The organism is Pseudomonas fluorescens (genome assembly GCF_000730425.1).
GTDB lineage: Bacteria > Pseudomonadota > Gammaproteobacteria > Pseudomonadales > Pseudomonadaceae > Aquipseudomonas > Aquipseudomonas fluorescens_X.
Genome location: NZ_CP008896.1, coordinates 1715346 through 1946031 on the forward strand (window position 1 = coordinate 1715346; position 230686 = coordinate 1946031).

Below are 230686 nucleotides of genomic sequence, written 5' to 3' on the forward strand. Positions count from 1 at the left end.
GAAGAAGGCCAGTTGTACCTTGCTGAAATCGAACTCATCGACTTCCCGTACCCGCACATTCTTGCCGCGAAACGGCACCGACGCGCCGGCCGACTCGCTGCTGGCCAGCAGGTGCAAGGCGCCCACCGGGAAGTCCAGTTCTTCGAGGATCTGCACCAGGGTTTCGCCAACCGTACCGGTGGCGCCGATTACGGCGATATCAAAGGTCTGGGTCATGGAGGCTGCCTCGGGCATTGCGGGGGGAGCGGCACTTTACCGGGTGGTGGGGGGTGAGGCAATTGGCCTGGGCTTTGTGGTGTGCCCGCGATGACGGCCCCAGGCACAACAAAAAACCCGCGCCTGTCACCAGGGCGCGGGTTCCTTTAACACCATGAAGCGATCAACGCTCCAGCAGGATCCGCAACATCCGGCGCAACGGCTCGGCCGCGCCCCACAGCAGTTGGTCACCCACGGTGAAGGCGCCCAGGTACTGGGTGCCCATGTTCAGCTTGCGCAGACGCCCCACTGGCACATTCAGGGTACCGGTAACCTTGGTCGGGCTCAGCTCCTGCATGCTGATCTCACGGCTGTTGGGCACCAGCTTGACCCATGGGTTGTGCTGGCTGATCAGCCCTTCGATATCGGCAATCGGCACATCTTTGTTGAGCTTGATGGTCAGCGCCTGGCTGTGGCAGCGCATGGCGCCGATGCGCACGCAGATACCGTCCACCGGGATCGGGTTCTTGAAGCGCCCGAGGATCTTGTTGGTCTCGGCCTGGGCCTTCCACTCTTCACGGCTCTGGCCGTTCGGCAGTTCCTTGTCGATCCATGGGATCAGGCTGCCGGCCAATGGCACACCGAAGTTCTCGGTCGGGTAGGCTTCGCTGCGCATGGCCTCGGCCACACGACGGTCGATGTCGAGGATCGCGCTGGCCGGGTCGGCCAGTTGATCGGCAACGGCAGCGTGGGTCGCCCCCATCTGCTTGATCAGCTCACGCATGTTCTGCGCACCGGCACCGGAGGCCGCCTGGTAGGTCATGGCGCTCATCCACTCCACCAGCCCGGCTTCGAACAGGCCGCCCAGGCCCATCAACATCAGGCTGACGGTGCAGTTGCCGCCGACATAGTTCTTGGTGCCGGCGTCGAGCTGCTGGTCGATGACCTTGCGGTTGACCGGGTCGAGGATGATCACCGCGTCATCCTGCATGCGCAGGCTGGACGCCGCGTCGATCCAATAGCCCTGCCAGCCGGCTTCGCGCAGTTTGGGGAAGACTTCGCTGGTGTAGTCGCCGCCCTGGCAGGTCAGAATGACGTCGAGGGTCTTGAGCTCTTCAATGTTGTAGGCGTCCTTGAGCGGGGCGATATCCTTGCCCACGGACGGCCCTTGGCCACCGACATTCGAAGTGGTGAAAAACACCGGCTCAATAAGATCGAAATCCTGCTCTTCCAGCATCCGCTGCATGAGCACGGAACCGACCATACCGCGCCAACCGATCAGACCTACACGTTTCATCGCAACTACACCTTGTTAAAAAGTGGGCCGCCTTGCAGCAACAACTGCAAGCGGGCCCGAGAGATTACAGATTCCGCAGCGCGGCGACTACTGCGTCGCCCATTTCCTGCGTCCCGACCTTGGTGCACCCCTGGGACCAGATGTCGCCGGTGCGCAGGCCCTGGTCCAGCACCAGGCTCACCGCCTGCTCGATGGCATCCGCCGCATCCGCCAGGTTGAAGCTGTAACGCAGCATCATCGATACCGACAAAATGGTCGCCAGCGGGTTGGCAATGCCCTGGCCCGCGATATCCGGCGCCGAACCGTGGCACGGCTCGTACATGCCCTTGTTGTTGGTGTCCAGGGACGCCGACGGCAGCATGCCGATGGAACCGGTAAGCATCGAGGCCTGGTCGGACAGGATATCGCCGAACAGATTGTCGGTGACGATCACGTCGAACTGCTTCGGTGCGCGCACCAGTTGCATGGCGGCGTTGTCGACGTACATGTGGCTCAGCTCGACGTCCGGGTAGTCCCTGGCCACTTCTTCGACGATTTCGCGCCACAACTGGCTGGAGGCCAGGACGTTGGCCTTGTCTACCGAGCAGACCTTCTTGCCGCGCACACGGGCCATGTCGAAACCGACGCGGGCGATACGGCGGATTTCGCTCTCGCTGTACGGCAGGGTGTCGTAGGCCTGGCGCTCGCCATTTTCCAACTCACGCACGCCCCGTGGCGAGCCGAAGTAGATACCGCCGGTCAGCTCGCGCACGATCAGGATATCCAGGCCCGCGACCACTTGCGGCTTGAGGCTCGACGCGTCGGCCAGTTGCGGGTAGAGGATCGCCGGGCGCAGGTTGCCGAACAGGCCCAGTTGCGCACGAATTTTCAGCAGACCGCGCTCCGGGCGGATGTCACGCTCGATCTTGTCCCATTTCGGCCCGCCCACGGCGCCGAGCAGCACTGCATCGGCCGCGCGGGCACGGTCCAGGGTTTCGTCAGCCAGGGGCACGCCATGCTTGTCGATGGCCGCGCCGCCGATCACGTCGTGGCTCAATTCAAAGCCCAGGCCGTACTTGCTGTTGGCCAATTCCAGGACCTTGACCGCTTCGGCCATGATTTCCGGACCGATACCGTCGCCAGGGAGAATCAGAATCTGCTTGCTCATGCTTTCCTCATTTCATCGGGCGACCTGCCCATGGGCAGGTCGGGAAAATTATTTGCGTTCGGCCCAGACCACCAGCACGTCGGTGCTGAAGGTGCCGTCGGCTTGAATCTCGAAATAGTCGCGGACTTCCTGGCCCATCGCCTTTTGCAACGCCAGGATCGCGGCGCGCAATACCTCTGGCGTGCGCATGCGCTCGACCCACGAGGTGTATTCCAGGCGCAGGCGCTGGCGGCTGCTGTTGCGCACATGCAGGCCGGCTTCGCTGAGCAGGCGCATCCACTCGCCGGCCGAATAATCGCGCACGTGGCTGGTGTCACGCAGCACTTCGACGGTTTGCAGATAAGTGTCCAACAGCGGACTGCCCGGTGACAAGACATCGACAAAGGCTGCCACGCCGCCCGGCTTGAGCACCCGGCGCACTTCGCGCAGGGCCAGGCCCAGGTCACTCCAGTGATGGGCCGAGTAGCGGCTGAACACGAAGTCGAACTCGCCATCGGCGAACGGCAAGCGCTCCGCGGCGCCGTGCAGGGTGCGAATATTGTCCAGGCCCCGGTCCGCCGCGGCGGCGGCAACCACGTCGAGCATCGGCTGCGACAGGTCGTAGGCCACCACTTCTTTGACCAGCGGTGCTACGTGGAAACTCACGTGACCGGCGCCACAGCCCAGGTCCAGCAAGCGTGCAGCGCCCTGCCCGGCCAGTTCGGCCTGCAGCAGTGCAAATTCGCTGCCCTGGGCGTGCACGGCACTGCTCAGGTAGGCCGAGGCCTGTTCGCCGAATTGTTTTTGCACGACTTGGGTGTGGGCGGTGGTGGTCATGGTGATGCTCCTGGCTTTTGTGTTGCTCATACAGGCCCTTTCGCGAGCAAGCCCGCTCCCACATTCGACCGAGTTCCTTCAGTTGAAATGCGGTCGAATGTGGGAGCGGGCTTGCTCGCGAAGGGGCCAGTCCAGCCTACATAGAATTACGCATCACGAAACAACCAAGGCTGGCTGGCCCGGTGCTTGGCTTCAAACGCTGCAATGGCATCGCCGTCCTGCAAAGTCAGGCCAATGTCGTCCAGGCCGTTGATCAGGCAGTGTTTACGGAACGCATCCACTTCAAAGTGGTACACCTTGCCGTCCGGGCGGGTCACGGTTTGCGCGGCCAGGTCGACGGTCAGCTGATAGCCCTCTTCGGCCTCCACCTGTTTGAACAGCTCGTCGACTTCTGCGTCGGTCAAGATGATCGGCAACAAACCGTTCTTGAAGCTGTTGTTGAAGAAAATGTCGGCATAGCTCGGCGCGATGATGCTGCGAAAACCGTATTCTTCCAGGGCCCACGGCGCGTGCTCACGGCTGGAGCCGCAGCCGAAGTTTTCCCGCGCCAGCAAGACACTGGCGCCCTGATAGCGCTCGGCGTTGAGCACGAAGTCCTTGTTCAACGGGCGCTTGGAGTTGTCCTGGTAGGCGTAGCCCACGTCCAGGTAGCGCCACTCATCGAACAGGTTGGGACCAAAACCGGTGCGTTTGATCGACTTCAGGAACTGCTTGGGGATGATCTGGTCGGTGTCCACGTTGGCACGATCCAACGGCGCGACAAGACCTGTGTGTTGGGTAAAAGCTCTCATCGGGTATTCCTCAGATCAATTCGCGGACGTCGATGAAACGACCGTTGACAGCCGCCGCGGCGGCCATGGCCGGGCTGACCAGATGGGTACGGCCGCCAGCGCCCTGGCGCCCTTCGAAGTTACGGTTGGAGGTGGACGCACAATGTTCGCCGGACTCCAAACGGTCCGGGTTCATCGCCAGGCACATCGAGCAACCCGGTTCGCGCCATTCAAAACCGGCTTCGAGGAAGATTTTGTCCAGGCCTTCGGCTTCAGCCTGGGCCTTCACCAGGCCCGAACCTGGCACCACAATGGCCTGCTTGATGGTCGAAGCCACCTTGCGGCCCTTGGCGATCACCGCCGCAGCCCGCAGATCTTCGATCCGCGAGTTGGTGCAAGAACCGATAAACACACGGTCCAACTGGATGTCGGTGATTGCCTGGTTGGCTTTCAAGCCCATGTACTTCAAGGCCCGCTCGATGGAGCCGCGCTTGACCAGGTCGGTTTCCCTGGCCGGGTCTGGGACGTTTTGATCAACGGCCAGGACCATTTCCGGCGAGGTGCCCCAGCTGACTTGCGGCTTGATCTGGGCCGCGTCGAGTTCGACCACGGTGTCGAACACCGCATCGGCGTCGGAAACCAGGTCTTTCCACGCCTCTACGGCGGCACTCCAATCGGCGCCTTGCGGAGCGAATGGACGGCCCTTGACGTACTCGACGGTTTTTTCATCCGCCGCCACCATGCCCACGCGGGCACCGGCTTCGATGGACATATTGCAAATGGTCATGCGGCCTTCGATGGACAGGTCGCGAATAGCGCTGCCGGCAAATTCGATGGCATGACCGTTGCCGCCGGCGGTACCGATCTTGCCGATCACTGCCAGCACGATGTCCTTGGCCGTCACGCCGAAGGGCAAGGTGCCTTCGACCCGCACCAGCATGTTCTTCATTTTCTTGGCGACCAGGCACTGGGTGGCGAACACATGCTCCACCTCGGAAGTACCAATACCGTGGGCCAGGGCGCCGAACGCACCATGGGTCGAGGTATGGGAGTCACCGCAGACCACGGTCATGCCCGGCAAGGTCGCCCCCTGCTCCGGGCCGATGACGTGGACGATGCCCTGGCGCACGTCATTCATCTTGAACTCGGTGATGCCGTACTCGTCGCAATAGTCGTCGAGGGTCTGGACCTGCAAACGCGAGACCTGGTCGGCAATGGCTTCGATACCGCCCTTGCGTTCCGGGGTGGTCGGCACGTTGTGGTCCGGGGTGGCGATGATCGAGTCGACGCGCCAAGGCTTGCGCCCGGCCAGTCGCAGGCCTTCGAACGCTTGGGGCGAGGTCACTTCATGGATGATGTGACGGTCGATGTAGATCAGCGATGACCCATCATCGCGCCGTTTCACTTCATGGGAATCCCAGAGTTTGTCGTAAAGCGTTTTGCCGGCCATCAGTCGGTCCTCATCAGCGTCTTTCTATGCCCTGGGCGTTGAACGATTCAATAACCCTTTGGCTTGTGAGGCTGATGCTATGGCGTTACATTAAATAACTCAAATTCATATTTTTCATGCTTTGGATAACCCACTGGAATACCACCATGGACCTGGCCAACCTCAATGCATTTATCGCCATCGCCGAAACCGGCAGCTTCTCCGGGGCCGGGGAACGCCTGCACCTGACACAACCGGCAATCAGCAAGCGCATCGCCGGCCTGGAGCAGCAACTGAAGGTGCGTCTGTTTGATCGACTGGGTCGTGAAGTGGGCCTGACAGAGGCCGGACGCGCCCTGCTACCGCGGGCCTATCAGATCCTCAATGTGCTGGACGACACCCGGCGCGCCCTGACCAACCTGACCGGCGAAGTCAGCGGGCGCCTGACTCTGGCCACCAGCCATCACATCGGCCTGCACCGCCTGCCCCCGGTTTTGCGTACGTTCACCCGAAAATACCCGAACGTAGCGCTGGATATTCAATTCCTCGATTCGGAAGTCGCCTACGAGGAAATTCTCCATGGCCGGGCCGAGGTGGCCGTCATCACCCTGGCGCCGGAGCCCCACAGCCTCGTGCAGGCCACGCCGGTGTGGGATGACCCCCTGGATTTCGTGGTAGCGCCCGAACATAACCTGGCCAGTAACGGCACCATCAGCCTGGCCGACATTGCCCGACACCCGGCGGTATTCCCCGGCGGCAATACCTTTACCCACCATATCGTGCACCGGCTGTTCGAGACCCAGGGCCTGACGCCGAACATCGCCATGAGTACCAACTACCTGGAAACCATCAAGATGATGGTCTCCATCGGCCTGGCCTGGAGCGTTCTGCCGCGCACCATGCTCGATGATCAGGTGGCCAGCATCGCTTTACCGGGCATACAGCTCAGTCGCCAGCTAGGCTATATCGTGCACACCGAAAGGACGCTGTCGAACGCTGCGCGGGCCTTCATGAGCCTATTGGATGCACAGGTCGATCCGGCTGGGATGCCGGCATGAGGCCGTGCGGCCTGTAGACCCTGTTCCCGCGCCGAATGACCATCGAGCCAAGGCCCCTTGATAATGCCCAACCCTGTCGATCCCGTGCCGCCGCTGCCGCGCATTCACGCCCTGGACCCCCAGCAGGCCGAACAAAGCTGGGACAACGCCCCACAGTTGCTGGCCGCGCTCAATGCCGCACGGCTCGGTGCCTGGAGCTGGGATATCGACAGCGGGCGGATCAGTTGGTCGCGAGGTACCCAGGCGCTGTTTGGCTTCGATCCCCGGCAGCCGCTGCCCAAGGACCTGGACTACCTCGACCTGCTCGCCGCCGAGGACCGCGGCCGCGTGATCCGGGCCTTTCACGCCGTCCTCGCGGGCGCCCCCTTCGAGCACGCCATGCACCACCGTATCCAGTGGCCGGATGGCAGCCTGCACTGGCTGGAAATCAGCGGCAGCCTGCTGCCGGACGCGTCCGGGCGCCGACGCATGATCGGAGTGATTCGCGAAACCACCCAGCAGCGCGAACGCGAACATGCCCTGGGTCATTCGGAAAAACGCTTCGCTACCCTGTTTCATCTGTGCCCCAACATGGTCCTGCTGACTCGCCAGGAAGACGGTCTGATCAGCGAGGCCAACCAGTATTTTGAAAGCCTGTTCGGCTGGCCGGTAGCCGATGCCATTGGCCGCACCACCCTCGACCTGGGGCTATGGGTACACCCGGAGCAACGGGACTTGCTGGTCAGGGCGACCCAGCGCAAGGGCGAACCCATCACCATGGAAGTGCAATTTCGTGCCAGCAATGGACAGATCCATGACGGTACCCTCAGTGCGCAAAAGGTCGAGCTCGACGGCCAGGCCTACCTGATCAGCACCTTCCTCGACACCACCGAACGCAAAAACGCCGAACAGGCTCTCAAGGACAGCCAGGAACGCCTGGACCTGGCCCTGGACTCGGCCCAGTTGGGCACCTGGGACTGGCATATCCCCAGCGGCATGCTCTATGGCTCGGCGCGAGCCGCCCAGTTGCATGGCCTGGATCCGCACCCGTTCCATGAGTCTTTCGAGGCGTTTTTTGAAGGCATGCCCGATGAAGAGCGGGCCAGCATGCGTGACGCCTATCGCACCCTGCGCGAAGGGCCGGCGGGTAATTACCAATTGACCTACCGCGTGCAACTGGAAGACGGCAGCTCGCGCTACCTGGAAAGCCGTGCCCGGCTCTACCGTGATGCACAGGGTACGCCAGTGCGCATGGCGGGCACGCTGCTGGACATCACCGACCAGGTGGAACGCGAACAACGCCTGAGCGCCTCGGAAGAGAAGTTCGCCAGCCTGTTTCTGGCCAGCCCCGACCCGATCTGCGTCACGAGCCTTGCCAGCGGCGAATTCGTCGAAATCAACCCCAGCTTCACTCAGACCTTTGGCTGGAGCGCCGCCGAAGTCATCAACCATACCGCCGAGCAGATCGGCCTGTGGGATGAGCCCACCCAACGCTTACAGCGTATCGAACAGGTGATCCGCGAACAGGCGCTTAACAATGTGGCAATCATCGTCCATCACAAAACTGGCCAGCGCCTGACCTGTATGATTTCCAGCCGGCTGATCAAGGTCGGCCACCAGCGCTGCGTGGTGACCACCCTGCGCGATATCACCCAGCAACAGCGTTCCGAGGCGGCACTCAAGGCCAGCGAGGAAAAATTCGCCAAGGCCTTCCACTCAAGCCCCGACGCGGTGTCTATTACCGAACGCGACACCGGGCGCTATGTGGAGGTCAATGACGGTTTCTGTCGCCTGACTGGCTACCGTGCCGAAGAGGCCATTGGCCTGACGCTGTACCAGATCGGTATCTGGGCCGATGAAAACCAGCGCGCCGCGCTGCTGGCCGAATTGCAGATCAAGGGCCGTATCCATCATCTGGATATGCTCTGGCACAACAAGCGCGGCGAGTTGCTGGCCGTGGAAGTATCGGTCGAGCCCATTACCCTCAATGAAACGCCGTGCCTGCTGCTGACCGCACGTGATGTCAGCCTGCTGAAAAGCGCGCAGGCGCAGATCCGGCACCTGGCCTATCACGACCCATTGACCAACCTGCCCAATCGCGCCTTGTTGATGGACCGCCTGAGCCAGCAGATTGCCTTGCTCAAACGCCACAACCTGCGGGGCGCGCTGCTGTTTCTGGACCTGGATCACTTCAAACACATCAACGACTCCCTGGGGCACCCGGTGGGCGACACCGTGCTGAAAATCGTCACTGCGCGCCTGGAAGCCAGCGTGCGCATGGAGGACACCGTAGCGCGCCTGGGGGGCGATGAATTCGTCGTGCTGCTCAGCGGCCTGGAAGGTTCGCGGATGGAGGTCAGCAACCAGGTGCAATCGCTGTCCGACACCCTGCGCGAGCTGCTGTCGGAGCCGATGTTCCTCGACGGCCACCGCTTGCAGGTCACCCCCAGCATCGGCGTGGCGCTGATTCCCGACCACGGCTCGACCCCGGCGGACTTGCTCAAGCGCGCCGATATTGCCCTGTATCGGGCCAAGGATTCGGGGCGCAACGCCACACAGATGTTCCATAACAGCATGCAACGCACCGCCAGCGAGCGCCTGCGCATGGAGACAGACCTGCGCCTGGCGCTGTCCCGGGGCGAGTTCAGTGTGCATTACCAACCCCAGGTCGATGCCCGGGGCAATCGCATTGTCGGCGCCGAAGCACTCGTGCGCTGGCAGCATCCACAACTGGGCGCGCAATCGCCCACAGAGTTCATCAAGGTCCTGGAAGACAGCGGGCTAATCCTCGAAGTCGGCACCTGGATCCTCGACGAAGCGTGTGGTGCCTTTGCCCGCCTGATCGCCGACGGCCTGGTGCAACCGCAGGGCTTCAGCCTATGCGTGAACATCAGCCCTCGGCAGTTTCGCCAGAACGATTTTGTCGAGCGGGTGGAGCGCAGCCTCAAACAGCACCAACTGCCCTTTACCCTGCTGAAACTGGAAATCACCGAAGGCATCGTGATCCAGAACCTGGACGACACCATTGCCAAGATGCGTCGCCTGAAAAAACTCGGGGTCAGCTTTGCCATGGACGACTTCGGCACTGGCTATTCGTCGTTGACCTACCTCAAGCGCCTGCCGGTCGATGCCTTGAAGATCGATCAATCGTTTGTGAGGGACGCCACCCACGACCCGAATGATGCAGAGATCATCCGCGCGATCGTGGCCATGGCGCGCAGCCTGAACCTGGAAGTGATTGCCGAGGGCGTGGAAACTCCCGAGCAATTGGCGTTCCTGCAAGGGCTGGGTTGCCATTTGTATCAAGGCTACTTGCACAGCCGGCCATTGCCCCTGGACGCACTCACGCAGTTATTGAGTCAGGGCGTGGGGACCTGAAGAGCACTCGCAGTCCCGGCGCCGAGCATCAGACCAACTTCAACGCCCAATGAAAGCTACCCTTCCAGTCCGAGAGCGCCAGGCTGAGCTTTTGCCCATACAGGTCCAGCATCCCGTCAATTACCGCCATGGAGTGACTGGAGTTGGCCAGGGTGCCAATCGCCCCTCCGGCCAGCTCTTGGAGCGTGCTTTCACGGATATAGGCAAATAATCCCAACCGACGCATGGCCTCGCCGGGGTGCTCGCCATCGTTCAGGGTTTCCATGGCCACTTCGTAACTCTGGTTGCCACGGTTATCGTTGTTCTCCATCTGCGCGCGCTTGGCACTCACGGCATACAGGAAATTGGCATCGGCCAGCAGTGCCGGATCGCTGCCGATCAAGTTGGAGGCAGCCTGGGCCTCTTTCAGTTCTTCGTGGGTCAGGCGCAACTTGAAAGAATCTCTCATGGTGACTTCATAACCCTCGGCGGTGGCCGCAACGTTTTTAAAGATACCTTGCGGGTTTTGCCCAAACCTCATCATCGCCGCCTTGATCGCGGAGACCGTGACGCAGTTGCCTTCTACCCCCTGATAAAAGCCACTCCAGATATTTGCGGGCTGGACACCCAAGGGAGCCCTGGATAAATGCCGGGCACTTGGATCAATCGTTACGGGAGATTCATCAGGTTTTTTTTGATCATTGAACAACATATAGCCGTAGCTTTTATCAACCCTGTGCTTTTCCCCATAACTGTGCTGGATATTATCCATAACAAGTGCCGCACCAAAATTGTGGGTTTCCACGATACCCAGCGCGCCGCTGGCGGCCATATACGTGGAAGGCAAATACTGGGCAAAAGCAATCATCCCCATGCCACGCAGGCAGTTTTGCGTTGTTTCACCTTCAAGACTCTTCAATAAAGCCGTTTCGAAACTGCCATGGCCGCCTGTCTGCTGCTTACGCTTGGCAAACGCGGCGAGCACAAAGTTGGCATCCGTGATAGCGGCTCGGTCATTGCCGGCAAATCGAGAAGCTTGCGCAGTGCGCTTTAATTCCTCATGGGACACATGCACCTTGAACTCATCCTTCATCGTAATATCATAACCGTCACCCGAAGCTTTCACGTCTTCAAACATATCGTGTGGGCTCTGTCCAAAGGTCATCATCATTATTTTTATGACCGCTGCATGAGTACTGCTGTCAAAAACCTCACCAAAATTGCGCGGAGTTGCTGTAAAGGCATTTACAATATCCGCGGGCTTTTCGCCACGTCTTGTCGAAATGGCATCGACGGAAGAATTATTGACGGGCTCATGACGCAGTGTATGACCCTGATTAAATACCCGATTAAACATACTTACACTCATAGCAACCCCTTCCATAGAACATTATTAAAAACACGGTAAAAAAATACATATATAAAAAACAAACACAGCAAACCAAAAAACCTGCGCAGGATATTTACTAGCACTCTTATATTTAACTATAAAACCCACCAAACTACGTCAATCAACCAATCAGTGCCACAGCATCTCCATGAGTTGGAGTTCTTCCTTTTCGGCCCCACAACTCCTCTTTCCCATCAACTACTGCAACCGAGTGACCAGCCCGATTAACCATGCCTACTTGCCCACGGGCCAAGGTACTTACAGGGACTTTTTTTGTATGTTTTTTTAACCCCAACCGTTGAAATCCTTCTCCCGCCCCTCTCTCATCTTCGCCGTCATTGAGACTGCGTATTGCCCTGGTGAAACTTCTGCGTGCCTGGCCATCATTGTTTTCCATCTGTGCCCGCTTGGCACTGGCAGCAAACAAAAACTGAGCGTCCTTGAGCATGCCTCTATCTTTGCCAAAAAAACGTGCCCCGATCGACGCCTGCTTCAACTCTTGATGCGTCAATGACAAGCGAAAACCATCGCGCATCGTGACCTCATAGCCTTGCTCCGTCTTATTGACACTTTTATAAATATCAGTAGGGCTTTGCCCAAACTTATGCATGGCCGCCTTGATTGCTGAAACCGTCACGCAATTACCATCCGGCCCCTGCCGGAAACCGCTCCAGATATCGTCACACTTGGCACCGTTGCGCTTGCTCGATAGATCAGGAAGAGATGCCTGGGGATTGGGTACTACAGGTGCTGGCTTGACCTTGCCCGCTTCGTCCCGGCCTGAGAGCAACGCTGAAATCTGGCTCAAGAAAGCGCTGAACATCGAAATAACGGCCTGCAAGTCCAGCGCCGGTTTCGTCATATCACCATTGGTCTGGGCAACTTCATTATTAGGCGAATAATCACGGGAAAGCCTGTTAATACCTGAGCGACGTGTAGCCGGACTTTCATCTTTAACATCAACAACATCATCCTGGCGCCCTGAGCAATCACACATGATTTTTGAAGTACTGTGAACACTTAAAAAAGACATGATTTTCTCTCGTAAAAAGTGCCTTTCCGGCCGGTCACCGACCGGAAAAGCAACTGATTGAATTTAAGGATCTATAGGTTCAACAGCCGTATTAGCGTCGACGATAGGCATCCGCTGCCCCATCTATTTCATCAGGACCACAATCCGGGCCCGCAGAGGTCAAGTCAGTGTCTGGCAGTGGCTTGTCTGGTTGTACTTCAGGGGCCGGCTGGGGAGAGACGCCGGGCTTCACCCGGGTGTTCGCATCTGGCACTACCGGCTCAGACCTCACGCCACGATTAATCACGGGGGTTGTCGAATGGGGCACCACGCCTGGGTTCACGCGGTGGTTGGTCACCAAGCTGGGCGGTTGGGGCTCCAACCCGGGGTACAAATGTGTACTGACCATGGGTATCGAACCCGGCTCAAAGCGAGGGTCAATCCCCGGAAACACAGGGGGAGTATCCCCCGGGCAGTGGCAATTGTTGACATTGACATTCACCCGCACCATGTTGTCAGCCGATACGTTGGATTGCTTGTCCGTGGCCGTAGGTTTTACGCCTGCATCCGGCTTCTTCTCTGTCTGTTTGTCCGTGTCGATCAGCACTTTGGCGTCCTTGCCTGGAACCGCCGGCTTGTTCTCGGCATCCGGCTTCTTCTCTGTCTGTTTGTCCGTGTCGACCAGCACTTTGGCGTCCTTGCCTGGAGCCGCCGGTTTGTTCTCGGCATCCGGCTTCTTCTCTGTTTGTTTGTCCGTGTCGACCAAGGCTTTTAAATCCTTGCCTGAAAGCACGGTTTTTCCATCGATATCTGCTTTCTTCTCAGGCTGCTTGCCCTCATCGACCCGAGTCTTCACTTCCTGACCTGAAATGGCAGGCTTATCCCCAGGCAGAGGTTTCGTTTCCGTCGGCTTATCCTGCGTAGCCAAGGTATCGGGAGGATTCTTTTTGCCCGACAAAACATCTCGCATTGCCTTAAAGAGCAGTTCAAACATATCCAGCAACTTTGAAAGAGCATCCGTACTGACGGTTGTACTTCCCCGCCCAAGTTCAGCATTTCGAGTATGGTCTGGCAAAACACTCGACTTGTTACCCAGCAGTTTACTCGCCTCAGTATTTCCAGCGGGAACAGATAACGGCACGCCCAGATCAAGTTTATGATTACCGACATTAACGCTCGGGGGATTATTAACAGATAGATACGACATTAGTCATTCCTCTTCTCAAAAAAGCACCAGGGCATTCAACACCCACAACAAACACCATTTACTTGTGACTTGAAGCAGCAGTAACCGAATCGAAGTCACTGGTTTCGTGGAAGAAAAAGAGTTCGGGTTCCAGAAATCGCGGAAAACATAAGGAAACCAATAGAAAATTTCGGACTTTTACCCATGGACCCCAGCAGAAAATCGCTTTCCACAGGCCTTTTTCTGAAAAAATAACGTCATACCCGCTAATAAACTGCCAAGACGAAAAAAGGCGTCATGATTACTTATTTTCTAAGTACACCCCCCGTGGTATTATCTGCGCGAACTATACTGCTGTAACGCTCTGCAAAATTAAAAAGCCCTCGCACCTTAAAAACAAAAACAAGTTACACACACCCATTAGTACAAAAAAAACAGCACTATCCTTAAACTAAAAACAACATCCCCGCCTATCACCAGTCAAGCCGACTATCCCCCTCAGCGCCTTAAACAAAAAAGGGCGCCAGAGGCGCCCTTTTTCGAGGTGATGTAAAACCTAGAAATATGCAATCAATGTTGCAGAGCCGACTTCTGCACCCCATTGATCGGGATACGTTTGGCCTTTGCCTCTTCTGGCACGACCCGCAACAGATCGATACTCAGCAGCCCATTACTCAAGTCTGCGGCCTTGATCTCGATATGGTCGGCCAGGCGGAACGACAATTTAAAAGCCCGCTGAGCAATACCCTGATGCAGATAAGTGACGCTTTCGGCCTTGGTGTCGCGCTTGCCACCACTGACGGTCAGTACGCCTTTCTCTACCTGCAGATCCAGATCGTCTTCCTGGAAACCGGCGGCCGCGATCACGATGCGGTATTGGTCTTCGCCATGCTTCTCGACGTTATAGGGTGGGTAGCTACTACCCGGCTCGTTACGCAGTGCGGCCTCGAACAGATCATTGAAACGGTCAAAGCCCACGGAAGAGCGGAACAGTGGCGCCAGGGAAAATGCGGTACTCATGGTTAAATCTCCTGAAATATCAGCAAGGTTTTTTATCTCCACGACCCGAATTCGGCATCGTGTAATCCCTAGATAAGGACCGCTAATTGCATTTCAAGAGAGGTTGTAGGAAAAATCTCAGGCCGCTTGCGGGTGGGGCATCCCCAGTAAACGACTGACCTGCTGAAGGTCAGTTTCCCGACGCAAAGCGGTAAACAACTCTACGGCTTGCGGGTAATTGCGCGTCAGCATGGCCAGCCACTGCTTCAGGCGGCCCGGCGCCTGGCGCTCAGTCAATTGCGCCACGGACTGCGTCCAGAACTCCTGGAGCATGGGCTGCATAGCCTCCCAGGTCATCTGCACCACGTCCTGGCCTGCACGCGCGGCGGCGATTTGCCGGGCCAGGTCTGGCCGCGCCACCAGGCCGCGACCGAGCATGATGTCTTCGACCCCGCTGATCTCGCGGCAGCGCCGCCAGTCCTCGACGCTCCAGATATCGCCATTGGCAAATACCGGCACCTTGACCACGTCCTGCACCCGCGGGATCCACTCCCAATGGGCGGGTGGCTTGTAGCCGTCGACCTTGGTCCGCGCATGCACCACGATATGCGCTGCGCCGCCTTCAGCCAGGGCCGTGGCGCACACCAGTGCACCATCCGGGCTGTCAAAACCCAGGCGCATCTTGGCAGTTACCGGGATATGCGCCGGCACTGCGCGACGCACGTGCTCGACGATCTGGTTGAGCAGTTCCGGTTCCTTGAGCAGCACCGCGCCGCCACGGGATTTGTTGACCGTCTTGGCCGGGCAGCCGAAGTTCAGGTCGATCACTTCAGAACCCAGTTCACAGGCCAGCGCGGCGTTTTCTGCCAGGCATACCGGATCGGAACCGAGCAGTTGCACGCGCAACGGCACGCCTGCAGCGGTCTTGGCGCCGTGCAGCAGTTCAGGAGCAAGCTTGTGGAAATAGGCAGGCGTCAGCAGGCGGTCGTTGACCCGGATAAATTCGGTCACGCACCAATCGATACCGCCGACCTGAGTCAGCACGTCCCGCAGGATGTTGTCGACCAACCCCTCCATGGGCGCCAAAGCAATTTGCATGGAAAACACTCAACAAAAAACGTGGCGCAGTTTACTGGGTTTCCCACAGTAACCGTTAACCCCCTTGTCAGATGTGCAGCGCCACGCCATACCCCTCGATAAACTCCGCCGGCATACGCTTGGGCTTGCCGCTGGAGAGCTCGATACAGACAAAGGTGGTTTGCGCGCGCAACAGGGTGGCGCCATCGCTGGGGCGCATCAGTTGGAAACGCCGGGTCATTTTCAGGCGCTGATCCCAATCGACGATCCAGGTCGCCAATTGCAGCTCGTCACCTTCATAGCCGGCCGCCAGGTAATCGATTTCGTGGCGTACTACTGCCATGGCCCGATCCAGGCGCCGGTACTCGGCGAGGTCCAGGCCCAGGCGCTGTGAGTGGCGCCAGGCGCAACGTTCCAGCCAGGCAACGTAAACGGCATTGTTGGCATGCCCCAGGCCGTCGATGTCCTCAGGGGCCACCTGCAGATCGATGATAAACGGCTTCGCCAAGTCCCAGCCCATGCCCTGCTCCCGGTCGATTGATGTCAGCGGGAGCAGTGTAACCCATCGCTGGGCTCAAGCGGTTTGCCGCGCCGGTTCCCGGCAGCCGGCCAGCAGCGCGAGCACGCCCTCGACCACTCGCGGATCGGCCAGGACTTTCTGGTGCCCGCCCTGTTCCAGGCGCAACAGGCGGCTGTCGAACCAGGCTTCGTGGATCATCTGCGAGGCTTTGACCGGGACGAAAGTGTCATCTTCGGCATGCACGACCAGCCCTGGGATATTCATCTGATAGTGAGCCACATCCAGGTGTTTGAGCGGAATGCCCAAGGAGTATTCGACCTCCTGGATAAACGCCGCCCGCGCTCGCTCCGGCATGCCGACCACCCCGGCAAAGCCACGCAAGACATCGAGCAAGCGTGAAGGGGCAGCAATGCTCACCAGCGCATTCGTGCGCAGGCCCAACTGGATGGCCAGCATCGCGCTGGCGCCTCCCATGGAGTGGCCGACCACCGCGTGCAGCGGTGGCAACTCGGCAGCCGCTTCGAGCATTGCCCGGGCAAACAGCACCACGTGGGCTTCACGACCCGGCGAACGACCATGGGCCGGACCGTCGAGGGCAATCACCGAGTAGCCAGCACCCACCAAGGCGTCGATCAGGCTGGCAAACTGGGTTGGGCGTCCTTCCCAGCCGTGCATCATCAGGACCGCCGGGCCCTGGCCCCAGCGCAGGGCCGACAGACCGAAGCGCAGAGTGATGCGTTCGGCCTGTGCCAACAGCGGCAGCTCCCAATCACGCGGCGGCAAGTCCCGCGGCGTCATGAAGGCGCGACGCATCTGGTTGGCGATGGTCTGTGGCGCCAGCCTGCCCAAGGTGCCGTTGACGCGACGAATCCAGCTCAAGGTGCTCATCCATTCACTCCCCAGGCTCACAAGCCTTGTTCAGCGCACTGCCGACTTGGAGGCGCGCAATACACGATCCGATAATTCACCGGGCCCTAGAGCCCGGGCCAATGCCAGACCACCAACCATCAAGGCCATGTCAGCCAGGGCCTTGTCGGTGTCTTCCGGGCTGGTGGCCAGTTGTGCGGCCATCAATTCGACGTGCTGGTTCAATACATCGCGGAATTCATCCGGCAGACGGCTCATTTCGCCAACCGTGGCCGGGATCGGACAGGCCTGGGCGGTAGAGTCGCGGTGCTTGCGCGACAGGTAGAACGCCGCCACCAGGGCCCGGCGCTCTTCGCCTGTCAGGCTGGGATCCATATCGTCGATAGATGTGCGTCGCCGCGCCAATAGTTGTTCGAACGCCTCCAGCATCAAGGCGTCCTTGCTTTCAAAGTGGGCGTAGAAGCCACCAACGGTCAGCCCCGCCGCGCCCATGACTTCACCCACACTCGGTTCGGCCGGGCCACGCTGGATCAGCGCGGAGCTGGCGGCCTGCAGAATACGTTCACGGGTTTGCGCTTTTTTATCGCTCATGATGGCCTCCGAATATTACGCTTAAAATATTATCTTCATAATACTTTTTGGCAAGCGGTGAATTCGACCGTTGGTCAGAAGAAGTATGTTGAAGAGGACGGGAGAAAACCCAAACGCCAGACAAACAAAAGGGCCATTCAATAATTGAATGACCCTTAAAAATCCCGCAAAGCGGGTAATCGTGGCGTCCCCTAGGGGACTCGAACCCCTGTTACCGCCGTGAAAGGGCGGTGTCCTAGGCCACTAGACGAAGGGGACACAAACCTTCTATACACATGATCAGGCTGAGACTGATCGATCCAAGGACGGTGTGGCCGGAACCTTGAACCTGTAAATTGGTGGAGCTAAACGGGATCGAACCGTTGACCTCTTGCATGCCATGCAAGCGCTCTCCCAGCTGAGCTATAGCCCCGGATTTTTCGCCTCGCGGCGCAGCAGACCTTGCGAGCTGCTTGTTGAAACTGGCGTCCCCTAGGGGACTCGAACCCCTGTTACCGCCGTGAAAGGGCGGTGTCCTAGGCCACTAGACGAAGGGGACAAAACCTTCTGTACAACATGATCAGGCTGAGACTGATCGATTCAAGGACGGTGTGGCCAGACCTTGAACCTGTAAATTGGTGGAGCTAAACGGGATCGAACCGTTGACCTCTTGCATGCCATGCAAGCGCTCTCCCAGCTGAGCTATAGCCCCTCATCGGTGAGGACGGGGCGAATCTTAATGGCGGTTTGGAAACGTGTCAAATTTATTTTCAACAATTTCCAAAGTTTTTTGCCGGGATAACAATCACTTACCGACGAAACCCCGGAAAACCGGGGTTTCTCCGTTACAACGGCCTGCTTAAGCGATCGCGCCCAGCAGCTTTTCCCATTCCTTGTTTTCTTTCTTCGACACACCACCAAGCAAATCAAGAGCTTGGCGCAGACGGAAACGGGTCAGATCCGGGCCGAGAATTTCCATCGCATCGAGTACCGACACCGAACTGGCTTGCCCGGTAATCGCAGCAAACATCAACGGCATGGCGTCGCGCAGTTTCAATTCCAGGGATTCGACCACGGCCTGGATGGTCGCGGTGATCGCATCCTTCTCCCACTGGCGCAGGCTTTCCAGCTTCCACAGGATCAACTGCATCAACTGGCGGACCTGGTCAGCGGAGAGTTTCTTGGACTCGAACAGCTTGGTATCCGGGCTCACACCACCGGCAAAGAAGAAGCTGGCCAACGGTGCGACCTGGCTGAAGGTCTCCACCCTGCCCTGCACCAGCGGCGCGATCTTCATCATGTACTCGGGGTTCAACGCCCACTGCTGCACACGGCTGGCGAACTCTTCCACCGCCAGGTCGCGCAGCCATTGGCCGTTGAGCCACGACAGCTTCTCGATATCGAAGATCGGCCCGCCCAGGGAGACGCGGGACAGGTCGAAGTGATCGACCATTTCCTGCAGCGAGAACTTCTCGCGCTCGTCCGGCATCGACCAGCCCATACGGCCCAGGTAGTTGAGCATCGCTTCTGGCATAAAGCCCATGCGCTCGTAGAACGTTACCGAGGTCGGGTTCTTGCGCTTGGACAGCTTGCTCTTGTCCGGGTTGCGCAGCAGCGGCATGTAGCACAGCTGCGGTTGTTCCCAGCCAAAGTACTCGTAGAGCAGGATCAGCTTGGGTGCCGATGGCAGCCACTCTTCACCGCGCAACACGTGGGTGATGCCCATCAGGTGATCGTCGACCACGTTGGCCAGGAAGTACGTCGGCAGGCCGTCGGTCTTCATCAGCACTTGCATGTCCATGCGGTCCCATGGGATCTCGACATCACCGCGCAGCATGTCCGGCACCACGCACACGCCTTCGCTCGGCACTTTCATACGGATGACATGGGGCTCACCGGCGGCCAGGCGCGCAGCTACTTCTTCCTTGGACAGCAGCAGCGCACGGCCGTCATAGCGCGGGGTCTCGCCACGGGCCTGTTGCTCGGCGCGCATCTGGTCCAGTTCTTCGGCCGTGCAGAAACACGGAAAAGCGTGGCCCATATCGACCAGTTGCTGGGTGTACTGCTTGTAGATGTCGCTGCGCTCACTCTGGCGATACGGGCCATGTGGGCCGCCGACATCCGGGCCTTCAGCCCAGGTAATGCCCAACCAGCGCAGGGCATCGAAAATCTGCTGTTCCGACTCGCGGGTCGAACGCACTTGGTCTGTGTCTTCGATCCGCAGGATGAACTCACCGCCGTGCTGCTTGGCAAAGCAGTAGTTGAACAAGGCGATGTAAGCAGTACCGACGTGGGGATCCCCAGTAGGCGATGGCGCGATGCGCGTGCGGACGGTGGTCATGGCGGGTCTCGAATGGGCAATAAAGCTGAAAATAAAACAAGGGGCGAATGGTAACAGCCCCAAGCCCCCCGGCTCCAGCGTGGGCCGATCAACAAAGGGCATATAAGCCAAGGTTGGGGCTGCAACCGCGACATAGCTATTTGCCAGATCGTTAGCTGGCTATATTCCATTACCTTTTGTAACTGACCCTGCGCCGCCATGCCTGCCCAACTCAAACGCCGCCTGTTTATTTTCCTGTTGATCGTCGCCCTGATCGCCGCGGGCTTCTTTGCCCATTGGTTCTTCAAGGGGCGCTTTTATGAAAGCACCGACAACGCCTACGTGCAGGGCGAGATCACCCGGGTCTCCAGCCAGCTCGGCGCGCGCATCGCCGAGGTCAAGGTCGGTGATAACGAGCATGTGGAAAAAGGCCAACTGCTGGTCATCCTGGAACAGGACGACTTCCTGCTGGCCATCGACCGCGCCAATGCCGCCCTCGCCACCCGCGAAGCCGAACGCTTGCAGGCCATGAGCAAGCTGACCCAACAAGCCAGCCTGATCGCCGCCGCCGATGCCCAGGTGTCATCCAGCCAGGCGACCCTCGGCCGCACGCAGATCGACTTGTCCCGAGCGCAAACCCTGAGCAAGCCGGGTTATGTCTCGCAAGAACGCGTCACCACCCTGTCTGCCGACAACCACATCGCCCGGTCCCAGGTCGCCAAGGCCCAGGCCGACCTGCAGGGCCAACGCCAGCAAGTCAGCGCCCTGAACGCCGAGATCAAGCGCCTCGACGCGCAGATCGCCAATGCCCGCGCCGACCTGGCCCAGGCCCAACTGAACCTGACCCGCAGCGAAATCCACGCCCCCATCAGTGGCCTCGTCGGCCAGCGCGCCGCGCGTAACGGCCAATTTGTGCAAGCCGGCGCCTACCTGCTGTCTATCGTTCCCGACCAGGACATCTGGATCCAGGCCAACTTCAAGGAAACCCAGATCGGCCATATGGCACCCGGGCAGCCGGCCGAGCTGACCTTTGATGCCTATGGCGACACGCCCATCGAGGCTCGGGTCGACAGCCTGTTCGCCGCCTCCGGCGCGCAGTTCAGCCTGTTGCCGCCAGACAATGCCACCGGCAACTTCACCAAAGTCGTACAGCGTATTCCGGTAAAACTCACCTTTGCCGCCGACAACCCACTGCGCGGCAAGATCCGCCCCGGTATGTCCGTGACCGTCAAAGTAAAGATCCAAGACCCTGACCATGGCCGGTGATCAACTGCTGCGCCCGGTCGGCGAACCGACTCGGCGCGACTGGATTGCAGTGATGAGTGTAATGCTCGGCGCCTTTATGGCGGTGCTCGATATCCAGATCACCAACTCTTCGCTCAAGGATATCCAGGGTGCGCTGTCGGCCACTCTGGAAGAAGGCTCATGGATTTCCACCTCCTACCTTGTAGCCGAAATCATCATGATCCCCCTCACCGCCTGGCTGGTACAGTTGCTGTCGGCGCGGCGCCTGGCCGTGTGGGTCTCGGTGGGTTTCCTGATCGCCTCGCTGATGTGTTCCATGGCCTGGAGCCTGGAAAGCATGATCGTATTCCGTGCCCTGCAAGGTTTTACCGGCGGCGCGCTGATCCCGCTGGCCTTCACCCTGACCCTGATCAAACTGCCCGAGCACCACCGTGCCAAGGGCATGGCGATGTTCGCCATGACCGCCACCTTCGCCCCCTCCATTGGCCCGACCATCGGCGGCTGGCTCACGGAAAACTGGGGCTGGGAATACATCTTCTATATCAACGTACCGCCAGGGCTGTTGATGATCGCCGGCCTGCTCTATGGCCTGGAAAAAAAGGCCGCGCATTGGGAACTGCTCAAAAGCACCGACTACATGGGCATCCTGACCCTGGCCGTGGGCCTGGGTTGTCTGCAGGTATTTCTTGAAGAAGGGCATCGCAAGGACTGGCTGGAGTCGAGCCTGATCGTCAGCCTGGGCACCATTGCCCTGTTGAGCCTGATTACCTTTGTCATCGTGCAGCTGTCCAAGCCCAACCCGCTGATCAACCTGGGCATCCTGGCCAACCGCAACTTTGGACTTTCAAGCATCTCCAGCCTGGGCATGGGCGTGGGCCTGTACGGCTCGATCTACCTGCTGCCGCTGTACCTGGCGCAGATTCAGAACTACAACGCCCTGCAAATCGGCGAAGTGATCATGTGGATGGGCGTACCACAGCTGTTCCTGATTCCACTGGTGCCGAAACTGATGAAATACGTGTCACCAAAGTGGCTTTGCACCGTGGGGTTTGGCCTATTTGGCCTGGCGAGTTTTTCCTCAGGGGTGCTTAACCCGGACTTTGCCGGCAGCCAGTTCAACCAGATCCAGATCATCCGCGCCCTTGGCCAGCCACTGATCATGGTCACCATTTCGCTGATCGCCACGGCGTACATCCTGCCCCAGGACGCGGGCTCGGCGTCGAGCCTGTTCAATATCCTGCGCAACCTGGGGGGTGCCATCGGTATTGCACTGCTGGCGACGCTATTGGATGCACGGACCAAGACCTACTTTGACTACCTGCGCGAGGCCATTGTGCCAACCAACCCCCAGGTGGCCGAGCGCATGGCCATGCTGACAGAGAAGTTGGGCAGTGAGACGGCGGCACTGGGCAAGCTCAGTGAGATTGCGCATCAGCAGGCGCAGATCATGGCCTACAACGATGCATTTCACTTTGTGGGGTTGGCGCTGGCGGTGAGCATGCTGGCGATCTTTTTGACCAAGGCGTTGCCGGTGGGGCTCAAGGCAGGGGAAGCCCATTAGACCGAGGCGCCGCCATCGCAGGCAAGCCAGCGCCCACATTTGAATGTATTCACAAATCCGAATGTGTACGGGCTTGCCTGCGACGAGGCCCCAACCGTCAGCACAAATCAGACCGCCAGCAACCGCTCACGCAACTTGCCAATCTCATCACGCATCTGCGCTGCCGCTTCAAACTCCAGGTCCCGCGCCAATTGGTACATTTTCTCTTCCAGCTGGCGGATACGCTTGGTGATTTCACTCGGCGAGCGCAGTTCGTTTTCGTACCTGGCGCTTTCCTCGGCGGCCTTGGCCATGCCTTTGCGCTTCTTGCTGCGCGACCCCGGCACGGTGGCGCCTTCCATAATGTCGGCGACGTCCTTGAACACACCCTTAGGGGTGATGCCATTGGCCAGGTTGAACGCAATCTGCTTGTCGCGGCGGCGCTCGGTCTCGCCGATGGCGCGCTCCATGGAGCCGGTGATGCGGTCGGCATACAGGATCGCGCGGCCATTGAGGTTACGCGCCGCACGGCCGATGGTCTGGATCAGCGAGCGCTCGGAACGCAGGAAACCTTCCTTGTCTGCATCCAGAATCGCTACCAGCGACACCTCGGGCATATCCAGGCCTTCACGCAGCAGGTTGATCCCCACCAGCACATCAAAGGTGCCCAGGCGCAGGTCGCGGATGATTTCCACGCGTTCCACCGTGTCGATGTCCGAGTGCAGGTAACGCACGCGCACGCCATGGTCGGCCAGGTAATCGGTAAGGTCTTCGGACATGCGTTTGGTCAGCGTGGTGACCAGCACCCGCTCTTCCAGGGCCACCCGCTTGGTGATCTCCGACAGCAGGTCATCGACCTGGGTCAGAGCCGGGCGGATCTCGATTTGCGGGTCGACCAGGCCGGTGGGGCGTACCAGTTGCTCGATCACCCGGCCCGCATGCTCGGCCTCGTAGTTACCCGGCGTGGCGGACACAAAGATGGTCTGCGGGCTGATGCTTTCCCATTCGTCAAAACGCATCGGCCGGTTATCCAGCGCCGAAGGCAGGCGGAAGCCGTACTCCACCAGGGTTTCCTTGCGCGAGCGGTCGCCTTTATACATGGCGCCGACCTGCGGCACGCTGACGTGGGATTCGTCGATCACCAGCAAGGCATCTGCCGGCAGGTAATCGTAGAGAGTCGGTGGCGGCGCACCGGATTCGCGACCCGACAGGTAGCGCGAGTAGTTTTCGATGCCATTGCAGTAGCCCAGCTCCAGGATCATCTCCAGGTCAAAACGCGTGCGCTGCTCCAGACGCTGGGCTTCCACCAGTTTGTTGTTGGCACGCAGGTATTCGAGGCGCTCGGCCAACTCGGCCTTGATCCCTTCCATGGCATCCAAAAGGGTTTCACGCGGCGTCACATAGTGGCTTTTTGGATAGAAGGTAAAGCGCGGCAGCTTGCGGATCACCTCGCCGGTCAATGGGTCGAAGGCCGACAAGCTCTCGACCTCATCATCGAACAGCTCGATGCGAATCGCTTCCAGGTCCGACTCTGCCGGGTAAATATCGATCACATCGCCACGCACCCGGAAGGTCGCGCGGGCGAAATCCATGTCATTGCGGGTGTACTGCAAATCTGCCAGGCGGCGCAACAAGGCACGCTGGTCGAGTTTGTCGCCGCGGTCGACGTGCAGCACCATCTTCAAATAGGTTTCCGGGCTGCCCAGGCCATAGATGCACGACACTGTGGTGACGATGATCGCATCCTTGCGCTCCAGCAGCGCCTTGGTCGCCGACAGCCGCATCTGCTCGATATGGTCGTTGACCGACGCATCCTTCTCGATAAAGGTATCGGAGGACGGCACATATGCTTCCGGCTGGTAGTAGTCGTAGTAGGAAACGAAATACTCCACCGCATTGTTCGGGAAGAACGCCTTGAACTCGCCGTACAACTGCGCAGCCAGGGTTTTGTTTGGCGCCAGCACCAGGGTGGGGCGGTTCACCTGGGCGATGACGTTGGCAATGCTGAAGGTCTTGCCGGAGCCAGTCACCCCGAGCAGCGTCTGGTGGGCCAGGCCGGCCTCGATGCCTTCGACCATTTGGCGAATGGCCTCGGGCTGGTCGCCAGCAGGTTCAAAGCGGGTGACTAGTTGGAAATCCGACATAACGTACCTCTTGAAGTCACCCCAGACTGCAAACCCGTCAGGGACGAAAAAGACCACAGCCCGCCAAGTTTCAGAGCGAGCCGTAGGAAAAAACCATGATAGCCGTAGAAGTGGAGGCGAATGTGATGGGTTTCAAGGCAATCGCCCTACATGCCCGCTGCCATCCATGTTGCAATAAGACTAACGGTCAATAAATAAACCGAAAAACTTGACCGAAAAACCGTTTCGGCTGTCGCCGCGAGCGGTGTTGGCCTCTATACTAGCTCCCCGTTTGTGCACCGCTCTAGTGCATTCGGCTGGAGCGCGACACGTCCCTCCATTCCCCCATAGAGCTGCCGCAAAAATGAGCCTGTTCTCCGCTGTCGAAATGGCACCACGCGATCCTATCCTGGGCCTCAACGAAGCATTCAACGCCGATACCCGTACGACCAAGGTCAACCTTGGCGTAGGCGTTTACTGCAACGAGGAGGGGAAGATTCCACTCCTGCGTGCCGTTGCCGAAGCGGAAGCCATTCGCGTGGCGCAACATGCCGCCCGTGGTTACTTGCCGATCGATGGCATCGCCGCCTATGACCTGGCCGTGCAAAAGCTGCTGTTTGGCACTGACTCACCGCTGTTGAGCGCTGGCCGTGTGATCACGGCCCAAGCCGTTGGCGGTACCGGTGCGCTGAAAATCGGTGCCGACTTCCTCAAACAACTGCTGCCCAACGCCGTTGTCGCCATCAGCGACCCAAGCTGGGAAAACCATCAGGCACTGTTCGAAAAAGCCGGTTTCCCGGTGCAGACCTATCGTTACTACGATGCCGCCACCCACGACGTGAACCGTGCCGGCCTGCTGGAAGACCTCAACGCCCTGCCTGCCCAGTCCATCGTCGTGCTGCATGCCTGCTGCCACAACCCGACCGGTGTCGACCTAAGCCCGGCCGACTGGAGCGACGTGCTGGAAGTGATCAAGGCCAAGAACCTGGTACCGTTCCTCGACATGGCCTACCAGGGCTTTGGCGACGGTATCGACGAAGATGCGGCAGCAGTACGCCTGTTCGCCGAGTCCGGCCTGACCTTCTTTGTGTCCAGTTCGTTCTCCAAATCGTTCTCGCTGTACGGCGAGCGCGTGGGCGCACTGTCCATCGTCAGCGAATCGAAAGAAGAAAGCGCGCGTATCCTGTCCCAGGTCAAGCGCGTGATCCGCACCAACTACTCCAACCCGCCAACCCACGGTGCGGCAATTGTGGCGGCGGTGCTCAACAGCCCGCAACTGCGTGCCCAGTGGGAAGCGGAACTGGCCGAGATGCGCCTGCGTATCCGTGGCATGCGCGAGCAGATGGTCAGCGAGCTGGCCAAGGCTGCTCCAGGCCACGACTTCAGCTTCGTCGGTCGCCAGCGCGGGATGTTCTCCTATTCCGGCCTGACCGTAGAGCAAGTTACCCGCCTGCGCAGCGAGTTCGGCATCTATGCCCTGGACACCGGTCGCATCTGTGTGGCGGCGCTGAACCAGGCAAACATCGGTGCCGTGACCAAGGCGATCGTGCAGGTGCTGTAAGCCTGGTCGCGTAGCACGGAGGGGGAAGCCAGTGGCTTCCCCTTTTTTGTGCGAGACTCTTGTAGCAGCCGGCTTGCCGGCGATGGCAGCCTGCAGCCTTGCACTGACCCTACGGACCTCATCGCCGGCAAGCCGGCTCCTACAGGGACCGTGGTCCTTCACCCTTGATATGAGCCACCTATGAGAAACGACGACCTGGACCTGCGTGCCGACCGCGACGAACTGGACCACTTCACCCCCCGCGCGCCCCAAGCCAAGCGGCAAAAAAGCCTGGTGCTGCAAGTGGCCCTGGGCGTCTTCCTCGGCGGCCTGGCCTTGTGGCTGGTGCAACTGGGCGCCACGGCGCTGATGGCCAAATTGGCGATGGGCACCCTGCAATTTGGAGGCTAACCCTCTGTAGGAGCCGGCTTGCCGGCGCCTACAAGGGAATGCGTTCCTCCAGCAGTTGCACGAAGCTGTCCAGACTCTGTGACACCGTGCCCCGGCGCCAGATCAGCCAGGTGTTCAACAGGCGGAACTCGTCTGCCAACGGCCACACACTCACCGTGGTAAACCCCGGCATGCTCTCCAGCATGCTGCGTGGCATCAGGGCCAAACCAGCGCCGGCGCTGACGCAGGCGAGCATGCCGTGGTACGACTCCATCTCGAAAATTTTCCCCGGCACCGCGCCGTCCTGGGAAAACCAGCGCTCAAAGTGATGGCGGTAGGAACAGTTGGAGCGAAAGGTATAGATGCTCTCTGCGTTCACATCCTGCCCGCGGGTGATAGGAGCATGCTGCAACGGCGCAATCAGCACCATTTCCTCTTCAAACACCGCTACGCCTTCCAGCGTCGGGTGCAACACCGGGCCATCGACAAACGCCGCCGCCAGCCGGCCCGACAACACACCTTCAATCATTGTCCCCGAGGGGCCGGTGGTCAGGTCCAGTTCAACCTTGGCGTGCCTCTGGTTATAGGCCGCGAGTAACGCCGGGATACGTACGGCGGCGGTGCTCTCCAGCGAACCCAGGGCAAATGGCCCCTGGGGCTCCTCCCCCGCCACGGTGGCGCGGGCCTCTTGCACCAGATCGAGAATGCGCCGCGTATAGCCAAGGAAATTCCAGCCGGCAGGCGACAGGCGCAGGCGACTTTTCTCACGGATAAACAACTCCACACCCAGGTCCTGCTCCAATTGCTTGATGCGCGTGGTCAGGTTCGACGGCACCCGATGAATCAATTGTGCGGCCGCACTGATGCTGCCTTGCTCGGCCACCGCCTTGAAAATCTCCAGTTGCACCAGATCCAAGTCATTCTCCAATCATGAACGTATTGCTTAATATTATTCAGTTCCCGTAAAAGATACAGCCCCGTACGCTGGGCACCTTCCCCAACACTGCGCAGGACGGTGCCCATGAACGCTCTTTCTCACCAGACCCATGCCTTGTCGATCAACCCCACCAATGGCGAAACCGTCGGCAGCTATCCGTACGAATCTGCCGCGCAACTGGACGCCGCCCTCACCCGCGCCAGCACCGCCTTTCGCCACGGTCGCGACACGCCCGTGGCGCAGCGTGCCGAATTGCTCCTGGCCCTGGCCTGCGCCCTGCGTGAGCAAGCCGAAGAGATGGCGCAAATGATCACCCTGGAGATGGGCAAACCCATCGCCCAGGCCCGTGGCGAAATCGAGAAATGCGCCTTGCTGGCCGAGTGGTACGCCGCCCACGGTCCGGCCATGCTCGCCCCGGAGCCGACCCAGGTAGACAACGGCAGCGCCCAGATCGAATACCGCCCGCTGGGCCCGATCCTCGCCGTGATGCCGTGGAACTTCCCGGTCTGGCAAGTGCTGCGCGGCGCCGTGCCGACCATGCTCAGTGGCAATACCTACGTGCTCAAACATGCACCCAACGTGATGGGCAGCGCCTACCTGATGAAACAGGCGTTCCATAAAGCCGGGTTCGCCGATGGCCTGTTCGAAGTGGTCAACATCACCCCGGAGGGGGTGTCCAAGGCCATCGCCGATCCACGCATCGCCGCCGTGACCCTGACCGGCAGCGTGCGCGCGGGTGTCGCCATCGGCTCCCAGGCCGGCGCGGCCTTGAAAAAGTGCGTGCTGGAACTGGGCGGCTCCGACCCCTTCATCGTGCTCAACGACGCCGACCTCGACGCTGCGGTGCAAGCCGCCGTGATCGGCCGTTTCCAGAACTGCGGCCAGGTCTGTGCCGCCGCCAAGCGCCTGATCATCGAGCAAGGCGTGGTCGAAGCCTTCACCGCCAAGTTCCTCGAGGCCAGCCGGCAACTGGTGATGGGCGATCCGACAGCGAACGACACCTACATCGGCCCCATGGCCCGCTTCGACCTGCGTGACGAGTTGCACGGCCAGGTCCAGGCCACCCTGGAAGAAGGCGCCACCCTGCTACTCGGCGGCCACCCCATCGAAGGACCGGGCAACTACTATGCGCCGACCGTCCTGGCCAATGTCACCGACCAGATGACCGCGTTCAAACAGGAACTGTTCGGCCCCGTCGCCTCGATCATCACCGCCCGCGACGCCGAACACGCGCTAGCCCTGGCCAACGACAGCGAGTTCGGCCTGACCGCGAGCCTCTTCACCCGCGATCCGGCAAAGGCGCGGCAGATTGCCAACCAGTTGGAAACCGGCGGGATCTTTATCAACGCCTACAGCGTATCCGATCCTCGGGTCGCATTTGGCGGGGTGAAAAAAAGTGGGTTTGGTCGTGAGTTGTCGCACTTCGGCGTGCGGGAGTTCTGCAACGCACAAACGGTCTGGATAGATCGCACGTAATCCGACGAGAGGTGAGCAAGATTCCTCGCCGTCCTCCGGCGGGATCGGGATATGATCAGGGCGTTTTTGAACCGGACCGCCCTGACCTATGCCCGTTGACCTACAAGCGCTCTACCCCAAACTGATCCACCTGATGCTGGACACGGTTTTCGTGGTCGACCGGGACAACCAGATTGCATTTGTCAGTGACGCCTGCGAGACGCTGCTCGGGTATCGGCCCGACGAGCTGACCGGGACCGTGATTACCGACTATATGCACCCTGAAGACCTGGCGGCCACCCGAGCTTCCATTATCCGGGTCATGAACGGCCAGCCCCACGTCGATTTCCGCAACCGCTATATCCGCAAGGATGGAGCGGTGGTGCATATCCTGTGGGCGGCATTCTGGTCCGAGGACGTCGGCGCGCGGATCGGCGTGGCGCGGGACATCACGGCCCTCACCCAGGCGGAGCAGGAACTGCGCTTTCTCGCCCACCATGACCCGCTGACCGCCCTGACCAACCGCTCGCTGTTCAACGACCGCCTGGACTCGGCCTTGCGCAACGCACGCCGGCAAAACAGCACCCTGGCCTTGCTGTTCCTGGATATCAATGATTTCAAGGGCATCAACGATGTGCATGGGCATGCCGCAGGCGACCGCGTGTTGTGCACCATTGCCAGACGTCTGGAACGTTGCGTGCGCGAGACAGACACTATTGCACGCATGGGCGGCGATGAATTCACCGTGCTGTTGACGGATCTTCATTCAGAAGACGCGGTGGCCGAGAAGGTGCAGCAGATCCTTGCGGTCATGGCCGAGCCGCTTGGCCACGAGTTGGGCACGGTGAAAATGCCGTCGTGCAGCATCGGCGTGGCGCTTTACCCCGCCGATGGCGAAGATGCCGATACGCTGCTCAGTCATGCCGATGGCGACATGTACCGGGTAAAAAAACTCCACCGCGCGGTGGGTCAATAGTGACATTTGCGACTGATGGCTATGCCGTACTGCATCGGCTAGTTCTTCAACTCACCCGCCCGATGACTCGCCGCGTCGTCATACGCCACATACAACGACTCGGCAACCTGGCTCTTGATGGCTTTGGTGGACTCCAACCCCAACACAAAACCTTCGGCTTTACCGCCAGCGCGGTTCAACGCCTCAAGGCTGCTGGCGCCGGTGATTGCGTCCAGCAGCTTGGCAGCATGCGGGCCAACCCCCTTGGGCAGGCTGATCTGGTCAATGCTCATTGCGACACCTCGACTGAAGGTATGAATGGCGTGTTGCAGGTTGGCGAGGTCATATGCGATACCTTGATGGCTTGGGGCCGATAGCGCATGGAACCACTGTCGGGCAGGCATGGTAGACCGGGACGGGTTAAAAGGGTTGATTTAGCCCAATAAACGATCAGGCTCCCCTGCCATAAAATTATTCATCGTTCGTAGCAGCGGCAGGTCAATGGAGCGAAGGTTGGTATGGAACACCCACGAGACAAGCGAATCGTAGTCATTGGTGGCGGCATCGTCGGCGCGTCCTTGGCCTATTACCTGGCGGATAGAGGTGCAAAGGTCAGCCTGGTGGAGGCGCAAGAGATAGCGGGCGCAGTGACGGCAACGTCATTCGCATGGCTCAACACCAGCCACCCGGGCCCCGACCCCATTGCACCGTTACGCAGTGCGGCGATAAAGGAATACCACCAGCTCGAAGCACAACTGCCTGGGCTGCAGATCCAATGGACGGGTGCCTTGTCTTACAGCGGATCGCTACCGCCCTCGACAAACCGGGTACCGCGTTCGCGCATCCTGGAGCTTGAGCCTAACCTCAAGCATCCCCCTCACTACGCGACCTACGTCGCCGAAGAGGGCGCGCTGGATGCAGTAGCCGCCACCCATGCGCTGGTCGCAGGTGCCCAGGCGAACGGCGCGCAGGTCCACACTCAAACGCGGGTACTGGGCTTTACAAGGGAGGGTGAACAGGTAACGGGTGTCGAAACCTCAAGGGGCATCATCCAGGCTGATATCGTCGTACTGGCCGCCGGGACAGGCATCGCCAGCCTGGCGGATATGCTGCAGGTTCACCTTCCCATAACCGCCTCCCCGGCGATCTTCATCCGCTACAAACCGCTACCCAACTGTGTATGTACCCTCATCTCCAGCCCGGAAATGGAAGTGCGGCAAAACGCAGATGGCACGCTGCTGGCGGCAGAGGATTACCTGGACGATGCCTTGGAAAACCAGCCGGAGGCGATAGCACGGCGAACAGCCAAGGCCATCCAGGACGAACTCCACGGAGTGGCTTCCCTTGAACCGCAATTGGCCCGTGTCGGGCTCAGGCCAATACCTGCCGATGGCATCCCGATCATCGGGTATTTGCCCAAGGTGGGGGGCGTCTATGTGTGTGTCATGCACCCTGGCGTCACGCTGGCAGCGATAGTCGGCCGGCTTGCCAGCGAGGAGTTGATTGACGGCACGCCACCCGAGGCATTTGGGGCATGCCGTCCTGATCGATTTTTCCGTGGATAGGCCACGGCCTAGGGCAAGGGTATGCTCTTGAAAATCGGCTCACTGTGCAGCACTCGAACACCCTCCGGGCCGCTTTCAAGCAGCCGGCGCTCGCTATCGGCGACCAACAGTTCAAGGTCGTAATCAACACCCGCCAGGCAACGCGCGATCTCCTGCGCAGCATCGTGCGCCCACGGGGTGGCGGATTCAAAATGGCCTAATAGCCTGCCGTCACGGCTAATCATCAGTCGATATCTATTCATTCTGCTCTCTCAATTGCGCAGTAAGCACCCGCCAGCTCGATACGGCCAAAACGGGCACTGACGTCGAGCGGGGAAATGGCCAGTAGTTGGTCGAGGCGCACCTCGAACTGACCATTATCGCCGTGCAGCAGCAAAAATTCTTCCTTACTTGCCGCAGTCCGCGTAGTCAGCGCCCTGGCTGCGAAGGTGCGCCCATCGATGGTTTCGACCTGCAGGCGGTAGTGGTGCATGCAGGCGATCTCCAGGTAGTCGTGCAAATCGCAGTTCAGGGGCTGATACGCGGTCATGGCGTTTCTCCTAGCAACCTTCCAGGGCAATGATGTAGTAGCCCTTCCCGACGACCGCCGCAGCGATTTCGGGGTGGGCCGGTTCGCTGTGGCAGAACTGGCAGCGGCTCTGTTCGATATCGCCATCCTGTACGCCGCGCTCGGCCATCCAGTCGCGGGCGTACTGGGTGGCGCGGGCCTGGTCGTTGCCCTCGATCAACACATCGAAATGCAGATAACGTCCATCACGGGTACGCACATGGGTGTCGAATACATTTACTTTCATCACTGTTCCCCTATCAGGTTGCGGGCGGAGCCTTACTTCAGGTCATCGATGGAGGCACCGAAATTCAGATGCAGCACCTGGCCGTCGTGAACAAACGCGGGGACCGACTTGACCCCGGCCTGTTCGGCTTCGGCGATGCGTTGTGGCTGGTCCCCAAGGTGAACAACCTCGACCTTGAGTGCAGGGTCCAGCAGGTTGAGCAGGGTCTGCTCGGCAGAAACACAGACGGAGCAGCCAGCATGGTAGAAGCGTGCGTTGGACATTTTGAGTCTCCTTCGTTTAATTAGTATCGATTCGATACAGAAACAAGGATCGCTCCAGCACAGAGATTTGTCAACATAGTATTTAATCGATACTATCTGTCGACAGGAGAGACTTATGTCCGACACAACCCTTTTCGATCTGCTTGAAAGGCTCGCCAGCCTCAGCCGCATCTGGTTCCGCCAGCACCCGCTGCTGGCCGAGTTGCAACCCATCCAGTTGAGCGCGCTGATGTATCTGGCGCGCTGCAACCGCTACTCCAATACGCCGTTGGGCGTGACTGACTACCTGGGCCTGACCAAAGGCACGGTGTCGCAGTCACTCAAGGCGCTGGAGGCCAAGGGGCTGATCGTCAAGACCCAGGATGCGCGCGACAAGCGCAGCGTGCATCTGCAGTTGACGGACACGGCACGTGGCCTGCTGGACGCTTTGTTGCCGCCAGACTTCCTCGCCACGGGTGAGGCGCGCATGGGCCCCCGTGGCCTGCAACTTGAGGCGCTGCTGGGCGAGTTGCTGCGCGAAGTGCAGCGCGGCGCGGATGTACCCAGTTTTGGTCTGTGCAGCACCTGCCGCTTCCATCAGCAGGTCGCGGGCCAGCCCTTTTGCGGCTTGACCCTGGAACCCCTGGCGCCAAGCGAAGCCGCGTTGATCTGCCGTGAACATCAAACACCGGAGGTACCTGCATGAGCCTGCCCACTATCCGCCTCGACACCCTGCTCACCGGCCGCGCGCAGCCTTTCACACGCCCGGGTTCACAAAGTGCCATCGACAAACAGCCGCGACACGGTCAACTGGAAGTCGCCACCCTGGGCCTTCTCGGCGACGAACAGGGCGACCTGCGCGTCCATGGCGGAGTAGAAAAAGCCATCCACCACTACCCCTTCGAGCACTACGCCCTTTGGGCCCACGAGTTGGGAGCCCACCCATTGCTCGCTCAGCCCGGGGCCTTTGGCGAGAACTTCAGCACCACGGGCTGGAGCGAGCATGACGTCTGCCTGGGCGATCGCATCCAGGCCGGGACCGCCTTGCTTGAGGTGTCCCAGGGGCGCATGCCGTGCTGGAAGCTCAGCGACCGCTTCGCCGTCGCCCAACTGGCGTTGCGCGTGCAGCAGTCGGGCCGCACTGGCTGGTACTACCGGGTGCTGGAAGAAGGTGTGGTGAGTGCGGGCGACAGCCTGCAACTGGTCGAGCGGCCATTTGCCGACTGGCCGCTGGCACGCTTGTCAGCAGTGCTGTTCGACAAGCGAGTGGAGAGCGAACTGTTGCGCGAATGTCTGGCTCTACCGTTGGTACCGTCATGGCGGCGTACGCTGGAACGGCGCCTGGAAAAAGGCATAACCGAGGACTGGGCCCCCCGCCTGCAGGGCTGATGCGCGGCTGATTCTTCGCCATTAAGCGGGAGTCAACGCCAGACAACGTTAACCAACAACACCTGTAGGAGCTGGCTGCCTGCGAAAATCTTCAACGATAACCCGCAGCCCCCTGCCACCCCGCGCCACGCCCCGGTCCTTCGCCGGCAAGCCGGCTCCTACAGAAGCATTCGGCCAAGTGTTTGAACTGATATCATCCAAGCATCAACGCGCTGAGTAGAAAGCATGAACCGTCGCAAGAAAATCAATCAGATATTGAAAGCCAACGCCAAAAAGGCCAATGCCAAACTGGCCCCCAAAAGCAAGGACAAGTACATCAGCAAGGCCGACCGTTTGAAACTGGAAGCGCAGACCGCTCAGGACACGACGACCGCCCCCGATACGCCCAATTGACTCAAGACTACCCCCTCGACAACTCTCACCCCCCGCACACGCTCTGGCAGTCCGACCAGCCGCCGGGCGTTTGACTCCCCCGTCAAAGCCCGCATAGCAGGTGGCAGGCTTTCTGGGCGGGTTGTCCGGCCCCGCCATCGGCCTGTGATAACGTGCCCCCAGGCTTACTGTGCAGGCACCCACCCCATGTCCATCACCGACAATCTGCTCGCCTTTACCCTGGCAGCAACGCTATTGACCCTCACCCCCGGGCTCGACACCGCGCTGGTGTTGCGCACCGCTACGGTAGAGGGCAAGCAGCAGGCGTTGCGCGCGGCGCTTGGAATCAATGCGGGCTGTTTTTTATGGGGTGCTGCGGTGGCCTTTGGCTTGGGTGCGTTGATTGCAGTATCAGAGATGGCGTTCAACCTCCTGAAGTACTGCGGCGCCGCTTACCTGGCGTGGCTGGGACTGAACATGCTGTTGCGCCCACGCCGTTCACTGGCAGCTGGCGAGCCCCCTAACCACCCCGGTACTCGCTGGTTCTTGAAAGGCATGCTCGGCAATGTGCTCAATCCCAAGATCGGGATTTTCTACGTGTCGTTCCTGCCGCAGTTCATTCCCCAGGGGCATTCGTTGGTCGCCTGGACATTTGGCCTGGTGAGCATCCATGTGGTACTCGGCCTGGCGTGGTCCCTGATCCTGATCGGCGCCACCCAGCCGCTGGCCGACGTGCTGCGCCGGGGCAAGGTGATCACGTGGATGGACCGCAGCACCGGCCTGCTCTTTGTGTTGTTCGCTGCACGGCTGGCCTTCAGCAAACGCCAGCCCCTGTAGGAGCCGGCAAGCCGGCTCCTACCGCTAAATGGCGATCTACATCAGTAACTGCGTAATCCAGAGTACCTCCTGCACCAGCTCCTGCACTTTGTGCTCGGGCAACGCCTGTCGCGCCTCGGCCAACTGGCTCAGGGTGCGTTGCTTGTAGCGCAGCAGACGCTGCCACTTGGCCAGGAAGGCTGGGCTGCGGGCCTGCATCTGCAACGGGCCGAAGTACAGTTGTTCAGCGCTGTAGCTCACCGGCCCACTGCGCTCGGCGACGATGATTTCGTAATCGAAGCGGTTTTCCCGCAGCAGTTCCTCGCAGAGGATGCGGTAGCCGTTGTCCATCAGCCACAGGCGCAGGGGTTGTTCGCCGCCGTTGGGTTGCAGGATCAGGCGTTCCTGGCCGCTGAGGAACGCCTTGCCGCTGTCGAGAATATCGCGGATGGTCTCGCCGCCCATGCCGCAGATACTGACTGCATTGATCCGGTCCGCCGGCTCGATTGCCGCCAGGCCATCGGCCAGACGCACTTGGATATGCTGCTCCTGGCCGTTGTCGCACACGGTACGCTGGGCCGCGCGCAACGGCGTCACCGCCACCTCGCCGGCGACCGCTGCGACAATCGCGCCACGGTTCATCAACGCCACCGGCAAGTAGCCGTGATCCGAACCGATATCGGCCAGCCGCGCTCCGGCCGGCACCTGCGCCGCCACGCGCTCAAGGCGCATGGACAATGTGTTTTGGTTCAACTGCTGTTCCTTTTCAAGGTGCCACATGCCTCACTGAGGGCCGCAGGGTAAAGCCTGGACACGCGCCAGGCCAGCGCCAGCACACCCTCGCCCATCCCAGGCCCTGCTCCGCGCCCCCACAGGCCATGCAAAGCGGTTGCAGCAAAGATCGGGCAGGACTATAAAACCTCGACTTAACCTGAGGGCAACATCCATGGCAGCAGAAAAAACCCCGGACGGTGTGCGCTCCCTCACCATCGGCGAGGTGGCCAGGCGCAGCGGCGTACCGATCTCCACCTTGCACTTCTATGAGTCCAAGGGTTTGATCGTCAGCACGCGCAGCGCTGGCAACCAACGGCGCTTCCCGTCGCTGGTGCTGCGCACTATTGCGATTATCAAGGTGGCGCAACGCACCGGGATCCCCCTGGAAGAGATCAAGCGCGCCATGAGCCGTTACCCGCCCAACAGCAAACTGACGGCCGCGCAATGGAGGGAAATGTCCTCGGCCTGGCGCGACAACCTCAACGAACGCATCCGAACCCTGGAAGCCTTGCGCGACAGCCTGGACAACTGCATTGGCTGCGGCTGCCTGTCATTGAACGACTGCCCCTTGCGCAACCCAGGCGACAGCCTGGGCCAGGAAGGACCGGGGCCGAGGATCCTGGAGCGCACCAGCCGGGCCGAACCCGCCCTGTAGGAGCCGGCTTGCCGGCGAAAAACCTGAGAGCGGCATCGGGCGCCAGGCTCCCCGCGTTATCGTTGACGATTTTCGCCGGCAAGCCGGCTCCTACAGGTCAATCCATGGGCAGCAGGTCGGTGTTGACTATGCCGAGGACACTTTTGAAGTAAGCCACCCCGGGCGCTTTCCTGATAATCGAGGGCTTACTGACGAAATGCCGAGGCCCCGCCATGACGCATGCATCCACCGAACAGGTCCCGCCGCAAACCCTGAGAAAAGTCATCGTCGCCGCCGGTATCGGCAATTTTGTCGAGTGGTTCGACTTCGCCGTGTATGGTTTTCTCGCCACCACCATCGCCCAGCAGTTTTTCCCCAGTGGCGATGCCAGCGCAGCGTTGCTCAAGACGTTCGCGGTGTTTGCCGTGGCCTTTGCCTTTCGGCCACTGGGCGGGATTTTTTTCGGCATGCTGGGCGATCGCATCGGCCGCAAACGCACCCTGGCGATGACCATTTTGCTGATGGCCGGGGCGACGACCTTGATCGGCCTGCTGCCCACGTATGCCGCAATAGGTGTTACGGCGCCGATTCTGTTGTCGCTGATCCGTTGTGCCCAGGGCTTTTCCGCCGGCGGTGAATACGCCGGGGCCTGCGCCTACCTGATGGAGCACGCACCCAGCGATAAACGGGCGTGGTACGGCAGTTTCATCCCGGTGTCGACCTTTGCCGCCTTCGCCTCGGCGGCGGTGGTGGCCTATGCGCTGGAAGCCTCGCTGTCGGCCGAAGCCATGGGCAGTTGGGGCTGGCGCCTGCCGTTTCTGATCGCCGCGCCGCTGGGCCTGGTGGGCCTGTACCTGCGCTGGCGACTGGATGAAACGCCGGCATTCCAGGCGGTCAAACAAGAGCACGCCGTGGCCCACTCGCCGCTCAAGGAAACCCTGCGCAACCATGGCGCGGCCATCTGCTGCCTGGGCGCCTTTGTGTCATTGACGGCACTGTCGTTCTATATGTTCACCACCTACTTTGCCACGTACCTGCAAGTGGCCGGTGGGCTGAGCCGGGCCACGGCGTTGCTGGTGTCGCTGATTGCGCTGATCTTCGCCGCCGTGATGTGCCCGGCGGCCGGCTGGTATTCCGACCGCGTCGGGCGGCGCGTCACGGTGATGACCGCCTGTGGCCTGTTGATGGTGGTGGTGTATCCATCGTTCCTGATGGCCAGTTCCGGCTCGTTCACCGCGTCCATCGTCGGCGTGATGCTGCTGGCGGTGGGGGCGGTGTTATGCGGCGTGGTCACCGCGGCCCTGCTCTCGGAAACCTTCCCGACCCGCACGCGCTACACCGCCTCGGCGATCACCTACAACATGGCCTATACGATCTTCGGCGGTACTGCGCCATTGGTGGCGACATGGCTGATCAGCACCACCGGCAGCAACCTGTCACCGGCGTTTTACCTGATTGCCGTGGCCTTGCTCGCACTAGCCGGTGGCCTGGCCTTGCCGGAGACCTCGCGCATTTCCCTGCACGACGCCTGACGCCAGGCGAACCTTTCTTGCACAAACACCGTCCGAGCTAGGGCACTGATGCTTTTCGCCCGCTCGGAGGTTTGTATTTGAAAGCTGCCATCGTCAAAAAGTACCGCCTGATCATCAAGACCATGGGTTATGTAGGCTGGTCACTGTTCTGGCTGCTGCTCTGGGATATTGCGGTCACCGTGGACTTCATGCTGTTCCTCAATGCCAAGATCAATTTGCCGCTGATGCCCCTGACGTTGCTCGGTTCGGCGCTGGTGGTGCTGATCAGCTTTCGCAACACCAGCGCCTATAACCGCTGGTGGGAAGCGCGCACGCTGTGGGGCGCGATGGTCAACAACTCGCGCAGTTTTGCGCGGCAGGTGCTGACGTTACTGGATGACCCCGAGTGCGAGGTCAACCCGATCAAGTCGACCCTGCTGCGCCGCCACGTGGCCTATGTAAATTGCCTGGCAGCGCACTTGCGCGGTGAGCCATGCCCGGAGGAAGTGCGGGCATTTATCCCCACGGATGAGTTCGCACGCAACGGTGCCACCAACAACTTTGCCAACGACATTCTTACCGGCTCCGCCGCCTTGCTGGCCCGGGAGTACAAGGCCGGGCGCCTGGACAGCATTCGCCTGGCGCGGCTCGAATCGACCATGGTCGACCTGTCCAACAGCCAGGGCGGTATGGAACGCATTGCCAATACGCCGCTGCCCTACCCCTACGTGTATTTTCCGCGGCTGTTCATTTCGCTGTTCTGCCTGATTGTGCCGGTGGGGCTGGTGGAGTCCCTCGGCTGGTTCACCCCGCTGGCCTCGACGGTGGTGGGGTTTATGCTGCTGGCCATCGAGCGCATCGGCACCGACCTGCAAAGCCCGTTTCGCGCAAGCGAACACCAGATCCAGACCGAAGCCATCTGCGAAACCATCGAGAAAAACCTGCAGTCGATGCAACGTGATTCGCTGGGAGATTCACACAGGGACTGCCATTAAAAAGCCTTCATCCTGCGACCCCTTAATACTGATGCGTCGCGCCAAACATTTTGTTTATCGCAATGCGCTCGCCCAGGCCGCCAGGCACAGCCCACCGCAAAAACCCCATGGGTCACCGTGCTGCGCAACCGCGCAGCCTTGGGCCTGCTGATGCGGGTCATGAGCCTGGGGTTGCTGTCGCGCCTGGAGCGCCTTGCCAGAGCAACGCGCTAAACCCATGGCTGGTGGCTGGTCACACAGTGAATGCCACCACCACCGGCGGCGATCGCATCGATGTCCAGCTGCACCACCTTGCGCCCCGGATAAAGCCGGGATAGCAGGTCGAACGCCTTGCGGTCGGCAGTCTTGTCGCCAAATTGCGGTGCGATCACAGCGCCATTGATCACGAAGTAGTTGATGTAGCCGGCGGCATAGTCCGGGTTGTCACGGCTGAAGCGGTTGCGGCGTGGGTTCAGCGGCGGCGATACGGTATGCACTTGCAATGGCCGGCCATCGGCATCGGTGGCCTGCTTGAGAATGTCCAGGTGGGCCAAGGTCACCTTGTGGTCGTAGGACTCGGGATCGGTGTCCAGGTTGGCGATGACCACGCCCGGCGAGACAAAGCGTGCGTAGAAGTCGACATGGGCGTCGGTAATATCCTTGCCCTTGATGCCCGGCAACCAGATGATCTTGCGCAAGCCCAGCCGGCTCTTGAGTTCGGCTTCGATGTCGGCCTTGCTCCAACCGGGGTTGCGGTTGGCATTGACCCAGCTGCTTTCGGTCATGATCCCGGTACCGTGGCCATCCACTTCGATGGCACCGCCCTCTCCCACCCGTTCGCTGCGGATATAGGTTGCGCCTGCCAGTTCGGCAACGTGAGCCGCCAGCTCGGCATCGTCGGCGTGCTGCTGCTTGTTGCCCCAGCCGTTGAAGTTGAAGTCCACCGCACCCAGTTGACCCTTGTCATCCACGACAAAGTTGGCACTGGTGTCACGCATCCAGATGTCATCCAGTTCCGTGTGGACAAAGGTGATATTGCGGGTGCCACATTTCTCTTCGGCCAGCTCGCGCTCATCTTCGCGACAGAACACCGTGACCGGCTCGTACTCGGCAATCGCCCGGGCAATGCGGCCCAGGGCGTCCTGCACGGCGGGGGTGAAATCTTCGTGAATCGCCTCCTGGGCGCCAAAGGCGATAAAGGCGCGCTGGTGCTTCTCACCCTCGTCGGGCATGAACCAACGGCCCAGAACCGCTGCCTGCACGGGCAGCCCCATGGACGCGGCAGCGCCCAGGCTGGCCACCACCGCGGCCTGTTTGATGAATTGGCGTCGTGTGCTCATAGGTACCTCTGTGTGGGCCATCATTGACCGATGGCCGTCTTGAATTTAGTCCAAACCCGCATGCGTGCACGCATATCGGCCTGGGGAATGTCCTGCCCGGCCACCAATCGCCCGAAGGTGGTGGCGTCCGGGTAAATCTGCGGATTGTTGGCCATGGCAGGCTCAACGCTCATGCGGGCCTTGGCATTGGCCGTGGGGTAGCCGGTGGCGTTACTGATCGCCGCCATGTTCTCAGGGCGCATGACAAAGTTGATGAACGCGTAGGCGTATTCCGGGTGCCGCGCATCCACAGGAATGGCCATGGTGTCCATCCACACCGTCGTGCCCTCACGGGGGATGTGGTACTGGAACCGTGCCTTTTTACCCGCCGCATCGGCGGCCCGCTGGGCCTGGGTCATGTCGCCGCTGTAGCCCAGGGACAGGCACAGGTTGCCATTGACCAGGTCAGTCACCGGCTGCGACTGGAACTTGCGGATGTACGGTCGCAGCTTGAGCAACAGGGCACTGGCCGCAGCCAGGTCTTCGGGCCTGGCACTGCGCGGCTCGCGCCCCAGGTAGATCAGCGCGACGGCCAGCACCTCATCCGGCGAGTCGATCAGCGAGATACCGCAATCGGCAAATTGGCTGGCCAGCTCCGGCTTGAACAACAGGTCCAGGCTATTGACCGGTGCATTCGGCATGCGCTGCAGGATCTGCTCGGTGTTATAGGTCAGGCCGATGGTGCCCCAGGTGTAGGGCACCGTGGCCTGACTGGAGGCTCGGTAATGGCTGCGCAGCTGTTGCAGGCCCGGCTCGATATCGGCCAGCGCCACCAGCTTCGCCGGATCCAGCGCCTGCAGGCTGCCGGCGCGCATCAAGCGCTCGCCTACCGTATCGCCGGGGAAGATCAGGTCATAGCCACTGCCACCGGCCATCAGCTTGGCCTCCAGGGTCTCGCTGCCCTCCATCACATCGTAGATCACCTGGATCCCGGTTTCGGCGGTGAAGCGCGCCAGGGTGTCCTCGGCAAAATAGTCGGCCCAGTTGTACAGGCGCAGGATCTTTTCATCCGCCTGTACCGTCGGGATGACGATGCTCAGGGCCAGGGTGCAGTGGATCAGCTTCATGTCATACCCCTTGGGTCTGCCAGCGTGGGTGCAGGTGGCGACCGTCCTGAGTCAGCAAGCCGCCATACATTTCCGGGCGGCGGTCGCGGTAGATGCCCCAGGTCAGGCGCTCTTCAGCCATGGCCGTCAGGTCCAGGCGCTGGAGCAACACACCGGCGCTGGCGCGGTCGGCCTCGGCCAGCAGTGCACCTTTGTGGTTGCAGATAAACGACGAACCGTAGAAGTCCATCTGCAAGGCCGGGTCGCAGGTCGCCACTTCCCGGCCGACACGATTGGCCGCCACCACCGGCAGCAGATTGGCGGCAGCGTGCCCGCGCATGGTCATCTGCCAGTGGTCACGGGAATCCAGGCTGGCACAGCCGGGCTCGGAGCCGATGGCGGTGGGAAACAGCAACACCTCAGCGCCAAGCAACGCCAGGCAGCGGGCGGTCTCGGGGAACCACTGGTCCCAGCAAATGCCCACGCCGAGGCGGCCGAATGCGGTGTCCCAGACTTTGAAGCCGGTATCGCCGGGGCTGAAATATTCCTTCTCCTGGTAGCCGATGGCATTGGGGATATGGGTCTTGCGATACACCCCCAGCAACTGCCCGTCGGCATCGGCCACGCTCAATGAATTGAAATAGGCATTGCCGGCCTTTTCGAACCAGCTCAACGGCAGCACCACGCCCAGTTCCCTGGCCAGCGCGGCGAAATGCTTGAGCAGCGCGCTGTGGCGGTACTCCTCAGCCAGGGCCAGGTGTTTGTGGTGCTGTTCGATGCAGAAATACGGCGTGGCAAACAGCTCTTGCAGCAGGATGACTTCGGCGCCCTGACTGGCCGCTTCACGCACCAGCCGTTCGGCGTGTTCAAGGTTGCGCTGCAGGTCCCAGCTGCAGGGCATCTGGGTGGTGGCGATGGTCAGCGAGCGCATGGCGTCACTCCTTTACCGGCCAGGCAGGCTGCTGCTGGGTGATGCAATGCACGCCCCCGCCGCCATGGGCCAAGTGATTGATACGCACCGGTACCACCTCACGACCTGGAAATGCCTGGGCCAACACCTGCGCAGCCACTTGATCCGCCGCGATGCCATAGGCCGGCATGATGATCGCGCCGTTGGCGATGTAGAAGTTGGTGTAGGACGCGCAAAACACCTGCGCGTCGGCATCCACCGCCTCGCTGGCCTCAACGAGTTCGATCAACTCAAACCGGCGGCCCTGGGCATCGGTGGCCAACTCCAGGGCACGGCGGTTTTCCCTGACCACCTCGGCATACACCGACCCCTGATCGTGGGTGGCGTCTACCAGCAACACCCCAGGGCGGGCAAAGGCGCAGATGCCATCAACATGGCCATCGGTCATATCCCCGGTGACATGCTGCGGGTCGCCCGGCAGCCAGATGGTTTTTGTCACCCCCAACCAGCGCGCAAAAAACGCCTCCATCTCGGCCTTGCTCATGCCCGGGTTGCGATTGGGGTTGAGCAATACCGACTCGGTGGTGATCAACGTACCCTCACCATCCACATGAATCGCCCCGCCTTCATTGCTCAACGGCGTGCCGAAACACGGCAGGCCCAGGTGGTTGAGGGTGCGCCGGGCGAGGCTTTCATCCAGGTCGTGGGCCGACTTGCCGCCCCACGCGTTAAAACGCCAGCTGACACCGGCCAGGCCCCATTGCGGGTGGCCAATAAAGCTGGGGCCGGAGTCGCGGCACCAACTGTCGTTGACCGCCAGCGCGATCAGCTCAATGTTGGGCCCGCACAGGGCTTTGGCGCTGTCGAGTGCAGAGGGGTCAACCACCAACTTCACCGGCTCGAAGCGCGCAATGGCATTGGCGACCCGGGCAAAATCCGCCTGCACCTGGGCCAGGGTCACGCGCCATCCCGACTCCCAGAGTGCCTGGTTATGGGGCCAGACCATCCAGGTCGCAGCATGCCTGGCCCATTCCGCCGGCATCCACCAGCCGCTGTGTGGCATTTCGTTGTGCAGCATGACAACCCCCTTGAGTTAAGCCTTTGTGTTCACCGAAAACGACGTACACGGTATGGGGATGCATGCTACGGTTGGCCTGACCGTCAAACAAACGATGGATTTTGCAGATAAATGATTAGAGAAACTTATCAGCATGCTTAAACACTGGCCGCCCCTGGGGGCACTGCGCGGCTTTGAAGCGGCAGCGCGACTGGGCAGTTTTCACAAGGCTGCCAATGAACTGCACCTGACCCAGTCAGCCATCAGCCAGCAGATCCGCAGCCTGGAAGCGTACCTGGAACAGCCATTGTTCTTTCGCAATGGGCGCGCCGTCGCCCTGACCGATGCCGGCCATGACTTCCTCAGCACAACCCAGGCGCTGTTGCAGCAACTGTCGGTGGGTGTGCGGCGGCTGGGGCAGTACCGCAAGGCCAATCAACTGGTGCTCAACACCACGCCCGCCTTCGCCCGCCACTGGCTGCTGCCGCGCCTGGCCGACTTCCGCCAGCACCATCCGGACGTGGACTTGTGGCTGTTCAGCACCGACGAAGTACCGGACATGGCCACCCAGACCATCGACCTCGCCGTGCGCGACGACATCAGCGCCCAGGCCGAATGCAGCTTCAAAGTACTGCACGCCGACCGCCTGTACCCCGCCGGCCACCCCAGCGTACTGGCGCTGCCCCGCGAGCAACGCACGACCCTGCATGGCGAGCGGGAAATGGACTGGAGCCATTGGGCAGTGGAAGCCGGGATCGATGTGGGCCAGCAGGATCACGGGCTGAATTTCTCCGACCCCGGCCTGCTGCTGGACGCGGCCTGCGGCGGCCTGGGCATCGCCCTGGTCAGCCAGTTGCTGAGCCAGCAGGCGCGGGACAACGGCCTGCTGCAACCTTTGGTCGACGCGACCATCCGCGGCCCCAACTGGGCCCTGCTGACCCACCGCGACAGCGAAAACGACCCGTTGGCGCGCAGCTTCAGCCAGTGGTTGCTGGACAATCTGGCATTGGGAGGCCCCCATGAGTGAAGGACTGGACGATATTCTGGCCGATCAGTTGGCGGTGATTTTCTGCGGGATCAATCCGGGCCTGCTGGCCGCCGCCCAGGGCCATCACTTTGCCGGGCGCGGCAACCGCTTCTGGCGCACCTTGCACCTGGCCGGGTTTACCCCCCATCAAGTGCCGCCCGAGGATGACCGGACTCTGCTGCAGTACCACTGCGGACTGACAACCGTCGTGGAACGGCCGACCGCGCGGGCGGATCAGTTGTCACAGGACGAGTTCAAGGCTGCGGCAGAGGGTTTTGAACAGAAAATCCGCCGTTATGCGCCGCGCTATGTGGCATTTCTGGGTAAGGCCGGTTACTGCGCGCTGTCGGGTCAACGGGAGGTGGCGTGGGGGCTGCAACCGCGAACGCTGGGGGAGGCTGCGGTGTGGGTGCTGCCCAATCCCAGTGGGCGAAATCTGGCGTTTACACAGGAGCAGTTGGTGCAGGCCTATGCTCGGCTTTATTGCGCGTTATAGCGCAGCAGGCATACGCACCGCCTGCGCCCGCTCGGAAAGCGCTATGCCAGGAGGCAGCAACGACAGCACATAGGCCATCCGCGATGCACTGCCCAGGTTCACGATAAAGGTGAACGGCGAATCGGCGAATTCAAAAATCAGGTTGAAGGTGCCATACGCAGTACGCATATCCACCCGTGATACATCGCGTAACAGCCGTTGTTTTTGACGTAAAACCCGGTAAATCATCTGCTGACCATCAAGACGAAACACCGGGTTGAGGCTATTGGTGGCCAAGGCCACCCACGGCACCCTGCGCAACCCGATGAACGTGGCCAAGACTGGAATCGCCTTGCCATCAAGGCCTGTGCCGGGGGCATAGGCCGCAGCGGCTGGCTTGGGTTTACGCAGCTTCTTGAACAGCCAGTATATGAACCAAAACGACAAGCCCTGGGCAATGATCACCATTGCACCGAAGGCTAACTCCACCCAACTGATATTCATGGTTTTTCCTTAAACGCCCAATATCTGTGGCATTGCGCCGAGGGGTAAACGGCTCCACACCATGTCACACGCCGCTTGAAAAACACACAAAACGATTGACTTATCCTTTTCAATCAGTAAGATACGCCGCATTCCGCGATAGCTCAGTTGGTAGAGCAAATGACTGTTAATCATTGGGTCCCTGGTTCGAGTCCAGGTCGTGGAGCCAGACAAGGTTCCAGAGAAGGCTTTCAAAATCTCTGAAACCCCCGAAAACCCGCCTTCTGGCGGGTTTTTTCGTTTTGGCGTTCTGTCGGATTCCGGTGGATACCAGCCATTTTAAGGGTAGAGTTTGGGATAAAGGTCAGTTCGATAAAAGGGAGTACCCTTATGTCGCGCACTACTGCTCCACTCTCCGACGCCGCTTGCCGTTCGGCCAAGCCCACAGACCGCGCCTACAAGCTTTTCGACGGCGACGGCCTTTACCTTCTAGTCCAACCCAATGGCCGCAAAGGCTGGCGTCTCAGATACGTCAAACCTGATGGCCGGGAAGGACTGACCTCATTCGGCAACTACCCCATCGTTGGCCTCTCGGATGCGCGCCGCAAGCGCTTGGAGGTCAAGCGAATGCTGGCGGATGGCATTGACCCTATAGGAGCCAAGCACCAAGCCAAGACGCAAGCCCTAATCAAAGGCCGCACCTTTGAAAGCGTTGCCCTCGGCTGGCACACGGAAATGTCAGCCAAGTGGGCACCGGACTATTCCAAGACAGTGATGAGTCGCCTCAAAACTCATCTCTTCCCGCTGATCGGCGCCCGCGCCATTGTCGACCTTGATACCCACGACCTTATGCGGCCCCTGGACGCGATTAAGAAGCGCGGAACGATAGATATTGCTTTAAGGGTACAAAACTACCTGCAGAGCATCATGCGCGAGGCAAAGCGCCTCCGGCTTATCACCGTAAACCCTGCTTACGACCTCGTAGGCTCGATCAAAGCCTCGCGGGTCGTCCACCGCCCCGCCTTATCCTTATCGCGCTTGCCTGAATTGCAGGAACGGATCGACACCTATAAAGGCCGCGCACTTACCCGGCTGACGGTCTTGCTGTCGCTGCACGTGTTTGTACGCTCCAGCGAGCTGCGCTTCGCCCGCTGGAGCGAGTTCGACCTCAAACGTGGCGTCTGGGAAATACCCGACACGCGACCAGCGTTGGAAGGCGTACCCTTTTCCACAAGGGGTACGAAGATGGCAGGCGATATCCATCTTGTACCCTTATCGCCGCAAGCGATCGCCCTGCTCGAGCAGATCCACGCAATCACAGGCAAATTTGACTTGGTGTTCGCAGGCGATACCAAGTCTTGGAAACCAATGTCCGAAAACACGGTGAACAGCGCGCTTCGGAAGATGGGGTACGACACCAAATCCGAGATCTGTGGGCATGGGTTTCGTTCGATGGCCTGCAGCGCACTGATCGAGTCAGGCTTGTGGACGGACACAGCCATCGAGCGGCAGATGAGCCACAAGGAACGCAACAACGTCCGCGCCGCTTACATCCACAAGGCCGAGTTCATCGAGGAGCGCAGGCTGATCATGAACTGGTGGAGTCGCTACCTTGAGGCTAATCAGCAGAAGCATGTCAGCCCACGCGAATTCGCCAATCAGACGGGTGCCAATGTCACTCGCCTAAAAGCAAAACGTGGCGCAACTGAGTAAGCGCTCGGTCCTCATATCTCAGTGATCCGTTTGTCCACGCGGGTCCATCCAAACAGGGCTGCAAAGCCGCCCTGTTTGGATGGACCTCACTTAAAAAATCTAAAGCCCACGCAATTGTCTGTGGAAAACCACTGATTTCCATTAGTGGATAATTTCATCCACAGCCGCAGAACTCCCGAAAATTCGAGCCTTGACCCTAATTCTCCACAGGCGTAGAAAAGGTCGGGCAAAGCGCTGTCGCTGACAGCAACCCAGGTAGCCAGAACCTTTAAGGCTACGCCACACCGTGGTGGTTCTCCCAAAGTGCGATTAGCGTCCGGCGGCTCGCACGGTCACTCACCGAGTGATGGATGCCTACTTTTACCAGTGTGCCCACTGCGGCAACTCATACCCTTTTATAGCTGCCCTGCAGCAACCTATTCGCTTGGCCATTTCATTGCGCCAACCTGCGCCCGTCTCTTTCTCCCGGAAAGAGACGGGCGCTCCTACCGCTGCTGCAGCCCAACTCGTACAAGGCTTTGCGGCATTCCCCCTCGTGACAATCGGCGTGACAAACACCGAAGTCACCAGCAACAGCGATGCAGATGATGGTGCCGCAGCCCAAGGAATGGGTTGCACCTGACTGACAGTCAGGCATGCCCCGGTCATCTCATCACTGCCTTCACCCGACTCAGGATCTCGCGGCGCTGGTCTCGTCAGCCAGTGCAGCCTCCACCCGCCCACTTCCTCGGAAGTGCTCAGGAGGTCAGATCATGAGATGCCCAAGCTCCCGGTCGTAAGGAGCCGCCAGTCCCGCGTGAGTGGACAACCCTCACAGGCCGCAGGGGCCTTGATCCCTGATAACACTCAACATTCTTGGCGGGATGACGTGGGGAAGGTTTTAAAAGTATTGGCTTCGAGAGGCGTTCGATCATGGCACTGGTGGGCAGGCGAGATGGACGCAATTTTGGCTATGGCCGGCAACTGAGTTATGCCGGGCCGCAGGCATTGCGCGATCTATTTGGCGGCGGGCATTACGGGACCGTCAAGGCGCACAGTGATCGCTGGCAGGCGTTTGTACGCTGGTGTCGCTCGGAGGATGGGCCAGGGTTTAACGATGCGCGGCAGATTGATCGGCAGACCTTGCTGGACTACGCCGGACATCTGCGCCAGCACGTTGAACAAGGCGCTATCGGCATCGCCACCGCGCAAAACCGGTTGTCCAGCGTGAACCGAACGATGGCTGCGCTGCGCGGTGATCAGTATGTGAAGGTGGCGAGTCCGAGCAAGGCGTTGGGAATGCGGCGCACCAGTGTTCGTCGCTCGGTGCCGCAAGGCCAAGACCGCGAACACGTGAAGCGGGTCGTAGACGGGCTCTGCGGACATCAGCAGTCGCGCGCCGCCTCCATCGCGCAGTTGGCGCGAGCAACCGGTATGCGCTTACGCGAGGCGATTTTGGCCGACCTTCCCCGACTACAACGGGAAGCCGAGCAACTCGGGAGGATCAACATCCAAGACGGCACCAAAGGTGGCCGATCCGGCGCCTCGGCCCCTCGGTGGATGAGCACATCCTCGACGCACTGGCATTCGCCCTTCAAGTCTCGCCTGACGGTAGCCGCAACCTGCTTGCAGCGAATGAACGCTACCTCGATTTCCAACAGGTAATCGTTCGCCCCGCACGGGAGATTCTCCATGCGCACAACCTCAAGGGTTTCCACGAATTGCGGGCGACCTATGCGTGCAAACGCTATGAGCAAATCACCCAGCATCCTGCACCCATCAACGGTGGCAGCTGCTACCAGCCCGACCGACACCTCGATCAGGAGGCCCGAGCACAAATCAGCTATGAGCTGGGGCACGGTCGTATCGACGTAGTTTCGGCTTACATAGGGGGCCGAGCATGAGTAAGGCATTCGATATGGAGTTGTTCCTGGCGGGCGGGTCTCATACCACACGCCAACGCCACCTGCGTCAGCGAAGGCTATCCAAACAGCAATAGCTGATCGCTGGCGACGCGACAATCCATGGACTTGGCAGCAAAAGCATCTCGCATGGTTCCTATATCACCATATGAACCAGCACGCTGAATCGACGCGCTATTACTATCTGCTGACCGTGCACTTGCTTGCTCATCGTCTAGGAAAGTCCTGGCAGTTCAACCGCCAAACAAGGGCCAACAACCGGCCAAAAACGAACCTTTGAGCAGGGTATCAAGATGTCAGCGAAGTACCGTCAGATAGACACCACAGGCTAGTGCCACCAGCCCAGCCGGGATGGCCAACAAGGAGATCTGGTCGATCATCTTTGACTGATAAATGACATCGGCGAGGTCGTCTGTCTCTGCGGATGCACGTCGCTTCAGTACGGGCACAAGGCACAGTGCATTGCCGAGAACAGCGATGCCTCCTGCCACAACTTTTAGGGCATAAATTCCGTCGAAGCGCGCAGGCTCGATGAGCAGCAATCCGGTCACCAGCACCACGCTGAAGGCGGGCATCTCGAAGAACAGATCGATCTGGCTGTGCAGCCTGGCGACTGTGAAGCCCTGACTCCGACTCTGTGCTCGGGTGCGTTCAAGCAGGTACTCGACCGCTACGACGCCCAGCCAGAAGGCCACGGCGAAAAGATGTAGTTGAAGCAAAAGGTTAAATCGCATGGTGTTCTCCTCAGTCCCTGATCAAACCTGGCGTCTTAGTTGGTGCATCGGAGCGTCTGTCGGGATGATCGCGCTCAAGAAAGCGACGCAGCCCCTCGCGGGTCTCGGGTTGATGGATGGAACGGTTGAAGCACTCCGCCTCGATGCGCAAGCCCTCAGCCAGGGGTTGACCATAGCCGCGGATCGCGGCCTCCTTGTCCGCGCACATGGCGGGTTGAGGGAGGGCACAGAGGAATTTGGCCAGCTCCATCGCACGCTCCAGTGAGCGCCCTTTGGGGACCACTTCATTGGCCAAGCCAATGGAGAGGGCTTCAGAGGCCGAGATGACCTTGCCTGTCAGGATCAGCTCCATTGCCCTGCCCAACCCCACGATGCGCGGCAGGCGTTGGCTGCCGCCATCGGCCAGGCCAATGTTCCAGCGGCGACAGGTCACACCGAAGGAGGCGTGCTCCTCGGCGATGCGCATGTCTGCGAAGCAGGCCCATTCCAGGCCGCCGGCGTAGGCAGCGCCATTCACAGCAGCGATCACGGGCTTGTAGATGTCCGTCCAACGGCTGGGTCCGAGAATACCCGGGCGCTCGCCGCGGTCGTGCGCAGCAATCTCGTCCGCGGTGGAAGGCACCAGGTCAAATCCTGCCTCAAGGTCTCCACCGGTACAGAAAGCTTTGTCGCCGGCACCAGTGATGATCGCAACCAGAGCACTCTGGTCATCCCGGAAACGTGTCCAGGCCTCCACCAGCTCCAAGTGGGTGGTTGGCCCAATGCAGTTGCGCTTGTCTGGGCGATTGAAACGGATGACCCTGATAGGGCCGTGTGTCTCGTAGTCGATTTGGGTAAAAGCCATAGCAGCTAGCCCTCTTGTTATTGTTCTGTGCGGATGATCAATGCCACGCCACGCGCTGATTGAGCGGGAAGCGCAACCGTGGGTTGTAGACCGCGCGTTCTCCCGGCATCCCGACCGCCAGCAGCATGACTGGGATTGCGCCTTTCGGAACGGGCAGCACCTGCTTCAGACGCTTCTCATCGAAGCCCTCCATGGGGCAGGTGCTGTAGCCGTGGCTCTGGAACGCCAGCATCAGGTTCTGCGCCGCCAGCGCTGTCGACTTCACGGCCCAGAGTCGCATCTGTTCCAGGCTATTGGGCGTGCGCATGACGGGGCGCCTGAAGCCCATCAGCCTGACCATCTGTCGTTTGAGCAAACCGCGCCAACCCAACCAGCCCTGGTTGTACTGGAATGGGGCGCTGTTCTTGTAGAAATGCTCAATCGCCTTGGGCACAGCGGGTTCTGGCCAAAGCCTGAGTACATCGGCACATGCCTGTTCCCAGGTGTTCGAATGTGCGAACACGGCAATGATCAGCGGTGCTTTCGCAGCGCTCTGGCCCAAACACACAGGCTGCAGTTGTTGCAGGAGATCGGGATTGCGTACGACATGAAAAGACCAAGGCTGCAGATTGCATGAGCTAGGTGCCAGCATTGCCAGCTCCAGGCACTCCTGGATAACCGCCTTGGGCACCGCTTCGGCCGTGAAACGTCGCACTGCGCGCCGACTTTCGACCAGTGAGCGGAATACCTTGGCGGATGCAGAAAACTCTGTGCGTGGCGCGGTGGTGCTCATCAGCGGCATCCCGTGCCAGCGCGACTTTGCGTCGTTGTACTGTTGCTCTGCGCCGCAAACCAGTTGAGCACCTCGTCCCAGGCATCCGTAGCTGAAGCCCGGAAATACCCCATGTGACCGATGGGGTGCTTTTTCGTCTCGGGATGGAGATCACGCGTCAGCAACGGAGCATTGCGATAACCCTTGAGGAAGGCGTCTCGCGAGGCAGGAGGCGCCCATGGGTCATCCACCGCATTGGCGAAGACGCAGGGCATGCGGACTTCTGCATAAAGGCTGGCGACCGGAGCCATTGAGGGATCGTCGAAGAAGTAATGGGGGTGGGCACACCAGCGCCGCCAGTCTTTGTAGACACCCAGCGGCAGGTCATCGCCCATCCCCAGCATGCTCCAGGCCATGTAGCCCTTGTACGCGACGATCAGCGGCAGAACACAAGACCACAGCAGGCGAACCTTGAAGGCTTCAAGCCTGGGCATCCACCCGGCCCATCCGGCGCCAGTACCGAAGCAATAGGCAGAAGTGATCTTGTGATGATTGGGCAGCAAGCCCAGAGCATGCCCACCAAAGGAGTGGCCGACCCAGAACAGCGGAGTCCTGCCATCGTCCATGTGCTCAACGGCTGCTGCCAGATCGCGAAAGCCCCAGTCCAGGTAGGACATCTCGAAACCTTTCAGGGATGTGGGCCTGGACTCTCCGATACCTCGGTAATCGACAGTCAGGACGTTGAAGCCTTGTTTACTGGCATGCTCGGCGAAGCGGCGGTAGAAACGCTGTTGCACACCGGTCGCACCGGCCATGATCAGGTTGCCCTTCAGATTGCCCTGTGCTGAATAGCGGGTGGCGGCGAGGCGGTAGCCGTCGTCGGCCACTAGCGTCAGTTGATCAATCACCGAGAAGGTGGCGGCTGAATTAGGCAGAGTCATTCAGAGCACTCCTGCTGTTCTGCGCCAACCAGTTCTTTTCGGAGAATCTTGCCCACATTGCTCTTGGGCAAGTCGTCTCGGAAGATGATGCGGCGGGGACGCTTGTAGCTGACTAGATACTTTTCGCAGTGTGCGATCACGTGGACCTCATCCAGATAGGGTTGGCGACGAACGACGTAGGCGATGGGTATTTCTCCGGCCTTCTCGTCAGGAGCCGGCACGACCGCCGACTCCATCACCCCGGGGTGAGCATTCAGAACTCGCTCGATCTCCGAAGGGAAGACTTTGAATCCCGAGGAAATGATCATTTCCTTTTTGCGGTCGACCAGGCGCAGATAGCCGTCCGGGTCGAAGAGACCGATGTCCCCCGTGCGGAAGAAGCCATCGCTGGTGAATGCAGACGCGTTTTCTTCGGGCCGTCGCCAGTAACCGGCCATGATGGCGGGGCTGCGCACACATATCTCGCCGGCACCGACGGTGACCTCGTCGTCATTCTCGCTTCGTAGGGAAATTTCAATTCCCGCTACTGGCAAACCTACCGAGCCGGGGCGGGAGCGTCCGGCCGGGTTGCAGGAAATCAGTCCGGTTTCAGTCATACCGTAGGCTTCGGTGATATGGCAGCCAGTGATCCGGTGCCAGAACTTGGCCGTGGACTCGCTGACCGGCATGCCCGCACCGAGGCAGAGAGCGAGGTCCGTGAAGTCCTGCGAGTGAAATTCTTCGTTCTCCAGGAGCGAGTTGTAGAGGGTGTTGACGCCGGGGAAACTGCTTATGCGGTGCCGGGACCACTCTTTGACAAACGCCGTGGTATCGCGTGGATTCATCACCAATACCGCTTTACCGCCTTTGGCCAGGGTGAAGAGCAGATTGCCCAGGCCGAGAATGTGGTAGAGCGGCACCGCGAGCAGCAACACGTAATCCGGCTCGGCCCTGCCTAAAAGATGCGGACGCAGAGCCGAATGCTGTTGGCCAACGTTGAACAGCAAAGCCCGATGACTGATGGGCACTCCTTTGGGCTGCCCTGTAGTGCCACCGCTATAGATTATGAAGGCCGTCTGCTCGGCTGTAATGGGCGCGCGTTGACTTAGTTTGGTCGCACGAGTCGCTACGACCTTGCGCCAGTCGACGGCTCCTTCTATGCGGGTGAACTTACTACCCAAGCGTCGATGAGCTACCCAATTAACCAATGACCGTCGCCAGCCTAGTTGATCACCTGGGGCGACTTGCACAGCAATACTTACACCGGCCTTGAGCATGGCCTGCTGGACACCCTGGCCCATGGGTTCGAAGAGAAATACGGCTTTGACTTCACTGTCCTTGAAAACCTGCGCCAGCTCCTGCGGCGTATACAAAGGGTTCACACAGACGGCGATCAAACCCGCCCGGATTATTCCCAGGCACGCCACCGGATGGGCGAGCATGTTCGGCAAAGCGACTGCAACCCGAGCTCCCGGTTGCAGCCCCTGGTTGATCAACCAGGTCGCTACCGCAGCACTCAGATTCTGTAATCGCTCGTAGCTTATGTTGGCACCCATTGCCGACAGGGCCGGGGCTTTAGGCGTTTTCATAGCGCTACGCTGCAGCAGCTCTTCTATGGTGCAAACCCCAAGGTCAGCAAGCTCGCTGCCACTCTGCGGGGTACTGACTAACTTCAGTTTCTCATTATCTTTTTTATTTGAACGATTCATCTGTGGTCCGCCCTAGCAGAGTTGGATCTGTTCGAGCAGCCCAAGACGCGATGCATTGCGCTTCAGCTTTTCGATAAGTGAAGGAACACGTACTTCGGCTTCGGAAAAATACAGACGGGCCAGAGCAGGTTTGCTTCTGAGGAATTCTTCATCAGACGTTGACGGCGCGACGGCATCCGCGATCCATGCCCACAAATAGCCAAAAACAACGGTACCCAGCAGTTCAAGGAAGTCCGGCGCAACCAAACCCACAACGTCCCGGTTGAAAACCGTATCGACCGATAGTTGCTGAACCAATGGTTCGAACTCGGTCCCCCATGACGCCAAGGTCGTGGCGACCCCTTCCAGTCCTGGACGCTGGCGCAGACGCTCGGCTAGCGCGGGGATGTGGCTGAGGAAGATCCCCAAGCGCTGTCCCTGATCGCTCAGAGTCTTGCGCCCTAGCAAGTCCAGAGACTGGATGTAGTTCGTGCCTTCATAGATCGGACAGATGGCCGCATCGCGCAGCAGCTGCTCCATGCCGGTTTCGACGATGTAACCGTGCCCACCGAACAGCTGGAGAGCGGACGAGATATGTGTACCCGCGTGCTGAGACAGGTAGCCCTTGACGATGGGGGTCAACAACTCTGCCAGCTGTGAGGCCTCCTTGCGTCGCGCGTCATCCGGGTGGCAACGCGCTTCATCAAGCAGGGTGCCGACCCAGGCGCAGAGCAAGCGTGCTGGCTCAATAAACAGCCGCTGCTGAACAAGGCTCGACTTGATGCCAATATGACTTAACAGAGGGTCAGCGGGTTGATCGGGGTGCGTGGCACCATTCAGCGCGCGGCCTTGCAAGCGCTCCTGGGTATAGCGCAGCGCGTTTTGGTAAGCGACCTCGGCCAGACCTACGGTTTGGACACCGACGGCGAGCCGTGCGCTGTTCATCAGCAGGAACATGCAGGCAAGGCCACGGTTCAATTCGCCGACGCGGTAGCCCCTGGCATTCTCGAATGCCAGGGCGCATGTGGCGTTGGCACGAATGCCATGCTTGTGCTCAAGCGCGATGACCGACACCCCGTTGGCTGAGGCAGGAACCTCCAATTGGTATTTCGGCACGACGAATAGGCTGAGGCCGCCAGTACCTGCCGGGGCCCCTTCCGTTCTGGCGAGCACCAGGTGAACGATGTTCTCGGTCAGGTCGTGATCGCCGTTCGAGATGAATATCTTGGTTCCACTCAGGAGGTAGGAGCCATCCGACTGCGTGACTGCAGTCGTGCGAATCAGACCAAGATCGCTGCCAGCCTGAGGCTCGGTAAGGCACATGGTGCCAAGCCATTCGCCACTGGCAAGCTTGTCGGAAAACAGGGATCGAACCCGCTCATCGCCGAATCGGTCGACACAACGGAGAACACCTTCGCGCACGTTGGCGAAAATGCTGAAAGACAGGTTGGTGGAGGCGAGCATCTCGTCAAAGAAGACACCTGCCGTTCCTGGGAAACCTTGCCCCCCAATGGACAGTGGGACCGTCAGGGCGGGCCAGCCGTTCTCCTGAAACAGGCGGTAAGCTGACTTGAAGCCCTGTGGGGTTTTGACCCCACCCTGTTCAAGCCTGCAACCCTCGGCATCGCCGCTGCCGTTCAAGGGCAGCAGTTGCTCTTGGGTGAGCTCGGCACCGACCTCCAGAGTGGCCTTGAACAGGTCGACGTCGATATGGTGGTGCTGTGGCAGCAGAGGCAACAGCTCTGAAAGTCGAAGAACCTTGTGAGCGAGGAAGTTGAACTCCTCCAGTGGTGCTTGGTACTGCAGCATCTCTTGCCCCTGCCTTATTGGTTAACGACCTTTGAACACCGGTTCGCGCTTCTGCATCATCGCCATGACGCCTTCACGCACGTCTTCGCTCTTGATCAGCGTGAACAGCAGTTCGTTGAGCTTGGAGAGCGCGGCATCGTCACCCTCGTCGCGCGCCTGGAAGGCAGACTGCAGGGTGGCCTTGATGGCCAGCGGTGCGGCTTTGGCGATGCGCTCGGCGTACTCGATGGCGCGCGCCAGTTCCTGGCCTGGCTCAACGACCTCGGTCAACAAACGCATAGCCAGCGCCTCGTCAGCCCCAAACTCTTCGCCGGTCAGCATGTAGCGCATGGCGTTAGTCCAACCTGCGGCCTGAGTAAAGCGCACGGTGGAGCCGCCAGACGGCGGAATGCCGCGCAGCACCTCCAGGTGGGCGAAGCGGGTGTTGCTGGCGGCAATCGCGATGTCGGCGTTGAGCACCAGCTCGATGCCCGCAGTCCAGCAGGTGCCTTGCACGGCGAGGACCACTGGTTTGGTGCGGCGCGGCTTCGAGACGCCCCACGGGTCGATACCCTCGTCCGGGTACTTGAAGCCGCCCGAAGCCAGCTTCGGCGTCAGCTCCATCAGATCGAGGCCTGCCGTGAAATGGTCGCCGTGGGCGAACACGACGGCGCAGCGCATTTCATCGTTGCGCTCGAATTCCCCCATGGCCAGGGCCAAGTCATTGAGCATGGCGCTGTCGAAAGCGTTGCGTTTGCCGGCCCGTTCAAGACCGATAAGGAACAGATGACCACGCTGCTCTCGGGTAACGCGACCCGGACCGCTGTTTGCTTCGCTCATGGGAGACTTCTCCTGGCTTAATGAGGGGGCTGCCTGGCAATTCCAGGCGGGCTCTAATTACTTACCGAATGTTCGGTTTGATAAAACTAAACAAACATTCGGTAACCGTCAAATTGAGACGCCAAGGCTTATGACGTAGAATCAATCTGCATGATTTAGAGCAGGAGTAACCCGTGCGCCCACTGAAAATCCCACGCGATGAGCTTCTGCAGCGCTGCGCCAATACCTTCAAGCGCCTCGGCTACCACGGCACCACCATGGATGCGTTGTCGTCCGCCTGCGGGTTGACCAAGGCGTCCTTCTACCATCACTACCCCAACAAGGAATCGCTACTGCGGGACGTGCTGGGCTGGACGCATGAGCGGTTGAAACAGTCGCTGTTCTCCATCGCCTTCGATGAAAACCTGGCTCCGCAAGAGCGACTCACAAGCATGGGGCGCAAAGCCAAGAAGCTCTTCCAGGACGACTCGATCGGTTGTCTGATGGGCGTCGTCGCGGTCGATGCCACCTATGGCAAGGTGGAGCTGATGGAGCCGATCCGGCTCTTCCTGGATGACTGGACTGCCGCGTTCGCCAAGCTCTATAGCGCCGGGTACAGCCAGGAGGAGGCGCAACGGCTGGCGAGGCAGTTGGTGGCCGACTTCGAGGGGGCCATCTTGCTGGCTCGTATCTATGGCGATCCGAGCTACATAGATGCTGTGACCGAGCGAGGCCTGCATCAGCTGGAATCAGCGGGCGTAGGCGTCTAGGCCAGTTCCCGCTCAAAACTCCGTTGCAATTCCTGCCAGATCAGGTCGAGCGGCTCCACACTGCGAGCGGCTCTGCACAGCGCGACAGAACCCTCGATGGAAGCAATCGCGAACAGTGCCAAGCTGCGAGAGCGGATTTCCGCTACGCCCGCTTCCTGTAGCGAATGACTGATGATTTCCTGCCATCGCACAAAGATGCCGTTGGCCTGATCCAGCAGCTGCAACTGGATCTGCGCTTCCAGTTCGGTTTCCGACTCGCCGCGCTGGTCGGACGTGTACTGCTCGACCGCCACGGCCAACACCGCACAGCCGGCCTGGAAGGCCGTCTCTTCAAGGGTGCTGCGCCACAGGGCGACGAACAGCTCCAAACCTTTCAAAGGACCATGCTTGCCCAGCAGCTGCACCAGCGGCTCGCTAACCTCTCGACCCGCGTGGTCGACGGCGGCCTCAAGCAGCTGACGCTTGCCGCCGGGAAAGTGGTGCGCAATGGAGCCGCGCGGCGTGTTCGAGTAACGAACGACCTCGCGCATGCTGGTCGCGGTCATGCCCTTGCGGCGCAGAAGATCCGCGGCGCCGACGATCATTCGGTCACGAGTGGAAGCGCTCATCGTAAAAATTATGCCACCTGTCATATTTTGATGTAGTCTCGACCTCGACTATGCCACTTGTCATAGTCGTTCATCCACCTCTTCCAATACGAGGCACCGAAAAGATGACCGTTCGCCCCACACTTCCCAATCCAATCGATTCCGTAGCCCTGGCATCGCTGAACACTCCCGATGGCTGGCTTGCCTACCCACTGGGCGATGATGTGATCGAAGGCAATCCCGACACCCGGATGAAGCTTCTGCGTACGGTCGGCGTGAAAACCCCGTACAAAGCCGTGGCGTTCTTCACTTCACAACCGTCGAAGTTTGACTGGCGCTTCGATAATGATGAAGCCTTCGTGCTGATCGAAGGTCGCATCGCCATCACCATGGACACCGGCGAGCGATTCGAGATGAGCGCGGGCGATGCCGTCTCGATTCCGGCTGGGCACACGGGGGTCTGCGAGGTCTTTGAGTTCAGCCGGAAATTCACCGTGGTAACCAGCGGATCCGTTGATTGACCTCACATGGATCTTCGCATCGTGTTCAGGCCACCTGCAGTCATGCTCCAGTTTTATGACCTGAACAGTTGCTCGCCCCGCTCACAGGTGAACGCACCCAACTTGAATTGAAATTGATTGGCTGCTTTGGGTTGCTTTCGGCCATTTATGACAAGCAGTCACAACCAAAAGGAGTCATTCGGATGTACTTTCCTGATCCAGCACAGAATGGCCTGGGTACGCCACCTTCGGCAGCTTGCTGCTGCCGTGCTCATGGGGAATCGAAAGAACTCCAATAAAATACGGGCTTGATTAGGATAATCGTAGGGATATGAATACTAAAAATCAGCATAATTTCATTGTAAAACAAATGGTTATTTTTCTGTTCGAGTCCAGGTCGTGAGCCAGACGTTAAAAGAAGCCTGCAGAAATGCAGGCTTTTTTTTGCCCGAATTTTCCCGCGCCACCCTATCGACAGGGAGTCGACCCGTGAAAAAACTGCATGACCATCCCTTTTTCAAACCGCGTCGCCCCATCGCAGCGCTGACACCGCAAACGCCCAAGCGCGCCTCTGGCACGCTCCTCTCACTGGCCGCCGTGGTGATCTCCATTGCGGCCGCGTCGATTTCCTTCTGGCAGTTGGACCTGATGCGCGAGCACAACCGGCTGTCCGTCAGGCCGTACCTGATGATCACGCCTTATTTGGCGGCCGAAAAAAGCGGTTTGTACCTTTCCAATGAGGGGATTGGGCCTGGCATCATCACCTCGTTCAGCATTCGCGTCGGTGATGAACAGTTCGATGGGCTGGGGGACAGTCGCTGGCCCGCTGTGCTGGAGAAGGCGCGCCTGAATCCCGAATGCTTTGCCAAAGGCTGGCCCACCCAAGGCGCAGCCGTCAGGCCGGGGAATGACATCGCGATTCTGGAGCCGACTAAAAGCACGCAGTTCGGCCCCTTGTGCCTGCTGCAAATGAGCCTGTTCCTGCAAAGGAATGACATCTTCGTACAGATGCACTATGAGTCGCTCTACAAGGAGCCCTTCACCTTTTCTGCGCCCTTGAGAATGAATGAAGCGATGGATATGGGCGCGTTGGGCAAAATACTGCAACGTTGACCCAACACGCGCCCATTACGGCAATTGCTCAATCACCCCGCTCCCCTTCAGTTGCCCCAATTGCTCAGTGGACAAGCCCAGGCGCCCAGCCAATACCTCATCCGTATGCTGCCCCAACATCGGCGCCGGCCGCACGTACTCCACCGGGGTGCCAGACATCTTGATCGGGCTGCCAACCATGGCGAAGTCGGGGTTTTGCGGGTGGGGAATCTTGACCATCAGCCCGCGGGCAACCACCTGAGGCTCTTGCAGGGACTGCGCGATGTTGTTGATCGCGCCCACCGGCACTTTCGCGGCATGGATGCAACTGACCCACTCATCAGCCGTGCGGTGGAGGAAGTGTGCCGACAGCCGCTCGACGATTTCGCCCCGATGGGCAACACGATCGGCATTGCGTCGAAAGCGTGGGTCGTCCGGCAGATGCGGCAGGCCGATGCTCTGGCACAAAGCGATGAACTGGCTGTCGTTGCCACAGGCGATGATGAAATCGCGGTCTGCCGCACGGAACACCTGGTACGGCACGATATTGGCGTGAGCATTGCCAAAGCGTTGGGGCACCTTGCCAGAGGCCAGGTAGTTCATGCTTTGGTTGGCCAGTGTCGCGACCTGCACGTCCAGCAGGGCCATATCGATATGCTGGCCGACACCGGTGCGCTCGCGACTGAGCAACGCGGCCTGGATCGCCACCGTGGAATACAGCCCCGTCATCAGGTCTGAAAACGCCACGCCGACTTTTTGCGGGCCGCCGCCCGGTAAGTCATCGCGCTCGCCGGTGATGCTCATCAGGCCGCCAATGCCCTGGATGATGAAGTCGTAGCCGGGCTCTTCGGCGCGCGGGCCGGTCTGGCCAAAGCCGGTAATGGAGCAATACACCAGGCGCGGATTGATCTCGGCCAGGGCCTCGTAGTCCAGGCCATAGCGCGCCAGGGAGCCAGCCTTGTAGTTCTCGATCAGTACATCGGAACTGGCCGCCAGCGCCTGCACCAATGCCTGGCCTTCAGCGCTGGCCAGGTCGATGGCAACCGATAGCTTGCCGCGGTTGGTGGACTGGTAGTACGAAGCCTGGCCGGAGGATTCGCCGGTGTCGGTCTTCATCCACGGCGGCCCCCAGCCGCGTGTGTCATCGCCGCTGTGCGGGCGCTCGATCTTGACCACCTCCGCGCCCAGGTCCGCCAACACCTGACCACACCATGGCCCAGCCAATACCCGGCTCAAATCCAGTACGCGCAAACCTGTTAATGCACCCATTGTTGTTATTCCTGAAGGTCTGTAGCACCGACTGTCGGTTCTGGATGACATTGCCACCCACTGTTTTGCTATGCGAAATAATATTTCGTATTTTATCGAAATCATAAGTATCGTCATGAAAGATGTAAACGAACCCCCCCCTAAACCCAAAAGAAAAAATCATAACTATTTGATTAAAAAGAACTAATCAAAAATTTCTGAAAAATCACTATCACTCGCTATATTTCGCATAGCGGAATATAGTTTTGTTTTATTGATTTTACGAAAGAAGGAGGCCTACCATGCGCCGCACACCAGAGACGCCAACAGGCAGCAACGCTCTCGAACACCTGCTGGTGGATCCGATGAGCACCGAGGAGGAGGAAGACAAAGACCGCCAGTTCGTCACTGCGCTGGCCCGAGGCCTGGAACTGTTGCGCTGCTTTACCCCCAGCGAAAGCGTGTTGGGCAATCAGGAGCTGGCGCGCAAGACCGGCTTGCCGAAACCGACGGTGACCCGCATGACCCACACCCTGACCCGCCTGGGCTACCTCAAGCACCTGCCGCAGTCGGGCCGGTACCAGCTGGAGGTGGGGGTGATGGCGTTTGGTTACGCGATGCTTTCCAACCTGTCGGTGCGGGCCGTGGCCCACCCGCTGATGGAGATCATGGCCAGGTACGCCCAGGCCGCCGTCGCGATGGCCAGCCGGGATCGCCTGGACATGGTGTACCTGGACGTGATCCAGGGCGAAGCGAACATGACCATGCGTCGCCAGGTCGGTACGCGCCTGCCACTGCACTTGAGTTCGGCGGGCCGCGCGTGCCTGGCGGCGATGCCGGAGAACGAGCGTGAGTTCATGCTCGAGCATGTCCGCCAGCGCCATCTGGACGATTGGCCGAACATTCGCAAAGGGCTGGAGCGCGCGTTCAGGGATTACACCGACTTCGGCTATTGCATGTCGATCGGTGAGTGGCACCGCGATGTCAATGCCATCGCCGTGCCCATGCTGCACACACGACATGGGCTGTTGACGTTCAACTGTGGCGGGCCGAGTTTTCACCTTTCCCGGGGAAAACTCGAAGACGACATCGGGCCGCGTCTCAAGCACATGGTCAACAACATCGAGGCCGCCGCCCGCTAGACCGACCAGTGCGCGGCCTCGGCAGATCCAATACAACAGGCCCGCCGAACGGGCCGCCGAGGAATGCACATGATCCGCGACCCGCAAACGCTCCATATCCTGCTGGACTCCATTCGCCAGTTCGTCAATCAAGCGCTGATCCCACGGGAAAACGAAGTCGCCCAGTGCGATGACATACCGGCAGATATCGTCCAGCAATTCCAGGACATGGGCCTGTTCGGCCTGACCCTGCCCGAAGCCTATGGCGGCCTGGGCGTGACCATGGAGGAAGAAGTCAGCATTGCCTTCGAGCTGGGGCGCACTTCGCCGGCATTTCGCTCCTACATCGGGACCAACAATGGCATCGGCTCCATCGGTATTCTGCTGGACGGTACTCAAGCGCAGAAACAGCACTACTTGCCCAAGCTTGCCAGCGGCCAGTTGCTCAGCGCGTTCTGCCTGACCGAACCGGATTGCGGCTCCGACGCCGCCTCGCTGAAAACCACTGCGGTGCGCGACGGTGAGCATTATGTAATCAACGGCACCAAGCGCTTTATCACCAACGCCCCCCATGCCGGGATTTTCACGGTGATGGCCCGCACCAACCCGGATATCAAGGGCTCGGGCGGCATCAGCGCGTTTATCGTCGAGCGCACGACCCCGGGCGTGTCCCTGGGCAAACGCGACCACAAAATGGGCCAGCAAGGCGCCCACACCAGCGATGTGATTTTCGACAATGTGCGCGTGCCCGCCGAGCAACTGATCGGCGGCGTCGAAGGCGTGGGTTTCAAGACCGCGATGAAGGTGCTCGACAAGGGTCGCCTGCACATCGCCGCGATCAGCGTCGGCGCAGCCGAGCGCATGCTTGACGATGCCCTGCACTACGCCATCGACCGCAAGCAGTTCGGCCAGCCGATTGCCGAGTTCCAGCTGATCCAGGCCATGCTCGCCGACAGCAAGGCCGAAATCTACGCGGCCCGCTGCATGGTGCTGGACGCCGCGCGCAAGCGTGACGACGGCCTGAATATTGGCACCGAAGCCTCCTGCGCGAAGATGTTTGCCACGGAAACGTGCGGCCGGGTAGCGGACCGCTGCGTGCAGATCCATGGCGGTGCGGGGTATGTGAGCGAGTACGCGATCGAACGGTTTTACCGCGATGTACGGCTGTTCCGATTGTATGAAGGCACCACGCAGATCCAGCAGTTGGTAATTGCCCGCAACATGATTCGCGAGGCCCAGCGCTAAACCCCACACACAACCCTAGGGGGGGGGAACCGGGCTTGTGTGTGGGCTTGCTCGCGAAAGCGGTGGGTCAGTTAATAAATAGTTGACTGACACTGCGCTTTCGCGAGCAAGCCCGCTCCCACAGTAGGTCTTCTTTGTTCAGGCAATAGCGCTTCAATCTGCAACACCCATAACCCGTGCCCTACAACTACAACAAGGTATCGCTATGGAAGTTGCCGCATCAGCGGGTGCGTTGTCGCCCGTAAAAAACAACCTGTGGATCATTGTCTTTATTTTCTGCTTCCTGGGTCTTTTGATCGACGGCGCAGACTTGATGCTGCTGTCCTACAGCCTCGGCAGCCTGAAAGCCGAGTTCGGCCTGACCAGTGCCGAGGCCGGTAGCCTGGGCAGCTTCACCCTGGCCGGGATGGCGGTCGGCGGGATTTGCGGCGGCTGGGCCTGTGACCGCTTTGGCCGGGTCAAGACCGTGGTGTGGAGCATCGTGCTGTTCTCGGTGGGCACCGCGATCCTCGGCCTGACCCACAGTTACTGGCAGTTCGCGGCCACCCGTTTCTTCGCCTCCCTCGGGCTGGGCGCACTGTATGTCGCGTGCAACACCCTGATGGCCGGCAACCTACATGACCGAGAGCTTCGAGGCGAAATTGCGCGGCTCGGCCGTGGGCGGCGCCTACAACATTGGCCGGATTGGCGCGGCGCTCGCACCGGCGGCCATTGGCTTCCTCGCGTCCCATGGTTCGATTGGCGTGGGCTTTTTGGTGATGGGCGCGGCGTACTTTGTCTGCGGGGTGATCCCGGCGCTGTTTATCCGTGACAAGCAGTTTGACCCCCAAAAACAATAACCCCTGTAGGAGCCGGCTTGCCGGCTCCTACAAAGGGCGATAGCGCAGATCCCGCAGGAAAACCTAGCCGTTTTGCCAGTTACTTAAACGTTCCGTTCAAATTATCGTGTACCCGACCAACTTTGATGGCAGGGCCGGAAATGGAATTCATCGAACAACGCCAGGGCTACGCCGCCTTTCGCGACTACCAGACCTGGTATCGCGTGACCGGCAACCTCGACAGCGGCAAGACCCCATTGGTCATCCTCCATGGCGGCCCCGGCGGCACCCATGACTATCTGGATGCCTTCAAGGATGTCGCGACCAGTGGGCACGCAGTGATTCACTACGATCAACTCGGCAATGGGCGCTCCACCCACCTGCCCCATCAGCCCGCCGATTTCTGGACAATTGACCTGTTCCTCGAAGAGCTCGACAACCTGCTCGGCCATCTGCAAATCAGCGACCAGTACGCGATCCTCGGCCATGCGTGGGGCGGCAGGCTCGGCAGTGAGCACGCGATTCGCCAACCCAAAGGCTTGCGCGCCTTGATCGCCGCCAACCTGGCTGCCGGCTTCGATGACCAACCCCTGTGCCGGATCAACCCGTGGCCCAAAGAAGTGGCACGCACCTTCGTCCAGATGGCAGCCGATCCTACCGTGTACAACGCTCTGCACGGCCCGATCAGCCTTGGCCAGCTGTCGCGGATCAACGTGCCGACCCTGGTGATTGGCGGGCGGCATGACCAGGCTACGCCGCTGGAATTCAAGATGTTCCTCGGCCAGATCGCCACTGCGCGCGCGGCGTTGTTCGAGGACTCCAGCCATATGCCCCATGTGGAGGAACGCCAGCCATGCATGGGCACGGTGGTGACGTTTTTGGATGAGGTGTGCTCGCCCCACTGTTGAAACCCCACCCATCAACTGTGGGAGCGGGCAAGCCCACTCCCACAGTTTGGGTGTGGTGCTCTGGCTACACCTCGCTGGTTTCAGCCCTGCCCGGTACCGCCACTTTCTGCTGCGCGTCCTCCACCATGGGAATTTCCTTGCCCTCGGCATCAAACAATTTGCCCTTGCTGAAGTAGTCCCCGTCCCGCAGTGCCGCCACATCCTGGAAGCACAGGCTGCGCTCGGTACCGGCGACGAACACCGACTGCTGGTCCGAGTTGCCGGCGGTGAAATGGTTGAACGCCAGGTTCAGCAGGATCGCCATGATCGCCGAGGAACTGATGCCCGAGTGGAAAATGGTCGCGAACCAGCTGGGGAACTGATCGTAGAAACTCGGCGCGGCGATGGGGATCATGCCAAAGCCGATAGAGGTGGCGACGATGATCAGGTTCATGTTGTTGCGGTAATCGACCTTGGACAGCGTGCGGATCCCGCTGGCCGCCACAGTGCCGAACAACACGATTCCGGCACCGCCCAGCACCGAGGTCGGTACGGCGGCAATCACCCGGCCCATAAAGGGCAACAGGCCAAGGATCACCAGGAACAGGCCGCCCGTGGCCACGACATAACGACTCTTGACCCCGGTCACCGCCACCAGGCCGACGTTCTGGGCGAAGGCGCTTTGGGTGAACGAACCGAAGATCGGCGCAAACATGCTCGACAGCATATCGGCACGCAGGCCATTGCCCAGGCGCTTGGAGTCAACCTTGGTGTCGATGATCTCGCCTACCGCGAGGATATCCGCCGAGGTCTCCACCAGGGTGACCATGACCACGATGCACATGGACAGGATCGCGGCCACGTGGAAGGTCGGCATGCCGAAGTGGAACGGCGCGGGGAAGCCGATCATCGGGCCTTGGGTCACAGTGGAGAAGTCCGCCATGCCCAGAAACACGGCGATCAAAGTACCAAACACCATGGCCAGCAGGATCGACAGGCGCGAGATGGTGGCGCTGCCCACCTTGCTCAATAACAGCACCAGCACCAGGGTGATGGCCGCCAGGCCAATGTTCGGCATGCTGCCAAAGTCTGCGGCGCGGCTGTTACCGCCCATGGCCCAACGGGCGGCGACGGGCATCAGTGTCAGGCCGATGGTGGTAATCACAATCCCGGTCACCAGCGGCGGGAAGAACTTGGTAATCCGCGAGAAGATCGGGGTAATCAGCAACCCGATCAATGACGCAGCCATCACCGCACCGAGGATCGCCGGCACACCGCCCGCGCCGTCACTGCCGACAATCGCCACCATGGTCGCCACACCGGCAAACGACACCCCTTGCACCAGGGGCAACTGGCAGCCAAAAAACGGCAGGCCCAGGGTTTGCAGCAATGTGGCCAGGCCACCGGCGAACAACGACGCGGCAATCAACAGGCCAATATCGGCGGGTGATAAACCGGCCGCCTGACCGACGATCAACGGCACGGCCACGATGCCGCCGTACATGGTCAGTACATGCTGCAGGCCGTAAGCCATGTTGGCAGCGACGCCAAGATTCTCATCTTCTGGCCGTTGCGGTGACGCCTTCGGGATAGTCATGGTGAGGGGATCTCTGTTTTTGTTGTGCGCTCACTGTATGCAATAGAAAGATTGGATGTCCATAGAGTTGTATACAATCATTTCCACAAGATACCCATAATCGACGTTACAAAAATCCATTCAGCCGCCCTGCCCCAAGGCTTGAAGCCGTGCCCACAAGGACTTGAAAAAAATGCTCAACCGCACGCTGCGCATCCACTCTGCGGCTATTTGCTATTTCGATATGGTCCGCCGCTGCCATTCGATCCGCGAAGCTGCGCGCCGGCTCAACGTCGCCTCGTCGGCAGTCAACCGGCAGATCCTCAAACTCGAAGACGAAGTGGGCGCCGCGCTGTTCGAGCGCCTGCCCGGCGGGCTGCGCCTGACCGCTGCCGGGGACATCCTGACCCGCCATGTGACCCTGGTATTGCAGGACGTGGAACGGGTACGGGGCGAGCTGGAAGGCCTGAACCAGGTACAGACCGGGCATGTAGAAATCGCCACGGTAGAAGGCGCGACGGTGGAATTGCTGCCAGCCGTACTCAAGCGCATGCGCCAGCGCTATCCGGCAGTGACCATCGGTGTGACCGTGCAGGGTTCACAATCGATTCCGGCAGCGGTGATCAACGGCCAGGCAGACCTGGGGCTGGCGTTTGCCCTGCCGCGCAGTGCGGAAACCACGCAATTGTGTGTCGGCCATTTCCGCCTCGGTGCGTTGGTGGCTCCGGGGCATCCACTGGCCCCCCATGCCAGTGTCAGCTACACCCTGTGTGCTGAACACGGGGTGATCCAGGCCAACAGCGAGCTGTCGATCCACCACTTGATCGCCCCGCTGCACAAGCGCTCGGCGGCTGTGCATAAGCCGTTGCTGCAAAGCAATTCCATGGAACTGGCGCGGCAGTTGGCGCGTCAGCAGTTGGGGGTGGCGTTCCAGACACGAATCGGGATCGAGGCCGATTTGGCCAGGGGTGAGTTGCTGCATATCCCCTTGAATGACCAGGGCGGGATGTTCAGCGATCTGGGGCTGTATGCGCGCAAGGGTCGGGATTTGCCGACGGCGGTCGAATCCATGGCTCACCTGATCAGCGAGGAAATCGCCTTGCGTGAACGCGAAGAATTACCCTGTACACCACGTACTTCCTGACCTTCAGGCCAACTTAAGTGCTGCCGATTCGGCAACGGCCCAGTCGACATTCTGTTCTTTGAGCGTCGCCGCGCTTGTGTCGATACTGCGCCCGGCAGCCCCCGCACGGCTGCCAAGAGCCAAAACGCCAAAGGAACTAAAACAATGAAAAAGGCACTGCACGGCGCGACCGTATTGCTCACACTCCTCGGCGGCGGGGAGGCTGTCGCGGTGGAATGGATGAACAACAGCGTAGGATTTCGCTACGGGCAACAGTTCACCAATCCAAACAACCCCGACGACTTCAGCAAGCGTATCTACAGCTTTACCCATGCCAGCGGTTACCAGTACGGCAGCAACTTCCTCAACCTCGATGTGTTCCTGTCCGACAGCCACGACCCACGCAAGGGTACCGACCATGGCGGCAGCGAAGTCTATGGGGTGTACCGGCATCAGTTGTATGCGTCACGGGTATTCGACAGGCCGCTGGGTACCGGGTTGATCAAGGATTACGCACTGACCCTGGGATTCGACGCCAACCGCAACAACAACCTGGCCTCGGCGAAAAAACGCGCCCTGGTGATCGGGCCGACGCTGAAGTTCAACACGGTCGGGGTGCTGGACCTGAGCCTGATGTACTACAAGGAAAACAACCATTCCGGCATCCCTGGTGCGAAGGATCCGAACCACACCTTCGACGACACCTACATGCTCAACCTGACCTGGATGCGCCCGTTCGAACTCGGCAACCATGGCGCGAAGTTCCAGGGGTTCATCAACCATGTGGGTGAAAAGGGCCATGACTACAACAGCCGCGACACCGCGGCCGAGACCCTGATGCGCACGGCGCTGATGGTTGCGGTACGGCCAGGCAAAAGCGTCAAGCCCAACCTGTACGTGGGTGTGGGCTACGAATACTGGCATAACAAGTTCGGCGTGGAGGGGGGCCGGGGCAGCCGCACCTCGACGCCAACCGTGAATATGGAAGTGACGTTTTAAGCCGCCGCCAACTCCGACTCATCCGACCTGGGCCGCGCCAGCCAGTACCCCAATACCGCCAACGGCGCGGTCGCCAGCATCACGATCGCGGTGATCTGCAAGGGCTCCTCGATCAGCGACGACACCAGCAGGCTGGCGACAAAGCACAAGCCCAGTTGCAGGGTGTTTTGCAACGCCGCAGCCTTGCCGGAGTTTTCCGAAAACGGCATCAGCGCATTCGCCACTACAATCGGGTAGCTGGCGCCGTTGACCAAGGCCATCAGGCAAAACGGAATCAACAAGGTGGTGAGTGTCGGCACCGTCAAGGTCGCCACCAGATACAGCGCCACCATGCTGATGCAGTACGCCACCAGTAACCAGGGCAACAGGACTTTGCCCTGGAGCCGTTGCAAGGCACTGCGGCAACTGTAGCCCCCCACCAGGAACGCCAGGGTCGGCAGGACGTAGCTCAAGCCGATGTCATTGGGGCTGTAACCCATGCCACCGAGGATAAACGGCGATGCGGTCAACCAGGCGAAGAAACTGGCAGAGCACGCGGCGAAGATCAGCACATTGCCGGTAAACACCCGTGACTTGAACAGTTGCCCGTAGCCCAGCCGGGCTTTTGCACGGTCTGTGGCCAGGCGCTTGGGCATGGGTTTGAGCAGCAACGTTGGCACCAGCAATAACAGCGAGACCCCCAGCAACACGGCGAAGATCGCCTGCCACCCCCAATGATTCAACACCACCGCCCCCAACAGCGGCGCCAGCGCCGGTGACAGGGACATCAGCGGCATGATGCTGGCAAACACCCGATGCGCTTTGTCGGCCGGGTAACGGTCGATCACCAGCGCCTGCCAACTGACGGCTGCGCTGCACACCCCAATCGACTGCACAAAGCGCAACGCCAGCAGTTGTGGCGCCGTCTCGACCCAGAACATCCCCAGGCAGCCGAGCACAAACAGGCTCAGGCCGGCCAGCAGGATCGGTTTGCGCCCCAGGCGGTCAGACAGCGGGCCCCAGAGCAGTTGCCCAACGGCAAAACCGGCAAGGAAGATGCTCAAGCTGGCCCCCACCGCACCGGGGGAAATTTGTAGGTGCTGGCCCATGGCACCGAACGCGGGCAAGTACATATCCATCGCCAGATAGCCGAGCATGCTCAGCCCCGCCAGGTACCCAGTGAAACCAAAAGAGTTTTTCATTGAAGCCTTGTGAGTCCTGCCATCAAACAATTTGCTGACTGACGCCTATTATGAAGCTGACAGTTGCGCTGTGAAGCGATAATAATTGGACACTCTTATCAATATTTTTGAAGGCAATACCCATGTGGTCCGAATACTCCCTGGATGTGGTGGATGCCGTGGCCCGTCACGGCAGCTTCAGCGCCGCCGCCCAGGAGCTGCACCGCGTGCCCTCGGCGATCAGCTACACCGTGCGGCAAATCGAGGAATGGTTGGCAGTACCGTTGTTTATCCGCCGCCATCGTGATGTGGAACTGACACCCGCTGGTCGCCTGTTTATCGAGGAAGCCCGCAGCGTGATGAAAACCATGCTCGACACCCGTCGGCTGTGCCAGCAGGTGGCCAATGGCTGGAGCGGCCAATTGAAAGTGGCGGTGGACTCCATCGTCAAACAGCAGCGCTGCCGGCAGCTGGTGCTGGACTTCTATCGCCAGTTCCCTGAAGTGGAGTTGTTGCTGGAATATGAGGTGTACAACGGGGTGTGGGATGCCCTGGCAGACGAGCGCACCGATATTGTGATCGGTGCCACCAGCGCGGTACCGGTGGCGAGTCACTTCACCTTTCGCGACATGGGGCTGTTGAACTGGTTGTGCGTGGTCAGCGCCCGGCATCCACTGGCCCAGGTCGAGGGTCTGCTCAGTGACGATCAATTGCGGCCCTTTGCATCGCTGTGCATGACTGACACCTCACGCAACCTGCCCAAACGCGACACCTGGACCCTGGACAATCAGCGGCGCCTGGTGGTCCCCAACTGGGCATCGGCCATGGACTGCCTGCAGGACGGGCTGTGCGTCGGCATGGTCCCGGCGCACCTGGTGCAACCGCTGATCGACCGTGGTGAACTGGCGGCGCTGCAACTGTCCCGGCCCTTCCCGGCCAGCCCGTCCTGCGTGGCCTGGGCGCAGAACAAGCTGTCGCCGGCCATGACCTGGCTCCTGGACTATCTGGGGGATAGCGAGACGATGAACCAGGAATGGTTGAACGGGCCGGGGTCACAGTAACCGAGCGATGCCCCGCACAATCATCTCCACCTCGTTGCTACCAAGGGTCAGGGGCGGTAGCAAGCGAATGACCTTGCCCCGCGTGACATTGAGCAACAGCCCCTGCTCCCGTGCGGCTCGCTCGGCCAGGTCGCGCTGTGGCGTGGCCAGTTCAATACCGATCATCAAGCCACGCCCACGGATCGTCAGCACTTGCGGGTGTTCGCTCAACTCCACCCGCAGCCGCGCCAGCAGCCGCTCGCCCTGGCGCGCGGCGTTCTCCAGCAGGCCTTGCTCTTCAATGATATCCAGCACCGTACAACCCACACGGCATGCCAACGGGTTACCGCCAAAGGTGCTGCCATGGCTGCCGGGGGTGAAAAGCTTGGCTACCGGGGCCCGGGCCAGGCAGGCGCCAATAGGAATGCCATTACCCAGGCCCTTGGCCAGGGTCATGACGTCCGGGACAATGCCCTCTTGCTGGAAAGCAAACCAGGTACCGGTGCGCCCGATGCCGGTCTGGATCTCATCGAGCATCAATAACCAGCCGTGCTGGCTGCAGTGGGCGCGCAGGGCTTTCAGGTAACCCGGCGCAGCGACCTGCACACCGCTTTCGCCCTGGATCGGCTCCAACAGTACAGCCACGATGCTGGGGCCGAATTCACGGGTCACCGCCTCCAGCGCCGTCAGGTCGCCAAAGCCAACCTTGATGAAGTCTCCCGGCAAACGCTGAAACCCAAGGCGCACCGATGGCCCGTCACTGGCGGCCATGGTACCCAGGGTGCGGCCGTGGAAGGCATTCTCCATGACCACCACCAGCGGCTGCTCGATGCCTTTTTTCCAGCCATGCAGGCGTGCCAGTTTCAACGCGGTTTCGTTGGCTTCGGCGCCGGAATTGTTGAAGAACGCCTGATCCAGGCCCGACAACCGGGCCAACCGTTGGGCCAGGCGCTGCTGCCAGTCGATGCCGTACAAGTTGGAGGTATGCAACAGCAACCCGGCTTGCTCGCTGATTGCCTTCACCAACCGCGGGTGGGAGTGACCGACGTTGGTCACGGCCACCCCGGCCACAGCGTCGAGGTACTCACGGCCTTGCTGGTCCCACAGGCGGGTACCCAGGCCATGGGTAAAACTCAGGGCCAAGGGTTGGTAGGTGGTCATGAGGCAGGCGGTGGTCATGGCATTGGGCTCCATCGTGGTCAGGGCCTCAGTATCGTTGGCCACCCAAGCTGGATAAACTGCACATATATGCAATCACTTTAAACCAGGACTTGATAATGGATCTGTTCCAGGCAATGACCGTCTACGTCAAAGTGGTGGAGACCGGCAGCATGACTGCGGCGGCGCAGGCCTGTGGCCTGTCGACCACCATGGTCGGCAACCACCTGCGTGCCCTGGAGCAGCGCCTCGGTGTCAGCCTGCTCAAGCGCACCACCCGCAAGCAAAGCCTGACCGAGTTTGGCGGCCTCTATTACCAGCGCTGCCTGGAGGTGTTGGGGTTGGTGGCCAACTCCGAGCAGTTGGCTGAACAGATCCACAGCGAGGCGCCACAAGGGCTGCTGCGCATCACCGCCCCGCCCGCCTTCGGTGCCGAGCGCCTGGCACCGGCGCTCAGTGCGTTTTCCCGGCGCTACCCGCAGATCCAGCTGTATGTGGTGTTGAGCAATCAAGCGATGGACCTGATCGACAGCGGCTTCGACGTTGCGATCCGCCTGGGTGAACTGCAACTCTCCAGCCTGATCGCCCGGCCCTTGCAGGACTACACCATGACCTTGTGCGCATCGCCGGATTACCTGGCCCGCCGGGGCACACCCCAACAGCCCATGGATTTACAGAAGCATGATTGCCTGGCATTCGCCTATCCATCGACCGATGACTGGCGCAACGCCGACAAACTTTGGCGCCTGCGGGGAGCCGAGGGCGAGGTAGAAGTCGCCGTATCCGGGCCCATGACTATCAACAGTTCCCAGGCCCTGCACCGTGCGGCCGTCGAAGGCATGGGCATCGTGATGCTGCCCGACGCCCTGGTCGGTGCCGATATACTGGCGGGCCGGCTGGTGGCGCTGCTGCCAGGCTATCAGTCACCTTCGCGCCCGATGCACCTCTTGTATGCACAGGACCGCTATCGCCTGCCCAAGCTGCGGGCCTTCGTCGATTTCGCGATCGAACAATGGGCGCGCTAGACACTCACCCCCAGGGCCTGTAGCTCACGGCGGGTCTGTTCAGGTGATATGTGGTGTATACCGTGCCAGCCCAGAGCACTGGCGGCATTGGCGTTTTCGGCCACATCGTCGATAAATACCAGCTCTTCAGCCCGGATATCCGGCAGATGGGCACGGACCTGGTCGAAGCTGGCACGGTAGATCGCCGGGTCAGGCTTGATCAGCTTCACCTCGCCGGACACCACGATGTTGCGAAAGTATTTGAGAAACGGGTAGTTGGCGCGGGCATAGGGGAAGGTTTCTGCGGACCAGTTGGTCAAGCCGAACAACGGTACTTTGGCTTCATGCAGGTCTTCAAGAATCGCCACCCCGTCGGCGAGCAGGCCGCGCAGCATTTCAGGCCAGCGGTCGTAGTAGGCCCGGATCAAGGCCTCATGTTGCGGGTGTTCGGCAATCAGGCTCTGGGTGGCTTCAGCCAGGGAGCGCCCAGCGTCCTGTTCAGTGTTCCAGGCCTGGGTGCAGATGTTCTCAAGGAACCATTGGCGTTCCTGGTCACCGGTAATCAGTTTGCGGTACAGATACTGCGGGCTCCAGTCAAACAGGACACCGCCGAAATCAAAAACTACTGCACGAATCGTCATGAAGATCCTCCGTTATCCTGGTGTGATAAGGGGGGCAGTCTGGCACACCGAGGCCAAGAAGGGGCAAGCGTGGGAGTGTAGGACGGTTCGTAAATATGAGCTTTTTGTAGGAACCCGCTTGCCGGCGAAAAACCCGAGAAGACCGCGGAGTACCAGGCACCCCGCGTAATCGTTGACGATTTTCGCCGGCACGCCGGCTCCTACAAGGGATCAAGCCTGGACCAGGCCTTCGATCTTCACGGTCGGATTGACGTCGGCGTCGTAATCCACACCTTCGATTTCGAAACCGAACAGGCGCAGGAACTCGGCCTTGTAGCCGGCAAAATCGCTGATTTCGTTGACGTTGTCATCGGTCACCTGATCCCACAGCGCCGCAACGGCGTCCTGGACTTTCGGCTCCAGCTCAGCCAGGTCGGCACGCAGACGGCCATCGCTATCGAGCTTCGGTTCGCTGCCATACAGGCTGTCCTTGAACAGGCCGTAGACCTGCTCGATGCAGCCTTCGTGGGTGCCCTGTTCTTTCATCACCTTGAACAGCAGCGACAGGTACAGCGGCATGATCGGGATCGCCGAGCTGGCCTGGGTGACCACGGCCTTGAGCACGGAGACACGGGCATCGCCCTTGATTGCCGCGAGGTTGTCACGCAGGGTCAGGACTTTCTTGTCGAGGTCTTTCTTGGCCTCGCCAATAGAGCCATTCCAGTAGATATCCTGGGTCAGCTTTTCGCCCAGGTAGGTGAACGCGGTGGTCTTGGCGCCTTCGGCCAGCACATCGGCGTCACGCAGGGCGTCGATCCACAGTTGCCAGTCTTCGCCACCCATCACTTTGACGGTGCCATCGATCTCTTCCTGGGTCGCGGGTTCCAGGGTGGTGTCGACCACAACGCCCTTGTCGGTGTTGATCCCGCGCAGGGTCACGGCCTTGCCGATCGGCTTGAGGGTGGAGTTGTGCACCACGCCTTGCGGGTCGGTACGGCGTGGCGCGGCCAGGCTGTAGACCACCAGGTCGATCTTGCCCAGGTCTTTCTTGATGGTTTCGATGGTCAGGCGCTTGATCTCGTCAGAGAACGCATCGCCATTGATGCTCTTGGCGTACAGGCCTTTTTCAGCAGCAAACTTGTGAAAAGCGGCGCTGTTGTACCAGCCGGCAGAGCTGAGCTTGCCTTCTTCGCCTTCTTTCTCAAAAAACACGCCTAGGGTGTCGGCGCCACAACCAAAAGCGGCACTGATACGCGCTGCCAGGCCGTAGCCGGTGGACGCACCGAGCACCAGGACTTTCTTCGGGCCGCCTTCGATGGCGCCGTGTTCGGTCACGTAGTCGATCTGCTCTTTGACGTTCGCTTCGCAGCCAACAGGGTGGGCGGTCACACAGATAAAGCCACGAACCCGCGGTTTGATGATCATAAAATTTCTGCCTCTTCCAAGGTGCCGATGGCCAATGGTGGCCATTACGGCGTCAATCGTACCGGTCTATGACGTCCGAAAAACCGAAGCGTCACGATAGTCGCAATTCTTCTGTTCTCAAAATCCAATCCACACCGGCCAAAGGCACTATATTTTTCCAACAAGGGCGCGGATTCAGCAAATTCTGCGGCATGATGAGGCAGGACAGTGTTTGCGTCCTGCCCCCATGGCAGGGAAAATGCCCGTCCTGTGCGACCGTATTCGGCGCTCTTCATCTTCAAGCCACTGGCTGTTCATCGCCCGGTGGCTGCGTTTTCAAGGAATAAGAATGCCTCAACGCCAAGTCATCAATGCCTCCGTCAGCCCCAAGGGCAGTCTCGAAACGCTGTCGCAACGTGAGGTCCAGCAACTGAGCGAAGCCGGCTCCGGCAGCATCTATACGCTTTTCCGCCAGTGCGCCCTGGCTATCCTCAACACCGGCGCCCATATCGACAACGCCAAGACCATCCTCGACGCCTACAAAGACTTTGAAGTGCGCATCCATCAGCAGGATCGCGGCGTACGCCTGGAGCTGTTGAACGCACCGGCGGATGCGTTCGTGGATGGCGAAATGATCGCCAGTACCCGGGAAATGCTGTTCAGCGCCCTGCGCGATATCGTCTACACCGAAAACGAACTCGATAGCCAACGCATCGACCTGAGCACCTCCCAAGGCATCACCGACTACGTGTTCCACCTGCTGCGCAACGCCCGTACGTTGCGCCCGGGTGTCGAACCAAAGATCGTGGTGTGCTGGGGCGGTCACTCGATCAATACCGAGGAATACAAATACACCAAGAAAGTCGGGCACGAATTGGGCCTGCGCAGCCTCGACGTGTGCACCGGTTGCGGCCCGGGCGTGATGAAAGGCCCGATGAAGGGCGCAACCATTTCCCACGCCAAACAACGCATCACCGGCGGGCGCTACCTGGGCCTCACCGAGCCGGGCATCATCGCCGCCGAGGCACCGAACCCGATCGTCAACGAACTGGTGATCCTGCCGGATATCGAAAAACGCCTGGAAGCCTTCGTGCGGGTTGGCCACGGCATCATTATTTTCCCAGGTGGCGCCGGCACGGCCGAAGAGTTCCTGTACCTGCTGGGCATCCTCATGCACCCGGACAACCGTGAAGTCCCCTTCCCGGTCATCCTCACCGGGCCAAAACAGGCGGCACCGTACCTGCAACAGTTGCATGCGTTTGTCGGCGCAACCCTCGGTGAAGCGGCCCAGGCCCACTACCAGATCATCATTGATGACCCCGCCGAAGTCGCCCGACAGATGACCGCAGGACTGAAGGCCGTCAAACAGTTCCGCCGTGAACGCAACGACGCCTTCCACTTCAACTGGCTGCTGAAGATCGACGAAGGCTTTCAGCGCCCGTTCGACCCAACCCACGAAAATATGGCCAGCCTGCAACTGAGCCATGCCCTGCCGCCCCATGAACTGGCGGCCAACCTGCGCCGGGCGTTCTCGGGGATTGTGGCGGGCAACGTCAAGGACAAGGGCATCCGCCTGATCGAACAGAATGGCCCGTATGAGATCCACGGCGACCCGACCATCATGAAGCCGCTGGATGAGCTGTTGAAGGCATTTGTGGAGCAGCATCGGATGAAACTGCCCGGTGGTGCGGCGTATGTGCCTTGCTATCGTGTCGTCCAGTAACAGGCAGACTGCCAGGTCATATGCTGTAGCGCTTTAAGGGTCGCCTCAGGGAGGGTCGATAGCAAAAACCGGACTAAGGTTTTATCTATTCCAGCCCACCGACATCTAAAAAGCAGTCTAAGGACCAACAGATGCAGCACCTTGGCGTTGCTGCAATCGACCTGCTTTGATAAAACCTGTGTTCCACCGCCCCTTGAGAGACCGCCCAACGTGCGCACGCTTTTGCTCGCTGCCCTGCTCCTGACACCCACCCTGACCTTGGCGCAAACCATTGCCTGGCCCGACCTCCCCGAGAACTGTTTCGTCAGCGGGCGATCCGCCACCAACGACGATGTCGACAATGGTTGTGCGGCGTTTCTGATCAATGTGAAAGGCAAGGCGGCAGGCACACCGATCAAAATGGATATTCCCCAATACGCCATGCACGTCGAGGCGGGTACAGGCAAAGAGACGCCGGTGATCATCATCCAGGCGGAACAGAACGGTGATATCAAGGCTGTGGGGTACAAGGAGCTGGGCACCGAGCAACTGGGGGCGGCGCTGCTCAAGGAAGTGCGGCTTTTGGGAACGAAAAAGCCGAGCTAGAGCGCAGCCCTGAACCGCGTCCATAAGGCGCCGCAATCAAAATCAAAAAACCCGCTGACCGTTGCCGGTTCAGCGGGTTTTTAGCTATCGACTCAATCCTGTCTCAGGACCTCGTCAAACGCTTACAGCGCAATGTCAGCCGCCGGCTTGCTCAGCTCAGCCGCAGGCTTGGCAGCTTCGGTAGCTTGCGGAGCAGCCATTTGCGGAATGACTGGCGGAGGCGTCAGTTGCAGAACCTTGGCGGTGTAGGCCCATTCTTGCGCAACACGCTCAGGGCTGCCGTTCAGCTTGGTGCCATAGCTAGGCACGATCTGCTTCAACTTTTCCTGCCAGGCCGGGGTAGCGACCTTGTCCTTGAACACCTTTTCCAGCACGGTCAGCATGATCGGTGCTGCAGTGGACGCACCTGGCGACGCACCCAACAGGCCGGCGATGGTGTTGTCTGCAGAGCTGACCACCTCGGTACCGAGCTTCAGGATGCCGCCTTGCTCTTCGTCACGCTTGATGATCTGTACACGCTGGCCGGCTTGCCACAAGCGCCAGTCTTCTTTCTTGGCATTCGGGAAGTACTCTTGCAGCGCCTTGAAGCGGTCGTCATCCGACTGCATCAATTGACCGGCGAGGTACTCGACCAGTGGATATTCGCGGATACCGACTTTGGTCATTGGCCAGATGTTGTGGGTCGTGGTGCTGGTCAGCAGGTCCAGGTACGAGCCTTCCTTCAGAAACTTGGTGGAGAAGGTCGCGAATGGGCCAAACAGGATCACGCGCTTGCCATCCAGCACTCGGGTGTCCAGGTGCGGAACCGACATCGGCGGCGAACCTACCGACGCTTTGCCGTAAGCCTTAGCCAGATGTTGCTCGGCAATCGTTGGATTCTCGGTCACCAGGAACGAGCCGCCAACCGGGAAACCGGCGTATTCCTTGCCTTCAGGAATGCCCGACTTCTGCAGCAAGTGCAGGGCACCGCCGCCCGCGCCGATGAACACGAACTTGGCGTCGGTCTCGGTCTTGGTCCCGTCTTTCAGGTTTTTGTAGCTGACGCGCCACGAACCGTCGGCGTTCTTGGTGATGTCCTGCACTTCGCTCGACAGTTTCAGGTCGAACTTGGGTGTGGTCTGCAGGTGAGCGACGAACTGGCGGGTAATCTCGCCAAAGTTCACGTCGGTACCGATCGGCGACCAGGTAGCCGCGATTTTCTGGCTCGGGTCACGCCCTTCCATCATCAGCGGAACCCACTTCTTGATCTGTACCGGATCTTCGGAGTATTCCATGCCAGCAAACAGCGGGCTCGCCTGCAGCGCTTCGTAACGCTTTTTCAGGAACTTGATATTGTCATCGCCCCACACAAAGCTCATGTGCGGAGTGGAGTTGATGAACGAGCGCGGGTTCTTCAGAACGCCTTGCTGAACCTGCCACGACCAGAACTGGCGGGAAATCTGGAACGCTTCGTTGATCTCGACCGCTTTCGGGATCTCAACGGTGCCGTCCTTGTTTTCCGGGGTGTAGTTCAGCTCAGCCAAGGCAGAGTGACCGGTACCGGCATTGTTCCAGCCGTTGGAGCTTTCTTCGGCGACGCCGTCCAGGCGCTCAACCATCTCCATGGACCAACCCGGCTCCAGCTCATTGAGCCAGACACCCAGGGTTGCACTCATAATGCCGCCGCCGATCAGCAGCACATCAACTTTCTTTGCCTCTTCCGCCTGGACGGAAGTGATCCCCATCGACAAAGCCAGCCCCAGCAGGGCGGTGTTCACTTTTTTAAACATCGTAGCACCTATGATAAAACGCCTTCCGCCCTACCGCCCTCGACCTTCTGGCAACCGTGGTGCGCAAAACATCAGGCAATGTTTTGCTGGTTCCCGTACTCCCAAGAGCTGCAGGGTGGGCACACAAAGCCGACGTATCGACCTCACTTTTATGTCCCTTCTGCGCTGACTTCTTATCATTATTGGCTTCAGCTACCTCGGCAACAGCTACCCTGCCGGTACGCATTCGGGCGTGCGTACCAGAGAGAGAATAGACCAAGATGGCGTGCAGAATATCATGGTCCGGCTGGATCGGGCGTCTGTTCTGGACTTGGTGGTCGTGTTGGCAACAGGCTCAGCGCGACATCGACAGACTGGCGAAGGCGCTCCGAGGTAACGCCATCCCTCGCCTGGATGGAAATTCCGTGCAGAAAGGTCGCATAAAAGTCCCCCAGCGCCTGCACATCGGCATCCTCGCCAAGCTCACCGTTTTCCTGCCCGCGGTGCAATCTGTCGATAATCGACTGGGTGCGCTGCAGGCGATGCTCGCGCAGCCATTGCTGAACCTCAGCACCATCGGGGCTGGTACTGCTTGCGGCACTCACCACCAGACACCCGCCGGGACGATCCGCTTGCGTGTAAGTGGTGATGGCATCGTCCAGCATATCCCTGATCGCGCCTCTCAAACCTGTCTGTGCCAGCGCACAGTCGGCAAAACCACCCTCGCCGCTTTCATATAACGCCACCGCCTCACGAAACAACGCCTGCTTACTGCCAAAAGCGGCGTAAATCCTCGCCGAGGCAATACCCAACGCATCCACCAGCGCCGACATGCTGGTGCCCTCATACCCTTGCTCCCAGAACAACAACATAGCGCGCTGCAATGCCGCTCCCCTGTCGAATTCGCGCGGACGTCCAGCCATTAATTGCTTACCTGTTGGTGTGATTTCATCACTTTAACTCATATCGGGTTGACGGTAATGAATCGGCCAGCCTATTCTTTGTTGATCGACAAATAATAGAGAGAATCTGATGCGTACCCTTAAAGGACCTAGTTTGCACCTGGCGCAATTCAGTGGCGCCGAGCCACCTTTCAATAGCCTGGAAAACGTCGCCCAATGGGCCAAAACGCAAGGTTTCAAGGCCCTGCAGATTCCGGCCTGGGACAGCCGATTCTTCAATGTCGAACTGGCCGCGCAAAGCCAGGCTTATTGCGATGACATCAAAGGCATGCTCTTCGACCACGACCTGCAGATCAGTGAACTGACCAGCCACATGTTTGGCCAACTGGTGGCGGTTCATCCTGCCTACGACGCCCTGTGGGATGCTTCCACTCCAGCGCCGCTGCGGGGTAAGCCCCAGGCCCGTACAGAATGGGCGATCGAACGCATGAAATTGACCATCGCGGCCTCGCAAAAGCTTGGTCTTGAAGACCTGGGCACGTTTTCCGGTTCCCTGGCCTGGCCCTATCTATTCCCCTTCCCGCAACGCCCGGAAGGTCTTATCGATGCAGCATTCGATGAACTGGCACGGCGCTGGCGACCGCTCCTGGACCTCGCCGACGAGAAAGGCGTCAACCTCTGCTACGAAATCCACCCCAGCGAAGACCTCCACGACGGCACCAGTTTCGAGCGCTTCTACGACCGGGTTGACCAGCATCCACGCTGCCGAATCCTATTTGACCCCAGCCACTTCGTGCTGCAACAACTGGACTACTTGAGCTACCTCGACATTTACCAGTCGTTCATCCGCATGTTTCACGTCAAGGACGCCGAGTTCAACGCCACCGGCCGCCAAGGTATCTACGGCGGCTACAGCGACTGGGCCGACCGTGCCGGACGCTTCCGCTCACTGGGTGACGGCCAGGTGGATTTCAAAGGCATTTTTTCCAAGCTGGCCCAATACGACTATCCGGGCTGGGCCACGCTGGAATGGGAATGCTGCTTGAAAAACCAGGAGGCCGGAGCCCGCGAAGGCGTCGAGTTTATCAATCGACACATCATTGAAGTCACTGACCGGGCCTTTGACGACTTCGCCGGAGCCCCGGTCAATCAGCAGCAGATCCAGGCCATGCTCGGCCTGCTGCATGAGGCACAACCATGAACGCTCGCACCGCCACATCGCTGAATAACGGCGACGACTTTACACATCACTACATACGAATCGATGGTAAGAAAACCCACTGCGTCGCGGTGGGAACCGGAGAACCTGTGCTGCTGATCCCGGGCTGGCCCCAAACCTGGTATGCCTTTCGACATACCATGCGAGCTCTGGCACGTCAGGGCTTGCAGGCCATTGCCGTCGACCCGCCAGGCCTGGGCAACTCAGACCGGCCAGCACTGGGCTTCGACACCGGTAACATTGCCGATGTGCTCCATCGGACAATGCTGGCGCTGGGCATCCCGCGCTATCACCTGGTCGGGCACGATGTCGGCATGTGGGTCGCCTATGCGCTGGCAAGTGACCAACCACACGCCGTGCGCACACTGACCGTAACCGAAGCCGTCATCCCCGGCCTGGCCCCACCGCCACCGATTTTTGTCGCACCGGAACAAAACATCTTCCTGTGGCACTTCCTCTTCAACCAGATCCACGACCTACCCGAAGCCCTCATCACCGGAAGAGAGGAAACGTACCTCAATTTCATGTTCGACCGCTGGTCATTCCACCGCGATGCCGTCGCCTCCGACGTCTACATTCGTGCCTACTCGACACCCGGCAGCTTGCGTGCAGGTTTCGACTACTATCGCGCGATTCCCGAAACAATCCGACAAAATACTGATCGCGCTACCCGCATGCTGGAAATGCCAGTACTGGCCATCGGCGCTGAACATGCCACTAACGATGCGCCACTGATGACGCTCCAGGGGCGCGCAACTGACCTGCGCGGGGCGATCATCGCCGATTGCGGGCATTTTGTGATGGAGGAGGCACCGGAGGCTTTTTTGGAGCACTTAGTCGGTTTTTTGCTGGCGCATCCTGAAAGCGGAGACTCTGTGCCAGAAAAGTGAATTGGCAGCATACGAAAAATCCGAAATCAGAAAAACCGATGGAAATCATCGAGTTTTTACGGTTTTCCGACCTGCCGAATTATCGATAATCGCGCCTACTCAAAAGGGAGGCGCGTCTCCAGATGACAGAGGCAAAAAGCTACACCTCCATTGCAAAGTGGTTGCACTGGAGCATGGCGCTCATCTGGATTGGCGCCTGGCTGGTGGGAATCGTGGCCGTTCATTGGCGCGATGAATTCAACCCACAGCATCAACTCACCTTTCTACACAAGGCGATGGCTAGCACCCTTCTATTCCTTATCGTCCTGCGCATCGCCTGGCGCCTGACCCATGCAGCACCAGCGATGCCCGACACGATGAGCCCGCGGCTCAAGCACGCGGCGTTCATCGGCCACCTGCTGTTATACATCGTCGGGCTATTGGGGCTGCCGATCTCCGGCTGGTACTGGAGCTCGGTGGCTGACAAGCCCATCCTGGTTGCCGGCCTGTTCCTGCTGCCGCCGCTGGTCGAGCCGGATAAAAATCTCTATGAACTGGCAAAAGCGATCCACACCTACAGCGCCTGGTTATGTGGCGCCCTGGTAGGTGGCCACATGGTGATGGCGTTGAAGCATCAATTTATTGATAAAGACCAGGTACTCACAGGCATGCTGCCGGGGCATATTGACTGATGTGGGACATCTCCCATTACCCGGCATCAACGGGGTTACTCCGTTCCTGATAAACTGACCGCCCTTTGCCGCCCCCTCCAGATACTTCAATGCCCCTACAGATCGCATCGCCATCACTTTCCCACCGATTTTCGGTTGCGCCGATGATGGATTGGACCGACCGCCACTGCCGCTTCTTCCTGCGCCTCCTATCCAAGCACGCCCTGCTCTACACCGAAATGGTCACCACCGGCGCGATCCTCCACGGTGACCATGAGCGTTTTCTGCGCCACAACGAAGCCGAGCACCCGTTAGCGTTACAACTGGGCGGCAGTGTTCCAGCTGATTTAGCCGCCTGCGCCCGCATGGCCGAGGATGCAGGCTATGACGAAGTCAACCTGAACGTCGGCTGCCCCAGTGATCGGGTGCAGAACAATATGATCGGCGCATGCCTGATGGGCCACCCTGCCCTGGTGGCTGATTGTGTGAAGGCGATGCGTGATGCGGTGTCGATTCCGGTGACGGTGAAGCACCGTATCGGGATCAATGGCCGAGACAGTTATGCGCAGTTGTGTGATTTTGTTGGGCAAGTGAAGGAGGCAGGTTGCACCAGTTTTACCGTGCATGCGCGGATTGCGATTCTGGAGGGGCTGTCGCCCAAGGAGAATCGAGACATTCCCCCGTTGCGTTATGACGTGGCGGCGCAATTGAAGCGGGACTTTGCCGAGTTGGAGATTGTGCTCAATGGCGGGATCAAGACGCTGGAGCAGTGCGAAGAGCATTTGCAAGTGTTTGATGGGGTGATGCTGGGGCGTGAGGCTTATCACAATCCGTATTTGCTGGCGCAAGTGGATCAGCGGCTGTTTGGCAGCACAGCGCCGGTGATCAGTCGGGCCGAGGCCTTGGCGCAGTTGCGGCCTTATATTGCCGAGCATCTGGCTACAGGTGGGGCGATGCATCACATTACGCGGCATGTATTGGGGTTGGGCACTGGGTTTGCGGGGGCACGCAGGTTTCGGCAGTTGCTGTCGGTGGATATTCATAAGGCCAGCGATCCGCTGGCTTTACTGGATCAGGCTGGGGTGTTGCTGGAGGGCCGCTGACCGAGCGGGCCGCTCAATTAAGTGAGCGACGGGTCCATCGCAATCGCGGGCAAGCCCGCTCCGACGCGTTGATCGCGGTGCCGGTTGAACCCGATGGCGATTTTGCCCTCCTACTTACCAGCAAGGCCGGTCATTCAAACGGCTGTTTTCAGGTTGTTGCCCTCGCAAACGATCGAACGCATTTGCGCCCTTGAGCGGCTAGCAGCCGTCGGGTAATGTCATCAGACCCATAGGACAGAGCACGCCCATGACTTCCAAGCTGGAACAACTCAAGCAATTCACCACTGTAGTTGCCGACACCGGCGATTTTGAAGCTATCGCTCGTGTCAAGCCGCAGGATGCCACCACTAATCCTTCCCTCTTGCTCAAGGCTGCCTCCATTCCTGGCTATGCCAAGCTGTTGGATGCCTGCGTGCAGGACTGTAACGGTGATGTGGGACTGGCCAGTGACCGTTTTGCGGTGGCTGTGGGCCAGGAGATCCTGAAAGTGGTGCCCGGCCGTATTTCCACCGAGGTGGATGCCCGCCTGTCATTCGACACTGACGCAGTACTCAAGCGCGCGCATCGCCTGATCGACCTGTACGAAAAATCAGGTATTGGCCGCGACCGTGTGCTGATCAAGATCGCGTCCACCTGGGAAGGTATTCGTGCCGCCGAGCAGCTGGAAAAGGAAGGCATCCAGACCAACCTGACCCTGTTGTTCTCCTTCGCCCAGGCGGTGGCCTGTGCAGAAGCCGGGGTCTTCTTGATTTCGCCGTTTGTCGGTCGTATCTACGACTGGTACAAAAAAGCCAATGGCAACGACTATACCGGCGCCGATGATCCTGGCGTGCAGTCGGTGACACGTATCTACAACTACTACAAGGCCAATGGCTATAAGACGGTGGTGATGGGCGCAAGCTTCCGCAACCTGAGCCAGATCGAAGAGCTGGCCGGTTGCGACCGCCTGACCATCAGCCCGGATTTGCTGGAGAAGCTGGCGGCCGATAATGGCAAGCTGCAGCGCAAGTTGGCGCCAGGCCATGCCGGCGAGCCTCGTGTGCATATGACAGAGGCGCAGTTCCGTTGGGAGTCCAACGAGGATGCAATGGCCACTGAAAAACTGGCTGAGGGCATTCGCCAGTTTGCTCGGGACCAGGAAAAGCTGGAGGCGTTGTTGAGCGCAAAGCTCTAATAAGGGACGACAGCAAAAAGGGCGGTACCCGTAAATGGGCCGCCCTTTTTTGTGTCAGTTGGATAAGTACTGGTTGGTCTGACGCTATAGCTGGCAAGCAAGCTCCTACATAAGCGCAGTGTCAGTGGCGCTCCAAGGCATTGACCAGGTCGTGAAAGGCTTCGCGGTTGGATTCGTTCAGGCCCATCAGGATCTTGTGGGCCTCCAGCACCTTGAGCCGCACCACTTCCTCGGATTGGTCCTGGGACGGCAGGTCTGTCAGGCATTCCGGGCACGGGATCGGACGATCAACGATGTTGAACACTTGATCGAAACCCATCGACTGCAAGAGCCGGGTGATGTCTTCGTGGGTGGTGACGACGGTCGGCAGCAGTCCGACCTTCTGCCGAGACAGAATGGACAACTTGGCCAACAGCCCAAGGGTGGTGCTATCGATGCTGCGGGTTTCGGTCAGATCGATCACGATCGCCGAGAAGTTCAAGGCTGTGAAAATCCGCTCAATCGTTGCATCCAGCGCCGAACACAAGGTCAGGCGCACTTCACCGACAAACTTCAGGACGAAGGTCCCGTCTTGCTCGGCAAATTGGATTCTTCCGGTACTCATCAAAGATTCCTGCTCAACACCAATAGGGCGATATCATCCGGCATCTCCCCTAGCGTGGCCAATCCAAAAACCTGCCGCAGACCATCCAGGCTGCCGCCCGCCGACCTTACCCGCTGGGGCAAGGCAGCTTCTTTCTCTTTGAGTGTAGGCTCTGGAAGAAGGTCCAGGATGCCATCGGACATCAGCGTCAGGCTGAAGGCCGGCGGCAGCTCCAGGATGTGGTCTTCGTAGGTGGCTTCATTGAACAAGCCAACCGGCAGACCACGCCCTTCCAGGTAGCGCACACTGTCTGGAGTGTATAAAACCGGCAATGGCAGGTGGCCGCCAATGCTGTAGGTCAAAAGACCGGTTTCTTCGTCAATCACGCCGCCCACCATCGTCACGTGTTTGCCCAGCTTGCAGCTGATCAGGCCCCGATTGATGTGGCCCAGCACTTGCGAGGGAGTAAACTCCGGCAAGGTGCCGTTGCGCTTGGACTCGAACAACAGCCGTGTGGTCATGAACTTCAACAACACGGTCACGAATGCAGAGGAAGCGCCGTGTCCGGAGACATCTGCCAGGTAGAATGCGACGCGGCGCTCATCCACGCGGAAATAGTCGACAAAATCACCCGACAAGTACAAGGACGGAATGATCTGGTGGGCAAACTGGAACTCGTCGATGCTCCAGGGACTGACCGGCAGCATGTTCATCTGCACCTGGCGACCGGCGTTCTGATCTTCCTGGAGCAGGTTGAGACTGGCTTCGAGCTCACGATTGGCGGTTTCGAGCTTCTCGCGGTAGCGCTGGTTTTCCAGCAGCAGGCGGGCACGGTCCAGCGCACGACGCACCGAATGCTCGAGTACGGCCAGGTCTTCCAGGGGCTTGATCAGGTAATCGGCAGCGCCCAGGCGCAAGGCCTCCACGGCATCGTTCATCACACCGGCACCGGACACGACAATCACCGGTGTCTGCGGGGCAAGCTCGGTGACCTGGCGGATCAGCTCAAGGCCGCCCATCTGGGGCATGCGCAGGTCGCAGATCACCAGGTCGGGCTGGTCGCGCTCAAACACCTGAAGACCCTGAAGACCATTGCCGGCCTGCAGGACGCTGAAGCCACTGTCTTCCAAATAGGCCGCGAGGCTCGCGCGCACTACTTCGTCGTCATCGATTATCAGCAGCGTGGCACTGGTTTTTTGCATGTGGGCAAACGGCGCCAGAATTAGGTTGGCGTAGGCAGTCAGGCAATGGCCCGGCTCACACTACTGGATTCGCTTTCTAGCCTCTCTGTCCTACAAAACATGAGCGCTTGGCTCACGCACAACGGTAAAGCAGAGGTGCCCTTCTAAGGCGCAGACGGTACTCCCATCCGTCAGGGGTTTCAAGCTCATGCCGATGGTCGCTGAGCGTCTTTACATCGCAAATCACCGGGAGTTATAAGAACAGGCAAAACCACAACGCAATGGATGGATGAAACCTATGAGCGCCAATGAACGTGACTATGCCGAAAAGCGCGATTTCATCCGCATGCGTGTGGATGCTGGCGTGTCGTTGATCCATGCAGGACAAGAGATTGCCGGGATCTGCCTGGACCTCTCCAGCTCTGGAATGCAGGTTCAAGCGCAGCACCCGTTCAACGTGGGCGACCAACTGAAGGTGCGTATCGACTCGGAGCATGCCGCGCTCAAGGGCCTGGAGGCCGACACTGAGGTGGTATGGGCGAGGAAAGAAGGCGACGACCAACACCTGGGCCTGAAAATTCTCAAGATGTACTGAAATCAATGCACACAAAAAAGGCGGCCTCAAGGGCCGCCTTTTTCATTCAAGGGTTAACCTCAAAAATCATCCACTACATTGCCGTCCTTGACCTTGAACTCGCGGTTCTGCAGATAGGCATTGCGAATAAAGGTGTATTTGTCGCCATTGATCAGCTTTTCAGCCGACAAGAGGCTGGCGCGAGTATCGATGATGTCGAGGCCAAATGCGCTGTTGCGCGATGGAATGTCGTTCATGTAGCGGTACGGTGCGGCAAAGCTGTCGACATAGATAGACGGCGCATCGCGCAGGGTGCTTGGACCCAGTAGCGGCAACATCACGTAAGGACCGCTGCCTACGCCCCAATAGCCAAGGGTCTGGCCGAAGTCTTCATCACTGCGCTGCAGCCCCATTTTGGTGCCGACATCAATCAAGCCCAGCACGCCAAACGTGGTGTTGACCAGCAAGCGCGCGGTATCGACACCGGCCTGGTGCGGTTTGAGTTGCAACACATTGTTTGCCAGGTTGCCCACATCGCCGATATTGCGGAAGAAATTGTGGATACCGTCTTCGACAAATTGCGGAGTAATGAACTGGTAGCCCTGTGCCAATGGCTTCAGTGCGTAGGTATCAACGGTGTCGTTGAAGGTGAAGATCGGACGGTTGATGCTTTCCCATGGATCGTCTTCCGCAGCCTGGGCGGCGAAAGGCACCAGCAAGACACTGGCACACACTGATAGTTGAGCAAGACACTGGCTCCAGCGCATAGCTTGAACTCCTTGAATGATCTGTCATGGGCGCTATGCCCTGAATAAAGCCGCCAGTATATGACGGAAGTGTAGGATTAGGCAGTTTGAAGGAATTGTCATTCAGAAAATGTACAAATTTCCTACAATCTCATCAGGTGTCATCTGCCTGTCACGGACCTTAGATAGCGTCACAGCTATTTTCAGGGACGTCGAAATGCCCCAACCTCGGATCGTTGCAGACAACGCCCCTTCTTTGACCGCCGTGTTGTTTGGCCTCAGTGGCTGCCTGGTGGACTTCGGTTCCATGGCCCACGCCGACACCATCCCGGCAGGCGAAACCCTGGCCACCCCTGGCGCCTTGAACATCCTGCAATCGCTCAATGAACAAGGCACCCCCTGCGCCTGGCTGGATGAATTGCCCTCCCCCATCACCACAGCCCTGGCCGCCTCCCTGCCGTGCTGGGTCCAAGGTACCCGCCCCGCAGCCGCTTCCTGGCCGGCCCCCCATGCCTGCTGGCAAGCCTTGATGGACCTGGACATCGAGCGCCTGGATGGCTGTGTGCTGGTCAGTGGCGAACCTCGCTTGCTGCAATCAGGGCTCAATGCCGGGCTCTGGACGATTGGCCTGGCATCCTGTGGATCACTGTGCGGGCTCTCCCCTGCCCAATGGCAAGCGCTAGACGAACAGGCGCGTGAACACAAGCGCGCCAAGGCCACCGTCGCGCTCTATGGCCTTGGCGTGCACTCGGTGATTGATCATCTGGGCGAACTGGGCACGTGCCTGGCGGACATCCGCCTGCGTCGGCTCAAAGGCGAGAAGCCCTGATCAAGATCATGCACAGTCGCTGCCAGTGGATTAATCTACAGGTCATCCCGTAGACCTTTCTCGGCGTGCCGTGGTCTATGCCAGTGCCTATCGATAAAAGGAAGAACGCCATGCCTGCCCGCGAAAAACTGCAAGAACAGGTTTCCATCCTGCGCGAGCAATTGAATCAGGACCCGCCTCTACCGCTGGAAAAACGCGAAGCGCTGGAAGCATTGATTGCCAAGTTTGAAGTGCAACTTGAACTGGAACCTGCCACTCAGAACCCCAGCCTTGCCGATGGGGTAAATTTAGCGGTAGAACGCTTCGAGCTGGAGCATCCGGGCATTGCCGGGACATTGCGCAATATCGTGGTGACCTTGGGCAATATGGGTATCTGACCCAAATCCCAGGCCAAGCCCCGAACCCAATGTGGGAGCTGGCTTGCCTGACGATGGCGATGTATCGGTCTGACCGCTATCCCAGGCAAACCAGCTCCCACATTTGTTTGGGGGTGAGGCTTACTGCCGGGCCAGGCGCAGGTTCTGGAACGGCACATCCTCGGTACTGCGGTACGGGTTGATATCCAACCCGCCCCGACGCACATACCGCGCATAAACCGTCAACTTCTCAGGCTTGAGCAAGCGCTGCAGATCGAGAAAGATCCGCTCCACGCACTGCTCGTGAAAGTCCGAGTGCTGGCGGAAGCTCACCAGGTATGCCAACAGGCTCGCATGATCCAACGCCGCGCCACGGTATTGCACCGCCACGCTGCCCCAGTCCGGCTGGCTGGTCACCGGGCAGTTGGATTTGAGCAGGTGGCTGTGCACGCTCTCCTCGACCACACGGGAATCATCGCAACGCAGCAGTTCCGGACGCGGGTGCTCGTAGTTGCTGACACTGATATCCAGGTCATCAATACACACACCCGGCAGGCGTACCACGCCTTCGTCTTCCACCTCGGCCAGGCTGCGGATGCGCACGCCCACCGGCTTGCCGGCCGCCGCGCTCAAGTCGGCACGCAAGGTCGCCTCAAGAGTGGAGGCATCGGCAAACGGCGTCTGGTTCAACGAGTTGAGGTAGAGCTTGAAGGATTTCGATTCGATGATGTTCGGCGAGTCGGCCGGGATGCTGAACTCACCGATGGCCACCACTGGCTTGCCGGACGGCAGCAGCCAGGACAGTTCAAAGCAGTTCCAGAAGTCCACGCCCTTGTAGGGCAACGTCTCGGCGGTCAGGCCCAGCTCGGCCCACTTGGCGGCGCGAGGGATAGGGAACAGCAATGAAGGGGTGTAGGTGCAAATGTATTCACTGGACTTGCCCAGCGGCGAATGTTCGGCTGCGGGATGCATGGCGGAAACCTGGCTAAATAAACCCCGCCAGTCTACCAGCCTTTGCTCCCGCCTTTGAGCGTCAGGTTTATTGGCTGACGTTCAGCTTGCCGACCATTCCCGCCTGATAGTGCCCGGGAAGGTTGCACGCAAACTCCAACGCACCCGCCTTGCTGAAGGTCCAGGTCAGTTCGGCGGTCTTGCCCGGCTCCACCAACACACTGTTGGGATCGTCATGTTTCATCGCGCCCATGTCTCCATGCCCCATTGCCGCGTGATCCATCTGGCCCATGCCGGTGGCTGTCAACATGCCACTCGCCTGCATCTTGAGCATTTCCTTCTGGTGATCGGCGTGCATGCTCGCGTCACCCAGGTTGAATTCGTGCAACAACCGCCCCTTGTTGACCAGCACAAAGCGCACCGTCTCACCGGCTTTTACATCAAGAGACGTGGGGGCGAAGGAAATATCCTGCAGAACCACCTCCACTGTACGAGTGGCCTTGGTTGCCGGCGCCGCCTTGCCAAAGGCAAAGGTGTGGGCGCCATCGGCCAGCGTCGGGACACTCAACACCATCAGGCAACCTGCCAACCACCAAGATTTACGCAAAAACATGTGTATCCTCCAAAGGTATAAGACCCGCGTGTGAAGCACTCTAATAATGCACCGCTGCCAGCTACCTGACGGCTAGATTACAACTTTGTCAGGTTGAGCCAGCCCCCCGGTGCACACGGTATAAAGCCCGTTGCTACCCTTTTGCCATGAGTCGCCTATGAAACTGCTGATCGTCGAAGACCAACCTAAAACCGGCCAATACCTGCGCCAGGGCCTGGCCGAAGCCGGGTTCAATACCGAACTGGTGGCCGACGGCACCACTGGCCAGCACCTGGCGCTGACGGGCGACTACGACTTGCTGATCCTCGATGTGATGCTCCCGGGCCGCACCGGCTGGCAGATTCTCCAGGCGGTACGCAGTGCCGGTCTGGAAATCCCGGTGTTGTTCCTGACCGCACGGGATGCGGTCGAGGATCGGGTCCACGGCCTGGAACTGGGTGCCGACGACTATCTGGTCAAGCCTTTCGCCTTCTCCGAATTGCTGGCCCGGGTGCGCAGCCTGTTGCGCCGAGGCAGCAGCACGCCCCAAGAGACCAGCCTGCACCTGGCAGACCTGCGTCTGGACCTGATCCGTCGCCGCGTGGAGCGTAGCGGCCAGCGCATCGACCTCACCGCCAAGGAGTTCGCCCTCCTGGAAATGCTCCTGCGCCGCCAAGGTGAAGTGCTGCCCAAGTCGCTGATTGCCTCCCAGGTCTGGGACATGAATTTCGACAGCGACACCAACATCATCGAAGTAGCGATCCGCCGCCTGCGCCTGAAGATCGATGACAGTTTTCCCAACAAGCTGATCCACACGGTGCGCGGCATGGGTTATGTGCTGGAAGAGCGGTTCAGTTGATGACGCGTATCTCCCTCGCCAGTCGCCTGGCGTTGTTGTTTGCCGGCTGCACCGCCGTCGTCTCGTTGCTGGCAGGCGTGCTGTTCAGCCAGGCCAGCGAGAAGCACTTCATCGAACTGGACCAGCAACTGCTCGACAGCAAGCTGATGGCTCTGCGCAGCGCTCTGCAAGACGCTGACACGCCGGTGCTGTTCGCCCAACGCGTGGCCGCATTGACCGACGAACTGAGCCATCAACCCGACCTGTCCGTGCGCATCAACGCCGCCGACGGCCAGCGCTGGTTTGATAGCTCCGCGCGTATCCCCGCCGATTTGCCCACCACGCCTGGCCTGCATGACCTGCAAAACGCCGGCACCCATTACCGGGTGTACAACGCCGCCCTGAATCCAGGCAAGCCAGGTTCCGCGCAACTCTCCCTGATGCTGGACATCACCCATCACCAACACTTCCTGCAACGTATGCAACACCTGATCTGGTTGACTGTCGGCCTGTCCGCCCTGGCGACCGCGCTCCTCGGCGCCTGGGCTGCACGCAGCGGGCTGCGGCCACTGCGGCGGATGACCGAAGTAGCCAGCCGCGTGCGTGCCCACTCCCTGACCCAGCGCCTGCCCCAGGAACAGATGCCCGCCGAATTGGCGGAACTGGCCCAGGCCTTCAACGCCATGTTCAGCCGCCTGGATGATGCGTTCCAGCGGCTTTCAGCATTCTCTGCCGATATCGCCCACGAACTGCGCACGCCTTTATCAAACCTGCTGACCCAAACCCAGGTGATCCTCACCCAGCCCCGGCCGCTGGAGGACTACCGTGAAGCCCTGCACAGCAATCTGGAAGAGCTGCAATGGATGGCCCAACTGGTCAACGACATGCTGTACCTGGCCAAGGCTGACCACGGGCTGCTGAACCCCAAACGCGAACCCCTGGCCCTGGCCGACGAGGTGGATGCCTTGCTGGAGTTCTTCGCGCCGCTGGCCGAAGACGCCCAGGTCATCCTGCTGCGCGACGGCAGCGCCAGTACCGCCGGCGACCGCAGCATGCTGCGCCGGGCGTTTTCCAATCTGTTGGACAATGCCGTGCGCTTCACCCCACCGGCCGGCGAAGTACGGGTGAGGATCAGCGAAAATACCCAAGGCGTGAAGCTGAGTGTGGAAAACACCGGGACCGGGATTCCCCAGGCGTTACTGCCCAAGCTGTTTGATCGGTTCTACCGTGTGGATCCGGCACGCCATGAGGGCAGCAGCGAGCATGCGGGGCTTGGGCTGGCGATTACCCAGTCGATTGTGCGGGCGCACGGGGGGAGGATTTTCTGTGAGTCACAGCCGGGGTGGACGCGGTTTGTGATTGAGTTCCCCAAGGGGGCTGATGCAAGCCGGGCGGACCTCATCGCAAGCAAGCCAGCTCCCACATGTTGATGTGTGAATACAGTCAAATGTGGGAGCTGGCTTGCCCGCGATAACAATCTCGAGACCTACGAATATCTCAGGGCATGCGCCGGCTCAATCTTCGCGGCCCTGTAAGCCGGGTAAATCGTCGCCAAAAAGCTCAACACAAACCCGGCACTGCAAATCAGCAACACATCGCCACCTTGCAGTTCCGAAGGCAGGTTGCTGACAAAGTACACATCCGAACTGAAGATATGCTGCCCAGTCACGCGCTCCATCCAGCCCACCAGTTCGCTGACGTTCAGCGCGGCAATCACCCCCAGCACGCCGCCAATCAGGGTGCCGACGATACCGATCACCGTGCCCTGGACCATGAAAATCGCCATGATCTGCCGGGGCGTGGCGCCAATGGTGCGCAGGATCGCAATATCCGCGCCCTTGTCGTTCACCACCATGATCAGCGTGGCGATGATATTGAAGGCCGCAACGGCGACGATCATCAGCAACAGCAGGCCAATCATGGTCTTTTCCATCTTCATCGCGCTGAACAGACTGCCCTGGGTGTGAGTCCAGTCGTCCGCCTTGTAGGCCGCACCCAGCCCGGCGGCGACATCCGCCGACACCTTGGGCGCTGCATACAGGTCTTTCACTGCCAGGCGCACGCTTTGCACCTGGTTGGGCTGCCAATGCAGCATCTGCGCGGCATCGGCGACGTGGATCAGGGCCATCGAACCATCCAGCTCGGCACCGACCTTGAACACCCCCACCACATTCAAACGCTGCATGCGCGGGGTGATGCCACCAGGGGCGCTACTGATTTCCGGGACAATCAAGGTCAGCTTGTCACCCACATTCAGACGGAAGCGGCGCGCGGTCATTTCACCGATCACCACACCAAACTCCCCCGGCTGCAGGTTTTCCAGGCTTCCCTGGACGATATGCTGGGTAACAATGGACACCTTGCCTTCCAGGGCCGGGTCGATACCGCTGATCTGGATCGGCTGCATCGAGCCCTTGTAGGACAGCATGCCTTCCATCTCGGTGAAGGGTACCGCAGCGGTCACTTCGGGGTTCTTCAGCGCCGCGGCAGCCACCGGCTGCCAGTCGCTGATCGGGTTGACGCCAACGATGGTGGCATGCGGCACCATGCCAAGAATGCGTGAGCTCATTTCCCGCTGGAACCCGTTCATCACCGACAACACCACGATCATCGCCAGCACGCCCAGGGCGAGGCCAATCATCGAGGTCATCGAGATAAACGAGACAAAACGGTTACGGCGCTTGGCGCGGGTATAGCGCGTGCCGATAAAAATCGATAACGGTCTGAACATTCGCGGGCACCGCCTGAAAAAATGAAAAACCCGGCGCCAGGTGCCGGGCTTGAAACAGGTCAGATAGCGACCAGATGACCTTCCTGCAGGTGCAACACGCGGTCCATCTGCCGGGCCATGCTCATGTCATGGGTCACCACCAGGAACGCGGTGCGCATCTGGGTGCTCAGCTCCAGCATCAGGTCCTTGATGCCCTGGGCAGTGTGGGAATCGAGGTTGCCGGTAGGCTCGTCGAGCATCACCAGGCCCGGGTTATTGACCAGGGCACGGGCAATTGCCACACGCTGGCGCTCACCACCGGACAATTCTGCCGGCTTATGCTCCAGGCGATGGCCAAGGCCGACACGCTCCAGCAACGCGGTAGCACGCTGACGCGCCTGTGGGATCGCGGTCTTGCCGATCAACAGCGGCATGCACACGTTCTCCAGGGCGGTGAACTCCGGCAACAAATGGTGGAACTGGTACACAAAACCCAGGGACCGGTTGCGCAACTGGCCACGGGCCTTCTCGTTCAAGGCCGAGAGCTCTTCGCCGGCCAGCCATACACTGCCTTGGGACGGCGTGTCGAGACCGCCCAACAGGTTGAGCAAGGTACTTTTGCCCGAGCCGGAACTGCCGACGATCGCCACGCGCTCGCCGGGATGCAGTTCCAGTTGCAGGTTGGACAGCACCACCACCGACTCCGGGCCTTCCTCGTAGGATTTGCCCAGGTCGCGGCAGCTCAGGATTGCTTTTTCACTCATGCCCGATTCACTCATAACGTAAAGCCTGCGCCGGCTGGGTACGTGCCGCGCGCCAGGCTGGATACAGGGTGGCAAGGAAACTCAGGACCAACGCGGCGCCGCCAACCATCAGCACATCCTGGCTCTGCACCTGGGATGGCAAATAGTCGATGAAGTAGACATCGGCGTTGAGAAACTTGTGGCCAATCAGGGTTTCGACCCCGGCGATGGCGGCACTGACATTCAGCGCGGCGAAAATCCCCACGACGGTTCCGATCAAGGTGCCAACCACGCCAATCACCGTGCCCTGGACCATGAAGATCGCCATGATCTGCCCAGGCGTGGCGCCGAGGGTGCGCAAGATGGCGATGTCGCCTTTCTTGTCGTTCACCACCATCACCAGGGTGGAGATGATGTTAAAGGCTGCCACCGCCACAATCAGCAGCAGCAACAGGCCGATCATGGCCTTTTCCATGCGGATCGCCTGGTACAGGTTGCCGTGGGTACGGGTCCAGTCGCGGGCGTAGTACTGGCTTTCACCCAACTGCTGGGCGATTTCCCAGGCGCCGCGCGGCGCTTCAAACAAGTCGTTGAACTTCAGGCGCAGGCCCTGCACCTGGTCCGGCTTCCAGCGATGCAGGCGGGCCAGGTCAGTGAGGTTGGTCAGGCCGAGGAAGCCGTCGATCTCACCGGCGCCAACATGAAAGATCCCGACCACGGTAAACCGCTTCATGCGCGGGAACATGCCGGCCGGGGTCACCGTGACTTCAGGGGCGACAAAGGTCAGCTTGTCGCCGATGGCCACGCCCAGCTTGGCCGCCGCCCGGTCGCCAATGACGATGCCAAAGCTGCCAGGCGCCAGGTCGTCGAGTTTGCCCTGCTGCATGAACTGGTCAATGATCGAGACCTTGCGCTCCTGCGTCGGGTCGATGGCATTGAGCAGGACTTTCTGCACCTTGCCATCATTGGTCAGCAGGCCCTGCATCTGGGTAAATGGCGCAACGGCAAGCACCTTGGGGTTCTGCTTGACCTTGTCGGCCAGGCCTTGCCAGTCGCTCAGGGGCTCACCGGACTCGATGGTCGCGTGGGGCACCATGCCCAGCACGCGGGTACGCATCTCATGATCGAAGCCATTCATCACCGATAGCACCACGATCATCACGACGACGCCCAGGGCGAGTCCGATCATGGAGGTCAAGGAAATGAACGACACAAAATGATTGCGACGCTTTGCACGGGTATAACGCGTGCCGATAAATACGAAGAGAGGTCTGAACATGTCGGGGCTTGTTCGGAGGAAAAGAAGACGTCCCGGTGGCGGGGTCTGGTAAGCAGCTTTACACTCAGACCATTACCGTTACCTGGGGTTCGCCATGACGACATTAGATGAAGAAGATCGCCGCGAATACTACCGTATCGACGACATGATCGCACTCCAAATCAAAAGCCTGTCTGCCCCCCAAGCAGCGAGCAAGGAAGTGTTGCTGGATGATTCCCCACTGTTCAATCTGCTCAGTGAACTGCACCTGAGCGAATTCGAGTCCCAACACCTGCTGCGCCAGCTCGGCGAACGCGACCGCACCCTCGCCGCCTTCCTCAAGGTGCAGAACAAACGCATGGATCTGCTCAGCCAAGTCATGGCGCAAAGCCTGCTGGGCGAGATCGGTGCGCCACAGCCCGTGATCATTTCCGAAGGCGGCATCGACTTCCAGCATCCCACGGCGCTCGCGCCCGGCAGCCACCTGGCGGTCAAGCTGGTGCTGATGCCCCAGGCGCTGGGCCTGTTGCTGCGGGCCAAGGTCACCCATTGCGATCCGAAGGGCGACGGTTTTGATGTCGGCACCGAATTCGAATCCATGACCGACGCCCAGCGCCAACTGCTGGCTCGCTATATTTTGCAAAAACAGGCCCAGGAACGGCGCCTGGCTCGGGAACAAAGCGACGGCCAAGACACCTGACTTCATATTTATCCAGCCATATACCTGGCAAAAGGAGCAACTGTGACCCTGATTTATGGCCACCGCGGCGCTAAAGGCGAAGCACCGGAAAACACCCTGACCAGCTTCCAGCAATGCCTCAAACATGGCGTACGCCGTTGCGAACTGGACCTGCACCTGTCCATGGACGGCGAGCTGATGGTGATCCACGATCCAACGTTAAAGCGTACCGCCGACCGGCGTGGCAAGGTGGTGGAATACGCCGCCGCCGACCTGGTGAAGATGGACGCGCGCAAAGGCGGCCCGGGCTGGGTCACCCCCTGCCCGATCCCGCGCCTGGAAGAGTTGTTCGAAAAGTGCGACTTCGACCACTGGCAACTGGAAGTCAAAAGCGCTTCGCGCACCCGCGCCGCGACCACCGTGCTGGCAATCCGGGAAATGGCCCAGCGTTTTGGCCTATTGGACAAGGTCACCGTGACCTCAAGCTCGCGGGAAGTGCTGAAGGCCGCCCTGGAGCTGACGCCGGACCTGTCCCGTGGACTGGTGGCCGAATACGCCTGGCTCGACCCGCTGAAGGTCGCGCAGAACTATGGTTGTGAGATTCTGGCGCTGAACTGGACGCTGTGTACCCCTGAACGCCTGGCCAAGGCCCAGCGCCAGGGGTTGCATGTATCCGTATGGACAGTCAACGAACCGGCGCTGATGCGCAGGCTCGCCGACTTCGGCGTAGATAGCCTGATTACAGACTTTCCCGGTTTGGCCACTGCCACTCTCGGGAATTACTGAAATCGGTCTCCCCGGCCGGCTCAGGCCACCGGCCGGAGCCGCTCAAAAAAGCCGGTTGAGGCCGTCGTAGGCCGCTACCCGATAGGCTTCAGCCATGGTCGGGTAGTTGAACGTGGTGTTGACGAAATACTTCAAGGTATTTTGTTCACCCGGCTGGTTCATGATCGCCTGGCCAATGTGCACGATCTCCGAGGCCTGGTAGCCGAAACAATGCACGCCAAGCACTTCCAGGGTCTCGCGATGGAACAGGATCTTCAGCATGCCTTGGGGCTCGCCGGCGATCTGCGCACGCGCCATGCTCTTGAAGAAGGCCTTGCCCACTTCGTAAGGCACCTTGGCCTTGGTCAGCTCATGTTCGTTCTTGCCGATGGAACTGATCTCGGGAATGGTGTAGATCCCGGTCGGCACATCGTTGACGTAGCGCCAGCTGCCATTGTCGACAATGCTGCCAGCGGCTGAACGGCCCTGGTCGTGGGCGGCACTGGCCAGGCTTGGCCAGCCGATCACATCGCCAGCACCATAGATATTGGTGACGCAGGTGCGGTAGTTCTCATCCACCTCGATCTGGCCACGGCTGTTGACCTTGACCCCGATGTTTTCCATGCCCAGCTTGTCGGTGTTACCGGTACGACCGTTGCACCAGAGCAAGGCATCGGCCTTGATCTTCTTGCCGGACTTGAGGTGCAGGATCACCCCGTTGTCCAGGCCTTCAACGCGATCGTATTCCTCATTGTGGCGCACGGTGATGTTGTTGTTGCTGAAGTGGTAACTCAACGCCTGGGAGATTTCCGAGTCGAGGAAACTGAGCAACTGGTCGCGGTTGTCCACCAGTTCCACCAGTACACCCAGGCCGCTGAAGATCGAGGCGTATTCACAACCGATCACCCCGGCGCCGTAGATGATCAGTTTGCGCGGGGTGTGGCCCAGGCTGAGGATGGTGTCGCTATCGTAGATACGTGGGTGGTGGAAATCGATATCGGCCGGGCGGTAAGGGCGCGAGCCCGTGGCGATGATGATGTGCTTGGCCACCAGTTTCTCGACCACGCCGTTGGCACAGACCACTTCGACGGTTTGCTCGTCGGCGAAGCTGCCGGTGCCGAAGAACAGGTCGACGCGGTTACGGGCGTAGTAGCCGGTACGCGAGGCGACTTGCTTGGAAATAACCTTTTCGGCGCTTTTCAGTACATCCGGGAACGAGAACCAGCGCGGCTCACCAATGGCCCGGAACATCGGGTTGGTATTGAACTGCATGATCTGGCGCACCGAGTGACGCAAGGCCTTGGACGGGATGGTGCCCAGGTGCGTGCAGTTACCGCCGACCTGACGACGGCTGTCGACCATCGCCACCTTGCGTCCTGCTTTGGCGGCATTCATCGCCGCACCTTCTCCAGCTGGGCCGGAACCCAGTACCACCACGTCGTAGTTGTAGACAGCCATGCGTACTCCTCAGAACAGGCCAGGGCGCACGGTTGGGCGCCTGGCTAAATCATGCCGCGGCCAGCGGTCATGAAGGATCAAATAGGCTCAGGTGTGTGAGCCGGGGCACAGTCTATATAAGGCTCAACGCCGCGCACATTAACCCTTGGTCGCGTCGTAGGCCAGTTTTGCCTTTACTACACAGTATTGATTACGGCTTGATCGCCGTCAGTTGCTCGAACACTTTATTGCTGCGTGTGACGAAAGCATCCCCCTCACGCATCACAAAAAAAGCCGCGATACCCTGTTTTTCTGCATAGTCCCAGCCTTCTTCAGGCCCCAGCACCAACAGCAAGGTCGACAAGCCGTCAGCCATCAGCGCCGAAGCGTCCAGCACCGTGACCGACGCCAGGTGATGGGTGATCGGTGCCCCCGTCCGGGCATCAAGGGTGTGGGAATAGCGGCGACCATCCTGCTGGAAATAATTGCGATAGTCACCTGAAGTAGACACGCCAAAGCCGTCCACCGCGATAATCCGCTCGGCTACCTGCTGGTCATCACGGGGCTCCTCCAGGGCCACGCGCCAAGGCGTACCGTCGGGTTTGCGCCCGGAGGCCTTGAGCTCACCGGTCACTTCGACCAGGTACCCCTGAATGCCCACCTGCTCAAGGCGCTCGGCAATCCGGTCTACCGTGTAGCCGGCGGCAATACTATTGAAGTCCACTTGCACCGCCGCATCCTTGCACAGTTGGTTGCCGTCGATACGCAAGTGCTGATAGCCAACGCGCTGGCGCGCCTGGGCCAACGCCATCGGGTCCGGGACCTTTACCTGCCGCGCCTGGGGGCCAAAGCCCCACAGGTTCAGCAGGGGCTCGACCGTCAGGTCAAACGCCCCGCCACTGGCCTGGGACAGCTGTTCGCCAATGCGTACCAAGTGTAGGATCGGCTCGGGCATCGGCCGGCAAACGTTGGCCGGCAGGTCGTTGAATCGCTCGATGTCGGAATCGCTGCGATAGGTCGACATCTGCCGGTCGACTTCGGCAAGGATACGCTCGACCTCTGGCTGGACAAGCCCGGCCACCGGCGTACCGGGGCTGCGCACGTACTTGATCGAATAGGTACTGCCCATGGTCGAGCCGTCAAAAGCTTCCAGGGACTCACCGTTGCCACAGCCCGCCAGGATCGCCAGCACACTCCCCAGCGCTCCATATCGCCAATCGCCCATAAGCCACACAACCTTATCGCTGCTGAAACTGAATGAAGCCGCACTCAAGCATCTTTCCGGGGCGCGCCATTATGCGGCATGTCGCCGCCGACGGGGGTTGGCGCAGAGCAAATAGGCAGCTTGCTAACGTTTTTGTTGCTCACCAACACAGATACACATATGGTTACAATCTCTCTGGCGCCGCCGCGCGCCCAGATTTTGTAGCACGGACGAACAACAACCAGGGATTTCCAACAAGATAGCCAGTTGAGTAAATGACATGTCCAGCACCACGGGCAAAGGCAAGGCGATCTTTCGCGTTGTCAGCGGCAACTTCCTCGAAATGTTCGACTTCATGGTCTATGGCTTCTACGCCACCGCCATCGCCAAGACCTTCTTCCCTGCCGACAGTGCCTTTGCGTCCCTGATGCTGTCCCTGGCGACCTTCGGTGCCGGGTTCCTGATGCGTCCGCTGGGGGCGATTTTCCTTGGCGCCTACATCGACCGCCACGGCCGTAAAAAAGGCCTGGTGATCACCCTGGCGATGATGGCCGCCGGTACGGTACTGATCGCCTGCGTGCCCGGCTACGCCACCCTCGGGGTGGCTGCCCCGTTGATTGTCCTGTTTGGCCGCTTGCTGCAAGGCTTTTCTGCGGGTGTCGAGCTGGGCGGGGTTTCGGTGTACCTGGCAGAAATCGCTACCCCCGGGCGCAAGGGCTTTTTCGTCAGCTGGCAGTCCGCCAGCCAACAAGCCGCCGTGGTATTCGCCGGCCTGCTGGGCGTTGGCCTGAACCACTGGCTGAGCCCCGAGGAAATGGGTGAGTGGGGGTGGCGCGTGCCGTTCCTGATCGGCTGCCTGATCGTGCCGGTGATCTTCGTGATTCGCCGCTCCCTGGAGGAAACCCCGGAATTCCAGGCGCGTAAACACCGCCCTACCCTGCAGGAAATCATCCGCTCCATAGGCCAGAATTTCGGCATCGTCCTGGCGGGCATGGCGCTGGTGGTGATGACCACCGTATCGTTCTACCTGATCACCGCTTACACACCAACCTTCGGCAAGGCCGAGCTGCACCTGTCGGACCTGGACGCGCTGCTGGTCACTGTGTGCATCGGCTTGTCGAACTTCTTCTGGCTGCCGGTGATGGGCGCTGTGTCGGACAAGATTGGCCGTAAACCCCTGCTGCTGGGGGCGACGATTCTGGCCATCCTGACGGCGTATCCGGCCCTGTCGTGGCTGGTGGCCAATCCGAGCTTCAGCCATCTGCTGATTGTTGAGCTATGGCTGTCATTCCTGTATGGCTCGTACAACGGCGCCATGGTGGTAGCCCTGACCGAGATCATGCCCGTGGAGGTCCGCACCACCGGCTTCTCCCTGGCCTACAGCCTGGCGACCGCAACCTTTGGTGGCTTTACCCCGGCTGCCTGCACCTACCTGATTCATGTGCTGGACAACAAGGCCGCACCGGGGATCTGGCTCAGCGGGGCGGCGGTGCTGGGGTTGATTGCGACCCTGGTGCTGTTCAAGGGTAACCGGCATGAATTGCGTACTGCCCAGGCCTCGGTGGTAAGCGGCGCCTGATTGATCGCTATCGCCGGCAAGCCGGCTCCTACAATGGGAATGCGATCAGGCCGTCAAACCCAACAAAAAACAAAACACCAGGCACAAAAAAGCCCCGAACCAGTCGGGGCTTTTTCATTCAACGCTGTTGCTTAGCGCGGGAACGCAGGTGGGTTGACCCCAGCCATGTCTTCCATCACACGCACCACCTGGCAGCTGTAACCGAATTCGTTGTCGTACCAAACGTACAGCACAACGCGGTTGTCCTGGGTGATAGTCGCCTCTGCATCGACCACACCGGCGTGGCGCGAGCCAACGAAGTCGGTGGAGACCACTTCCTGGGAATTGACGAAGTCGATTTGCTTATGCAGATCGGAATGCAGCGCCATGTAGCGCAGGTACTCGTTCATCTCTTCACGGGTGGCGGCTTTCTCAAGGTTGAGGTTGAGAATGGCCATCGACACGTTCGGCGTTGGTACGCGGATCGCGTTACCGGTCAGCTTGCCGGCCAGCTCAGGCAGGGCCTTGGCGGCAGCGGTGGCAGCACCGGTCTCGGTGATCACCATGTTCAACGCGGCGCTACGGCCACGGCGATCGCCCTTGTGGAAGTTGTCGATCAGGTTCTGGTCGTTGGTGTACGAGTGAACGGTTTCGACGTGACCATTGATGATGCCGAACTTGTCATTCACAGCCTTGAGCACCGGCACGATGGCGTTGGTGGTGCAGGAAGCGGCAGACACGATCTTGTCGTCAGCGGTGATTTCGTTGTGGTTGATGCCGTGAACGATGTTCTTCAGCTTGCCCTTGCCAGGCGCGGTCAACACAACGCGATCGATACCCGGGCAGGCCAGGTGCTGGCCCAGGCCATCGGCATCACGCCATACACCGGTGTTGTCCACCAGCAAGGCGTTCTGGATGCCGTACTGGGTGTAATCCACCTCGGTCGGGCTCTTCGCGTAGATCACCTGGATCAGGTTACCGTTGGCGGTGATGGTGTTGTTTTCTTCGTCGATGGTGATGGTGCCATTGAACGAACCGTGTACCGAGTCGCGGCGCAAGAGGCTGGCACGCTTGGTCAGGTCATTCTCGGCGCCCTTGCGCACGACAATGGCTCGCAGGCGCAGGCCGTCGCCACCACCGGTTTTTTCGATGAGGATGCGCGCCAGCAGACGGCCGATACGACCGAAGCCGTACAGCACAACGTCGGTGCCTTTGCGGGCCGCGGCGTTTTGCTGGCCGATCACTTCAGCCATTTCTTCACGGACGAACTGCTCGGCAGTACGGCCATTGCCTTCGTTGCGGAATTTGTAGGCCAGCTTGCCCAGGTCCACCGAAGCTGCGCCGAGCTTGAGCTCGCTCATGGCTTTAAGCAGGGGGAATGTTTCGTGGACGGAGAGTTCGCTATCGTCGGCAGAACGATGGCGAGCAAAGCGATGAGCCTTGAGAATCGCGATGACTGATTGGTTGATCAGGCTGCGGCCATAGATCGAGCTCACCACATTGTTATTGCGGTACAGCTGACCGATAAGCGGAATCATCGCTTCAGCGAGTGCTTCACGGTCGATCCATTCACCAAGACACTGGTCGGGCTTCTGAGTCACGGGAACCTTCCACATGTAGGGGCAGAAAAAAGGGGCTACATTATGCCGCCCGACCGCCCCCGGAGCAATGCGCGCGCCACAACAAAAGCCCTTGCAAATAATTTTCGCCGCGCTACAGCCCAGTAAATACGCGGCTTCCAGCGCACCCCTCGGAGAAAGCCTCAGGCGACTTATCCGTAACCCTCCGAAACATCCGTACATTTTGGCACTACATATCGAGTCAAAACCGCGCATTGTTTGTCTTAGCCACTACATTTCCTACAAACCGTAATAGGCACAGTCAGCAACTGACAGGCGGCACTCCGGGCCGTTACAATTACCGACTTTGTCGCAACGCTGGAGCTCAACCTTCCGTGCCCGTCCTGCGTCTACCGCTACTCCCTGCCGAGGCAGGTAAACAGCACTGGGGCAATCTGCCCGGTGCCGCCCTGAGCCTGGCCATTGCCGAGGCTGCCAGTGCAGCCAAGCGCTTTACCCTGCTGCTGACCGCCGACAGCCAAAGTGCTGAACGGCTGGAGCAGGAGCTGAGCTTCTTCGCCCCCGACTTGCCGGTGCTGCACTTCCCGGACTGGGAAACCCTGCCCTACGACTTGTTCTCGCCGCACCAGGACATCATCTCCCAGCGTATCGCCAGCCTGTACCGACTGCCGGAACTGGCCCATGGCGTGCTGGTGGTGCCGATCACCACAGCCCTGCACCGCCTGGCGCCGACCAAGTTCCTGCTGGGCAGCAGCCTGGTGCTGGATATCGGCCAGAAACTCGACGTGGAGCAAATGCGCACCCGCCTTGAGGCCAGCGGCTACCGCTGCGTCGATACGGTGTATGAGCATGGTGAGTTCGCGGTGCGTGGCGCGCTGATCGACTTGTTCCCGATGGGCAGCAAACTGCCCTACCGCATCGACCTGTTCGATGACGAAATCGAGACCCTGCGCACCTTCGACCCGGAAAGCCAGCGCTCCATCGACAAGGTGCAGTCGATCAAGCTGCTGCCGGCCAGGGAATTCCCCCTGCAAAAAGACGCGGTCACACGTTTCAAGGCGCGTTTTCGCGAACGCTTTGACGTGGACTTCCGCCGCTGCCCGATCTTCCAGGACTTGAGCAGCGGAATTACCCCCGCCGGTATCGAGTACTACCTGCCGCTGTTCTTCGATGAAACCTCGACCCTGTTCGATTACCTGCCCCAGGACACCCAGGTGTTCTCGTTGCCGGGCATCGAGCAGGCGGCGGAAAACTTCTGGAACGACGTGCGCAACCGTTATGAAGAGCGTCGCGTCGATCCATCCCGGCCTTTATTGCCGCCTGCCGAGCTGTTCCTGCCGGTAGAAGACTGCTTCGCCCGCCTCAAGAGCTGGCCGCGCGTGGTTGCCAGCCAACAGGATGTGGAAGCCGGCGCCGGTCGCGAGCGCTTCCCGGCCCAAGCCCTGCCGAACCTGGCCATCGAAGCCAAGGCCACCCAGCCACTGCAGGCGCTGTCCGATTTCCTCGGCGACTTCCCAGGCCGTGTGCTGTTCACCGCCGAGTCGGCCGGGCGCCGCGAAGTACTGCTGGAGTTGCTGGAGCGCCTGAAGCTGCGGCCAAAAACCGTCGACAGCTGGCCAGACTTCGTGGCCGGCAAGGATCGCCTGGCGATCACCATTGCACCGCTCAACGAAGGCCTGCAACTGGATGAGCCGGCCCTGGCGCTGATTGCCGAGAGCCCGCTGTTCGGCCAACGCGTCATGCAGCGCCGGCGCCGTGAAAAACGCGCCGACGCCAACAACGACGCGGTGATCAAGAACCTCACCGAACTGCGCGAAGGCGCGCCGGTGGTGCATATCGACCACGGTGTCGGACGCTACCTGGGCCTGCAGACCCTGGAGATCGACAACCAGGCCGCCGAATTCCTCACCATGGAATATGCCGAGGGCGCCAAACTCTACGTGCCGGTCGCCAACCTGCACCTGATCGCACGCTATACCGGCAGTGACGACGCCCTTGCGCCACTGCACCGCCTGGGCTCCGAGACCTGGCAGAAAGCCAAGCGCAAGGCCGCCGAACAAGTGCGCGATGTCGCGGCCGAACTGTTGGATATCTATGCCCGCCGTGCGGCCCGTGAAGGTTATGCGTTCGCCGACCCGAAGGCTGACTACGCCACGTTCAGCGCCGGCTTCGCCTTCGAGGAAACCCCGGACCAGCAAACCACTATCGATGCCGTGCGCGCCGATATGCTCGCGCCCAAACCCATGGACCGCCTGGTCTGCGGTGATGTGGGCTTCGGCAAGACCGAAGTGGCAATGCGCGCCGCGTTTATCGCGGTGCATGGCGGCCGTCAGGTGGCAATCCTGGTACCAACCACCCTGCTCGCCCAGCAACACTACAACAGCTTTCGCGACCGCTTCGCCGATTGGCCAGTGACCGTGGAGGTGATGAGCCGCTTCAAGTCCGCCAAGGAGGTCAATGCCGCCGTGGCCGACCTGGCCGAAGGCAAGATCGATATCGTCATCGGCACCCACAAGCTCTTGTCGGACGACGTGAAGATCAAGAACCTGGGCCTGGTGATCATCGATGAAGAGCACCGCTTTGGTGTGCGCCAGAAAGAGCAGCTCAAGGCCCTGCGCAGCGAGGTCGATATCCTGACCCTGACCGCCACGCCGATTCCGCGCACGCTGAACATGGCCGTGTCGGGCATGCGTGACCTGTCGATCATCGCCACGCCGCCGGCGCGGCGCTTGTCGGTGCGCACCTTCGTCATGGAGCAGAACAAAAGCACCATCAAGGAAGCCCTGCTGCGCGAATTACTGCGCGGCGGCCAGGTCTACTACCTGCACAACGATGTGAAAACCATCGAGAAATGTGCCGCCGACCTCGCCGAACTGGTGCCGGAAGCGCGGATCGGCATCGGTCACGGGCAGATGCGCGAGCGCGAACTCGAACAGGTGATGAGCGACTTCTACCACAAGCGCTTCAACGTGCTGATCGCCTCGACCATCATCGAGACCGGCATCGACGTGCCGAGCGCCAACACCATCATCATCGAGCGGGCCGACAAGTTCGGCCTGGCGCAGTTGCACCAATTGCGTGGCCGGGTCGGCCGCAGCCACCACCAGGCCTATGCCTACCTGCTGACACCTTCGCGCCAGCAAATCACCGGCGACGCCGAAAAACGCCTGGAAGCCATCGCCAACACCCAGGACCTGGGCGCCGGTTTTGTATTGGCCACCAACGACCTGGAAATCCGTGGCGCCGGCGAACTGCTGGGCGACGGGCAGAGCGGGCAGATCCAGGCCGTGGGCTTTACCCTCTATATGGAGATGCTGGAGCGGGCGGTGAAGGCCATCCGCAAAGGCGAGCAGCCCAACCTCGACCAGCCCCTGGGCGGCGGCCCGGAAATCAACCTGCGCTTGCCGGCGCTGATTCCCGAGGACTACCTGCCGGATGTGCATGCACGGCTGATCCTGTACAAGCGCATCGCCTCGGCCACTGACGAGGAAGGTCTCAAGGACCTGCAAGTGGAGATGATCGATCGCTTCGGCCTATTGCCGGAACCGACCAAGAACCTGGTGCGCCTGACCCTGCTCAAGTTGCAGGCCGAGCAACTGGGAATCAAGAAGGTCGACGCCGGGCCTCAAGGCGGGCGTATCGAATTCGCAGCGCAAACGCCGGTGGACCCGCTGGTGCTGATCAAGTTGATCCAGGGCCAGCCCAATCGCTACAAGTTCGAAGGCGCCACCCTGTTCAAGTTCATGGTGCCGATGGAACGTGCGGAAGAGCGCTTTAATACATTGGAGGCGCTGTTTGAGCGCCTCATCCCGAAACCTGCTTGAAGGACGCCCCATGCGCCTGCTTCGTATCCTGAGCCTGATGTTGGTGGTAGCCGCACCTTCGGCGTTTGCCGACAGCCTCTACCAGGTGGAAATGATCCTGATCCGCCAAAATGCTGAGCCGGTGATCAACAGCCGCGCTGCCCCGGAAAACTGGGATACCGGAGCGGCGCGCCTGGGCGACAAACTGAGCCCGCCGCGCCTCTCCAACATTGTCGATAAGCTGCGCGCCGACTCCACCTACACGGTACTGTTACATAAGGCATGGGAGCAGAACCTTGGCAAACAACCGGTCAAAGTCGCGATCACCGACGGCCAGGAGCAGTTCGGCCAATTTCCTATTGAGGGCGTTCTGAGCCTGCAACTGGGGCGTTTTACTGACATCGATGCGCATTTCTGGATCAACCAGTTCGACGCCAACGGCAGTGTGATCGCCAGTGAACACCTGAGCCAGACCGAGGTGCGCACCAAGAACAACCAACTCAACTACCTGGACGGCGGCCACCTGGCCCTGCTGATCAAGATCACCTCCCTCACCGCCAAGCCACCGAGCGCCCCGCCGCCCGGACTGGCGGACTGATCCAGCACCATGTCCCTGCCGTCCCCGCTGACCAAACCCCTGGCCCCCTCCTGGGCCAACCGCTTCAAGGAACAAAGCCTGGAGCGTGGCCGGCGCTACGCCCTGGAAAACCGCGTGCGAATTGTCGAGTCCGGCGACAGCACCATCATTGCCAGTTGCGAAGGTTCGGGCGGCAACGTTTACCGACAGACCATCTCCCTGCGCGAGTCGGCCAAGGGAACTTTGATCCTGGTGGACAGCCGCTGCACCTGCCCGGTGCACACCAATTGCAAACACATTGCCGCAGTGCTGCTGCAGGTCCAGGAAACCCTGGCCTTTCCGGCAGCGGTCAAGGATGCCGAACTGCTGGAAAAACTCCAGGCCGTGCTCGATAACCGCGTGGTGCTGCCGCAAGTGGTGCTCGAAGATGTGCAACCGATTCCCCGGCTTTGGCTGGCCAGCATCGAGTTCAGCGCCTTTGAACCACGCAACGGCAAAATGCAGCGTTACATCCAGCACCGGGCAGCACTGTCATTCAATTACCAGGGCAACTATGTCAGCGGCCAGAAAAACGCCGATATCATTGTGCGCCAGGAAACCCAGAGCCTGCGGATCAAGCGTCACCCCGAGGCCGAGCACAGGTTTCGCGAACAACTGCGCCTGCTTGGCTTCAAGATCGCCACGCGCCAGAGCAAGGCCCTGCCGGAAAGCGCCGGCGAATTGTTTGAGATGGTCAATGACAGCGCCTGGTTGAACTTCACCCTCAACGCCTCGCCCAGCCTGCGTACCGAAGGCTGGGAGTTGCAGATCGACGAGGATTTCGGCTTCGACCTGAGCCCCGTCGACGACTGGTACGCCAGCGTCGATGAAGGACCGGAGCGTGACTGGTTCGACCTGGAGCTGGGAATTATCGTCAATGGCGAGCGGCTCAGCCTGCTGCCGATCCTGCTGAACCTGATGCGCTCCCACACCGAAATCCTCAACCCGGAAAAGCTCGCACGCCGGCGCGACGACGAACTGATCCTGGTGAACATTCCCGGCCTGCCCAATGGCGGCCACGGCCCGCTGCAAGTGGCGCTGCCTTATGGCCGGCTCAAGCCGGTGCTGGCGACCCTCGGTGAGTTCTACCTGCAAGAGCCCGGCACCACGGCCTTGCGTCTGGCCAAGGCCGATGCCATTCGCCTCAATCCGCTGCAAGACCTGCCGCTGCAATGGGAAGGCGGCGAGCAGATCCGCAACTTTGCCCAGCGCCTGCGCGACATCAAGGACTTCACCTGTGCAGCGCCCGAAGGCCTGAACGCGACCTTGCGCCCCTATCAGCTCGAAGGCCTGAGCTGGATGCAGTCCTTGCGCCAATTGGAAGTGGGCGGGATTCTCGCGGACGACATGGGCCTGGGCAAAACCCTGCAGACCCTGGCGCATATTCTCAGCGAGAAGCTCGCGGGGCGCCTGGACCGGCCCTGCATGGTGATAATGCCTACCAGCCTGATCCCCAACTGGCTCGACGAAGCGGCGCACTTTACCCCACAGCTCAAGGTCCTGGCGCTGTACGGCGCCGCGCGCAAAAAACACTTCGCCCAGCTACAGGATTACGACCTGCTGCTGACCACCTACGCTTTGCTGCCCAAGGACATCGAGCAGTTGGCCGCGCAGCCCCTGCATGTGCTGATCCTCGACGAAGCCCAGTACATCAAGAATCCCACCAGCAAAGCCGCCCAGGCCGCCCGCGAGCTGAACGCACGCCAGCGCCTGTGCCTGAGCGGCACGCCCCTGGAAAACCACCTGGGCGAGCTGTGGTCACTGTTCCACTTCCTGCTGCCGGGCTGGCTGGGCGATGTGAAAAGCTTCAACCGCGATTACCGCGTGCCCATCGAAAAACGCGGCAGCGACGTGCGATTGCAGCACCTCAACGGTCGGATCAAACCCTTTCTCCTGCGCCGCACCAAGGAACAGGTGGCCACTGAGTTGCCCCCCAAAACCGAGATCATCCACTGGGTCGATCTCAATGAAGCCCAGCGCGATGTATATGAAACCATGCGCCTGGCCATGGACAAGAAGGTCCGCGACGAGATCACCCGCAAGGGCGTGGCCCGCAGCCAGATCATCATTCTTGAGGCGCTGCTCAAGCTGCGTCAGGTCTGCTGTGACCTGCGCCTGGTCAACGACGCCACCCCACCCGCACGCGGCAGCAGCTCCGGCAAGCTCGACAGCCTGATGGAGATGCTCGACGAACTGTTTGCCGAAGGGCGCAGGATCCTACTGTTCTCGCAGTTCACCTCGATGCTCAGCCTGATTGAGAACGAGCTGAAAAAACGCGGGGTCGCCTACGCCTTGCTGACCGGCCAGACCCGCGACCGCCGCACGCCGGTGAGGGATTTCCAGAGCGGCAAGCTGCAGATCTTCCTGATCAGCCTCAAGGCCGGCGGTGTCGGGCTTAACCTGACCGAAGCCGATACCGTGATCCACTATGACCCCTGGTGGAACCCGGCCACGGAAAACCAGGCGACTGACCGTGCGTATCGCATCGGCCAGGAGAAGCCGGTATTCGTCTACAAGATGATTGCGCGGGGCACTGTGGAAGAGAAGATCCAGGCGTTGCAGCAGGAGAAGTCAGACCTGGCGGCGGGCGTCCTGGATGGCCGGACGACCGGCGACTGGAAGTTGGGCAACGAGGATATCGAGGCGCTGTTTGCGCCGTTGCCCAATAAGCAAGATAAGCGCTGACTGTTCTATTGCTATCGCAGGCAAGCCACACATTTTGATCGGTGAATAATGTGGGAGCTGGCTTGCCTGCGATGGGCGCACCTCAATCTCATTCGATCAACTGAGCATTCCGAAGCGCACCGAGCGCCGCCAACCAACGCGGATCCTGCTTATAGTCAGTCGACGCAACTGCCTGCCCACGCATACGGGCAATGCGCACCGACGGCGTGGCCTTCATGCGCTGGGCTGCACTCAAGGCCAACTCGGCAGCCGCACGATCATTGCACACCAGACCCATGTCGCAACCTGCGCTCAGAGCCGCCTCGATACGGCTCGCCGCATCTCCCACCACATGGGCACCGGCCATGGAGAGGTCATCACTGAAAATCACTCCGTCGAACTGCAGCTCGCCGCGCAGGATGTCCTGCAACCAGCGGCGCGAGAAGCCGGCCGGCTGATTATCGACCTGCGGGTAAATGACATGGGCCGGCATGACGGCGGCCAGTTGCTTGCTCAGGCGCGCGAACGGCACCAGGTCATGGGTGCGAAGCTGTTCCAGGCTGCGCTCATCAACGGGAATGGCGACGTGGGAATCCGCCTCGGCCCAACCATGGCCCGGGAAGTGCTTACCGGTGGCGGCCATGCCGGCGCTGTTCATGCCCCGGATAAAAGCACCCGCCAGCTGCGCGGCACGCTCGGGATTACCTTCGAAGGAACGCGTGCCTACAACGGCGCTGCGCTGATAGTCGAGGTCCAGCACGGGGGCGAAGCTCAGGTCCAGGCCAACAGCCAGCACTTCAGTGGCCATGACCCAGCCACACTGCTCGGCCAGGTATTCGGCATTCGGATTGTCCGCCAGCGCCCGCATGGCAGGCAGGCGCACAAAACCCTGGCGCAGACGCTGGACCCGGCCACCTTCCTGATCGACCGCCAACAGCAGGTCCGGACGGATTGCGCGAATAGCCGCACTCAACTCCCGCACCTGGCGTGGATGCTCGATATTGCGCGCAAAAATGATCAGCCCGCCCACCTCAGGCTGGCGCAACAAGTGGCGATCTTCAGCCGTCAGCCAGGTGCCGGCGACGTCTACCATCAAAGAGCCTTGCAGGGCAGCAGTCATAAATTTTCCTTGAATGACGCGCGCACCCTACCGCTTCGCCAGGTCAAGCCTGGCAAGGCGATAGGGTACGGGTAACTATTTGAAATCGGCATGGGCGGCTAGCTTAGCGGATGCAAGCGGTTGCGCCCAGACGCCAGTGGTTAAACCTTGGCCGCAACAGGGATGGACTTGCTGCGCGGGCGCAACTGGGCGGCCGCCATGGCAGGGTCGGTGACGCCGCTTTCAGCACGCATGCCGGCGGCCAGGAACGGCACCATCAGGCGCATGACCTGCTCAATGGAGGTGTTGACCCCGAAATCCGTCTCGGCGATCGCGCGCAAGGCTTTGATCCCGGACATGCTGAACGCAGCAGCACCGAGCATGAAGTGCACGCGCCAGAACAATTCGATAGGAGGAATACGCGGAGCGGCCTCGTTCACCAACAGCATGTAGCGACGGAACACCTTGCCGTACATGTCTTCGAGATAGCGTCGCAAGTGGCCCTGGCTCTGACTGAAGGCCAGGCCCAGCAGGCGCATGAAAATCGACAGGTCGTTACCGCTGCGTGGCTGCACCACCAGGGCTTGCTCGACGAGGATTTCCAACAGATCTTCCAGGCTTGGCTTATTGTCGGGCTTAGCCTGGCGCCGCTCCAGCTCCCGGTCGAGGCTGACGCAGAACGGCCCCAGGAAGCGTGAGAAAACCGCCTGGATCAGGGCTTTTTTCGACCCGAAATGATAGTTCACTGCCGCCAGGTTGACCCCGGCCTTGCTGGTGATCAGCCGCAATGAAGTTTCAGCAAATCCTTTTTCCGCGAACAACTGCTCGGCAGCATCGAGAATGCGTTCAACGGTTTCCGACTGGGCCATGGCTACTCCGCCTGACAAACACTTGTTTGAAACATACGTTTCACCTTGTGCAATGTCAAGCCTGCAGGTCCGTTTTCCGGCCGGGTAGTCACCCGATTCGTACCTATTTAATCACATCTTCAACGGCCTGTAGGCAGCACTATCCCCGGCCTTTGCCAGGAACGACGGATGACCGTCCGGCGGAGTCGGCAAAAACGGTGATTGCCAAGTGCAGTTCACTGTATATAATCCCAGTCACTGTATAAAAAGACAGAGCGATCAACATGCTAAAACTGACGCCACGCCAAGCTGAGATTCTCGCCTTTATCAAGCGCTGCCTCGACGATAATGGCTATCCGCCAACCCGGGCAGAAATTGCCCTGGAGTTGGGGTTCAAATCCCCCAATGCTGCCGAAGAACACCTGAAGGCCCTTGCCCGCAAGGGCGCGATCGAAATGACCCCGGGGGCATCCCGTGGCATTCGCATCCCAGGCTTCGAAGCCAAGGCTGACGAATCGACGCTGCCGATCATCGGCCGGGTCGCCGCCGGCGCGCCGATTCTTGCACAACAGCACGTCGAAGAGTCCTGCAATATCAACCCAACCTTCTTCCATCCTCGAGCCGACTACCTGCTGCGGGTCCATGGCATGAGCATGAAGGATGTGGGCATCTTCGACGGCGACCTGCTGGCCGTCCACACCACCCGCGAAGCACGCAACGGCCAGATCGTCGTGGCCCGCATTGGCGACGAAGTGACGGTCAAGCGCTTCAAGCGCGAAGGCAGCAAAGTCTGGCTCTTGGCAGAAAACCCCGAGTTTTCGCCGATTGAAGTCAACCTGAAGGATCAGGACCTGGTGATCGAAGGCTTGAGTGTCGGCGTTATTCGCCGCTAACGGAGGCATCATGCAGTTCCCATATGCGCAACAACATACACAACTGCCACTGTTTGAGGCCTTTTTGGCCCAGCCACTTGCACCTATCCTCAGCGACGCGGTGGAGTCCCCATGGACCGCCCCTGCCGAACCGGAGGTCTTCAGTGAATTGTCGTTGCGCGGCGCTGCCGGGAACTGCCTGAGCTTGCTAGCACCGATCCTGCGTGAACTGAGCGAGGAACAGGACGCCCGCTGGCTGACCCTGATCGCCCCACCCTCCAGCCTGACCCAGGTCTGGCTGCGGGATGCAGGCCTGAACCGCGAGCGTATCCTGCTGCTGCAACCACGCGGCACCCAAAGCGCCCAGCAACTGACCTGCGAAGCGTTGCGCCTTGGGCGTAGCCACACCGTCGTCAGCTGGCTGAACCCGCTGAACGCTTCGGCCAAGCAGCAGTTGATCAACGCCGCGCGCGCAGGCGATGCACAAAGCTTGAATATTCGTTTGGGATAAGCCCGAGACTGACGTGCAACGCGTTATCGGGAGTGGCACAGATCGTCCGATTGCAGCCTGACACCAGGTCAGTGCCTGCGACGGACGCAAGGCTTCTACAGAATTGAGAAGCCGATTGAGCATTTGAATCTTAAAAAACGACAAACGGACTCAGTGAAGAACCCGTGGACCGTCGTCTTTTTCTGGCTCGCCTTCAGCCAAGCGACCCGCCATCTGCACACCCACGCTCAACATGGCTTTTGCCACTTCCACATGCTGGCCTTGCAGGAACGCCTTGGCGTCCTCGGAAAAGTCCAAAGTCACCAGAGAACCCTCGTCCTCAGCCCTGCGCAGCTCAATTCGGCCGTCGGGCAATTCAACAATTTCCAGAAAGGACGTTGGCATAAAAATCTGTTCTCCACGAAAGGCCGACATTATATCAGTCATCAACGCGGCCTAGCTCAGGATCTGAACAGCTTTCTTTGCGGCTTGATGAATGGTCTGCAGGATCTGGCTTGCCAGCGATAGCGGTCTACCGGCCAACTTTGCATTGCTTGATCAATTGTTATCGCCGGCAAGCCGGCTCCTACATTGCCCTGCCACTCAGCACTCGTTCAAGCCATCCCGAAAACGGATCGCCAGCTTCTTCAGCTCCTGACGCCAGCTCTCCAGCTCAACCCGGCTCAGTGGCTCCGGCCCTTCTTCTTCCAGGCTGACCGCAACGATCAGAGGCTGGGTCACATCCCCCTTGGGCTTGTGCGGCACACGCGGCGGCTGGAACATGGCCGAATGGGCAGCCAGCAGGCGGGCCAGCCAACTGGCGGGGCTACGGGCCATTTCCACCAGTTCAGCCAACTCAGGGATGGCCAAAGACTCCAACACCTCACGGGTCAGGATGTCCTCGGCCCGAGGTGCATTCGCCTGGGGCAAGCGATAGAAACCGGCAATTTCATGACACAACCCCAGCAAAGCCCCATATAGATGGAACAAGGCCGACTCTCGCCCCGCCTGGACCAGCGCGATAGCGTTCATCTCCTTCCCCTCCTCGGCACGACCAAGGGCTTCCAGAGACAAACCCGCGAAGTAAATTTTCTGGTTGGTACGGGTATAGAGTTCGTTGGCCATGACGGCAGTCTCCACAACGACATAAACGTGATGCTGACTTTGTTGGAGCGAGTTTACACGCGAAAAACCTGAGGGCACCGTTGGGTGTCAGGCTTTTCGCATCATCGTTATCGACCTTCGCAAGCAAGCTCGCGCCTACAGATCAAGCGCCCTGGCGCTTATCCTCGACCTTCCACTTGCCACCGTCATAGAAGGCCTTCCAGCCCGTAGGCTTGCCGTCCACTTCGGTTTGCACGTACTGCTCCTTGGTCTTGCGGCTGTAACGGATCACGGCCGGGCGACCGTCGGGATCCTTCTTCGGCGCTTCGCACAGGAAGTGGTACTTCGGATCGATTTCGTCCTTGTGTGGCACGATCTCCATCACCAGTGGCGCACGGGTCTCGCGGTTTTTCGGGAACTGGCTGGCAGCCAGGAACAGGCCCGAAGCACCATCACGCAGGATATAGGTGTCGTTGACCTTCTCGCACTTGAGCTCGGGCATCTTCACCGGGTCCATCTTCGGCGGTGCCGCATCACCGCTTTTCAGCAGTTTGCGGGTGTTTTTGCAGGTCGGGTTGGTACAACCGAAGAACTTACCGAAACGGCCGGTCTTGAGTTGCATCTCGCTGCCGCACTTGTCGCATTCCAGGCTCGGACCCTCATAGCCCTTGATGCGGTAGGTACCTTCTTCGATCTCGTAGCCATTGCAATCAGGGTTGTTACCGCAGATATGCAGCTTGTGCTTCTCGTCCAGCAGGTAGGCATCCATGGCCGTGCTGCAGATCGGGCAACGGTGTTTGCCACGCAGCACCAGCGACTCAGACTCACCCTCGTCGTCGGCAGCGATTTCATCGCCCGGCACCAGGTTGACGGTGGCCTTGCAGCGCTCTTTGGGCGGCAGACTATAGCCCGAGCACCCCAGGAACACACCGGTGGACGCGGTGCGGATCTGCATCGGCCGACCACAGGTGGTGCACGGAATATCCGTCATCACCGGCTGGTTGGCGCGCATGCCGTTTTCCGGGCTCTCGGCTACTTCGAGTTTTTTCTTGAAATCGCCATAGAACTCGTCGAGCACGTTCTTCCAGTCGCGCTCGCCCTGGGCCACGTCATCGAGGTTCTCTTCCATGCCGGCGGTAAAGCCATAGTCCATCAGGTTGGAGAAGCTCTCGGACAGACGCTCGGTAACGATATCGCCCATCTTTTCCGAATAGAAACGACGGTTATGCAGCGCTACGTAGCCTCGGTCCTGGATAGTGGAAATGATCGCCGCGTAGGTCGAAGGGCGACCAATGCCACGCTTTTCCATCTCCTTGACCAGGCTGGCTTCCGAATAACGCGCAGGCGGCTTTGTGAAATGCTGGGACGGATCAAGCTTGATCAGCTTCATCACATCGCCCTGGGCCATGTCCGGCAGCACGTCATCGTCGCCAGGCTTGGCAATTTGCGGCATCACGCGGGTGTAGCCGTCAAACTTGAGGATACGCCCCTTGGCACGCAGCTCGAAGTCCCCGGCACCCACGGTGACGGTGGTGGACAAATATTGCGCCGGCAACATCTGGCAAGCCAGGAACTGGCGCCAGATCAGCTCGTAGAGGCGCTCAGCGTCGCGCTCCATGCCGCTCAGCTTGCTTGGCTCGGTATTGGCATCGGAGGGACGAATCGCTTCGTGAGCCTCTTGTGCGCCTTCCTTGCTGCTGTAGACGTTTGGCTTCTCCGGCAGGTACTTCTTGCCGAACTCGCTTTCAATATAGGTGCGTGCCATCGCTACCGCATCTTGCGACAGGTTGGTGGAGTCGGTACGCATATAGGTGATGTAGCCCGCTTCGTACAGTCGCTGGGCCATCATCATCGTCTTCTTCACCCCAAAGCCCAGGCGGTTGCTCGCGGCCTGTTGCAGGGTGGAGGTGATGAATGGCGCGGACGGCTTGCTGCTGGTGGGCTTGTCTTCGCGCTTGACGATGCTGTAGCTGGAAGCCTTGAGCTTCTCCAGCGCGGCCATGGCCTGGGTTTCGTTGAGCGGCTTGAAGGCCTCGCCTTTCTCGCGGGCCACGTCAAAGCGCACCGTAGCGCCTTTGGCGGTGCCAAGGTCAGCATGGACTTCCCAGTATTCTTCAGGGATGAACGCACGGATCTCGCGCTCACGCTCCACCACCAGCTTTACCGCAACCGACTGCACACGGCCAGCGGACAGGCCACGGGCGATCTTCGACCACAGCAGCGGCGAGACCATGTAACCAACGACGCGGTCAAGGAAGCGGCGAGCCTGCTGGGCATTGACGCGGTCAATGTCCAGTTCGCCCGGCTTGGAGAAGGCTTCCTGGATCGCCTTCTTGGTGATTTCGTTGAACACCACGCGTTTATAGCGGCTGTCATCCCCACCAATGGCTTCGCGCAGGTGCCAGGCAATGGCTTCCCCTTCGCGGTCCAAGTCCGTTGCGAGATAGATGGTGTCAGCATCCTTGGCGAGCCGGCGCAGCTCCTCGATGACCTTTTCCTTGCCCGGAAGGATTTCATACTTGGCCTTCCAGCCATGATCCGGGTCCACACCCATGCGAGCGACCAATTGCTTGCGCGCTTTCTCCTTGGGCGAGAGCACCGGACCTTCGCCCGCAGCCGCCTTGCCGCGCTTGGCAGCAGGCTCCTTGCTGGCGCTAGCCGAACCGCTGGTGGGCAGGTCTCGGATATGGCCGATACTCGACTTCACCACGTACTCGTTGCCCAAGTACTTGTTGATGGTCTTGGCCTTAGCCGGGGATTCCACAATGACCAGCGATTTGCCCATGGATCGGAAAATTCCTGAATTCGAGAAGAGAAAGGCGGTTGGCGCCTGACGCGGCAACGCTATATATAGTGGCAACACAGTGAGGTCAAGCGCAGCATTGTGCGCAACCGTCCGTTATTGCCCTGAAAAAAGACTGGGTTCGACCTGCACCAAAGCAAAGCGCGGGACCTGCTCGCCGTCAACTTCGACAGTCTCCAGAAACATGCTCAAGGGGCGCACCCAAAAGCCGTAATCGCCATACAGCGCTTGGTAGAACACCACTTCTTCCCCAGTCTCGGAGTGCCGCGCGACATTAAAAACACGGTACTTGGGACCTTTATAATGCTGGTAGAGCCCTGGTTCGACTTTCATGCTCTGGCCCTCTTACAAAATTTATTAAAAAAAAAATAAAAATTCCAAAAAACAAAACCGGGGCACTGGGCCCCGGCTTTCCGTCAACCCAACGCTTAGACGCGTTCGAAGACGGTGGAAATGCCTTGGCCGAGACCAATGCACATGGTTGCAACCCCAAGGTTGCCGCCATTTTGCTTCATCACGTTAAGCAAGGTGCCGGAGATACGTGCACCGGAGCAACCGAACGGGTGACCCAGGGCAATCGCACCGCCGTGCAGGTTAACCTTCTCGTTCATCTTGTCGAGTACTTTCAAATCTTTCAGCACTGGCAGGGCCTGTGCGGCGAAAGCTTCGTTGAGCTCGAAGAAGTCGATGTCAGAGATGGAAAGGCCTGCGCGCTTCAAGGCTTTTTGTGTGGCCGGTACTGGACCATAGCCCATGATCGCCGGATCCACACCCGCTACGGCCATCGAACGGATCACCGCCAGAGGCTGGATCCCCAGGTCCTGGGCACGCTGGGCCGACATCACGATCATGCACGAAGCACCATCGGTGATCTGCGACGAAGTACCAGCAGTCACGGTACCGCCCTTTGGATTGAATGCCGGCTTCAAGGCCGCCAGGCTTTCCAGGGTGGTGTCCGGACGAATGGTTTCATCGTAGTCGAACAGTTTCAGGAAACCGTTCTCGTCATAGCCGTTCATCGGGATGATTTCATCCTTGAACTTGCCTTCCACGGTAGCCTTGTGGGCCAACTGGTGGGAGCGCAAGCCGAAGGCATCCTGGGCTTCACGGGTAATGCCATGCATCTTGCCGAGCATTTCCGCGGTCAGGCCCATCATGCCCGAGGCTTTCGCCGCGTACAGCGACATGTGCGGGTTAGGATCGACGCCGTGCATCATGCTGACGTGGCCCATGTGCTCCACACCACCAACCACGAACACATCACCGTTGCCGGTCATGATTGCCTGGGCGGCAGTGTGCAATGCGCTCATGGACGAGCCACACAGCCGGCTGACGGTCTGGCCGGCAGCGGTGTGCGGGATCTGCGTCATCAAGGAGGCCATGCGCGCGATGTTCCAGCCCTGCTCCAGGGTCTGGTTGACGCAGCCCCAGATCACATCCTCGACTTCGTTCGGGTCGACCTTGACGTTGCGCTCCAGCAGCTTGCTGATCAGGTGCGCCGACATGTCTTCAGCGCGGGTGTTGCGGTGCATGCCGCCCTTGGAGCGGCCCATTGGTGTGCGACCGAAGTCGACAATCACCACGTCTCTTGGATTCAAGCTCATAAATATTCTCGCTCTATTCGTCTGGGCACTTAACCGAAGAAGCTCTGGCCATTCTTGGCCATCTCGCGCAGCTTCGCAGTCGGGTGGTACAGCGGGCCCAGATCAGCGTATTGATCAGCCAGGGCAACGAATTCGGCCACACCGATCGAGTCGATGTAACGCAGCGCACCCCCACGGAATGGAGGGAAGCCAATACCGTACACCAGGCCCATATCGGCTTCGGCGGCGGTTTCGACGATGCCGTCTTCCAGGCAACGAACGGTTTCCAGGCACAGGGCGATCATCATCCAGTTGATGATGTCCTCGTCGGACACTTCACGCTGCTCGTAGACGATGGGTGCCAGCACTTCGTGAACCGATGGGTCGGCAACTTTCTTCTGCTTGCCTTTCTTGTCGGTCTCGTAGGCGTAGAAGCCCTTGCCATTCTTCTGGCCCAGGCGCTTGGCTTCGTAGAGCGCATCGACGGCCGAACGGCGGTCGTCTTTCATGCGGTCCGGGAAACCTTCAGCCATTACGTCGCGACCGTGGTGGCCGGTGTCGATACCGACCACGTCCATCAGGTACGCCGGGCCCATTGGCCAGCCGAATTTTTCCATGACCTTGTCGATACGTACAAAGTCCACGCCAGCGCTGACCAGCTTGGCGAAACCGCCGAAGTAAGGGAACAGCACACGGTTGACCAAAAAGCCCGGGCAATCGTTGACCACGATCGGGTTCTTGCCCATTTTCTTGGCGTAGGCAACGGTGGTGGCAACCGCCAGCTCGCTGGATTTCTCGCCACGGATGACTTCCACCAGCGGCATCATGTGTACCGGGTTGAAGAAGTGCATGCCGACGAAGTTTTCCGGACGCTTGAGGGCCTTGGCCAGCAAGGTGATGGAAATGGTCGATGTGTTGGAAGCCAGGATCGTGTCTTCCTTCACCTGCGCTTCGACTTCAGCCAGTACCGCCTGCTTGACTTTCGGGTTCTCGACAACCGCTTCGACTACCAGGTCGACATGGCCGAAATCACCGTAGGACAGCGTAGGGCGAATGCCGTTAAGCACTTCAGCCATTTTCGCAGCGGTCATGCGACCTTTATCAACGCGCCCTACCAGCAGCTTGGCGGCTTCGGCCAGGCCTTGCTCGATACCGTGCTCGTTGATGTCTTTCATCAGGATCGGCGTGCCTTTGGACGCCGACTGATAAGCGATACCGCCCCCCATGATCCCGGCGCCGAGTACGGCAGCCTGTTTCACGTCTTTGGCGATTTCGTCGTAGGCCTTGGCCTTTTTCTTCAGTTCCTGATCGTTCAGGAACAGGCCGATCAGGCTCTGCGCAGCAGACGTCTTGGCCAGTTTGACGAAGCCTGCGGCTTCGATTTCCAGCGCCTTGTCACGACCGAAGTTCGCGGCTTTCTGGATGGTCTTGATCGCTTCGACCGGGGCCGGGTAGTTAGGACCCGCTTGACCGGCGACAAAACCCTTGGCGGTTTCGAACGACATCATTTGTTCGATGGCGTTGAGCTTGAGTTTTTCCAGCTTCGGCTGACGCTTGGCCTTGTAGTCAAACTCGCCGCTGATGGCGCCCTTGATCAGGTTCAGTGCAGCTTCTGCCAGTTTGTCCGCAGCAACCACGGCATCGACGGCGCCGACTTTCAGCGCGTCTTCAGCACGGTTTTCCTTGCCGGCGGCAATCCACTCGATGGCGTTGTCGGCACCGATGATGCGCGGCAGGCGCACGGTACCGCCGAAACCCGGGTAGATGCCCAGCTTGACTTCCGGCAGACCGATTTTCGCGGTGGAGGCCATGACGCGGAAGTCCGCGGCCAGGCACATTTCCAGACCGCCGCCGAGCGCGATGCCATTGATCGCGGCAACGGTCGGCACGTTGAGGTCTTCGAAATCGCTGAAAATCTTGTTGGCTTCGAGGTTGCCAGCCACAAGCTCGGCATCGGGCAGCTTGAAATTGTCGACGAATTCGGTGATGTCAGCGCCGACGATAAACACGTCCTTGCCGCTGGAGACGATCACACCCTTGATCGATGCATCAGCCTTGATGGTGTCTACGGCCTGACGCAGTTCGTTCAGGGTTAGACGGTTGAACTTGTTGACGGACTCACCCTTGAGGTCGAATTTCAATTCGACGATGCCACTTTCAAGAGCCTTAACCGTGATGGCTTTACCTTCGTAAATCATCAACTGATCTCCACGATATGGAAGCTGAACAGTACACGTCGGACGCTGGCCGAGGCGTAAACACTGACGTTACCGTCGATGCTAACGCCAATTTGCCAGGCACACCCGCCAACGCGATAGTCGGGATTCTGTACGAACGGTCTGAAGGACAAACACTCAATTCATACGCCCGTTTGATTTGGGTACGCCACCTTCAGCCAATTTCCGACAATTGTCAATCGCTCGAAAGGGCCGCTAAAACGCGACTTTTCAGTCATTTCAGAACCGCTGCGCCGAATCAATGCACCAGCATTCATAAAATCAATAATTGAAAAAGCATAGAAAAGGCCTGTACAGCAGCGGATATCCGGCTAGGCTAGCGGCACGCTTGAACGCCTGGGCGAATGCACGGCGTGATGAATTGCAAATTACCGGCCTGCCTGGCCAACCCCAGCCCGATGATGATGTCGGGCTTTTTATTGCCTTGTGGGAGCCGGCTTGCCGGCGATGGCATGTTCAAGCTCGTTATTGCCGGCAAGCCGGCTCCTACAGGTGTCAGGCCAGGGCCTTGAGCAACGTGTTGATGTCTTGCAAGACACTCAACTCGCCCTTCTCCCCCCAGTACAAGGCAATCATTTGCCCGTCGGCTTCGATTTTGTAGACGTTATCGGGCAGCTTCGAAAAATATGGCAACAACTTCTCGTCGGCGCAGACTTCCTGCCATTGATTGACCCATACACCCGGTTCCAGTTGCCAATAAACCCAGAGCGCAGGCTTGCTGCCCCGTCGTGGCCGACAGTACTGCGCACATGGGCTCGGCGGCTCCTGCTTGAGCCAATGCGGCCATTCCTGAGGCGACAGTTGCATCGCCAGGCCGATGCGACGCGCCTCCATACGCAGGGCCATGCGCCCACTCTGGTGGCGCGAAGGTCGCAGCCATGCCAGTGGACTCAAGACCACCAGGAGGATTGACACCACTATCCAGACCGTCATATGTGTACTCCCGAATTTCTAGATGAGCGGATTTGACCTGCCTCAACCCCATCCGCTTGAAAGCAGCCATACTGAACTTATTGCAGTCCCCTGGAGGAACGCCTCATGACTTACGAACATATTCTGGTCGCTGTGGACCTGACCGAAGAGTGCGATCCGGTGATCAAGCGTGCCTTGGCCATTGCCGGCGATACCGTGAAGCTGTCTCTGGTGCATATCGTCGAACCCATGGCCATGGCCTTTGGCGGCGACGTTCCGATGGACCTGTCGCAACTGCAACAGCAGCAATTCGACCAGGCCAAGGAGCGCCTGGACCGTCTGATCGCCAAGTACCCCGCGCTGAAAAAGGAGCAAAGCCACCTGACCTATGGCCAGCCACGCCAGGAAATCCACCATTTGGCCAAGGAACAGAACTGCGACCTGATCGTGGTCGGCAGCCATGGTCGTCATGGCCTGGCGTTGCTGCTGGGCTCCACTGCCAATGATGTACTGCACGGCGCGCCTTGCGATGTGCTGGCAGTGAAACTGGTCAAGAGCTCGTAAGAACTCAAATGCAGGAGCTGGCTTGCCAGCTCCTGCATGCTGGATTGCCTTTCATATAAAAAAACCGGTGCTCGTAAGAGCGCCGGTTTTTTATTGCCGCTGAATCAATCAGGCATCCAGCTCGGCCCAACGCTCGACCAACGCTTCCAGCTCCTGGTTCAGCTTCTCCAGGGACTCGATGACCTTGGCCGTTTCTGCCGCAGGGCGCAGGTAGAAACCTGCGTCAGCCATTTCGGCCTCCACGGCAGCGATCTGCTGCTCCTTGGCGTCGATATCGCCCGGCAAGGCTTCCAGCTCACGTTGCAGCTTGTAGCTGAGTTTCTTCTTGGCCGCCGGCGCAGCCTCCTGAACAGGCTCAGCCGCCGCGGGTGCAACCACGGCGGAGTTCAAGTCGGCCTTGCCGGACTTGCTCTCGGTCACACCCAGCAGGCGTGGCGAGCCGCCCTGGCGCAGCCAGTCCTGATAACCACCGACGTATTCGCGCACCTTGCCTTCGCCTTCGAAAACCAGGGTGCTGGTCACCACGTTGTCGAGGAATGCCCGGTCGTGGCTGACCATCAGCACCGTGCCGTTGAAGGTCAGCAGGACCTCTTCCAGCAGTTCGAGGGTTTCCACGTCGAGGTCGTTGGTGGGTTCGTCGAGCACCAGCAGGTTGGCCGGCTTGCTGAACAGCTTGGCCAGCAGCAGGCGCGCACGCTCACCACCAGACAAGGCCTTGACCGGCGTACGGGCGCGCTGCGGGCTGAACAGGAAGTCGCCCAAATAGCTCAGCACGTGGCGGCTCTGGCCGTCGATATCGATAAAGTCGCGGCCTTCAGCGACGTTATCGATCACGGTTTTTTCCAGGTCCAACTGGTGGCGCAACTGGTCGAAGTAGGCCACGTCGATGCGCGTGCCCTCTTCCACGGTGCCGCTGGTCGGCTGCAGGCCGTTGAGCATCAGCTTGAGCAGCGTGGTCTTGCCGGTACCGTTGGCACCCAGCAGGCCAATGCGGTCGCCGCGCTGCAGGACCATGGAGAAGTCCTTGATCAGGAACGGACCCTCAGGGTGATGGAAGCTGACGTTCTCCAAGACCATGACCTGCTTGCCCGACTTGTCGGCGGTATCGAGCTGGATATTGGCCTTGCCGGTGCGCTCGCGACGCTCGCTACGCTCCACACGCAAGGCCTTCAGGGCACGTACACGGCCTTCGTTACGGGTGCGGCGCGCCTTGATGCCCTGGCGGATCCAGACTTCTTCCTGGGCCAGTTTCTTGTCGAACAGCGCGTTGGCGGTTTCTTCGGCGGCCAGGCTGGCTTCCTTGTGCACCAGGAAGCTGGCGTAGTCGCCGTTCCAGTCGATCAGGCCACCGCGATCCAGTTCGAGGATGCGCGTGGCAAGGTTCTGCAGGAAAGAACGGTCGTGCGTGATGAACAGCACGGCGCCCTGGAAGTCCTTGAGGGCTTCTTCCAGCCAGGCAATCGCACCGATATCCAGGTGGTTGGTCGGCTCGTCGAGCAGCAGCAGGTCCGGCTCGGACACCAGGGCCTGGGCCAGCAGTACGCGGCGACGCCAGCCGCCGGACAATTGGGCGAGGGTCTTGTCGGCCGGCAGTTGCAGGCGGCTCAGGGTGCTATCGACCAATTGCTGCAAGCGCCAGCCATCACGGGCTTCGAGGTCTTGCTGGACGTGCATCAGTTTGTCCAGGTCTTGCTCGGTGACGCAGTTCTGCGCCAGGTGATGGTATTCGGCGAGCAGTGCGCCTACGCCATCGAGGCCTTCGGCAACCACATCGAACACGGTCCGTTCGTCGGCCACCGGCAATTCCTGCGGCAATTCGCCGATCTTCAAGCCCGGGGCGCGCCACACGGAGCCGTCATCGGGCTTCTGGTCGCCCTTGACCAGCTTCATCATGCTGGACTTGCCGGTGCCGTTGCGGCCGATGATGCACACCCGCTCACCACGGGCGATCTGCCAGGACACCTTGTCCAACAACGGCATAGCGCCGAAAGCAAGGGACACATCGCTGAATTTGAGCAGGGTCATACGCTTCTCCAAAAACTGGGCGCGCATTCTACCTGAGTTGGGGGGTGAAGCGGCCGGCATTTTCATGCTCGACACGTTCTGTAGGACATTTCTTGAGAACTTCAGCGAAGCGGCCTGCAAAGCTTTCACCGGCTGTGGGCAAAAGGCTAAGCTAGGGGCAATCAGTGCCGACAGCGTCGGCACTAGTCCTGATTTCTTTGCACGGACGTCTCATGCGCAGTCGCCTTTTCAGCTTTTTATCTTGCCTGCTTCTTTCCTCCACCGCCGTCCAGACTGCCCAGGCAGTGGACCTGACCACCCAACGCCAATATTACGACCAAGCCAAGCGCGCCCTGGCCAAGGGCGACAGCGGTCCGTACATGCAATACAGCCAGGCCCTGGCCGATTACCCGCTGACGCCGTACCTGGCCTATGACGAACTGACCGCCCGCCTGAAGTCCGCAAGCAACCAGGAAATCGAACAATTCCTGGCCAAACACGGCGACCTGCCCCAGGCCAACTGGATGAAACTGCGTTGGTTGCGCTGGCTGGCCGAACGTGGCGATTGGCAGACCTTTGAAAAGTACTACGACGCCAAGCTCAATTTCACCGAGCTGGACTGCCTCCATGGCCAGTACCAGTTGAGCCACAACCTCAAGGCTGAAGGCTACAAGACTGCCGAAGCCCTGTGGATGACCGGCAAATCCCAACCGGCCGCCTGTGATGCCACCTTTGGCCAGTGGGCCGCCGCCGGCCAACTGACCGAACAGAAAATCTGGGACCGCACCAAGCTGGCCGCCGAAGCCCGCAACTATCCACTGGCCAACAGCCTGGTGAAAACCCTGCCGACCCTGGGTGCCCAGGGCCGCCTGATGGTGGATGTGGCGCAAAAACCCGCCATGCTCAGTGACCCATCGCGCTTCCTGCCGGCCACGGAAGCTATGTCCGACGCCGTAGGCCTGGGCCTGCGTCGCCTGGCGCGCCAGGACCCGGAGCAAGCCATGGCCCTGCTGGATGGGTATGCCAGCAGCATGCACTTCTCCCGTGACGAAAAAGTGTCCATCGCCCGGGAAATCGGCCTGACCCTGGCGCGGCGCTACGACCCCCGCGCCCTGGATGTGATGACCAAGTACGACCCGGAGCTGCGTGACAACACCGTCTCCGAATGGCGCCTGCGCCTGTTGCTGCGCCTGGCCCGTTGGGAAGATGCCTACCAACTGACCCGCAAGCTGCCCCAGGACCTGGCCACCACCAACCGCTGGCGCTACTGGCAGGCCCGCGCCCTGGAGCTGGCCGAGCCGAAGAACCCGCAAGCGCTGGTGCTGTACAAAGGCCTGGCAAAGGAGCGGGATTTTTATGGCTTCCTTGCCGCAGATCGCTCCCAGGCCCCCTATCAGTTGAACAACCAGCCCCTGGTCATGAGCCAGGCCCTGGTCAACAAAGTGCGCAACACCCCGGGGGTGCGCCGTGCCCTGGAGTTTTATGCCCGCGGCCAGATCGTCGACGGTCGCCGCGAGTGGTATCACGTCAGCCGCCACTTCAACCGTGATGAAATGGTCGCCCAGGCCAAGCTCGCCTATGACATGAAATGGTACTTCCCGGCGATCCGTACCATCAGCCAGGCCAAGTACTGGGACGACCTGGACATCCGCTTCCCCATGGCCCACCGCGACACCCTCGTGCGTGAAGCCAAGGTCCGCGGCCTGCATTCGAGCTGGGTGTTTGCCATCACCCGCCAGGAAAGCGCCTTTATGGATGACGCCCGTTCCGGCGTCGGCGCCAGTGGCCTGATGCAACTGATGCCCGCCACCGCCAAGGAAACCGCACGCAAGTTCAGCATCCCGCTGGCATCACCGCAGCAGGTGCTGGACCCGGACAAGAATATCCAGCTGGGTGCCGCCTACCTGAGCCAGGTGCACAGCCAGTTCAACGGTAACCGCGTGCTCGCCTCCGCTGCCTACAACGCCGGCCCAGGGCGGGTGCGCCAATGGCTGCGTGGCGCCGACCACCTGAGTTTCGACGTGTGGGTGGAAAGCATTCCATTCGACGAAACTCGCCAGTATGTGCAGAACGTGCTGTCTTATTCGGTGATCTACGGACAGAAGCTCAACTCGCCACAACCGCTGGTGGATTGGCACGAACGCTATTTCGACGACCAATAATAATCTGTAGGAGCCGGCTTGCCGGCGATGGCGGTGCATCGGCCAGCATCAATGCGACTGACATACCGCTATCGCCGGCAAGCCAGCGCCTACAAGGGTTCTTCGTTAAATTGCAGGGCCGCGAGCCGCGCGTAGAGTGGGTTGCTGGCGATCAGTTGCTGATGCGTGCCCACAGCCACCAATGTCCCTTGATCCATCACCGCAATCCGGTCGGCGTTTTTTACCGTGGCCAGGCGGTGGGCGATCACCAGCGTGGTACGCCCCTTCATCAGTTGCGGCAACGCCTGCTGGATCAAATGCTCACTCTGCGCGTCCAGGGCGCTGGTGGCCTCATCCAGCAATAGGATCGGGGCGTCCACCAACAGGGCCCGGGCAATCGCCAGGCGCTGACGCTGGCCGCCGGAAAGCCCCATGCCGCCATCCCCCAGATGGGTCTGGTAACCGCTGGGCATTTGCAGGATGAAATCGTGGGCGTGAGCAATGCGCGCCGCTTCCTCGACCTGGGCAAAGCTGGCCTCTGGGTTGCCGTAGCGGATGTTGTCTTCGACGCTGCCAAAAAACAGCGCCGGGCTCTGGGACACCAAGGCAAAACAGCGGCGCAGGTCCAGCGGGTCCAGACCGGTCAACGGCTCGCCTTCCAACAGCACCCGCCCCTGTTGCGGGTCGTAGAAGCGCAGCAGCAAGTCGAACAAGGTGGACTTGCCCGCCCCGGACGGCCCGACCAGGGCCAGGGTTTCGCCAGCGTTGATGCTCAGGCTCAGGCCTTCGATCGCAAAACGATCGGGACGCGAGGGGTAGGAAAAGTACAGGTCCTGCAGTTCCAGGCGGCCACTGACCCGCTGCGGCAATTTGACCGCGCCTGTCGCGGGTGCGTGGATCTCATTGCTCGACCGCAACAGTTCGGCAATCCGCTCCGCCGCCCCGGCTGCGCGCTGCAGCTCGCCGATCACTTCGCTCAACGTGCCAAAGGCGCTGCCGACGATCAGGCTGTAGAACACAAAGGCCGCCAACTCGCCGCCGGAGATGCGCCCGGCGATCACATCCATACCGCCGACCCACAACATCACGCCGACGGCACCCAACACCAACACAATCACCAGGGTAATCAGCCAGGCGCGCTGGACGATGCGCTTGCGTGCAGTGGTGAACGCCTCCTCCACCGTCACCGCAAAGCGCTGTTCATCCTGCACCTGATGGTTGTAGGCCTGCACGGTCTTGATCTGGCCCAGGGTTTCGGACACGTAGCTACCGACGTCGGCAATCCGGTCCTGGCTCTGGCGCGAAAGGTTGCGTACACGGCGGCCGAAAATCAGAATCGGCGCCAGCACCAGCGGCAACGCCACCACCACAATGCTGGTGAGCTTGGGGTTGGTGATAAACAACAAGACAATGCCACCGATCACCATCAACGCGTTGCGCAGGAACAGCGACAGGGATGAACCGATCACCGATTGCAGCAGGGTAGTGTCGGCGGTCAGGCGTGACTGGATCTCCGAACTGCGGTTGTTCTCGTAGAACCCCGGATGCAGGTAGATCAAATGGTTGAACACTTGCCGGCGAATGTCCGCCACCACCCGCTCGCCGATCCACGACACCAGGTAGAAGCGCGCAAACGTACCCACCGCCAGGCCCAGCACGAGGATCATGAACAGGCCGATGGACTGGTTGAGCAGGTGCGGCGATTGAGTCATGAAGCCCTGGTCCACCAACAGACGAATACCCTGGCCCATGGACAAGGTAATCCCGGCAGTGACGATCAGTGCAAGCAAGGCGCCAGCGGCCTGCCAGCGATACGGAGCGATAAAGCGCACGGCCAGGCGAATCGCGCGGCGTTGACGGGCTGAGAGCATGGAGAGCGTCACCTGAGGAGAACAACCTCAAGCCTACACCGCAATCGGATTGAACTTGGGTAAATCACAATGAGTCAGGTTAATTATGCCCGGCAAGACTAGGCCCTAGAGGCTATCGGTCTAAAGTCCGGCTGGAAATCCGCCGCATTTTCTGCTGGACTGGGCATTCGATCCACCAACGGGCGATGGAGTTGTAACAGCTCGGTCACGTGGGGGAATTAGAGTAGGTACACAACCTGATGAGGAGACAGGCCATGTCCTTGCAAACCAGCAGCACTGACAGAATTGAAGTAATCCGCCAGCCACAGCAGTTGCCTTGCTCGTACATCGATGCCCAAGGCCGCGAAGTGCAGATTACCGAAGAGATGATCCAGGGCGCCTGCGCCGAACTGGAGCAGAAACTGGTCAAGCCTGCCCAGCAAGGCTGATACGCCCCAGCTCTTTCAGACCCGGCCCTGGTGGCCGGGTTTTTTACGCCTTCACTCTTGTAGGAGCCGGCTTGCTGGCGATAGCGTCAGGACCGACAACGCTACATTCAAGACCGCTATCGCCGGCAAGCCGGCTCCCACAAGTGGTGTGTCAGTCAGGAAAGGTTTGCGCCCAAGGCAGTGACGATAGCTTGTAACGCCGCAGACTCCCCATTGATCCGCACTTTCAAGCCGTCAATCTCGCGGCGATCCGGATAGTGCTTGCGCAGCAGGTCGAACGCCTTGCGCTGTTCTTGCACGGTGCCCACAAGGCTGCGGCGAAAATCCGCATCATCACGGCGGGGGTCGTAGACACTGCGGCACAGCGTCGCCAGGGCCCAGGCCGGATCGGTGCTGGCATTGAGGCTGACCTCGGCCAGCCAAGGCTCGGGCAGCAAGTCACTCAACTGAATGTCCGCCGGCCAAGCCAGGTGCGTGCACAGCGCCTGGTAGATCTGCGCCGTGCCGCGCTGCTTGCCGTCCAGGCTGTAGCCGGCGATATGCGGGGTCGCCAGCACGCATAACTCGGCCAACTCGACATCCACCTCGGGCTCGCCTTCCCACACGTCCAGCACCGCCTGCAGGTCTTCGCGCGCCAGCAACACTTCACGCAGCGCCGTGTTATCCACCACCGGGCCGCGGCTGGCGTTGATCAGCCAGGCACCGGGCTTGAGTTGCTCCAGGCGCTGGCGATCCAGCAAGTGCCAGGTTGAACCATCGCCGGATTTTTTTAGCGGGGTGTGCAGGCTGATCACATCGCACTGCTCGATGACCTGTTCCAGGCTGACGTAGTCGCCGTCTTCGGCGATCTGGCGTGGCGGGTCGCAGACCAGCACCTTCCAACCCAGGCCCTTGAGCACCTTGACCAGGCGCCCCCCCACTTCACCGGCACCGACAATGCCGTAGGTCCGCTGGGTCAGGTCCGCACCCTCGATTTCAGCCAGGGTCAGCAGGCTGCCCAGCACATAGTCCACCACACCCCGGGCGTTGCAGCCCGGCGCGCTGGACCATTGGATGCCGGCCTTTTGAAAGTAGTCGAGGTCCAGGTGATCGGTACCAATGGTGCAGGTGCCGACAAACCGTACCGGCGTGCCTTCCAGCAGCGCACGGTTGACGTTGGTCACCGAGCGCACCAGCAGCACATCGGCCTGTTCAATCGCGGCGCGGTCGATAGCGCGGCCCGGCACTCGGCGGATCTCGCCAAAACCTGCAAAGAACGCATCGAGCAGCGGGATATTTTCGTCGGCAACAATCAGCATGGCAGGCTCCTTTGGCGGACCAGCAGTGTACAGGCACCGGCCGCTGGAGCGTTTACAAATCCGCTACACAGGTATTTTCCTGACCTGTCCGTCAAGGCGTAGAATGCGCCGTCCTGCGCTCCCCCCTTATCGGACATCTGCACGTGAACACTGCCACTCTGCCCCTCTCCCGCCCTGCCCGCGTTCGCCGGGAAGTCCACAGCCTGCTGGCGCTGGCCCTGCCGATCATGATCGGGCAACTGGCAACCACCGCCATGGGTTTTGTCGATGCGGTGATGGCCGGGCGCGTCAGTTCGCGGGACCTGGCGGCCGTGGCCCTGGGTAATTCCATCTGGATCCCGGTGTATCTGTTGATGACCGGCACCTTGCTGGCCACCACCCCCAAAGTCGCCCAGCGCTTCGGCGCCGGCAGCCATACCGAGATCGGCCCGCTGGTGCGCCAGGCGTTGTGGCTGGCACTGGTGGTGGGGTGTACCGCGTCATTGCTGTTGATCAGCGCCGAACCGATCCTGCATGCGATGAACGTCGATCCCGAGCTGATCGCCCCCTGCATGGGCTACTTGCACGGCATCGCGGCGGGCATGCCGGCGGTGGCGTTGTATTACGTGCTGCGCTGTTTCAGTGACGGCCTGGGCCGCACACGGCCGAGCATGATCCTCGGCCTGGGCGGGCTGGCGCTGAATATCCCGCTGAACTACGTGTTCATCTATGGTCATTTCGGTGTACCGGCCATGGGCGGCGTGGGCTGCGGCTGGGCCACCGGGATTGTGATGTGGGCGATGATGCTGGGCTTCGCCGGCTGGACCCGCTGGGCGCCGGTCTATCAGGCCAGCGAGCTGTTCAAGCGCTTCGATTGGCCCCAGTGGTCAGTGATCAAGCGCATCCTGGGCATCGGCCTGCCGATTGGCATCGCGATTTTTGCCGAGTCGAGCATCTTTGCGGTGATCGCCCTGCTGATCGGCAGCCTTGGCGCGACGGTGGTGGCCGGGCACCAGATCGCCCTGAACTTCAGCTCCCTGGTGTTCATGATCCCCTATTCCCTGAGCATGGCCGTGACCGTGCGGGTCGGCCAGGCCCTGGGGCGTGGCGAACCCCGTGAAGCACGCTTTGCCGCAGGCGTGGGAATGGGCACCGCACTGGCCTATGCCTGCCTGTCGTGCAGCCTGATGCTGGTGTTCCGCGAACAGATCGCCACGATCTACACGGCCGACCCGTTGGTGGTCCAGGTGGCGGCGATGCTGATTGTATTTGCGGCGCTGTTCCAGTTCTCCGATGCGATCCAGGTGACAGCCGCCGGCGCCCTGCGCGGTTATCAGGACACCCGCGTGACCATGATCCTGACCTTGTTTGCCTATTGGGGGGTGGGCTTGCCGGTGGGCTACCTGCTGGGGCTGACCGACTGGCTGGGCCAGGCCAACGGCCCGAGCGGCTTGTGGCAGGGGCTGATCGTCGGCCTCAGTTGCGCAGCAGCAATGCTGGTGGTGCGCCTGGCACGCAGTGCGCGCAAGCGCATCCGCACGGCGGTTTAAGCGAGCTTCTTGCGGATCCAGTACAAGTAAGTACCGGCCTCTTCACGCTGTGCCACCAATTCATGGTCCAGAAACACACAAAATTTGGGGATATCGCGGCGGGTCGAGGGATCGGTCGCGATCACCTTGAGCAGGCCGCCCGGCGCCAGGTCGCGGATGTGCTGGTGCAGCATCATTACCGGTTCCGGGCAGTTGAGGCCGGTGGCATCGAGGGTGCCATCAACGGCGGGGTCAAAAGTTTCGCTCATCGTTCACTCCTAAACAGGCCGATAGCGTCACTGCAGGAACCGGCTTGCCGGCGATGGCGATCTTGCAGACGCAATCGCCGGCAAGCCGATTCCTACAGGGCGTGTGCTTATCGGACCTTGGGTTTCTTTACGTCCAGGCGACGCAGGTGGCAGGTCACTTCCTCACGGTCGTGGTACAGCTGCTTGCAACCGATCTCTACCCGGATACCCCGCGCCTTGAAGCCTTCCTCAATGCGCTCCAACAGGCGCTTGACTTCGGCGTAGCGCTGTTTCATCGGCAACTTGAGGTTGACCACCGCTTCGCGGCAATGGCCTTCGCCGATCCAGGTTTCCAGCAAGGCTGCGTTACGTGCCGGTTTCTCGACGATATCGCAGACCATCCAGTCCACCGGCTGCTTGGGGGTGAAGGTAAACCCATCAGCCATCAAGTGTTGCACCAGGCCGGTGTCCATCAGGCTTTCGGCCATCGGCCCGTTATCGATCGCTGTCACCAGCATGCCACGGTTGACCAGTTGCCAGGTCCAGCCGCCCGGCGCTGCGCCGAGGTCTACGCCGGTCATGTCGCCGTGCAGGCGCTCGTCCCACTGGTCCCGGGGGATAAAGTGGTGCCAGGCTTCTTCCAGCTTCAAGGTCGAGCGGCTTGGCGCGTCCCGGGGGAATTTCAGGCGCGGGATGCCCATCGGCCACATGGCCGAGTTGTTTGATTCGGCCAGGCCCATGAACACTTCACGGCCGCTCTTGAACGTCAGCAACAGGCGCGGCTTGCTCGGGTCGTCGACCAGTTTGCCGGCGGCCAGCAGGGCCTTGCGCAGGTGCACTTCGAATTTCTTGCAGAAGTTCGACAGTTCCTTGCCGTCATTGGTATCGACCATTTCCAGCCATAGGCTGCCGCATACCGGGAAGTCCCGCAGGTGCGCGAGGATCACGCTGATGCGGTCGGTTTCCGGCAAATCGATGAAAACCCCACGTGCCCACTGCCTCGGGAAGATCAGCTCGGCAAAGCGTTGGCCGCGCATCAGGCGCTGGGCGCCGTCTTCCTCGGTGCAGACAAATTCGGCGCAGGCGCTGCCGGTCTTGGCCTTGGCATAGCCGGAAACGTTCAGGCGCGCAGCGTGTTCCGCGATCTCGGAACAGACTTCGCCTTCAAAACCCGGGCGGCAATGCATAAAAAGGGTGTTCATTGAATCTCCTGGCAACTGGCTTGCTCTATCGCAATGCCTGTCATGAAAACGCGCGCATGATAGCTGAGTTCGGAACCTTGGACTTGTCCATAGAGTCCAGTTATTAGCCTGCTACTGAAAACAAGGCTAGTTTATAAGCTCTGTTCGTCCCGTCAGGTCCGTAGCCGTGCGGACCATAAGGAGTCATGTAATGTCATCCGTTGATAGCCTGAGAACCCTTAAGACCCTGCAAGTCGACAGCAAAACCTACCACTACTTCAGCTTGCCCGAAGCCGCCAAGAGCCTCGGTGACCTGGACAAATTGCCGATGTCCCTCAAGGTGCTGCTGGAAAACCTGCTGCGCTGGGAGGACGAAAAAACCGTGACCGGCGCCGATCTCAAGGCGCTTGCCGCCTGGCTCAAGGAGCGCCGCTCCGACCGCGAGATCCAGTACCGCCCGGCGCGGGTACTGATGCAGGACTTCACCGGCGTGCCCGCCGTGGTCGACCTGGCCGCCATGCGCGCCGCCGTGGCCAAGGCCGGTGGCGATCCGCAGCGCATCAACCCGCTGTCGCCGGTGGACCTGGTGATTGACCATTCGGTGATGGTCGACAAGTTCGGCAATGCCGACGCCTTCGAGCAAAACGTCGATATTGAAATGCAGCGCAACGGTGAGCGTTATGCGTTCCTGCGCTGGGGCCAGAGCGCCTTTGATAATTTCAGCGTAGTGCCGCCGGGTACCGGCATCTGTCACCAGGTCAACCTGGAATACCTGGGCCGCACGGTGTGGACCAAGGATGAAGATGGCCGCACCTATGCCTTCCCCGACACCCTGGTGGGCACCGACTCCCACACCACCATGATCAACGGCCTCGGCGTTTTGGGCTGGGGCGTGGGCGGTATCGAGGCGGAAGCGGCGATGCTTGGCCAGCCGGTCTCGATGCTGATCCCGGAAGTGATCGGCTTCAAGCTCACCGGTAAATTGAAAGAAGGCATCACCGCCACTGACCTGGTGCTGACGGTCACGCAGATGCTGCGTAAAAAAGGCGTGGTGGGCAAATTCGTCGAATTCTATGGTGACGGCCTGGCCGATCTGCCCCTGGCCGACCGCGCCACCATTGCCAACATGGCACCGGAATACGGCGCTACCTGTGGCTTCTTCCCGGTGGATGAAGTGACGCTGGACTACTTGCGCCTGTCGGGCCGGCCTGCGGCCACCGTCAAGCTGGTCGAGGCCTATACCAAGGCCCAGGGCCTGTGGCGCAAGGCCGGTGAAGAACCGGTGTTCACCGACAGCCTGGCCCTCGACATGGGCAGCGTGGAAGCCAGCCTGGCCGGGCCGAAACGCCCGCAGGACCGAGTCTCGCTGCCCAATGTGAGCCAGGCGTTCAGTGACTTCCTGGACTTGCAGTTCAAACCTGCGAGCAAGGAAGTCGGTCGCCTGGAAAGTGAAGGCGGCGGCGGTGTCGCCGTGGGTAACGCCGACCTGGTGGGTGAAGCGGACTACGACTTCGAAGGCCAGACCCATCGCCTGAAAAACGGCGCGGTGGTGATTGCGGCGATTACCTCGTGCACCAACACCTCCAACCCGAGCGTGATGATGGCCGCCGGCCTGGTCGCGAAAAAAGCCGTGGAAAAGGGCCTGGCCCGCAAGCCTTGGGTAAAAAGCTCCCTGGCGCCAGGCTCCAAGGTGGTCACCGACTACTACAAGGCTGCCGGCCTGACGCCCTACCTCGATCAACTGGGCTTCGACCTGGTGGGCTACGGTTGCACCACCTGCATCGGTAACTCCGGACCACTGCCGGAGCCTATCGAGAAAGCCATCCAGAAAGCCGACCTGACCGTGGCGTCGGTGCTGTCCGGCAACCGTAACTTTGAAGGCCGTGTGCATCCCCTGGTGAAAACCAACTGGCTGGCCTCGCCGCCACTGGTAGTGGCTTATGCCCTGGCCGGGACCGTGCGTATCGATATCAGCAGCGAGCCCCTGGGCACCGGCAAGGATGGTGCGCCGGTGTACCTGCGCGATATCTGGCCCAGCAGCCAGGAAATCGCCGACGCCGTGGCACAAGTCAGCACCAGCATGTTCCACAAGGAATACGCCGAAGTGTTTGCCGGTGACGAGCAATGGCAAGCCATTGAAGTGCCACAGGCTGCCACCTATGTGTGGCAGGCAGACTCCACCTATATCCAGCACCCGCCGTTCTTCGACGACATCGCCGGGCCGCTGCCGGTGATCAAGGATGTACAGGGCGCCAATATCCTGGCCCTGCTTGGCGACTCGGTGACCACCGACCACATCTCCCCTGCCGGCAATATCAAGGTCGACAGCCCTGCCGGCCACTACCTGCGCGAACAGGGCGTGGAGCCGCGGGACTTCAACTCCTACGGCTCGCGCCGTGGCAACCATGAAGTGATGATGCGCGGCACCTTCGCCAACATCCGGATCCGTAACGAGATGCTCGGCGGCGAAGAAGGAGGCAACACCCTCTACATTCCCACCGGCGAGAAGATGCCGATCTACGACGCCGCCATGAAATACCAGGCGTCCGGCACGCCGCTGGTGGTGGTTGCCGGCCAGGAGTACGGCACCGGTTCCAGCCGCGACTGGGCCGCCAAGGGCACCAACCTGCTGGGGGTCAAGGCGGTGATCGCTGAGAGTTTTGAGCGCATCCACCGCTCCAACCTGGTGGGTATGGGCGTACTGCCGTTGCAGTTCAAGCTGGATCAGAACCGCAAGGCGCTGCAACTGACCGGCAAGGAGAAGATCGACATTCTTGGCCTGACCGGCGCCGAGATCGAGCCCCGCATGAACCTGACGCTGGTGATTACCCGCGAAGATGGTCGCAGCGAGAAGGTCGAGGTGCTGTGCCGGATCGACACCCTCAATGAAGTTGAATACTTCAAGGCGGGCGGGATCCTGCATTACGTGCTGCGCCAGTTGATTGCTTCGTAACGCACCAAGCCAGACAAAACACCGCCTTCGGGCGGTGTTTTCATTTTTGCCGCCAGGCACCGCCGTTATAATGCCCCCCTTGTAGGAGCCGGCTTGCCGGCGATAGCGCCCTGTCTGACACACCGCGATCGCCGGCAAGCCGGCTCCTGCAGAAGCGATGCGTCATTTTTAACGTCACAAGGATTTTCAATGCCCGCTTTACCCTGGCTGTACCTGGCACTTCTTTCCATTGGCTATGCACTGGCCCTGGCCTACGGACAACTGGGACTGCTGGCGGCGGTCTCGATCGGCTTGCTGCTGGTCGCCGGTTATGCCGTGCGCCAGCAACGCAACCCGTGGGCGCGCTACCTCGGCCACGGATTGTTTATCGTGCTGGCCCTTGGCCTGGCGATGCACTGGCTGCCGGGCTTCTACAACGGTCGCGGGATTGCCCCACAACGCTTCACCGCCGATGCCGTACCCTTCTCGATGTACCTGAACCAGGACAAGCCATTGATCGGTTTCTGGCTGCTGCTGGCCTGCCCATGGATTGTCGCCCGCCGCTCGTTGCGCCTGTCGATCTACGCCACGGCACTGGCCACGGCCCTGACCGCCATTGCAGCCCTCGGCGGTGCGGTGTTGCTGGGTATCATCAGTTGGGCTCCCAAATGGCCGGACCAGGCCTGGCTTTGGGTGCTGAACAACCTACTGCTGGTGACCCTGGTCGAGGAGGCGTTGTTTCGCGGTTACATCCAGGGCGGCCTGAGCCGGCGCTTCAAGCAACTGCCCTACGGCGAAAACCTCGCCTTGCTGCTGGCCTCGCTGTTGTTTGGCCTGGTGCATGTGGGCGCGGGCTGGCAGTGGGTGCTGCTGGCCAGTATTGCCGGCGCGGGTTATGGCCTGGCGTACCGCTTCGGCGGCCTGGGCGCGGCGATCGCTACGCACTTTGGCTTGAATCTGCTGCATTTCGGGCTGTTTACCTACCCGATGCTGGCGGGCTGAGCCGGTCCCTGTTCACTGAATATAAAAGCCGCCTTCGGGCGGCTTTTGTCTGTTCAGCGTTCGATAAACCTAGCCGAACAGTCAGTGGTCGCCCCTGACCCTGTTCGGCAAGAATGCCTAGGAGATTTCGTACTCACCCACCCAGCACAGGTTTGACTTGCTGGAACTGTGTTGAGGGAACCCACGCCGCTGCACCAGGCATCCAATAAGAACCTACGCCCATGCCTCTCAAGACCTTGTCCATCTTCGGTACCCGCCCAGAAGCCATAAAAATGGCGCCGCTGGCGATCCAATTGGCCACCGACAGCCATTTCGACTCGAAAATCTGTGTCACCGCGCAGCACCGTGAAATGCTGGACCAAGTGCTTGAGCTGTTTGAACTGGTACCTGACTACGACTTGAACATCATGAAAGCCGGCCAGAACCTGACGGATGTCACCACCGCCATTATCCAGGGGTTGCAGGCGGTGCTGGACGACTTCAGGCCGGATGTGATCCTGGTCCACGGCGACACCGCCACCACCTTCGCCGCCAGCCTGGCGGCCTACTACCGGCAGATTCCGATTGCCCACATCGAGGCCGGGCTGCGCACCAACGACCTGTATTCGCCCTGGCCAGAGGAAGGCAATCGGCGCCTGACCGGCAGCCTGGCGACGCTGCACTTTGCACCCACCCTCACTTCCCGGCAAAACCTGCTCAATGAAGGCGTGAGCCCGGAAAGCATCCATGTCACGGGCAATACCGTGATCGATGCCCTGCTCAACGTGGTCGAGAAACTGATGCCGATGCGTGCCCGGCTCGATCGACAATTTTCCTTCCTCCCCGAGGGGCAACGCATGGTGCTGGTGACCGGGCATCGCCGCGAGAACTTTGGCGAGGGTCTGGAGCGTATCTGCAGGGCCCTGGCTGACAGCGCCCGGGACTTTCCAGAGGTGGCCTTTGTTTACCCGGTACACCTCAATCCCAATGTGCAGAAGCCAGTCAAGCGCCTGCTGGCCGGGATCGACAATGTGCACCTGATCGCCCCCCAGGAGTACCTGCCCTTCGTGTATCTGATGACCCGCGCCTACCTGATCCTCACCGATTCGGGCGGCATCCAGGAGGAGGCGCCTGCCCTGGGCAAGCCGGTGCTGGTCATGCGCAATACCACCGAGCGCCCCGAAGCCGTCGCGGCAGGCACCGTCAGGCTGGTGGGTACCAACGCCAGCTGCATTACCCATCACCTCAATCAGTTGCTGGAGAACGAGGCCGCTTACCGGCAAATGAGCATCGCCCACAACCCTTACGGCGACGGGAATGCCTGCCTGCGTATTTGCGCAGCACTGCTGGACCTCCCACAAAAAAACGAGGCCGCCGCATGAGTGTCGCGAAGATTTGTGTCATGGGCCTGGGCTACATCGGCCTGCCAACGGCGGCGATTTTTGCTTCACGCAAAAAACAGGTGGTGGGGGTGGACATCAACCAGCACACCGTCGACACCATCAACCGCGGGGCCGTGCATATTGTCGAGCCCGAGCTGGAACTGCTGGTGCACGCAGTGATCACCCAGGGCTATCTGCGGGCGACCACCACGGTGGAGCCTGCACAGGCGTTCCTGATCGCCGTCCCCACCCCGTTCAAGAACAACCACGAACCCGACCTGGGCTACATCAGGGCGGCTGTCGAAGCCTTGGCCCCGGTGCTGAAAAAACGCGACCTGGTAATTCTTGAATCCACCTCCCCGGTGGGCACCACCGAGCGCATGGCCCAGTGGCTCGCCCGGGCGCGCCCTGACCTGACCTTCCCGGCGACCCACGGCGAAGCCAGCGATATCCGCATTGCCCACTGCCCGGAGCGCGTGTTGCCAGGCCATGTATTGCGCGAGCTGGTGAGCAATGACCGGATCATCGGCGGCCTGACGCCGGCCTGTTCCGCCGCCGCCGCACAGCTGTACCAGACGTTCGTCAAGGGTCAATGCATCGTGACCGACGCGCGTACGGCAGAGATGTGCAAGCTCACGGAAAACAGCTTTCGCGATGTGAATATCGCCTTCGCCAACGAGCTGTCGATGATTTGCGCACAGCTGAAGATCAACGCCTGGGAGCTGATTCGCCTGGCCAACCGTCACCCACGGGTCAACATACTGCAACCAGGGCCTGGGGTCGGAGGGCACTGCATTGCCGTCGACCCATGGTTCATCGTCAGCAAGACCCCGGAACTGGCGCGCCTGATCCGCACCGCACGCGAGGTCAATGAGCATAAGCCGCAGTGGGTGATCCAACAGGTCAAGCTGGCGCTGGCCAGCCTGCTGCTCAAGCGCCAGGACCTGCAGGCCGGCAGCGTGCGGATTGCCTGCTATGGCCTGGCGTTCAAGGCCGATATCGATGACCTGCGCGAGAGCCCTGCCCTGTCTATCGCCCGGCAATTGGGCCAGGAGCTGGGGGTAAGGCTGCTGCTGGTGGAACCGAACATCGAGGCGCTGCCCGCCGACCTGTCGATGCACGCACTGACCGACACCGCCGACGCCCTTGAGCGCGCGCAGATTCATGTGCTGCTGGTCAGGCATCGTGAGTTCATGTCAATGCCCGCCCTGCGCGATGGTCTCCTGGTGATTGACGCTGCCGGTGTGCTGACGGCCTGAGGTAGTACCAAAAATGAATACGATGGAACGTTCCTTACACAAGCGACTGCGCCAGGATCTGCAGACACAGCGGGCGACCAGCCAACAACTGCAGGCCGCCCTCTCCCAGGCCCATGAACAGATCGCTACGCTCAACGACAGCCTGCACAGCGCCAATGCCAAACGCCATGTGGCCGAACAACGACTGATCAAGACACGCGCCAGCCTGACCTATCAATTGGGCTATCAATTGAAGGCCGGCACCCGCTCGCTAGGCGCTCTGCTGCGCCTGCCGGTCATCCTGCTCAGACTGTACCGGCAAGCTCGCCGCAATCGTTTGGCCCGACTCCCCATCATTGCTGAGCGCGTGGGCCAGTCACTGCCTTTCACCGCCCCGGTGATTACGACACCGCCGCCCCACCCGCTGGCAGAGGCCGACTACATCCGCAGCCACCTGTTGCCAGGCGCGCAGGACAATGCCCTGCCATTGAAAGTGGCCGGCGTGATGGACACGTTTACCTACGATGCCTACCGCCATGAGTGCCAGTTGTTGCAACTGACCCCGGCCCATTGGCTGGCAGAGCTCGAAGCCTTCCAGCCCCAGTTGCTGTTTATCGAGTCGGCGTGGCGTGGCAAGGATGACTTGTGGCGCAACAAGGTGGCGCATAACAGTGAGGAGCTGCGGGGTATCGTGCAATGGTGCCGGGACCGCGATATACCCACGGTGTTCTGGAACAAAGAAGACCCGGTGCACTACGAAACCTTCCTCAACACAGCCAAGCCATTCGACGTTGTCTTCACCACCGATATCGACTGCATTCACCGCTACAAGGGCGCACTGGGGCACGCGCGTGTCTACCTGCTGCCCTTTGCCTGCCAGCCGGCGGTACACAACCCGATTGAGCTGTATGAACGCAAGGATGGGTTCTGCTTTGCAGGCTCCTACTACGTCCGCTATACCGCTCGAACCCACGACCTGGAGAACATCCTCAGCGCATTGCCAGGCTATGCGCCATTGGAAATCTTTGATCGCAACCTCGGCCACCCGCACCCCAACCATCAGTTTCCAAACGAGTATCAACCCTACATCGTCGGATCGCTGAGTGCCGAGCAAATGCCCTTGGCCTACAAAGGCTACCGCTACGGCATCAATCTCAACTCGGTCAAGCAATCCCAATCCATGTTTGCCCGGCGCGTCTTCGAGTTGCTGGGTTCCAACACCCTGACCGTCAGTAATTTCTCCCGTGGCCTGCGCCTGTTGCTGGGGGACCTGGTGATCACCACCGACAATGGCGCACACATGCGCAGCCGGCTCAAGACGCTGGCGGACACCCCCCAGGGCAGCGCGAAACTGCGCCTGGCGGGCTTGCGCAAGGTGATGCAGGAGCATACCTACGCCCATCGTCTGCGCTATGTCATGGCCAAAGTCACCGGCACGCCGCAAGACGATCCCTTGCCCACGATTTGCATCATCGCCAACGCGGTCAACCTGGCAGAACTCCTGGCGCTCACCCACCACCTGCAGCGCCAGCGCTACCCCAACATCATCATGAATGTGGTGGTGAACAGCGAAGCGACCGCCACTGACCCACGGTTGCGGCTGATCAACCGTCGGCAGTTGAACGCCACGACCGTGGCAGAACTGGCCAACGGCGCAGGCTGGGTCGCCGGGATGGTCGCCGAGGACTACTACGGCCCTCACTACCTGTTGGACCTGGCCCTGGCCACGCGCTACAGCCAGGCCAACGTGCTCGGCAAAGTGGCCCATTACGCCGTGGACGAGCACGGCATCCACCTGTTCAATGCCGGGCAGGACTACCGTCGCGCCGACGCCATCGCCGCCCGATGCGCGCTGATCAAAACCACTTTGCTGGCCAGGCAAACTGCCCACGATTGGCTCGACAGCCTGCCGACCCTTGAATACCGAGACCCCAAGGCCCTGGCGACCGACGCCTTCAGCTACTGCAGACAGGCTGCGGGCCTGCCCCCCCAGCAAGTAAGCGCCGCGGTGAACGACCCTGGGATGGACAGCGGCATCGCCCTTGATACGCTGCTACGTCAGGCAGAAACCATCCCTGCGCAGGTAATCAATGCCAGTGCCCCACATATCGGCGCCAGGGCCTTGGCGAAGCTGTTTACCCCGCTAGGCAACCGCCAACTACGCGATCAGCTTGATGCCGATGTCGATGCCTGGCATATCAGTTCCTCCCTGGCCGACGGTAAGCATGAGTACTGCTATGCCCGCCAGGAACTGAGCGTTGCGCAACTGACCGGCAGCACCTGCCTGAAGCTGTGTCTCGATGCCACGCCGGGTATGAACATTCAGTTGGTGATTCTGTTCCTGGATGCCCAAAAACAACGCATCAGCCACGTCATGCAACCGGCCAATCGCAATCTGACCTGTGATGTCCCACCGGAAGCCGCCTGGATCCGCCTCGCTATACGCACTTATGGAGGCGGCAGCACGACGATCAGGGCGCTGGTCCTGGGGCACCGTGATTGCCAACCCTCGACGTTGCTTGCCAAGGCCGGGCATCTGCTGCTGACCAACCACTACCCGGCCTATGACGATCTTTACCGAAACGGTTTTGTGCACACCCGCGTGGCCGCCTACCAGACACATGGGCTGGCGGTGGATGTGTTTCGCCTGCGCCAGAACGAGCCGGTCAGCTATCAGGAGTTTGAAAACGTTGATGTCATGACCGGCTCCCAGTCAGCCCTGACAAACATGCTCGGCGCTGGGATGTACAAATCGATCCTGGTACATGCCCTCAACCCGCAGATGTGGGACGTCCTGCGTTTGTCTACCCTCCCCATTATCGTCTGGGTCCATGGCGCCGAGATCCAGCCATGGTGGCGGCGGGCGCACAACTATGGCAGTGAAGAATGCCGGCAACTGGGCAAGCTTGAAAGCGAGCGGCGCATGGGTTTCTGGCGCACTCTGCTCAACCCCATGCCGGCCAACTTGCAGCTGGTATTCGTATCGCACCACTTCGCCGAAGAGGTCATGGAAGACCTGGGCTTTCGCTTGCCCCCCCGCCAGTACCGGATCATTCACAACCCGATCAATACCCGGTTGTTTTCCTATCAGGAAAAACCCCTGGGGCAGCGCAAGAAAATCCTCTCGATCCGTCCCTACGCATCGCGCACCTATGCCAATGACCTGAGCGTCAAGGCCATCCAGTTGCTGGCGCAAAAGCCCTGGTTCAACGAACTGGAGTTTCGCCTGGTCGGCGACGGGCCGCTGTTTGAGGAGACGTTGGCACCCCTGCGCCAGTATCCGAATGTGCGGATTGAAAAGGGCTACCTCAAGCAATCGGACATTGCCGAACTGCACAAACACTATGGGGTGTTCCTGTGCCCCAGCCGCATGGACACACAAGGTGTGTCGCGCGATGAGGCCATGGCCTCGGGCCTGGTCCCGATCACCAGTCGGGTCGGCGCAATAGCGGAATTTGTCGACGATGACAGTGGATTTCTAGCCGAGCCCGAGAGTTTCACCCAACTGAGCGAAGCCATTGAAAGCCTGTTTCTGAACCCATGCCTGTTCCGGGAAAAATCCCTGAACGCCAGGCAGCGGGTGGTCATGCAAAGCGACACGCTGCAGATTTCCAAGGCTGAACTCAACCTCATACGAGATTGCAATGACGATAGAGAAAGAATCGACACTCCAGTCAACCCTGCTCTCGACACTCATTTGGTGCATGGCATTGGCTCATAAGTCCATACAGGTCGCCCCGGCCACCACATTCATCGCGCATACCGCACACTTTTGTGCCCAGGCCCTACTGATTGTGACTTTCCTGTTACCGATCAAAATCCTTATTCTGCTGGGCTCCGATTCGATACCCGACGATCTGCCCCAAGTGTTCAAGGCGCTCAGCAAAACCTGGCTGATTACTGCTCTGATTGTGCTGACCGTGCTGTCTTACGCCCTGTATTTATCTTCGGAACTGGTTGCCTCGCGCTATTCAAGAACAGGCGCTTACCAGTTGATGAACCACAGCAGCCAGTCGCCCGCCTCAAACAACCAGCGCCCCCTGGCAGTGCTGGCTTTCTGCAGATTCACCCGCGGTTTGTCAGCGGCGAGTTTTGTGACACTCATGGCGCTGGTAATGCTGTCTATCTACCCGGCGTTGTTCACGATTACCCTGCTCTACATCGTCGCTGTCACGGCACTGCTCATCGTTTTATTCAATCGCAAGGACCGTATCCGTTCAATTGTGCGGCGCCATCACACAAAGCTGCTCAATGCCATGTCCGCCCTGGGCTTTCTTGGAACATTTGCGTTTATGGTCGTGGATTTTCTGTACATGACCCCGGTCCCCATCTATATCGCCCTCCTGTCATTGATCCTGGTTCGGCAAAGCCTTACCCGGCTCAAATCGATGATCGAGGACGCTATTTATCTGAAAAACCACCAACAAAAAATCCACGCCTTGTTTTTCACCCACTGACGTTCAACGTCCCCATCAGGAGAGGGTGACCATGCCCAGGATTGCCATGATTGTATGGAATGAATTTCGCCACGACGCCCGCGTCTTGAAACAGGCCCAGACACTTCAGGCGGCGGGCTACCAGGTCAGCGTATTCGCGTTGCATACCCCAGGTGTTACCCACCGTGCCGAAACCCTCGGGGATGGCACCCAGGTAATACGCGTCGCAAGGCGGCCATTTGGGCCATGGCGAACCACCAAGCCAGCGCAGGCGCAAAGCCCGGCTGCTGCCGGTCACTCAAGGCCGATCCTGCGCGTTGTTGCGCGGTTGTGGACACACCTGGGCCTGATCATACGCATCGCCTGGCATCGCGCCGCCGTGGTCCACGCCCATGACGTCAATACCCTGCCCAGCGCCTGGCTCGCCGCGCGGCTCAGTGGCGCAAAACTGGTGTATGACGCCCATGAAATCAGCACCAGCCGCGAAGGCTACGGTAGCTACCGCACATGGGTGGCACGGGTCGAACGCGCACTGATGCCCAGAACGCAAGGCAACCTGACTACCACCGAGGCACGAGCGAAGTTTTTTGCCCGTGCCTATGCCATCGCCCGTCCACTGGTGTTGCAGAATCGACCTCGCTTCAGGCACAGCGCACCGACCCAACGGATTCGCCTTGAACTGGGCCTGGAGCAGCCCTGGCCTATCGTGGTGTATCAAGGCGGGTTGCAGCAGGGGCGCGGCCTGGAGCGGCTGCTGCAAGTCGCCACGACGGTGGCGGATGCCTATTTCGTCTTGATCGGTGGTGGAAAGCTGGCACTGGGGCTCATGGCATTGCGCGATGAACTGGGGCTGGCCGGGCGTGTGCATTTTATCCCCACCGTTCCCCTGGCAGATTTGCCCAGCTATACCGCCTCCGCCGACATTGGTGTGCAGCCTCTGGAAAACACCTGCCTGAACCACTTCACCACCGACTCCAACAAACTCTTTGAATACGTGAATGCGGGGTTGCCGGTGATTGCGAGTGACTTTCCGGAAATCCGCCGGATTGTCAAAAAACATGACCTCGGGTTGCTGGTGCGCGCCGGTGACGATACGCAACTGCGCACCGCCCTGCAGTGCCTGGTGGAGTCCCCCACACTGCGAGGCAAGTACGCCGGCAATGCCAGCGAGGCGGCCAGGCACCTGAACTGGGAGCAACAAGAAACATCGCTGGTGAACCTTTATCAAGGCCTGGCGCAGGTACGTCCATGACCGTGCGTATTCTATTGTTGAGCTTTTATTACCCACCTGACTTGGCGGGGTTTCGTATCGAGGCGATCGTCAATGCCTTGCTCGCACAATCGGCCTGTGACGTGCAGATCGACCTGGTGACCACAAGTGCCAACCGCTACGCCTCACAGTACACACCCAGCCAGTGCGACCCTCCGCGTCCCGGCCTGACCATCACACGCATCGTCCTGCCCCGGCATAACAATGGTCTTATCGACCAGGCCTACGGCTTTTGTGTGTACGCCAATGGCGTGCGCAGAGCCATAAAGCACAAGGAGTACGACCTGATCCTGGGGTCTTCCTCACGGCTGATGACCGCCGCCCTGGCCAGCGCTATCGCGCGCTCGCGCAAAACGCCGCTGTACCTGGATATCCGCGATATTTTTGTCGACGTCTTACCCGAGCTGTTCCCTGGCCTGCCGGGCAAGGTACTGACGATCATCTTCACGCGGGTCGAACGGCTGACGGTGACCCAGGCCTCGCGGGTAAACCTGATCTCGCCGGGTTTTCTCGCTTATTTCAAGGAACGCTATCCAGGCAAGACCTTTTCCACTTACACCAATGGCGTTGACGAACTGTTTGTACAACCGCTGCCTCAGGACCACCACTGCCCGGCCGAACGTCGGCTCAAAATCGTCTATGCCGGCAACATCGGCGCCGGGCAGGGCCTGGAAAAAATCATTCCCCCCCTGGCTGAACGGCTGGCTGACCGTGCCTGCTTCTACATCATCGGTTATGGCTCCACCCTACACACGTTGCGCGATGCCCTGCGCAGCCGCCGGGTAACCAATGTAACGCTGATTGCACCGACACCCCGCGCCCAGCTCCTCCATTATTATCGCCAGGCCGACGTACTGTTTTTGCACCTCAATACCTTCAAGGCGTTCCTCAAGGTCATCCCTTCCAAACTGTTCGAATACGCCGCCACCGGCAAGCCGATCCTGGCGGGCCTGGATGGCTACTCAAAGCACTTTGCCATCACCCATATCGCCAACGCCTCGGTGTTTGTCCCGGCAGACCTGGAGTCCGCCGTCGCGGCTCTGGCCCAACTCAGGCTCGAACCCACCGACCGCTCGGCATTCGTTCGCGATTACGCGCGGACCACTCTTCACCAACGCATGGCGATGGACATCCTGGGCACCCGATAAGCACCCGGTGATTATTGCAAAAATAAGCTAAATAAAAGCCCGCGCCGGCCGACAACCCGTCAAAGCCTTGCGGATTGATCAATCATGCGTAATAACCAACCCGTTACCCAGCGCGAACGTACCTTCCCCGCTCAACAACGGTTGATCTCCACGACCGATGCCAAAGGCGTGATCACTTACTGCAACGATGCGTTTGTCGAGATCAGTGGGTTTTCCCGGGATGAACTGATGCGCGCGCCGCACAACCTGGTACGGCACCCGGACGTGCCGGCAGCGGTGTTCGCGCATATGTGGGCGACGCTCAAACAAGGCTTGCCATGGATGGGCATCGTTAAAAACCGCTGCAAGACCGGCGATCACTATTGGGTCAACGCCTATGTCACCCCAGTGTTCGACGGCGAACAGGTGATTGGCTACGAATCGGTACGGGTCAAGCCGACCGCCGAGCAGATCCGCCGTGCCGAAGCGCTGTACCAGCGGATCAACCAGGGCAAGTCGGCCATCCCGCGCAGTGATAAATGGCTACCGGTGTTGCAGGACTGGCTGCCGTTTATCCTGGTCAGCCAACTGAGTTTCCTGATCGGCATCTGGTTCAACTCCCACTGGGGTTTTGCCTTGGCCGCCGCCTTGTCCGTGCCGCTGGGCCTGCTCGGCCTGAGCTGGCAGCAGCGCGGCCTCAAGCGCCTGTTGCGCCTGGCCGAACAGACCACCTCCGACCCGCTGATCGCGCAGATGTACACCGACAGCCGTGGCGCACAAGCACGCCTGGAGATGTCGATCCTCAGCCAGGAAGCCCGCCTGAAGACCTGCCTCACCCGCTTGCAGGATACCGCCGAACACCTCAACGACCAGGCGCGCCAATCCAACACCCTGGCCCACAACAGCTCGACCGGCCTGGAGCGCCAGCGCGTGGAAACCGAACAGGTGGCCACCGCCGTCAATCAAATGGCTGCCACCACCCAGGAAGTCGCCAGCCATGTACAACGCACGGCCGATGCGACCCAGGAAGCCAATCGCCTGACCGGGCGCGGGCGCGATATTGCCGGCGAAACCCGCGAGGCCATCCAGCGCCTGTCGGTGGTGGTCGGGGAAACCGGCGTGACTGTGACCCAACTGGCCAAGGACAGCGACGAGATCGGCGGCGTCGTGGATGTGATCAAGGGCATTGCCGACCAGACCAACCTGCTGGCCCTGAACGCAGCCATCGAAGCAGCCCGTGCCGGTGAAATGGGCCGTGGGTTCGCGGTGGTGGCCGATGAAGTGCGGCAACTGGCGCAACGGACCAGCGAATCCACCGGGCAGATCCATGCCTTGATCGCCAAGCTGCAACAGACCGCCAGCACCGCCGTGCAGACCATGGATGCCGGGCATCGCCAGGCCGAAGAAGGCGTGGCACGGGTAATGGAGGCAGACGCAGCGCTGGTGGGGATCAGCGAGGCGGTGGCGCATATTACCGACATGACCACCCAGATCGCCGCCGCAACCGAGGAGCAAAGCTCGGTGGCCGAGGAGATCAGCCGCAATATCAGCACCATTGCGTTGCTGGCCGACCAGACTTCGGAGCAGGCGTTGAATTCGGCGCAGTTGAGTGAAGAGCTGACCCATACCGCCAATACCCAGTATTCACTGGTGGAGCGGTTTAACCGTTAGATCGCAATCGCCGGCAAGCCGGCTCCTACATTGAAATGCACTCCAACTGTAGGAGCCGGCTTGCCGGCGATTGGCTGCTCTTGCCAGCGATTTCAGTGGCGAGCCGCACCAGGTCGGCGGCGCTCGTGGCGGCTGGACGGGTATCAGTCAAGGCCTCCCCTGTATTGATCAAGAAAATCTTCTGAGCATGCAATCAGTCTTCCCGCCATCCCATCCAACGCCAGACGACCCTTTCGCCATCAATTTTCGGCAGGGGTGTTGTGTCGTGGATCACTCGTTTGCTTCCCGGCTTGTACTCACACAGCCAAACGCCCGGGTAAGGACAGATTTCTCCACTGTGTGCACGTAATCCACTGACGGCCCAGAGCCAGCGAACAACCTGCCCTTGATGGAGGGGAAGCCGCTCGTTCAATGTGACTTCACACGCGATACAACGATCGCGCTCCATTTCCCAGCGGCCCGCGCGCGGTGCGGGCTCATGGCTGTTGGCGAAACCGGATGGCGTTTGATCGAGGTCACGCTGCCAAAACACCCTGTCGTCGCCTGACTCGCTGGCAAAGGCCGGCAGGATATCGCCCTGCTTGAAGGCGCGACGGGAGTACGCCTGACCAGGGACGAGCCACCAGCCAGCTTGAGTGCACGCCATACCCGTCACAACGCTTAACGGCCTCATGGTGTTGGAGGCCTGTGCTGGGTTCGCCGGTGGTTTTATCAAGCGGGTTGCCGGCGCTGGCCAATCGCTGTCAGGGTCGAAACGAGCCATCCAGCGGCGGCTGTCGGCGTCGGTGAACCGTTCATTGGGGTCACCGTCCCATTGGCCAAAGCCGAGCAATCCCAAATCGTCGTGGCGAATAGGCTTGAGGAGTTTGTTCAGGAGCATGGGCAGTTCGGGCACACCTTGCTCGACGGGGTACAGCTCAGGTTGTTCGCCCAGTTCGATCCATTGGCCGCTGTGTAATTCGGTGATGCTGATGCGAGGGTGAGCCAGTGCTGCGCGTACCTGCTCGCGAGTGAGGTCAAGTTTTTCGTGCCAATGGTCGGCGAGCAGGAAGGCCCACGTGGGGGGGCGGATGCCATTGAGCAGTTCAGCGCGCATGCTGAAATAGTAGTCAATATCAAGGCCATAGAAGGCGGGGGCCAATGAACGCTCCCAAGTCGTGATGGCGGATCGGGTGCCGAACGCCAGCGGGTTGGCCATGGAGAAACCGCTGTAAACCTGACGTGCTTTGAGCAGATCAATCGTCTTGAGTACAAAACTGCGCCATGCGTCACGATTATCCAGCCACCACTGCCAGCGATAATAGAACGTGATTGAGGAATAGGCCGTCCTTCTGCCCTCATAGGTCTTAAACCATGTGCGCCAGAAGTACCCTGCCGTCGTCGGCGAGGAGGCATGGTTTTTTTCGTCGGTGAATTTAAAAACAAAGGCCTCGGAGCGGGAGGCTTTCCTGGCCTGCCCACGTAGATCAGGCAAACGCGACGAGCCGTAAGGATGTGGACGTTCTGAAATCGGGTGGGTCCCAATGGTGTAAGGCTTTCCAAGTAACTGCTCAAAGGCTTCGTGAATATCCACCATCAGCAGTGCTACTTCTTCATGGTTATCCGGGCCTGGGGGGAAGTAAAAACTGATGAAAGGGCTGACGCTGTGTCGAGCCTGATCTGTGCCCCAGTCCGTGTTAGGCCATTCCTTAAGCCCCTCAATAAATTCCTCGCGTTCTCCCTCATCAAACAGTCTGTGAGTAGTGCTCATACTTACCTCTTGTTTTTGTTACCTTTAGATGTTGATGTTTGTTTAGCATCGTCCGCCTCAAAGCCGATGCAATCCTCCGGCACCCGCAGCAGCGCCACTTTCTCCCGGCCAATTTTGTCTCGGTTGACGCCTGTTCTTGGCGCCATCAGCTCCGCGTATTCATCTATTTGCTTGTCTTTTACCCAGTCCCCCGGAAACTTGATCTCGACTGCCGCAAACACATTGTCCGTTTCAAACGCCTCCTGCCGGTACTCAACCACCACCAAGTCCGGAGCCAGGCTTTCCCAGGGCCGCGGCCAAAACGGAAACACCTTGCCAAACCGCTTCGGCCGAGTTTCCGGCTCCCCCAACAGGGCTTTTGCGCTGCTACGGTTGTAATTGGGCTCAGCCTTGAGAGGGCTGCGCCAATCCAATACCTCGTCGATCGCCTCAAACAGCAACGAAGCGGTGGTTTGCTTGAGCGCCACCTCAACGGTGGTCGTGACAGGCTCGCCCGCGACGGCCTTGCGCAAGCGCCGCGGCACCTTGATTGGCATCTGCAACGCGACATTGCACACCTGGCTGATGGCCGGGCGAAATGGCACCTTGCGTTCGATGTATTCCTTGAAGGTCACGTTTTCATTGCCGCGCCGCGAAACGGTGCTATTACCGCCTCGGTCCACCACCGCAAACGTTGAACTCTTGATCTCGATTTCACGGGTCAGCGCTTCAATGGCCTGCTGCAAGACGTACTTGATACTGCGCTTGCGTTCAGCGATTTCACTGGCGAGCCGCGCCAGGTCGGCGGTGCTCATGGCGGACTCATGGGCCTGATACACACGATAAGCACGGTATGCACCTGCAAGAATGGCTGCGGCGGCTGGAGCGGGCATCAGTCAAGGTCTCCCATGTATTGGTCAAGAAAGTCATCCGGAAAAAGCCCGGCGTCATCATGAGCCACGGCTTGTTCTTCAATGAAGGCAACGCTGGGGCGCCAGGTTTCGGTGACACGCTGATCCTCACGCATAATTACTTTATGGACTTGCACAGCATGGGTCGTTTGGGTCATTGCCCAGTCGGTTTCACCCGATGAGTGAGTCAGGCCCTCGACGAGTACGGCAGTACCATCGGTGATGCGATACCGATAACCAGAGAAGGCGCGTTGATCGCTCTTAAGCAGCGTATAGCGCCCCAGGAAGTCGCCAGCAGGAGGAGTCGGCGAGCGCAGCAGGCTTGAGAATGGATTGCCGGTGCCCATCCCATCGGCGGTCACCGGTCCTTGGATTTTGATGGTCAGCCCATCCAGGGTAATCCCATCACTATCAATCGTTATGCTGCCTCCAGGCGCCTTCAGAACGATTCGTTGGCCCGCTTCAACTTCAAACTCCGTGGTTTTCTGCGCAATGCCTTCTCCGGTAGCCAGCCGGTAGTGACTCTTTATACAGTGCTCAACACTCCCGCCGATGCGGATGTCATGGTCGGCGGCGACTTTGTCATATCGGTTGTTGCCCACCGCCTCGACACGGTCCCTGCCAATATTGCTCCGGTGGTCGCGGCCCAGCGTCTGAAAGCAATCCTGTACCACCTCAATTCGCTCATCGTTGCCTACCCGCTCACTGCGGTCATGGCCAATTTCTATGTTCTCGTCATGCCCGACTTTCTCACTACGATCATGGCCGACAAAAATACCGTTGTTGTGTTTGATATGGACGTTCTTGTCTTTTTCGGCGTGGATGTACACCTCCTGCTGCCCCTGCTCATCCTCAAAGCGCAGTTCATTGAAGCCTTCGCCCATATGGGTTTGGCTCTTGATGGTCGTGCGCGTCTTGTGTTTGGGCAATTCATAGGGCGGCAGATTAGTCTCACGATAGGCACGCCCTGTCGCAATAGGCTGATCCGGGTCGCCATCCAGATAGCTGATGATCAGTTCCTGACCCACTCGTGGAATGGCCATGGAGCCCCAGGTTGCTCCAGCCCACCCCTGAGCCACACGAATCCAGCAAGAGCTGTGGTCGTTGTGTTTATCCGAGCGATCCCACGGAAAACTGACTTTGACTCGCCCCCATTTATCGCAATAAATCTCTTCACCCGCAGGACCAACGACGGTGGCGACCTGCGGGCCGTCAATGCAGGGTTTGTCGCGCAGCGGGGCTTTCCAGTCAGAGGTCCAGCGGATAGCAGTGGCTTTGAGTTCATAGGACGTACCGGTAATACTGCCGAACGCTTCCTCCTCAAGGCAGGTGTGCTGTTTACCTTCATGTTCAATGGCGATGGTGCGCCAGCGGTCGTTGAAGTCATCGCGCGGATGGTCACTCACGTCGAAAGCCAACCCCGGTTGCAGGCGCGCATCGTCACCGGCGAGATGAGCCATCTTGGCGTCGCTGCGCAAGGCGCTCAGGCGGGTCTTGGTGAAGGGTTTACCGGCGACGTCGCGCTTGTAGCGTCCCGGGTAGTCGTAGCGCTCGTAATCCTTGTGCTGGTTATTCAGGTCCTGGTCACCCGTGGCCGTGTGCTGCTGTCTGTAGCACGGGTGTGTGAACGTGTAATCGCGCTGCACCTGGACGGCGGTGCGCACTTGCTCGGTGTAGTAAAAGCGGTGCAGGGCCGGCTCCATGGAATCGCCACCGCCCATCGGTTGGTAGATCACCGGGCAATGTTCATGGGTGCCGATGGTGCCTAGGCCGCCAACGCGATCGGTGAACCACAGGGTGTGACCGTCGGCGCGGTGTTCGAAGGTGTAAAGCAGGCCTTCTTCGGCCGCGAGGCGGGCGATGAAATCAAGGTCGGTTTCGCCAGCTTGCACGCAGTATTCGCGGGACTGATGGTCGAAGCAGAGGTAGGTTTTAACGTCGGTCAGGCGCTGATCCTTGAGGACTTCAAGGATGATATTGGGCACGCTCTGGCCCTGGAAGATGCGCCAGTTGGAGCGCAGTTCGAAGCGCGCCAACGTCGGTTCGACCACGGCACTGTAGCGGGTACGGCGAAAGCCGGTATCGCCTTGGGTGAGCAGGCTGACCAGGCCGTGAACGTAGCGCACCGGTGCTTCACCGCGCCAAATCGTGAACAGCCCCGGCAGATCCAGCACACGATTGAAGTCGATGGCGGCGTTGTGGCTGGCCAGTTCCAGTTCAAGTTTGAAGGGTTGAGACAAGCCTTCTTCGAACTTGAACGATACTACGTCGAAGGCATCACCCTTCAAGGGTTCGAAAGTGTAGCGCAGGTCGCTTTGGCCCGGCATCGGGATTCCTTGTCGATCGGTGGTTTGCCGTCGTTCACGCATGAAGTGTCTTGGGTGTGTGGGGTTGCAACGTCTTGACAGCTTCGTTGCGCGAGCCACTCTAAGCAGGCGTGATTTGACGCCTCAATAGAGTGGCGGCAATCAAGAGGCATCCGACATTTCGGACGGTGATGAACTGTCGGAGATATCCCATCAGTTGCACGCAGGCTGACGGCACTTTAGTGTTCGCCCCGCCGCCGACCTCAGTCAGTGACGGGGTGCCGCAGCCCAAAAAATCATTGCCAAGACCGTTGAACATCGTGCAGCCGATTCACAACTGCCTCTCGTTTTATGGCGGTTGTGCGTGGGAGATCTCCGAGTCTGCCGGGTTCTGTTAATAATCCCCGGTCTGCGAGCCCGCATATGGGAACTGACCCATACGGCCAATACGCAGTATTCGTTGGTGGAGCCTTTTTAAGCGTTAGATCGCAATCGCCGGCAAGCCGGCTCCTACATTGAAATGCACTCCAACTGTAGGAGCCGGCTTGCCGGCGATTGACCCTACCTGGCCCCCAGAAACCTGGCTATTGCCTGCGCCGCAGCCTCCAGATGCTGCCCATGGCTGAACCCCGAAGCCTTCAACGGCTTCAGATCATGATCCCCCGCCACCCGCCACATCACCTCGATGACCGACGACAGCACGTAGCCCTCCACCGCCGCTCGATTGCCCAGCGCATCGCGCTCGCCCTGCACAATCAAGGTCGGGGTCTTCAGCCCGGCCAAGTGCTCGACCCGGGGCTTTTCCGGCTTGCCCACCGCATAGAACGGGTAACCCAGGCACACCAGCGCATCCGCCGCCAATTCATCGGCCAATAGGCTGGCCATCCGCCCGCCCATGGACTTGCCGCCGACAGCCAAAGGCCCAGCGACATGACGTCGCACCTGGGCATGCACTTGGCGCCAGCATTCCAGCAGTTTCGGCGCCGGGTTCGGTGGGCGTTTGCCGCCGTCCACACGGCGTTGGGCCATGTAGGGAAACTCGAAGCGCAGCACGTTCACGCCATGCCCGGCAAGGCGTGCAGCCATGTCGTCCATAAAGGATGAGTCCATCGGCGCGCCAGCGCCGTGAGCCAGGATCAGCGTCGGTGATTGGCCTGCCCCCACACTTGTGGCCGCATTCCATAACCAACCCTGTTCACGCACACACTGCGCCCATTGATCCCCGTCAATACTGGCCTTGTGCTCTTTGCCCATGCTTGCCTCGCTTTTTAGTCTGCCTATAACTCCAGCCCAAGTGCCGCATCTGCTTGGGTTGAACCGTGGATGGGGAACCATGAACACTACTTTAAGTACCGCCTATAACTACAAGGTGGTCCGCCAATTCGCCATTATGACGGTGGTGTGGGGCATCGTCGGCATGGGGCTCGGGGTTTTTCTCGCCGCCCAGTTGGTATGGCCCGAACTCAACTTCAACCTGCCTTGGACCAGTTTCGGTCGATTGCGCCCACTGCACACCAACGCGGTGATTTTCGCGTTTGGTGGCTGCGCGCTGTTTGCCAGCTCCTTCTACGCGGTGCAACGCACCTGCCAGACCCAGCTGTTCGCGCCGAAAGTCGCCGCGTTCTGCTTCTGGGGCTGGCAATTGGTGATCCTGCTGGCAGCAATCAGCTTGCCACTGGGCTATACCAGTTCCAAGGAATACGCCGAGCTGGAATGGCCGATCGACATCCTGATCACCATCGTCTGGGTCGCCTACGCCATCGTGTTCTTCGGCACCGTGGCCAAGCGCAACACCAAGCACATCTACGTCGGTAACTGGTTCTTCGGTGCATTCATCATCACGGTGGCGATCCTGCATATCGTCAACAACCTGGAAATCCCGGTCAGCCTGACCAAGTCCTACTCCCTCTACGGCGGTGCGACGGATGCCATGGTGCAGTGGTGGTACGGCCATAACGCGGTAGGTTTCTTCCTCACTGCGGGCTTTTTGGGGATGATGTACTACTTCGTACCCAAGCAAGCCGAGCGTCCGGTCTACTCTTATCGCTTGTCCATCGTGCACTTCTGGGCACTGATCACCCTGTACATCTGGGCCGGTCCTCACCACCTGCACTACACCGCGCTGCCGGACTGGGCACAGTCTCTGGGCATGGTGATGTCACTGGTTCTGCTGGCTCCGAGCTGGGGCGGCATGATCAACGGCATGATGACCCTCTCGGGCGCCTGGCATAAGCTGCGCAGCGACCCGATCCTGCGTTTCCTCGTGGTATCCCTGGCGTTCTACGGCATGTCGACCTTTGAAGGTCCGATGATGGCCATCAAGACGGTCAACGCCCTGTCCCACTACACCGACTGGACCATCGGCCACGTACATGCCGGCGCCCTCGGCTGGGTGGCGATGATCTCCATCGGCGCGCTGTACCACATGATCCCGAAAGTCTTCGGTCGCGAGCAGATGTACAGCCTCGGCCTGATCAACGCCCACTTCTGGCTGGCCACCATCGGCACCGTGCTCTACATCGCTTCGATGTGGGTCAACGGCATTGCCCAGGGCCTGATGTGGCGTGCGGTCAACGAAGACGGCACCTTGACCTACTCCTTCGTCGAGACCCTGGTGGCCAGCCACCCAGGCTTCATCGTGCGGCTGGTGGGCGGTGCGATCTTCCTCAGCGGCATGTTCCTGATGGCTTACAACACTTGGCGCACCGTGCGTTCGGCACAACCTGCCGACGTCGCCGCTGCGGCGCAGATGGCCTGAGGAGTCGATGATGAAACACGAAACGATTGAAAAGAACGTCGGCCTGCTGATGCTGCTGATGGTACTGGCCGTGAGTATCGGCGGCCTGACGCAGATCGTCCCGCTGTTCTTCCAGGACGTCACCAACAAGCCGGTCGAAGGCATGAAGCCCTACACCGCGCTGCAACTGGAAGGCCGTGACATCTACATCCGCGAAGGCTGTGTGCAGTGCCACTCGCAAATGATCCGGCCATTCCGCGCCGAGACCGAGCGCTACGGCCACTACTCGGTCGCCGGTGAAAGCGTGTGGGACCACCCGTTCCTGTGGGGCTCCAAGCGTACCGGTCCGGACCTGGCCCGAGTGGGCGCCCGCTACTCCGACGATTGGCACCGCGCGCACTTGTACAACCCGCGCAACGTCGTGCCTGAATCGAAGATGCCAGCCTACCCATGGCTGGTCACCGCCCAGGTCGACAGCAGCCACACCGAAACCAAGCTCAAGGTCATGCGCACCCTCGGCGTGCCGTACACCGACACGGACATCACCGCCGCCGTGGACAGCCTCAAGGGCAAGACCGAAATGGACGCCCTGGTCTCCTACCTGCAAGTGCTCGGCACTGCAATCAAGAGCAAGAGGTGAACCATGGGTTTTGAACTGGATACCGGAATGATCCGCGGCCTCGGCACGCTGGTGGTGGCGATTGCCTTCATCGGCCTGTCGCTGTGGGTGTTCAACGCCAAGCGCAACCCGGAGTTCGCCGAGGCCTGCCTGCTGCCATTTGCCGATGAGCCTGAACCTGGCGCCATTGGCACCCCATCCGACGCTCAAGAAGAGCCTGTAACAAGGAGCATTCGGCCATGACTACCTTTTGGAGTACATGGATCTGTGTACTGACCCTCGGCAGCCTGATCGGCTTGACCTGGCTGCTGTTCGGCACCCGCAAGGGCGAGACCAAGGGCAGCGTCGACCAGACCATGGGCCACGCCTTCGACGGGATTGAGGAGTACGACAACCCCCTGCCCCAATGGTGGTTCCTGTTGTTCGCCGGCACCCTGGTGTTTGCAGTCGGCTACCTGATCCTCTACCCGGGCCTGGGCAACTGGAAAGGTGTACTGCCGGGCTATGAGGACGGCTGGACCCAGACCAAGGAATGGGACAAGGAAATGGCCAGGGCCGACGCCAAGTTCGGGCCGATCTTCGCCAAATTCGCCGCCATGCCCGTGGAAGAAGTCGCCAAGGACCCGCAAGCGCTGAAAATGGGCGGCCGCCTGTTTGCCTCCAACTGCGCGGTATGCCACGGCTCCGATGCCAAGGGCGCCTATGGCTTCCCGAACCTGGCGGACGACAACTGGCGCTGGGGTGGTTCGGCTGATGCAATCAAGCTGACCATCATGAACGGTCGCCATGCTGCAATGCCGGCCTGGGGTGAAGTGCTGGGCGAGGACGGTGTGAAAAACGTCGCGGCCTATGTGCGCCACGACCTGGCCAAGTTGCCGCTGCCGGCTGACAGCAAGGCCGACCTGGCCGCTGGCAAGCAAGCGTACGACACCACATGCGTAGCCTGCCACGGCCCTGAAGGCCATGGTGTTGAAGCCATGGGCGCGCCAAACCTGACGCAGCCTGCCGGCTTCATCTACGGCACCAGCCTTGCGCAGTTGCAGCAGACCATCCGCCACGGCCGCCAGGGCCAGATGCCAGCGCAGGAAGCGCTGCAAGGCAACGACAAGGTCCACCTGCTGGCAGCCTACGTCTACAGCCTGTCGCAGAAGGAGCAGAAGTAAGTTGTAAGCTACACGCTGCAAGAGAAGAGTTCTCAACTCGGCTCTTGCAGCCCTTTCCAACCCTCCCCCTTCCCGCTCCAACCTCGCTGCTTGCATCCTGCCAATAACCGTTGCTGCTCCGCGGCCCTTTGTCGCACCCTTCTAAAGCACACCTTTCCCCTCGGGCCATTCGGGTCTACGCTTGTTTCGACAATAGGCCGGCGTTGATCGGTCGCAGCTCGACTTGCACTCGATGAGTCAGACGCTCCAGCAGGGTGACAGGCGCAAAGGCTGGCAGTTACCGGCTGTCGTGCCATTGGCCATTCGTCACCCTGCCAGCGTGCTTGCACATACGTCGTTGTAAGTACCTGCGCCCCTTCAAAATTCCTGTCCAACCCGTCAGCTTTTCATTTTCGATTTTGTCCTTACGCCAAACATGGAAAGGGCGCAGAATCTGGTTTGTAAAGCATTGACGCAGGTCAGCGTTACGTTGCAATGGCACCCCGCTTTCTCCATACTTGCGACCGATTTTTATCCTAATAAAACACCTAAACCGTGGAACCTTAGAATGAGCACAGCAATCAGTCCGACTGCTTATAACTATAAGGTAGTCCGCCAGTTCGCCATCATGACGGTGGTCTGGGGGATCCTTGGCATGGGGCTCGGTGTCTTCATCGCCTCGCAACTGGTCTGGCCGGAGTTGAACTTCGACCTGCCATGGACGACGTTTGGACGCCTACGCCCACTGCACACGAACCTTGTGATCTTCGCCTTCGGCGGATGTGCATTGTTTGCCACTTCCTACTATGTCGTGCAGCGAACCTGCCAGACGCGACTGATTTCCGACGGTCTCGCCGCGTTCACCTTCTGGGGATGGCAAGCGGTGATTGTCGGCGCCATCATCACCCTGCCAATGGGCTTCACCACCACCAAGGAATACGCGGAATTGGAATGGCCCCTTGCCATCCTTCTGGCGATCGTCTGGGTGACCTACGGCATCGTGTTCTTTGGCACCATCGTCAAGCGCAAGACCAAGCACATCTATGTCGGCAACTGGTTCTACGGCGCGTTCATCGTCGTGACGGCGATGCTGCACATCGTCAACCACGCCTCGCTGCCGGTGAGTTTCTTCAAGTCCTACTCCGCCTACGCCGGTGCCACCGATGCGATGATCCAGTGGTGGTACGGCCACAACGCCGTAGGGTTCTTCCTGACCACCGGCTTTCTGGGGATGATGTACTACTTCGTGCCCAAGCAGGCCGAGCGTCCGATCTACTCCTATCGCCTGTCCATCGTGCACTTCTGGGCGCTGATCACCCTGTATATCTGGGCCGGTCCCCACCACCTGCACTACACCGCCCTGCCGGATTGGGCACAGTCCCTGGGCATGGCGATGTCGATCATCCTGCTGGCTCCGAGCTGGGGCGGCATGATCAACGGCATGATGACCCTCTCGGGCGCCTGGCATAAGCTACGCACCGACCCGATCCTGCGCTTTCTGGTGGTATCGCTGGCGTTCTACGGCATGTCGACCTTCGAAGGTCCGATGATGGCGATCAAGACCGTCAACTCGCTGTCCCACTACACCGACTGGACCATCGGCCACGTACACGCCGGCGCGCTGGGCTGGGTCGCGATGATCTCCATCGGCGCCCTGTACCACATGATTCCCAAGCTCTACGGCCGCACGCAGATGCACAGCACCAGCCTGATCAACACCCATTTCTGGCTGGCCACCATTGGTACCGTGCTCTACATCGCCTCGATGTGGGTCAACGGCATCACCCAGGGCCTGATGTGGCGTGCGATCAACGATGACGGCACCCTCACCTATTCCTTCGTCGAAGCACTGCAAGCCAGCCATCCTGGTTTCATCGTGCGCGCCCTCGGTGGTGCGTTCTTTGCCAGCGGCATGCTGTTCATGGCCTACAACGTCTGGCGCACTGTGCGTGCCGCAGACCCAGTAGCTGCTGAAGCCGCCGCCAAGATCGCTGTCGTGGGAGCTCACTGATGAAGCATGAAGTAGTCGAGAAGAACATCGGCCTGCTGGCCTTCTTCATGGTCATCGCCGTGAGTATCGGCGGCCTGACCCAGATCGTCCCGCTGTTCTTCCAGGATGTGACCAATAAGCCGGTGGAGGGTATGAAGCCGCGCACCGCCCTTGAACTGGAAGGTCGCGACGTGTACATCGCCAACGGCTGTGTCGGCTGCCACTCGCAGATGATCCGCCCGTTCCGTGCCGAAACCGAACGCTATGGCCACTATTCGGTCGCCGGTGAAAGCGTATGGGACCACCCGTTCCTGTGGGGCTCCAAGCGTACCGGCCCGGATCTGGCCCGTGTGGGAGGGCGTTACTCCGATGACTGGCAGCGTGCGCACTTGTACAACCCGCGCAACGTAGTGCCGGAGTCGAAAATGCCGGCGTACCCGTTCCTCGTGGAAAACAAGCTCGACGGCAAAGACACTGCCAAGAAAATGGAAGTCTTGCGCACCCTCGGCGTGCCTTACACCGACGAAGACATCGCCGGTGCCCAGGCAGCCGTCAAGGGCAAGACCGAAATGGACGCGCTGGTGGCCTACCTGCAAGGCCTGGGCACCATCATCAAAAGCAAACGGTGATCTGAATGGATATCGGGATGATTCGAGGCCTGGGCACCGTTGTCGTGATGGTGGCCTTTATCGGCCTGGCGCTGTGGGTGTTCAGCCCCAAGCGCAAGTCAGAGTTTGAAGACGCGACCTTGCTGCCTTTTGCGGATGATCCCGAAGCCATCAAGCACGTCGAGCAAGCTTCTAGGAGTAACAAAGAATGACTACGTTCTGGAGTCTGTACGTCACAGTCCTCAGTCTGGGTACCATTTTTGCCCTGACCTGGCTGCTGCTGTCGACCCGCAAGGGCCAGCGCGCCGAACAAACGGACGAGACGGTTGGCCACTCGTTCGATGGCATCGAGGAATACGACAACCCACTGCCCAAGTGGTGGTTCATGCTGTTCGTCGGCACCATCGTGTTTGCCCTGGGTTACCTGGTGCTGTACCCCGGCCTGGGCAACTGGAAAGGCCTGTTGCCGGGCTACGCCTACCTGGACAACGAGAAGCAGATCCCGTTCGCCAACGGCCAGAGCGGCTGGACGGGCGTACACGAGTGGGAAAAGGAAATGGCACGTTCGGACGCCAAGTTCGGGCCGATCTTCGCCAAATTTGCAGCCATGCCCATTGAAGAAGTGGCCAAGGACCCGCAAGCCCTGAAGATGGGTGGCCGCCTGTTCGCCTCCAACTGCTCGGTGTGCCACGGTTCTGACGCCAAGGGCGCCTATGGCTTCCCCAACCTGACCGACGCCGACTGGCGCTGGGGCGGCGAGCCGGAAACCATCAAGGCCACCATCATGGCTGGCCGTCACGCGGTGATGCCGGGCTGGGCTGAAGTGATCGGTGAACAAGGCGTGGCCGACGTCGCCGGCTTCGTGCTGACCAACCTCGATGGCCGCAAACTGCCGGAAGGCGCCAAGGCCGATGTGGCCAACGGCGAGAAGCTCTTCGCCACCAACTGTGTGGCCTGCCACGGTCCAGCCGGCAAAGGTACGCCAGCGATGGGCGCACCTGACCTGACCCACCCGGGCGCCTTCATCTACGGTTCGAGCTTCGCCCAACTGCAGCAGACCATCCGCTACGGCCGCCAGGGCCAGATGCCTGCACAAGAGCAATTGCAGGGTAACGATAAGGTGCATTTGCTGGCGGCGTACGTTTACAGCCTGTCCCATGGCGACAAGAAGGCTGACGCTGAATAACGCAAGGCCGTAATAAAAAACGGTTCTGCCAGCACACACTGACAGGGCCGTTTTTGTTTGTTGTGTGAGTGCTGCAAGCGATGTCCAAATGTGGGAGTTGCTTCGTTTGCAAGTCCGCACGCCTCTCAGTGAATGGCTGCGCTCACCACATCTACAAAAACCGTCCATACTTCCCAAGTCAATTGACCCAGATCACGTACACCATCAATTGATTTCCCCCAACGCGACCAAAGGTCGCACCCGTTCATCGGTACTACAGGCGTATCATTACGCCACTGCAAGACCCCTATTTTGACCCCGGCTGGCACGTACTGGCCGAGGCAAATCTCCACTGCCGTGGGATGCAATGATGAGCAACCAGATTCCGGTACATGACGTTACCCCGCCTGCCAAAAAAACCAGCAACACGGTCGATCTCTACGCCTCGCGGGAGAAAATCTACACCCGCGCCTTCACCGGAATGTTCCGCAACCTGCGGATGCTCGGCGGTGCCGGTCTGTTCCTGCTGTACTTCGGCACGGTGTGGCTGAACTGGGGGGGGCACCAGGCCGTCTGGTGGAACCTGCCAGAACGTAAATTCTTTATTTTCGGTGCGACATTCTGGCCCCAGGACTTCATCCTGCTGTCGGGCATCCTGATCATCTCGGCCTTTGGCCTGTTCTTTATCACCGTGTACGCCGGGCGTATCTGGTGTGGCTATACCTGCCCGCAAAGCGTGTGGACCTGGATCTACATGTGGTGCGAAAAGGTCACCGAAGGCGACCGCAACCAGCGGATCAAGCTGGACAAGGCGCCGATGAGCGCCAACAAATTCCTGCGCAAACTCAGCAAGCACACGTTGTGGCTACTGATCGGTTTTGTCACCGGCATGACCTTCGTCGGCTATTTCTCGCCGATCCGCGAATTGGTGCTCGACTTCTTCACAGGCCAAGCCGATGGCTGGTCGTACTTCTGGGTCGGCTTCTTCACCCTCGCCACCTACGGCAACGCCGGCTGGCTGCGCGAGCAAGTGTGTATCTACATGTGCCCGTATGCGCGCTTCCAGAGCGTGATGTTCGACAAGGACACCCTGATCGTGTCCTATGACCCGCGTCGTGGCGAAGTGCGTGGCCCGCGCAAGAAAGGCGTCGACTATAAAGCCCAGGGCCTGGGGGATTGCATCGACTGCACCATGTGCGTGCAAGTCTGCCCCACCGGCATCGACATCCGTGACGGCCTGCAGATCGAGTGTATTGGCTGCGCCGCCTGCATCGACGCCTGCGACGCCATCATGGACAAGATGGACTACCCGCGCGGGTTGATCAGCTACACCACCGAACATAACCTCTCGGGGCAAAAGACCCACAAGCTGCGCCCGCGCCTGATCGGCTATGCGCTGGTGCTGCTGGCAATGGTCAGCCTGCTGGTCACGGCGTTCTTCATGCGCTCGCTGGTGGGTTTCGACGTCAGCAAGGACCGCGTGCTGTACCGCGAAAACGCCGAAGGGCGGATCGAGAACGTCTACAGCCTGAAAATCATGAACAAGGACCAGCGCGACCACACCTATGTGCTGGACGCCACCGGCCTGCCGGACCTCAAGCTGCAAGGCAAGCGCGAGATCAAGGTCGCCGCCGGGGAAATCTTCACCATGCCGGTGGAGCTGTCGAGTGCGCCGGAACAGATGCCATCGACCACCAACGAGGTGAAATTCATCCTCAAGGATGCTGACGATGACAGCGTCCACGTTGAAGCCAAGAGCCGGTTCATCGGCCCACAAATTCGTTAAAAGAGAGCAGAACAATGCCCGTAGCAACTGCCGCAAGCCCCTGGTACAAGCACCTCTGGCCCTGGATCATCATTGCCATCCTGGCCTGTTCGGTGACGCTGACCTTGTCCATGGTGACCATTGCGGTGAATAACCCGGACAACCTGGTCAACGACAACTACTACGAGGCCGGCAAAGGCATCAACCGCTCCCTGGACCGCGAACTGCTGGCCCAGACCCTGCAGATGCGCGCCACCCTGCACCTGGATGAGCTGACCGGTGAAGTGGAGCTTTTTCTCACCGGCAACAGCGGGCCTGCCACGCTGGAACTGAACCTGATTTCGCCGACCCAACCGGAGAAGGACCGCAAGGTCGTCCTGACCCGCAGCCAGAGCGAGCCGGGTCGTTACATCGGCCAGGTGACCGACAAGGTCGAGGGCCGGCGCTTCGTCGAACTGCTGGGGGTGGAAGGTGACAGGACCTGGCGTATGTTTGAAGAGGAAGAGGTCAGCCATGGCACCGACCTGAAGCTGGGGGACGAGCCGTTGCAGGGTGCCGAGGACCTGAAAAACTGACAGCCGCGCTTCGCGCATCGCCGGCAAGCCGGCTCCTACAGTGTGCGATAACCTTGTAGGAGTCGGCTTGCCGGCGATGAGGCCCTCCCGCCCACACAGATCCAAAACCATGACCACCCCAACCCCCTGCTACCACTGCGCGCTCCCCGTCCCGTCCGGCAGCCGCTTCACTGCGGTGATCCTCGGCGAACCCCGCGAGCTTTGCTGCCCGGGCTGCCAGGCGGTGGCCGAAGCCATTGTCGCAGGTGGCCTGGAGAGCTATTACCAACACCGCAGCGAGGCCTCGGCCAACCCCGAAGCCTTGCCCGTGCAACTGGTCGACGAACTGGCGCTGTACGACCGCGCCGACGTGCAAAAACCCTTCGTGCGTCACGAGGGCGACCTGGCCGAAGCCACACTGTTGATGGAGGGCATCAGCTGCGCCGCCTGCGGCTGGCTGATCGAAAAACACCTGCGCAGCCTGCCCGCCGTGGCCGAGGCGCGGCTGAACCTGTCCAACCATCGCCTGCACGTACGCTGGGCCGATGCACAATTGCCGTTGAGCCAGGTGCTCAGCGAACTGCGCCAGATCGGCTACGCCGCCCACCCGTATCAGGCCGATCGCGCCGCCGAGCAACTGGCCAGCGAAAACCGCCTGGCCCTGCGCCAACTGGGCGTCGCCGGCCTGCTGTGGTTCCAGGCGATGATGGCGACCATGGCCACCTGGCCAGAATTCAATATCGACCTGAGCCCCGAGCTGCATGAGATCCTGCGCTGGGTCGCCCTGTTTCTGACCACTCCCATCGTGTTCTACAGCTGCGCACCGTTTTTCAAGGGCGCCATGCGCGACCTGCGCACGCGCCACCTGACCATGGATGTCTCGGTCTCACTGGCCATTGGTGGCGCCTACCTGGCGGGGATCTGGACCGCAATCACCGGGGTGGGCGAGCTGTATTTCGATGCCGTGGGCATGTTCGCCCTGTTCCTGCTGGCCGGGCGCTATCTGGAGCGCCGTGCCCGAGAACGCACCGCCGCCGCCACCGCCCAACTGGTCAACCTCCTGCCCGCCTCGTGCCTGCGCCTCAAAGGCGATGGCCAGAGCGAGCGTATCCTGCTCACCGAACTGGCCCTGGGCGACCGGGTACTGGTGCATCCGGGCGCGATCCTGCCGGCCGATGGGGTGATTCTCGATGGCCAGTCGAGCATTGATGAATCCCTGCTCACCGGCGAGTACCTGCCACAACCACGGCAGGCCGGCGATAGCGTCACCGCGGGCACCCTCAACGTCGAAGGCGCGTTGACCGTGGAAGTCCGCGCCCTGGGTCACGACACCCGTTTGTCAGCCATCGTGCGCCTGCTGGAACGGGCCCAGGCAGAAAAACCGCGCTTGGCCGAAATCGCTGACCGCGCCGCGCAATGGTTCCTCGTCTGCTCACTGATCGCCGCCGCCGTGATCGGGTTGCTGTGGTGGGAGCTGGACGCCTCTCGGGCGTTCTGGATTGTCCTGGCGATGCTGGTCGCCACCTGCCCTTGCGCGCTGTCCCTGGCAACCCCCACCGCCTTGACCGCGGCCACCGGCACCCTGCACAAACTCGGCCTGCTGCTGACCCGTGGCCATGTGCTCGAAGGCTTGAACCAGATCGACACGGTGATTTTCGACAAAACCGGCACGCTGACCGAAGGCCGCCTGGCCCTGCGTGCCATCCGGCCGTTGGGCAGCATCAGCAGCGACCTGGCCCTGGCCCTGGCCGCCGCCCTCGAAAACCGCTCCGAACACCCGATTGCCCGGGCCTTTGGTCGCGCCCCAATGGCGGCCGATGAAGTGCTCAGCACCCCGGGCCTTGGGCTCGAAGGCCGGGTGGGCGAACGCCTGCTGCGTATCGGCCAGCCCGGTTTTGTCTGTGAGCTGAGCGGCTGCGCGATTCCCGAGTCGCCACAAGATGCCGGCCAATGGCTGCTACTGGGTGACACCGACGGCGCCCTGGCCTGGTTTGTCCTCGATGATCGACTGCGCAGCGATGCACCGGCGCTGCTGGCCGCGTGCAAAGCGCGGGGCTGGCGTACCTTGCTGCTATCGGGGGATAGCTCGCCGATGGTCGCCAGCGTGGCCGACGAACTGGGCATCGATGAAGCCCGTGGCGGCCTGCGCCCGGATGACAAGCTGCAGGTGCTGCAACAGTTGCACAAGGAAGGCCGCAAGGTGCTGATGCTCGGTGATGGCGTCAACGATGTGCCGGTCCTGGCCGCCGCCGATATCAGCGTGGCCATGGGTTCGGCCACCGACCTGGCGAAAACCAGCGCCGATGCGGTACTGCTGTCCAACCGCCTGGATGCCCTGGTGCAAGCCTTCAGCCTGGCCCGGCGCACGCGCCGCGTAATCATTGAAAACCTGCTGTGGGCCGGGCTATACAATGGCCTGATGTTGCCGTTCGCCGCTCTTGGTTGGATTACACCGATCTGGGCCGCGATCGGCATGTCCCTCAGCTCGTTGACCGTGGTGCTCAACGCCCTGCGCCTGACTCGCCTGCCGCGCGCCAGCGCCGCGAGCGCCACCCCACAGCCCCGCCCGCTGCCGGCCTGAGCCGCGCGAGCATGGAGTAGCGATGCCAGCTCTTTACGTAATGATTCCAGCGGCGCTGCTGATCGTCGCCATCGCCATCTACATCTTCTTCTGGGCGGTGGACAGCGGCCAATATGACGACCTCGACGGGCCGGCCCATAGCGTGCTGTTCGATGACCAGGACCCCAAACACCTGGCTGCCATCGACGAAGCCAGCCGCCAGCCGCAGCAACCGGACAAGCCTGACGAACCGGCGCCCCCCCGTGTTTGACCTGGCGCCGCTGCTGGTTTCCGCGTTAATCCTCGGCCTGCTGGGCGGTGGCCATTGCCTGGGCATGTGCGGCGGACTGATGGGCGCACTGACCCTGGCCATCCCGCCGGAGCAGCGCAGCCGGCGCTTTCGCCTGCTGCTGGCCTACAACCTGGGACGCATCCTCAGCTACGCCACGGCCGGCGTGCTGATCGGCCTGGCCGGCTGGGCGGTAGCCAACGGCCCCGCCGCAATGTTCATGCGCATCCTCGCCGGCCTGCTGCTGATCAGCATGGGCCTGTATCTGGCCGGTTGGTGGAGCGGCCTGACCCGGATCGAAAGCCTCGGGCGCGGCCTGTGGCGCCATATCCAGCCGGTCGCCAGCCGTTTGCTGCCGGTGTCGAGCCTGCCCCGTGCCTTGCTGCTGGGTGCGCTGTGGGGCTGGCTGCCGTGCGGTTTGGTCTACAGCACGCTGCTGTGGGCAGCCAGCCAGGGCAATGCGTTGGACAGCGGGCTGCTGATGCTGGCTTTCGGCCTCGGCACCTGGCCGGTGTTACTGGCCACCGGGCTCGCCGCCGAACGCCTCACCGCGCTGTTACGCAAACGCAGTGTGCGTGTGGCCGGCGGCCTGCTGGTGATCCTGTTTGGCCTCTGGACGCTACCCGGCCCACACCAGCACTGGCTGATGGGCCACTAAAAGGCCATGTGGCATAGCGCCGCTCCCCGTTGATACAAATCAAGATGACCGCCCAGCCATGCCCCTAGACTCGGCCCACTAGCCATTCCGGGGAACGCCCGCATGCTCGACGCCATTCGTTGGGACACTGATCTGATTCATCGCTACGACCTGGCGGGGCCGCGCTATACCTCCTACCCCACCGCCGCCCAGTTCAACAGCCAGGTCGGCACCTTCGACCTGCTGCACGCGCTGCGCGACAGCCGCAAGGCCGTGCGCCCGCTGTCGCTGTATGTACACGTGCCGTTCTGCGCGAACATCTGCTACTACTGCGCCTGCAACAAAGTCATCACCAAGGACCGTGGCCGTGCCCAGGCCTACCTGCAACGCCTGGAACAGGAAATCCAACTGGTGGCCTGCCACCTGGACCCCAACCAGCAGGTGCAGCAACTGCACCTTGGCGGCGGCACACCGACCTTTCTCAGCCACGACGAACTGCGCCAACTGATGGCCCAATTGCGCCGTCACTTCAACTTGCAGGATGACGATTCCGGCGACTACGGCATCGAAATCGACCCACGGGAAGCCGACTGGGCCACCATGGGCCTGCTGCGCGAGCTGGGCTTCAATCGTGTCAGCATCGGCGTGCAAGACCTGGACCCTGACGTGCAACGGGCGGTCAATCGCCTGCAAAGCCTGGAAGAGACGCGGGCGGTGATGGATGCGGCGCGCACCCTGCAATTTCGCTCGATCAATATCGACCTGATCTACGGCTTGCCCAAGCAGACACCGGAGCATTTCGCCCATACGGTGGCCGAGGTCATCAGCCTGCAACCCGATCGCCTGTCAGTGTTCAACTACGCCCACCTGCCGGAACGCTTCCTGCCCCAGCGGCGAATCAACAGCGACGAGCTGCCAGCCCCGGCCGATAAGCTGCAAATGCTGCACAACACTATCGAGCAATTGACAGCCGCCGGCTACAACTACATCGGCATGGACCATTTCGCCCTGCCCGACGATGAACTGGCCATCGCCCAGGAAGAGTCGACCCTACAACGCAACTTCCAGGGCTACACCACCCACGGCCATTGCGATTTGATCGGGCTCGGCGTCTCGGCCATCAGCCAGATCGGAGATTTGTACTGCCAGAACAGCAGCGACTTGAATCACTACCAGAACGCCCTGGCCGGCGCACAACTGGCAACCAGCCGGGGCCTGCTCTGCACCGCGGACGATCGCCTGCGACGGGAAGTGATCCAACAGTTGATCTGCAACTTGCGCCTGGACTTCGAGAACATCGAGCAAGCGTTCACCGTGGACTTTCGCGGCTACTTCGCTGAAGTCTGGCCGCAACTGCAAGTGATGGCCGACGATGGCCTGATCGAACTCGACGCCCTGGGAATCCGTGTGCTGCCCGCAGGGCGCTTGCTGGTGCGCTCGGTGTGCATGGTGTTCGATGCCTACCTGGAACAGCAGAATAAGCAGCGATTTTCACGGGTGATCTGACGCGGCCTACTTGGCGATCAGCGACGCCGCTTTTACCGCGTCCTCGGCACTCAAATTCTTCATCACGTCGTTCAAGGACGCATAGGCGGAAGTCAACGCGGCCTGCAGGCCGCCCAATGCGGCTTGCACGCCGCCCAGTTTCGCCTGGGCCTGATCCGGGCTCAGGCGCCTGTCAGCCATGATCGCCGTCATCTCAGCCATTTTTTCCGCGATCTGCTGCTTCAACTGGCGGATCATTTTCAGCAGTTTCTGCACGTTCTCGTCCAGCCCGCTTTCTTCGATATCGTTGTTGGCCGCTTTCTCGGCGTTGGCGGCCTTCAGCGACGCCCCGGAAAAGGTCACGCTCACGCCCTCGGCAGGCTTGGTATCACCAAGCGCAGCCGCCTCGGCCTCTACGCCTGCGGCGCTGGTTTTTTTCGGCTCAAGCAACGTCGGCACCGTGGTGCGGGACGGGAGATTACCGTCGATGGAAAGCATAATGTGAGCCTCCAAGCTCTTGGTCGTTAGCAGTCCATCGGCCGCTGTGTAAAATTCTTTATACCCCTGCCGGTTTTTTGTACAGGCTGGCCTGACAGTCCCTCATTGCGGTACCCTTACGTCTTATGTGTGTTTTCCCACAAGGATTTAAGAAATGTCCGAGCCAGTTAAACTGCGCGCTCATAGCCAGGCTCACTGCAAGGATTGCAGCCTGGCACCCCTCTGCTTGCCACTTTCGTTGAATCTGGAAGACATGGATGCGCTGGACGAAATCGTTAAACGTGGCCGCCCACTGAAGAAAGGCGAGTTCCTGTTTCGCCAGGGTGACAAGTTCGATTCCGTCTATGCAGTACGCTCGGGTGCCTTGAAAACGTTCAGCCTCAGTGACAGCGGCGAAGAGCAGATCACCGGCTTCCACCTGCCCAGCGAGCTGGTTGGCCTGTCGGGCATGGACACCGAGATTCACCCCGTGTCGGCCCAGGCCCTGGAAACCACTTCGGTCTGCGAGATTCCGTTCGAGCGCCTGGATGAGCTGGCCCTGCAATTGCCACAGTTACGCCGCCAACTGATGCGCGTGATGAGCCGTGAAATCCGTGACGACCAGCAAATGATGCTGCTGCTGTCGAAAAAAACTGCCGACGAACGGATTGCCACCTTCCTGGTCAACCTGTCGGCGCGCTTTCGCGCCCGTGGTTTCTCGGCCAACCAGTTCCGCCTGAGCATGTCGCGCAACGAAATCGGCAATTACCTGGGCCTGGCGGTGGAAACCGTGTCCCGGGTGTTCACCCGCTTCCAGCAAAACGAGCTGATTGCCGCCGAGGGCAAGGAAGTCCACATCCTCGACCCGATCCAACTCTGCGCGCTGGCGGGCGGCTCCCTCGACGGCTGATCGCCAGACAAGGGGCGCGACACTTGCGGCCAAGCCAACCGGCCAGGCCGCAGGTATACTGCCGAGTCTTTGCTCCCAGGACTCCCGACGATGGCCTTCGACTCCTTCGACATCAAATCCCTGATTCGCCCCGTCATCGACTTCCCCAAGCCTGGGGTGATCTTTCGTGATATCACGCCGCTGTTCCAGTCGCCCAAGGCCATGCGCCTGGTGGCCGACACCTTTATCCACCGGTATGTTGAAGCCGAGTTCAGCCACATCGGCGCGATGGATGCCCGGGGCTTTTTGATCGGCTCAGTGATTGCCTATCAACTGAACAAGCCCCTGATCCTGTTCCGCAAGCAAGGCAAGCTGCCGGCACAGGTGCTGTCGGAGGGCTATCAGACCGAATACGGTGAAGCCTTCCTTGAAGTACACGCCGACAGCCTGTGTGAAGGGGATTCGGTGTTGATGTTCGATGACCTGATCGCCACCGGCGGCACCCTGATTGCTGCAGCCAACCTGGCGCGGCGCATGGGGGCACGGATTTTCGAAGCGGCGGCAGTTATTGACTTGCCGGAACTGGGTGGCTCGCAGCGTTTGGGGGATATGGGAATTCCTACGTTCTGTTTGACGCAGTTTGGGTTGACCGAGCATTAACTGGCGGTGTTTTTACTGGCCTCATCGCGGGCAAGCCCGCTCCCGCATTGGGCCCCGATCTCCTGTGGCAGCGGGCTTGCCCGCGATGAGGCCAGTGAGAACTGCAGCCATTACAAGCCCATCTGCTTACTGATGATTTCGTTCATCACTTCCCGCGTTCCGCCACCAATCGACAGAATCCGGTTATCACGGTACAGCCGCTCCACCAGGCTGCCACGCATGTAACCAAGGCCGCCAAGGATCTGCAGCGCATCGTACGTCACGCGGTCGGCAGTGTCGGTGGCGAGGTTCTTGGCCATGGAAATCTCCTTGATCACACTCTTGCCAGCCGCCATCTTCGCCGCCTGGCGATAGGTGAACTCGCGAGAAACCTCGACCGCCGTGGCCATCTCGGCCAAGCGATGCTTGAGCACCTGGAACTTGCCAATCGGCTTGCCGAAGGCTTCACGCTGGGCGGCCCAGCTCAAGCTCTCTTCCAACGCCAGCTGGGCCGTCATGTTGGCCATCAATGCCAGGGCCAGGCGTTCGCTCTGGAAGTTGCCCATGATGCAGGCAAAGCCCATGTTTTCAGCGCCAATCAGATTGCCTGCGGGCACCTGGCAATGGTCGAAGAACAACTCGGCAGTGTCCGACGCCCACCAACCCATTTTCTTCAGCGGCTGACCGACGGTGAAGCCAGGCGTGCCCTTCTCGATCAACAACAGGCTGATCCCGGCAAAGCCCGGCCCGCCGGTACGCACGGCGACGGTGTAGTAATCGGCGCGCACGCCACTGGTGATGAAGGTTTTGCTGCCACTGACCCGATAACTATCGCCATCGCGCACGGCTCGGGTCTGCAGGCTTGCCACATCGGAGCCGCCACCGGGCTCGGTGACGGCCAGGGCCATGATCTTCTCGCCAGACAAGACCTGTGGAGCCACACGCTCGCGGACATCGGGGCGTGCCCATTTGACGATGGGCGGCAAGCCGATATCCAGTGACCCCAACCCCGCCACCAGGCCGCCGGAACCACAACGCATCAGTTCTTCGCTGGCGGCGACCTTGGCGAACAGATCACCTTCGTGGCTGCCGCCCAGGGCTTCGGGGTATCCGATCCCGAGAATCCCCGCCGCACCGGCCTTGAGGTACAGCTCCCGGGGGAAGTGTTCGGCCTCTTCCCATTGCTCGATGCCCGGCAGAATCTCGCGCTCGACAAAACGACGCACGCTGTCGCGGACCAATTGGTGGCTGGGATCGAAGTATTCCTGATAGGCAGGCATCGGCAAGCTCCACGGAGAGGTGGAGCGAAATTACCAAGCGCTTGCTTGGTTATCAAGCCAAACGCAAAACCAATGTAGGAGCTGGCTTGCCAGCGGTAGCGGTGGGTCAGCTAAGTATCCGTTGGCTGACAAATCGCTATCGCTGGCAAGCCAGCTCCTACAAGGATTTGCGGCGCGGCTTAGAGGGCGATCGGCTTGCGCCCGGCAAACGAGTGCGCCAGGGTCCCGCCATCCACCAGTTCCAGTTCACCACCCAGCGGCACGCCATGGGCGATGCGTGATGTGACCAGGCCTTTGTTACTCAGCAACTGCGCGATGTAGTGCGCCGTGGCCTCACCTTCCACCGTCGGGTTGGTGGCCAGGATCACCTCGGTAAAGGTGCCCTGCTCTTCAATGCGCGCCACCAACTGCGGAATGCCTATGGCCTCAGGCCCCAGACCGTCGAGTGGCGACAGGTGGCCCTTGAGCACGAAGTAGCGCCCGCGATACCCCGTCTGCTCCACCGCGTACACGTCCATCGGCCCTTCGACCACGCACAGCAGCGTGTCGTCGCGACGGGGATCGGCGCATTGCGGGCACAGTTCTTCTTCGGTAAGGGTGCGGCACTGGCGGCAATGGCCCACCCCCTCCATGGCCTGGCTCAAGGCCTGGGCCAACCGCGAGCCACCGCTGCGGTCACGCTCCAGCAGTTGCAGCGCCATACGCTGGGCGGTTTTCTGGCCCACACCCGGCAAGGTGCGCAGGGCGTCGATCAGTTGACGAATCAGAGGGCTGAAGCTCATGGGGCAAAGGTCCGACAAAACAACGAGACGCGGTTTATACCCGCGCCTCGGATAAGCGTCAAATACGCACGACCAACTTGCCAAAGTTGCGCCCTTCCAACAGCCCGATAAAAGCCTCGGGAGCCTGCTCCAGGCCATCGACCACGTCTTCGCGGAACTTGACCTTGCCCTCACGCACCCAGGGCGCCATGGCGCTGATAAATTCGGGATGGCGGTCGCCATAATCGTCGAACACGATAAAACCCTGAATGCGCACGCGCTTGGTCAGCAGGGTGCGTTGCAACGTCGGCAGCCGATCGGGGCCGGTGGGCGCTTCATGGGCGTTGTAACCGGCAATCAGGCCGCACAGGGGAATCCGCGCCTTGGCATTGAGCAGCGGCAACACCGCGTCGAAGACCTTGCCCCCGACGTTTTCAAAATAGATATCCACCCCTTTGAAACAGGCCAGGGCCAATTCTTCGGCAAAATCTGCGCTCTTGTGGTCGATACAGGCGTCAAAACCCAGTTCATCCACCACGTAGCGGCACTTGTCCGCGCCGCCCGCGATGCCGACCACCCGCAGGCCCTTGAGCTTGGCCACCTGGCCGACCACCGAGCCCACGGCGCCGGAGGCTGCCGCAACCACCAGGGTTTCCCCGGCCCTGGGCTGGCCGATGTCCATCAGCCCCATGTAGGCCGTCATGCCGGGCATGCCCAGCACACCAAGGGCCATGGACGGGCTTGGCAGGCCCTTGGGCACCGGGATCAGGTTGCGCCCATCGCTGATGCTATGGCTTTGCCAGCCAGTGGCGCCGACCACCAGGTCACCCACTTCGAACTTGGGGTTGCGCGACTGTTCGATACGGCTCACAGCACCGCCAGTCATCACCTCGCCGATTTCCACTGGCGCCGCGTAGGACGGCGCATCACTCATGCGCCCCCGCATGTAGGGGTCCAGGGACAGGAACAGGGTCTTGAGCAGGACCTGGCCGTCTGCCAGGTCCGGCAGCGCCACACGCTCCAGGCGGAAATTTTCCGGCACGGGCGCACCGTGTGGGCGGGATACCAGGACAATGCGCTGGTTAAGGGTCATGGCTTGGGTCATCAGCGAGGCTCCTTTATATCGGTGATTGAATTCAGCGGTATAGGGTGCAGACAACTGTTGCAATGCAGGCGTTCGATTGTGCCCGACACAAACAAAAATGCCAGGCACAAGGCCTGGCATTTTCAGTTTCACGCTAGCCGCGTCAGAACGGCAGCTTCATGCCCGGTGGCAGTTGCATGCCCGCGGTCATGCCGGACATTTTGTCCTGGCTGTTGGCTTCGATCTTGCGCACGGCGTCGTTGACGGCCGCGGCGAACAGGGCTTCGAGCATTTCCAGGTCGTCTTCGCCGACGCCCGGCAATACGCTTGGGTCGATGCTCACGCGCTTGATGTCGTGACGACCGGTCATCACCACGCTGACCATATCGCCACCGGCTTTACCGGTGACTTCGGCGTTGGCCAGCTCTTCCTGCATCTTGGCCATTTTTTCTTGCATCTGCTGCGCCTGCTTCATCAGGCCGGCCATGCCACCTTTCATCATGGGAATCACCTCAAAAGTACGTGGATCAATACGGCGCCGAACCTACGGGCACGGCGCCTTCAATTATCAGCCCGCTGCAGCCTGGGCTTCGACGGGCTCAATAGTATCGTGGCGCACCACCGCGCCAAACTGCTCCATCATCTGCTGGATGAGTGGATCGGCGTGGATCGACTCCTCGGCCTCACGCTGGCGGTTGAGACGGCGACGGGTCGCGGCCTGGGCCGGGGTTTCCTGCTCGGGCTTGATCAGCTCGATGGTCACCGTCAGGGTGCGTTCGTGGAACTGGTTCAGGGCATCGTTGAGCCGGCGCTGCTGAGTCGCATTGAACAGGGCACTGTGGGCCGGGTCCAGGTGCAACAGCCAGTGATCACCCTCGACTGCGATCAGCGTGCAGTTGGCTGCGATGCTCCCGGTCATGCCGGAGATCGACAATTTCGGGAACAGCTCCAGCCATTGCAGGGCCAGGCCGGTGGCCGGCATCGCGGCCGGTTCCGCCTCGGGCTCGGGCGCAGGCTCGGCGGTGTGCTCGCTGGCGAGATCGTCCAGGTAGCTATAGGCCGAATCCATGTCCGGCTCGATGTAATCTTCGTCCAGCGGCGGCTCGTCATCCAGGTCGATGCCGGGGGTGGCCGCATCCACTTCAGCCATGGTCGGCTCGGGCACGGGGGCCGAGACCCATTCCGGCGCGTCCGGCACCACGCTGTCGGGGGTCGGCGTCGGCATCGGCGTCAACTCAGGCTGCTCGCCGGTGGTTTCCAGCACCGGTTCGACCGCAGGTGCCAGCTCGGCCGCGGCCTCTGCCGGGTCGTTCCACGGCAGATCGACCACAGGCGCGGGCTCAGGCTCGGCAACCGGCTCCGGCGCTGCCACAGGTGCCACAGGCTCATCGGCGACTGGAGCGGGCGTGGCTGTCACAGGTTCCGGCGCAATCACTGGCGCGACGACCGCCGCGCCAGCCACTGGTTTGGCGGAATCAACTGTGGCCTGGCTGATTCCCACTGGCTTTAGCGGCTGTCTCGGCGCGTCGGCGGTGTCTGCCGGGCGGAACGCCAGCATGCGCAGCATGACCATTTCAAACCCGCCGCGCGGGTCGGGTGCCAACGGCAGGTCGCGACGGCCGATAAGGCCCATCTGGTAGTAAAACTGCACATCTTCGGCCGGCAATGCCCGGGCCAGGGCCAACACACGATCGCGGTCGCCATGGCCGTTATCGACGCCTTCAGGCAGCGCCTGGGCGATAGCGACACGGTGCAGCACATTGAGAATTTCCGAGAGCACGCCATTCCAGTCCGGGCCCTGTTCCGACAAATGGCGGACAGCTTCCAGCAAGGCCTTGGCATCGCCTTCGATCAGCGCATGCAACACGTCAAAGACCTGGCCGTGATCGAGGGTGCCAAGCATGGCACGCACATCGGTGGCCATGACCTTGCCTTCGCCGAAGGCAATCGCCTGGTCGGTCAGGCTCATGGCATCACGCATCGAACCATCGGCGGCACGGCCCAGCAGCCACAGCGCGTCGTCTTCGAACGGCACGTTCTCCACACCCAGCACGTGTGTCAAATGCTCGACCACCCGCTCGGGGGTCATGTTCTTCAGGGAGAACTGCAGGCAGCGCGACAAAATCGTTGCAGGAAGTTTCTGAGGATCGGTGGTGGCCAGGATGAATTTAACGTAGGGCGGCGGCTCCTCCAGGGTTTTCAACAGGGCGTTGAAGGAATGGCTGGAGAGCATGTGCACTTCGTCGATCAGGTAGACCTTGAAGCGCCCACGGCTAGGGGCATACTGCACGTTGTCGAGCAGTTCGCGGGTGTCCTCGACCTTGGTACGGCTCGCGGCGTCGATCTCGATCAGGTCGACAAAACGCCCTTCGTCGATCTCCCGGCATACCGAGCAGGTACCACAGGGGGTCGAAGTGATACCCGTCTCACAGTTCAGACACTTGGCAATGATCCGTGCAATGGTGGTTTTGCCCACCCCGCGCGTGCCGGTGAACAGGTAGGCGTGGTGCAACCGCTGGCTGTCCAAGGCATTGATCAGAGCCTTGAGCACATGGGTCTGGCCGACCATTTCGCGGAACGAGCGCGGGCGCCATTTACGTGCAAGAACCTGATAACTCATCGAAAACCGTCGCAACTGGGAAGCGGAAGCCCGTAATGCTAGCGGAGCAGGGGGGAAATTGCATCCGGCACGCTCGCCTAATCTGACTAAGCTGGTATTGGCTTGCCCTTCAAAGGGCTGATCCCGGAGAGTTTATGCGCGTAGTCCTGGGCGCCTTATGGATGGTCACCACACTGAGCATGGCGGCGCCGACCCCGTTGCGCTTCGCCATTTCCGACAGTTGGGCCATGCCCATGGTGCAGATCGAGGGCGGCCAGCCGACCCAGGGCATCTTGTATGACTTGATGTTAAGCCTGGCGACCCAGGTCGGCCATCCGGCGCAGTTCCAGGTACTGGCCCGGGCCCGTATCGCCCCGGCGATGGAACATGGCGAAATCGATGTGCGCTGCTACGTCGCACAAGCCTGGCTCAACAATCCGTCAGGCGATTACGCCTGGAGCATTCCGCTATGGGTGCAACGCAATGTGCTGGCCAGCGCCCATATACCGCCGCTGTCGGTGAACGTGGCGAAACTGGCGACACAGAACATCGGCACAGTGCTCAACTACCGCTACCCGACCCTCGAGCCGCTGTTCGCCAACGGCCAACTCAAGCGCGACGACGCCCGCAGCGAGGAGCAAGTGCTGCACAAACTGGTGGCGGGACGCTTCAAGTACGCGGTCACCACCGAATGGACCCTGGAGCGCTTCAATCAGCAATTGCCCGTGGGGCGAAGACTGCACGCTGTCGCTGTGATCGAAGAGCAGAGCCTGGGCTGCTACGTGCGCAACGACCCATCCCTCCCCGTCCGGCGCATTTTACGCACGTTGCTGCGTATGAAAACGTCCGGAGAGGTCGACGAAATCATCAAGCTCTACACCGGACGGTCTCAACCCTCAGCACCGTCGCCATAGGCGGGCAGATCAAAACCGGCAACCCAGGCCGGCACCTCGACAGCCGGCATAGGCTGGGCGAAACAGTAACCCTGGGCCACTTCGCACCCCATGCGCAGCAACAGTTGACCATGCTCCAGTGTTTCCAGGCCCTCGGCGATCACCTCGCGGCCAAATGCCCGGGCCAGGCCGATTACCGCCTGGGTCAGGGCCAGATCGTCCTTGTCGTGGAGGATGTCGCGCACAAACGACTTGTCGATCTTGATGGTCTGGGTCGGCAGGCGCTTGAGGTAGCTGAGGGACGAATAGCCAGTACCAAAGTCATCCAGGGAAAACCGCACCCCCAGCGCCTGGCAGGCCGCAAGGTGCTCGGTGACCCGCTGGATATGGTCGATGGCCACCGACTCGGCAATCTCCAGGTCAAGCATGTGCGGCGCGACGTCGGGGTGCTGGGCCAGCAGCTGTTGCAGGCGCTCGACAAAATCCGCGCGCTGGAAATGCCGCGCCGCGATGTTCACGCTGACCGGCCAACAATGCCCGGCTTCTTGCCATTGGCGCATCTGCGCCAGTACCTGGTCCATGACCCACTCGCCGACATCGACGATCAGGTCGGTCTGCTCGATCAAGGACAGGAAGTCCTTGGGCGATACCAAGCCGCGGATCGGGTGCTGCCAGCGCAGCAATGCCTCGAACCCCACGACCTCGCGGCGGCGCAGGTTAATCTTGGGATGGAAGTGCAGGCACAACTCCCCCGCCGCCAGGGCCTGGCGAATCTGCTGCACGGTCTGATGGGTGGCCTTGACCTCCTGCTCCAGGGACACGTCAAACAGTTGGTAGCGGTTGCGACCACTCTGCTTGGCCACATACATCGCCTGGTCGGCATGGCGCAGCAGGGTATCGGCATCCTCGTCATCCAACGGGAACAGCGTGACGCCAATACTGGCAAACACGTTGATCTGCGCCCCCAGGATCGAGTAAGGCTCGGAAATGGCCGTGAGGATGCGCCGCAACGCGCGGTTCAACTCCTCGGCATCGCGCACGTAGCGCAGGATCAGCACGAACTCGTCACCGGCAAGCCTGGCGACCACATCTTCGCCACGGATGATGTCACGCAGGCGACTGGCCACCTCCACCAGCAACAGGTCGCCAGAGGCATGGCCGTAGCCGTCGTTGACCGCCTTGAAGCCGTCCAGGTCGAGCATGCACACCGCCAGGGGGATATGCTCGCTGCGGGAAAACTCCAAAGACTGCACCAGCAATTCGGAGAGGTAGGCGCGGTTGGGCAACCCGGTCAGCACATCGTGGCCGACCCGCCATTGCAAGGTCTGCAGCAACTGGCGCTTTTCGCTGACATCAAAACGAATCGACACGTACTTTTGCACCTTGCCGGTACGCTCATCGACCAACGGCACCATGGTGCTGTCGACCCAATACAACGAACCATCCTTGGCGCGGTTGCAGATTTCCCCGCGCCAGACCTTACCCTCGGTGATGGTGCGCCACATCCCCTGGAAAAATCCGGCAGGATGCAGCCCGGAACTGAGGATCCGGTGGTTGCGTCCCAGCAACTCGTCGCGGCTGTAGCCGGACATGCCGCAGAATTGGTCGTTGACGTAGGTGATGCGGCCGGTGAGATCTGTCTCGGAGAAAATGGCGGCGGCATCCACGGCCCTGCGGTATTTCTCGTCCATGAATGAGGCTCTAGGTGGCTAGCGGTTGAACCGCTCGACCAGGGCACGCAACCCGGAAGAGATGCTTTCAAGTTCCCGGCCACGGGTGACTGCAGCGTTGGCATTGCCCGCTGTCTTTTGTACCGTGGCCGCGACGTTATTGATCTGTTGTGAAACATCCTCTGCGACGTGGGATTGTTCCTGTGAGGCTGCAGCCATTTGCTGACTCATGCCGGTAATGCGTTCCACCGCCTGGCGAATGCCCAGCAGTGCCTGTTGCGCTTGCAAGACCTGCTGCACGCCCTGCTCGGCTTCGTGAATGCCGGTACTGGCAATTTCAACGGCCTCGTCGGCTCCGGCGCGCAGATTCTGGATGATGCCCTGGATCTGCTCGGTCGACTCACGGGTCTTGCCCGCCAGCGCCCGCACTTCATCGGCCACCACGGCAAAGCCACGCCCCTGCTCGCCGGCCCGCGCCGCTTCGATGGCGGCATTCAGGGCCAGTAGATTGGTCTGGTCGGCGATGGCCTGGATCATGCTGGCGGCCACGCGAATTTCCTGGGTCTGGCCAGCCAAATGACCCACCGCCTGGTTGATCTGGGTGACGGTGGCCGCCAGCAACTGGATCGCCTCACGCGTGGTGCCGACCACCTGGCTGCCGTGCCCGGCCAGGTCATTGGCGGTGCGGGCTTCGCTGGCCGTCTGCTGTACATGCGTCGCCACTTCGGCGATGGACGCTGCCATTTCGGTCATGGCAGCGGCAGTCATATCGGTTTCAGCGCGCTGTTCCAGCAGCGCCGACTCGGTATTCCCCGACAACACGCTGGAATCGGTGGCCGCCTCGGCCATCTGGGTGGCCAGATCACTGAGCCGTGTGAGGGCAGTTTTCAGGCGCGCCTCTTCACTGATCAGGATCATCTCCAACTGCGCGGCCGGACCCAGCGCATCGCTGTAGGTCATAGCGCTGATGGGGTCGGAAAAGGTAGTGGGCGTGTGTTCGACAATTTGCTTGAGTTGCTGCCCCAGGCGCAGGTGCGCCCAGGCACCCAGGCCGAGAAACAGCAGCGCGGTCGACGTCTGCGCCCAGCCGGTCGGCAGCCATTGCACTGCGCCACCCGCAACCACCGCCGCCAAGGCGGGTACGACCAGCGCATTGCCGACCTGGCCCAGACGCTGCTGCAACGAAACCGCAGAACGCCCGGCACGCAAACGGGTGTAGAGCGCTTCGGCACGCCGGACCTGCTCGCGGGTCGGCTTGACCCGCACCGACTCATACCCTACCAGCCGCCCTTGTTCGAGAATCGGCGTCACATAGGCGCTGACCCAATAGAAATTGCCATTTTTGCAACGATTCTTGACCACACCCATCCAGCTCTGGCCGGCCTTGAGGTAACGCCACATCAGTTCAAACACAGCGGGCGGCATGTCCGGGTGGCGCACCAGGTTGTGGGTACTGCCGATCAACTCGGCCTGGGTAAAGCCGCTCATGGCAGCAAACTCGGCGTTGCAGTAGGTTATGTGGCTGTTGATGTCCGTCGCGGAAATCAGCCGTTGCTGCTCCCCGAAAGTCTGTTCAACAGTGGTGACCGGCAAATTGACGCGCACTTTAAAGCTCCATGGACAGCATTCGATCTACCGCTCCGGGATCGGGTAGATTCCGGCAGGTAGAGGGGTATTTCCAGACGGCTAAACCGTCAATCGGCTGGCTGGCCCCATTCGGCAGCCAAACCAGGTTTTGCCCAGCACCTGACCTTCGATTTGACGAAGATCAACTAGGCTTTAATTCGAGCGTCTGGTGTGAAAGGCAGGCGTTGCATGGGCACGCAAGGGCGAGCCTGGCGCTGCGGCCAAGCCACTGTTTTGCAACTACCTTTATGAAAGTGAGGAGAAAGCAATGATTTCCTGTTTCATAAAGCTGCCCTGTGAAACGACACCGCCAAATACTTGTCCTAAACGCCGATTCTACGAATTACATCACATTTTGCAAGAAAAGGTGATGGTGCGTGCCGTTGCCTAATGCCAATATTTATCGTTAAGTTCTTGATTCTAAATGGGAATTGAGCGATGCAAATTTCAAGTTTGGGTCCAGCCATCAGGCGCTACCGAAAGGTAGCGGGGCTTACTCAGGCTGAACTAGGTGAGAAAACCGGTTTTGACCCCAAAACCATCAGCCGCTTCGAAACCGGCACCTATACACCCAGCGTTGACGCTCTGTTCTTGTTTGCGGAGGCTCTGGGAGTGAAGCTGAAAGTCTTTTTTGCCGATCTGGGCGATGAAGACGAACAGCGCGCTTATCTGTTCGGTGTCATTCATAAGGCCACCCCGAAGGATCTGGGAAAGCTGATAGCGGCGGTAGACCAGGCCTTGTCCAAGCCTTAGAGCTCGCACGACATAACAGAAGCAGGCCGCTGATGCTGCCTGCCCTTAGCCTCCAGACATGATCCGACCGGACAGCCCCTCCCTGACAGGCGCTGGGCAACGCCTTTTGTCAGCACACCGCGCGGGTCGCCGATGACGCTGCCGGCAAGATCGGCACCTGCGCGCACGCTCTTCAACCACAGCCAAAGCTGATCGCCAAACACGAAAACGCCGCGAGAAATCGCGGCGTACGGATGCTTTGCCCCACAGCACAATAGGCAGGGACAAGCGAAAACGCTAACGCATTGAAAGTTGATGCAAACAGGAGGGGGATTGCGAAGGAGAGCGTTATGGAGGCAACCCCACCAGCCACACCCCGGCACACAATGTTCCCGCTGTGGCTGCTTCCTTCCGGATCTGACCAGGTTCACGGGTAATCGTTGCGGGGGGACCGATGGGGTCACCATAACGACACTGGCCTCTCGGCAAGCGGGGCCATTGTACCGATCTCATCGGAAGTTACAACCGTTGGTGCAGGATTAAAAATCTTATGAGGTTCAAGTACTTGTCTGCGCTGGCGGTACATGCCCCCTCTCTACTGTAGGCGCTGGCTTGCCAGCGATGGCGGCCTGGCGGTTATCACACCGATGCCTGGCATACCACTATCGCCGGCAAGCCAGCGCCTACAGCAAGACGGCTTCGTCGACCCGACCGCCCTCCTCCTGGATGACCAAGTGAATGAAATGCAACTTGGTGATCACCGCCGGGGGGAGTACAAACGGGTAGAAGTCCGGCTGCCCCATGCTGCGGGACAGCTCGTTGAGCATGCCGGCCAATTCGATCCACGCGTTGACGAACGACAGGAACGCCGCCCCGCCTGGGTGCTGCGGGTCATAGAGGGTAGTCAGGGGGAATGGCTGGTAATCCAGGTCCATCTCCCGCGCACTCATGCCAAAGCCCAGGGCGGTATCGACGGCGTCCATCATGTGCAGGTAGTGAGCCCAGGTTTCTGCCCAGTCTTCCCAAGGGTGCATGGTGGCGTAGGCGCTGACGCAGGTTTGCTGCCAGTCCGGGCGCGGGCCGTGCTGGTAGTGCCGGTCGAGAGCGTCGGCGTAGCTGGCGCGTTCGTCGCCGAACAGGTTGCGAAATGGCTCAAGCCAGTGGCTGTTGGCAATCAGGCGATCCCAGTAATAGTGTCCGACTTCATGCCGGAAATGGCCGAGCAAGGTGCGGTACGGCTCACGCATCTGCACGCGAATTTTCTCACGGTGCTCGTCGTCAGCCTCTTTGATATCCAGGGTGATCAAACCGTCGGCATGTCCAGTGGTGGGGGCATTGCCTTCCAAGTCTATTCCCACGAAGTCGAAAGCCAGGCCGGTATGTTCATCGACAGACTTGGGGATCACCTGCAACCCCAGGCTGATCAATTGCGCCACCAGCCGGCGCTTGGCGGTTTCAACTTTGCGCCAGCGCTCGGGGTTTTCCGGGACCGACAGGTCGGGGATGGTGCGATTAAGGCTGCACGCCACGCACAGCGATGCAGTGCCGTGGGCCGGGACCAACCAATTGCAGGCGGCCGGAGTGTCGAGGTTGGTGCAGCGACGGAAGGCACCGGCGTCAAGGTTGTCGTCCTGTAGCCAGGTATCGACGACGGGCCCCGGCTGCAGGGACGACAGCCGGCTTTGCCAGGGCAAGTAGCCCAGCCGCGCCGAACAGGCCAGGCATTGGCTGTTGCGAAAGAACAGAGATTGCCCGCAACGGCATTGCCACACCTTGCTGTTGCGCGAAGTCCCGGCCATGAACGGTGCAGCGATGCGCGAACTGAGTTGCTCGAAATAGCGGAACATGGCGATCTCTCCAGGGGCGTGCCCAAGACTAGATCATCCGTGATCGAAGATCGTTCCCAGGACCTTGCCGGCGATGAGACCCTTAAGGACGCCATCACCGGCAAGCCAGCGCCTACAGGATGCGTATCAGGTGATGTTGTGGCCGGCCAGGAAGGCAACGAAAGCCTCCTCGTCCAACACCTTCAACCCCAGCTCGCTGGCCTTGGCCAATTTCGACCCAGCCCCCGGCCCCGCCACCACACAATGGGTTTTCGCCGACACCGAGCCCGCCACCTTGGCGCCCAGGCTTTCAAGCTTTTCCTTGGCCACGTCGCGGCTCATCAACTCCAGGGAGCCGGTGAGCACCCAGGTATGGCCCGCTTCAGGCAAACCCTCGACCACCTTCTTCTCGCTCTGCCAGTGCATGCCGAAATCCTTGAGCTGCTGCTCGATGTCAAAGGCACGGCTGGCGTTATCCGGATTGTCGAAGAAGTCGCGCACAGCCTTGGCTTGCTTTTCAGGCAAGGCCTGGCGCATGTCGAGCCAGTCGGCCTTGATCACACCTTCCAGGGTGCCAAACTTGTCTGCAAGTTTCTGCGCGGCGCCCGGGCCGACGCTTGGCACGTGCAACTTGTCGAGGAGCCCGCCCAAGGTCGTGCTGGCAGCGAACTCGGCGCTGAGCTCACCCTGATCCTGCAACTGCAGGCCGCATTCATCTGGCGACAGCAGCGCGCCGATCACCTGCTGGTTGTGACTGTCTTCAAAGAAGCTGTGAATCTCGTGAGCCACTTCCAGGCCAACATCCGGCAAGTACGTCAGTACTTCCGGCAAGGCTTGCTGCACGCGCTCAAGGGACGCCAGGGAGCGCGCCAGCACCTTGGCGGTTTCCTCGCCCACATCGGGAATACCCAGGGCATAAATGAAGCGCGCCAGGGTCGGGGTCTTGCTGTTTTCGATGGCGGCGATCAGCTTTTTGCTGGAAACGTCGGCAAAGCCTTCCAGGTCGATGATCTGTTCGTACTTAAGCTTGTAAAGGTCAGCGGGCGAGCCGATCAGCTTTTCATCGACCAATTGCTCGATGGTCTTGTCGCCCAGGCCGTCGATATCCATGGCCCGACGCGAGACAAAATGGATAATCGCCTGCTTGAGCTGCGCACCACAGGCCAGGCGCCCGACACAGCGATACACCGCGCCTTCGCTGACGGTTTCCTTGCCCTTGCTGCGCTTGACCAGTTGCGTGCGCTCCACATGGGAACCGCACACCGGGCAGTTCTCGGGGATCTGTACGGCACGGGCATTTTCCGGGCGACGCTCGGCAACCACCGACACGACCTGTGGGATCACATCACCGGCCCGGCGGATGATCACGGTGTCGCCAATCATCAAGCCCAGGCGCGCCACTTCGTCCATGTTGTGCAACGTCGCATTGGACACGGTCACGCCAGCGACCTTGACCGGCTTCAAGCGCGCCACTGGCGTCACGGCGCCGGTGCGGCCAACCTGGAATTCAACGTCCAGCAGTTCGGTCAGCTCTTCCATCGCCGGAAACTTATGGGCGATGGCCCAGCGTGGCTCGCGGGCGCGAAAGCCCAGTTCACGCTGATAGGCGATGCTGTTGACCTTGAACACCACTCCGTCGATTTCATAGGGCAGGCTGTTACGCCGCTCACCGATATCGCGGTAGTACTCCAGGCAATCCTCAATACCCTTGGCCAGCTTCAGCTCATGGCTGATGGGCATGCCCCACTTCTGCAACTGCTGCAGGTTGCCGATATGGGTGTCGCTGATATCCGTGGTCACGCCGTAGCAGCAGAATTCCAGCGGACGGCTGGCAGTGATCTTCGAGTCGAGTTGGCGCAGGCTACCCGCCGCCGCGTTGCGCGGGTTGGCGAAGGTTTTGCCGCCGACTTCCAGTTGCGTGGCATTCAAGCGCTCGAAGCCGGTCTTGGACATGAATACTTCGCCGCGCACTTCCAGGGTCGCCGGCCAGCCGCTGCCATGCAGTTTCAACGGGATATTGCGCACGGTGCGCACATTCACGCTGATATCCTCGCCAGTGGTGCCATCGCCACGGGTCGCGCCACGCACCAGCTCACCGTTTTGGTAAAGCAGGCTGACTGCCAGGCCATCGAGCTTCGGCTCACAGCTGTATTCCACCGCCGCGCCACCGCCAAACAGATCGCCCACCGGCAGGTCGAGGCCCTCGGTGACCCGGCGATCGAACTCCAGCATGCTGGCCTCATCAAAAGCGTTGCCCAGACTGAGCATCGGGATCTCGTGCCGCACCTGGGTAAAGGCCGACAAGGCCGCACTGCCCACCCGCTGCGTCGGCGAATCGCGGGTCACCAGGTCCGGGTGCTCGGCTTCCAGGGCCTTGAGCTCATGGAACAGCCGGTCGTACTCGGCGTCCGGAATGCTCGGCTCGTCGAGCACGTGATAGCGGTAGTTGTGCTGATCCAGTTCAGCGCGCAATTCGAGGATGCGGGTGTGGGCGGCGGTCATGGGTGTTCTCTCATAAAGCAAAAGAGCAGCCGAAGCTGCTCAAATGTTGGTGCGCTTGATTCTACTGACAACGCTGAAGACCAATCCTCAGCGTTTCTGTGTCAGGGCACGACGCTCGAACTCAACGATACGCTGACGGTAATGCTCGATGGTCTGGGCGGTCAGCACACTGCGCTGGTCGTCCTTGAGCTCGCCGTTGAGTTCCTGGGACAGCTTGCGGGCTGCAGCCACCATGACGTCGAACGCCTGTTTCGGGTGGCGCGGGCCTGGCAGGCCCAGGAAGAAACTCACTGCCGGGGTGCTGAACAGGTCGATATCGTCCAGGTCGAAAGTGCCCGGCTTGACTGCGTTGGCCATGGAAAACAGCACTTCGCCATTGCCCGCCATGCTTTCGTGACGATGGAAAATATCCATCTCGCCAAAACGCAGGCCGCTTTCCAGGATGTTCTGCAACAGCGCCGGGCCCTTGAAGCCGGCTGCGTCGCGGCAGATCACGCTGATCACCAGCACTTCTTCAGCCGCCGGCTGATCCTTGGTGGACTCACGCGATGTGCTCTTGGCCGGGCTCTCATCCGGGAAATCGCCATCACGGCTGCTGAAGCTCGGGCCTTCGTCGACATCGAGGTTCAGGTCGCCCTGATGCGGCTCGGCCACGGCAGCACTGCCACGCTTGCCGCGCTTGGACGACGGCTCGCGGGCTTCACGGACAGGAGCACTCATCGACGGCAGGTCGTGCTCGTCCAGTTGCGGCTCTTTATGGGTATCCAGGACACGGGGTGGCCCCAGCAGCTCGGCAGCGCCGTCGTCGTCGGGCAGGTTGGACAGGTTTCGGTCCAGACGGAATTTCAGCTTGCCCTTGCCGCCGCGCATACGGCGCCAGCCATCAAAAAGAATACCGGCTATTACAATAATGCCGATGACGATCAGCCACTCGCGCAGACCGATTTCCATGTAATCCCTTGCCTCTATAAAAAATGCTGAAAAATAAGGGGTTTAGCACCGTGCAAACCGCTTTAAAACGTGGCGCCAACTCTATGTTCTGACTGACGTTTTGCCCACGCATACGAAAAATTGACATTAAACTAGCACGACCAAAGATAACTTTACACAGTTGGCGCAAAATGTGTCGGCTGACGCAGGAATCAAGCTACACACCATAAGCTTCAAGCCGACGCTGCCGCCGCTTGAAACTCGCAACTTGTCGTTAACTTTCCACCATCGCCATCGCCTCTTCAACATCCACCGCCACCAGTCGCGAGCAGCCCGGTTCATGCATGGTCACCCCCATCAATTGATCCGCCATCTCCATGGCGATCTTGTTGTGGGTGATATAGATGAACTGCACCGTCTGGGACATCTCTTTAACCAAGCGGGCATACCGTCCAACGTTAGCGTCATCCAGCGGCGCGTCAACTTCGTCGAGCATGCAGAACGGCGCCGGGTTCAACTTGAAGATCGCAAATACCAGGGCCAACGCAGTGAGGGCCTTCTCGCCGCCGGACAACAAATGGATGGTGCTGTTCTTCTTGCCCGGAGGCCGCGCCATGATCGTTACCCCTGTATCGAGTAGATCTTCGCCCGTCAGTTCCAAGTAAGCGCTGCCACCACCGAAAACTTTTGGGAATAAGGCCTGTAAACCGCTATTAATCTGATCAAAGGTATCTTTGAAGCGGTTGCGGGTTTCCTTGTCGATCTTGCGAATGACGTTTTCCAAAGTGTCCAAGGCTTCCACCAGATCGGCGTCCTGGGCATCGAGATAACGTTTACGCTCGGACTGTTGCTGATACTCATCAATGGCCGCGAGGTTGATCGCGCCCAGGCGTTGAATACGCGCGGCAATGCGCTCAAGTTCTTCTTCGGCTTCTTTTTCGTTGGCCTGGGCGGTCAAGGTATTGAGTACGCCGTGCAGGTCGTAGCCATCTTCCAGCAACTGGTCCTGCAGCGTTTTGCGGCGCACTGTCAGGGCTTGCCATTCCATGCGCTGCTGTTCGAGCTGGCCACGGATCAATTGTGACTGCTGCTCGGCCTGTGTCCGACGCTTTTCGGCATCGCGCAGTTCGCGGTCAGCGTCTTCCAGGGCGATTTGCGCGGTCTTGAGCTCTTCGTCGACGCTCATGCGTTTGTCGAGCAACTCTTCAAGCTTCAAGCGCAGCTCTTCCAGCGGGGCCTCGCCCTCCTCCAGGTTGAGGCTCAGTTGCTCACGCTTTTCCGTCAGGCGCTCGGATTGCATCTCCAGGCGCTCCAGGGCCTGGCGCGTGGAGTCGTGCTGAGCGCGCAACGAACCAAGGCGCACGGCCAACTGATGGGCGTGATCCTTGTGCTGGCGTGCTTCCTGGCGTACCCGGTCGAGGCGCTCGCGCAGACTGTCACGCTCGGCCAGCAGCCGTTCGCGCTGCTCGGTGTCCAGGGCCATGCTGTCGAGGGCCTCCTGCAATTGCAGGCGCGCTTCGCCGACTTGTTCGTGTTCGAGGGCGCGCTGCTCGCCCATCTCGGCCACTTCTTCATCGAGCCGGGTCCGGCGCAAGGTCAACTGTTCGGCCTTGGCCTTGCTGGCCGAGAGCTGGGCTTTCAACTCACCCTGCTGGCGCGCTTCGTCCTGCAACAGGCGGCGCAAGTGCTCGCGGCCGGTCTCTTGCTGGCGCTGGGTGGCGCGTAGGGTTTGCAGTTGGGTTTCCAGGGACTCAAGGGTCGCCTCGCGCTCTTCACGCTCGGCACTCAGGTTGAGGATTTCCTGGCCACGGGCCAATACGCCACTTTCTGCTTCACTGGCGCGGCGCACCCGCAGAAAGTGTCGGCCAACCCAGTAACCGTCGCGGCTGATCAGGCTTTCGCCGAGGCTCAACTGGCCGCGCAACGCCAGGGCCTGCTCCAGGGACTCCACCGGCTTGACCAAGCCCAGCCATGGCGACAGGTCGATCTGCGCCTCGACTTTATCCAACAGGCTGCCCGGCACGCGGGTGCCATCGGCGGCCGGGCTGAGCAGGCGCAAATCGCCTTGAGCAAAGCCCGCCAGATCAAAACCGCCGAAATCATCCACCAGCACGGCTTGCAGGTCGGCGCCGAGCACGGTCTCCACGGCCAACTCCCAACCCGATTCAACCTTCAAGCCTTCGGCCAGGCGCGGGCGCTCGGCCAGGTGCTGGTCGCGCAGCCATTCGGCGGTGCCGGTGCCAGGGTCCAGTGCGGCCTGTTGCAAGGCTTCAAGGGAGGCCAGGCGCCCATTGAGCCGCTGCAAGTCGCCCTGGGCCTGCTGTTGCGCCTGGGTCGCCTGATGCAGTTCCTGGCGCAATTGCTCCAGGCGCTCCACTTGTTGTTCTTCGCTGGCCTCCAGCTCTTCCAGGGTCATTTCGCTTTCAGCCAGTTGCTCGCTCAACGCCATGATCGCCGCGTCTTCCGGAGCAGAGGCGAGCAACGCGCGCTCCTCCAGGACCCGGCGCTGGCGCTCGGCGAGGCGCTCCATGCTGGTTTCCAGTTGCTGGATGCGCGACTGCTGCACCTCAGCCTGGCGCCGTGGCTCGGCGGAACGCAGGTTGAAGGCATCCCACTGCTCCTGCCAGCCGTGCATGGTGGTTTCCGACTCTTCCAGCGCAACGCCAGCTTCTTCGGCAGCGGCGCTGGTGATTTCCTGCTCGGGGGTGAGCATGTCCAGTTCTTCGCCGAGGGTCAGCAGCAAGGTGCGGTCATGGCCCAGGTGCGACTCGGTTTCCAGCCGCGCCCGCTCCGCTTCCTTCAGGTCATCCTGCAACTGGCGCAAGCGCTGCTGGCCGTGCTGGATGCTCTGCTCGACCCGCGCAATGTCGCCGCCCACCGAATAGAAGCGGCCCTGCACCAGATTGAAGCGCTCTGACAAGTCATGGTGACCGTCACGCAAGCGCTCGATGCTGGCGTCGGCATTGCGCTGCTCGGCCACCAGCGCTTCGAAGCTGATTTCCTGGGTGGCGATGATCGCTTCGCGCTGGCCCACCTGATCATTCAAGGCCTGCCAGCGCAACGCCGAAAGTTGCGCCTTGAGCTGGCGTTCTTCGCCTTTGTATTCCTGGTACTTCTCGGCGGCCTGGGCCTGGCGGTGCAGGCGCTCCAACTGGCGCTCCAGCTCTTCACGCAGGTCGGTCAGGCGCGCGAGGTTTTCGTGGGTGCGGCGGATGCGGTTTTCGGTCTCGCGACGGCGCTCCTTGTACTTGGAGATGCCGGCCGCTTCCTCGATAAAGTTGCGCAGGTCCTCAGGCTTGGCTTCGATCAGCTTGGAGATCATGCCCTGCTCAATGATCGAGTAGCTGCGTGGCCCCAGGCCGGTGCCAAGGAAAATGTCGGTAATATCGCGGCGCCGGCACTTGGTGCCGTTGAGGAAATAACTGTTCTGGCTGTCGCGCGTCACTTTGCGGCGGATGGAAATTTCCGCGTAGGCGGCGTACTCGCCAATCAGCGTGCCGTCAGAGTTGTCGAACACCAGCTCGATGCTGGCCTGGCTCACCGGCTTGCGACTGGTGGAGCCGTTGAAGATGACGTCAGTCATCGACTCGCCACGCAGGTTTTTCGCGGAGCTCTCGCCCATCACCCAGCGCACGGCGTCGATAATGTTCGACTTGCCGCACCCATTGGGCCCGACCACGGCCGCCATGTTACTGGGGAAGTTCACCGTGGTCGGATCGACGAAGGATTTGAACCCCGCCAGTTTGATGCACTTGAGCCGCACGCTTAGGCGTCCGCCAGGGCTGCGATGACCAGTGAACTGCTGCGCAGGCCGTAGGCCGACAGGACCTGGCGAATCTGCGGCAGGTCACGAGACAGTACAGCGGCGAGCAGTTGCTCGAACAGCGCCAGGTACTCGCTCATTTCCGCCTTGCGCTGATCCAGTGCCAGGTAATAGGCACGGTTCATCGCCGGCTGCAGGTTCTCGACGGTTTCCTGCAAATACGGGTTATTGGCGAACGGATAGGCGGCACGCATCACGTTGAAGCTTTCCTCGACGAATGCCCGGATGTCCTGGCGTTCGAAATTGCTCACCAACCGTTGCTGGATCTGCACGAAGGGTGCCATGTCGGCCTGGGTCCGCCAGCCTTCAGCCACCGCGTTGCCCAGCAAGATGTACAACTCACTCATCAGCGTACACAGACTCTGCACCTTGTGTGCGGTGAGCTCGGTGACGTGTGCTCCACGGCGCGGCAGGATGGCGATCAGATGTCGCCGCTCAAGGATCAGCAAGGCTTCGCGCACGGAGCCACGACTGACATTGAGTGCCAGCGTGACTTTCTGCTCCTGGATGCGCTCCCCAGGCTTGAGATCGCCGCGAATAATGCGTTCGGCGAGGTGGTGAGCGATTTGCTCGGCAAGACTATCCGGCGCCTTGAACGTCATGTTTTCCCTTCAAAATCTTCTATCGGTACAAGGGCGGCAGTGTAGCGCAATCACTGAGCCAGCAACGCCGAATTTGGCATGAAATAAGCACACGATGAAGCCCAGGCACCGCTAAAAACGGCGGTTACAGGGATCTGAACCATAATCAAAGGTGTTGCAATCGCACTTTCTTGACCTTTCGGTCAGAAAATCGTTGACCGAAAAGTCAGACATGACTAGATTCGGCGCAAAGCGGTTAACAACAATAATGAGTCTGCGAGGCCTTCCGTGATCCAGTTTTTACTCAACCAGGAGCTCCGTAGCGAGCATGCCCTGGACCCGAACCTGACTGTGCTCAACTACCTGCGCGAGCATCTGGGCAAATCCGGCACCAAGGAAGGCTGCGCCAGCGGTGACTGTGGTGCCTGCACCGTGGTGGTCGGCGAACTGCATACAGACGAGCGCGGCACCGAGAAGATTCGCTATCGCAGCCTCAATTCGTGCCTGACCTTTGTCTCGTCCCTGCACGGCAAACAACTGATCAGCGTTGAAGACCTCAAGCACCAGGGCCAACTGCACAGCGTGCAACAGGCCATGGTCGAGTGCCATGGCTCCCAGTGCGGTTTTTGCACCCCAGGCTTCGTGATGTCACTGTTCGCGCTGCAAAAGAACAGTGACGCTGCGGACAGCGCCAAGGCCCACGAAGCCCTGGCCGGCAACCTGTGCCGCTGCACCGGCTACCGGCCAATCCTGGCGGCTGCCGAGCAAGCCTGTTGCAACAAGCCCCAGGACCAGTTCGACAGCCGTGAGACGCAAACCATTGCCCGCCTCAAATCCATCGCACCGACGCAAACCGGCGAGCTGAACAGTGGCGATAAACGCTGCCTGGTACCCCTGACCGTCGCCGACCTGGCCGACCTCTACGACGCCTATCCCCAAGCCCGGCTGCTGGCCGGCGGCACCGACCTGGCGCTGGAAGTCACCCAGTTCCACCGCACGCTGCCGGTGATGATTTACGTCGGTAACATCGAAGCCATGAAGCGCATCGAGACCTTTGATGACCGCCTGGAAATCGGCGCCGCCACCGCACTGTCCGACTGCTACAGCGCACTGCACCACGAATACCCCGACTTCGGCGACCTGCTGCACCGCTTCGCGTCTCTGCAAATCCGCAACCAAGGCACCCTCGGTGGCAATATCGGCAACGCCTCGCCCATCGGTGATTCGCCGCCACTGCTGATCGCCCTCGGCGCGCAGATCGTGCTGTGCAAAGGCAACGTGCGCCGCACCCTGGCCCTGGAAGACTATTTCATTGACTACCGCGTCACCGCCCGCCAGGACAGCGAGTTCATCGAGAAAATCATCGTGCCCAAAGGCCATGCGTTGTTCCGCGCCTACAAGGTTTCCAAGCGCCTGGACGATGACATTTCCGCGGTATGTGCGGCCTTCAACCTGAAACTCGACAACGGCGTGATCAGCGATGCCCGCGTCGCGTTCGGCGGTATGGCCGCCACGCCCAAACGCGCGAAACACTGCGAGACCGTGCTGATCGGCGCCACCTGGAACAGCGCCACCGTGGAGAAGGCCTGCGCCGCCCTGGCCGAGGATTTCACGCCGCTGTCGGACTTTCGCGCGAGCAAGGAATACCGCCTGCTCAGCGCACAGAACCTGCTGCGCAAATACTTCATCGAACTGCAAACGCCGCACATCGAGACTCGGGTGACCGCTTATGTCTAACCATCACGCCGTGGTAAAAACCCAAGCCGAAATGGCCGCGCTGTTTGCCCAGGACCTGACGTCTGGAGTCGGGCGCAGCGTCAAGCACGACAGCGCCGCCAAGCACGTGTCGGGCGAAGCGCAGTACATCGATGACCGCCTGGAATTCCCCAACCAGTTGCACCTGTATGCGCGCATGTCCGACCGCGCCCACGCCCGGATCCTCAGCATCGACACCGCGCCCTGCTACGCCTTTGACGGCGTACGCATCGTCATCACCCATGAAGATGTACCGGGCCTGAAAGACATCGGCCCGCTGATGCCCGGCGACCCGTTGCTGGCCATCGACACCGTACAGTTTGTCGGCCAGGTAGTGCTGGCCGTCGCCGCCCGCGACCTGGAGACTGCACGCAAGGCCGCCATGGCCGCAGTGATCGAATACGAAGACCTGGAACCGGTGCTGGACGTGGTCGAGGCCTTTCGCAACAAGCACTTCGTGCTCGATAGCCACACCCACCAACGCGGAGATTCGGCAGGTGCGCTGGCGACGGCGAAACATCGGATCCAGGGCACCCTGCATATCGGCGGCCAGGAGCACTTCTACCTGGAAACCCAGATCTCCTCGGTGATGCCCACCGAAGACGGCGGCATGATCGTCTACTGCTCCACCCAGAACCCCACCGAAGTGCAGAAACTGGTGGCCGAAGTGCTGGACGTGTCGATGAACAAGATCGTGGTGGATATGCGCCGCATGGGCGGCGGTTTTGGTGGCAAGGAAACCCAGGCGGCCAGCCCGGCGTGCCTGTGCGCAGTGGTCGCGCGCCTGACCGGCCAGCCGACCAAGATGCGCCTGCCACGGGTCGAAGACATGTTGATGACTGGCAAGCGTCACCCCTTCTATATCGAATACGACGTGGGCTTCGATGACAGTGGACGCCTGCACGGGATCAATCTGGACCTGGCCGGCAACTGCGGTTGCTCGCCGGACCTGTCGAACTCGATTGTCGACCGCGCGATGTTCCACTCCGACAACTCGTATTACCTGGGCGATGCCACGGTCAATGGCCATCGCTGCAAGACCAACACCGCCTCCAACACCGCCTACCGTGGCTTCGGTGGCCCCCAGGGGATGGTCGCCATCGAAGAGGTGATGGATGCCATCGCCCGCCATCTGGCGCTGGACCCATTGGCCGTGCGCAAGGCCAACTATTACGGCAAGACCGAGCGCAACGTCACCCACTACTACCAGACCGTCGAGCACAACATGCTCGAAGAGATGACCGCCGAGCTTGAGGCCAGCAGCCAATACGCCGAACGCCGCGAAGCGATCCGCCTGTATAACGCCCACAGCCCGATCCTGAAAAAGGGCCTGGCGCTGACGCCGGTCAAGTTCGGCATTTCCTTTACCGCCAGCTTCCTCAACCAGGCCGGCGCCTTGATCCATATCTACACCGACGGCAGCATCCACCTGAACCACGGCGGCACCGAGATGGGCCAGGGCCTGAACATCAAGGTCGCACAAGTGGTGGCCGAGATCTTCCAGGTGGAAATCGACCGGGTGCAGATCACCGCGACCAACACCGACAAGGTGCCCAACACCTCGCCGACCGCCGCCTCCAGCGGTGCCGACCTGAACGGCAAGGCTGCGCAGAATGCTGCCGAAACCATCAAGCAGCGTTTGGTGGAGTTTGCCGCGCGCAAGTACGACGTCAGCGAGGCCGATGTCGAGTTCCACAACGGCCATGTGCGGGTGCGCGAGCAGATCCTGACGTTTGAAGAGCTGATCCAGCAGGCGTATTTCGCCCAGGTGTCGCTGTCCAGCACCGGCTTCTACAAGACCCCGAAAATCTTCTACGACCGCAGCCAGGCGCGGGGGCGACCGTTCTACTACTTCGCCTTCGGCGCGGCCTGCTGCGAAGTGATCGTCGACACCCTGACCGGCGAGTACAAGATGCTGCGCACCGACATCCTCCACGATGTGGGCGCCTCGCTGAACCCGGCCATCGATATCGGCCAGGTGGAAGGCGGCTTTATCCAGGGCATGGGTTGGCTGACCATGGAAGAGCTGGTGTGGAACAGCAAGGGCAAACTGATGACCAATGGCCCGGCCAGCTACAAAATCCCCGCAGTGGCGGATATGCCCCTGGATTTGCGGGTCAAGCTGGTGGAAAACCGCAAAAACCCGGAAGACACGGTGTTCCACTCCAAGGCCGTGGGCGAGCCGCCGTTCATGCTCGGGATCGCCTCGTGGTGCGCGATCAAGGATGCCGTGGCGAGCCTGGCTGACTATCGCCATCAGCCGAAGATCGATGCACCGGCCACGCCGGAGCGGGTGTTGTGGGGGTGTGAGCAGATGCGGCAGTTGACTGCTGCAAAGGCTGTTGAAACCGAAACCGAGATGGCTTCGCTCTAGACCCAGGTGCTGCCTTCGCGGGCAAGCTCGCTCCCACATTTGGAATGCATTCCCCTGTGGGAGCGGGCTTGCCCGCGATGACGGCCTGACTGACAACAGAAATGTTGAGGTAGACATGAACAACTGGATCAGTGCCCTCGCCGACCTGCAAAACCAGGGCGAACCCTGCGTGCTGGTCACCATCATCGAAGAGCTCGGCTCCACGCCGCGCAATGCCGGTTCGAAGATGGTGATCAGTGCGGCCCAGAGCTTCGATACCATCGGCGGTGGCCACCTGGAATACAAGGCCATGCAGATCGCCCGCGAGATGCTCGCCCGTGGCCAACACCACACTCACCTGGAGCGCTTCAGCCTGGGGGCCAGCCTCGGTCAGTGCTGCGGTGGCGTGACCGTGCTGTTGTTTGAACCCATGGGCCAGGTGCAGGCACAGATCGCCGTATTCGGCGCCGGCCATGTCGGCCGCGCGCTGGTGCCGCTGCTGGCCAGCCTGCCGTGCCGGGTACGCTGGATCGACTCGCGGGAACCGGAATTCCCGGAGCACATTCCTCAAGGCGTGCGTAAAATCCTCAGCGAAGAACCGGTCGATGAAATTGCCGACCTGCCCGCAGGCAGTTACTGCATCGTCATGACCCACAATCACGCGCTGGACCTGGAACTGACCGCCGCCCTGCTCAAGCGCAATGACTTTGCCTACTTTGGCCTGATCGGCTCGCAGACCAAGCGCGTCAAGTTCGAACACCGCCTGCGCGAGCGCGGCTTCGAGGCCGCGCAGTTGCAGCGCATGCGTTGCCCCATGGGCCTCACCGAGGTGAAGGGCAAGCTACCGGTGGAAATCGCCATCTCCATCGCCGGCGAGATCATCGCCACCTATAACGCCAACTTCGGCCAGCACACTGCGAGCGCCGAACCCATTGCCAAACTGCTGCCGGCTTCGCGCCGCAGCCAAGCTATCAATTGAGACGACCATGCCTTTGACTCGCAAAGCCTACCGTGCCGCCATCCTGCACAGCCTCGCCGACCCGGCCATCGTTGGGATCGAAGCCTCCTATGAGTATTTCGAAGACGGCTTGCTGGTGGTCGACAATGGCCAGATCAGCGCCCTCGGGCATGCCAGCGACTTACTGCCAACACTGGCGGCCGATATCGAAGTCACCCATTACCAGGACGCGCTGATCACCCCAGGCTTGATCGACACCCATATCCACCTGCCGCAAACCGGTATGGTCGGGGCCTACGGCGAACAACTGCTGGATTGGCTCAACACCTATACCTTCCCGTGTGAAAGGCAGTTCGCCGACAAGGCCCACGCCGAAGAAGTCGCGGATATCTTTATCAAGGAACTGCTGCGCAACGGCACCACCACTGCCCTGGTGTTCGGCAGTGTGCATCCGCAATCGGTGAATTCGTTCTTTGAGGCCGCCGAGAAACTCGACCTGCGCATGATCGCCGGCAAGGTGATGATGGACCGCAATGCGCCGGACTATCTGACCGACACCGCGCAATCGAGCTACCAGGAAAGCAAAGCGCTGATCGAGCGCTGGCACGGCAAGGGCCGCTTGCACTACGCCGTGACACCGCGCTTCGCCCCTACCAGCACACCGGAACAACTGACTCTCGCCGGCCAGTTACTGGGCGAATACCCGGACCTGTACATGCAGACCCACATCAGTGAAAACCTGCAGGAAGTGCAATGGGTCAAGGAACTGTTTCCGGAGCGCAGCGGCTACCTGGATGTGTACGACCACTACAAGCTGCTGGGGGAGCGTTCGGTATTCGCCCATGGCGTACACCTGTGCGACGACGAATGCGCACGGCTGGCTGAAGCCGGTTCCGCCGTGGCGTTCTGCCCGACGTCGAACTTCTTCCTGGGCAGCGGCTTGTTCAACCTGCCGATGGCCGAGAAGCACCAGCTCAATGTGGGCCTGGGTACCGACGTGGGGGGCGGTACCAGCTTCTCGCTGCTGCAGACGCTGAACGAGGCCTATAAGGTCATGCAATTACAAGGCGCGCGGCTGAGCCCGTTCAAATCGCTGTACCTGGCGACCCTGGGCGGTGCGAAAGCGCTGCGCCTGGAAGACAAGATCGGCACCCTGCAACCGGGCACAGATGCCGACTTTCTGGTACTGGACTACAACGCCACGCCGCTGCTCAGCTATCGCTTGAAGCAGGCCACGAACATTGCCGAGACGTTATTTGTATTGATGACACTGGGGGACGATCGGGCGGTGATGCAGACGTATGCAGCAGGCAATCTGGTACACCAGCGCTGACCCAAAGAACACCACAAAACCCTGTAGGAGCTGGCTTGCCAGCGATAGCGTCACCGCGGTGTAACAGATACACCGCGGTGCCTGCATCGCTGGCAAGCCAGCTCCTACACGGTTTGATCGGGTTTACAGTTTTATAGAGGAGCGGCCGGGCTTTTTGGTCTGCAACAGATGCGAGAACACCGCATGCAAATCATCCGACGCGCTTTCCTCATCGAGGTTGAGCTTGCTGTCGATGTGATCCATGTGGTGCATCATCAGGTCCACCGCCAGCGCCGCATCCCGCGCTTCGATGGCATCGATCAGTTGGGTGTGCTCGTCGTAGGAGCAGTGGGAGCGGTTGCCGCTTTCATACTGGGCAATGATCAGCGAGGTCTGGGACACCAGGCTGCGCTGAAAGCTGATCAACGGGGCATTCTTCGCTGCCTCGGCCAGTTTCAGGTGGAACTCGCCAGACAACCGGATTCCCGCGCCGCGATCGCCACGGGAGAAACTGTCGCGCTCGTCGTTGACCATCTGCCGCAACTCGGCCAGCTCTTCGCTCGATGCATGCTGCACCGCCAACTCGGTAATCGCCCGCTCGACCAGACGCCGTGCCAGGAACACCTGGCGGGCTTCCTCGACACTTGGGCTGGCCACTACCGCTCCACGATTGGGGCGCAACAACACCACACCTTCATGGGCCAGGCGTGACAAGGCGCGACGGATGATGGTACGGCTGACGCCAAAGATCTCGCCCAGTGCTTCTTCACTCAATTTGGTACCGGGCGCCAGGCGTTGTTCGAGGATGGCCTCGAAGATATGCGCATAGACGATATCGTCCTGGGTTCCACTGCGACCGGCCTTGCTGGCTCGCGGCTGTTTCTTGAGGGGCTGCAACTGTTCGTTCATGGGCACTCGGGTCGGGAGAACGGCGGCGAATTGACGTTGACTGTAATAAGGGTACAGCGGGTCGCTGGCAAGTATCGCGTAAAAACAGCGCACATTGTACACAACCCATTGCGCCAACACACTGTACGGCTGTTTGCGTGGCCGGCTGTATTGCAACAGTCAGTTACGTTTGAGTTTAGGCTTGATTCCACGATTTCCCCACCCATCAATGCCGCCCCGATGCCACCTGTAGAAGCGAGCGTGCTCGCGAAGAACCTGAGAGCGCTGCGTTCCTTCAGAATGCCCGCGCCATCGTTGACGATCTTCGCCAGCAAGCCGGCTCCTGCAAGGTGCCGGGGACAAGGAAGACTTTTTATGAGCGACGCGACCCAGGCGCCCCTGCGCCCATTGGCCGACACTTCGCCTTCGGCCATCGTGGCCGGCTTTATCGCCATGATGACCGGCTACACCAGCTCCCTGGTACTGATGTTCCAGGCCGGCCAATCCGCCGGTTTGACCACGGCGCAGATTTCCTCGTGGATCTGGGCGATCTCCATCGGCATGGCGGTGTGCAGCATCGGCCTGTCCCTGCGCTACCGCACCCCTATCACCATCGCTTGGTCGACCCCCGGCGCGGCGCTGTTGATTACCAGCCTGGGTGGGGTCAGCTATGGCGAGGCCATCGGTGCCTACATCACCTGCGCGGTGTTGGTCACGCTCTGCGGCCTCACCGGCAGTTTTGAAAAGCTGGTCAGGAAGATTCCCGCCTCGCTGGCAGCGGCGTTGCTGGCCGGGATCCTGTTCAAGATCGGCAGCGAGATTTTCGTCGCCGCGCAGCACCGCACGGCCCTGGTCCTGGGTATGTTTTTTACCTACCTGATTATCAAGCGCCTGTCGCCCCGGTATGCCGTGCTGGCGGCACTGCTGATCGGCACCGCCTTGTCCGGGCTGATGGGGCTCCTGGACTTCAGCGGGTTCAGTCTTGAAGTGGCAACACCGGTGTGGACCACACCGCACTTTTCCCTGGCCGCGACCATCAGCATCGGTATTCCGCTGTTCGTGGTGGCGATGACCTCACAGAACATGCCGGGGGTCGCGGTGTTGCGTGCCGATGGCTACAACGTGCCCGCTTCGCCGCTGATCACCGCCACCGGCCTGGCCTCCCTGGTGCTGGCGCCGTTCGGTTCCCACGGCATCAACCTGGCCGCCATCAGCGCGGCCATCTGCACCGGGCCCCACGCCCATGAAGATCGCAACAAACGCTACACCGCCGCGGTGTGGTGCGGGATTTTCTACGGCATCGCCGGGGTATTCGGGGCCACGCTGGCGGCCTTGTTTGCCGCCTTGCCCAAGGAACTGGTGCTGTCGATCGCGGCCTTGGCGTTGTTTGGCTCGATCATCAATGGCCTGAGCATTGCCATGAATGAGCCCAAGGAACGGGAAGCTGCGCTGATCACCTTCATGGTCACGGCGTCGGGGTTGACGCTGTTCTCCATCGGTTCGGCATTCTGGGGAATTGTCGCGGGGGTGTTGACGCTGGTGATTCTGAACTGGCGCAAGGCCTGATAATTACCCTGAAACAAAAAAGCGACCCGGGCGGGTCGCTTTTTCATGACATCAGACCGCCGGGTTGACCGGCGTCTCTGGATGCCAAGCGTCCAGCAGTTCGCTGACTTCAACGCGGGTCAGCTCTGGGCGAGCCTTGAGCCACGCTTCAACAGCGGCACGCTGTTCTTCGTTGACCGAACCACGGGTGGCTTTGCAGACCAGACCGAAGTCGTCGCCGCCCACGTAGTCCAGGCCATTGCCATCCATCGCTTCGGTCAGGAAGGCGTCGAGGAAAGCGTCAACCGCTTCGTCGTCCAAACCTTCTTTGAAATCCAGGTTCAGTTCGAAACCCAGCTCTTGAAATTCATCAACGCACAGTTTTTTGCGCAGACGCCGGGAACGGTTAGTCGCCATTGGAACAATCCTCTTAAGTATTAACGGCCGGCACTCTACCAGTTTAAGGCGCCAATTGCCCGGCAATCCAAGACGGGTGGCACGAGAGCGCGAAAAAATCCATCATTTGCAGCTATCGTTGAGGCACAACTGGCCCTACCTTGGGGCATAATGCCGACACTTTCATGACCACTGGGGGATTTTCTTACATAGCCCCCGCCATATTCACCCTCCTCTGCAGTAGGGTCTTACTTCTTATGATCAAATCCTTGCGCCCATTGTTGCTCGCCAGTTTCCTTTTGCCCCTGGCCCTCTCTGTCAACGCCGCACCGATCAATACCACCTTGCCACCTAAAGTCCAGGAAGCCCTGCAGAAAGCCAAGCTGCAGAACAATGCGCTGTCCCTGGTGATGATTCCGCTCAATGGCCCCGGCACCGCCACGGTGTTCAACGCCGACGTCTCGGTCAACCCGGCATCGACCATGAAGCTGGTCACCACCTACGCCGCCCTGGAAATGCTCGGCCCCAATCATCAGTGGAAAACCGAGTTCTACACCGACGGCACCCTCAGCGGTGGCGTCCTGCGGGGCAACCTGTACCTCAAGGGCGGCGGCGACCCCAAGCTGAACATGGAGAAACTCTGGCTGCTGATGCGCGACCTGCGCGCCAATGGCGTACAGCAAGTCACCGGCGACCTGGTACTGGACCGAGGCTTCTTTATCCAGCCGCAATTGCCGGAGTTCAACGACGACGGCAACGATGCCAACAAACCGTTCCTGGTCAAGCCGGACGCCCTGCTGGTCAACCTCAAGGCCCTGCGTTTCGTGACCCGCAATGATTCAGGAAGGGTGTTGGTTTCAGTGGAACCGCCGATTGCCAGCATCCAGATCGACAATCAGGTCAAGGCCACCAACGCCAAGCAGTGTACCGGCGACGTGCGCTACAACCCGGTCACCGCCGCCGATGGCAGTGTCACCGTAACCGTCAGCGGCCAGTTGGGCGATGGCTGCAGCTCGCAGACGTATCTGTCGCTACTCGACCATGCCACCTACACCGCCGGTGCCGTGCGGGCGATCTGGAAAGAGTTGGGCGGCACTATCCAGGGCCGTGACGTGCTGGCCCCTGTGCCGAAAACCGCCAAGGTCCTGGCCCGGGCGTTCTCACCGGATCTGGCGGAGATCATCCGCGACATCAATAAATACAGTAACAACACCATGGCCCAGCAACTGTTCCTCAGCCTCGGCGCGCAGTACCGCACCGATGCCGACGGCGACGACGCCAAGGCTGCACAGCGCGTGGTCCGTCAATGGCTGGCGAAAAAGGGCATCACCGCGCCGCACCTGGTGATGGAAAACGGTTCCGGCCTGTCCCGTGCCGAACGGGTCAGCGCCCGGGAAATGGCGACCATGTTGCAAGCCGCCTGGAGAAGCCCGTACGCGGCAGAGTTCATCAGTTCGATGCCGATTGCCGGCAGTGACGGCACCATGCGCAAGCGCCTGAAAACCACGGCCCTGCGCGGTGAGGCACACGTCAAGACCGGGACACTGAACACGGTGCGCGCCATTGCCGGGTTCAGTCGCGACAACAACGGCAACACGTGGGCAGTGGTGGCGATTCTCAACGATCCGAAGCCTTGGGGCGCGTCCTCGGTGCTGGACCAGGTGCTGCTGGACCTGTATCGCCAACCGAAACTGGCCGCTGTCGCACCGGGTCTATAGAGCGGTTGGCTTACCAAGCGTTTGAAAACGCTGCGGACTAAATCTGGGAGCAGGCTTGCTCCCACATTAGGCATGCAGTGCTCAGGCAGGCAAGCGCTGCACCTCAACCCGGTCCCGTCCCGCCTGTTTGGCCGCATACACCGCCGAATCCGCGCGCAGCAGCAAGCCATCCACGCCCTCATCGACCCGCCAACCGGCCACGCCGAAACTCGCGGTCACCGTGCCAACGCCCTCCATCGGCGTGCTGCGCAGCACCTCCCACAATTCGACGGCCAGGCTGTAGGCCTGAACGCCATCGGTGTTGGGACACAGCACCATGAACTCCTCGCCGCCCAAACGACAGAACACATCGCTGCGGCGTAAACGCTGGCGGATCCGCCGACACAGCTCCTGCAATACCCCATCCCCGGCCGCGTGCCCGTGCTGGTCATTGATGCGCTTGAAGTGATCGATATCCAGCATGATCACCGCCAGTGCGCCCGACGTGCGCCGAACCCGGCTCATCTCGGCCTTCAGCCGATCCTGGAAATAGCGGCGATTATGGATACCCGTCAACGAGTCGGTGATGGACAGCGCCCGCAGCTCTTCCTCCACCCGCTTGAGATCGGAGATATCCGACACATAGCCATGCCATAGCGTACCGCCGCCAGGTAACTCTTCCGGCGTCGCCTCGCCGCGGATCCAACGCAGGCCCCGGCCTGGCAGTTGGACCCGATACTCCTCGCGCCAATGGCTCAGCTGCAGTGCTGACAGGCGAATGGAGGCACGGATGCGCTCCGCGTCCTGGGGATGAATGCGCTCGAAAACCTGTTTGGCATCCTGTTGCAGCAAACCCGGATCGATTTCGTAGATATCCCGGATGCCGTCGCTGGCGTAGATAAACCGCCAGTTGTCATTGGGCTCCAGGGTGAACTGGAAAATTCCGCCCGGCACATGGGCGCTGAGCTTTTTCAGCAAGCGATCCCGCGCCGCCAGGGCCTCATAGGCGCGCTTCTGTTCGGTGACATCCAGGCAGATCGCCAGGTGCCCGATCCAGAGGCCATGGTCATCCAACAATGCCGTCGCCAGCATGTTGACGGTCAGTTGGCTGCCATCCTGGCGCACCAACGTCCACTCCCGGGCCTGATGGAGGCTGTCGGCTCCCTCCACCAGCATCGCCTGGCCGGGCATGATCCGTTTGCCAAGTGTGTGACTCAACTGCATGGCACGGGCTTCCAGCTCCGGCGCCAAGTGCAGGCTTTCGAGGGTCATGTGACCGAGCGCCTGACTGGCCGGATAACCCAGCATCTGCTCCGCGCCGGCATTGAACGTGTTGATCACGCCACGCAAGTCGGTGGCAATGATTGCCACCTGTGTCGCGGCGTTCAGCACGCTGCGCAACTGGCCATGGGCCCCGCGCAACTCATACTCACGCTGGTGCAATTGCCCCGTGCGTTGCTGTACCAGCCTCACCGCCCGCTGACGCTGGCTGACCAGTACGTAGAGCAAGGCACTGAGCAACACGCTGAGCAAACAGCCCATGGTCAGGATACTGGTGACCGAGGAATGATTGGCCTGGGCGAATACCTGGCTGGGGCGCAGCTTCAGGGCGTAGACATGATCGCCCAGGGTCAACCGGCGCATCGCCTCCAGGCTGCTATCGCCCACGGCATTGTCCGATTCATACAACACCCGCTGTTGCGTATCGGAGGTGTCGACAATCTGCATCACCAGGTTGTCCCGTGAGGGCTTGGGCAAACCGTCGGCCACCAGTTGGCGCATGCTGATCACCGCCATGATGTAACCGTAGGGTTCGTTGTAGGACATTTGTGCGGTGCGCGGTCGAGTGACGGGTGCAACCAGCAGCACCCCCATGGCATACGCCGGCTCCACCCCTACCAGCGACATGGGTTGGGACACCGCAATGGTCCCGGAGCGGTACGCCCGCTCTATCGTCGAACGGCGCAGTGGCTGGGCCAGCAGGTCAAACCCCAAGGGCGAGCCGAGCAGGCTTTGGGTCTGGCTGTACAACACCGGCACGTACTCGTCACGCTCGCCCGCTGGCACCAGGGTCCCGCTTTCGTTCAGCTCGCGAATGGAGAATGCCGTGCCACGCTGCAGTGACACCTGGCGCTCGAAAGCCTGGCGCTGATCGCGAAAAACACGGGGTGCCCAAGCGTAGGCACGCGTGCGTGACAACAGCGGCTGGGCGAACCCATCGAACTCTTCGCGGGAAACAGCATGGGAGTTGACGAAGAAGCGGCGCAGGCTGCCCAGGCGCTGTTCCTGGTCTTCAAAGCGCTCTTCCAGGCGGCTGTAGCGCTCATTGACCAGCAACTGGAAACGCTGGCGAACCTGCTGCTGATAGACATCGGCCGTGGCCAGCGCCAGCACGGCGGTGAGCGCCACACCCACCAGCAATACCACCAATGCCACCAGCCAAGCCGACGCCTGTTCGCTGATAAATCCCAGTATTTTCGGGCGGACGGCTTGCAACGGCATAGGCAAAACTCGGAACACCAGCGTGCAGGGACGCCACTTTGGTTAGGAGATTAGTTATAGCCATCAGGTCTACGTTTGACCAGCGCAAAAAAGCCGCGAGCCCGGAAAAATCCAGGCTCGCGGCTTCAAGGTCGATCAGCGTGCGGTAATTTTCCAGGCCCGATGGATTTTCGGGTTACGGGCAAAATCCGGATCGATGGTTTTATCGCTGATTTCCTCGACGCCATAGCGCTCGCCCAGGTTGTCTTCCAACTGGAACTTGCGGAAGTTGTTGGAAAAATACAGCACCCCACCCGGTGCCAGGCGGGCCATGGCCAGGTCGAGCAACTGCACGTGATCACGCTGGACGTCGAACACGCCTTCCATACGCTTGGAGTTGGAGAAGGTCGGCGGGTCGATGAAGATCAGGTCGAATTCATCACGACTGGCTTCCAACCAAGCCATCACATCCCCCTGCTCCAGGCGGTTTTTGTCGGAGAAGCCATTGAGGGACAGGTTGCGGCGCGCCCAGTCCAGGTAGGTCTTCGACAAATCGACACTGGTGGTACTGCGCGCACCGCCCTTGGCCGCGTGCACGCTGGCGGTAGCGGTATAGCAATACAGATTGAGGAAGCGCTTGCCGGCGGCTTCTTTCTGGATGCGCATGCGCATCGGGCGGTGGTCGAGGAACAGGCCGGTGTCCAGATAGTCGGTCAGGTTGACCAGCAGCTTCACCCCGCCTTCGCTGACTTCAGTAAACTTGCCCTGGGCGCTCTGGCGCTCGTACTGCTTGGTGCCGCTCTGGCGCTCGCGGCGCTTGACCACTACGCGGCTCTTGTCGATGTTCAACGCCTGGGGAATCGCGGCCAGGGCGTCGAACATACGCGCCGAGGCTTTTTCCGGGTCGATGGACTTGGGCGCCACGTATTCCTGGACATGGACCCAGTCGTGGTACAGATCGATGGCCATGGAGTACTCCGGCATATCGGCGTCGTACACACGGTAGCAATCCACACCCTCGCGCTTGGCCCACTTGCCCAGCAGCTTGAGATTCTTTTGCAGGCGGTTGGCGAACATCTGCCCGCCTTCGCTCAAGCGCGCCTGCTCGACCACTGGGGCCGGTGCCGGCGCGGGCTTGATCGGGTTGCCGTTCTTGTTGTACTGACGCTCTTGCGGCTCGGTCGGGGCCTGGTCGTAAGCGGCTTGCTCACGTTCGGCCTGACGCTGTTCCGGGGTACGGCGCTCACCGGTGACGAACTGATCGGGGTTGACCTTGATCAGCAGCAGCTTGCACGGCAAGGCGCCGTTCCAGAACGAATATTGCTTGTGGCTGCGGATGCCCATGCGCTTGCCCAGGTCCGGGGCGCCGGTGAACACCGCGGCCTCCCAGCCCATGCATGCCTGGCGCAGGCGCTCACCGAGGTTCTGGTAGAGGTACAACAGGCTGGCTTCATCGCCCAGGCGCTCGCCGTACGGCGGGTTACAGATCACCAAGCCTTTCTGGTTCTGGTCCGGGCGCGGCTCGAAGGTGCCGACTTCGCCCTGGTAGATCTTGATCCAGTGGCTCAGGCCGGCACGCTCGATGTTGTTGCGCGCGGGCTGGATCAGACGCGGGTCCGCTTCGTAGCCACGGATCCACAGTGGCGGCTTGTTCATGCCGATGGCCGCACGCTCGCTGGCCTCGGCATGGAGTTTTTTCCACAAGGCCGGCACGTGGCCGAGCCAGGCAGTAAAGCCCCACTGCTCGCGGTTGAGGTTGGGAGCCATGTCGGCAGCGATCATCGCGCCTTCCACGAGGAAGGTGCCGACGCCGCACATCGGGTCAGTCAGCGCGCCGTTTTCTGCGGCAATGCGCGGCCAGCCGGCCCGAATCAGAATCGCCGCTGCCAGGTTTTCCTTCAACGGTGCTGCCCCCTGCTGGAGGCGATAACCGCGCTGGTGCAGGCTGTGGCCGGACAGGTCGAGGGAGAGGATCGCTTCGCCACGGTCCAGGCGCAGGTGAATGCGCAGGTCCGGGTTGATCTTGTCGATGGACGGGCGTTCGCCGGTCGGGGTGCGCAGCTTGTCGACGATGGCATCCTTGACCTTCAGGGCGCCGAAGTGAGTGTTGTCGATACCCGAGCCATGGCCGCTGAATTCCACCGCGAGGGTGCCATCAGGGACCATGTGGTCTTGCCATTCGATATCCAGCACGCCGTGGTACAGGTCTTCGGCATCCTTCATCGGGAAGCGCTTGAGCACCAGCAGCACACGGTTGGCCAGGCGCGACCAGAGACACAGGCGATAGGCGGTCTCCATGTCGGCCATGCCGCGCACGGCCGAGGTGTGCTCGCGCGCGTCTTCAAGGCCAAGCCCGACGGCTTCCTCGATCAGCAGGCCTTCAAGGCCCTTGGGGCAGGTGAGGAAGAGTTCGTAACGGTCCGACATGGGCATTCCAGGCTTTTCAGCAATAAGTGAACGGGCGACGCATCGCGCGTTCGGTTTTCAATCAAGCGCTTTTCTTGAAGAACGCTCGCGTGGCACGAATGTGTGCCGTTCCACCCCGATGTCCAGGCCTGCAGGCCTTGATTGCCAGGGCAGATAGATAATTGGTGCAACAAAAAGAAATATTCCGACCCTTCGTCGAATAATAACCGACGGCCAGCGGCGGGTATTCTCACTAAAGGATTAAACCCATCCTCTATGCAGGGCACATCATAGCTGGCTTTGCCCAACAAATGGGGCGAAAAGCCACACCAGCTTATGGCTATAGCATCATTATCGTTACGTGCTTATGACAAAACGATCATTGAATCCATGTGACCTATTGGTTAGAACTCAACACAGGTCAGCGCCGCAACGACGCCGACACCTAGGCTCGCCACGCCGGCAGCGAGCCACACCAACGGCAGAAAAACTCTGCCCGGCCTCGGACGAGGTCGAAGGATATCAAGACAGTCAACAAGTGAGGGAAACACCCTATGAGAAGACTTAAGCGTGATCCGTTGGAAAGAGCATTTTTACGCGGATATCAGTATGGCGTTCATGGCAAATCCCGTGAGCTTTGCCCATTTACTCTACCGTCGGTGCGCCAAGCCTGGATTAACGGCTGGCGCGAAGGACGCGGCGACAATTGGGACGGTATGACCGGCACTGCGGGGATCCACAGACTCAACGAACTTCACGCCGTCGGCTAATCAGGGCACTTAATTCCGACAACCACCTTGAAGAATGCAACGACTTAACCACGCACGCCCCATCCGGGCGGCGGGCTTCGGCCCAGGGGCTCCTTCGAGGAGCCCTTTTTTATGGGGAACTGTAGGAGCCGGCAAGCGGGCTCCTATAAAGGCATCAGGGTTTTGGCAAGGCCGCGATGGCGTCCACCGATTGGCGAATCAACGCCGGCCCCTTGTAGATAAACCCGGAATACAACTGCACCAGGCTGGCACCTGCGGCGATTTTCTCGGCGGCGTGCTTGCCCTCGGTAATCCCGCCCACGGCAATGATCGGTAAACGCCCGGCCAGCTCGGCAGCCAGCACCTTGACGATATGGGTGCTCTGGTCGCGCACCGGCGCACCGGAAAGCCCACCCGCTTCGTCGCCATGGGCCAGGCCTTCAACGCCTGCACGGCTGAGGGTGGTGTTGGTGGCAATCACCGCGTCCATCCCCGAATCCACCAGGGCCTGGGCTACCAGCACGGTTTCTTCGTCGTTCATGTCCGGGGCGATCTTGATGGCCAACGGCACGCGCTTGCCATGGCGTACCGCCAGGTCTTCCTGGCGCTGGCGCAGGGCTTCGAGCAGTTGCTTGAGGGAGTCGCCAAACTGCAGGCTGCGCAGGCCCGGGGTGTTGGGCGAACTGACGTTGACTGTCACATAGCTGGCGTGAGCGTAGACCTTGTCCAGGCAGATCAGGTAGTCATCCACCGCACGCTCCACCGGGGTATCGAAGTTCTTGCCGATATTGATGCCGAGGATGCCCTTGTACTTGGCGGCTTGCACTCGCGACAGCAGATGATCGACCCCCTGGTTGTTGAAGCCCATGCGGTTGATGATCGCCTCGGCTTCCGGCAAGCGGAAAATACGTGGCTTGGGGTTGCCCGGCTGCGGGCGTGGCGTGACGGTACCGATCTCGACAAAACCGAACCCCAACTGGGCAAAACCGTCGATGGCCGCGCCGTTCTTGTCCAGGCCAGCCGCCAGGCCGACCGGGTTGGGGAAATCAAGCCCCATGACCGAGACCGGCATCTTCGCCGGCGCCTTGCACACCAGGCCATTGAGCCCCAGGCGGCCACCCGCGCCGATCAGGTCCAGGGACAGATCATGGGAAGTTTCCGGGGAGAGTTTGAACAACAGCTGGCGGGCCAGGGTATACATGGGCGGGCTTGACTCGGATGGCGGCGAAAGGTGGCGGCGATTATAGCCGGGGTGACGGGTCCGTGCGAGGCATGGCACACCGTCGGTCGATCATCCATTGCGATGGGCCATCAACTCCTCGTAGCGGGCCCAGATCTTCTGCGCATAACGCAGGCGCAGCGCCTCGCGCTCGGCCCCAGCCCCGGGGCCGGCGTTATAGGCGCCCACAGCGGTCCAGTTGTAGCCAAACTGCTTGATGAAGTCGGCAAGGATCGATGCCCCCACCTCTACCGACAGGCACGGCTCATCCAACAGCCGCTGCTCGGTAATGCCCTGCTTAAGCAGGCGCGGCAAATGAATGCTGTTGATTTGCATCAGGCCGATGTCACGGCTGCCATTGTTATTGCTGTAATTCATGGCTTCGGCGCGGTAGCCGGACTCCACGGCAGCAATCGCCTGCAACAGTTCCGGCTCGATATCGTATTGGCGAGCGGCCTCGGCCCAGCAGTAAGCCCGAACCTCAGCCACCCCACCCAGGCTGAGCAACAGCAGTACCAACCGGCAGGCGTGCTTCATACCCACTCACCGCACCATCCACAGGCCGGACAAGCGCGGGGTTCTGCGCCCATCGCCCGCACCGTGCCAGGCTGTTCGACCACCCGCACCCAGCCATTGAAGCGGTAGCCGCGACCATATACCGTCGCGATCAACGCCCGATCACCCTCCAATTGCTTGCGCAACGAGTAGATGCAGCGGGTCAGGGACTCTTCGGCAACGTCGATATCGGGCCAGACCTGCTCCAGCAGCCAGTCCTTGGTAACGAGCATGCCGGGGGAGGCCAGCAGCAGGCGCAACACATGACACTCCTTGGGCGCCAATTGAATATCACGCCCTTCGGTGGTCAACCTGCCATCCCTCTGCAACGTCCAATGCCCAAAGACGAGGGACGCCGCCATCAGGGCCTCAACTGCAACAATCATTCAAACCCCTGTACCTGTCTGCGGAGGTATCGCACCGCCTGGGAGATGTCGCGACTATAAAAACCCGCCGCCAATTTCACGTTAGGAAAAAGCCCTCTGCATCGAAATATTCCGGGAGTGTTGTGTAGGAACTTTCAAAGCCTGCTCCCCAGAGCCCGGCTTTATTGCTCGGCGGCCCGTGTAAATGCGCGCCGTACATGTTCGTACTGATCGGCGCTCAGGGGCGTCGAAGCGATGTGCCCTTCAAACTCATGCCCGTCTGCAGAAACCTCCTCGGGACGCGGGGGTACATCCAGTTCAGCCACCAGTTTTTTGATTAACCTCAACTGCTGCTCGCTGCCCTTGATCAACAGGCTGTTGACCTGCGGGTAGGCAATCACCGCAGCGCCAGCACCGGCCTTGCGCCCCAGCTCGGCGAGCTGTTTCTCGATGAGCGTGGCAATACCGGGCACGGTGACGGTCTGCGAGCCCATGTCGTAACGGCGGTCCGCGACATCGGCATTGTTCACCTGGATCACATCCACCTTGGGCAAATCCTCGCGGTGCACCGGACGCGGGCGATCCATCAACTGGGCCAGACGCAAGACGTGATCAACGTAATTGGCCGGCCCGGACACATAAAACAATCGCGGCCCGGCCTTGCGAATGGGATAGCGTGCCTCGTCGAGCCCCGAGCGCCGCATGGCATCGCGCAACCGATCGACCGTCATGTGCCGCAGCATCACCCCGGAACTCTTGGCCTCGCTGGCGTCGTACAGATGCAGCACCTGGCCGTCGCTGTACCAGATCAACTCATGCTGCAACGCCACGGCCTCCAGGACCGCTTGCGCCTCGGCAAAATCAAATTGCCCGGTAATACGCTTGCCCGCCGCCTGCTTGCTGACCACGATGGGCTGGCCGAGGGGCACTGCAAGCCGGCTGAAGAAGCCCACCAGGCTTTCGTCCCACACCCAATAGGACTCACCCATCGCAGGCTGGACATTGAGCATCAACAACCAGGCCAGCAGCCCGCGCTGCAAAAAGCCATGAACGGTCGCGGCGATAAATCGATCAAGGAGCACGCCGGGTTTCCTGAGCGGTGTTACATGAAGGGGCGCCATAGTGAAAGCCTCCTCACGGCGTAATCTTGATGAAAACCTGACCCCGCACACCGTGGCATGTGCCTTGCTTTAACTTGCCTATCGCAGCCCGCACCAACGTCGGAACGGGCTCACGGACAAAGGCGTCGTTACCTGCCGGGGCTTGCATGCCATCCTGCATAACGACGCCTTTTTTCATACAAAAGGTAGGTGTGGATGAATGATCAGGTCGGCAACAGCCAGGCAAGTAACCCCCTGGCCTGGGTCAACGGCAGCGATGCCCCGGAAAAGAGCAGCCTCGACCTGGGCTTCATGGCCCTGAGCGATTGCGCCTCGCTGGTGGTCGCAGCGACCCAGGGGTTCGCCCAACCGTACGGCCTGACATTGAACCTCAAGCGCCAATCGTCCTGGGCCGGCCTGCGGGACAAGTTGGTCAGCGGCGAACTGGATGCCGCCCACAGCCTGTATGGCCTGATCTATGCGGTACACCTGGGCATCGGTGGCGTCGCGCCGACCGACATGGCAGTGCTGATGGGCCTGAACCAGAACGGCCAAGGCATCAACCTCTCGCAGGGCCTGCAACAACAGGGCGTGACCAGTCCTGAGGCGCTGGAGCGCAAGGTGCACCAAAGCCGGACAAAACTCACCTTCGCCCAGACGTTTCCTACCGGAACCCACGCCATGTGGCTGTATTACTGGCTGGCCAGCCAGGGCATTCATCCACTACGGGATGTCGAGAGCGTGGTGGTCCCGCCGCCGCAAATGGTCGCGCACCTGCAGGCCGGGCGGATCGATGGCCTGTGCGTCGGTGAACCCTGGTGTGCCAGCGCGGTGCAGCAGAGCCAGGGCTTTACCCTTGCCACCAGCCAGACGATCTGGCCGGACCACCCGGAAAAAGTCCTGGGCTGTACCCAGGCGTTTGTCGAGCAATACCCCAACACCGCCCGCGTGCTGGTGATGGCGGTCCTGGAGGCCAGCCGTTTTATCGACGACAGCATCGAGAACCGTCGCTCCACCGCGCAACTGCTCTGCGCCAGGGACTACCTGGACGCCCCGCTCGACTGCATCGAGCCACGACTGCTGGGTACCTATGACGACGGCCTGGGTAACCGCTGGCAAGACGTGCACGCCCTGCGCTTTCATGGTGGTGGCGAGGTCAACCTGCCATACCTGTCTGATGGCATGTGGTTCATGACCCAGTTCCGCCGCTGGGGCCTGCTGCGTGACGACCCCGATTACCACGCCGTTGCCCGTCAGGTGCAACAACTGGACCTCTATCGCCAGGCCGCGACAGCCGTGGGTGTGGCCGACCGGGGTCAGGAAATGCGCAGTTGCCAATTGATCGACGGCAAGGTCTGGGATGGCTCGGACCCGGCCGGCTACGCCCGCAGTTTCCGCCTGCACGCCCTGGCCGACGATGTCGTCCGCCACGCCTTGCGCTGACGGGAGGCCACCCATGTTGCGAATCCTGCTGATCAATGACACCCCGCGCAAAGTCGGGCGCCTCAAGAGTGCGCTGACCGAGGCCGGCTTTGAGGTCATCGACGAGTCCGGCCTGACCATCGACCTGCCAGCCCGCGTCGAAACGGTGCGCCCGGACGTGATTCTGATCGATACCGAGTCACCCGGCCGCGATGTGATGGAACAAGTGGTGCTGGTCAGCCGCGATCAGCCCCGGCCCATCGTGATGTTTACCGACGAACACGACCCCGGCGTGATGCGCCAGGCAATCAAGTCCGGGGTCAGTGCCTATATCGTCGAAGGCATCCAGGCCCAGCGCCTGCAACCGATCCTCGACGTCGCCATGGCGCGCTTCGAGAGCGACCAGGCCCTGCGCGCGCAACTGCTGGCCCGCGACCAGCAGTTGGCGGAGCGCAAGCGCATCGAGTTGGCCAAAGGCCTGTTGATGAAAATGAAAGACTGCAATGAGGAACAGGCCTACACCCTGATGCGCCGCCAGGCCATGAGCCGCCAGCAGAAGCTGATCCAGGTGGCGGAGCAGATTATTGCCATGAGTGAGTTATTAGGCTGATCCCACCACCTTCCCTGTAGGAGCTGGCTTGCCAGCGAAAATCTTCCACGATAACGCGCGGTACCCCGCTGCCCCGCGCCGCTCTCGGGTCCTTCGCCGGCAAGCCGGCGCCTACAGTTTCAACATTGGCGCAAGACTTGCTAACTGAACATCACAGGTAGCCAACGGCGGTTGCCCCTCCACGACAAAGACGTCGCACATCCGGTTTGCCCAGGCAGACCCGATGGCGGCGTTTTTTCGTTTGGGTGGGGCGGCCTTCCCTGGCCGTTCCATCACCAGGCCTTCTACAAGATCCCCAACCTGAGGTGCGTGATGAAATCAAGCTTCTGGAAATCCGGACACACCCCAACCTTGTTTGCCGCGTTCCTGTACTTCGACCTGAGCTTCATGGTCTGGTACCTATTGGGCCCGCTGGCCGTACAGATCGCCGCCGACCTGCAACTGACCACCCAGCAGCGCGGGCTGATGGTTGCCACGCCGATCCTGGCGGGAGCGATCCTGCGCTTTTTGATGGGCATGCTGGCGGACAAACTGTCGCCCAAGACCGCCGGCCTGATTGGCCAGGTGATCGTGATTGTGGCGCTGTTCTGTGCCTGGAAACTGGGGATCCACAGCTATGAACAGGCGCTGCTGCTGGGGCTGTTTCTCGGCATGGCCGGGGCGTCCTTTGCCGTCGCCCTGCCGCTGGCCTCCCAGTGGTACCCCGCCGAACACCAGGGCAAGGCCATGGGCATCGCCGGTGCCGGCAACTCCGGTACTGTGTTCGCCGCCCTGCTGGCACCGTTGATCGCCGCCGCATTTGGCTGGAACAACGTGTTCGGGTTTGCCCTGATCCCGCTGATCCTGACCCTGATCGTCTTCGCCTGGCTGGCGCGCAATGCGCCTGAGCGACCAAAAGCCAAATCCATGGCCGACTATTTCAAGGCCTTGGGAGACCGTGACAGTTGGTGGTTCATGTTCTTCTACAGTGTGACCTTCGGTGGCTTTATCGGCCTGGCCAGCGCCCTGCCCGGCTACTTCAACGACCAATATGGCTTGAGCCCGGTCACTGCCGGCTACTACACCGCTGCCTGCGTGTTCGGTGGCAGCCTGATGCGGCCTTTGGGCGGTGCCCTGGCTGATCGTTTTGGCGGGATCCGCACGTTGCTGGGTATGTACGGCGTCGCGGCGGTTTGCATCGCCGCAGTGGGTTTTAACCTACCCAGTTCCTACGCCGCACTGGCGCTGTTCGTCTGCACCATGCTCGGCCTGGGTGCCGGTAATGGCGCGGTGTTCCAACTGGTGCCTCAGCGCTTTCGTCGCGAGATTGGCGTGATGACCGGGCTGATCGGCATGGCCGGCGGTATCGGCGGTTTCGCCCTGGCGGCGGGCATGGGCGCAATCAAGCAAAGCACCGGCAGCTATCAGTTGGCACTGTGGCTGTTCGCCAGCCTGGGCGTGCTGGCGTGGTTCGGCCTGTATGGCGTGAAGCGTCGTTGGCGGACCACTTGGGGTTCAGCCGCTGTCACCGCAGCGCGGGTCTGATGGGCCTGCAACTGAGCGCGGCCCAGGCCAGTGCCATCGGGCCACGGGCAGAAAACCAGGACGCCCTGCGCCTGGTCACCCCGGCCCCGGAGCTGGCCGCCAGCAAAGGTTACCTGTGCGCAATTGCCGATGGCGTCAGCCAGTGCGCCGACGGCGGCCTGGCCGCACGTTCGACCTTGCAGGCCCTGGCCATGGACTACTACGCCACGCCGCAAACCTGGGGCGTGGCCCAGGCCCTGGACCGGTTGTTACTGGCACAGAACCGCTGGCTGCAGGCCAATGGCGGCGGCCAGCCGCTGTTGACCACCCTCAGCGCCCTGGTGTTTCGCGGCCAGCGCTTTACCCTGGCCCATGTCGGTGATTGCCGGGTGTATCGCTGGTTCGACGGCGAGTTGCAGCGCATCAGTCAAGAACATGTCTGGGAGCAGCCAGGCATGCAACACGTGCTCAAGCGCGCCCTGGGTCTGGATCAGCACCTGGTGGTGGATTTTCTCGACGGTGAACTGCGCCAGGGCGAATGTTTCCTGTTGCTCAGCGATGGTGTGTGGTCGTCCCTGGCCGATCACAGCATCCGCGCGATTCTGCGCGAACAGGCCGACCTGGAGTTGGCCGTCAATACACTGGTCAACGCCGCGCACCTGGCAGGTAGCCAGGACAATGCCAGCGCCCTGCTGGTGCGCATCGACCAGCTCGGCGCGGCGACCCTGGGCGATGCGCTGGTGCAGTTGCAGCAATGGCCATTGCCACCGCCGTTGAAGACCGGGCAGTCCTTTGAAGGCTGGCAGGTGGAAAAGGTGCTGGCGCAAAGTCGGCAGTCGTTGCTGTACCGGGTGAGCGATGCCCAGCAGCAACCCTGGCTACTGAAGACCCTGCCCCCTGGCCAGGATGATGACCACGACGCCGCCCAGGCCTTGCTCGCGGAGGAATGGTTTCTGCGCCGGGTGGCCGGGCGGGCCTTTCCTGAAGTCCATCCGGGCGGCGGGCGTCAGCATCTGTATTACGTGATGCGTGAATACAGCGGGCAGACCCTGGCCCAACTGTTCCAAGGGCAAGGCCCGTTGCCCCTGGCACAATGGCAGTCCATCGCCGAGCGTTTGCTGCGGGCGGTGGGCATGCTGCATCGCCGGCAAATCCTGCACCGCGATATCAAGCCGGAAAACCTGCTACTGGGGGATGACGGCGAACTGCGGGTGCTGGATTTTGGCCTGGCCTATTGCCCAGGGTTATCCGAAGACCGCGCTCACCTGTTGCCGGGCACCCCCAGTTTTATTGCGCCTGAAGCCTTTAGTGGCGATCGTCCGACTCCGCAGCAGGATTTGTACAGCGTCGGCGTGAGCCTGTATTTCCTGCTGACCGGGCACTATCCCTACGGTGAAATCGAAGCGTTCCAGCGGCCCCGGTTCAACACGCCTGTCAGCGCCAGCCGCTATCGGCCGGACCTGCCCGACTGGTTGCAGCAAAGCCTGGAACGTTCGGTCGCCGCACAACCGGAGCAACGCTATGAAACCGCTGAGGAATGGCTGCTGGTACTGGAACAGGCCGACCGCCGCGAACTGAGCGTGCGCCCCCGCCCGCTACTGGAGCGCGAGCCGCTGAAGGTCTGGCAAACCCTGGCATTGGTGTCGCTGCTGATCAATATGGTGCTGCTGTATCTGCTGTCCCTGTAACCCCCCTCTGCAGGAGCCGGCTTGCCGGCGAAAAAAGCCCAGTCACCACGTTAAGCCTGGTACCACGCGTTATCGTTGACGATCTTCGCCGGCAAGCCGGTTCCTACACAGATCGAGGGCGCGCCAGTTGTGGGCGCTACGCCTTTAAATGGTGCGCAAATACCTTGGGGCCTTCGCCAAACACTCAATAAAAACGCGGCGTGTGCGACTTGGCACAACCACTGCATTAGCTCCTGCAACACCCCACATACAGCCCTACCTTCAACGACGAAGGTGGAGCTCTCCCGAGAGAACGGGACCAGGACAAAGGCGTCCTCGCTAGGTAACTAGCGGGGCGCCTTTTTTGTTTGCGCGTGATTTGTCGAGCCACTGCGGAGAACGACATGAAAAAACTCAAACTGGTGATGATCGGCAACGGCATGGCTGGGGTTCGCACCCTTGAAGAACTGCTGAAACTGAGCACCGAGCTGTACGACATCACCGTCTTTGGCGCCGAGCCCCACACCAACTACAACCGCATCCTGCTGTCACCGGTGCTGGCCGGTGAGCAGACGTTCGAAGAGATCGTACTCAACGACCTGGATTGGTACCTGCAAAACAACATCAAACTGCTGCTCAACCGCAAGGTGGTGCAGATCGACAGGGTCAAACGCAAAGTCATCGCTGAAGACGGCACCGAGGCCGAGTACGATCGCCTGCTGATCGCCACCGGTTCGACCCCGTTTATCCTGCCGATCCCCGGCAACACCTTGCAGGGTGTGATTGGCTATCGCGACATTGCCGACACCCAGGCCATGATCGACACCGCCAGGACCCACAAGCACGCAGTGGTCATCGGTGGCGGCCTGCTGGGCCTGGAAGCGGCCAATGGCCTGATGCTGCGCGGCATGCACGTGACTGTGGTGCACATCGGCGAATGGCTGCTGGAGCGCCAACTGGACAAGACCAGCGGCCAGTTGCTGCAAACCGAACTGGAAAGCCGTGGCCTGGTGTTTCGCCTGAGCGAACAGACCCAGGCCCTGCATGACGCCGGCAATGGCCGCGTGGGCTCGGTGCAGTTCAAAAATGGCGAGGTGATTCCAGCCGACCTGGTGGTGATGGCCGCCGGTATCCGCCCCAGCACCGAGCTGGCGGAAAAGTCCGGCATCCCCTGCAACCGTGGGATTCTGGTCAACGACACAATGCAGACCTACGACCCACGCATCTATGCCATCGGCGAATGTGCCAGCCATCGCGGGATCGCCTACGGCCTGGTGGCGCCGTTGTTCGAGCAGGCCAAGGTCTGTGCCAACCACCTGGCCCAGTTGGGCTTCGCCACCTACAAAGGCTCGGTGACCTCGACCAAGCTCAAAGTCACCGGTATCGACCTGTTTTCTGCAGGCGACTTCATGGGCGGCGAAGGTACCGAAACCATCACCCTTTCCGACCCCATCGGTGGCGTCTACAAGAAGCTGGTGATCAAGGACGACATATTGGTCGGCGCCTGCCTGTACGGCGATACCGCCGACGGTGGTTGGTACTTCCGGCAGATCCGTGAGAACCATGCCATTGGTGAGATCCGTGATCACCTGATGTTTGGCGAAAACGCCCTTGGCGATGTCGGCCACCAAGGCCAGGACAAAGCCATGAGCATGGCCGACAACGCCGAAGTCTGCGGCTGCAACGGTGTGTGCAAGGGCACCATCGTCAAGGCGATTCAGGAACAGGGCCTGTTCAGCGTCGATGAGGTGAAGAAACACACCAAGGCCGCCAGTTCCTGCGGCTCCTGCGCCGGTTTGGTGGAGCAGATTCTGATCAATACCGTGGGCGGTGCCGCCGACGTCAAGCCGAAAAGCGAAAAAGCCATCTGTGGCTGCAGCGACCTCAACCACGGGCAAATCCGCCAGGCCATCCGCGACCAGCACCTGCTGACCATTGCCGGCACCATGAGCTACCTGAACTGGCGCACCCCCAACGGCTGCGCCACCTGCCGCCCGGCGCTGAACTACTACCTGATCTCCACCTGGCCGGGGGAAGCCAAGGATGATCCGCAATCGCGCCTGATCAACGAACGGGCCCACGCCAATATTCAGAAAGACGGCACCTACTCGGTAGTCCCACGGATGTGGGGCGGTGTGACCAATCCTTCCGAACTGCGGCGGATTGCCGATGTAGCCGACAAATACAAGGTGCCGATGGTCAAGGTCACCGGCGGCCAGCGTATCGACTTGCTGGGCATCAAGAAACAGGACCTGCCCGGCGTGTGGAAGGACCTCGACATGCCATCCGGGCACGCCTACGGCAAATCCATTCGCACGGTGAAGACCTGCGTCGGCAGCGAGTTCTGTCGCTTCGGCACGCAAAATTCCACGCAACTGGGCATCGAGCTGGAGCATGACCTGTTCAATATGTGGTCGCCCCACAAGGTCAAGCTGGCGGTCTCCGGGTGCCCGCGCAACTGCTCGGAAGCCGGGATCAAGGATGTAGGCATTATTGGCGTCGACTCTGGCTGGGAGATGTACATCGGCGGCAATGGCGGGATCAAGACCGAAGTCGCGGAGTTTTTCGTCAAGCTCAAGACCGCCGAAGAGGTGCGCGAATACAACGGTGCCTTCCTGCAGTTGTATCGCGAAGAAGCCTTCTATCTGGAGCGCACCGTGCACTACCTGCAACGGGTCGGCATGGAGCATATCAAGAAGGCCGTGCTGGAAGACCCGCAGCGACGCCGGGCGTTGAACGAGCGCCTGCAATTCTCCCTGTCGTTTGAACAGGACCCGTGGAAAGAACGCCTTGAGCAGCCGTTGCTGAAGAAGGAATTCGACACCATCGCCGTCAAACAGCTGGAGGCAGTGCTATGAATTGGCTCGATATCTGCGCCCTCGAAGAAATCAACGCCCTGGGCTCGCGCATCATCAGTGGCCCGAAAGGCGAAATCGCGATTTTTCGTACCAGTGACAACGAAGTGTTCGCCCTCGACGACCGTTGCCCGCACAAGGGCGGGCCGTTGTCCCAGGGGTTGATCTATGGCAAACGCGTGGCGTGCCCGCTGCACAACTGGCAGATCGACCTGGCCTCCGGCGAAGCCCAGGCCCCGGATATCGGGTGCGCCCACCATCATCACGCCCGGGTGGAAAACGGCCGAGTGATGCTGGCCCTGCGGGACGCCGGTTGATGAACCGCCAGGTCACCGCATCGACCTGCTGCTACTGCGGGGTCGGCTGCGGCGTGCTGATCGAGCATGATGGCGCGCAGATCCTCGGCGTCCGTGGCGATCCATCGCACCCGGCCAACTTCGGCAAGTTGTGCAGCAAGGGTTCCAGCCTGCACCTGACTGGCGACCTCGCCTCCCGGGCGTTGTACCCCGAACTGCGCCTGGGCAAAGGCCTGGCCCGTGGCCGCACCGATTGGGACAGCGCCCTTGACCACGCCGCCCATGTGTTCGCCGATACCATCGCTGAGCACGGTCCTGACAGCGTCGCGTTCTATATCTCCGGGCAACTGCTGACCGAGGACTACTACAGCTTCAACAAACTCGCGCGAGCCCTGGTGGGCACTAACAATATCGACAGCAACTCCCGGCTGTGCATGTCCTCGGCGGTGGTCGGCTACAAGCGCAGCCTGGGTGCCGACGCGCCGCCATGTAGCTATGAAGACCTGGAGGCCAGCGATTGCGTGATGATCGTCGGCAGCAATATGGCCTACGCCCACCCGGTACTGTTTCGCCGGCTGGAAGAAGCCAAGGTGCGCCGACCCGATATGAAAGTGGTGGTCATCGACCCTCGGCGCACCGACACCTGTGACTTGGCAGATATGCATCTGGCGATCCTGCCCGGTACTGATGTCGCCTTGTTCCATGGGATTTTGCATCTATTACTGTGGGAAGACTGGATCGACCGCGACTTTATCCAGGCTCACACCGAAGGTTTGGTCGAGCTGAAACGGCTGGTCCACGACTACACGCCGCAGATGGTCACACAGCTGTGCGGGATCAGCGTCGAGCAACTGCGCCAGTGTGCGCAGTGGGTCGGCACCTCATCGAGCTTCCTGTCGTTGTGGTGCATGGGGCTTAACCAGTCCACCGCAGGTAGCGCAAAGAACAGTGCCCTGATCAATCTGCATCTGGCCACCGGTACTATCGGGCGCCCTGGCTGTGGGCCTTTTTCCCTGACCGGCCAGCCCAACGCCATGGGCGGCCGGGAAACCGGCAGCCTGTCGAACCTGCTACCGGGCCATCGCGACGCCAGCAACCCCGAGCACCGCGCACAAGTGGCTGCTTACTGGGGGGTTGAACAATTGCCATCCAGCACGGGGCTGACCGCCATCGAACTGTTCGAGCAGGTACAGGCGGGCAAAATCAAGGCTCTGTGGATCGCCTGTACCAACCCTGCGCAATCCTTGCCGGACCAGAACAGCGTGCGTCAGGCCCTGGCTGCGTGCCCGTTCGTGGTGTTGCAGGAAGCGTTCCGCACCACCGAAACCGCTGCCTTCGCCGATCTGTTGTTGCCGGCCGCCAGTTGGGGCGAGAAAGAAGGCACCGTGACCAATTCCGAGCGGCGCATTTCCCACGTGCGCCAAGCCATTGCCCCACCGGGCGAGGCACGGGCAGACTGGGCGATTACCGTGGATTTCGCGCAACGCCTGGAGCAACGTTTGCGACCCGGCCAGCCGAGCCTGTTTGCCTTTGACCAACCGGCGCAGGTTTTTGATGAGTTCAAGCAACTGACCCGCGGCCAGGACCTGGACCTGTCAGGTATCAGCCATGCCCTGCTCGACCGGATCGGGCCGCAACAATGGCCGTTTCCCGCCGAGGCCCGGGCCGGCACGCCACGCTTGTACACCGACGGCATCTTCCCGACCGCCAGTGGCCGTGCACACTTTATCGCCGACCCTTATCGCGCCGCCAAAGAACAACGCGATGCGCGCTACCCACTGACCCTGATCACCGGCCGCCTGCGCGATCAATGGCACGGCATGAGCCGCACCGGTACGGCAGCACAACTGTTTGGACACGTCAGCGAAGCCCTGCTCAGCCTGCACCCGGATGAACTGCGCCGGCACCGCTTCAAGGATGGCGATCTGGTCAGCCTGAAAAGCCGCCGTGGCAGTGTGATTGTGGCTGTCACCGGCGATGACAGCGTACGACCCGGCCAGGCGTTCCTGCCAATGCATTGGGGTGATCGTTTCCTCAAGGGCGGCGTCAACACGCTGACTCAGCCGGCATTCGATCCCTTGTCGAAACAACCCGAGCTCAAGCACAGCGGTGTGCGCCTGGAAGCGGTGCAATTGCCTTGGCAGTTGTTTGCACTGATCGAAGGTGATGTACAGCAACACTTCGAAGCCTTGCGTCCGCTTTGCGAGCACTTTGCCTACGTCAGCCTGAGTTTGACCGGTCGCGAACGACCAGCGCTTCTGGTGCGTGCCGCCCATACCGAGGCGCCGGACCTGCAGTTGCTCAAGAGCATCGACCACCTGTTGGGGCTCAATGACGGCCCGGTCATGGCCTATGACGACCCGCGGCGCTCCATCGGTAAACGGGTGAAAATCGAAAAAGGCCGCATTACTGCGATCCGCCTGGCCGGCGAGACCCTCGCCCGTCACTGGCTGCAAAGCCTGTGGCTGGAAGGTCGGGCCGACGAGCAACTGCGGCGCTGGCTGCTGGCGCCGCTCAGCGCGCCGCCCGGTGGTGGAGCCACCCGCAACAGAATTCTCTGCAACTGCAAGAACGTCAGTGAAAACGCCCTATGTGCAGGCATCAACCGCGGCCTGGACCTGGATGGGCTGAAACAGGAACTGGGCTGCGGTACGCAGTGTGGTTCCTGCGTCCCCGAAATCAAACGGCTATTGGCGAGCACCCCGCAGCCGATCGCTATCAGTGTGTGAGGGCAATGAATATGAGCGCAAAAGTCTGGCTGGTGGGCGCAGGCCCAGGTGATCCGGAGTTGTTGACCCTCAAGGCGGTACGGGCCCTGCGCGAGGCCGATGTGGTGTTGATTGATGACTTGGTCAACCCGGCGGTGCTTGAGCATTGCCCCGGTACGCGGGTGATTACTGTGGGCAAACGTGGTGGTTGTCGCTCCACGCCTCAGGATTTTATTCATCGCCTGATGCTGCGTTATGCACGCCAGGGTAAATGCGTGGTGCGGCTCAAGGGCGGCGACCCGTGCATTTTTGGGCGGGGCGGTGAAGAGGCCGCATGGCTCAGGGATCGAGGCGTCAGCGTGGAGTTGGTCAATGGCATCACAGCGGGGCTGGCAGGGGCGACAAATTGCGATATACCGCTGACACTGCGCGGGATCAGTCGTGGCGTAACACTGGTCACAGCCCATACCCAGGACGACAGCAGCCTTAATTGGCGGGCATTGGCCGAAGGGGGTACGACACTGGTGATTTACATGGGCGTGGCGAAGCTTTCAGAGATTGCCCGGCAATTGCTGGAGGGCGGGATGGCCGCTGATATGCCGGTGGCAATGATCGAGAACGCTTCATTGCCTGTGCAACGTGAATGTCGCAGCTCCCTGGCGTGCATGCAGGATGATGCCAAGGCCTTCGCCTTGAAGAGCCCAGCCATCCTGGTAATCGGCACGGTGGCGGCCACGGAGGTGGAAGCAGCCTTGCTGGCCAGCGCCTGAGGCAAATGGCAGGCGAAAAAAAGCCCGGCCTAAGCCGGGCTTTTTTCTACCACTCAGTTATTACTGAGCTTGAGCTTCAACCGATGCTTCTACGCGACGGTTAACAGCACGACCTGCTTCAGTTGCGTTGTCAGCAACTGGGCGGGATTCGCCGTAACCAACCGAAGTGATACGGTTAGGAGCTACGCCATCTTTAACCAGGACTTGCTTAACAGCGTCAGCACGACGCTGGGACAGCTTCTGGTTGTAGGCGTCTGGACCGACGGAGTCAGTGTGACCAGCAACTTCTACGTTGGTAGCTGGGTACTGAGCCATGAAGTCGGCCAGGTTTTTCACGTCGCCGTAGCTGTTAGGCTTAACAACGGCCTTGTCGAAGTCGAACTTCACGTCCAGCTCAACACGAACAACCTGAGCAACCGGAGCTTCTGGCTCTGGAACTGGCTCTGGAGCTGGTGCTGGGGTAGGAGCTGGAGCTGCTGCGCCAGCGTTACCGCCGAAGTTTACGCCCAGGCCGACCAGTGCGGAGTAGTCCCACTTGCCGTTGTCCAGACCGTAGTCAGCTTCAACACCGGCACGAGCGTACAGGTTGTTGGTGAAGTAGTACTTAACACCAGTACCTACGATAGCCAGGGTAGTCTGATCGCGACCAGTGTGGCCGTCAGCACGAACGCTGCCACGGCTCTGGTGACCGAAACCACCTTCTACGTATGGACGCAGGGAGTCGACGCCAGCCTGACCGAAGTGGTACTGAGCAACGAGGCTGCCGGTATCACCTTTGATCTTCTGGTTGCCGGTACCGTCAGTCGAACGGGTGTGGTTGGTCTTGTCGTAGGACAAGTTCAAGGACAGGTCGTCGGTCAGGAAATAACCGATGCGAGCGCCAGGATTGAAGCCGTCTTCGATGTGCTTGACGCTATCGTTGTACTGCTTCTTGTAGAACAGCTCGCCTTCAACTGCGCCTTGGCCTTGTGCCAGAACGCCGAAAGAAGTAGCGGCAATAAGAGAACCAATGGCCAAGCCCAAGGTGTTTTTCAGTTTCATCCGTTAAATCCCCATCTGGTGATTGTAAAGCAGTCCCACATACCGGGGGACAACTCGGCGACAAGTCTAACAGAACTTGCCTACACGTAAGAGATATTTGCACCGAACTAAGTTTCAGTACTGTCCGCAAATTTCTCACGCAATTTATCAAGAGCGCGTTTGTAACGCATTTTTGTAGCACTCAAACCCATATGCATAATGTCAGCAATTTCCTGAAATTCCAGTTCTGCGACAAATCGTAGCACCAGAATTTCCCGGTCAATTGGATTCACATGCACCAACCAGCGATCAAGCCCGCCCTTCTCCTCGGGTGCCGGCGTCTTTTCTTCAGACGCTTCCTCAAGGGGGTCCAGGCTCAACGCGTCCATCAAGCGACGCTTTCGCCGTTCCTTACGATACTGCGTGATGCACTCGTTGTACGTGATGCTGTAGAGCCAGGTTTTGAACTTCGATTTCCCCTCGAAGTTCTTCAGGCCATACAGCACCTTGAGCATCACTTCCTGACAGACATCATCCGCATCGCGATCGTTCCCTAAATATCTTGAACAAACGTTGAACAGAGTGCGTTGATACCTGCGCATCAATTCTTCGTACGCGCGTGTTACGTGAAACAGCTCCGTGTGCGAGCGCGCGACCAACTCCTCATCAGAGAGCTCACGGGGGTCATAGCGCGTGGACAGCGTTTGGGCTTTATTCAAAACAAGTCGTGCCGACAGTCAGGTCAATGTCCACCACACCCTGGCAAGCCAGGATTGCGGCGGCGTACATTAGCAGGATTACCGGGTTAGCGGCTATTGACCTGCTGTTCCAGCAGAACCCGATTGGACAGCGACACTAGTTCGCCATCATCGGTCAGCACTGTAGTTTTCACCGTGCCGATCTCTTCAATCTGCCCTTCGACCTCGCCAACACGCACGTGCTGCCCTACCTGATACAACTCACGCACATAGATTCCCGCAAGAATCTGACCGGCAATTCCCCGGCTCCCCAAACCCATGGCCAGCGCAACGGCCAGACCAACGGTAATCAAAACGATCACAATCACATGGTTGAGCAGGTCAGTCTTGACCTCCAACTGGCTGATCGCCACCGAAATACTGATGATGATCACCAAGCCCTGGGCAATTCGCCCCAGGCCTGCGGCATAGTCCAGGCCCACACCTTCAGCAGCGCCGCGCACCAGACCATTGGCCAACTGCGCTAGCAAAACCCCTACCAGCAACACCAGCGCGCCACCGAATACTTTCGGCAAATACAGCGCCAGCATGTCGAGCGTAGCTGAAACTCGCTCAAGTCCAAGGGATTGCGCAGCAGAAACCAGAAAAATCAGCAAAACAAACCAGTAAACGATCTTGCCGATCAACGTCGAGATCGGTACCTGCAGCCCCACACGCCCCAGCAGCTTGGTCAAACCAGTGCCAGCCATCAAGCGATCGAGGCCCAGTTTGGCGAGCAATTTGGAGAGCAGGGTGTCAAGCAGCTTCGCCACGACAAAACCCAGCAACACCAGCACCAGCGCACCAAACAGGTTGGGAATGAAGTTCGCCACCTTGGTCCACAACGCAGTCATTGCAGTGACCAGACTCTGCGTCCAGAGATCAAGTTCCATATTCAATCAGCCTTATCAGCAGTACGAGCAATAGGTTTACGACGAGAAACAGGTGACACATGGGCAGAACCATTGTTCAGCGCCATCATCAGTGCCGGCACCCAGCGGCCGAGCAGACCAAACAGGTCGCCCGCGCCTACCTGGCGGTTGGCCGTTTTCAGTACGCGGCCCAGGCAAGCATCGTCGTCACGGTTGGACGGCGAAGCGTTAAGCATGTCACGTAGAGACTGTTCAAACGGATCGTGCATAGGGACCTCTCGCAAGTGATTTTAAAGACGAGGGCAAAATTCGTCGGGTCACATGACCTCTCCCGCCGTTCAGGTCACGTTCAGGTCAAACCCAGCGTAAACGTCGAAACAGCCACCACTGCCCAAGGGCCACCGAGACCATTAACAGACAGGCTATCGCGAAGCCATAAGGGCTCTCGGAGAAGGGAATTCCACCCACGTTGATCCCCAGTAACCCTGTCAGAAAACTCATCGGCAAAAAGATCCCGGTGATGATTCCGAAGCGGTACATCGTGCGGTTCATCCGCACGCTCAAACGCCGATCCTCGGCCTCCAGCACCAGCCCCACGCGCTCCCGGCTCAATTCCAGCTCTTCCAGGTAACGGGTCAGGCTGTTATTCAATTCATTCCAGTAGTCGGCATCGTCATCGACGAACCATGGCAGTTTTATGCGTGTCAGCTGCGCAAAAATGTCGCGCTGCGGTGCCAGGAATCGTTTGAGCGCGGCAGCACGCCGACGGATCTGCAGGACACTGCCATGTTCCGGGGTATACCGTTCGTCGGCATCCAGTTTTTCTTCTTCGCTATCGACGATTTCAGAGAGGTCGCTGACCAGATCCTGCACTTTATTGGTCAGGTACTGCGCCATGTACAGGATCAGCTCGGAAGCGGTTCTGGGGCCTTTCCCATCAGCCAACTGCACCAGCAACTCGTCGGTGGCGCGCAAGGGCCGCAGACGCAGGGAGATAACACGGTCAGCCGAGGCAAAGATACGCACCGACACCATGTCTTCCGGCTCTGCCCCTGGATTGAGGTTGATCCCGCGCAAAAACAGCAGCAACTCGTCGTCCGGCAACGGCAACAACCGTGGGCGGGTGTTCTCCTCCAGCAGCAAGTCACAGGCGAACTCGCTCAGGCCACTGGATTTGCGCAACCAGGTCTGGGTCTGGGGATGGCTGCGGTCCCAATGCAGCCACAGGCTTTCCTGGGGCTGCAACTGCAGGTCGTCAAGCTCAGTCCGGGCAATCGAACGCGCACCGCCTTTACCGTCCAGCACCAGGGCATGCACCAGCCCCCATTGCGCGTTTTCTTCCTCGAACATCCTCACCCCTGTCGGCTACTGCAGTTATTCAGGCATTTTCAACGGGCTGGGTGAAACAATCACGCCGTTATTGTCGGCGTAGACATACTCACCGGGACGGAACGTTACCCCGGCAAAGGTCACGGCCCCGCCCAAATCGCCCACACCCTGACGATGGCTCTTCTTCGGATGGCTGGCCAGCGCCTGCACGCCAAGATCGGTCTGGGCGAGGACATCCACATCACGCACACAACCGTAGATCACCAACCCTTCCCAGCCATTTTTCGCGGCGCGATCTGCGATCATGTCGCCCAGCAAGGCGCAACGCAGCGAACCACCACCGTCGACCACCAGTACTTTGCCAGTCCCCTCCAACTCGGCCTGTTCCTTGACCCGAGAGTTGTCTTCGAAGCACTTGACGGTCACGATCTGGCCACCGAAGGAGTCCCGGCCGCCAAAGTTGGCGAACATCGGCTCCAGCACCTGCACCAGGTCCGGGTAGGCGTCACACAGGTCGGGGGTAACGTAATGGTTCATCGAAAAACTCCTGTCGGTGAAAGAAAGGTGCCGAACATCCACAGCTACATCAGGAAAACGCATCGCAACAGGCATTCTTTAATGACCTGCCGCTGCAAGGGCGACAATGATCAAACCCACTAGACTGTAACGCAATAGCCACTTCGCGACTGAATATGACCAGAACAGCCCGGTGCGTCATATCTTATCTGCAAGCCATCCCAAGCGAAACGCCCTCTTTAGAGCCTTTTCTCAGCCAGTCGCGGACACCCGTGCCGGCACTGCAGCCAAAGGTGTCAGTGGATCTTTCAACCAACGCTGCACCAGTGGCCATACTTCGGCCTGGGCGGCTTTACTGACCAGCATCTCGACATGCCCGAAATCATCGCTGAACCCTTGCTTGCGCCCCAGGCACAGGTATTGACGATGCTCGCTGCCCACTTGGTCAAACAGCTTGCGGCAGGCCCAGTCCGGATCTTGACGATCACCAGCGGCACTCACTGCCAGCAGCGGTACATCGACCTCAGCCAGGCCTTTCCACCAGTCGCGCTCGGCATCGCCAAAACGCCCGAACAAACCGTGCCAGCGCATGCTTTCCAGGGCAAGGCCAATGGGTTCGTCTTCCGGACCACGCTTGAGCCGCGAACCGGAAAGTTGAGCAAAGCGCCTCAAGATCAGTCGCCCCCCCCACTCCACCGGCGGAATTTTCAACGGCCAGTAGGTACGGCTGACCTGGCAGCCAAACAGAGCGACCGACGCCACCGCCGGCGCACCCAGATATTGGCCTCCCAGCGCAGCCGCCAGGGTCGTGCCGCCCAACGAGTGACCAATCCAGTGCGGAACCTGCGCACTTTGCTCACGCACAAAGGCGGCAATGGCTGGCAAATCGTAACGAGCATAGTCGGCGACACGATTCCTGGCGTAATCCTGGTTGCGTCGGGAAAGCCCGTGGCCACGCATTTCCGGGATCCACACATCAAAACCCTGGCGCGCCAGATACGCCCCCAGGCCAATCCCTTTGGGCGAATACCAGAAACGGCGATTGGAAAAGCTGCCATGCACCAGTACCACCGGTATGCCACGGCTCTGCGCGACATCGGCCAGCCCCAGGCGCGTCACCGCCAGTTCTACGGTGCCGTCGGGGCTGTTGCCAGGCTTGAGGCGATAGACATCTTCACTCAGGTCGCCACGGCGCTCAGCGCTGATCAAGGCGACGGGAAACAGGTTGCTGCTGCTTTGCATAATGTTCTTGCACAAAAAAGGGCGGCGCCCGGAGGGAGTCCCGCCCTGTACAGAATGAGAAATGCCGGCCAGCCATAGAGGCTGACCGGCAGATGGCAATTACGCCGAGGCTTGGCCTTCAGCCAGGAAGAACCAGGTTTCCAGCACGGAGTCGGGGTTCAGCGAGACGCTTTCGATGCCCTGTTCCATCAGCCATTTGGCCAGGTCCGGGTGGTCGGAAGGGCCTTGGCCGCAGATCCCGATGTACTTGCCGGCCTTGTTACAGGCCTGGATGGCGTTGGCCAACAGCTTCTTGACCGCTGGGTTACGCTCATCAAACAGGTGAGCGATGATCCCGGAGTCGCGATCCAGGCCCAGGGTCAACTGGGTCAGGTCGTTGGAACCGATGGAGAAACCATCGAAGAACTCCAGGAACTCCTCGGCCAGGATGGCGTTGGATGGCAGCTCGCACATCATGATCACACGCAGGCCGTTCTCGCCACGGGTCAGACCGTTTTCGGCCAGCAGGTCAACCACCTGGCTCGCTTCGCCCAGGGTGCGCACAAATGGCACCATGATTTCGACGTTGGTCAGGCCCATCTCGTTGCGCACACGCTTGAGGGCGCGGCACTCAAGCTCGAAGCAATCACGGAACGCTTCGCTGATGTAACGCGAGGCACCACGAAAGCCCAGCATCGGGTTTTCTTCTTCTGGCTCGTAGAGCTTGCCGCCGATCAGGTTCGCGTATTCGTTGGACTTGAAGTCCGACAGGCGCACGATGACTTTCTTCGGCCAGAACGCCGCCGCCAGGGTGCTGATGCCTTCCACCAGCTTCTCAACGTAGAAGCCCACCGGGTCGTTGTAGCCGGCGATGCGCTTGTCGACACTGTCCTTGATTTCCACCGGCAGGCCGTCGTAGTTCAGCAGGGCCTTGGGGTGTACGCCAATCATGCGATTGATGATGAACTCCAGGCGGGCCAGGCCCACACCGGCATTCGGCAACTGCGCGAAGTCGAAGGCGCGGTCAGGGTTGCCGACGTTCATCATGATCTTGAACGGCAGGTCCGGCATGGCGTCGATGGAGTTTTGCTTGATGTCGAAGCCCAGTTCACCTTCAAAGATGAAGCCGGTATCGCCTTCGGCACAGGATACGGTGACGCCCTGACCGTCCTTGAGCAGTTGGGTGGCGTTGCCGCAACCCACGACTGCCGGGATCCCCAGCTCACGGGCGATGATCGCCGCGTGGCAGGTACGCCCGCCACGGTTGGTGACGATGGCGCTGGCGCGTTTCATCACCGGTTCCCAGTCCGGGTCGGTCATGTCGGAGACCAGCACGTCACCCGGCTGGACCTTATCCATTTCGGACACGTCCTTGATGATCCGCACCTTGCCGGCGCCGATGCGCTGGCCAATGGCACGGCCTTCCACCAACACAGTGCCGGTTTCTTTCAACAGGTAGCGTTCCATGACATTGGCCGAGGTGCGGCTTTTCACGGTTTCCGGGCGGGCCTGGACGATATACAGCTTGCCGTCGTCGCCGTCCTTGGCCCA

The 230686-nt window shown here is 60.4% G+C and carries 197 protein-coding genes, 5 tRNA genes, 1 other RNA gene and 4 pseudogenes (2 of these 207 only partly in view); 99 read left to right on the forward strand and 108 right to left on the reverse strand.

All coding sequences use genetic code 11. From position 1 onward, the window contains the following. From HZ99_RS07340 to leuC, 6 genes are all read right to left on the reverse strand, one after another. Window positions 1-216 carry the 5' end (the start) of an aspartate-semialdehyde dehydrogenase gene (locus HZ99_RS07340; RefSeq protein ID WP_038442054.1) on the reverse strand. The gene continues 795 nt to the left of window position 1, outside the view, so only the first 216 of its 1011 coding nucleotides appear in the window; it begins with the start codon at window positions 214-216; its stop codon lies off the left edge, out of view. 163 nt (window positions 217-379) lie between these two features. Next, window positions 380-1492, reverse strand: a complete 1113-nt coding sequence (asd, locus tag HZ99_RS07345) for an aspartate-semialdehyde dehydrogenase (RefSeq protein ID WP_038442055.1) — start codon at window positions 1490-1492, stop codon at window positions 380-382. Between the two features lie 64 nt (window positions 1493-1556). Beyond that, window positions 1557-2639 (reverse strand): 3-isopropylmalate dehydrogenase, encoded by a 1083-nt coding sequence (leuB, locus tag HZ99_RS07350; protein ID WP_038442056.1) that lies wholly within the window; start codon window positions 2637-2639, stop codon window positions 1557-1559. A 48-nt stretch (window positions 2640-2687) separates the two neighbouring features. Beyond that, window positions 2688-3455, reverse strand: a complete 768-nt coding sequence (locus tag HZ99_RS07355) for a class I SAM-dependent methyltransferase (RefSeq protein WP_038442057.1) — start codon at window positions 3453-3455, stop codon at window positions 2688-2690. A 146-nt stretch (window positions 3456-3601) separates the two neighbouring features. Then, a complete protein-coding gene (gene leuD / locus HZ99_RS07360) occupies window positions 3602-4246 on the reverse strand; it encodes a 3-isopropylmalate dehydratase small subunit (RefSeq protein WP_033901804.1) in 645 nt (214 codons plus the stop codon). A 10-nt stretch (window positions 4247-4256) separates the two neighbouring features. Then, window positions 4257-5675 carry a 3-isopropylmalate dehydratase large subunit gene (leuC, locus tag HZ99_RS07365; RefSeq protein WP_038442058.1) on the reverse strand — a complete coding sequence of 473 codons (1419 nt, stop codon included), beginning with the start codon at window positions 5673-5675 and terminating at the stop codon, window positions 4257-4259. Window positions 5676-5821: 146 nt separating this feature from the next. Between leuC and HZ99_RS07370 the strand changes: the two genes are divergently transcribed. Next, the gene (locus tag HZ99_RS07370) at window positions 5822-6712 is read left to right on the forward strand and encodes a LysR family transcriptional regulator (RefSeq protein ID WP_038442059.1); all 891 of its coding nucleotides are present in this window, start codon (window positions 5822-5824) and stop codon (window positions 6710-6712) included. A 63-nt stretch (window positions 6713-6775) separates the two neighbouring features. Beyond that, the gene (locus HZ99_RS07375) at window positions 6776-10069 is read left to right on the forward strand and encodes an EAL domain-containing protein (protein WP_038442060.1); all 3294 of its coding nucleotides are present in this window, start codon (window positions 6776-6778) and stop codon (window positions 10067-10069) included. A 28-nt stretch (window positions 10070-10097) separates the two neighbouring features. On the opposite strand, the gene HZ99_RS07380 is transcribed toward HZ99_RS07375, so the two are convergent. The 13 genes from HZ99_RS07380 to gltX form a co-directional block, all read right to left on the reverse strand. Then, window positions 10098-11417 carry a hypothetical protein gene (locus HZ99_RS07380; protein ID WP_038442061.1) on the reverse strand — a complete coding sequence of 440 codons (1320 nt, stop codon included), beginning with the start codon at window positions 11415-11417 and terminating at the stop codon, window positions 10098-10100. Between the two features lie 142 nt (window positions 11418-11559). Next, window positions 11560-12471 (reverse strand): hypothetical protein, encoded by a 912-nt coding sequence (locus HZ99_RS07385; RefSeq protein WP_038442062.1) that lies wholly within the window; start codon window positions 12469-12471, stop codon window positions 11560-11562. Between the two features lie 91 nt (window positions 12472-12562). Beyond that, window positions 12563-13657, reverse strand: a complete 1095-nt coding sequence (locus HZ99_RS07390; RefSeq protein WP_144243161.1) for a hypothetical protein — start codon at window positions 13655-13657, stop codon at window positions 12563-12565. Window positions 13658-14206: 549 nt separating this feature from the next. Continuing rightward, window positions 14207-14656 carry an Hsp20 family protein gene (locus HZ99_RS07395; protein WP_038442065.1) on the reverse strand — a complete coding sequence of 150 codons (450 nt, stop codon included), beginning with the start codon at window positions 14654-14656 and terminating at the stop codon, window positions 14207-14209. 117 nt (window positions 14657-14773) lie between these two features. After that, window positions 14774-15733: a tRNA dihydrouridine synthase gene (locus HZ99_RS07400; protein ID WP_038442067.1), complete on the reverse strand. Its 960-nt coding sequence runs from the start codon at window positions 15731-15733 to the stop codon at window positions 14774-14776. A 67-nt stretch (window positions 15734-15800) separates the two neighbouring features. Further along, complete coding sequence (locus HZ99_RS07405) at window positions 15801-16232, reverse strand: acyl-CoA thioesterase (protein ID WP_038442068.1); 432 nt, start codon at window positions 16230-16232, stop codon at window positions 15801-15803. A gap of 54 nt (window positions 16233-16286) precedes the next feature. Beyond that, the gene (locus tag HZ99_RS07410) at window positions 16287-17120 is read right to left on the reverse strand and encodes an alpha/beta hydrolase (protein ID WP_038442069.1); all 834 of its coding nucleotides are present in this window, start codon (window positions 17118-17120) and stop codon (window positions 16287-16289) included. A 30-nt stretch (window positions 17121-17150) separates the two neighbouring features. Further along, on the reverse strand, window positions 17151-17690 hold the full coding sequence (locus tag HZ99_RS07415; protein WP_038442070.1) for a TetR/AcrR family transcriptional regulator: 540 nt from the start codon (window positions 17688-17690) through the stop codon (window positions 17151-17153). A 182-nt stretch (window positions 17691-17872) separates the two neighbouring features. Further along, window positions 17873-17948: transfer RNA gene (locus HZ99_RS07420), tRNA-Glu, on the reverse strand. Between the two features lie 78 nt (window positions 17949-18026). Continuing rightward, window positions 18027-18102, reverse strand: a tRNA-Ala gene (locus tag HZ99_RS07425). Between the two features lie 50 nt (window positions 18103-18152). After that, a tRNA-Glu gene (locus tag HZ99_RS07430) sits at window positions 18153-18228 on the reverse strand. Between the two features lie 77 nt (window positions 18229-18305). Next, window positions 18306-18381, reverse strand: a tRNA-Ala gene (locus HZ99_RS07435). A 147-nt stretch (window positions 18382-18528) separates the two neighbouring features. Beyond that, complete coding sequence (gene gltX / locus HZ99_RS07440) at window positions 18529-20010, reverse strand: glutamate--tRNA ligase (RefSeq protein ID WP_038442071.1); 1482 nt, start codon at window positions 20008-20010, stop codon at window positions 18529-18531. Window positions 20011-20208: 198 nt separating this feature from the next. On the opposite strand from gltX, the gene HZ99_RS07445 reads away from it, so the two are divergent. Next, the gene (locus tag HZ99_RS07445; RefSeq protein ID WP_038442072.1) at window positions 20209-21255 is read left to right on the forward strand and encodes an HlyD family secretion protein; all 1047 of its coding nucleotides are present in this window, start codon (window positions 20209-20211) and stop codon (window positions 21253-21255) included. Between the two features lie 49 nt (window positions 21256-21304). Beyond that, the gene (locus tag HZ99_RS07450; RefSeq protein ID WP_181883258.1) at window positions 21305-22795 is read left to right on the forward strand and encodes an MDR family MFS transporter; all 1491 of its coding nucleotides are present in this window, start codon (window positions 21305-21307) and stop codon (window positions 22793-22795) included. Window positions 22796-22902: 107 nt separating this feature from the next. Here the strand turns inward: HZ99_RS07450 and uvrB are convergent, their stop codons facing one another. Next, a complete protein-coding gene (gene uvrB, locus HZ99_RS07455; RefSeq protein WP_038442074.1) occupies window positions 22903-24918 on the reverse strand; it encodes an excinuclease ABC subunit UvrB in 2016 nt (671 codons plus the stop codon). Window positions 24919-25261: 343 nt separating this feature from the next. Between uvrB and HZ99_RS07460 the strand changes: the two genes are divergently transcribed. Continuing rightward, a complete protein-coding gene (locus HZ99_RS07460; protein WP_038442075.1) occupies window positions 25262-26458 on the forward strand; it encodes an amino acid aminotransferase in 1197 nt (398 codons plus the stop codon). Window positions 26459-26638: 180 nt separating this feature from the next. Then, window positions 26639-26848, forward strand: a complete 210-nt coding sequence (locus HZ99_RS07465) for a hypothetical protein (protein WP_038442076.1) — start codon at window positions 26639-26641, stop codon at window positions 26846-26848. Between the two features lie 28 nt (window positions 26849-26876). Here HZ99_RS07465 and ptrR read toward each other — a convergent pair whose 3' ends face one another. Continuing rightward, complete coding sequence (ptrR, locus tag HZ99_RS07470; protein ID WP_038442077.1) at window positions 26877-27743, reverse strand: putrescine utilization regulator PtrR; 867 nt, start codon at window positions 27741-27743, stop codon at window positions 26877-26879. Between the two features lie 105 nt (window positions 27744-27848). On the opposite strand from ptrR, the gene HZ99_RS07475 reads away from it, so the two are divergent. Both HZ99_RS07475 and HZ99_RS07480 read left to right on the forward strand, forming a co-directional pair. Next, complete coding sequence (locus tag HZ99_RS07475) at window positions 27849-29240, forward strand: aldehyde dehydrogenase family protein (RefSeq protein ID WP_038442078.1); 1392 nt, start codon at window positions 27849-27851, stop codon at window positions 29238-29240. An 88-nt stretch (window positions 29241-29328) separates the two neighbouring features. Further along, window positions 29329-30195, forward strand: a complete 867-nt coding sequence (locus HZ99_RS07480) for a sensor domain-containing diguanylate cyclase (protein ID WP_038442080.1) — start codon at window positions 29329-29331, stop codon at window positions 30193-30195. Window positions 30196-30233: 38 nt separating this feature from the next. On the opposite strand, the gene HZ99_RS07485 is transcribed toward HZ99_RS07480, so the two are convergent. Continuing rightward, window positions 30234-30467 (reverse strand): hypothetical protein, encoded by a 234-nt coding sequence (locus HZ99_RS07485; RefSeq protein ID WP_038442081.1) that lies wholly within the window; start codon window positions 30465-30467, stop codon window positions 30234-30236. 225 nt (window positions 30468-30692) lie between these two features. On the opposite strand from HZ99_RS07485, the gene HZ99_RS07490 reads away from it, so the two are divergent. After that, entirely contained in the window at window positions 30693-31739 is a 1047-nt protein-coding gene (locus HZ99_RS07490) for an NAD(P)/FAD-dependent oxidoreductase (RefSeq protein WP_038442082.1), read from the forward strand. An 8-nt stretch (window positions 31740-31747) separates the two neighbouring features. Here HZ99_RS07490 and HZ99_RS07495 read toward each other — a convergent pair whose 3' ends face one another. From HZ99_RS07495 to HZ99_RS07510, 4 genes are read right to left on the reverse strand one after another with little or no spacing between them, the layout of a single operon-like run. After that, window positions 31748-31963: a cytoplasmic protein gene (locus HZ99_RS07495; protein ID WP_235205573.1), complete on the reverse strand. Its 216-nt coding sequence runs from the start codon at window positions 31961-31963 to the stop codon at window positions 31748-31750. A gap of 14 nt (window positions 31964-31977) precedes the next feature. Beyond that, the gene (locus tag HZ99_RS07500) at window positions 31978-32268 is read right to left on the reverse strand and encodes a Rho-binding antiterminator (protein WP_038442084.1); all 291 of its coding nucleotides are present in this window, start codon (window positions 32266-32268) and stop codon (window positions 31978-31980) included. A 10-nt stretch (window positions 32269-32278) separates the two neighbouring features. Continuing rightward, the gene (locus HZ99_RS07505; protein ID WP_038442085.1) at window positions 32279-32533 is read right to left on the reverse strand and encodes a DUF2024 family protein; all 255 of its coding nucleotides are present in this window, start codon (window positions 32531-32533) and stop codon (window positions 32279-32281) included. 32 nt (window positions 32534-32565) lie between these two features. Further along, window positions 32566-32796 (reverse strand): thioredoxin, encoded by a 231-nt coding sequence (locus HZ99_RS07510; protein ID WP_038442086.1) that lies wholly within the window; start codon window positions 32794-32796, stop codon window positions 32566-32568. A 115-nt stretch (window positions 32797-32911) separates the two neighbouring features. On the opposite strand from HZ99_RS07510, the gene HZ99_RS07515 reads away from it, so the two are divergent. The 4 genes from HZ99_RS07515 to HZ99_RS07525 all read left to right on the forward strand — a co-directional run bounded on the left by HZ99_RS07515 (window position 32912) and on the right by HZ99_RS07525 (window position 35373). Further along, complete coding sequence (locus HZ99_RS07515) at window positions 32912-33481, forward strand: MarR family winged helix-turn-helix transcriptional regulator (RefSeq protein ID WP_038442087.1); 570 nt, start codon at window positions 32912-32914, stop codon at window positions 33479-33481. After that, window positions 33478-34164 (forward strand): MOSC domain-containing protein, encoded by a 687-nt coding sequence (locus tag HZ99_RS07520; RefSeq protein ID WP_038442089.1) that lies wholly within the window; start codon window positions 33478-33480, stop codon window positions 34162-34164. The genes HZ99_RS07515 and HZ99_RS07520 overlap by 4 nt, the downstream gene beginning before the upstream one ends. A gap of 225 nt (window positions 34165-34389) precedes the next feature. Next, a complete protein-coding gene (locus tag HZ99_RS27660) occupies window positions 34390-34557 on the forward strand; it encodes a DUF2986 domain-containing protein (RefSeq protein WP_080727686.1) in 168 nt (55 codons plus the stop codon). Between the two features lie 186 nt (window positions 34558-34743). Beyond that, window positions 34744-35373: a LysE family translocator gene (locus tag HZ99_RS07525; protein WP_038442090.1), complete on the forward strand. Its 630-nt coding sequence runs from the start codon at window positions 34744-34746 to the stop codon at window positions 35371-35373. Between the two features lie 36 nt (window positions 35374-35409). Here HZ99_RS07525 and HZ99_RS07530 read toward each other — a convergent pair whose 3' ends face one another. After that, window positions 35410-36105, reverse strand: coding sequence for a tRNA (adenine(22)-N(1))-methyltransferase (locus HZ99_RS07530; protein WP_309544538.1), 696 nt, complete (start codon window positions 36103-36105; stop codon window positions 35410-35412). Window positions 36106-36298: 193 nt separating this feature from the next. Here HZ99_RS07530 and soxR point away from each other — a divergent pair, with 193 nt between their 5' ends. From soxR to HZ99_RS07545, 3 genes are all read left to right on the forward strand, one after another. Further along, window positions 36299-36781: a redox-sensitive transcriptional activator SoxR gene (gene soxR / locus HZ99_RS07535; RefSeq protein ID WP_038442092.1), complete on the forward strand. Its 483-nt coding sequence runs from the start codon at window positions 36299-36301 to the stop codon at window positions 36779-36781. Between the two features lie 212 nt (window positions 36782-36993). Continuing rightward, the gene (locus HZ99_RS07540) at window positions 36994-38292 is read left to right on the forward strand and encodes an MFS transporter (RefSeq protein ID WP_051903112.1); all 1299 of its coding nucleotides are present in this window, start codon (window positions 36994-36996) and stop codon (window positions 38290-38292) included. Between the two features lie 77 nt (window positions 38293-38369). Beyond that, entirely contained in the window at window positions 38370-39266 is an 897-nt protein-coding gene (locus HZ99_RS07545) for a bestrophin family protein (RefSeq protein ID WP_038442093.1), read from the forward strand. A gap of 209 nt (window positions 39267-39475) precedes the next feature. On the opposite strand, the gene HZ99_RS07550 is transcribed toward HZ99_RS07545, so the two are convergent. Genes HZ99_RS07550 through HZ99_RS07565 form a run of 4 tightly spaced genes read right to left on the reverse strand, consistent with a single transcriptional unit; the run spans window position 39476 to window position 43658 of the window. Next, window positions 39476-40585 (reverse strand): agmatine deiminase family protein, encoded by a 1110-nt coding sequence (locus tag HZ99_RS07550; RefSeq protein ID WP_038442095.1) that lies wholly within the window; start codon window positions 40583-40585, stop codon window positions 39476-39478. 20 nt (window positions 40586-40605) lie between these two features. Beyond that, window positions 40606-41691 (reverse strand): extracellular solute-binding protein, encoded by a 1086-nt coding sequence (locus HZ99_RS07555; RefSeq protein WP_038442096.1) that lies wholly within the window; start codon window positions 41689-41691, stop codon window positions 40606-40608. A gap of 1 nt (window position 41692) precedes the next feature. Continuing rightward, the gene (gene aguB / locus HZ99_RS07560; RefSeq protein ID WP_038442097.1) at window positions 41693-42601 is read right to left on the reverse strand and encodes an N-carbamoylputrescine amidase; all 909 of its coding nucleotides are present in this window, start codon (window positions 42599-42601) and stop codon (window positions 41693-41695) included. A 4-nt stretch (window positions 42602-42605) separates the two neighbouring features. Continuing rightward, window positions 42606-43658 (reverse strand): agmatine deiminase family protein, encoded by a 1053-nt coding sequence (locus tag HZ99_RS07565; RefSeq protein WP_038442098.1) that lies wholly within the window; start codon window positions 43656-43658, stop codon window positions 42606-42608. A gap of 133 nt (window positions 43659-43791) precedes the next feature. On the opposite strand from HZ99_RS07565, the gene HZ99_RS07570 reads away from it, so the two are divergent. Both HZ99_RS07570 and mug read left to right on the forward strand, forming a co-directional pair. Next, window positions 43792-44664, forward strand: coding sequence for a LysR substrate-binding domain-containing protein (locus tag HZ99_RS07570; protein ID WP_038442099.1), 873 nt, complete (start codon window positions 43792-43794; stop codon window positions 44662-44664). Next, entirely contained in the window at window positions 44657-45160 is a 504-nt protein-coding gene (gene mug, locus HZ99_RS07575) for a G/U mismatch-specific DNA glycosylase (RefSeq protein ID WP_038442100.1), read from the forward strand. The genes HZ99_RS07570 and mug overlap by 8 nt, the downstream gene beginning before the upstream one ends. On the opposite strand, the gene HZ99_RS07580 is transcribed toward mug, so the two are convergent. Continuing rightward, window positions 45155-45643, reverse strand: coding sequence for a hypothetical protein (locus HZ99_RS07580; protein ID WP_051903114.1), 489 nt, complete (start codon window positions 45641-45643; stop codon window positions 45155-45157). The two genes, mug and HZ99_RS07580, sit on opposite strands and share 6 nt — an antisense overlap. Window positions 45644-45775: 132 nt before the next feature. Here HZ99_RS07580 and HZ99_RS07585 point away from each other — a divergent pair. The 4 genes and pseudogenes from HZ99_RS07585 (at window position 45776) to HZ99_RS29180 (ending at window position 49516) form a co-directional block, all read left to right on the forward strand. Next, window positions 45776-45851 (forward strand) — tRNA-Asn (locus HZ99_RS07585). 161 nt (window positions 45852-46012) lie between these two features. Then, complete coding sequence (locus HZ99_RS07590) at window positions 46013-47335, forward strand: tyrosine-type recombinase/integrase (protein ID WP_020302255.1); 1323 nt, start codon at window positions 46013-46015, stop codon at window positions 47333-47335. Window positions 47336-48247: 912 nt separating this feature from the next. Further along, window positions 48248-49218: pseudogene (locus HZ99_RS27670) on the forward strand (integrase domain-containing protein). Continuing rightward, window positions 49215-49516: pseudogene (locus tag HZ99_RS29180) on the forward strand (hypothetical protein). Before HZ99_RS27670 ends, HZ99_RS29180 begins: the two co-directional pseudogenes overlap by 4 nt. 16 nt (window positions 49517-49532) lie before the next feature. Here HZ99_RS29180 and HZ99_RS07605 read toward each other — a convergent pair. Genes HZ99_RS07605 through HZ99_RS07635 form a run of 7 tightly spaced genes read right to left on the reverse strand, consistent with a single transcriptional unit; the run spans window position 49533 to window position 56801 of the window. Continuing rightward, window positions 49533-49970: a hypothetical protein gene (locus tag HZ99_RS07605; RefSeq protein WP_032904920.1), complete on the reverse strand. Its 438-nt coding sequence runs from the start codon at window positions 49968-49970 to the stop codon at window positions 49533-49535. A gap of 10 nt (window positions 49971-49980) precedes the next feature. After that, window positions 49981-50814, reverse strand: coding sequence for an enoyl-CoA hydratase/isomerase family protein (locus HZ99_RS07610; RefSeq protein WP_032902055.1), 834 nt, complete (start codon window positions 50812-50814; stop codon window positions 49981-49983). Between the two features lie 37 nt (window positions 50815-50851). Next, entirely contained in the window at window positions 50852-51586 is a 735-nt protein-coding gene (locus tag HZ99_RS07615) for a nitroreductase family protein (RefSeq protein WP_032902085.1), read from the reverse strand. Continuing rightward, window positions 51586-52506: an alpha/beta fold hydrolase gene (locus HZ99_RS07620; RefSeq protein ID WP_032902053.1), complete on the reverse strand. Its 921-nt coding sequence runs from the start codon at window positions 52504-52506 to the stop codon at window positions 51586-51588. The genes HZ99_RS07615 and HZ99_RS07620 overlap by 1 nt, the downstream gene beginning before the upstream one ends. Further along, window positions 52503-54194: an AMP-binding protein gene (locus HZ99_RS07625; RefSeq protein WP_038442104.1), complete on the reverse strand. Its 1692-nt coding sequence runs from the start codon at window positions 54192-54194 to the stop codon at window positions 52503-52505. Before HZ99_RS07625 ends, HZ99_RS07620 begins: the two co-directional genes overlap by 4 nt. A gap of 12 nt (window positions 54195-54206) precedes the next feature. Continuing rightward, entirely contained in the window at window positions 54207-55982 is a 1776-nt protein-coding gene (locus HZ99_RS07630; protein ID WP_051903115.1) for an acyl-CoA dehydrogenase family protein, read from the reverse strand. A gap of 21 nt (window positions 55983-56003) precedes the next feature. Then, window positions 56004-56801 carry a crotonase/enoyl-CoA hydratase family protein gene (locus HZ99_RS07635; protein WP_038442105.1) on the reverse strand — a complete coding sequence of 266 codons (798 nt, stop codon included), beginning with the start codon at window positions 56799-56801 and terminating at the stop codon, window positions 56004-56006. Between the two features lie 173 nt (window positions 56802-56974). Between HZ99_RS07635 and HZ99_RS07640 the strand changes: the two genes are divergently transcribed. Beyond that, entirely contained in the window at window positions 56975-57550 is a 576-nt protein-coding gene (locus HZ99_RS07640) for a TetR/AcrR family transcriptional regulator (RefSeq protein WP_020302265.1), read from the forward strand. On the opposite strand, the gene HZ99_RS07645 is transcribed toward HZ99_RS07640, so the two are convergent. Further along, window positions 57547-58158 (reverse strand): TetR/AcrR family transcriptional regulator, encoded by a 612-nt coding sequence (locus HZ99_RS07645; protein WP_032904921.1) that lies wholly within the window; start codon window positions 58156-58158, stop codon window positions 57547-57549. The genes HZ99_RS07640 and HZ99_RS07645 overlap by 4 nt on opposite strands. A gap of 104 nt (window positions 58159-58262) precedes the next feature. Between HZ99_RS07645 and HZ99_RS07650 the strand changes: the two genes are divergently transcribed. Beyond that, window positions 58263-58658 (forward strand): cupin domain-containing protein, encoded by a 396-nt coding sequence (locus tag HZ99_RS07650; RefSeq protein WP_020302267.1) that lies wholly within the window; start codon window positions 58263-58265, stop codon window positions 58656-58658. 378 nt (window positions 58659-59036) lie between these two features. Next, window positions 59037-59750: a hypothetical protein gene (locus tag HZ99_RS07655; protein WP_144243162.1), complete on the forward strand. Its 714-nt coding sequence runs from the start codon at window positions 59037-59039 to the stop codon at window positions 59748-59750. A gap of 15 nt (window positions 59751-59765) precedes the next feature. Here HZ99_RS07655 and HZ99_RS07660 read toward each other — a convergent pair whose 3' ends face one another. After that, window positions 59766-60998: a CaiB/BaiF CoA transferase family protein gene (locus HZ99_RS07660; RefSeq protein WP_038442110.1), complete on the reverse strand. Its 1233-nt coding sequence runs from the start codon at window positions 60996-60998 to the stop codon at window positions 59766-59768. Between the two features lie 281 nt (window positions 60999-61279). On the opposite strand from HZ99_RS07660, the gene HZ99_RS07665 reads away from it, so the two are divergent. From HZ99_RS07665 to HZ99_RS07680, 4 genes and pseudogenes are all read left to right on the forward strand, one after another. Beyond that, complete coding sequence (locus HZ99_RS07665; protein ID WP_038442112.1) at window positions 61280-62119, forward strand: IclR family transcriptional regulator; 840 nt, start codon at window positions 61280-61282, stop codon at window positions 62117-62119. 69 nt (window positions 62120-62188) lie between these two features. Beyond that, window positions 62189-63343 carry an acyl-CoA dehydrogenase family protein gene (locus HZ99_RS07670; protein ID WP_038442114.1) on the forward strand — a complete coding sequence of 385 codons (1155 nt, stop codon included), beginning with the start codon at window positions 62189-62191 and terminating at the stop codon, window positions 63341-63343. A 205-nt stretch (window positions 63344-63548) separates the two neighbouring features. Next, window positions 63549-64182, forward strand: a pseudogene (locus HZ99_RS07675) (MFS transporter). Window positions 64183-64322: 140 nt separating this feature from the next. Further along, window positions 64323-65069, forward strand: coding sequence for an alpha/beta fold hydrolase (locus HZ99_RS07680; protein WP_038442115.1), 747 nt, complete (start codon window positions 64323-64325; stop codon window positions 65067-65069). 64 nt (window positions 65070-65133) lie between these two features. Here the strand turns inward: HZ99_RS07680 and HZ99_RS07685 are convergent, their stop codons facing one another. Then, window positions 65134-66645: a nucleobase:cation symporter-2 family protein gene (locus HZ99_RS07685; RefSeq protein WP_038442116.1), complete on the reverse strand. Its 1512-nt coding sequence runs from the start codon at window positions 66643-66645 to the stop codon at window positions 65134-65136. Between the two features lie 172 nt (window positions 66646-66817). On the opposite strand from HZ99_RS07685, the gene HZ99_RS07690 reads away from it, so the two are divergent. Beyond that, window positions 66818-67768, forward strand: a complete 951-nt coding sequence (locus HZ99_RS07690) for a LysR family transcriptional regulator (RefSeq protein WP_038442118.1) — start codon at window positions 66818-66820, stop codon at window positions 67766-67768. Window positions 67769-67912: 144 nt separating this feature from the next. Further along, window positions 67913-68746 (forward strand): hypothetical protein, encoded by an 834-nt coding sequence (locus tag HZ99_RS07695; protein ID WP_038442121.1) that lies wholly within the window; start codon window positions 67913-67915, stop codon window positions 68744-68746. On the opposite strand, the gene punC is transcribed toward HZ99_RS07695, so the two are convergent. Further along, window positions 68743-69927: a purine nucleoside transporter PunC gene (gene punC, locus HZ99_RS07700; protein WP_038442123.1), complete on the reverse strand. Its 1185-nt coding sequence runs from the start codon at window positions 69925-69927 to the stop codon at window positions 68743-68745. The two genes, HZ99_RS07695 and punC, sit on opposite strands and share 4 nt — an antisense overlap. Before the next feature lie 122 nt (window positions 69928-70049). On the opposite strand from punC, the gene punR reads away from it, so the two are divergent. Beyond that, the gene (gene punR, locus HZ99_RS07705) at window positions 70050-70967 is read left to right on the forward strand and encodes a DNA-binding transcriptional activator PunR (protein WP_038442126.1); all 918 of its coding nucleotides are present in this window, start codon (window positions 70050-70052) and stop codon (window positions 70965-70967) included. On the opposite strand, the gene HZ99_RS07710 is transcribed toward punR, so the two are convergent. After that, window positions 70959-72125, reverse strand: coding sequence for an aspartate aminotransferase family protein (locus HZ99_RS07710; RefSeq protein ID WP_038442128.1), 1167 nt, complete (start codon window positions 72123-72125; stop codon window positions 70959-70961). The two genes, punR and HZ99_RS07710, sit on opposite strands and share 9 nt — an antisense overlap. Window positions 72126-72223: 98 nt before the next feature. Between HZ99_RS07710 and HZ99_RS07715 the strand changes: the two genes are divergently transcribed. Further along, window positions 72224-73129, forward strand: coding sequence for a LysR family transcriptional regulator (locus HZ99_RS07715; protein WP_038442130.1), 906 nt, complete (start codon window positions 72224-72226; stop codon window positions 73127-73129). Here HZ99_RS07715 and HZ99_RS07720 read toward each other — a convergent pair. Further along, entirely contained in the window at window positions 73126-73749 is a 624-nt protein-coding gene (locus HZ99_RS07720) for an HAD family hydrolase (protein WP_038442132.1), read from the reverse strand. The genes HZ99_RS07715 and HZ99_RS07720 overlap by 4 nt on opposite strands. 210 nt (window positions 73750-73959) lie before the next feature. After that, window positions 73960-75153, reverse strand: coding sequence for an enoyl-ACP reductase FabV (fabV, locus tag HZ99_RS07725; protein WP_038442133.1), 1194 nt, complete (start codon window positions 75151-75153; stop codon window positions 73960-73962). Between the two features lie 328 nt (window positions 75154-75481). Here fabV and ppnN point away from each other — a divergent pair, with 328 nt between their 5' ends. Together ppnN and HZ99_RS07735 are read left to right on the forward strand one after the other, a co-directional pair. Further along, complete coding sequence (gene ppnN, locus HZ99_RS07730) at window positions 75482-76855, forward strand: nucleotide 5'-monophosphate nucleosidase PpnN (protein WP_038442134.1); 1374 nt, start codon at window positions 75482-75484, stop codon at window positions 76853-76855. 210 nt (window positions 76856-77065) lie between these two features. After that, complete coding sequence (locus tag HZ99_RS07735; RefSeq protein ID WP_038442135.1) at window positions 77066-77440, forward strand: hypothetical protein; 375 nt, start codon at window positions 77066-77068, stop codon at window positions 77438-77440. A gap of 122 nt (window positions 77441-77562) precedes the next feature. On the opposite strand, the gene mqo is transcribed toward HZ99_RS07735, so the two are convergent. Further along, the gene (gene mqo / locus HZ99_RS07740; protein WP_038442136.1) at window positions 77563-79209 is read right to left on the reverse strand and encodes a malate dehydrogenase (quinone); all 1647 of its coding nucleotides are present in this window, start codon (window positions 79207-79209) and stop codon (window positions 77563-77565) included. 275 nt (window positions 79210-79484) lie between these two features. Next, window positions 79485-80111: a TetR/AcrR family transcriptional regulator gene (locus HZ99_RS07745; protein WP_051903120.1), complete on the reverse strand. Its 627-nt coding sequence runs from the start codon at window positions 80109-80111 to the stop codon at window positions 79485-79487. A gap of 109 nt (window positions 80112-80220) precedes the next feature. On the opposite strand from HZ99_RS07745, the gene HZ99_RS07750 reads away from it, so the two are divergent. The 5 genes from HZ99_RS07750 to tal all read left to right on the forward strand — a co-directional run bounded on the left by HZ99_RS07750 (window position 80221) and on the right by tal (window position 85126). After that, entirely contained in the window at window positions 80221-81291 is a 1071-nt protein-coding gene (locus tag HZ99_RS07750; RefSeq protein WP_038442138.1) for a sugar phosphate isomerase/epimerase family protein, read from the forward strand. Continuing rightward, window positions 81288-82199: an alpha/beta fold hydrolase gene (locus HZ99_RS07755; RefSeq protein WP_038442140.1), complete on the forward strand. Its 912-nt coding sequence runs from the start codon at window positions 81288-81290 to the stop codon at window positions 82197-82199. Before HZ99_RS07750 ends, HZ99_RS07755 begins: the two co-directional genes overlap by 4 nt. A 122-nt stretch (window positions 82200-82321) precedes the next feature. Next, window positions 82322-82870 carry a cytochrome b gene (locus HZ99_RS07760; protein WP_038442141.1) on the forward strand — a complete coding sequence of 183 codons (549 nt, stop codon included), beginning with the start codon at window positions 82322-82324 and terminating at the stop codon, window positions 82868-82870. 89 nt (window positions 82871-82959) lie between these two features. Continuing rightward, window positions 82960-83952 carry a tRNA dihydrouridine(20/20a) synthase DusA gene (gene dusA / locus HZ99_RS07765; protein ID WP_038442143.1) on the forward strand — a complete coding sequence of 331 codons (993 nt, stop codon included), beginning with the start codon at window positions 82960-82962 and terminating at the stop codon, window positions 83950-83952. A gap of 247 nt (window positions 83953-84199) precedes the next feature. After that, window positions 84200-85126, forward strand: coding sequence for a transaldolase (gene tal, locus HZ99_RS07770; protein WP_038442144.1), 927 nt, complete (start codon window positions 84200-84202; stop codon window positions 85124-85126). A gap of 121 nt (window positions 85127-85247) precedes the next feature. Here tal and rssC read toward each other — a convergent pair whose 3' ends face one another. Together rssC and rssB are read right to left on the reverse strand one after the other, a co-directional pair. After that, window positions 85248-85730, reverse strand: a complete 483-nt coding sequence (gene rssC, locus HZ99_RS07775; RefSeq protein WP_029293846.1) for an anti-sigma factor antagonist RssC — start codon at window positions 85728-85730, stop codon at window positions 85248-85250. Then, complete coding sequence (gene rssB / locus HZ99_RS07780; protein WP_032863287.1) at window positions 85730-86911, reverse strand: two-component system response regulator RssB; 1182 nt, start codon at window positions 86909-86911, stop codon at window positions 85730-85732. Before rssB ends, rssC begins: the two co-directional genes overlap by 1 nt. 277 nt (window positions 86912-87188) lie before the next feature. On the opposite strand from rssB, the gene HZ99_RS07785 reads away from it, so the two are divergent. After that, the gene (locus tag HZ99_RS07785; protein WP_038442146.1) at window positions 87189-87485 is read left to right on the forward strand and encodes a PilZ domain-containing protein; all 297 of its coding nucleotides are present in this window, start codon (window positions 87189-87191) and stop codon (window positions 87483-87485) included. Between the two features lie 59 nt (window positions 87486-87544). Here the strand turns inward: HZ99_RS07785 and HZ99_RS07790 are convergent, their stop codons facing one another. Then, complete coding sequence (locus HZ99_RS07790; protein ID WP_038442148.1) at window positions 87545-88231, reverse strand: VacJ family lipoprotein; 687 nt, start codon at window positions 88229-88231, stop codon at window positions 87545-87547. A gap of 196 nt (window positions 88232-88427) precedes the next feature. Here HZ99_RS07790 and HZ99_RS07795 point away from each other — a divergent pair, with 196 nt between their 5' ends. Together HZ99_RS07795 and HZ99_RS07800 are read left to right on the forward strand one after the other, a co-directional pair. Then, window positions 88428-89039 carry a hypothetical protein gene (locus HZ99_RS07795; protein WP_038442149.1) on the forward strand — a complete coding sequence of 204 codons (612 nt, stop codon included), beginning with the start codon at window positions 88428-88430 and terminating at the stop codon, window positions 89037-89039. Between the two features lie 110 nt (window positions 89040-89149). Beyond that, window positions 89150-89416, forward strand: coding sequence for a DUF4404 family protein (locus tag HZ99_RS07800; protein ID WP_038442151.1), 267 nt, complete (start codon window positions 89150-89152; stop codon window positions 89414-89416). Between the two features lie 120 nt (window positions 89417-89536). On the opposite strand, the gene queF is transcribed toward HZ99_RS07800, so the two are convergent. After that, window positions 89537-90367: an NADPH-dependent 7-cyano-7-deazaguanine reductase QueF gene (queF, locus tag HZ99_RS07805; RefSeq protein WP_038442152.1), complete on the reverse strand. Its 831-nt coding sequence runs from the start codon at window positions 90365-90367 to the stop codon at window positions 89537-89539. 67 nt (window positions 90368-90434) lie between these two features. Next, window positions 90435-90959, reverse strand: coding sequence for a cupredoxin domain-containing protein (locus HZ99_RS07810; protein WP_038442154.1), 525 nt, complete (start codon window positions 90957-90959; stop codon window positions 90435-90437). Window positions 90960-91116: 157 nt separating this feature from the next. Between HZ99_RS07810 and HZ99_RS07815 the strand changes: the two genes are divergently transcribed. After that, entirely contained in the window at window positions 91117-91797 is a 681-nt protein-coding gene (locus HZ99_RS07815) for a heavy metal response regulator transcription factor (RefSeq protein WP_038442155.1), read from the forward strand. Further along, window positions 91797-93206 (forward strand): heavy metal sensor histidine kinase, encoded by a 1410-nt coding sequence (locus tag HZ99_RS07820; protein ID WP_051903121.1) that lies wholly within the window; start codon window positions 91797-91799, stop codon window positions 93204-93206. Before HZ99_RS07815 ends, HZ99_RS07820 begins: the two co-directional genes overlap by 1 nt. Before the next feature lie 56 nt (window positions 93207-93262). On the opposite strand, the gene HZ99_RS07825 is transcribed toward HZ99_RS07820, so the two are convergent. From HZ99_RS07825 to HZ99_RS07835, 3 genes are read right to left on the reverse strand one after another with little or no spacing between them, the layout of a single operon-like run. Then, on the reverse strand, window positions 93263-94507 hold the full coding sequence (locus HZ99_RS07825; RefSeq protein ID WP_038442158.1) for a lipoprotein-releasing ABC transporter permease subunit: 1245 nt from the start codon (window positions 94505-94507) through the stop codon (window positions 93263-93265). 59 nt (window positions 94508-94566) lie between these two features. Then, on the reverse strand, window positions 94567-95250 hold the full coding sequence (lolD, locus tag HZ99_RS07830) for a lipoprotein-releasing ABC transporter ATP-binding protein LolD (RefSeq protein WP_181883231.1): 684 nt from the start codon (window positions 95248-95250) through the stop codon (window positions 94567-94569). A gap of 7 nt (window positions 95251-95257) precedes the next feature. Further along, entirely contained in the window at window positions 95258-96508 is a 1251-nt protein-coding gene (locus HZ99_RS07835) for a lipoprotein-releasing ABC transporter permease subunit (protein ID WP_038442162.1), read from the reverse strand. Window positions 96509-96602: 94 nt separating this feature from the next. Here HZ99_RS07835 and HZ99_RS07840 point away from each other — a divergent pair, with 94 nt between their 5' ends. Beyond that, entirely contained in the window at window positions 96603-97187 is a 585-nt protein-coding gene (locus HZ99_RS07840) for a PilZ domain-containing protein (RefSeq protein WP_038442164.1), read from the forward strand. A gap of 42 nt (window positions 97188-97229) precedes the next feature. Next, window positions 97230-97952 carry a glycerophosphodiester phosphodiesterase gene (locus tag HZ99_RS07845; RefSeq protein WP_038442165.1) on the forward strand — a complete coding sequence of 241 codons (723 nt, stop codon included), beginning with the start codon at window positions 97230-97232 and terminating at the stop codon, window positions 97950-97952. 42 nt (window positions 97953-97994) lie between these two features. Here the strand turns inward: HZ99_RS07845 and sthA are convergent, their stop codons facing one another. Both sthA and HZ99_RS07855 read right to left on the reverse strand, forming a co-directional pair. Beyond that, complete coding sequence (sthA, locus tag HZ99_RS07850) at window positions 97995-99389, reverse strand: Si-specific NAD(P)(+) transhydrogenase (protein ID WP_024074093.1); 1395 nt, start codon at window positions 99387-99389, stop codon at window positions 97995-97997. A 190-nt stretch (window positions 99390-99579) separates the two neighbouring features. Continuing rightward, window positions 99580-100593, reverse strand: coding sequence for an FAD:protein FMN transferase (locus tag HZ99_RS07855; protein WP_038442166.1), 1014 nt, complete (start codon window positions 100591-100593; stop codon window positions 99580-99582). Window positions 100594-100852: 259 nt separating this feature from the next. Here HZ99_RS07855 and HZ99_RS07860 point away from each other — a divergent pair, with 259 nt between their 5' ends. Next, a complete protein-coding gene (locus HZ99_RS07860) occupies window positions 100853-102151 on the forward strand; it encodes an MFS transporter (RefSeq protein WP_038442168.1) in 1299 nt (432 codons plus the stop codon). 131 nt (window positions 102152-102282) lie between these two features. Here HZ99_RS07860 and HZ99_RS07865 read toward each other — a convergent pair whose 3' ends face one another. Then, window positions 102283-103746, reverse strand: coding sequence for a glyceraldehyde-3-phosphate dehydrogenase (locus HZ99_RS07865; RefSeq protein WP_038442170.1), 1464 nt, complete (start codon window positions 103744-103746; stop codon window positions 102283-102285). A gap of 338 nt (window positions 103747-104084) precedes the next feature. Between HZ99_RS07865 and mfd the strand changes: the two genes are divergently transcribed. Genes mfd through HZ99_RS07880 form a run of 3 tightly spaced genes read left to right on the forward strand, consistent with a single transcriptional unit; the run spans window position 104085 to window position 110814 of the window. Continuing rightward, a complete protein-coding gene (gene mfd, locus HZ99_RS07870; protein WP_038442172.1) occupies window positions 104085-107534 on the forward strand; it encodes a transcription-repair coupling factor in 3450 nt (1149 codons plus the stop codon). A 10-nt stretch (window positions 107535-107544) separates the two neighbouring features. After that, on the forward strand, window positions 107545-108111 hold the full coding sequence (locus tag HZ99_RS07875; protein ID WP_038442174.1) for a CsiV family protein: 567 nt from the start codon (window positions 107545-107547) through the stop codon (window positions 108109-108111). 9 nt (window positions 108112-108120) lie between these two features. Beyond that, window positions 108121-110814 carry a DEAD/DEAH box helicase gene (locus HZ99_RS07880; protein ID WP_038442176.1) on the forward strand — a complete coding sequence of 898 codons (2694 nt, stop codon included), beginning with the start codon at window positions 108121-108123 and terminating at the stop codon, window positions 110812-110814. Window positions 110815-110902: 88 nt separating this feature from the next. On the opposite strand, the gene nagZ is transcribed toward HZ99_RS07880, so the two are convergent. Then, a complete protein-coding gene (gene nagZ / locus HZ99_RS07885) occupies window positions 110903-111913 on the reverse strand; it encodes a beta-N-acetylhexosaminidase (protein WP_038442178.1) in 1011 nt (336 codons plus the stop codon). A 140-nt stretch (window positions 111914-112053) separates the two neighbouring features. Continuing rightward, window positions 112054-112761 carry a TetR/AcrR family transcriptional regulator gene (locus HZ99_RS07890; RefSeq protein WP_038442180.1) on the reverse strand — a complete coding sequence of 236 codons (708 nt, stop codon included), beginning with the start codon at window positions 112759-112761 and terminating at the stop codon, window positions 112054-112056. Between the two features lie 263 nt (window positions 112762-113024). On the opposite strand from HZ99_RS07890, the gene lexA reads away from it, so the two are divergent. Both lexA and sulA read left to right on the forward strand, forming a co-directional pair. After that, entirely contained in the window at window positions 113025-113633 is a 609-nt protein-coding gene (gene lexA, locus HZ99_RS07895; protein ID WP_029300096.1) for a transcriptional repressor LexA, read from the forward strand. Window positions 113634-113643: 10 nt separating this feature from the next. After that, a complete protein-coding gene (gene sulA / locus HZ99_RS07900) occupies window positions 113644-114123 on the forward strand; it encodes an SOS-induced cell division inhibitor SulA (protein WP_038442184.1) in 480 nt (159 codons plus the stop codon). 150 nt (window positions 114124-114273) lie between these two features. On the opposite strand, the gene HZ99_RS07905 is transcribed toward sulA, so the two are convergent. The 7 genes from HZ99_RS07905 to HZ99_RS07935 all read right to left on the reverse strand — a co-directional run bounded on the left by HZ99_RS07905 (window position 114274) and on the right by HZ99_RS07935 (window position 122762). Then, complete coding sequence (locus HZ99_RS07905) at window positions 114274-114507, reverse strand: hypothetical protein (RefSeq protein WP_026136850.1); 234 nt, start codon at window positions 114505-114507, stop codon at window positions 114274-114276. A 198-nt stretch (window positions 114508-114705) separates the two neighbouring features. Further along, window positions 114706-115227, reverse strand: coding sequence for a DUF6586 family protein (locus tag HZ99_RS07910; RefSeq protein ID WP_038442186.1), 522 nt, complete (start codon window positions 115225-115227; stop codon window positions 114706-114708). A 142-nt stretch (window positions 115228-115369) separates the two neighbouring features. Further along, on the reverse strand, window positions 115370-117991 hold the full coding sequence (topA, locus tag HZ99_RS07915) for a type I DNA topoisomerase (protein ID WP_038442188.1): 2622 nt from the start codon (window positions 117989-117991) through the stop codon (window positions 115370-115372). A gap of 114 nt (window positions 117992-118105) precedes the next feature. After that, a complete protein-coding gene (locus HZ99_RS07920; RefSeq protein ID WP_038442190.1) occupies window positions 118106-118342 on the reverse strand; it encodes a DUF1653 domain-containing protein in 237 nt (78 codons plus the stop codon). A 95-nt stretch (window positions 118343-118437) separates the two neighbouring features. Further along, on the reverse strand, window positions 118438-119613 hold the full coding sequence (gene fadA / locus HZ99_RS07925) for an acetyl-CoA C-acyltransferase FadA (RefSeq protein ID WP_005786153.1): 1176 nt from the start codon (window positions 119611-119613) through the stop codon (window positions 118438-118440). A 29-nt stretch (window positions 119614-119642) separates the two neighbouring features. Then, window positions 119643-121790 (reverse strand): fatty acid oxidation complex subunit alpha FadB, encoded by a 2148-nt coding sequence (gene fadB, locus HZ99_RS07930; RefSeq protein ID WP_038442194.1) that lies wholly within the window; start codon window positions 121788-121790, stop codon window positions 119643-119645. 534 nt (window positions 121791-122324) lie between these two features. Further along, window positions 122325-122762: a hypothetical protein gene (locus tag HZ99_RS07935; RefSeq protein ID WP_038442196.1), complete on the reverse strand. Its 438-nt coding sequence runs from the start codon at window positions 122760-122762 to the stop codon at window positions 122325-122327. A 105-nt stretch (window positions 122763-122867) separates the two neighbouring features. On the opposite strand from HZ99_RS07935, the gene HZ99_RS07940 reads away from it, so the two are divergent. Further along, complete coding sequence (locus HZ99_RS07940) at window positions 122868-123305, forward strand: universal stress protein (protein WP_038442198.1); 438 nt, start codon at window positions 122868-122870, stop codon at window positions 123303-123305. A gap of 108 nt (window positions 123306-123413) precedes the next feature. Here the strand turns inward: HZ99_RS07940 and HZ99_RS07945 are convergent, their stop codons facing one another. Continuing rightward, window positions 123414-125330: an ATP-binding cassette domain-containing protein gene (locus HZ99_RS07945; RefSeq protein WP_038447999.1), complete on the reverse strand. Its 1917-nt coding sequence runs from the start codon at window positions 125328-125330 to the stop codon at window positions 123414-123416. Between the two features lie 212 nt (window positions 125331-125542). Here HZ99_RS07945 and HZ99_RS07950 point away from each other — a divergent pair, with 212 nt between their 5' ends. Next, window positions 125543-127471 (forward strand): transglycosylase SLT domain-containing protein, encoded by a 1929-nt coding sequence (locus HZ99_RS07950; protein ID WP_038442200.1) that lies wholly within the window; start codon window positions 125543-125545, stop codon window positions 127469-127471. A gap of 89 nt (window positions 127472-127560) precedes the next feature. Here the strand turns inward: HZ99_RS07950 and HZ99_RS07955 are convergent, their stop codons facing one another. Beyond that, window positions 127561-129321 (reverse strand): ABC transporter transmembrane domain-containing protein, encoded by a 1761-nt coding sequence (locus HZ99_RS07955; protein WP_038442202.1) that lies wholly within the window; start codon window positions 129319-129321, stop codon window positions 127561-127563. A 254-nt stretch (window positions 129322-129575) separates the two neighbouring features. On the opposite strand from HZ99_RS07955, the gene HZ99_RS28980 reads away from it, so the two are divergent. Beyond that, complete coding sequence (locus HZ99_RS28980; RefSeq protein ID WP_038442204.1) at window positions 129576-129749, forward strand: PA1571 family protein; 174 nt, start codon at window positions 129576-129578, stop codon at window positions 129747-129749. A gap of 155 nt (window positions 129750-129904) precedes the next feature. Here HZ99_RS28980 and pdxB read toward each other — a convergent pair whose 3' ends face one another. After that, window positions 129905-131047, reverse strand: coding sequence for a 4-phosphoerythronate dehydrogenase PdxB (gene pdxB, locus HZ99_RS07965; protein ID WP_038442206.1), 1143 nt, complete (start codon window positions 131045-131047; stop codon window positions 129905-129907). A 143-nt stretch (window positions 131048-131190) separates the two neighbouring features. Between pdxB and HZ99_RS07970 the strand changes: the two genes are divergently transcribed. After that, entirely contained in the window at window positions 131191-132576 is a 1386-nt protein-coding gene (locus tag HZ99_RS07970) for an MATE family efflux transporter (protein WP_038442208.1), read from the forward strand. Here HZ99_RS07970 and tusA read toward each other — a convergent pair. Beyond that, window positions 132573-132824, reverse strand: a complete 252-nt coding sequence (tusA, locus tag HZ99_RS07975; protein ID WP_038442210.1) for a sulfurtransferase TusA — start codon at window positions 132822-132824, stop codon at window positions 132573-132575. The two genes, HZ99_RS07970 and tusA, sit on opposite strands and share 4 nt — an antisense overlap. Before the next feature lie 107 nt (window positions 132825-132931). Next, window positions 132932-134005 (reverse strand): 23S rRNA (cytidine(2498)-2'-O)-methyltransferase RlmM, encoded by a 1074-nt coding sequence (gene rlmM / locus HZ99_RS07980; RefSeq protein WP_038442212.1) that lies wholly within the window; start codon window positions 134003-134005, stop codon window positions 132932-132934. A 190-nt stretch (window positions 134006-134195) separates the two neighbouring features. Here rlmM and acnA point away from each other — a divergent pair, with 190 nt between their 5' ends. The 9 genes from acnA to HZ99_RS08025 all read left to right on the forward strand — a co-directional run bounded on the left by acnA (window position 134196) and on the right by HZ99_RS08025 (window position 149021). After that, window positions 134196-136937, forward strand: a complete 2742-nt coding sequence (gene acnA / locus HZ99_RS07985; protein WP_038442220.1) for an aconitate hydratase AcnA — start codon at window positions 134196-134198, stop codon at window positions 136935-136937. A 189-nt stretch (window positions 136938-137126) separates the two neighbouring features. After that, a complete protein-coding gene (locus tag HZ99_RS07990; RefSeq protein WP_038442222.1) occupies window positions 137127-137918 on the forward strand; it encodes a CPBP family intramembrane glutamic endopeptidase in 792 nt (263 codons plus the stop codon). Between the two features lie 221 nt (window positions 137919-138139). Continuing rightward, a complete protein-coding gene (gene wecB, locus HZ99_RS07995) occupies window positions 138140-139279 on the forward strand; it encodes a non-hydrolyzing UDP-N-acetylglucosamine 2-epimerase (protein WP_038442224.1) in 1140 nt (379 codons plus the stop codon). Continuing rightward, window positions 139276-140538 carry a UDP-N-acetyl-D-mannosamine dehydrogenase gene (gene wecC, locus HZ99_RS08000; RefSeq protein ID WP_038442226.1) on the forward strand — a complete coding sequence of 421 codons (1263 nt, stop codon included), beginning with the start codon at window positions 139276-139278 and terminating at the stop codon, window positions 140536-140538. Before wecB ends, wecC begins: the two co-directional genes overlap by 4 nt. 22 nt (window positions 140539-140560) lie before the next feature. Continuing rightward, window positions 140561-144238 (forward strand): glycosyltransferase family protein, encoded by a 3678-nt coding sequence (locus HZ99_RS08005; RefSeq protein WP_051903123.1) that lies wholly within the window; start codon window positions 140561-140563, stop codon window positions 144236-144238. Next, complete coding sequence (locus tag HZ99_RS08010) at window positions 144228-144974, forward strand: hypothetical protein (protein ID WP_144243163.1); 747 nt, start codon at window positions 144228-144230, stop codon at window positions 144972-144974. Before HZ99_RS08005 ends, HZ99_RS08010 begins: the two co-directional genes overlap by 11 nt. Before the next feature lie 46 nt (window positions 144975-145020). After that, window positions 145021-146205, forward strand: a complete 1185-nt coding sequence (locus HZ99_RS08015) for a glycosyltransferase family 4 protein (protein WP_235205574.1) — start codon at window positions 145021-145023, stop codon at window positions 146203-146205. Next, window positions 146202-147371 carry a glycosyltransferase family 4 protein gene (locus HZ99_RS08020; protein ID WP_038442230.1) on the forward strand — a complete coding sequence of 390 codons (1170 nt, stop codon included), beginning with the start codon at window positions 146202-146204 and terminating at the stop codon, window positions 147369-147371. Before HZ99_RS08015 ends, HZ99_RS08020 begins: the two co-directional genes overlap by 4 nt. Window positions 147372-147455: 84 nt before the next feature. After that, entirely contained in the window at window positions 147456-149021 is a 1566-nt protein-coding gene (locus HZ99_RS08025; protein WP_038442232.1) for a methyl-accepting chemotaxis protein, read from the forward strand. A gap of 193 nt (window positions 149022-149214) precedes the next feature. Here the strand turns inward: HZ99_RS08025 and HZ99_RS08030 are convergent, their stop codons facing one another. From HZ99_RS08030 to HZ99_RS08045, 4 genes are all read right to left on the reverse strand, one after another. After that, window positions 149215-150771 carry a type VI immunity family protein gene (locus HZ99_RS08030; protein WP_038442234.1) on the reverse strand — a complete coding sequence of 519 codons (1557 nt, stop codon included), beginning with the start codon at window positions 150769-150771 and terminating at the stop codon, window positions 149215-149217. A 2-nt stretch (window positions 150772-150773) separates the two neighbouring features. Next, window positions 150774-151565 carry a VRR-NUC domain-containing protein gene (locus HZ99_RS08035; protein ID WP_235205575.1) on the reverse strand — a complete coding sequence of 264 codons (792 nt, stop codon included), beginning with the start codon at window positions 151563-151565 and terminating at the stop codon, window positions 150774-150776. 77 nt (window positions 151566-151642) lie between these two features. Then, window positions 151643-153988 carry a type VI secretion system Vgr family protein gene (locus HZ99_RS08040; RefSeq protein ID WP_038442237.1) on the reverse strand — a complete coding sequence of 782 codons (2346 nt, stop codon included), beginning with the start codon at window positions 153986-153988 and terminating at the stop codon, window positions 151643-151645. Window positions 153989-154528: 540 nt separating this feature from the next. Next, window positions 154529-155221 carry an alpha/beta family hydrolase gene (locus tag HZ99_RS08045; protein WP_038442238.1) on the reverse strand — a complete coding sequence of 231 codons (693 nt, stop codon included), beginning with the start codon at window positions 155219-155221 and terminating at the stop codon, window positions 154529-154531. 79 nt (window positions 155222-155300) lie between these two features. Between HZ99_RS08045 and ccoN (HZ99_RS08050) the strand changes: the two genes are divergently transcribed. The 14 genes from ccoN (HZ99_RS08050) (at window position 155301) to hemN (ending at window position 169539) form a co-directional block, all read left to right on the forward strand. Continuing rightward, window positions 155301-156725: a cytochrome-c oxidase, cbb3-type subunit I gene (gene ccoN, locus HZ99_RS08050; protein WP_038442240.1), complete on the forward strand. Its 1425-nt coding sequence runs from the start codon at window positions 155301-155303 to the stop codon at window positions 156723-156725. Between the two features lie 10 nt (window positions 156726-156735). Beyond that, window positions 156736-157344 (forward strand): cytochrome-c oxidase, cbb3-type subunit II, encoded by a 609-nt coding sequence (ccoO, locus tag HZ99_RS08055; RefSeq protein WP_038442241.1) that lies wholly within the window; start codon window positions 156736-156738, stop codon window positions 157342-157344. A 3-nt stretch (window positions 157345-157347) separates the two neighbouring features. Further along, a complete protein-coding gene (locus tag HZ99_RS08060; protein WP_038442243.1) occupies window positions 157348-157566 on the forward strand; it encodes a cbb3-type cytochrome oxidase subunit 3 in 219 nt (72 codons plus the stop codon). Continuing rightward, complete coding sequence (ccoP, locus tag HZ99_RS08065; RefSeq protein WP_038442245.1) at window positions 157563-158486, forward strand: cytochrome-c oxidase, cbb3-type subunit III; 924 nt, start codon at window positions 157563-157565, stop codon at window positions 158484-158486. The genes HZ99_RS08060 and ccoP (HZ99_RS08065) overlap by 4 nt, the downstream gene beginning before the upstream one ends. A gap of 547 nt (window positions 158487-159033) precedes the next feature. Next, entirely contained in the window at window positions 159034-160476 is a 1443-nt protein-coding gene (gene ccoN / locus HZ99_RS08070) for a cytochrome-c oxidase, cbb3-type subunit I (RefSeq protein ID WP_038442247.1), read from the forward strand. After that, on the forward strand, window positions 160476-161084 hold the full coding sequence (gene ccoO / locus HZ99_RS08075) for a cytochrome-c oxidase, cbb3-type subunit II (protein WP_029300047.1): 609 nt from the start codon (window positions 160476-160478) through the stop codon (window positions 161082-161084). The genes ccoN (HZ99_RS08070) and ccoO (HZ99_RS08075) overlap by 1 nt, the downstream gene beginning before the upstream one ends. 5 nt (window positions 161085-161089) lie before the next feature. Next, entirely contained in the window at window positions 161090-161275 is a 186-nt protein-coding gene (locus HZ99_RS08080) for a CcoQ/FixQ family Cbb3-type cytochrome c oxidase assembly chaperone (protein ID WP_003175465.1), read from the forward strand. Then, window positions 161272-162249, forward strand: coding sequence for a cytochrome-c oxidase, cbb3-type subunit III (gene ccoP, locus HZ99_RS08085; protein ID WP_038442248.1), 978 nt, complete (start codon window positions 161272-161274; stop codon window positions 162247-162249). Before HZ99_RS08080 ends, ccoP (HZ99_RS08085) begins: the two co-directional genes overlap by 4 nt. Window positions 162250-162598: 349 nt before the next feature. Beyond that, on the forward strand, window positions 162599-164014 hold the full coding sequence (gene ccoG, locus HZ99_RS08090; RefSeq protein WP_038442250.1) for a cytochrome c oxidase accessory protein CcoG: 1416 nt from the start codon (window positions 162599-162601) through the stop codon (window positions 164012-164014). A 14-nt stretch (window positions 164015-164028) separates the two neighbouring features. Next, window positions 164029-164568, forward strand: coding sequence for a FixH family protein (locus tag HZ99_RS08095; RefSeq protein WP_038442251.1), 540 nt, complete (start codon window positions 164029-164031; stop codon window positions 164566-164568). 109 nt (window positions 164569-164677) lie between these two features. Further along, on the forward strand, window positions 164678-167128 hold the full coding sequence (locus tag HZ99_RS08100) for a heavy metal translocating P-type ATPase (RefSeq protein WP_038442252.1): 2451 nt from the start codon (window positions 164678-164680) through the stop codon (window positions 167126-167128). A 22-nt stretch (window positions 167129-167150) separates the two neighbouring features. Beyond that, window positions 167151-167378 carry a cbb3-type cytochrome oxidase assembly protein CcoS gene (ccoS, locus tag HZ99_RS08105; protein ID WP_038442254.1) on the forward strand — a complete coding sequence of 76 codons (228 nt, stop codon included), beginning with the start codon at window positions 167151-167153 and terminating at the stop codon, window positions 167376-167378. Then, the gene (locus HZ99_RS08110) at window positions 167371-168054 is read left to right on the forward strand and encodes a sulfite exporter TauE/SafE family protein (RefSeq protein ID WP_038442255.1); all 684 of its coding nucleotides are present in this window, start codon (window positions 167371-167373) and stop codon (window positions 168052-168054) included. Before ccoS ends, HZ99_RS08110 begins: the two co-directional genes overlap by 8 nt. A 102-nt stretch (window positions 168055-168156) precedes the next feature. Beyond that, window positions 168157-169539, forward strand: coding sequence for an oxygen-independent coproporphyrinogen III oxidase (gene hemN / locus HZ99_RS08115; RefSeq protein ID WP_038442257.1), 1383 nt, complete (start codon window positions 168157-168159; stop codon window positions 169537-169539). Between the two features lie 6 nt (window positions 169540-169545). Here the strand turns inward: hemN and HZ99_RS08120 are convergent, their stop codons facing one another. Continuing rightward, window positions 169546-170016 (reverse strand): hypothetical protein, encoded by a 471-nt coding sequence (locus HZ99_RS08120; RefSeq protein WP_038442258.1) that lies wholly within the window; start codon window positions 170014-170016, stop codon window positions 169546-169548. A 154-nt stretch (window positions 170017-170170) separates the two neighbouring features. Here HZ99_RS08120 and fnr point away from each other — a divergent pair, with 154 nt between their 5' ends. After that, window positions 170171-170905 (forward strand): fumarate/nitrate reduction transcriptional regulator Fnr, encoded by a 735-nt coding sequence (gene fnr, locus HZ99_RS08125; protein ID WP_032863348.1) that lies wholly within the window; start codon window positions 170171-170173, stop codon window positions 170903-170905. Between the two features lie 90 nt (window positions 170906-170995). Continuing rightward, window positions 170996-171544: an adenine phosphoribosyltransferase gene (locus HZ99_RS08130; RefSeq protein ID WP_038442261.1), complete on the forward strand. Its 549-nt coding sequence runs from the start codon at window positions 170996-170998 to the stop codon at window positions 171542-171544. Window positions 171545-171654: 110 nt separating this feature from the next. Here HZ99_RS08130 and HZ99_RS08135 read toward each other — a convergent pair whose 3' ends face one another. The 5 genes from HZ99_RS08135 to dnaX form a co-directional block, all read right to left on the reverse strand. After that, window positions 171655-172803 (reverse strand): acyl-CoA dehydrogenase family protein, encoded by a 1149-nt coding sequence (locus tag HZ99_RS08135; protein ID WP_038442263.1) that lies wholly within the window; start codon window positions 172801-172803, stop codon window positions 171655-171657. 179 nt (window positions 172804-172982) lie between these two features. Then, the gene (gene recR, locus HZ99_RS08140; protein WP_038442265.1) at window positions 172983-173585 is read right to left on the reverse strand and encodes a recombination mediator RecR; all 603 of its coding nucleotides are present in this window, start codon (window positions 173583-173585) and stop codon (window positions 172983-172985) included. A 58-nt stretch (window positions 173586-173643) separates the two neighbouring features. Next, entirely contained in the window at window positions 173644-174669 is a 1026-nt protein-coding gene (locus HZ99_RS08145; RefSeq protein ID WP_038442267.1) for an NADP-dependent oxidoreductase, read from the reverse strand. Window positions 174670-174811: 142 nt separating this feature from the next. After that, on the reverse strand, window positions 174812-175150 hold the full coding sequence (locus HZ99_RS08150; RefSeq protein WP_038442269.1) for a YbaB/EbfC family nucleoid-associated protein: 339 nt from the start codon (window positions 175148-175150) through the stop codon (window positions 174812-174814). Window positions 175151-175216: 66 nt separating this feature from the next. Next, on the reverse strand, window positions 175217-177268 hold the full coding sequence (gene dnaX / locus HZ99_RS08155; RefSeq protein ID WP_038442270.1) for a DNA polymerase III subunit gamma/tau: 2052 nt from the start codon (window positions 177266-177268) through the stop codon (window positions 175217-175219). Window positions 177269-177402: 134 nt separating this feature from the next. Here dnaX and HZ99_RS08160 point away from each other — a divergent pair, with 134 nt between their 5' ends. Next, window positions 177403-178161, forward strand: coding sequence for a substrate-binding periplasmic protein (locus HZ99_RS08160; RefSeq protein ID WP_038442272.1), 759 nt, complete (start codon window positions 177403-177405; stop codon window positions 178159-178161). Here HZ99_RS08160 and HZ99_RS08165 read toward each other — a convergent pair. The 3 genes and pseudogenes from HZ99_RS08165 to HZ99_RS29530 form a co-directional block, all read right to left on the reverse strand. Next, complete coding sequence (locus tag HZ99_RS08165; protein WP_038442274.1) at window positions 178137-179831, reverse strand: putative bifunctional diguanylate cyclase/phosphodiesterase; 1695 nt, start codon at window positions 179829-179831, stop codon at window positions 178137-178139. The two genes, HZ99_RS08160 and HZ99_RS08165, sit on opposite strands and share 25 nt — an antisense overlap. Window positions 179832-179849: 18 nt before the next feature. Continuing rightward, on the reverse strand, window positions 179850-180770 hold the full coding sequence (locus tag HZ99_RS29525; protein ID WP_404942452.1) for a methyl-accepting chemotaxis protein: 921 nt from the start codon (window positions 180768-180770) through the stop codon (window positions 179850-179852). A gap of 363 nt (window positions 180771-181133) precedes the next feature. Continuing rightward, window positions 181134-181415: pseudogene (locus HZ99_RS29530) on the reverse strand (PAS domain-containing protein); the annotation flags it as partial. A 459-nt stretch (window positions 181416-181874) separates the two neighbouring features. Here HZ99_RS29530 and HZ99_RS08175 point away from each other — a divergent pair. Further along, entirely contained in the window at window positions 181875-182189 is a 315-nt protein-coding gene (locus HZ99_RS08175) for a helix-turn-helix domain-containing protein (protein ID WP_032863355.1), read from the forward strand. Window positions 182190-182528: 339 nt separating this feature from the next. On the opposite strand, the gene ffs is transcribed toward HZ99_RS08175, so the two are convergent. The 6 genes from ffs to HZ99_RS08200 form a co-directional block, all read right to left on the reverse strand. After that, window positions 182529-182625: signal recognition particle sRNA small type (gene ffs / locus HZ99_RS27680), an RNA gene on the reverse strand. Window positions 182626-182851: 226 nt separating this feature from the next. Further along, a complete protein-coding gene (locus HZ99_RS08180) occupies window positions 182852-184015 on the reverse strand; it encodes a zinc-binding metallopeptidase family protein (RefSeq protein ID WP_038442276.1) in 1164 nt (387 codons plus the stop codon). Between the two features lie 126 nt (window positions 184016-184141). Next, entirely contained in the window at window positions 184142-186496 is a 2355-nt protein-coding gene (gene ligA, locus HZ99_RS08185; RefSeq protein ID WP_038442278.1) for an NAD-dependent DNA ligase LigA, read from the reverse strand. Window positions 186497-186583: 87 nt separating this feature from the next. Continuing rightward, a complete protein-coding gene (gene zipA / locus HZ99_RS08190; RefSeq protein ID WP_038442279.1) occupies window positions 186584-187447 on the reverse strand; it encodes a cell division protein ZipA in 864 nt (287 codons plus the stop codon). A gap of 253 nt (window positions 187448-187700) precedes the next feature. After that, a complete protein-coding gene (gene smc, locus HZ99_RS08195; protein WP_038442280.1) occupies window positions 187701-191189 on the reverse strand; it encodes a chromosome segregation protein SMC in 3489 nt (1162 codons plus the stop codon). Between the two features lie 2 nt (window positions 191190-191191). Next, window positions 191192-191851, reverse strand: a complete 660-nt coding sequence (locus HZ99_RS08200) for a GntR family transcriptional regulator (RefSeq protein ID WP_038442282.1) — start codon at window positions 191849-191851, stop codon at window positions 191192-191194. A gap of 267 nt (window positions 191852-192118) precedes the next feature. Between HZ99_RS08200 and xdhA the strand changes: the two genes are divergently transcribed. The 4 genes from xdhA to guaD all read left to right on the forward strand — a co-directional run bounded on the left by xdhA (window position 192119) and on the right by guaD (window position 198229). Next, on the forward strand, window positions 192119-193567 hold the full coding sequence (gene xdhA, locus HZ99_RS08205) for a xanthine dehydrogenase small subunit (RefSeq protein WP_038442283.1): 1449 nt from the start codon (window positions 192119-192121) through the stop codon (window positions 193565-193567). Beyond that, window positions 193560-195959: a xanthine dehydrogenase molybdopterin binding subunit gene (gene xdhB, locus HZ99_RS08210; protein ID WP_038442284.1), complete on the forward strand. Its 2400-nt coding sequence runs from the start codon at window positions 193560-193562 to the stop codon at window positions 195957-195959. The genes xdhA and xdhB overlap by 8 nt, the downstream gene beginning before the upstream one ends. Window positions 195960-196074: 115 nt before the next feature. After that, window positions 196075-196917 (forward strand): xanthine dehydrogenase accessory protein XdhC, encoded by an 843-nt coding sequence (gene xdhC / locus HZ99_RS08215; RefSeq protein WP_038442285.1) that lies wholly within the window; start codon window positions 196075-196077, stop codon window positions 196915-196917. Window positions 196918-196924: 7 nt separating this feature from the next. Continuing rightward, complete coding sequence (gene guaD / locus HZ99_RS08220; RefSeq protein ID WP_038442286.1) at window positions 196925-198229, forward strand: guanine deaminase; 1305 nt, start codon at window positions 196925-196927, stop codon at window positions 198227-198229. Between the two features lie 123 nt (window positions 198230-198352). On the opposite strand, the gene HZ99_RS08225 is transcribed toward guaD, so the two are convergent. Then, window positions 198353-199117 carry a GntR family transcriptional regulator gene (locus HZ99_RS08225; RefSeq protein ID WP_038442287.1) on the reverse strand — a complete coding sequence of 255 codons (765 nt, stop codon included), beginning with the start codon at window positions 199115-199117 and terminating at the stop codon, window positions 198353-198355. A gap of 354 nt (window positions 199118-199471) precedes the next feature. On the opposite strand from HZ99_RS08225, the gene HZ99_RS08230 reads away from it, so the two are divergent. Next, entirely contained in the window at window positions 199472-200662 is a 1191-nt protein-coding gene (locus tag HZ99_RS08230) for a benzoate/H(+) symporter BenE family transporter (protein ID WP_038442288.1), read from the forward strand. A gap of 51 nt (window positions 200663-200713) precedes the next feature. On the opposite strand, the gene HZ99_RS08235 is transcribed toward HZ99_RS08230, so the two are convergent. Then, entirely contained in the window at window positions 200714-201058 is a 345-nt protein-coding gene (locus tag HZ99_RS08235) for a YggL family protein (protein WP_038442289.1), read from the reverse strand. Window positions 201059-201294: 236 nt separating this feature from the next. On the opposite strand from HZ99_RS08235, the gene dacB reads away from it, so the two are divergent. Next, complete coding sequence (gene dacB / locus HZ99_RS08240; protein ID WP_038442291.1) at window positions 201295-202755, forward strand: D-alanyl-D-alanine carboxypeptidase/D-alanyl-D-alanine-endopeptidase; 1461 nt, start codon at window positions 201295-201297, stop codon at window positions 202753-202755. An 81-nt stretch (window positions 202756-202836) separates the two neighbouring features. Here the strand turns inward: dacB and HZ99_RS08245 are convergent, their stop codons facing one another. Together HZ99_RS08245 and rlmKL are read right to left on the reverse strand one after the other, a co-directional pair. Beyond that, on the reverse strand, window positions 202837-205236 hold the full coding sequence (locus tag HZ99_RS08245; protein ID WP_038442292.1) for a GGDEF domain-containing protein: 2400 nt from the start codon (window positions 205234-205236) through the stop codon (window positions 202837-202839). Window positions 205237-205371: 135 nt separating this feature from the next. Next, the gene (gene rlmKL / locus HZ99_RS08250) at window positions 205372-207642 is read right to left on the reverse strand and encodes a bifunctional 23S rRNA (guanine(2069)-N(7))-methyltransferase RlmK/23S rRNA (guanine(2445)-N(2))-methyltransferase RlmL (protein WP_038442293.1); all 2271 of its coding nucleotides are present in this window, start codon (window positions 207640-207642) and stop codon (window positions 205372-205374) included. Between the two features lie 533 nt (window positions 207643-208175). On the opposite strand from rlmKL, the gene rmf reads away from it, so the two are divergent. After that, window positions 208176-208391 (forward strand): ribosome modulation factor, encoded by a 216-nt coding sequence (gene rmf, locus HZ99_RS27690; protein WP_002553055.1) that lies wholly within the window; start codon window positions 208176-208178, stop codon window positions 208389-208391. 154 nt (window positions 208392-208545) lie between these two features. Here rmf and HZ99_RS08255 read toward each other — a convergent pair whose 3' ends face one another. The 4 genes from HZ99_RS08255 to HZ99_RS08270 all read right to left on the reverse strand — a co-directional run bounded on the left by HZ99_RS08255 (window position 208546) and on the right by HZ99_RS08270 (window position 211591). After that, window positions 208546-209571 carry a quinone-dependent dihydroorotate dehydrogenase gene (locus tag HZ99_RS08255; protein ID WP_038442295.1) on the reverse strand — a complete coding sequence of 342 codons (1026 nt, stop codon included), beginning with the start codon at window positions 209569-209571 and terminating at the stop codon, window positions 208546-208548. A gap of 90 nt (window positions 209572-209661) precedes the next feature. Continuing rightward, window positions 209662-210126, reverse strand: coding sequence for a transglycosylase SLT domain-containing protein (locus tag HZ99_RS08260; protein ID WP_038442296.1), 465 nt, complete (start codon window positions 210124-210126; stop codon window positions 209662-209664). Beyond that, entirely contained in the window at window positions 210123-210530 is a 408-nt protein-coding gene (locus tag HZ99_RS08265) for a winged helix-turn-helix domain-containing protein (protein WP_080727689.1), read from the reverse strand. Before HZ99_RS08265 ends, HZ99_RS08260 begins: the two co-directional genes overlap by 4 nt. Window positions 210531-210691: 161 nt before the next feature. Then, window positions 210692-211591, reverse strand: coding sequence for a secretin N-terminal domain-containing protein (locus tag HZ99_RS08270; RefSeq protein WP_051903125.1), 900 nt, complete (start codon window positions 211589-211591; stop codon window positions 210692-210694). A gap of 234 nt (window positions 211592-211825) precedes the next feature. Between HZ99_RS08270 and HZ99_RS08275 the strand changes: the two genes are divergently transcribed. From HZ99_RS08275 to cobA, 8 genes are all read left to right on the forward strand, one after another. Beyond that, a complete protein-coding gene (locus HZ99_RS08275; RefSeq protein ID WP_038442297.1) occupies window positions 211826-213052 on the forward strand; it encodes a CmpA/NrtA family ABC transporter substrate-binding protein in 1227 nt (408 codons plus the stop codon). A 13-nt stretch (window positions 213053-213065) separates the two neighbouring features. Next, window positions 213066-213641 (forward strand): ANTAR domain-containing response regulator, encoded by a 576-nt coding sequence (locus HZ99_RS08280; RefSeq protein ID WP_038442299.1) that lies wholly within the window; start codon window positions 213066-213068, stop codon window positions 213639-213641. 312 nt (window positions 213642-213953) lie between these two features. Beyond that, on the forward strand, window positions 213954-215165 hold the full coding sequence (locus tag HZ99_RS08285) for a nitrate/nitrite transporter (protein WP_038442300.1): 1212 nt from the start codon (window positions 213954-213956) through the stop codon (window positions 215163-215165). Next, window positions 215165-216832, forward strand: coding sequence for a bifunctional protein-serine/threonine kinase/phosphatase (locus tag HZ99_RS08290; RefSeq protein WP_038442302.1), 1668 nt, complete (start codon window positions 215165-215167; stop codon window positions 216830-216832). Before HZ99_RS08285 ends, HZ99_RS08290 begins: the two co-directional genes overlap by 1 nt. A 383-nt stretch (window positions 216833-217215) precedes the next feature. After that, a complete protein-coding gene (nirB, locus tag HZ99_RS08295; protein WP_038442304.1) occupies window positions 217216-219669 on the forward strand; it encodes a nitrite reductase large subunit NirB in 2454 nt (817 codons plus the stop codon). Continuing rightward, entirely contained in the window at window positions 219666-219983 is a 318-nt protein-coding gene (gene nirD, locus HZ99_RS08300; protein ID WP_038442306.1) for a nitrite reductase small subunit NirD, read from the forward strand. The genes nirB and nirD overlap by 4 nt, the downstream gene beginning before the upstream one ends. Continuing rightward, window positions 219983-222691, forward strand: coding sequence for a nitrate reductase (locus HZ99_RS08305; RefSeq protein ID WP_038442308.1), 2709 nt, complete (start codon window positions 219983-219985; stop codon window positions 222689-222691). Before nirD ends, HZ99_RS08305 begins: the two co-directional genes overlap by 1 nt. Before the next feature lie 11 nt (window positions 222692-222702). Next, window positions 222703-223440, forward strand: a complete 738-nt coding sequence (gene cobA, locus HZ99_RS08310; protein WP_038442309.1) for a uroporphyrinogen-III C-methyltransferase — start codon at window positions 222703-222705, stop codon at window positions 223438-223440. Between the two features lie 60 nt (window positions 223441-223500). Here the strand turns inward: cobA and HZ99_RS08315 are convergent, their stop codons facing one another. The 8 genes from HZ99_RS08315 to ppsA form a co-directional block, all read right to left on the reverse strand. Next, the gene (locus tag HZ99_RS08315; protein WP_038442310.1) at window positions 223501-224481 is read right to left on the reverse strand and encodes an OmpA family protein; all 981 of its coding nucleotides are present in this window, start codon (window positions 224479-224481) and stop codon (window positions 223501-223503) included. A gap of 107 nt (window positions 224482-224588) precedes the next feature. Continuing rightward, window positions 224589-225179 carry an RNA polymerase sigma factor SigX gene (sigX, locus tag HZ99_RS08320; protein ID WP_038442311.1) on the reverse strand — a complete coding sequence of 197 codons (591 nt, stop codon included), beginning with the start codon at window positions 225177-225179 and terminating at the stop codon, window positions 224589-224591. 86 nt (window positions 225180-225265) lie between these two features. Then, on the reverse strand, window positions 225266-226090 hold the full coding sequence (locus HZ99_RS08325) for a mechanosensitive ion channel family protein (RefSeq protein ID WP_032863385.1): 825 nt from the start codon (window positions 226088-226090) through the stop codon (window positions 225266-225268). A 2-nt stretch (window positions 226091-226092) separates the two neighbouring features. Further along, complete coding sequence (locus tag HZ99_RS08330) at window positions 226093-226338, reverse strand: hypothetical protein (protein ID WP_038442312.1); 246 nt, start codon at window positions 226336-226338, stop codon at window positions 226093-226095. An 85-nt stretch (window positions 226339-226423) separates the two neighbouring features. After that, a complete protein-coding gene (locus tag HZ99_RS08335; protein WP_038442314.1) occupies window positions 226424-227419 on the reverse strand; it encodes a zinc transporter ZntB in 996 nt (331 codons plus the stop codon). 24 nt (window positions 227420-227443) lie between these two features. Next, on the reverse strand, window positions 227444-227935 hold the full coding sequence (gene rraA / locus HZ99_RS08340; RefSeq protein ID WP_038442316.1) for a ribonuclease E activity regulator RraA: 492 nt from the start codon (window positions 227933-227935) through the stop codon (window positions 227444-227446). A gap of 231 nt (window positions 227936-228166) precedes the next feature. Further along, a complete protein-coding gene (locus HZ99_RS08345) occupies window positions 228167-229156 on the reverse strand; it encodes an alpha/beta fold hydrolase (RefSeq protein WP_038442317.1) in 990 nt (329 codons plus the stop codon). A gap of 99 nt (window positions 229157-229255) precedes the next feature. Next, window positions 229256-230686: the 3' portion of a phosphoenolpyruvate synthase gene (gene ppsA, locus HZ99_RS08350; protein ID WP_038442318.1), read on the reverse strand. Its footprint extends 945 nt past the window's final position; only the last 1431 of its 2376 coding nucleotides appear in the window; its start codon lies beyond the right edge, outside the window; it ends in the stop codon at window positions 229256-229258.

Bases quoted from the DNA above. Each gene is read 5' to 3' on its own strand.
- HZ99_RS08165 (WP_038442274.1), bottom strand. From the start codon at position 179,831: ATGGACGAGAAATACCGCAGGGCCGTGGATGCCGCCGCCATTTTCTCC.
- HZ99_RS07630 (WP_051903115.1), bottom strand. From the start codon at position 55,982: ATGCTGCAGTACCAAGCACCACTGGAGGAGTTCAACTTCCTCGCTCAC.
- dacB (WP_038442291.1), top strand. From the start codon at position 201,295: ATGATCAAATCCTTGCGCCCATTGTTGCTCGCCAGTTTCCTTTTGCCC.
- leuB (WP_038442056.1), bottom strand. From the start codon at position 2,639: ATGAGCAAGCAGATTCTGATTCTCCCTGGCGACGGTATCGGTCCGGAA.
- dusA (WP_038442143.1), top strand. From the start codon at position 82,960: ATGCCCCTACAGATCGCATCGCCATCACTTTCCCACCGATTTTCGGTT.
- HZ99_RS07720 (WP_038442132.1), bottom strand. From the start codon at position 73,749: ATGACGATTCGTGCAGTAGTTTTTGATTTCGGCGGTGTCCTGTTTGAC.
- HZ99_RS07445 (WP_038442072.1), top strand. From the start codon at position 20,209: ATGCCTGCCCAACTCAAACGCCGCCTGTTTATTTTCCTGTTGATCGTC.
- HZ99_RS07495 (WP_235205573.1), bottom strand. From the start codon at position 31,963: ATGATTAGCCGTGACGGCAGGCTATTAGGCCATTTTGAATCCGCCACC.
- ccoN (WP_038442240.1), top strand. From the start codon at position 155,301: ATGAACACTACTTTAAGTACCGCCTATAACTACAAGGTGGTCCGCCAA.
- HZ99_RS08145 (WP_038442267.1), bottom strand. From the start codon at position 174,669: ATGACCCAAGCCATGACCCTTAACCAGCGCATTGTCCTGGTATCCCGC.
- rssB (WP_032863287.1), bottom strand. From the start codon at position 86,911: ATGCAAAAAACCAGTGCCACGCTGCTGATAATCGATGACGACGAAGTA.
- pdxB (WP_038442206.1), bottom strand. From the start codon at position 131,047: ATGCTGATTGTTGCCGACGAAAATATCCCGCTGCTCGATGCGTTCTTT.
- ligA (WP_038442278.1), bottom strand. From the start codon at position 186,496: ATGACCGCCGCCCACACCCGCATCCTCGAATTGCGCGCTGAACTGGAT.
- HZ99_RS08020 (WP_038442230.1), top strand. From the start codon at position 146,202: ATGACCGTGCGTATTCTATTGTTGAGCTTTTATTACCCACCTGACTTG.
- HZ99_RS07945 (WP_038447999.1), bottom strand. From the start codon at position 125,330: ATGACCCTGCTCAAATTCAGCGATGTGTCCCTTGCTTTCGGCGCTATG.
- wecB (WP_038442224.1), top strand. From the start codon at position 138,140: ATGCCTCTCAAGACCTTGTCCATCTTCGGTACCCGCCCAGAAGCCATA.
- ppnN (WP_038442134.1), top strand. From the start codon at position 75,482: ATGCCTCAACGCCAAGTCATCAATGCCTCCGTCAGCCCCAAGGGCAGT.
- HZ99_RS08325 (WP_032863385.1), bottom strand. From the start codon at position 226,090: ATGGAACTTGATCTCTGGACGCAGAGTCTGGTCACTGCAATGACTGCG.
- ccoP (WP_038442245.1), top strand. From the start codon at position 157,563: ATGACTACCTTTTGGAGTACATGGATCTGTGTACTGACCCTCGGCAGC.
- HZ99_RS08035 (WP_235205575.1), bottom strand. From the start codon at position 151,565: ATGAGCACCGCCGACCTGGCGCGGCTCGCCAGTGAAATCGCTGAACGC.
- HZ99_RS07855 (WP_038442166.1), bottom strand. From the start codon at position 100,593: ATGGGCGATTGGCGATATGGAGCGCTGGGGAGTGTGCTGGCGATCCTG.
- lexA (WP_029300096.1), top strand. From the start codon at position 113,025: ATGCTAAAACTGACGCCACGCCAAGCTGAGATTCTCGCCTTTATCAAG.
- HZ99_RS07590 (WP_020302255.1), top strand. From the start codon at position 46,013: ATGTCGCGCACTACTGCTCCACTCTCCGACGCCGCTTGCCGTTCGGCC.
- rssC (WP_029293846.1), bottom strand. From the start codon at position 85,730: ATGAGTACCGGAAGAATCCAATTTGCCGAGCAAGACGGGACCTTCGTC.
- HZ99_RS07540 (WP_051903112.1), top strand. From the start codon at position 36,994: ATGACGCATGCATCCACCGAACAGGTCCCGCCGCAAACCCTGAGAAAA.
- nirB (WP_038442304.1), top strand. From the start codon at position 217,216: ATGAAAAAACTCAAACTGGTGATGATCGGCAACGGCATGGCTGGGGTT.
- HZ99_RS08255 (WP_038442295.1), bottom strand. From the start codon at position 209,571: ATGTATACCCTGGCCCGCCAGCTGTTGTTCAAACTCTCCCCGGAAACT.
- HZ99_RS08330 (WP_038442312.1), bottom strand. From the start codon at position 226,338: ATGCACGATCCGTTTGAACAGTCTCTACGTGACATGCTTAACGCTTCG.
- topA (WP_038442188.1), bottom strand. From the start codon at position 117,991: ATGGGCAAATCGCTGGTCATTGTGGAATCCCCGGCTAAGGCCAAGACC.
- HZ99_RS07760 (WP_038442141.1), top strand. From the start codon at position 82,322: ATGACAGAGGCAAAAAGCTACACCTCCATTGCAAAGTGGTTGCACTGG.
- HZ99_RS08260 (WP_038442296.1), bottom strand. From the start codon at position 210,126: ATGAAGCACGCCTGCCGGTTGGTACTGCTGTTGCTCAGCCTGGGTGGG.
- HZ99_RS07685 (WP_038442116.1), bottom strand. From the start codon at position 66,645: ATGACTATCCCGAAGGCGTCACCGCAACGGCCAGAAGATGAGAATCTT.
- HZ99_RS08225 (WP_038442287.1), bottom strand. From the start codon at position 199,117: ATGAACGAACAGTTGCAGCCCCTCAAGAAACAGCCGCGAGCCAGCAAG.
- ccoS (WP_038442254.1), top strand. From the start codon at position 167,151: ATGCCAGCTCTTTACGTAATGATTCCAGCGGCGCTGCTGATCGTCGCC.
- leuC (WP_038442058.1), bottom strand. From the start codon at position 5,675: ATGGCCGGCAAAACGCTTTACGACAAACTCTGGGATTCCCATGAAGTG.
- HZ99_RS07835 (WP_038442162.1), bottom strand. From the start codon at position 96,508: ATGTTCAGACCTCTCTTCGTATTTATCGGCACGCGTTATACCCGTGCA.
- HZ99_RS07465 (WP_038442076.1), top strand. From the start codon at position 26,639: ATGAGAAACGACGACCTGGACCTGCGTGCCGACCGCGACGAACTGGAC.
- HZ99_RS07715 (WP_038442130.1), top strand. From the start codon at position 72,224: ATGGATCTGTTCCAGGCAATGACCGTCTACGTCAAAGTGGTGGAGACC.
- HZ99_RS08015 (WP_235205574.1), top strand. From the start codon at position 145,021: ATGATTGTATGGAATGAATTTCGCCACGACGCCCGCGTCTTGAAACAG.
- asd (WP_038442055.1), bottom strand. From the start codon at position 1,492: ATGAAACGTGTAGGTCTGATCGGTTGGCGCGGTATGGTCGGTTCCGTG.
- HZ99_RS07690 (WP_038442118.1), top strand. From the start codon at position 66,818: ATGCTCAACCGCACGCTGCGCATCCACTCTGCGGCTATTTGCTATTTC.
- HZ99_RS07410 (WP_038442069.1), bottom strand. From the start codon at position 17,120: ATGAGCACCTTGAGCTGGATTCGTCGCGTCAACGGCACCTTGGGCAGG.
- HZ99_RS07665 (WP_038442112.1), top strand. From the start codon at position 61,280: ATGCGCCGCACACCAGAGACGCCAACAGGCAGCAACGCTCTCGAACAC.
- HZ99_RS07355 (WP_038442057.1), bottom strand. From the start codon at position 3,455: ATGACCACCACCGCCCACACCCAAGTCGTGCAAAAACAATTCGGCGAA.
- HZ99_RS08345 (WP_038442317.1), bottom strand. From the start codon at position 229,156: ATGCAAAGCAGCAGCAACCTGTTTCCCGTCGCCTTGATCAGCGCTGAG.
- HZ99_RS07955 (WP_038442202.1), bottom strand. From the start codon at position 129,321: ATGCTCTCAGCCCGTCAACGCCGCGCGATTCGCCTGGCCGTGCGCTTT.
- soxR (WP_038442092.1), top strand. From the start codon at position 36,299: ATGGCAGCAGAAAAAACCCCGGACGGTGTGCGCTCCCTCACCATCGGC.
- HZ99_RS08080 (WP_003175465.1), top strand. From the start codon at position 161,090: ATGGATATCGGGATGATTCGAGGCCTGGGCACCGTTGTCGTGATGGTG.
- HZ99_RS07550 (WP_038442095.1), bottom strand. From the start codon at position 40,585: ATGAGCACACGACGCCAATTCATCAAACAGGCCGCGGTGGTGGCCAGC.
- HZ99_RS07605 (WP_032904920.1), bottom strand. From the start codon at position 49,970: ATGCGATTTAACCTTTTGCTTCAACTACATCTTTTCGCCGTGGCCTTC.
- HZ99_RS07785 (WP_038442146.1), top strand. From the start codon at position 87,189: ATGAGCGCCAATGAACGTGACTATGCCGAAAAGCGCGATTTCATCCGC.
- cobA (WP_038442309.1), top strand. From the start codon at position 222,703: ATGAGCGCAAAAGTCTGGCTGGTGGGCGCAGGCCCAGGTGATCCGGAG.
- HZ99_RS07580 (WP_051903114.1), bottom strand. From the start codon at position 45,643: ATGAATATCAGTTGGGTGGAGTTAGCCTTCGGTGCAATGGTGATCATT.
- HZ99_RS08130 (WP_038442261.1), top strand. From the start codon at position 170,996: ATGGCCTTCGACTCCTTCGACATCAAATCCCTGATTCGCCCCGTCATC.
- HZ99_RS07475 (WP_038442078.1), top strand. From the start codon at position 27,849: ATGAACGCTCTTTCTCACCAGACCCATGCCTTGTCGATCAACCCCACC.
- HZ99_RS27660 (WP_080727686.1), top strand. From the start codon at position 34,390: ATGAACCGTCGCAAGAAAATCAATCAGATATTGAAAGCCAACGCCAAA.
- tal (WP_038442144.1), top strand. From the start codon at position 84,200: ATGACTTCCAAGCTGGAACAACTCAAGCAATTCACCACTGTAGTTGCC.
- nagZ (WP_038442178.1), bottom strand. From the start codon at position 111,913: ATGACTGCTGCCCTGCAAGGCTCTTTGATGGTAGACGTCGCCGGCACC.
- HZ99_RS08045 (WP_038442238.1), bottom strand. From the start codon at position 155,221: ATGGGCAAAGAGCACAAGGCCAGTATTGACGGGGATCAATGGGCGCAG.
- HZ99_RS07875 (WP_038442174.1), top strand. From the start codon at position 107,545: ATGCGCCTGCTTCGTATCCTGAGCCTGATGTTGGTGGTAGCCGCACCT.
- HZ99_RS07825 (WP_038442158.1), bottom strand. From the start codon at position 94,507: ATGTTCAGACCGTTATCGATTTTTATCGGCACGCGCTATACCCGCGCC.
- HZ99_RS07395 (WP_038442065.1), bottom strand. From the start codon at position 14,656: ATGAGTACCGCATTTTCCCTGGCGCCACTGTTCCGCTCTTCCGTGGGC.
- HZ99_RS07670 (WP_038442114.1), top strand. From the start codon at position 62,189: ATGATCCGCGACCCGCAAACGCTCCATATCCTGCTGGACTCCATTCGC.
- HZ99_RS07610 (WP_032902055.1), bottom strand. From the start codon at position 50,814: ATGGCTTTTACCCAAATCGACTACGAGACACACGGCCCTATCAGGGTC.
- HZ99_RS07490 (WP_038442082.1), top strand. From the start codon at position 30,693: ATGGAACACCCACGAGACAAGCGAATCGTAGTCATTGGTGGCGGCATC.
- punR (WP_038442126.1), top strand. From the start codon at position 70,050: ATGTGGTCCGAATACTCCCTGGATGTGGTGGATGCCGTGGCCCGTCAC.
- HZ99_RS07810 (WP_038442154.1), bottom strand. From the start codon at position 90,959: ATGTTTTTGCGTAAATCTTGGTGGTTGGCAGGTTGCCTGATGGTGTTG.
- HZ99_RS08025 (WP_038442232.1), top strand. From the start codon at position 147,456: ATGCGTAATAACCAACCCGTTACCCAGCGCGAACGTACCTTCCCCGCT.
- HZ99_RS08135 (WP_038442263.1), bottom strand. From the start codon at position 172,803: ATGCCTGCCTATCAGGAATACTTCGATCCCAGCCACCAATTGGTCCGC.
- HZ99_RS07385 (WP_038442062.1), bottom strand. From the start codon at position 12,471: ATGTCTTTTTTAAGTGTTCACAGTACTTCAAAAATCATGTGTGATTGC.
- HZ99_RS07950 (WP_038442200.1), top strand. From the start codon at position 125,543: ATGCGCAGTCGCCTTTTCAGCTTTTTATCTTGCCTGCTTCTTTCCTCC.
- HZ99_RS07635 (WP_038442105.1), bottom strand. From the start codon at position 56,801: ATGAGCGAAGCAAACAGCGGTCCGGGTCGCGTTACCCGAGAGCAGCGT.
- HZ99_RS07625 (WP_038442104.1), bottom strand. From the start codon at position 54,194: ATGAATCGTTCAAATAAAAAAGATAATGAGAAACTGAAGTTAGTCAGT.
- HZ99_RS08040 (WP_038442237.1), bottom strand. From the start codon at position 153,988: ATGCCGGGCCAAAGCGACCTGCGCTACACTTTCGAACCCTTGAAGGGT.
- rraA (WP_038442316.1), bottom strand. From the start codon at position 227,935: ATGAACCATTACGTTACCCCCGACCTGTGTGACGCCTACCCGGACCTG.
- HZ99_RS07795 (WP_038442149.1), top strand. From the start codon at position 88,428: ATGCCCCAACCTCGGATCGTTGCAGACAACGCCCCTTCTTTGACCGCC.
- zipA (WP_038442279.1), bottom strand. From the start codon at position 187,447: ATGGAAATCGGTCTGCGCGAGTGGCTGATCGTCATCGGCATTATTGTA.
- HZ99_RS08060 (WP_038442243.1), top strand. From the start codon at position 157,348: ATGGGTTTTGAACTGGATACCGGAATGATCCGCGGCCTCGGCACGCTG.
- HZ99_RS07500 (WP_038442084.1), bottom strand. From the start codon at position 32,268: ATGACCGCGTATCAGCCCCTGAACTGCGATTTGCACGACTACCTGGAG.
- HZ99_RS08265 (WP_080727689.1), bottom strand. From the start codon at position 210,530: ATGATTGTTGCAGTTGAGGCCCTGATGGCGGCGTCCCTCGTCTTTGGG.
- gltX (WP_038442071.1), bottom strand. From the start codon at position 20,010: ATGACCACCGTCCGCACGCGCATCGCGCCATCGCCTACTGGGGATCCC.
- HZ99_RS08120 (WP_038442258.1), bottom strand. From the start codon at position 170,016: ATGCTTTCCATCGACGGTAATCTCCCGTCCCGCACCACGGTGCCGACG.
- HZ99_RS08175 (WP_032863355.1), top strand. From the start codon at position 181,875: ATGCAAATTTCAAGTTTGGGTCCAGCCATCAGGCGCTACCGAAAGGTA.
- tusA (WP_038442210.1), bottom strand. From the start codon at position 132,824: ATGAGCGAAACTTTTGACCCCGCCGTTGATGGCACCCTCGATGCCACC.
- HZ99_RS07940 (WP_038442198.1), top strand. From the start codon at position 122,868: ATGACTTACGAACATATTCTGGTCGCTGTGGACCTGACCGAAGAGTGC.
- HZ99_RS07790 (WP_038442148.1), bottom strand. From the start codon at position 88,231: ATGCGCTGGAGCCAGTGTCTTGCTCAACTATCAGTGTGTGCCAGTGTC.
- HZ99_RS07710 (WP_038442128.1), bottom strand. From the start codon at position 72,125: ATGACCACCGCCTGCCTCATGACCACCTACCAACCCTTGGCCCTGAGT.
- rmf (WP_002553055.1), top strand. From the start codon at position 208,176: ATGAGAAGACTTAAGCGTGATCCGTTGGAAAGAGCATTTTTACGCGGA.
- HZ99_RS29525 (WP_404942452.1), bottom strand. From the start codon at position 180,770: ATGACCTACAGCGATGCGCTGGGTCCGGCCGCGCAGTTGGAGATGATC.
- HZ99_RS07565 (WP_038442098.1), bottom strand. From the start codon at position 43,658: ATGCTGCACAACGAAATGCCACACAGCGGCTGGTGGATGCCGGCGGAA.
- HZ99_RS07620 (WP_032902053.1), bottom strand. From the start codon at position 52,506: ATGACTCTGCCTAATTCAGCCGCCACCTTCTCGGTGATTGATCAACTG.
- HZ99_RS07400 (WP_038442067.1), bottom strand. From the start codon at position 15,733: ATGCAAATTGCTTTGGCGCCCATGGAGGGGTTGGTCGACAACATCCTG.
- HZ99_RS07460 (WP_038442075.1), top strand. From the start codon at position 25,262: ATGAGCCTGTTCTCCGCTGTCGAAATGGCACCACGCGATCCTATCCTG.
- HZ99_RS08245 (WP_038442292.1), bottom strand. From the start codon at position 205,236: ATGCCGTTGCAAGCCGTCCGCCCGAAAATACTGGGATTTATCAGCGAA.
- HZ99_RS07570 (WP_038442099.1), top strand. From the start codon at position 43,792: ATGCTTAAACACTGGCCGCCCCTGGGGGCACTGCGCGGCTTTGAAGCG.
- HZ99_RS07505 (WP_038442085.1), bottom strand. From the start codon at position 32,533: ATGAAAGTAAATGTATTCGACACCCATGTGCGTACCCGTGATGGACGT.
- HZ99_RS08160 (WP_038442272.1), top strand. From the start codon at position 177,403: ATGCGCGTAGTCCTGGGCGCCTTATGGATGGTCACCACACTGAGCATG.
- HZ99_RS07680 (WP_038442115.1), top strand. From the start codon at position 64,323: ATGGAATTCATCGAACAACGCCAGGGCTACGCCGCCTTTCGCGACTAC.
- HZ99_RS07520 (WP_038442089.1), top strand. From the start codon at position 33,478: ATGAGCCTGCCCACTATCCGCCTCGACACCCTGCTCACCGGCCGCGCG.
- sulA (WP_038442184.1), top strand. From the start codon at position 113,644: ATGCAGTTCCCATATGCGCAACAACATACACAACTGCCACTGTTTGAG.
- ccoO (WP_038442241.1), top strand. From the start codon at position 156,736: ATGAAACACGAAACGATTGAAAAGAACGTCGGCCTGCTGATGCTGCTG.
- HZ99_RS07390 (WP_144243161.1), bottom strand. From the start codon at position 13,657: ATGTCGTATCTATCTGTTAATAATCCCCCGAGCGTTAATGTCGGTAAT.
- recR (WP_038442265.1), bottom strand. From the start codon at position 173,585: ATGAGCTTCAGCCCTCTGATTCGTCAACTGATCGACGCCCTGCGCACC.
- HZ99_RS07415 (WP_038442070.1), bottom strand. From the start codon at position 17,690: ATGAGCGATAAAAAAGCGCAAACCCGTGAACGTATTCTGCAGGCCGCC.
- HZ99_RS07745 (WP_051903120.1), bottom strand. From the start codon at position 80,111: ATGGCTGGACGTCCGCGCGAATTCGACAGGGGAGCGGCATTGCAGCGC.
- uvrB (WP_038442074.1), bottom strand. From the start codon at position 24,918: ATGTCGGATTTCCAACTAGTCACCCGCTTTGAACCTGCTGGCGACCAG.
- HZ99_RS08095 (WP_038442251.1), top strand. From the start codon at position 164,029: ATGCCCGTAGCAACTGCCGCAAGCCCCTGGTACAAGCACCTCTGGCCC.
- ccoP (WP_038442248.1), top strand. From the start codon at position 161,272: ATGACTACGTTCTGGAGTCTGTACGTCACAGTCCTCAGTCTGGGTACC.
- HZ99_RS07800 (WP_038442151.1), top strand. From the start codon at position 89,150: ATGCCTGCCCGCGAAAAACTGCAAGAACAGGTTTCCATCCTGCGCGAG.
- guaD (WP_038442286.1), top strand. From the start codon at position 196,925: ATGCCTTTGACTCGCAAAGCCTACCGTGCCGCCATCCTGCACAGCCTC.
- HZ99_RS07865 (WP_038442170.1), bottom strand. From the start codon at position 103,746: ATGTGGAAGGTTCCCGTGACTCAGAAGCCCGACCAGTGTCTTGGTGAA.
- acnA (WP_038442220.1), top strand. From the start codon at position 134,196: ATGTCATCCGTTGATAGCCTGAGAACCCTTAAGACCCTGCAAGTCGAC.
- HZ99_RS07990 (WP_038442222.1), top strand. From the start codon at position 137,127: ATGCCCGCTTTACCCTGGCTGTACCTGGCACTTCTTTCCATTGGCTAT.
- ccoO (WP_029300047.1), top strand. From the start codon at position 160,476: ATGAAGCATGAAGTAGTCGAGAAGAACATCGGCCTGCTGGCCTTCTTC.
- HZ99_RS07920 (WP_038442190.1), bottom strand. From the start codon at position 118,342: ATGAAAGTCGAACCAGGGCTCTACCAGCATTATAAAGGTCCCAAGTAC.
- HZ99_RS08280 (WP_038442299.1), top strand. From the start codon at position 213,066: ATGTTGCGAATCCTGCTGATCAATGACACCCCGCGCAAAGTCGGGCGC.
- HZ99_RS08305 (WP_038442308.1), top strand. From the start codon at position 219,983: ATGAACCGCCAGGTCACCGCATCGACCTGCTGCTACTGCGGGGTCGGC.
- fadB (WP_038442194.1), bottom strand. From the start codon at position 121,790: ATGATTTACGAAGGTAAAGCCATCACGGTTAAGGCTCTTGAAAGTGGC.
- HZ99_RS07615 (WP_032902085.1), bottom strand. From the start codon at position 51,586: ATGAGCACCACCGCGCCACGCACAGAGTTTTCTGCATCCGCCAAGGTA.
- ccoG (WP_038442250.1), top strand. From the start codon at position 162,599: ATGAGCAACCAGATTCCGGTACATGACGTTACCCCGCCTGCCAAAAAA.
- HZ99_RS07525 (WP_038442090.1), top strand. From the start codon at position 34,744: ATGTCCATCACCGACAATCTGCTCGCCTTTACCCTGGCAGCAACGCTA.
- hemN (WP_038442257.1), top strand. From the start codon at position 168,157: ATGCTCGACGCCATTCGTTGGGACACTGATCTGATTCATCGCTACGAC.
- fabV (WP_038442133.1), bottom strand. From the start codon at position 75,153: ATGATCATCAAACCGCGGGTTCGTGGCTTTATCTGTGTGACCGCCCAC.
- xdhB (WP_038442284.1), top strand. From the start codon at position 193,560: ATGTCTAACCATCACGCCGTGGTAAAAACCCAAGCCGAAATGGCCGCG.
- HZ99_RS08335 (WP_038442314.1), bottom strand. From the start codon at position 227,419: ATGTTCGAGGAAGAAAACGCGCAATGGGGGCTGGTGCATGCCCTGGTG.
- HZ99_RS08235 (WP_038442289.1), bottom strand. From the start codon at position 201,058: ATGGCGACTAACCGTTCCCGGCGTCTGCGCAAAAAACTGTGCGTTGAT.
- HZ99_RS08150 (WP_038442269.1), bottom strand. From the start codon at position 175,150: ATGATGAAAGGTGGCATGGCCGGCCTGATGAAGCAGGCGCAGCAGATG.
- HZ99_RS07815 (WP_038442155.1), top strand. From the start codon at position 91,117: ATGAAACTGCTGATCGTCGAAGACCAACCTAAAACCGGCCAATACCTG.
- nirD (WP_038442306.1), top strand. From the start codon at position 219,666: ATGAATTGGCTCGATATCTGCGCCCTCGAAGAAATCAACGCCCTGGGC.
- HZ99_RS07380 (WP_038442061.1), bottom strand. From the start codon at position 11,417: ATGAGTGTAAGTATGTTTAATCGGGTATTTAATCAGGGTCATACACTG.
- fnr (WP_032863348.1), top strand. From the start codon at position 170,171: ATGTCCGAGCCAGTTAAACTGCGCGCTCATAGCCAGGCTCACTGCAAG.
- HZ99_RS07840 (WP_038442164.1), top strand. From the start codon at position 96,603: ATGACGACATTAGATGAAGAAGATCGCCGCGAATACTACCGTATCGAC.
- ccoN (WP_038442247.1), top strand. From the start codon at position 159,034: ATGAGCACAGCAATCAGTCCGACTGCTTATAACTATAAGGTAGTCCGC.
- HZ99_RS07820 (WP_051903121.1), top strand. From the start codon at position 91,797: ATGACGCGTATCTCCCTCGCCAGTCGCCTGGCGTTGTTGTTTGCCGGC.
- HZ99_RS07695 (WP_038442121.1), top strand. From the start codon at position 67,913: ATGAAAAAGGCACTGCACGGCGCGACCGTATTGCTCACACTCCTCGGC.
- HZ99_RS07645 (WP_032904921.1), bottom strand. From the start codon at position 58,158: ATGAGCGCTTCCACTCGTGACCGAATGATCGTCGGCGCCGCGGATCTT.
- HZ99_RS07890 (WP_038442180.1), bottom strand. From the start codon at position 112,761: ATGGCCCAGTCGGAAACCGTTGAACGCATTCTCGATGCTGCCGAGCAG.
- aguB (WP_038442097.1), bottom strand. From the start codon at position 42,601: ATGCGCTCGCTGACCATCGCCACCACCCAGATGCCCTGCAGCTGGGAC.
- rlmM (WP_038442212.1), bottom strand. From the start codon at position 134,005: ATGAACACCCTTTTTATGCATTGCCGCCCGGGTTTTGAAGGCGAAGTC.
- HZ99_RS07650 (WP_020302267.1), top strand. From the start codon at position 58,263: ATGACCGTTCGCCCCACACTTCCCAATCCAATCGATTCCGTAGCCCTG.
- HZ99_RS07750 (WP_038442138.1), top strand. From the start codon at position 80,221: ATGCGTACCCTTAAAGGACCTAGTTTGCACCTGGCGCAATTCAGTGGC.
- HZ99_RS28980 (WP_038442204.1), top strand. From the start codon at position 129,576: ATGTCCTTGCAAACCAGCAGCACTGACAGAATTGAAGTAATCCGCCAG.
- HZ99_RS07375 (WP_038442060.1), top strand. From the start codon at position 6,776: ATGCCCAACCCTGTCGATCCCGTGCCGCCGCTGCCGCGCATTCACGCC.
- HZ99_RS08275 (WP_038442297.1), top strand. From the start codon at position 211,826: ATGAATGATCAGGTCGGCAACAGCCAGGCAAGTAACCCCCTGGCCTGG.
- HZ99_RS07935 (WP_038442196.1), bottom strand. From the start codon at position 122,762: ATGACGGTCTGGATAGTGGTGTCAATCCTCCTGGTGGTCTTGAGTCCA.
- mqo (WP_038442136.1), bottom strand. From the start codon at position 79,209: ATGTTTAAAAAAGTGAACACCGCCCTGCTGGGGCTGGCTTTGTCGATG.
- mug (WP_038442100.1), top strand. From the start codon at position 44,657: ATGAGTGAAGGACTGGACGATATTCTGGCCGATCAGTTGGCGGTGATT.
- fadA (WP_005786153.1), bottom strand. From the start codon at position 119,613: ATGAGCTTGAATCCAAGAGACGTGGTGATTGTCGACTTCGGTCGCACA.
- HZ99_RS07405 (WP_038442068.1), bottom strand. From the start codon at position 16,232: ATGGGCTGGGACTTGGCGAAGCCGTTTATCATCGATCTGCAGGTGGCC.
- punC (WP_038442123.1), bottom strand. From the start codon at position 69,927: ATGAAAAACTCTTTTGGTTTCACTGGGTACCTGGCGGGGCTGAGCATG.
- queF (WP_038442152.1), bottom strand. From the start codon at position 90,367: ATGCATCCCGCAGCCGAACATTCGCCGCTGGGCAAGTCCAGTGAATAC.
- HZ99_RS07880 (WP_038442176.1), top strand. From the start codon at position 108,121: ATGTCCCTGCCGTCCCCGCTGACCAAACCCCTGGCCCCCTCCTGGGCC.
- HZ99_RS07660 (WP_038442110.1), bottom strand. From the start codon at position 60,998: ATGGGTGCATTAACAGGTTTGCGCGTACTGGATTTGAGCCGGGTATTG.
- HZ99_RS07755 (WP_038442140.1), top strand. From the start codon at position 81,288: ATGAACGCTCGCACCGCCACATCGCTGAATAACGGCGACGACTTTACA.
- xdhC (WP_038442285.1), top strand. From the start codon at position 196,075: ATGAACAACTGGATCAGTGCCCTCGCCGACCTGCAAAACCAGGGCGAA.
- HZ99_RS07485 (WP_038442081.1), bottom strand. From the start codon at position 30,467: ATGAGCATTGACCAGATCAGCCTGCCCAAGGGGGTTGGCCCGCATGCT.
- HZ99_RS07905 (WP_026136850.1), bottom strand. From the start codon at position 114,507: ATGCCAACGTCCTTTCTGGAAATTGTTGAATTGCCCGACGGCCGAATT.
- HZ99_RS08285 (WP_038442300.1), top strand. From the start codon at position 213,954: ATGAAATCAAGCTTCTGGAAATCCGGACACACCCCAACCTTGTTTGCC.
- HZ99_RS08315 (WP_038442310.1), bottom strand. From the start codon at position 224,481: ATGAAACTGAAAAACACCTTGGGCTTGGCCATTGGTTCTCTTATTGCC.
- HZ99_RS08180 (WP_038442276.1), bottom strand. From the start codon at position 184,015: ATGTTCCGCTATTTCGAGCAACTCAGTTCGCGCATCGCTGCACCGTTC.
- sthA (WP_024074093.1), bottom strand. From the start codon at position 99,389: ATGGCTGTCTACAACTACGACGTGGTGGTACTGGGTTCCGGCCCAGCT.
- HZ99_RS07910 (WP_038442186.1), bottom strand. From the start codon at position 115,227: ATGGCCAACGAACTCTATACCCGTACCAACCAGAAAATTTACTTCGCG.
- HZ99_RS07555 (WP_038442096.1), bottom strand. From the start codon at position 41,691: ATGAAGCTGATCCACTGCACCCTGGCCCTGAGCATCGTCATCCCGACG.
- HZ99_RS07510 (WP_038442086.1), bottom strand. From the start codon at position 32,796: ATGTCCAACGCACGCTTCTACCATGCTGGCTGCTCCGTCTGTGTTTCT.
- lolD (WP_181883231.1), bottom strand. From the start codon at position 95,250: ATGAGTGAAAAAGCAATCCTGAGCTGCCGCGACCTGGGCAAATCCTAC.
- HZ99_RS07860 (WP_038442168.1), top strand. From the start codon at position 100,853: ATGTCCAGCACCACGGGCAAAGGCAAGGCGATCTTTCGCGTTGTCAGC.
- dnaX (WP_038442270.1), bottom strand. From the start codon at position 177,268: ATGAGTTATCAGGTTCTTGCACGTAAATGGCGCCCGCGCTCGTTCCGC.
- HZ99_RS07515 (WP_038442087.1), top strand. From the start codon at position 32,912: ATGTCCGACACAACCCTTTTCGATCTGCTTGAAAGGCTCGCCAGCCTC.
- leuD (WP_033901804.1), bottom strand. From the start codon at position 4,246: ATGAGAGCTTTTACCCAACACACAGGTCTTGTCGCGCCGTTGGATCGT.
- HZ99_RS08030 (WP_038442234.1), bottom strand. From the start codon at position 150,771: ATGAGCACTACTCACAGACTGTTTGATGAGGGAGAACGCGAGGAATTT.
- wecC (WP_038442226.1), top strand. From the start codon at position 139,276: ATGAGTGTCGCGAAGATTTGTGTCATGGGCCTGGGCTACATCGGCCTG.
- HZ99_RS07370 (WP_038442059.1), top strand. From the start codon at position 5,822: ATGGACCTGGCCAACCTCAATGCATTTATCGCCATCGCCGAAACCGGC.
- HZ99_RS08230 (WP_038442288.1), top strand. From the start codon at position 199,472: ATGAGCGACGCGACCCAGGCGCCCCTGCGCCCATTGGCCGACACTTCG.
- HZ99_RS08290 (WP_038442302.1), top strand. From the start codon at position 215,165: ATGGGCCTGCAACTGAGCGCGGCCCAGGCCAGTGCCATCGGGCCACGG.
- HZ99_RS07480 (WP_038442080.1), top strand. From the start codon at position 29,329: ATGCCCGTTGACCTACAAGCGCTCTACCCCAAACTGATCCACCTGATG.
- HZ99_RS08100 (WP_038442252.1), top strand. From the start codon at position 164,678: ATGACCACCCCAACCCCCTGCTACCACTGCGCGCTCCCCGTCCCGTCC.
- HZ99_RS08005 (WP_051903123.1), top strand. From the start codon at position 140,561: ATGGAACGTTCCTTACACAAGCGACTGCGCCAGGATCTGCAGACACAG.
- HZ99_RS08200 (WP_038442282.1), bottom strand. From the start codon at position 191,851: ATGACGTTCAAGGCGCCGGATAGTCTTGCCGAGCAAATCGCTCACCAC.
- rlmKL (WP_038442293.1), bottom strand. From the start codon at position 207,642: ATGTCGGACCGTTACGAACTCTTCCTCACCTGCCCCAAGGGCCTTGAA.